Below are 230686 nucleotides of genomic sequence, written 5' to 3'. Positions count from 1 at the left end.
AAATCTCAAAAATATTTACACAAATTCCAATTAATTGTCTACATTGAACATATTTCTTTTCGTCCATAAGTTCATAAACTTTAGCTTGCTTTAATCTTTTGATATTACTATAAATTTTTCAACATAATTGAATATGAGCAAAACTTGGCAGACGAAATAATTTCCTACGAAAAAGACAAGTCTTTTTCATTATATTCTATGACATCTTTATACTTCATGGATGATTTTAAAAAAGTAAAAAACACAACCTCAAGATTAATAGTAATCGCCTTGAGATTGTGTTCAAATTTTTACTTTAAATTGTCATCCTTAACATCTTCCAAAGGAGGATTTAAAGTATAGTCAAACATCGGTTGATAGTTTGGATACTGCTGCTTTATTTGATCTCTAAAATATGTTTCATATATTGCTCTAGCAACTGGTGCACCCATATTACCTTGATAACCATCATACATAACTACTGCTACAACTATTTGTGGATCATCAACTGGTGCAAAGGACACGTAAACACTATAGTCACTTCTACCATAGTCTTCCTGATGAACGTTGCCAACAGTTTCTTTGTAAGTAGCTGTACCTGTCTTACCTGCAGTTTTAATAGGGAATCCTACGAAGTGAGCTCTTGCTGTACCTTCCTCTGTTCCGTTATTAACCATAGACATTCCTTCTTTTATAGCTGCAAGATTTTCAGGTTTAATACTTATCTTGCCTAGCACCTCTGGTTTATATTGTTTCATAACTTTTCCAGTGCTATCTGTTATCTCATCAACAAGATGAACCTTATATCTTGTTCCACCATTAGCTATTGTTGAAATATAACTTGCAAGTTGAACTAAGCTAAAGTTATTAACACCCTGTCCAATAGCGGCATTAACAAGTTCTGCTGGAGTATTTATTGCTCCATTTTTATCAAATATAAACTGCTCAATAGCATTTACAACTGTCTTTTGTGAATACTTATTATTAGAGTTATTAGATGCCTTTATTCTATCGCTAAAATCTTTAGAATTACTCTCTAAATCATTTAATAATCCTTTGATTTTTGTTTCAAACCCATCAAGCTTTACACTTCTACTTGTACTATTTTTCAACACATCAGTAATCGCATCTTTTATAGCTTGCTTTGTGGCTTTTAACTTATCACTATCGTCATCTTTAGCAGCAATATCTAGTGGTACAAAGTTATATGAACCATAAGATCCTTTTGAGAAAGCCTCAACAAATTCATACTTAGAATAATACAAATTTTGACTTTTAAAGTATTCATAGTTATATGTTTGTCCAAAGTTTTCCCCTATTTCTATACCTGTACTGCCTTTTTGCTTACTATTAGGATCAGTTCCCATACCAAGCTGCCATGCATATCTTCCTAAAGTGTCAAGTGCTGCTGTATTAGAACCATTCTTTTGATACATTCTTATAGCCATCTCATAATAATAGAAGTTACATGATACTGCTAAAGCTCTTTTCAAATCAACTATTCCGTACTCATGCTCATCTGCCGGAGCCCAAGAGCCTAGTATATCCGGATGAGTATCGAAGTACTTTTTACCATACAAAGTATCGTTAGGATGTACAACCCCCTCTTCTAGTGCTGCAACTGAAATAAGAGGTTTAAATGTTGATCCCGGAGGAATTAATCCCATAGTTGCATAATTGTAAAATGGTTTAGGATACAAATCATACTTATCCTGTCTATTTCCATTTGAATCCTTAGGAAACAGCTCATCTACAGTTTTACCCAAATTATATTTTGCAATAAGCATCTTCCCAAAACTCTCATAGTCAGGTGCAAAAAACTGCTTTGATAATTCCGGTGTAAGCTTTCCTGGCTCCGAGAATATATTAGCATCATACCCTGGATTACTAACCATAGCCAGAACCCTTCCAGTCTTAGCTTCAATGGCTACTGCAGCTCCTCTTGTGGTATTAAAATTTTTAGAAATCTTATACATCTGAGGATCATTGATTTGAGTTTGTACATAATTCATTCTTTCCTGTAATGACTTTTCAGCTGCATATTGAATATTTTTATCTATACTTAGATGTACATTCTCTCCTGGGCTTGGCTCAAGATCAAATAGTTCTTCAGTTTTTCTTCCTTGAGAATCTACTTTAATCGTAGTTCCCCCAGTACTACCTCTTAGTATAGACTCGAAAGCGGATTCAACTCCAGCCTTTCCTATAACATCTGTGGATACATCATATCCTCTTTCTTCATATCTATCCTTTTTGGTACTATCTATAGATGCAACATATCCTATTACCCCTGATGCAAGATTATACTGACCATAAGGATAATATCTCATTGGCTCTAGAGAAACATCTACACCTGGCATATTATTCAGCTTCTGATAAAAAATAAATGCTGTATCCTTTTTTATGTTAGCGGCAATTGTAACAGGCTTAAACCCTGAGAAGCTCTGCATCTTTATAGCATCCTTAACTAACATATATCTTCTTATATCATTTATGGAATAATGCTTTAGAAGCATATCAGTTATCTCTTTACCACTTAATTTTTTATATTTTTCCTTCTCTGCACTAGTTGGATTTAACATATCATACATACTATAAAACTTTACCATGTAATAAAAAGTATCTTTTGCACTTATTTTTAGTAGCTCGTCGTCTATTTTACTTTCATCACCATCAGTAAGCTCTTGCTTATCTTTAAATAGAACCTTCTTGACATCATCGTGCATGCCTCTATCTCTTTTAAACCTGATTTCTAGAGCCCTTTTACTATCATCTGATGAGACATTGAAGTCAAAATAAGGTTCTCCTTTATCATCAAGTTTAAGGTTTAAAGTATCCTGCTGAGAATCCTTATTATCATCTAAAAGCTTAAATACTTGCTTCATTGTTGAATAAAAGCTTTTTGATGAAGTATCAGTTTGTGTAAACGTCAAAGTATAAACTTGCTTATTAGTAGCTAAAAGATTACCTTGAGAATCATAGATTTTTCCCCTAGGTGCTTTTTCTGTAACCAATCTTCGTGAACTTGTATTTGCCTTTTCAGTATAGTCATCATATTTAAAAATCTGAAGATATATCAATCGAGCTGTAATAGCCGCAAATATAATAAACATTACTATTATTACTACTGTATATCGATTCACTGATTTCTTTTTTTTCTTCATGTTATTCATATAATCACCTATTTATCTTTATTGAACTTCCACTGAACCTTCATATACTTCTTGTTAGAAAATTTATAAACTCTACTATATATCAAAAATACTATAATCATATTGTATGCTGCTGATATAAGTATATTATATCCAAGACTTACCTTTACCTTGGCCAAATAAAGTATGAGCATTGCAATCAATATCTTAAGTATAGTTAATACAAAAGTTGACAAAACTGGAATGAATTTCTTATTCTTAAATATATTTTCACCTACTATTGAAGCTAATAGACAAATAAATAAATTTATTAATGCATTAATTCCATAATACTTATAGAAAAATATATCTTGTAGCATTCCACTAAAAGCCCCAACTATAGTCGCTTCCCATCTTCCATTGATAATAGAAAAACATATGGCGAAACATAATAAGATACTAGGCATCCCATTCATTATTGAAAAGAAAGGGACAACACTGTTATCAAGAATTAATAAAATCAAGCATATTACTGCAAGTACAACTCTCTTCACCTGTTTGTCCCCCTTAGTCCTTATATTGTATTTCTGTCTTATTTCCGTCTTTAGGTACTACTACATATAATTCTTCCAATTTATTGAAATCAACAAAAGGCTTTATTATAGCACTCTTATTAACTTTAATTTTATCTTCTTCTGTTGATACAACAGTGCCTATTCTTAAATCCTTTGGATATAACTTTCCAAGGCCTGTAGTAGTTATCACATCACCCTTATTTACAACTGCATTAATTGGAAGCAAATCTAATATGGCTAAAGCCTCATTATCATTATTTTTATAACCTCTAACTATACCAGAAACTTCACTAGTACCTACTTTTCCATGTGCAGCGAAATTTTCGTTTATAAGAGTCTGTACCTTTGACCAATTTGTATCAGCCTCAACTATCTTTCCTACTAAACCTTCTGGTGCAATAACCACCATATCTTTAGCAACTCCATCCTTAGTACCTTTGTCAATTATATATCCATTTAACATATTTTGATCAGGTTTCGCTACTATATAAGCTCCTACGTATAAGTAGCTAGACCTCTGACTCTTAAAATCTAGCATATTTCTTAATCTATCATTTTCACTTTTTAAACTTCCGTATTCTATAAGCTTATTTTCAAGATCTATATTTTTCTTTTTTAATTCTTCATTTTCTTGTTTAACTTCAGAAAAATTAACAAAAAAGTCCAGTCCGCCTTTAGCTTTATTAGCTAAGGTATAAGCGGCTTTTTGTATTGGGTTTAATGCAGTGCCTGCTCCACTGGTTACGGGATTGCTTGAATCTCTTTTAACACTATATATAATGATAGCTAAAAAGCTAACTGACAGCACTATAACAGTTACTGCCAGTTTATTCCTAAGAAGCTTCATATTATCCTCTTTGTTGTTTTGATATTATATCAAATTTATCTAGAGCTTTACCAGCTCCTAAAGCCACACAATCAAGAGGAGATTCAGCAATATGTACAGGCATATGAGTTTCATGATTTATTAAAGCATCTAATCCCTTTAGTAGAGCTCCACCACCTGCAAGCATTATACCTTTATCCATTATATCTGCAGCAAGTTCTGGTGGTGTTTTTTCTAGTGTAGTCTTAATTGCTTCTATTATAGCAGAAACTGGTTCCTTTAAAGCTTCTCTTATTTGTGTTTCAGTAACATCTATTGTTTTTGGAAGACCAGTAATCAAATCTCTACCCTTTATAGGCATTGTCTTTTCTTCTTCATCATCATCTCTGAAGGCTGAACCGATCTCCATCTTTATATTTTCTGCTGTTCTTTCACCAATCATAAGGTTATATTCTCTCTTTATGTAGCTTATTATAGCTTGATCTAGCTCATCTCCAGCTACTCTTAGAGATTTTGATGTTACTATACCACCTAATGAAACAACTGCAACTTCAGTAGTACCTCCACCTATATCAACAATCATGCTTCCAGTAGGTTCATCAACTGGAAGACCTGCTCCAATAGCCGCAGCCATAGGCTCTTCCATAAGAACAACTTCTCTTGCTCCAGCTTGTTTAGTTGATTCCTCTATAGCTCTTCTCTCAACCTCTGTAACACCAGATGGAAAACATACTATTATTCTTGGACTAGTGAAAGCGCTTTTATTTGTTATTTTATCAATAAACTTTTTAAGCATTGTTTGTGTAATATCAAAATCTGCTATAACGCCATCTTTTAACGGTCTAATAGCAACTATATTTCCTGGAGTTCTACCAATCATCTGCTTTGCTTCTGATCCAACAGCTAAAGGTTTCTTTGTCAAATTATTTATCGCTACAACTGAAGGTTCTCTTAAAACTATACCTTTTCCCTTTACATATACTAAGGTATTCGCCGTACCTAAATCTATCCCCATATCTTTATTCATTCCAAACAATCCCATGTTTATTCCCCTTTCAGTTTTAGATTATTCCTTGTTCTTTTAAGCTTATAAAATCTTTGCCACCAATAATTATATGGTCAAGCAAATCTATACCTACAATCTTGCCACATTCCTTTATACGCAAGGTTATATTAACATCCTCTTTACTAGGAGTAGGATCTCCAGAAGGATGATTATGACATATTATTATAGAAGCTGCGCTTTTTTTTATAGCCTCTACAAAAATCTCTCTCGGATGCACTATAGATGAATTTAGACTACCTTTAAATACTTCTTTTATTGAAATAATAATATTCTTGGTATTGAGCATCATTAGCATAAGTACTTCTTGTCTCAAACTAGATATTTCATTCATAACAATCATTGCAGCACTTTTAGGATCGCTTATCTTAAATTCTTCTCCGGATTTAAAACTTTTAAACCGCTTAAAAAGCTCGCATAAAGCCATTATTTGAGCAGCCTTTACTTCCTTTATTCCACTTATCTTCATAAGCTCCGAATGAGAAGTATTTAGAAGTCCATTAATACCGTCAAGTTCCTGAAGAATTCTCATACTAAGTCCAAGTACATTTTCTTTTGAAGTACCAGTTCTAAGTATTAATGCAAGCAACTCATGATTCGACAACGCGCTTGATCCAAGTCTTATTAATTTTTCTTGAGGCCTTTCACTTTTAGGGATATCAGATATTTTAAGATTTTCGTTCATTAAATAAACTCCTTTTATAGACGGCTCAATAAATAATCAAAATATTTTTTCTGATAAATCTCACAGAAACATGAAGCTTATCAAAGCATTACTTCGACTAAAACGAGGCATCTTAATATCCTTCCCCATGCCCAATTTATTTAATAAATTTCTCTCAAAATGTTCTTTAACTTATTTAGAGGTAAGCCTACCACATTATAATAGCAGCCATTTATTTTCTCTACGAAAACTCCTCCAAGTCCCTGTATTCCATAGGAACCAGCTTTATCCATAGGTTCCCTTGTATTTATGTACTCATCTATCTCTTCTTTTGACAATATTGAAAATGTAACATCTGTACATACATAATCAGAAATCAACTTATCATTCTCAGTATTTATCACTGTTATTCCTGAATATACTTGATGAGTTTTACCGCTTAGGGACTGTAACATCCTAAATGCATCCCCCTCATCTTTAGGTTTGCCTAAAACCTTATATTCTAAACTAACAACTGTATCTGCAGCGATAATTATACTAGGTTTTTTAAGCATTTTTCTTATATATTCAGCCTTTCCTAGAGATAACTCTTTGACATAGTCACCTACATCACCAGTAAAAGAAACAGAATCCTCATCAAAAGAAGATGGTATAACCTCGTACTCTTTAACTAATCTACTGAGAAGTTCTTTTCTTCTATCAGAAGCCGAAGCTAAAATATAGTTCAAATTATCACATCCTAATACTTTTTATATAGTATTATTGCCAAAATAACTCCAAAAATCGACAGAACATTTATTTTTATACTCATACCGATTGTTAAAAGAAATACTTTCAAGTCTAGTGTAACAGGCGTAGGAGTACCAATAGAATAAGAAGTTTTCAGAAATTTTAAGGCTTCAAATTTATCTCCTAATATTTCCCCTATCAAACTTCCTAGAAGTAATCCTAAAAATATAAAAAGTACAAGTATACCAATGTTTTTAGAATTTGATTTCAATGCTACCCCCACCTCGTTTTTACATCTTTTATAGTTTATCATTTAATAAATGTTATAACAAGGGTATTTGATTTTTTTTAATTTTTTTTTATAATATTGGAAAATTACGCAAAAAACCTGTTGTTCATGGTTTATTATCTTATACTTTTCCGCCAATATGGTTAAAAAAATATTAAAATTCCTCATGTAATCGACTTCTTATAAGAAATATTAATTTTATCATTTATATAAGCTTATTTTTGACAATATATTATCTTCAAAAATAATTTACAACTCCATATATGATATAAAAAAGTTGATGAAGCGCCCCTTCTTCAGCAACTTTTTTTGCACATCTGCCTTTCCGAATGTATATGAGGAAAATCTGGCAGGCTAATAAGATTTATTTTTTTACTGTTCACCCTAAATAGCTGTTTCAAACCCTTGATATTGCTAGGTTTAGCTTATAAAACTTTTAATACTTTCCTATACAGTAAAACTATAGCCCCTAAACTGTAAAGTTCAGAGGCTATTTATATATAATATTATAAACCAATTTAACTTGTTAAGTTTTAAAAAAGAAAACAATATAACAACTTAAGAATTTATTGATAAAATCAACCTTTACGTATACTTAGCTATTATACTATTGCTTTTTGAAATTACTTAATGTAGAGAAAATAGTATTATAACAAGCTTCAACATTATCTTTACTTATTTCCTGAGGCAAATCATTTATATTCTTCTTCATACTTTGAAATATATTGAACGATTCGCTTTTACTGTCCTCTTGAAGGCTGTTTGTCCACTTTTTAAACTCTTCAGTTTTAACACTCTTTGTATCTTTACCTTCTAAAGTACTAATTATTTTTAAATAACCATTAATCATCTCAGCCAATTCCTTTGTGCATAAATCTTTCTGACCAATTTCAAAATTAACCTTAAGATTAGTTACCCCCGCAGCGGTAAGATCCTTAGCAACCTTATCAGCATCCTCTGGCTTACCTATTATAACTCCAACTCTAAATTTGTCATTATCTTTTATTGTAAACGCGTCATATTTATCCTTTAGTTTATTCTTATTATCATCTGCGTTCTCTTTTTTCGAATAAAATCCGCATTGCACCAGGGAGAAAACAGTAGTTTCACCTTTAGTGCTGTCACTTATTTGTTTAGAGTTACTAACTTTAGGACTTTGTTGTTCACCTGGAGATTTTGCAAATAAGTACTTTGCCAAAGCTGTCCCCAAGGTTAATGCTATAACTACCACCACAACTAAAAATACCATTACTTTTCCACCATTCGTCTGTCTCTTATTTAGATCGTATCTTGTGTATTTCATTTCCTTCACCTCGCTAATTTTATCTTATAAATATTAATATTTATAAATCTATATATATATTCCTATTTTTTACTGTACAACCTATCATACTATTCTAAACCCTTGATATAGCTATGCTTAGCTAGAAAAATTTTTATACTTTCCTACTAAAAAGGCAAACTTTTTCATTTTACTCTGTGGATGGTTTAGATTTTCTGGCAGCTTCCTAGACAGTAAAAAAAGATCACCAAAGCTACTTTATTTCAGTGATCTTTCTTCATATTAAAATTCCAGTTGCACATTCATATAGGCAACCAACTTCAACTATTAATTTATACATGCCTCAAAATCGCCAGAAGCCGGGATTTTATAGCAAGTATAAATTAAGTTTTCGTAAAGGGTACCTATATATACAACTTGCTCTTTGATATTTTAAACAGCATTAAATATATCAAACTGTGAATTATAAAGTTTGTAATAGGACCCTTTAAGTTTGATTAGTTCATCATGAGTTCCATGCTCTAATATAGTCCCGTTATCTATGAACATTATCTGAGAGGAGTTCTTTATAGTAGATAGCCTATGAGCTATTATAAATGAAGTTCTTCCCTTTAACAGATTATCTAGTCCTTCTTGTAAAAGCATTTCTGTCTTTGTATCTATACTAGAGGTTGCCTCATCTAAAATTAGTATTTTAGGATCTGCAAGCAAAGCTCTAGCAAAGGATATAAGCTGTCTTTGACCAACTGATAGTCTTGTTCCTCTTTCATTCACCTCAGTATTGTATCCCTCCTTAAGCTGTGATATAAAGTCATCTGCTCTAACAATCTTAGCAGCATTTATTACTTCTTCATCAGTAGCATCTAACTTACCATACCTTATATTATCCATTATGGTACCTGAAAATATAAAAGAGTCCTGAAGCATTACTCCCATTTGTTTTCTTAAAGACTGTAGTTTTACATTACTTATATTAGTTCCATCTATTAAAACCTGGCCATTCTCTATATTGTAAAATCTACTTAGAAGATTTACAATTGTAGTCTTTCCTGCTCCTGTTGGTCCTACTAAGGCTATAGTTTCACCAGCCTTTACCTTAAAGTTTATATTCTTAAGTATAGGTTTATCCTCTTCGTAAGCAAAGGTTATATTCCTAAATTCTACATCTCCTTTTATTGTTTCCATTTCCGATGCACCTAGAAGATCTGTAACCAAAGGCTTTTCATCCATAGCTTCAAATATTCTTTCAAGGTAAGCCATAGCTGTTATAATCGAATTATAGAAATTACCTATGTTTAAAATTGGATTCCAGAATCTCCACACGTATCCTACGAAAGCAACCAAAATACCAATGGATACTTCTGATGCCAGATAGTAAATACCTGCTATATATATTAATGAAACTGTAAGAGTAGATATTATTTCTACTGATGGCCAAAGTAAAAACTGTATTCTTACTGCTCTTAGCCAAGAAGTTCTATAATTATCACAAACCTCTCTAAATATCCTTAGATTTTCTTCTTCCCTTGCAAAAGACTGGGTTACCTTTATGCCATTAATACTTTCATGTATATATGCATTCATGTTTGATTGCTTACTACTTAATATTTGATAAGCCTTTCTTTGAGCTTTTTTTAGTATTAATACCCAAGCTAGAAGTACTGGTATCAAGACTATACTTATTAAAGTTAACTTAACATCTATAGCTATCATAAAGCCAATAGCCATGAACAAGCTTAAACTATCAGTTATCAGATTAATAAGTCCATTGGAAAGCAAGTCGCTTAGTGAATTAATGTAATTGACTACCCTAACAAGTATCTTTCCGTGTGGTCTATTATCATAGTAACTGAACGGTAACCTTTGCAAATTCGTAAACAAATCCAGTCTCATCTGCTTCAATACATTTTGGCCTATCCTAGACATTGACCTTATCCTTAGCTTCATGCACACTCCTGTAACTACGAGGGTGAATAAAAATATTACTGCTAGAATACTTAATCCCTTAATATCTTTATTAGGTATCTTATCATCCATAGCGATTTTAATAAGGTATGGTCCCATAAGGCTTGCTATATTAGCCAAGAACATAAGTGATACAGTTACTATAATTTCTTTTCTATAAGGTCTCATATATGATAAAAGTCTTTTTAAATGTTGAAAACTAAAGCTGGTTTCAAGCTCTTCATCCACATCAAATTTATTTCTAGCCATTACACAGCCCCCTTACTGTATCAAAATCTCCAAATTGATTTTGGTATACACTATAATAATAGCCTCTCTTCTTTATTAACTCTTCATGAGTTCCTCTTTCAATCACTTTACCCTGCTCTAAAACAAGTATTAAATCTGCATTTTTCACAGAAGAAATTCTATGAGCTATTATGAAATTAGTTCTACTTTTGTAGATAGACCTAAGCTCCTTATGTATCTTTAGTTCAGTTTCCATATCTACACTAGAAGTTGTATCATCTAATATAAGTATAGATGGATTTTTAAGCAGTGCTCTTGCTAGGGCTATTCTTTGCTTCTGTCCACCAGAAAGTCCTACCCCTCTTTCTCCTATTATGGTGTCATAGCCCTCTGGCATGTTAACTATAAAGTCATGAGCTCCTGCAATGTTGGCAACTCTTTCTACCTGTTCAAAACTAGCCTCTGGTCTTCCATAGGCTATATTACCTTCAATAGTATCTGAAAACAAAAATATATCCTGCATGGCCACTGCTACCTTATCCCTGAGTTTTATTACATCCAATTTTCTTATATCAATGCCATCTATTTCAATCTTTCCATCAGTAACATCATAAAACCTGCAGATTAGGTTTACCAAAGTAGATTTGCCTGCTCCAGTAGGTCCAAGTATTCCTATTGTCTGTCCAGCTTTTATTTCAAATGAAATATCATTTAAAATTTCTTCATTATCATATCTGAAATGTACATGTTCAAACTTTATATCCCCTCTAATTCCGATTTCTTCATGCTTTTCTCTTTGATTTTTTATCTTAACCTCTTCATTGAGTAGATCTCTAATCTTATAGGTTGAAGCTACATACCTTTCGAAATCATTTATAAGCCAGCCTGCCATACGCATAGGATTGTTTAAAGCCCATATAAACCCATTGAACACAACCAAATCTCCCATTGTCATAGCTCCATTCACAACCATTATTCCACCTACAAAAATCATTATCACGGATAACAACCCTGCAAGAGAATCAAGTACAGGAAGATACTTTTCCCATACTCTGGCGGACTTCAGATTTTTCACTTTATAGTCATCATTGACCTTATTGAATTTCTCAATTTCATAATTTTCCTTAGCAAATGCTTTAACTACTCTATTTCCGCTTATATTCTCTTGAACCATTGAATTAAGTCTAGAAAAGCTCTCTCTTATAGCATAAAAGGTAGGCCCAACTTCTTTTGTCATCTTAGTGGCTAAAAATCCTATTACTGGAGTAATTAGAATAAGTGCTATAGTCAACTTTACATTTACAGTAAACATCATTATTATTGCAAATATAAATACTGTTAAGTTTTCGAATACATTATATACAACATAGGCCACAAAGTGTCTTATAGCATCAGTATCTTCAGTCATTCTAGCCATAAGATCCCCTGTTCTAGTATTGTTGTAGTACTCAAAATCCATCTTTAAAAGCTTTTTATATAGATCTTCTCTTATCTGAAATATTACATCTTGAGAAACAAACTCAAAAATCATCTGAAAGGTATATCTATCTATAGCTTTTAGTGCAGAAACTCCAATCATCATAAGCAGTATAGAAATAAGTATCTTTTTATTTCCACCACTTATTACTTGGTCAACAATCTTACCAGAAAGAAATGGATTAATCATGTTAAGTGCTGATGCAATCAAAACCATAAATAGTGCTACGCTATATTTCAGTTTATACTTTTTCAAATATCCCCATATCCATTTTAAACTCCCCATTCTTTTCTCCCCCTTACTTAGTCTTTCTCTTCATGTCTCTCGACCTAAAGTATTATTATTCTGTTGCTAAATCTACAGATAAATTATTACTTAATTAATTATAAAGATAAATGTAATTTCTTAAACTATTGATGTATATTCTTATACAGGTGTATATTTAAAAGGTACTAATTTAAGGGGGCTAAGAAATGTGTTATACAGGTATAAGTGCTCAATCTTTTAATCCTCAGATATTATACATTTTTGAGGCAATAAACAAGAATACTATGTCTACCAAGTATCACAATCATGATTTTATAGAGATAAGCGTAATTTTAGATGGACCAGTAAAATACATCATAGAGAATAAACAAGTTTTATTAGATAAGGGAGATATACTCCTTTTTAATCCAGGCGTATCTCATCAGGAATATGTTTGTAAAGGTTCTCTAGGCCATGAGCTTCATATTGGCATAACTAATTTCAGATTAGAAGGATTTAGAAAAAACTTTATACTAACAAAAGACAACTCTCCAGTTATTAGACTTAAGAAAAACGAAGAAGAGTTTTTCAAATGTTGCAATGAAATTATTGAGGAGCAAAAGAACAATGCTCTTGGATATGATTTAGTTCTTAAAGCACTGGTTATGAAACTTCTTGTTGTACTTTTACGAGAAACTCACTTTGAAGAAAACTCAAAACACACAGTAAAGTACGCCTTTGAATCTACAGATAAGCAAAATCTTGTTAAAGCTATAATAGATTTTATGAATGAAAACTATATGAATGATATATCTTTAGATAAGATTGCAAAGAATATGTATTTAAGCCCAGTTTATATATCAAAGATATTCAAAGAAGAGACTGGTGATTCACCTATAAATTACTTAATAAGAAAAAGGTTAGAAAAGGCTAAAGAACTTTTAGAAGTGGAAGGCTTACCAGTAAAAATAGCTGCAAAAAGCGTAGGCTATGATGACGCATACTATTTTAGCAAGTTATTTAAAAAGTATTATGGCATCTCTCCTTCTAAAGTGAGTTAGTAAGAAAAAAGTCGCTAAAGCGACTTTTTTTGCTCATCTGCCTTTCCTAATGTACATGCGGAAAATCTGGCAGTCGACATATACTTTTCCTGTTTACCCTAAGCAGCTATTCTAAAGGCTTGATATTACTAGGTTTATATAACAAAAGAATTAGACTTTTCTTAACAAAAAAAATGCTGAAGAAACTTTCTCCAGCATTTTTTACTATTTCATTAATCTTCTAGCTCCAGCATATCTGCTAGCATAGTAAGATTCACTTAATGAACTGACAGTTACATTCTTTCCTGTAGATGGAGCATGTATGAAATCTCCACCTCCTATATATATACCGACATGACTTATTGGACCATAAGTATTAAAGAATACCAAGTCTCCTGGACTTAGATTACCTTTGGATACAGAACTTCCCATTGCATACTGAGCACCAGTATAATGTGGCAAGCTAATACCTAGCTTAGCATAGACATATTGCGTAAGACCAGAACAATCGAAGGCTCTTGGTCCAGATGCTCCAAAAACATAAGGTCGTCCCAAATAATTGTAGGCTATGGAAACAGCCCCGCCACCTGAAGATGAAGTACCTCCTCTAGAAACTTTTGTACTACTAGCAGTAGATTTTCCACTACCACTAGACTTATCATTTCCATTTGACTTTGAGTCACTACTTTCTTCATTCTTTGGTGCTTTAATTGTTTTGTTGTTTGCCTTAAGTTCCGCTGTTTTTACAACAACTCCTTGTTCTGCCTTCGCCGTTGTGTCTGCCTTCGCCTCTGTGGATGAGGCTAGTCCAAATGCTAAAGTTGAGCAAAAAAAGCATGCTGCTATAATCTTAAGTCCTTTCCTCATAAATATTCTCCCCTCTCATATTTATCATCCAATAAGTATTTCTCGTTCTATTTCAATGTTAACCTTTTCACGCTTTTATGTGGTTGTATTTGTTACCACTTTGTAACTACCTTTACATTATAGTAAATTTTTATATGGGAGGTCAAGGAATTTTATAAAAAAATTATGAACTATTAGTAAATATTATTATTTTTAGTAATGTTTTATTCCATAATTATCATATTTTTATAGTTTATATTGATATTTTATTAGTTTATTATAGTCGTTTTTTATTAATCTCAGAAAATTTCAAAACGTTTTCATAAATATGCTTTGTGAAATCTTTTTCTAGCACCAGCTACTTCTCAACTATATGAATAATGTCATATATATATCCTAAAGTTAAAAACTTCCTGTACTATAGAGAACCTTTACGAAAACTTAATTTCTCATAAAATATTCCTATACTATTCATCCAAAAGAATAGCTGCAAAAAGGTCGCTGAACAAGTTCAGCGACCCTTTTATTTAGGCTATGTTTAAATTCAAAACGTTACTTTAACGGAGCCTTTATTTAACATATTCAATCTAATTGAAAACTAAAATATTCTACTATTTTATTTCTTTTAATACGTTAAGTAGGTAATCCCATAGATTCTTTACTGAACTTATACTCATATGTTCATTAGGAGTATGAACATCATATAGATTTGGTCCAAATGAAATCATATCTATATCAGAACCTAATCTCTCAGTAAATAATCCACATTCAAGTCCTGCATGAATTGCTAATATTTCTGCATCCTTGCCATTCATCTTCCTATATACATCTTGGCAAATTGTTCTTATCTTTGATTCAGGGTTATATTGCCATTCTGGGTAGTCAGCAGATGTTGAGAATTGTGCTCCTAAAAGCTCTGCTACTGTTTTAGTTCTTTCTATTATTTCATCTTTCAATGATCCTACTGAACTTCTTGTAGCACTATCATATTCTACTGAAGTGCCATTAGTAGTAACAACACCTAAGTTAGTTGAGCTTTGAACAAGGCCTGGGATATCCATACTCATAGTATCTACACCATTTGGCAATAAGTATAGAAGCTCCACTGCTTTTTTAGTAGTATCTTTAGAAAAGACCTTTTGAACGTCTAGATCAACTAGCTCAAACTCAATTCTAACATCAGCATCAGAAGCCTTAAACTCATTTGCTAATATTTTATTCCACTTATTAACCTTTTCTTTAATAGCTTCTGTTTTCTCACCATCAAAAACTATTAATGAATCATGTTCTCTTGGAATAGCATTATTCTTAGAGCCTCCGTTAGTTGACACCAAGTTAAAGTCTATTTCTGACAAAATATCCTTAAGTACTCTTCCCATTATCTTGTTAGAATTTCCTCTTTCTTTATTTATCTCCATTCCAGAGTGTCCGCCTTTTAGACCTCTGACTCTAACCTCAGCCTTAGCTACGCCACTCTTGACAGCTTCCCATTGTATATTCAAAACAGCTTTATTTCTTATTCCTCCTGCACAGCTAACCAAAAGGAAACCTTCTTCTTCTGAATCTAAGTTTAGAAGTATCTTTCCACTAATGTGTTCAGGACTTACATTCATAGCCCCACCCATTCCTGCTTCTTCGTCAGAAGTTATAAGAACCTCTAGAGGTGGATGCTCTATATCATCTGAGCTTAATATAGCTAAGCCATAGGCAACTGCTATACCATTATCAGACCCGAGAGTTGTTCCTGTTGCAAATACATTATCCCCTTCTATTCTTAACTTAAGTGGGTCTTTTTCAAAGTCATGAACTGTACCCTTATTTTTTTCACATACCATGTCCATATGTCCTTGAATTATTACAGTTGGTGCATTCTCATAGCCTTTTGTTCCAGGCTTTTTTATTATTACATTTAAACTAGAATCTTGTATAACCTCTAGGTTATGATTCTTAGCGAAACTTACAAGGTAATCACTAATCTCTTTTTCATTTCCTGAACCTCTCGGAATCTTAGAGATTTCTTCAAAATAATAAAAAACTTTACTTGGTTCTAAATGCGATAAAATTCCCATTTTTACTACATCTTCCTTTCATTATTAAAATTCTATGGTAAAATAATACTATATAGCTATAAGATTTTATAAATATAATATAGCATAATAATCCTATAAATACATAAATTTTTAATACCTATATTCATGAAGCCCTAAAATCTTAATAATATACTTAGTAATTATAGCTATAATTAAATCCGTTTATTTTGGATAAATTATAACTGAGCCATTGAATACTGTAACACTTTTCTAAAATCTATTTTCAAAGATTTCCTTATATTATACAAATATTTTTTAAATATAAGAATAACTAGTAAGACTTTACTGCCAGTCATGTTTTTTATTCATTAGCTTATATGAGCATTTTTATTTATATCAAGATATAATTCTTCAAAGATTTATATAAATTATGACTCTTTAATCAATAAAAAATTCAGAAATATTTGAATTATGATTCAAAAAATAATAATTGTGAGGTGTTTATATGCAAAAAACTAAAATGATTTTTACAATTGGCCCTGCTAGCGACAATGAGGAAATATTAAGAAAGTTTATTGAAATAGGTATGAGTGCAGCAAGATTAAACTTCTCCCATGGAACTCACGAAGACCATAAGATAAAAATTGATCTAATAAAGAGACTAAGAACTGAGCTTAATTCATCCACAGCTATACTAATGGATATAAAGGGACCTAAGATAAGAACTCATAACTTTGCCAATGGTGAAGCAAATCTTAACGAAGGAGATAAGTTTATATTTAAATGTGGTGAAGAGATACTTGGCGATGAAACAAAGTGTTCCATATCCTATGATGTGCTATACGAAGACATACAGCCAGGTGGAACAATTCTTGTAGACGATGGGCTACTGGAATTTAGAGTTGATAAAGTAGAAGGAAAAGATATAATCTGTACTGTTGTAATCGGTGGAACCATGAAAGACCATAAAGGGGTAAATGTCCCTAACGTACAAATTAAACTTCCAGCAGTTACAGATAAGGATAAAGAAGACTTAAAGTTTGGATGTGAAATGGGTGTTGACTTTGTAGCTGCATCTTTTATAAGAAAGGCTTCTGATGTTACAGAAATAAGATCTTTACTAGCAGAAAATGGCGGCTGTGACATAAAGATAATATCTAAGATAGAGAGTCAAGAAGGAGTAAGCAACATCGATGATATCATAGAAGTTTCTGATGGAATCATGGTAGCTAGAGGTGATATGGGTGTTGAAATTCCTATAGAAAAAGTCCCAATAATACAAAAATCTATAATCAGAAAATGTAACGAAGCAGGTAAGATAGTAATAACTGCAACACAGATGCTAGACTCAATGATAAGAAATTCAAGACCTACAAGAGCAGAAGCTTGTGATATATGTAATGCTATATTTGATGGAACAGATGCTATAATGTTGAGTGGTGAAAGCGCATCTGGACACTATCCACTTGAGGCTGCAAGCACTATGTCTAGAATCGCCAAGGAAGCTGAAGCTAATCTAGATTATGAACATCTTATGAGAAGATTAAAAGAGCCTAGTCTCTCAGCCTTTGGAGATGCTATAAGCTACTCAGCTGCTAAAACCGCTCTTAAACTTCCTACAAAAGCAATTGTTGCAGCAACTCAAAGTGGAGCTACAGCTAAATTATTATCTAAATACAGACCTAGTTGTCCAATAATAGCAATAACTCCTAACGAAACTGTAAGAAGACATCTATCTTTAAACTTTGGAGTTATCCCTAAACTTTGTAACGAATTTAGCACTACAGATGAAATCATAAATGAAGCTAAGAATGCTGCAAGAGCAGTTGGCATAGCAACTACTGGTGAAAATATAATGGTTGCCGCTGGCATGCCTACAGCTCACACTGGTGGTACTAATATGCTTAAGATAGAGAAACTATAGTTATGTATTTTTACTTATCTTGGCCTTTTCAAAGTATTTAAGAAGTTTGCTAGTAAAAGTATAATGTGCTTTTTACTTCATACTCTAAAAACTACTTTAAATATGCTGAAATTTACAAAACCTAATTTTAGAAAATAATTTCTTTGTTTTAAAACAAAAACAACCATGCATAAATAGGAATATCTCCTCTATGCATGGTCATTTTTTAGGTACAAAGTCTATTGTTTATATTAAGTTGTTATTTACCCTATTCTTTACTGCACCTACACAAGAGATTTATCCTAGCTTATCTTTTAGAAACTTACTATTAGGGTGATATTTTACAAGTCTTTTATAAGTTTCCTTAGCCTTATCTGATTGCTCAGTGTACTCATAAGATTGAGCTAATTTTAGCACTACATCTATGTCCTCATCTAATCTTTTATCTGACAAACTGCTTATTAAATGAATATATCCTTGATAATCTTTAATTTCATATAGGCATAAAGCCTTTATTATATGTATCTTCAAATTATCTTTGTAATTATATTCTTCACATCTATCTAGACATTGTCTATAGTCTTTATCAAAGTATAAATGTAGTATCTCTTCAAATTTCTTTACTTCTTCACTTTTATTTTTCTTTATCTGCAAGACTACATATACTGCGTATGCAATCAAAATAATAAATAATGGTGGAGTAGTAAGTGCCAAAACCAAAAGTATAACTCCTATAGTAATCTTAATTCTTAAGTTGCTTTTATCAGATTGAAGATAAAATGGTCTAGAGCTTTTACTTTCCATTACTCCTCCTAATCCTGCTTATAGTTTCTTAAATAAGTCCCCAAAAAGCTCTCCTAAACTTGCACCTTCTTCGCTATCATTGTACTGCAAGTATTCTTTGGATCTTTCAGTAGCTTCTTTAATGCTTAGACTTATCTTATGATTGTTTTCATCTATAACTATATCTAATACTTTTACTTTTACCATATCATTAATCTTTAATACATCTGATGGTTTTGCAATATTATCTTCTGATATCTCTCCAATATGAACAAGACCTTCTACCCCTGGTTCTAGTTCTACGAAGGCTCCAAAATTCATAAACTTTACCACTCTTCCTTTAACCACATCATTGACTTTATATTTTGACTTTACATTACTCCATGGATCTGTAGCTACATCCTTAAGCGCCAATGAAATTCTGCCCTTTTTTTGGTCTAATTCTTGTATAAATACTTCTACTTCATCGCCAACACTTACTACTTCTGACGGATCATTTATTCTCTTCCAAGAAAGGTCAGAAATATGAATAAGTCCTTCAACACCACCTAAATCTACAAAAGCTCCAAACTTTACTAGTCTAGCTACTTTTCCTGTTATCTTCTGGCCTACGGTTAGTGACTTCCAAAGATCCTCTTTCTTCTTCTCTCTTTCTTGTGTCTCAACAGCTCTTCTAGAAGCAACAACTTTCTTTTTGTCTTCATCAAATTCTATAATAGCTACCTCAACTACTGTATTAATACTTTCATTAAAATTATCTCTCCATTCAAATGCACCTTGAGAACCTGGAATAAATACTCTTATCCCCTTATATCCAGCTATGAAACCACCTTTAACTTGCTCTTTTATTTTGACGTCGATATTAGCCTTGCTTTCAAAGGCATTTCTTATATCATCCCAAACTTTTATCTCATCTGCTTTTTTCTTAGATAAAACAACATTACCTTCCCCATCATCAGTACTTATTATCATTACATCTATTTCATCATCTACATTTAATAATTCGCTTAATTCTCCATCAAAATCATCGCTAACTTCACTTCTAGTTATTATACCGTCAGAGAAATAGTTAATGTTTACAAACACTTCATCCTTTGTAACCTTTATTACTTTTCCTCTTACTATTTCTCCTGAATGGATTTTTTTGAAATCGTAGCTATCCATCATAGCTCCCATTGACATATCCTGAGTTAATTCTTTCTCCATAACACACTCTCCTTAGAATCAATGATTTTATTCATTAATTTATTTATGATACTTCTAATTTTACATAAGTAAAACTTTTTAAACAAGATGTAAACTGAACCAAAATTTACTTTGCCAAATACTTCAAATCAATTATAATTATTATAGTCAGCTATGATATAATTTATAGATAACCTTTATGCAAACTTAATTCATACTTGTTATAAATTCTCGGGTTCTGGTGATAAGCTTCTCCCGAATTCTGTGGATCACCATGCAAGCATATATAAATTAATATTTTTTCTAAAAAAGTTTTTATTAATTCTATAACAAGTTATACAATAACTCATATTTTTGAAGAAAATCAAAGAAACCATCAGATATAGTGAGCTTGAACGAGACTGCATTAAACAAAATCATAATATGATATCTTTTAGGACAAAATAGGTTATATTTTATATTGAAATATAGTTAACAATACCATATAATAAAAACATCGCAGGGCGATACGGTGGAGGTGGTTATCATAAACCAAAATAAAAAGCGCTTTTTGTTTGGGTTAGTGCTCACACTCATATTTATTTTTTCAAGTTATAGTTTAGATTGTGTCAATGCTTTTGGTGGATTAAGCAATAATAAGACTGTTTACGCAGCAGCAATCGGAGGAAAATCCTCTAGCTTCAAGTCATCTGGATCATTTAGTTCTTCTAAGTCTTCCAGCAGTGGTTTTAAGTCAGGTTCATTCTCAGGTTCAAGCAGTAGCAAATCAAGTTCCAGTAGCAGTTCAAGTTCATCGCCTTCGAAAGCAACAAGTGGTTCTAAGTCATCAAGTAGTGGGTACAAATCAGGTTCCTTTTCCAATTCAAAACCTGACTCAAGCAGTAGTTCATCATCTGGAAGTAGTTCAAGCTCTAGTGGTTCTTCCTCAAGTGGATCATCATCCTACAATGGTGGATCAAAAAGAACCTATATACCGATACCAATACCATTTTTCGGTAGAAGTCACTACTCTGGATACAGTAGTCCATTTTTAGGATACAGATCCCCTGTCAGTGTGATAGGTAGTGTATTCAAAATATTATTTACAATAATAATAATACTTTTAATTATTCACTTAATAAAAAAATATATGAGAAGAAGATAATAGGAGGAAATATCATGGGAGTTTTATCAAGAATATCAAATATGTTCAAGGCAAAGGTAAATGACACATTAGACAATATGGAGGATCCAATACTATTATTGGACCAAAAGGTAAGAGATATGGAAGAAAACTTAAATAAAGCTAAGCTTTCATCTGCTCAAATCTTAGGTAACGTTCATGAAATTGAAAAGAAAATGTCTGCAGCTAAAAAAGAATCTGAAGAATACGATGAAAAAGTTAAGTTAGCTCTTGCAAAGAGTAATGAAGATTTAGCTAAGAAAGCTCTTCAAAGAAAACTTGATGCAGATAAGAAATATGAATCCTTAAAAGCAAGTTATAATGAGGCTTCTGCAAAAGCAGAGCTTATTAAGAAAAATCTTAGAGCTTTAGAAGAAGAAATCCAAAAAACTAGAAGTTACAGAGATGAAGCTGCTGCTAGATATAGCAATGCTGAAGCATCTAAACAAGTTAATGAAATACTTGCAAATGTTCAATCTAAATCAAATTCAATATCTGTAGATGATATCGAAAGAAAGATACAAAGAAAAGAAGCTCTTGCTGAAGGTCTTGGTGACTTAAGAGAAGTAGACTCATTAGATAAAGAATTCGAATCTTTAGACACTACAGACTTAGATGCAGAACTTGCTAAGTACAAAAATTCTTAATACTAGAATATGATAGGTGAATTATATGAGCAATGACTTGGAATTTGTAAAATCAGAAAAGGAGGTTTGGGGAAAAGTATATGTTGATATAAGCTACGGACTAGATAACGTAGCCCCATTCCTTTCTGAAAAAACTCTAAAAATAAGAAAATATAATGTTAAAAGAGATGTATTAAAAAAATATATAGAATTACTAAATGCAGCTGAGACAGACAATAAGAGTAGTTCTTTCATAGGCGGACTTTTCAAAGGTAACAAATACGAGGGTTTGCTTACTTCTTTTAAGAAGGATCATATTGATGATTTTGTTCAATTAAAGAACTGTTCAAGCTGCGCATGCCTAAACTGCGTTAAGGAATGTAGTTTTAATAGCTGTAGAGGTTGTAGAAACAACTCCTTTATAAAAAGCTGTGATCACGAAAAAATAAATGTCACATATCATAAAAACTTTACTCTAGATCTTACTAACAATAATACTGGAAGAAGTACTAAATATAATGTACTAGCTACTCTTCAAGATTGTGAACTAGATAGACAATATATAATAATCCAAAATGTGTTTGATAAGGATGAGAAATTTATATTGTACTACTATCCTGGAATATCTGAGGATAATTACGGTGAAATATCTGATCCAAGTGAATTCGATTTTATCGTAGAGACCTTTGAAAGTGCTGATCTATAAAGTTAATATCTACCATAAACTAAAGGCTGCCTAGAGAACCAGGCAGCCTTTAGCTTATATTAAGATATAGATACTACGTCATATCCTTCTTCTTCAATTGCATTCTTTAAGGCTTCGTCAGAAACATTTCCTTCAACAACAGCTGATCCAACTTCAACCTTAAATTTTTCTACTCCTTCTAATGCTGATAAAGCATTTTCTACATGCTTTACGCAATGCATACAAGACATTCCTTCTATTTTTACATTTTTACTCATGTTGCATCTCTCCTTTTATATAATAATATATTTTGGCTGCGTTAAAGTGCCTTTTTCAAGTTATTCTTAAACATAGCCTATATTTTAAACCTTGCTAGAAAAGAGTATATTTCACAGCTCCTTCCTAGCAGGCAGCTTAAACTATTATAATTAAATTAATGGTTTATAGTTTTTAAGTCTCAAGGCATTTAATAGTACTGAAACTGAGCTAAAGCTCATGGCAAAGGCAGCTAGCATAGGATTTAGTAGCGGTCCGCCAAAGGCATATAAGATTCCCATAGCTACCGGTATACCAAGGGTATTATACCCAAAGGCCCAAAAAAGATTTTGTTTTATATTTCTTATAGTCTTCTTACTAAGATCTATAGCTGTTATAACATCTAAGATATCACTTCTCATTAAAACTACATCAGCTGATTCTATAGCTACATCTGTACCTGAACCAATTGCAATACCAACATCTGCAGCAGCTAGTGCTGGCGCATCATTGATCCCATCTCCTACCATCGCAACCTTTCTTCCTTCAGCTTGTATATCCTTTACCTTTCTAGATTTATCTTCCGGCATTACTTCTGCCACAACTCTATCTATTCCTACTTCTCTTGCTATAGCTTCTGCAGTATTCTTGTTATCTCCAGTAAGCATAACAACTTCTATCCCCATCTTATGCAAGGCCTTTATAGCATTCTTACTATTTTGCTTAACAGTGTCTGCAACGGCAATCACTCCTGACATTTTATCATCAACTGATAAATACATAGGGGTTTTTCCTTCTCTTGATAACTTTTCAGCCTTCTCTTCCAAATCTCCTATAATAATATCTTCATCTATAAATAACTTTTTATTACCAAGAACTATTGTTTTACCTTCAATAACCACACTTATTCCTTTTCCTGGTATTGCTTTAAAACTATCTAGTTTGCTCAATTCAAGTCCTCTATACTCAGCTTCTGCTACAATAGCTTCACCTAAAGGATGTTCTGAGCCTTTTTCTGCAGCTGCTGCATAAGCAAGCAATTGATCTTCATTTAAATCAATAGCTACTATATCTGTAACCTTAGGCTTCCCTTCAGTTATTGTTCCAGTCTTATCAAAAACAACTGTATTTATCTTATAGCTTGTTTCTAGTGCTTCACCACTTTTTATGAGAACTCCAAACTCTGCACCTTTACCTGTACCAACCATTATTGCAGTAGGGGTTGCTAGCCCTAAGGCACAAGGACACGCTATAACTAGTACTGATATAAAGATTGTAAGTGAGAATATAGTTCCATGACCAAATATAGCCCAAGTCAAACTTGATATAAGCGCAAGCCCTATAACTACCGGTACAAAGTATCCTGATATTATATCTGCCATCTTTGCAATAGGAGCTTTAGACCCTTGGGCATCCTCAACTAGTTTTATAATTCTAGAAAGCGCAGTATCCTTACCTACCTTTGTAGCCTTATACTTTATCATTCCGTTTTTATTGATACTTGCTCCATATACAGTGTCACCAACAGTTTTTTCTACTGGTATACTCTCTCCTGTAAGCATTGCCTCATCAATAGACGTAAGTCCCTCTATTATAGTTCCATCTACAGGAAGCTTTTCTCCTGGCTTAACTATAATAATATCTCCAACCTCTACTTCATCTATAGCTATTATTTTTTCTTCTTCGTCCTTTAAAATTACTGCCGTCTTTGGTGTTAATCCCATAAGCTTCTTAATAGCTTCAGAGGTCTTTCCTTTAGTTATTGCCTCTAAATATTTACCTAAAGTTATTAAAGTAAGGATTGTACCTGCAGATTCAAAATATAAATCCATGGTATATTCCATATTGCCCTGGCTTATCTTATATATAGCGAATAATCCATACAAATATGCTGCTGATGTACCTATGGCTATAAGACTATCCATATTAGGACTGAGTTGTATAAGGTTTTTAACCCCTGCTATAAAGAATTTTCTACCTGCTATTATAACAATAGATGCAAGTATAAGCTGAACCATACCAAAACTAAGGGGGTGGTGATGTGGATCTATAAAACTAGGAAGTGGCATCCCAAGCATATGTCCCATAGCTATGATAAGAAGCGGAACAGTAAATACTATTGAAACTATAAGTCGCTTCTTCATAGAATCTATTTCTTGCTGTTTTCTATCTCTATGCTCATCCTCCTTTTCCTCTTCTACCGCCTTATAACCAGCTTTTTCAACTGCTTTCTTTATATCAGAAAGTCGTATTATATCTGAATCGAATGCAACAGTTAGAGTTTCAGCTGCTAAGTTTACATCTGCTTTCTCAACTCCATCTACCTTTCTAACAAATCTCTCTACTCTGCTTACACAAGCAGCACAAGTCATTCCTTGCACTCCAACTCTTGCATGCTTGATGGCTGAAACTGCTTTATAGCCTGCTTTATCAACTGCTGCCTCAACATCATTTAGTGATAATTTTTCTTCTTCAAAAGATACCTTGAGGGTTTCTGTGGCCAAATTAACTAATGCTTCGTTTACTCCCTCTAACTTTGCTACAGCTCTTTCTACTCTTCGTACACAAGCTGCACAAGTCATACCTTCTATTTTTAGAGTTTTAGTAGTCATATTTCCTCCTTTATTTATCTATTAATTTATCTAAAATATCCATTACTTCGTTTATCTTTTCTTCTTGATCATATTCTCTTCTAATAGCTGCTTTTACACAATGAGTCATATGCTGTCTCAATATTAGTTTATTAGCCCTCTTTAGAAGCCCTTGCGAAGCTATTATTTGATTAGATATGTCTATGCAATATCTATCTTCTTCAATCATTTTTATGATACCTTCTATCTGTCCTTTGCAAGTCTTAAGAGCCTGAAGAGCTTTCTTCTTTTCGTCGTTCATACCACACCTCCACCTCACCCCCCCCTAGGGGGGTGGTATGCTTATATATTAATACTGATGTTTTTATTTGTCAATATTAATATTTTACTCAGATTAACTTTTTATCCATGTGATCTTTAGTATGCTATACTATAAAATTCTACCTTGGATATATCTTTAGCACTATTTAGTGAGGTGTATTTATAATTCAAATAAACTATTTTAACACCTCCTAAATTTAAAAAACCCTTTTTAAGTTAGCATTTATATTTTAGCTTAAGCTAACCTTTCTTAAGACTATTGATTAAATTAAGTGGTCAAGAAGGAGATGCTATATGAGCGAGCAATTAGAATTAAATGATTTTTTCAGATGGAATGGCGTAAAAAAACAAGATTATTTTTTGAAGACATTTCTTCTGAATAGCTATAGTCTTCCAAATCAAAATTTTTGATTTCTTCTAAGGACTCTACCTTATTTTTTATTATGTATCTGGCCATTAATCCTCTAGCTTTTTTAGCGTATACAGGTATTATCTTATATACTCCTGCTTTTCTATCCTTAAAGGTTATATCTATTACTGGACTTTTTATATAATTCTTTATGGCTTTATAATATTCCTCAGAAGCAAGATTCAATATAATCTTCTCCTTATGATTTTCCAATTCGCTATCTATATCCTTCGCTATCTTATCCTGCCAAAAGCCATATAGATCCTTATTAGCACCGTTCTTTAACTTAATACCCATTTCTAGTCTATAGGGCTTTATAGCATCTAATGGTCTTAGTATTCCATACAATCCAGACAAGATTCTTAAGTGTCTATCTGCATACTCTAATTCCTCTATATTCATATCATATGCCCTCAGTCCCCTGTAAACTTCTCCTTTGAAAGCTAAAACAGCTTGCTTATCTATATCACCTTTAGTTTCCTTCCATTGAAAGTATCTAGTATGATTCAATTCAGCTAACTGTAAGTTAAGCTTCATCAATCTGCTTATATCTTCTGGTGTCTTTTTTCTTAACTCTTCTATAAGCATCCTTGCTTCATTTAAAAATCTTGGAGTAGTTAACTTTAAATCTATATCAACCTTTTCAAAATCCAGCGTTTTTGCTGGAGATATTATCATCAACATCTTCTCTCACCTCTTGTTCATATATCCATTACCTCACCTACTAATTCCTGTTATTAGTAGTTATCTTTAATAGAATTATATCATAATTTCATACAAATGATAATAATTATCACATTTTTATACATATTCCTCTCCAGATATATGTGAGGAATATCTCGCGGTCAGATAATATATCTATTTTACAGTTCATACCAGCATCTGTTCTTCCCCTGAAATTACTATATTTAACTAACAAAAAAAGCTACCCTTATGGATAGCTTTTTAAACATATTTACGCAATTGTACTTTTCAATGTATTGTAGCAATAATTTATTATGTCACTTCTTTTTATTATACCTATAAAGGTACCGTTATCATCAACTACCGGAACAAAATTTTGAGAAATTGAAAGAGATATTATACTTTCTATATCTGCATTTATTGAGACACTTTTATGATTAACTCTTCTATATATTTCTTTTACCTTCACATTATTAGTGTTTTTAAAATTTAGATCTGGTGTATTTTTTAGCTTCCAAAGAAGATCCCCCTCAGTAAGAGTCCCAACATATTTACCATTTTTATCAATCAAAGGAATAGCTGTGTAACCGTGATGCTCCATTCTTTCCATTACCTGTCTCATGGTTGCATCTGTATTCTCATATATTACTTCATTTTTAGGTGTTAGAAAAAATGCAATATTCATACCTTATCCTTTCCAAAACGAAAATATTATTATAGTTCACTATAATTATTCTAACATATATATTGTTCAAATGTTATAACAATTGTATTAATTTACACTTTATAAACATTAACAATAATAACTTCTTCTAAATAAAATTCTAGTATATTATTTACCTCCAATGGAATAATAAATATAGGAGTGATTTTATGAAAAAACTTTCAATATTGATTTTTATATTTATTAGCTACTTACTACTTTTCACACCATTAAAAAAATGTAATGCCACAAATACTAATAACCCATCTATAAGTTTTGAGGAAATTTGCAAAAACAGTTGTTTAGTTAATATTAATAAAATTAGATTGAACTATTCCCTATCACCTTTTCATTTCTCTTCTGATTTAGATACTACAGCAGCTCATTACCTAAATAAGCTTACCATAGAAAAAGATGCTTTTACATGGAATGATAATGACAATGATACTGTGTTTTGCATATATAGAGAAAGATTAACTCCCCCTCTTCAATATAACAATAAATTAGTAGCTAGCATCTTACTAGATGCTTACAAACAAGAACTATTAAGCACAAATATATCAAACATTGGCTTATGTGTAAGATGGGATAATAGAACTTTAACTTATGCCTTTGTCTTTAAGTACAACTAGGTTTAGCTAATAAAAAATTTTACACTATTCTTAAACAATGAAAAAGTCGGCGAAGCACCCTTTAAAGAATAAAAAAGCAAACTAATTATTAGTTTGCCTTATCAAATTTATAGTAGTAATCTGTATACTCCATATCATTAAGTATACTGTTTACATTACTATAAATTTCATCACCGCTTATGGTTTTCTTCACTATAACCTCTTGCAGTACTTTTGTATTACATTTAGGACATTTCCCTATCCCCATAAATCTCCAACTAAAAAGCTTCAACGGTCTTTCAATATTAATTTCTGTCTTACATTTTGGACATCTATAATCTAACTTGGTATTATCAATCTCATAATTTTGAAGGTCTTTTACCATAATAGCAGGCATATTATAAACATCTTTTACAATATAATTCTTTATTATTCTATTGTTAAAAAGCCTTTTAAAGACTTCAGAAGTATAAAGTGCATCGTTTAGGGCATCATGTAGCTTGCTTTCATCAACTCTTATCTTTAGCTCCTCTAAGGCATTCTTTAAACTTAAAGATTTCTTATGAGCCAAAATCTTGGTGGCATATTCTTGTATATCTAGATATTCCTTCAACCAGCCTACATCTTTATAGTTATGATAGCATGCATTTCTAAATATCTCTGCTATATCATCCTTAGCCCAAGAGCATATTATTGAATCATTATCAACAAATTCCCTAAGTTTGTCCATTGCTTCAATAAAGGTTATTCCTGAACTTAAATTAATTTCAGTTATACCTGTTATTTCAGTTATTTTGGGATTTAAAACTTTAAATAAAGCTGGCCTTACATAGGTCTTGAAATTTCCTATAAAATTCATCATCTTATCAAGCTTAACTGCTCCTACTTCTATTATCTCATTTTCCAACTCAGCTTCTTTCAGTTCTCCATACATGTTATAAAAATTAGGATAATACTTAGTTATATTCTTTAGATTATTAAATTCTAAATCAATTATAACATATCCCATTGCCTCATCCCCTCATCATATCTCTTATTATAATTATGCCATAAATAGTTATTTATTTCACTTTTATTTAGTCGATAAAAATAAAATTTTTGCTAAAAATTTCTATAAACGCTTATATATAAATTTATACAAAATTCAAATTTATAGATAATAAAAAGACCACTATTTTTCATTAGTGGTCTTTTTGCACATATTGTCTTATCTATATAATAAGAACTCATGTCTAAGTCTATTATCTTTATTTCTTTGTATAATAAGTATATTAAATATGAACTCTATATTTGCTTAATTACACCTATAGCAACTCCTAATATAGAAGCTTCCTTATTTTCCAAGGATATAGGCTGATATTTTGGATTTTCAGGCATAAGATATGGTGTCTTATCTTTTAAGTTTAGTCTTTTAAGCGTAGCACTTCCTTCAATCTCCGCTGCTACTATATCGTTATGATCCGCAGACTGCTGTCTTCTAATTACAACAAAATCTCCATCATTGATATTAGCATTTATCATACTATCACCCTTTACATGAAGTATGAAGTTATCCTTCTTTCCTCTAATCCAATTATATGGTATATAAAAATTACTTTCTTGCTCTCCGTTCATCGGTATTGGCTCACCAGCTGCTATATCGCTATACATTGGTACTTCTACTAAATCATCTTCTTTTATAACTTCTTGTTTAGCGTTCCAATCAATTATAATTTCAGGTTTAGTGGATGCTCCATCTATTAGAAATGAATGTTCACTTCTATGTTTAAGATTTATATATTTAAACTTTTCTAGTGAGTATTCATTTGGCTTCTTGCTGGCAGCTGAGGTAAATCTATAATTCCTTGATATTTCAATATCATCTAAATAATTTAGCTTTATTCCATTCTTAAGCCAAGCATGTCTTTCCGTAACATCAATGCTATTTATCAGATAAGTAAATGATGAATAATCCTTCTTGTCATAGAAAGCTCTTATGAAATTAAGCTCACTTCTAGTCAAGTTCTCACAGTTATCTAAAAATATATGTATATATCTATTATTGCTATCCGCTACCATTGCCTTTGCTAGCTCAACCTTATCATACTTATCAATAAGTTTTTTAGCTGTCATCATTTCTTTATATTCTATATACATCTCATATAGTAGTTCTCTTACAATGGAATTCTTTCTTATAGGCTTTCCTCTTCCTCTTCTATTCACTTCCATGTACTCTTCTTTAGACAGCAAGCTAGCTTTTATCCATTGGATTTCGTCCAATAAAAAATATACAGAACTATTCTTTAAAGTCTTTATCTTGTTTATTCCGTTCTCATTGATGCTAAGCACATTTTTTAAAAGTGATATTTTGTCTGCTTCAGATATTTCACCTAATGAAATCTTATTATTTGTTATATACTTGTTGAAAAACACATCAACTAACTCATCTAGAGATAAAAACTCTATATCATTCTCCATTAACGAAAATAAGGTTATATTACCAATGTCATTAAGTTAATGTTTTGCCACAGCAAAATTAAAGTCAATTGAAAGTGTATATGCTTTCAACTGGCTTTTTTCTTTTGTATTGTATATTTTTTTGCATGCAAATAAGACAGAGTAAAATCTCTGTAAAAAAAAAATTTATATTAGCATAAATTTATGCTACTCTATATATGAAGCTAACTGCCGATTTGGTTTTGACTTTGCGAGGGTCTTTTCTGCCATTTCGAACAGGTAATATATTTCTTTTAATTAGTGCTTCAACATTAGGAGGTGAAGCTACATTACTACATCTGAAATATTGCATACAAACTGCTATGGCCATAGTGAAATTAACTTGATAGCTGTATTTTCTGTTTTTCTGTTGTACAACTACCTGTGTTGTTATTATTTCACAAAAGTTATACATGGTGAGTCTTGCAAATATCTCTTGTATGATGTAGTCCGCCTTTTTAGAATGAAAACTTGTTAACCCAATGGCATACTTTAATTCTCTAAATGATGTCTCAATTCCCCAACGCATGTGGTATATTTCTTTAAGATTCTCTATTGAAAACTCTTCTTTGCTAAGATTAGTAATAATAACTTCGTAAGTGTTGTCTGATATTGGAAATCGAACAACTCTAAAGTTTACCGGATAAGTTCCTTTATCTTTAACTGGAAGATAATCAAACCTTTGATTAGCAGGCATAAACTTATATTTTTCAGGATGTGCCTTTATATCATTAGTTTGACGTCTAGTCAGCAAAATACTATGCTCTATATCAAATGTTTCATCATTAGGTATAGATATTCCTGATACTATTCCATTACTATGTATATCTTTAACTCTTATAACATAATTCCAATTTTTTCTTTATGATATGTTCAAAGACATTATAACTTTCGTATCCACGGTCGGCTATTATTATAGTTTTATCATTAATATTAGAGCGATCTACCATGTCAATTAATGCCTGAAATTCATTTTCTTCTCTACCTGATTGAATAACTGCATCCATATATGTTCTACTACATAAATCATACATAGCATTTAAGTGAAGAAGGTTATATCCTTTTGAATTTTCAGTAGCTTGAAAATGATTTTTTTCATCTTTAGGATTATGTGCAATACATAAATCTGAACCATCAACTGCCAATAATCGATAGCCATTATAATATTTAGGGCTTACTGCTAATGATGTAAACTTACTAAAAAGATAATTAAGTGCTTCAGGGAGAATCTTTTGCGGCTGCTGAACGAACGCGGAGCAAGTGGCTGATTCAGTATCATATGAAAAGTATTTTAGAAGCTCAAGGTTTAAGCTACTGCCTCCAATAGAAAGTAAAATATTTAGCATCTCTTTAAAATTCAACTTTCTATTTCTAGTGAAATCCTTATCGGGGTCGTTGACAAATAACCATGAGTATTCATGCATTTCCTTTAATACCGTATCTAATTTATTCTTTATAAAATCTGCATATTCGTTCATGAGCGAACCTCCTAAAAAACATTATATTTAAGGGGCTTCGCCACATTTTTCTAACTATTTGTCAAGCTTTTTCTAATATTTTGATAAAAATTAGTATATGTAAATTGTTATACAAAAAAAGAACAGGTATGTATTTGTAAACATACTCTGTTCCATAACTATAATATTTATTTCTTAACTTAATGACATTGGTTATATTACTTGTTTTTATTTTTTTAACGGTTGAATCATAAAATGATTTAGCATTGATTTTGTTTCTATGATTATTGGTAACGAATACTATCTTATCACTTTCATACAAACAATAATTATTCTTTAAATTCATAGTACGATATAATGCAGCTGAAGTCTTTCCTGTATGTAAAGAACCTTTTATTACTTGTACACCGAGATGCTTAGAATTTATAAATCTATTTTGGTTTCCTTCAAAATTCATTTGTTTACCTCCGTACATGTTTAAAAAGAAAAAAATTATATTGAATTTGAAAAAGTTTATTCAATATAATTTCGTATAATATATTAATTATATACTAATTTAGTAATTTATTAAATAGTCCTTTATATTTTTTACAATGCAACTCATATAGTCGAAGTTGATATTTTTAATACTATCATCAGCTTTATTAATATCGTCAAATCTATAGACTGATGTATCTGTTACAAGTATAGTTTTAAATCCATTTTCTGAAAATGAATAACTATCTTTAATATCTGACCCAATAAGAAGCCCTTCTTTTATAGACTTAACTGGGACATTACAGCTTTTTTCAAAATAATTAGTAACACCCTTAGTCAAATTATCCGAGCTAGAATTTCCTACTATGGCTAAGAAATTCCCTTTATTAGGCATTACTGGACCTATGAAAGGATATCGTTGAGAAAGTGATTTATCAGAATAATATCCTAATGAATCTAATATTATAACACTTTCAATATTTTGTTTGTCATTCTTTATGTAGTCAGAGTATACTTTACTCCCCATCTGATTAGTATTAGCAAATACTTTTTCTCCGTTAACAAAGGCTGCAAATCTCACATTATAGTTTGAATTACTACCCTTATATAAATCAGCTAGAGTTAATAGTGCCGAAATACCAGTAGCCCCACCATCAGCAGCCGCAGTGGAAGAATCATAGTGAGCTCCTACAAGTATTGTTTTTGCATTTTTATTGTTATTTACACAATTCTTCGTTGCAGTAATATTAGAAAAGGTTTTATCTCCAATTTGGAAATCCTGCACGCATATGTTATATCCCATAGATTCGAATTTGTCCATTATGTACTTTTTGCTTTTTTCCAAGTTATCATAGTTATTATAATCTCTTGGGCCTATGTCTTTGCAGAATTTATTCATATTATCTTTCAAGCTGTTTACTACAGCTTCGTCCCCTCTAACATCTGCTTTAACAGATTTTTGCCAACCATAAGTCGTAGATGCTAAGAGAAACAAAATTAAAACTAAAACAACTACCAAATTAACTTTCGTTTTCATATTTCACCATATACTCTTTAATTATTTATATAATAAAACTCCAAAACGTATACTTAATAATTAAAACATTTTGGAGCTATAGATGTACCATTCACAATGGAATCGATACATCTTTATATGTGTATAATTCTACTATTATCAATAGTTACTGTCAATAACTAGATGTTTATACCAGCCATTCTCATCAGGTATATGGCATTTCTAGTAGTAGACTTTCCTTTTCTAAGTTTGTAGTCAAACTTAATCTCGTTATTATCGTAATGTTCCCTAAAATTATAGTTTATTATCCTTCTATTTTTTTCTTCTAAGTCGCATAGTTCAAGGTCATGAGTAGAAACAAGTCCTATAGCCTCCCTTTCACTTAGCTGATTTATTAATATCTCCGCTCCAGTATGCCTATCCATAGAATTGGTTCCCCTAAATATTTCATCTAGCATGAATAATACTCTTTCTCCTCTATCAGTAGCACTTATTAATTTCTTTATTCTTAATATTTCTGCATAGAATGATGAAATATTCTCCTCTAGGTTATCCCCTATTCTCATGCATGTATAAATATTTACTAACGGGCAGCTATAAGACTTACCGTTAACAGGCGCTCCTATATAAGTAAGAATTGTATTTATTCCAATTGTTCTAAGGAAAGTACTTTTCCCAGACATATTAGAACCAGTTACTAACATTATTCTATTTTGATTGTTTAGCTTAAAGCTATTTGAAACAGCTCTTTTTCCTAGTAGTGGATGACTTACTTCCTCACCTTCTAATGATAAGTCCTCAACTATCTCTCCATAATTCCAATTCTCATTATCTCCACTTATGTTAGAAATAGAACTTAAGGCTTCTATTTCTCCTAGTGCCTCTAGCCAATCTTCTAATCTATGGCTATTTTTCCTTCTCCAGTGCTCTAACCTTGTCAATAAGTGATAATCCCAAAGCAAAGCTACATTTATTATTATATAAATCATATTCTGCCTATCAGCTATCTTATTAGCAATGGAATTAAGCTCCTTCATCTCTTCAGTAAAATTGAAATCTTGATTTATAAGCCTTGACTTTATAGCTTTTAACTTTTCACTGTTAAACTTCTCATCCTCTACTATTTTAATCATATTAAAATAAGTATATATACTGCTTTTCAATTCATACACTATGTCTAATGCTTCATTTCTCTCATTACTTCCTAATTTTAATACTATAAAATTAAGTATACCTACAGCCACTGGAAATACAGACCTAACGTAACTAGTTAAAAAATATAATAAGCTTAAAGCTATGAACGCCGCTGGTAGTAGTATAATAGCTATTTTCATTAAAGGCGATAAGATATTATCATTCTTCCCTTTACACCATTTCAAAAAATGGGATGTATCTCCTAAAGCTGATTTTTTTAGACTTCCTTCTACCTGAAGCTTTTGCCTAAAATCTATATTATCACCAAGTTCTTTTATAGCACTTTGCCTATTATAAACTTCATCTTTAGTAGGTAACTCATTTAGAGTAAGCATTGAAGCTAGTTTCCTTCTACCATAAAGAGTTTTAGTAGTGTTTATCCATTGAAACAAGGAACTTCTACCAAATACATCTAGATCATTTATAAAAGGATGATTAACATCCAAAAATTCTTCTCCATCATCCTCAAAGCTTCTCCACTCACCAACAACTCTTTTTATGCTTTGTTCATTTATCTCTATATATTTTTCTTTTCTAGACTTATCTTCTAATTTTTTTGAATGTAAATACACAAAGTATACAAATAAAATTATTGATAATATCAATAAACCATAAAGCATATAGCTCTTCCCAATATAATAAATAAGGAAACTTATTGCTATAATAACTAGGAATGTAACTAGCCTTAATAAACTTACCACATTACACTGTGAGGATATTTCTTTGTATATTTTTACTCCTTCAGCTTTTCTCTTCTCATAAAAATCTTTATCCATCTAATACCTCCCAAGTTCTTCACTTAACTAAATAAATTTTAACATATTGTGTAACTAAATATATAGTTTTCTTTTCTTTTTTCTGCATTTGTCTTCTATGAAACAGGTTATTTTCTCTAGAAAGTCATATACCATTCATTTTTATTATTGCGCTCAAATTAGTATTTAAATCCTATATTGTATAATCATATGTAACTTTATCTAATAGAAGCTTTTAAATAGTAAAAAAGATTATGAGACTATTACCACAAGTATATATAACTCGTTTTAATACACCAGTTATATACATAGTAATGTCTCATAATCTTCAGTTACTTTAGACTATTATATATTTTATCAAGATTATCTTTCATACTTTCATAATAATCCTTATTATCTTCTTTGCTTTCAATAGTATATATACTTTGAACATTAGCTCCAACTTCATTTGCTAAGGTTTCTGATACTTTAGGACTAGCTAATTGCTCAGCAAATATAGTTTTTACTTTGTTTGTTTTGCAGAATTCTACTAATTCTTTAAGTTTCTGGGGAGTTATTTCTCCTTCACCAAATACATCTTCCACACTTTTTTGAGTAAGTCCAAAGTCTCTGCATAAATATCCAAAGGCCTCATGCCCTGTTACGAAATCCTTATTGCTAAGCTCTTTAAACCTGCTAACATTGTCAGAATAAAGCTTATCTAGCTTTTCTGAGAAGTCCTTATAATTTTTCTCATAATAATCTTTATTTTTTGCATCAGCTTTTATTAAAGCTTCTTTTATATTATTAGATTGTATCTTAGCATTTTTTAGACTAAGCCAAATATGAGGGTCTATTTTACCCGCTGTTTTTATTGCCTCTATCCCCTTTGAACTATCTATCAGCTGGATTTTATCCTTATCCTCTATAGTATCTGTAACTTTATCTAGCCACTCTTCCATACCAAGACCATTATATATAAATATCTGCGACTTATTTAATTCAATAAGATCTTTACTCTTTGGCTCAAAATCATGAGGTTCCATGCCCTCAGGTACCATCATATTTATATCTATTTTATCTCCACCTATAGCCTGTGCAAATTCCTTAAGAGGATTTATTGAAACTGTCACCTTTAGTTTTTCATCATTCTTTTGCTCTGTTTTTTTTGTACATCCTATCAAGGCTACTGATAAAGATACAACAATTACTCCAAAAATTACTTTTGACAAAGCTCTTCTTTTATTCATACCGGCACTCCTTTTGCAAATGATTTGCATTTCCTTAAAAAGTATACAATCTATAAAGAGTATTGTCAATATTAGACTACAAAATTCATTAATATTTTATAGGTTTATTACATTTACCTTTTCTCTGTCAGATAAGATATCAACTTCTCTTCTTTGACAGGTAAACAATAGTACCTGCCTTTTATATGAAATATCATATAGATAATCAAGGATATTTTTTATTCTCATATCATCATATTGTACAAAAGCATCATCTAAAATTATAGGAACATTCTTATCCTCAAATATCATATCAATAAGTGCTAGCCTTAAAGCTATATACGCTTGATCCCATGCACCATTACTTAGATATTCAGCTTTTATATATCTTCCATCAACGCTTTGTTTCACAGTTATATCGAAATTTTCAGTTACCTTTACATCTTCGTATTTTCCCATAGTTATTTTACTTAATATAGTTGCCACTTTTTGATTTAAGATAGGCCCAAAACTTTTTTGTATTTCTTTAAAGGATTCATCCATCACTTCTTGAGCAATCTCAATGGCTTTAACTTTTCTTTCATATTCTTTTATTTGTTTTTCTACTAATTCTATATCCTGTTCTATAACATCCAGTCTTCTACTACTTAAAAATATATTTTTAATGCTATATTCTATATCTTTAATAGATTTTTCAACATTTAATAATTCTACTTGTTTAACCTTAATCTCATTTTCTATATCTTCTTCATTTTCATAAGAAAACTCATTAGTATCATTAATTATTTCCTTTATTTCTTCCTCAATAGCTTGTATATCTCTATCCTTTAAAAGCACTTTATAAGTTTCTTCTATAGAATTAAGTCTCACTATAAGTTCTTCTCTCTGCTGTAATTTAAACCTTAAATTCTTTACCTCCTCGATTATGTCTTCCAACCTTATATGCTCCAGTGATAAAGCTCTTAGTTTTGTATATACAGCTTGTTTTTTTTGTTCGATATCACTTAAAATATATTCTATATTTTTTCTAATTGCCTCTGCTCTATTATTTAGTTCTAAAACTTCTTGATTAATAATTTGATACTGTTTCATATTTTGAACAAATTCTTCTACGTTACTGCTTTTAGTTATAGATAAAACCGAATTTATAATTTTTTCATTTTGTATAGCAACATCTTCTAGTTCATATATATTTATATTTTTAATACTATTCTTTTTTTCATTAATTACAGCTTCTAAAACCTTAATCTCATTTTTATAATTATCAAAAGAGTTTAGATATTTTTTGAAGTCTATGTAATTTGAACTCTCTGAAATATCAAAGTATCCGTTCAACTTTTTTTCATATCCTTCTACAGCGTCCCTCAGTCTATCTATCTCACCTTGTTCTTTTATATTATTTATTGCTTGTTGTAAAGAATACTTATTTTTATTTGTAAATATATAGGTTATCATAGAAATCACCATTAAACCTAATGCTACAGTCATAGATATTCCTAATGGTATTACTCTTAATGAACCTAGTAATAAGAATACAGCGGCCAAAATCACCATAAGTACAGCTACTATTTTAGAAGAAAGGTCTTTAAGTTTAAATCTTTTCAAGTCCATTTCACTAAACTCCACTTTTGACTGTCTATCAATTAGAAATTTTAATTCCTTCAAACTTTCCTCGTAGCTGTTGAGAAGAGTATCTATATTATCCCTTTGCTCTTTAATAATATTATAATCTTTCAAGCTACCTATCTTACTCTCTATTTCCATCTCTATTCTGCTTATTTCTTCATTTGTATCTAGTACTGTGGATATTTTTTCTTCTATATGCCTTTGTTCCATAGATACTTTTATTACTTTCTCGTCAATATCAGAATCAAAGTTCTTAAAACTGCTATATAAGCTCAAATAATTTCTTTTAGCCTCTAATTCTTCTAGCAATGTTCTCTCTTCTTCAAGCCTTTGATTGTAGGTGTCTAATAAATTAAATATACCAACAGTCTCCTCTTGAAGTTCGTCTAAGAAGTGATAATCTACTACTCCATTGTCAGAAGCCAGATTATGTTCATACTCTTCTTTTTGTTTTTTTAACTCTTGACTTTTCTTTAGATATTCGGTTATCTCACTATACTCTTCTTTTAATTTAAGCCTCTTCAAATGCTTCTTATATATTTCTAGCTTTTTTATAGCTATCTCTAGTTTTTCCTTTTTTGAGTTAAGCTCAATATACATCTTTTCATTATCCAAATTAGCTTCTGCTAGCTTAAAGGCATTGTTTCTTTCCTCCAAAAGATTATCATATCTAATCCTAAGCAGATCTAACTTTCCGCCTTTTCTTTGGGTTACCAAGCTCTTCTTGTATTGCTCTAAGGTATTCTTTGCTTTTTGGTAGGATATATTTTCATTTCCTGTTTGAAATGAGTTACTGATCTTATGAATAATATCATCTTCTTTTGAATTTTTCACATCACCGCTAAGTTGCCTAATAAAAAGGGTATTTTCAAACGCCTGAGAGTTAACATCAAAAATATACTTCCCTACCCCATCGTTGTTCATAGCTTCAATCTCTTCACCTGTTATTGAATCTATTGCCTGAATAGTATCTTCTTTTTTAGTACTACCAAAAGTTCTTCTTATTAAGTACTCATTTCCTCTATAACTAAAATCAATTTGTCCCTCTGCTTTATTATCATTAATTGATAAATATCTTAATCTTTCATTTTCCCTCAAATCCTTAATTCTTTTACTGCTAAGACCATAAAAACATGCCTTTATAAAGGTTTGAAGAGTACTTTTTCCTGATTCATTTTCTCCATAAATAATATTAAATCCATCTTCAAAATCAATATTTTTTTCTACAACCTTTCCAAACCTTGTTACATTTATCCTTTTAATTATCATCTATTACAATCTCTCCTTCAGAAAGACTTTGTATTCCAAATTTTAAAGCTAGTTCATATATATCTTTTTCATCTTCTTCGCAACTACCTAGCTTCTCCATTAATTTCTTAGCGAATATTCCTTTAATAGAATTTTCTACTGTTACCTCATTTACATTAAGTTTAATTTTAGTAGAATCCTCAACCTTTACAAAATAAAAGTATTCACTTAATTTATTAGTTAAAACCTCTATATCTAAGTTAAATTCTTCTTCAAGCTCACCAGTGAGAACAATTTTATATAAATCCTTCTCCCTACTATCCTTATTTATTACTTCTAATACTTTAATCTTTATATCTTCATAGTTTGTAATATTAGTTACATTGATATTTTGAATGTTATAACTTCTCTTATTCATTGGAACGAACCTGAGATTGCTATAGCCTTCACCTATTTCCCCTATAATGATCCCTTTCTGTCCTAATTCATCAAAACCTCTACCTTCAGGGCACCCGCAATATGCATAAAGAGTATTTCTAGATCTCTTAATTTCTGAAAATTGATGTTTATGTCCTAGGGCTACATAATTCATTGAAGAATTTCCTATATCTTCAACAGTTATTGGATTATACTCGTTTAAAGAATTCGATGCAGCAACTTCTCCATGAAGAACCATTAACTTTATAAAGTTTTTATGTTCTTCTAAGATTTTAAAATCCATAAGCATGGACTTCTTAATATAGTTAGTTGTAAAGCCTGCTCCGTACACTACTACATTTTTATCCTTAATTACATAACTGCTAAACCCTGAATCAAATATGTGAACGTTAGACGGCCAGTCTATCATCTTATAAAAAGATCTACTGTTTATTGGGTCGTGATTTCCTGGAGAAATAAATATATCTATATTAGGGATACTTTCAAATCTTTTTCTTAAAAAATCTAACGTACTCTTTCTCACTCTTAAGTTATCAAAAATATCACCTGCCAATAGAACAGCATCTACACTCTCTTTACTAGCAAGTTCAATAACTGAGCTAAAAGTTTCTTGAAGCTCTTCTTTTCTTTGCTCTGACACATCAATTGGTAAGTCTGAAAAAGGCGTGTCAAAGTGTAAATCACTACAATGCAATATTTTTATCTTATTCATATGCTCCTCCAAAAAAACAGCTTAATCATCACACACAACGAACTTTTGTTCTCATTTTAGCATAAATGAAAATTAAAAAAAAGAGGCTATGCCTCTTTTTAAGTAGATAAACTTATAATCTAAACGTATTAAATATAACTTTATATAAACCAATAACCAATAGTTATAAAACAATATAGGCATAGCGAAGATTTACACCAACAATCCTCTACTTGTATATATTTTCTCCAAAGGATGCTTTGTAGGGATAAATATCTTCTACACTCTTTCCAAGCTTCTCTGCAAATTCTTCTGCCTCCACTTCTTTTATGGCTTCTCCATTTTTAAAAACCTTAACATTATAAATCTGTCCTTCTTCATTTACCAAAAATTCGCTGTCATAACTTGAACCATCGTCGAAAGTAACTATACCTCTTTTCCAGTTCATAAATTAATCCTCCCTATTAATAAGAATTTAAGAAGAATAAAAAACTTGATAAAATATTAAAGAGGCACAATTTCTTGTGCCTCCGGTATTAGAATACTATCTTCCTGGTGGTACATCATTACCCATAGTAACTCCTCCCTTTTAGGTCAGATTACTTTGCTTACGATTCACCTGCAAAGATTTTAATCCACTGTGATTATGATCTAGTAGTTAAGTGGCCCTCGTATTCCTCTACCATTCTTTTCACCATTTCTCCACCGATGGAACCACATTGTCTCGATGTCAAATCTCCATTATAATCACTTAATGGAATTCCTAGTTCTCTTGCTACTTCTGATTTAAACTTTGATAAACCTTGGCTCGCCTCAGGAACTAATTTTCTTGACCTTGACATATCTCATTCCTCCTTTGGTTTTGAAGTGGTTAGTAAACAACTTCTGTTTACACTATTATATTAACCACAAAGAAAATTTATAGTCTATTTAATTAAATACAATTTTGGTATTTATTTCTACTAAAATCTTTGATTACATTAATAGCTTCTTTATTATTATTTACGAATACAGGATTAATTCCTGACTTCTTAATAAACTTCTTAAGCTGATAACTTCCTATTATAGATTTAGGTAATATTATTATAGAAATACTCCACTTTTCTTTTGAGAGACTTACCAAAAACTCACAATACATATCAGTTACTTCAGACTTTATAAGCTCTAAATTTGAGGTATCAAGAACTAAAATTTTATTTTCTACACCTATATTTTCATTAATATCCATGTACTCTCTCATCATGTATGTAAGTTCGTCAACTCCGATGTATCCTTTAATTATATTTCTTATAATAGCTTTTTTTCTATAATACCTAAAATAATAATACATCTTTTCACCCCAAATTTGAAACTAAATATCTATTAATAAGCTTAATTATTATTACAATTATTAAGAATAATTACATATATTCACATAACGTTAATTATATCATATTTGAAATAATTTGTAAATTGAAAAAGAAATTTAGATTTATTGCTCACTTGTTGTAGTATTTGTGCATAAATACAAAAATTCTAATCATATTTCCTTGGCAGTAAAAAGAAAAGGTCTCGAATATTAATAAATATTCGAGACCTTTTCTTCTTACACCAATTTAACGTTTGGCAGGGGCAGTAGGGATCGAACCCACAACCTACGGTTTTGGAGACCGCCACTCTACCAGTTGAGCTATACCCCTATAATAACGCTTACAAATGATATAATACCATTAATTTAGACTTTGTGCAATAGTCTATAACTAAAAACTTTACTTTTTTCGCATCTGCCTTTCCTAATGTATATAAGAAAAATCTGGCATGCCACATATTATTTCTTTCTATACCCTTTCTCCTATATATACATTTAAGCGATCTGCGAATACTTGTCTACATCTCTATCTAAAGTATAATTTTATGAAGAATAAAAAACTGCTGACAAATTGTCAGCAGTTTAAATAATATATATTTATATATTATATGATTCTATTATTTTTCAGCAGCTTCTACAACTGTATTTCTGAAGTATACGAATCCTAATGGAGACTTTTGAACATCTTTTATATTGTTCTTAAGTGCAAGAACATTAGTGTAGTAGTATATTGGAATTACTGGTACATCTGTCATTATTATATCTTCAATCTTATGAAGATCATCAGTTCTCTTAGCAGGATCAGTTTCTTTCTTAGCCGCATCTACTAACTTGTCGTAATCAGGATTTGTGTAACCTGGATTGTTGTTACCACCGTTAGTATAGTACATATCTAAGAATGTCATAGGGTCATTGTAGTCAGCGATCCAAGATGTTCTACATACAGCAAAGTTATGCTTAGTTAAATCGTCTAATTGAACTTTTCTTTCCTCATTAACTAATTGTACGTCTATTCCTAAATTCTTCTTCCACATATCTTGTATAGCTTGAGCTATGTTTTGGTGACCTTGACCAGTGTTGTACTTAATCTCAAGTTTAGGGAATCCCTTACCTTCTGGATATCCAGCATCAGCAAGTAACTTCTTAGCAGCATCAACATCAGCTGTAGTCTTTATATAATCCTTATTCTTAAATTCTTTAGCAGCACTGTCTACTATCCCCTTAGGAACATAACTTGTAGCTGGAAGCTCTCCACCCTTTGTTACATTCTCAACTATAGCAGTTCTATCTATAGCTAAACTTAAAGCTTTTCTTACATTAACATTGCCTAGAGCTTTTGCAACATCAGGAGCAACATTTTTACCTGATACATTTATTGCATAGTAGTAAGTTCCTAGATATGGATATACCTTAGCCTTACCATCTTTGATTAAGCTTTGCTTTTGCTCTGCTGGTAGTAAGTCTGTTGCATCTATATCTCCAGCTTCGAATGCATTTAATGCAGCTGTTTCATTGTCTAACATTGTATATTGGATTTTATCAAGCTTAATGTTTGACTTATCCCAATAGTTATCATTCTTAACAAATGTCATATGATCTTTTTGAGCATATTCAGACATTTTATATGCTCCATTACTTACAAATGTCTTAGCATCATTTGCCCAACCTTCTTTATTAGCATCAACTATATCCTTTCTTACTGGGAAGTAAGTTGGGAATGCAGTTAATGATAAGAAGTATGCTGTTGGTGCTTCTAAAGTAACTTCTAGTGTATAGTCGTCAACTACTTTTACACCTAAATCTTCAACCTTAGCCTTACCACCGTTGTATGCTTCACCATTCTTTATATAGAATAATTGATAAGCATAATCAGAAGCAGTTTCTGGAGCTAAAGCTCTAGACCAAGCGTAGTAAAAATCGTTAGCTGTAACGCCCTTACCATCTGACCATTTAGCGTCTTTTCTTAAATGGAAAGTATATTTTAGACTGTCGCTTGAAACATCATATTTCTCAGCAACACCTGGTGTAACCTTGTTGTTAGCATCTACGTTTTCTAAACCTTCGAATGCATTAACATCAACAATTCCACCTTCAACTGAGTTGTTTAAGCCTGGATCTATTGTCTTTGGTTGAGCCCCAAGGTTATACTTTATAACCTGATCAACCTTTGCTGTTGAAGAAGCTTCATCTTTCTTTCCACAGCCTACAAAAGTTGTTCCTACTACTAGAGTAGCAAGAATTAATGAAAGAACTTTCATTTTATTTCTTTTTAACATTATTTTACCCCCTTATTAGGAAATTTGTATAATTTATTTAAATTAATTTATACCTTTTTAATATAAGTGACATGCAACAGAATGATCTTTGCCTACTTCCTTTAATAATGGTGTAACTTGTGAGCATATAGGCTTAGCATATTTACATCTGTCTTTAAATCTACATCCAACTGGAGGATCAATTGGAGAAGGTGTTTCACCTTGCAATACGATTCTCTTATTCTTGCTTGCCATATCTGGGTCCGGTATTGGGATAGCAGATAACAAAGCTTGAGTGTATGGATGTAATGGCTTGCTATAAAGTTCATTACTTTCACCTATTTCAACTAAGTGACCTAGGTACATAACTCCTATTCTATTTGAAATATGCTTAACCATTGATAAGTCATGAGCTATGAATAAATAAGTTAACCCTAAGTCATGCTGTAAGTCTTCAAGCATATTTACAACTTGAGCCTGTATTGAAACGTCTAATGCTGATATAGGCTCATCACAAACTATAAATTCTGGATCAACAGCTAGAGCTCTAGCTATTCCTATTCTTTGTCTTTGACCACCAGAAAATTCATGTGGATATCTTGAACCATGATCTCCGTTAAGTCCTACTTTTTTCAAAAGGTAAGTGATTTTATCATTTCTTTCACCTTTTCCTAAAAGCTTTTGAGCATCTATAGCTTCACCTATTATATCCCCAACAGTCATTCTAGGATCTAGTGATGCATATGGATCTTGGAATATCATCTGCATTTTTTTTCTGTATGGTAACATATGTCTAGGAGATAACTTTGCTATATCTTGACCATCATAAATTATTTGACCTTCTGTTGGCTCATATAATTTAATTATGGTTCTTCCAGTTGTAGTTTTACCACAACCAGATTCTCCTACGAAACCTAAAGTTTCACCTTTTTTTATACTAAAAGAAACATCATCTACTGCTTTTACATTAGATATCTGCGTACCTAGTATACCCTTTTTTATAGGGAAATATTTCTTTAAATTCTTAACTTCTAATAATATTTTATCTTCCATTTTATCCAATTACCTCCCTGTGCCTTTTGGAGATTCTTCTATTGTATCATCAGGCAACTTTCTTTCAACCTTTGGCGCCATTGGATGGTTTAACCAGCATGATGAATGATGATTTTCTGATATACTAAACTTCTCTGGCATAGCCTCCATGCAAACCTTCATAGCATACTGACATCTAGGAGCAAAAGGACAACCCTTAGGAGGATTTAATAAATCTGGCGGCGTTCCTTCTATAGGCTTTAATCTTTCTTTAGTGTCTAACTTTGGATTAGGAACACTATTTAAAAGTCCCCATGTATATGGATGTCTTGACTTGTAGAAAATATCTTTTGTAGTTCCGCTTTCTACTACTACTCCACCATACATTACATTTATTCTATTACATATATCTGCAACAACACCTAGATCATGAGTTATTATTATTATAGATGTATTCAACTTATCTTTTAATTCTTTTAGTAATTCAAGTATCTGTGCTTGAATAGTAACGTCCAACGCTGTTGTTGGTTCATCTGCTATTATAAGTTTAGGATTACATATAAGAGACATAGCTATCATAACTCTTTGTCTCATACCACCTGAAAATTCATGTGGATATTGGCTAAGTCTTTTTTCTGGACTTGGTATCCCAACTAAACTAAGCATCTCAACTGCTTTCTTTTTAGCTTCTTCACCAGTAATCTTAAGATGCTTCTTTAATGGTTCCATAAGTTGGTCGCCAACAGTCAAAACAGGATTTAATGAAGTCATAGGATCTTGGAAGATCATGCTTATCTCATTTCCTCTTATTTTTTCCATTTCTTTATCTGTAAAGCTACTTATTTCTTCACCATTAAAAACAACTTTACCTTCTTTTACCTTACCACTTTCAGCAAGTAATCTCATAATGCTCATCATTGTGATACTCTTACCACTACCTGATTCACCTACGATTCCAAGTACTTCTCCTTTGTTTAAATGAAAAGATACCCCTCTCACTGCCTTAACTTCTCCAACGTGTGTGTAGAAAGAAGTATGTAAATCCTTTATTTCAAGTATTTTTTCATGCATTATTTTTTCCTCCTACTTTCTCATCTTAGGGTCTAAGGCATCTCTTAAACCATCACCAAGCATATTAAACGCAAAAACAGTTATACAAATTGCTAAAGAAGGAATAATTAATTGTGATGGATGAGTTCTCATCATTTCAACAGCTTCAGATGCTAGGGTACCCCATGAAGCCTTAGGTGCAGATATACCTACACCTACGAAGCTTAAGAAAGATTCAGTAAAAATAGCTTCTGGTATTGCTAAAGTTAAAGTTACTATTATAGAACCCATACTGTTTGGTATAAGATGTCTAAATATTATACTAAATGGCTTAACACCAAGTGTCTTAGCAGCTAATACAAATTCTTGTTCTTTTAAAGTTAATATCTGACCTCTAACAATTCTGGCCATTGTGGTCCACATTGATATAGTCATTGCTATTATTATACCTTTTATATCTCTTGAACCTAAAGCAACACTTATAAGTATTACATATATTAGCATAGGTATTGAGTTTAGTATATCTACTATTCTCATCATTACCATATCTACCCAGCCGCCAAAGTATCCTGAAATTCCACCATATATAATTCCTATTATTACATTAAGTGCACTGGCAACAAATGCAACTGTTAAAGAAATTCTTGCACCATATGCAACTCTAGTGAAAATATCTCTTCCGAACTTATCAGTTCCGAAGAAATGGTGCATGCTTGGCCCTTGATTTGCTATACTAAAATTCTGTGTTGAATAATCATAAGGTGAAAACATCGGAGCAAATATAGCTAGTAGTGTCATAAGTATAATTACAATTAGACCCATTAGAGCTAACCTATTTTGCTTTAATCTTCTCCAAGCATCTTGCAAATATGTCATCGAAGGTCTTGCAACACCTTCTTTATCTTTTTCATTATCTGGAACTAATTCAAATAGATCCTTCGTAAATTCCATTATTCCACGCCTCCACTAATCTTGTATTTTAATTCTAGGATCTACAAATCCATATAAAATATCAACAATTAAATTACATAATACTAGGAATGCACAGTAGAAAATGGTTAATCCCATAATCAAAGTATAATCTCTGTTACCAATACTTGTAACAAACTCTCTTCCTAGTCCAGGTATTCCAAATATTGATTCAACCACAAAGCTTCCTGTAAGTACTGATGCTAAAAGTGGTCCTACATAAGTAATTATTGGAATCATTGAATTTCTTAGCGCGTGTTTGCTTATTACCACTCTTTGTGATAACCCCTTTGCTTTTGCAACTCTTATAAAGTCTTGTCTTAGAACTTCTACTAAGCTTGACCTTGATAATCTAGAAACGAAAGCCATTGAGTATCCACCTAAAGCTATAGTAGGTAAAATATAAGAAGCTGGTGTTTTTAACCCTATAGCTGGGAATATTTTAAATTTTATAGCAAAGAAATAAGTTAAAAGTGTAGCCATTACAAAGCTAGGAACCGTTACACCTATAGTTGATATAACCATAGATACTCTATCCTGCCATTTATTTTCCTTTAAGGCAGATAATATACCAAGTAGTACACCAAATACTAAAGAAAATAATACTGAAGCCAATCCTAATCTAGCTGAAACAGGAAAGAACTTCTTAATAACATCATTAACTGTTGTTCCTTCATATTGCATTGAAGGCCCCAAGTCACCTTTAGTAATAATAGTACTAACATATGTTGTATATTGTTGTCCTAGAGGCTTGTTTAATCCAAATTTCTTATTCAAGTTCTCAAGTATAGAAGGTGCTAATTTCTTTTCTCCAGTAAATGGTCCCCCTGGTATTGCTCTTATTAAAAAGAACGTTGCAGTAATTACTATAAATATAGTAAGTAAACTTATAGCAATTCTCTTTAATGTGTATTTAAACATTTTTTAAGTCCCCCTTTAAATATGTTTATAGATGCTAAATCTTAATTTACTCTTCTAATGAATCCATTTTCTTAACAAAAACCTTTAAATTTCAATACAAAGTAACTGACTAATTATTTTGTATCATTATCTCTCAACTAACATCTCCTCATTCATTGATATTTTTCTTAAGTTTATATAAGAAATTATAGATACTAATTATCATTTTGTAAATACATTTTTAAATTTATTATTAACTTTAAAATTTTAGGTGCAACATTTTATCTTTTTAATATAAACTTTTAAATTTTATCCATAGTAAACATTTTCATATCCACTTATTTCCCAGTTTTATAATATTAATCAACTCAAAAGTCTCTAAATTAGCTATATTTGCATTAAAATTATTAATTTAATAATTTATCTATATATATAATAAAAACTAATAATTTTTATCCTATCAATAAAATTATTAGTTTCTTCTTTAATTAAATAAAATGAATATATTGTATTTTATGTAATGTAATGCTTGTATTAAGAAGACTTTTATAGTATATAATGGTAAATCTATTTAACGAGTAAATTTGTACTATTAACTTATAGTATTTTTTCTTTCTACAATATCTCAATCAATTTTATTTTTATCAATTATTCAATTCTAATACAAATATAATTTTTATTATTAGCCTCGTAATACTATTAAATGTGTTTTCTTTTTTATTGTATATACTAACAAGCTGTTCTAATCCATTAGTATTACTTAACTTAGCTAATTTTTTTATACTTTCCTGGGAAATAAAAAAATCTCTTTTCATAATAATTTATGAAGGACTTGCTTTCATAACAATTTCCGCAAAGTAAAAAAAGCTAGTAGAATAAATATTCTACTAGCTTTTGGCAGGGGCAGTAGGGATCGAACCCACAACCTACGGTTTTGGAGACCGCCACTCTACCAGTTGAGCTATACCCCTTCGAACAAATAAGATTATATAACATATATACAAATAAAGCAACATTTTTTTGTACTTATTTTTATTCTTTATTTTCACAAGTACCTAAGATATATATTGATAACTATTCACCGCTTCGCTTCAAAATCTATTTTCAAAGCTCTTCTGCTTTATAATATGAGATTAAAAACAATAAATTTTATTACGAGGTAGTCAATCTATATATTATCTAGGACCTTACATGAAATATAAATTCGCTAAAGCGATTCACTTTAGCGAATTTCTTTACACACATATTTCTGCTGAATGTACAGAGAATTTATGTTTATATAATTAGACAACTTTAAAGCCAGCTGCCTTAACCTTATCTTTTATAATTTCTAAGTTATTAGTCTCCATTCTAACAACTATTTCTTTTACATCTGTAACGCTCTTTGGATCGATTACAACAAAACTCACTATATCGGCCTGATTTTCTGTAAGTATCTTGGATAGTCTAGATATTTGTCCTGGAACGTCATATGCTGTTACTGCCATTCTTTCTCCTTTATTAAGACCAAATACATTTGTATATTGCTCAAACACTGCATGATGAGTTAGTATACCAACAAACTTATCAAATTCATCAACTACAGCTACAAAGGAAACATGAGTTTCTTCTAACAGGGCGACTGCTTTTTCAACTTCTTCATAAAGATTTATCTTAGGGATATCTTTTCTTAAAAGATGTGATACCGAAAAATCTTCTAAAAGGCTTTTCTTATCTGCTCCCTTTTCAAAATAGAACTTATAAATAATATCTTGGGCAATTGAACCTTTAAAGTATTCTCCGTCTACTACAGGAATAGATAAGAATTTGTTTTTATCCATTATTTCTAATGCTCTTCCTATAGTTGTATCAGGTGTGACTGTTATTAAATCTTCTTTTGGCAATATTATAGTTTTTACTAGCATATTCTCTCCCCCTTTATTCCCTTATATTTATATTATAAGGCATTTATTATGGTAATTATATATTATTTTTTAAAATTATCCAACAATTTAAAAAATTCTTTCACTAATAATATTAATGAGTATTTTTTGATAATTATATACAAAAGTCGTAACAGGATTGTATAATCCCATTACGACTTTTCTTCTAAACCTTTAAACTTTGATATTAAATTATAAAAAAAATCTTTATACTTATCTGAATACTCAGGTATCTTAATCTCCATATCTGAATAGGTGACACCGCTAAGTCTATTTTTAAATGCTCTAAACTTTTCTTCATCACTATATATTATTAAGTTTTTATTTGAGTCCTTATTAAAATCTTTTTCATAGTCTTGTATTTTAGTTAAATCCGTAATCTTAGTAGCATTAATCCCCAAGTATTTTATTATATAATCCAAGTCATCATCCGTTGTATATACTCTATAGTCTTGAAGATCACTAGAAGCATCTTTCAAATCATTAGTTATTTTATCAAATTCATCGGTTACTTCCTTATAATTCTGCTCATAAAACTCTCTATTTTTAGGATCTTTATCTTGTATTGCACTTTTCAAATTGTATAAAAATATTTTATATTCATCAGGGCTCAACCAGTAATAAGGATTAATCTTTATTTCATAACCATTTATATTCTGTGGCTTAGTATAATTCAAGGTTTTAGTTCCTCTGGATAGATTTACAATACCGACTTTGCCTTTCTTCAAACCATCTATAAATTCATTAATCCAAGGCTCTGTACTAGTTCCCATATATAGAAGAAGATCATATTTTGAAACATTATCTAAGGAGTCATTTGAAAACTTAAAGTTCATTGAATCATTTCTATTATTGAACATGTAGCTGACATTATGTTTATCTTTTACGATTTGTTTGGCAGAATTATATATAAATTTATTTGTAGTTATTATATTTAAATACACATCTCTCTGCTCTACAGTACTGTCAACAGAATTAACCACTTTAGGTTTGTAGTATGTACTTATAAATATGAAGAAGATTATATTTATACCAATCAGTACAAAAGTGAATTTTTTCATATCAAACTTTTTCATTACTTCACCTCACTTTTACCTACTGTATATTTTATATCTAATCCAGCCTAAATTCAAATGCATCTAATAAATAAAATTATTATTTTAATTAAAGATGCACTAATACGATGTAAAATCCATTTTCAATTCTAATTTGGTTGCTGAGAGCCCAATTAGAAAGTAAAAATCAAAACAGTTTTAAGTATTTTGTTTAATATATTTATTACAATCTGTATGTAATTATAATTTATTCACTTTCATAATGACATTATTGTCAAATTATGATAAAATAATATTCGACAATTTTCTTAATGAGGTAAGCATTATGCAAGTTTCTATTGATACAATAATACCTGCTTTATCAATAACAGTATCTCTAGCAGAGATGTCAGTTGAAAAGGTTGTTAGAGAAAACTTAAACGGGGTTACAATCCAAGATATTGAACTTGACAATTCTACATATCACTCAAGACGCGCTTCATATATAGCGCTGCAACTTGGAAAAGCTCTTAATCTAAACGAAAATAGTTATAAAGACCTGTATATGTGCTCTTTACTACATGATATAGGATATGGAAATGTATTATATAAAAATTATTCTGCTGATGAAATAATAAGTAAGCACTGTATCGAAGGAGCCGATATAGTAAAACATATTCCAAAGATATGTTACCTTTCAGATGCTATATTATATCATCATGAACATTGGGATGGAAACGGTGTTTTTCAAGTAAAAGGAGATTCTATACCTATAATAAGCCAAATCCTTAGAATAAGTGACATAATAGACTCTGAATATAGTACTCTTCTCCCTTATTTTAAGCAGAAGGACAAGATTAAAGAATTAATTTTAGAGAACGTTAACAAGATATTCTCTCAGAAAATTTATGAAGCATTCCTCAAGGTTAGCCATACGGATGAATTCTGGTTAAACCTTGCAAACAACCGATATCTAGAATTAGTCCTTAAGGACCTTATCCCTTCTATAGATATAAAATTAGATATCCATGAGTTAATATCTATCGGTGAAATTTTTGCAGATATGATAGATGCAAAAAGCACCTTTACAGCAACTCACTCGAGAGGAATAGCTGAATTAGCTTATTTAGTATCTAAATATCTTGGATATGATGATGAGAAGTGCTTAAAGATGAAGATTGCCGGTCTTTTTCATGATATTGGAAAACTAGCAATACCATCTTACATATTAGATAAAAATGGGCCACTAGATGGAGATGAATTCTCCATGATAAAGTCTCACGTATATTTTACAAGACTCATTCTTTCTTCAATGAATGGAATCGAAGAGATCTGCGATTGGGCTTCTAATCATCACGAAAAACTAAACGGCAATGGATATCCAAGAGGTGTAGTGGACAACTGGCTTTCTGAAGAATGTAGGGTAATGGCTGTTTGTGACATATATCAGGCTCTTACTGAAGATAGACCTTATCGTAAAGGTATGAATAAAGGCATGGCTTTTTCAATCTTAGACAGCATGGTAGAAGATGGATCAGTCTGTGCTACTGCAGTTAACAATTTAAAAAATGCTATTGGACAATAGCTAGAGCTTTATATACCACTTCATTATTAAAATAATACCTTTAGGTTATTATAAAAATTATAATAACCTAAAGGTATAATTTGCAAATGAGGTGGTATATTTTTAGATTATCTTTTCTTTTTATAGAATATTGGGTAGAATAATAGAAGTAAAAGGCTTTATTTTTGAAAGGAGATTATTGTGGAATTTATATTCGATTCTGTTGATTGTACTATTGAACTTGGAAGACAAATAGGTTCTATATGTAATCCTGGTGATATTTTTTGTCTTACTGGTGACTTAGGCACCGGGAAAACTCATATAACTAAAGGTATAGCTAATGGCCTTAGTGTAAAAGAACATATAACAAGTCCAACATTTAATATTGTTAATGAGTATCACAGCGGAAGATTAACACTATATCACTTCGATGTTTATAGAGTATCTGACCCAGATGAAATATACCAAATAGGCTTTGATGAATATATTTTTGGTAATGGTGTTAGCATTATAGAATGGGCTAATTATATAGAAGAACTTATTCCTGATCAGTACGTACATATAAAGATAGAGAAACTTCCTGAGCAAGGAGAAAACTTTAGAAAAATTACAATAAATTATTTTGGAGATAGATATGAATATCTTAAGGAGTTAAGTATATGATAGTTCTTTCAGTTGATTCATCATCGAATAGTGCAACAGTAGCACTTGTAGCGAACAAATCAGTAATAGGTGAAATAAATATTACCGATAAAAAACAACATTCAGAAGTTCTTATGACTATGATAGACTCTGCATTAAAACTTTGTGGTCTTACAATAGACCAAATAGATGGTTATGTAGTTTCAAAAGGACCTGGATCTTTTACTGGACTTAGAATAGGTATGGCTACAATAAAAGGATTAAGTCTAGGTAGCAATAAACCTACTGTATCTGTTTCTAACTTAGATGGACTTGCATATAATGTGATAACTCATAAAGGATTGATATGCCCCATAATGGATGCGTTAAGAGGAAATGTGTACACCTCTTTTTATGAAAACTCCAATGGAGAACTAAAGAGATTAACTGATTATATGATTTTGTCCATTGATGAGCTTATAACTAGATGTATAGAGGATAACAGGCCTGTAATATTTGTAGGAGACGGTACTGAAAAGCACAGATCTACTATAGAATCTGCATTAAAGAATTCAGTTTTCGCCCCTCCTCACTTAAATTATGCAAGGGCTTCTACTTTAGGTTTAATCGGTATTAACCTTCTTGAGGAAGGTATTTGTGATGAAGTAGATGCAGCTCCTTTTTATCTTAGAAAGTCTCAAGCAGAAAGAGAATATGACAAAAAGATGGGGTTAGAGTAATGGATATAAAAATTGAGCCTATGGAACTTGACTCCATCGAAAAAGTCCTTGAAATAAGCGAGCTTTCTTTCCCAATCCCTTGGAGTCGTAAGTCCTTTGAGCAGGAGCTCTCAAATGTATTTGCTAACTACTTTGTTGCAAAATCAAACGATGAGGTCATAGGCTACGGTGGTATGTGGATAATAATTGATGAAGGCCATATAACAAACATTGCTGTCCATCCGAAGTATAGAAATCAAGGCGTTGGAGATAAAATCCTCAGCAAGATGATAGCGACCTGTAACGAAAAAAAAGTAATAGCTATGACTTTAGAAGTAAGATCGTCTAACCTAGCTGCTCAAAAACTTTATTCAAAGTACGGATTTATTTCAGAAGGTATCAGAAAAAAGTACTATGAGGATAATGGTGAAGATGCTATTATAATGTGGAAAAGATGGTAATGTCTTATTACTACTTAAATCTGAAATACAATAAAACCTAGAATTAATATAAATTAATTCTAGGTTTTTTATTAGCATTACATAAATTCTTCTACAAACTTATCTCCATCAGTTGGAACCCACTGTCTGTCTACAATAACATTTCCTGCATTCAATACTGGGTGCAAATCATGGAATGTAGGCTTACCCTCTTCTTTGTAAAGTATTCCTAAAGGAATACCTACATCTCCAAATTCCATTGCCTTTACAATAGCTGCTCCCTTATTGGTTGAATCATAATTTTCATCAAGATAATAAACTCTATCCTTGTACCATTTGAAGGTATTAATCTTATTAAAACTAACACAAGGTTGCATTATATCTATTAAGGCATATCCTCTATGATTAACAGCTGCCTTTATCATACTCTTTAAATGCTCTTTATCTCCAGAGAAACTTCTTGCTACAAAAGTTGCTCCTGCTGTAATTGCCAATGCAAGCGGGTTAAGAGGCTCAGAAATTACTCCTTCAAACTGCATCGAAGTCTTTTGTCCCCTTGCAGTTGTTGGTGATCCCTGACCTTTAGTAAGTCCATAAATCTGATTGTCATGAACTAACTGAACCATATCTAGGTTTCTTCTTATATTATGAATAAAATGATTTCCGCCTTCACCATATGCATCTCCATCTCCTGAGGTAACTATAACCTTTAATTCAGGATTAACCATCTTTATAGCTTGAGCTGGAGGTAATGCTCTTCCATGCAATCCATTAAAACCATTTGCTCTTATATAATGAGGAGTTTTAGCAGCCTGACCAATACCTGATACCATCATAAGATTTTCAGGTTTAATATTTAACTCTGCTACAGCTTCTTTTATCCCATCTAATATAGAAAAATTACCACAACCTGGACACCAAGTATTTTCATCATTACTATGATACAACTTTAACTCTAACATATACTATACCTCCTTAGATAGTGTTTTAACTATCTCTTCTGAAGTTATTTGACGTCCATCATACTTCAGAATACTGTCACTCATCAATATTCCTGTTTCTTGAGTTATAAACTTGCCTAGTTGGCCTGTGAAGTTTTGCTCTACATTAATTATCTTCTTGGCTAAAGCACTATATTTTCTTAACTTTTTTTCAGGTAATGGATAAATATCACCAAAGGAAAGCGCTCCAATCTTTAAACCAGATTTATTTAAAACTTCAGTAGCTTCCTTAATAGCTCCATAAGTGGATCCCCATCCAACAAGAAGAACATCTATATCGTCTCCACCAAAATACTCTGGCTCTTTTTGATCTTCTTTTACAAGTAAGTCTAGCTTTCTCATTCTCTTTTCCATTTGAGCATTTCTTACTTCAATCTCTTCTGTTATATGAGCATACTCTGTATGTTCATCACTATCTACAAGAACTACTTGGCCTTCAACCTTTCCTGGTATCAATCTTGGTGATATTCCTGATTCAGTTACCTTATATCTCTTATAATCTTCGTCTAGACCATTTCCATCCCATATATGTCTTTCAATTTTTAGTTCTTCAAGTGCAAATCTTGGAATAGTTATATTAGAGTCAGCAAGATATTGATCAGTCAGTAGAATTACTAAAGTTTGATATTTATCAGCTATATTTAAAGCTCTAAAAGTTTGATAGAATGCATCTTCTGCATTTCTAACACTTAAAACCACTCTTGGAAACTCTCCTGGAGAAGCAGTAAGTAGAAAACTCAAGTCGCTTTGTTCAGTTCTTGTTGGAAGTCCAGTAGCTGGTCCTGGTCTTTGCGAGTCAATAACAACCAATGGTGTTTCTGTTATTCCTGCTAAGCCAAAAGCTTCAACCATTAGTGCAACTCCTCCACCTGATGAACCAGTCATTGCTCTAGCTCCAGCATAAGAGGCACCGATAGCCATATTTATTGCACTAATTTCATCTTCAGCCTGTTCAACAACTATTCCAGCTTGTAAGGATTTCTTTGATAAGTATGTCATTACACTTGTAGCTGGAGTCATTGGATAAGCTGAGTAAAATGATAATCCTCCAACTAATGCGCCTAAACCTATAGCATCATTTCCATTTATTATTAAGTGATTTGACAAGTCTTTACCAGTTAGTGTAAACTTTTCTTCTACTAGTTCTCCACCTTTTTTAAAGGCCTCTATATTTTTATTTCTTATAGGTTCCGCAAGCTTCTTAGCTATAAAATCTTCAAATGAACCTTTTATACCAAAGTGCTTTAATATTGCTCCTGCTGCAACAAAGGTAAAAGCCTTAGATAGACCTATATCTTTTGCTGTCTTTAGTAATGGAAGGCTTACTAGTCTGCTATCGTCATATTGAATAGCTTCATCAGCAATTATTATTCCATTTTCATTAAGTTTATCCTTATGAATTTCTACAGTATCTCTATCTAATGCAAGTATTAGATCTAATTTTTCCACGTGAGAATGAATTGGTTCATCCCCAAATCTTATTTGTGTGAAGTTATGTCCGCCTCTTACTCTTGACATATAGTCCTTATTAGAGAAAACATAAAATCCGCCTTTTTTTAGAGCCTTTTCAAGGAAAATACTAACTGTATCCATTCCTTGTCCAGCACTTCCACCTATTAATATATTAAGCTTCAATGTAAAACACCTCTCTTATAAAACAATCTTTTCAATCCCGACTGTTTCTGTCTGATTTAATAATATGCTTTATTTTATTATTTGTAAATAATCATTATTAATTAAAATTAATTATCATTGCTCTTAGAGCTTAAATATTTCTATTATTCTTTAGTTTTCTCACAATATTACATTATTTACTTCTGCTCTCTCTAAAAAGAATATTAAATAAAAGGGGGAAAAAGTACTGATATAACCTTAAATATCTATTATATATTTTTTACTGTATATTCTAACAAGCTGTTTCCAAGCCTTTACATTGCTATTTTTAGCTAACAAAAGGTTCCAGACCTTAGCTTATAGTGAAAAAGGCTGATAGCAATTGCTATCAGCCTTTTAAAACTTATACTTTAATATTCAGGAATATAATTTTTATATTATGCTACCTTTTTATTTTTAACTACAACCTCTTTATTAAGAATTGGTGATAGTCTTTTATATAACACTAAGGTAACAATGGATACTCCACAGCCTTTTATTAGGTTGAATGGAGTTATAATTGTCAAAAGGTATTTCATATTTGCTTTATCTAATATAGGTGCTACATGGTTATATAGCGGCATAAAGACATAGTAGTTTCCTAGTATACCAGCTACTGTCAATGCTAAAGTCCCTAAAACAAGCCCGATAATAGCTCCTTTTGTTGTTTTGTTTACTTTATAAATAAGTCCAGTGACAACCACCCAAACTGTACCTATTGTAAAGTTAGCAAGTTCACCTGCTAGCGCAGTACCACTGCCTTTTATAAGTACATGTAGAATATTTTTTATTAGTTCGATAGCAACTCCAGCTACTGGTCCTAATGCAAATGTGCCCATTAAAGCTGGCAAATCACTAAGGTCCATCTTCAAAAATGGTGCTGCTGGTAATATTGGAAATTCTAAAAACATTAGTAGAAATGCGATAGCTCCAAGAAGAGCGATTTTAATTTGACTGTTCAATTTCAATTGTTGCATAGTAACCCTCCCAAAAGTTATATCCTCTGGGGCTCAAGCTTAAAATTGATCAAAGCAGCTTACTGTCACACACTAATACTTACTCATATACATTTATACTTTTTTAACAAAGAGTATAATTTTGTAAGCAGATGTTAGTGCATATTGTAATTTTTAGAAGAATAAAAAACCCCGATGAAAATAATTCACCAGGGCTAAACAGATCAATTTTAATGCTTTTACCTTCTTTCATCCAGACTTTACTGTCGGCTTCGGAATTTAACCGAATCTTGCCTCTCGGCTCGCGGGCTATACCGCCGGTGGGGAATTACGCCCCGCCCTGAAGATAGTATTAATTTTTATATATACATTATATATCTTTGTTTTAATTTTGACAATATGTTTTATAAAAAATTATACTTAGTTATTTATTTAAAGTAGTATACTTAAAAATCTATTGATATAATACTTAATTTTTATTATACACTTAATAAAATTACTCTTTTTTCATTGATAAAGAAATTCTCTTTCTCTTTTCATCTACTTCTAGTATTCTGACTTCAACAACATCTCCTACCTTAACAATATCAAGAGGATGTTTTACAAACCTATCTGCCATTTGACTTTTATGAACCAATCCATCTTGATGCACACCTATATCTACAAAAGCGCCAAAGTCAGATACATTTCTAACTGTTCCCATAAGCATCATGCCAGGTTTTAGATCCTTTATATCTATTACTCCTGATTTAAATATAGGCTTAGGCAATTCTTCTCTTGGATCTCTGCCAGGTTTCTTTAACTCTTTTATTATATCTTGAAGCGTAGGAACTCCTACAGATAATTCTTTAGAAAGCTCAATCAGATTGAAATCCTTTATTTTCTCGTCTATATCTTTCAAATTACCGTTTTTCAAATCATTCTTGTCATATCCTAATTTAGTCATAAGCTTTCTTGCAACTTCATAAGATTCTGGATGGACTGAAGTATTGTCCAAAGATTCGTCACTCTCCATAACTCTTAGAAAACCAGCACACTGCTCAAAAGCCTTTTGTCCTAACCTCTTTACCTTTAGAAGCTGCTTTCTATTTGTGAATTTTCCATTTTCCTCTCTAAAAGCCACAATATTATTAGCTATAGATGGATTTATACCTGATATATAACTCAGTAATGATGGCGTAGCAATATTTAAGTCTACTCCAACATTATTAACACAGTCCTCAACAATACCTGTAAGAGATTCATCCAATTTCTTTTGAGTAACATCATGTTGATATTGTCCTACTCCAATAGCTTTAGGATCTATCTTCACTAACTCAGCTAAAGGATCTTGAAGTCTTCTACCAATAGAAATTGCTCCCCTTACAGTAACGTCTAAATCAGGATACTCTTTTGCTGCAAGCTCAGAGGCTGAGTATACAGATGCACCTGCTTCTGAAACTATAACATAATATAGTTCCCTTCCAGTTTCATTTTTAACTTCAGCAATAAGTTTTGCAATTACTTCTTCTGACTCTCTAGAAGCTGTTCCATTACCTAGTGAAATAACCTCAACATTATATTTATATATAAGACCCTTTAATACCTTTATAGTCCCCTCAACATCATTTCTAGGAACTGTTGGATATACTGTAGCCTTATCTAAGAATTTACCGGTATCATCTAATACAGCAATCTTACAACCAGTTCTAAACCCTGGATCATATCCCATTATAATCTTATTCTTTATAGGTGCTTGCATTAATAAAGCTTTTAAGTTAGCCTTGAATATTTCTATTGCGCCCTGTTCACCTATATCTGTCAAATCACTTCTTATTTCTCTTTCTATAGATGGGAAAATCAATCGCTTAAAGCTATCCTTTACTGCATTTTCTATATAACTATCTGTCTTCGAATTATTCTTCAATGTCCTTCCAAGCAGATAATTGATTATTTTAGCTTCATCAATTAATATCTTAACTGATAAAATCTTTTCCTTTTCTCCTCTATTAATAGCCAATATTCTATGAGATGGTATCGTTCTTACAGCTTCTCTGTATTCATAGTACATTTCATAAGGTGACGATTCTGTTGTATTTCCCTTAGTTTCAAGTATCCCTTCTTTTTGAACCAGATTTCTTATCCACTTTCTGTAATCCGCATCATCTGAAATAATTTCACTTATTATATCCATAGCGCCTTGCAATGCCTCTTCTTCAGATCCAACGCCCTTTTCCTCACTAATATACTTACTTGATTCATCCATTATGTTGCCTTTGAAATCACCAGCTAATATTATAGTTGCAAGGTCCTTTAAACCCTTCTCTATGGCTATAGTAGCTCTTGTTCTCTTTTTAGGTTTATATGGTCTATATATATCCTCAACTTCAGTTAATGTATTAGAATTCATTATCTGATTTTTAAGCTCTTCATTAAGTTTCCCTTGTTCTTCTATCAACCTTATTACATCATTTTTTCTATCTAAAAGATTTCTCAGATAATTAAGTCTTTCAAAAAATTTTCTAAGAATATCATCTGATAACCCACCAGTTTGCTCCTTTCTATATCTAGATATAAAAGGAACTGTATTACCTTCATCAAGGAGCCTTATTACATTCTCAACCTGCTCGATTCTTATACTAAGCTCCTGTGCTAAAGTTTCATTAATGTTATTCATATTTACCTCCTAATATGTTACCGACAAATACCGTATAGTTTTATTAATAGAACTTCTTTATACTTTTAATATTATACCATCTAAATTTTATAAGTTCTTTATTATTTACTTTTCGGTTCATTCTTCGCCTTAATATATTATTTCAATATTTAAACTGAATATCCTTCTTTTTAAATTCATAGAATTAATTGATACCACTTTAAGGAGGCTTAAATGATACGAACCATCCTATCATTACTTTTGACTATTTCAATATTAATTTCAAATATATCCTTAATTTATTGCAACAAACTGGAGACTTTCAGTGTAAATAATGTATTAAAAATCATTGATTATCTATCTTCTGATCCGTTCGAAGGAAGATTGTCAGGTTCACTTGGAAATAAATTAGCAGAGCAATATATAGAGAATAGATTTATTAGCTATAAGCTTTTACCTCTAAACGGTACTTACTTCGAACAATTTATTACTCCTGTTCCAACAAGAATTGACGGAAGTCCTTCAATAAAAGTCTATGATAAAAAAAATAATCTTATCGAAAGTTATACCTATGGTGTTGACTTTAAGGACACTTTTCTCAATTATAGGACAAACCATCTAAATATAGCTGGAAATGACGATTTCAAAATCTATCCATCAGCGCTAGAGGTAACAAAAGATAACAGTACTTTTACATTTATAGTTACTAACGATAACTTTTCTTTTAGAAGTTCCTTTATATCAACTTCTTCATCAGATATGTATATTTATATCACTTCAAAAGTATATGATGATCTGATAACTTATAATAAGAAAGGCTATTCAATAGATTGTTTCATTCCATACAAAGTACAAGATACAGAATTGCATAATGTGGTTGGTTTTATAAAAGGGGTTAACCCCAAACTACCTCCACTTATCATTTCTTCGCACTTTGATCATTTGGGAGAAGATTTATCTGGAAATATATATAGGGGATCTTTGGATAACGCCTCTGGCACATCATTCATGCTTGAACTATGCCATATACTTTCATCGATGATTCCTCCGGATAGAAATATAATATTTGTTGCCTTTAATGCAGAAGAGCTAGGTTTGCAAGGTTCTAAAGCCTTTGTTAATAAGAATTATAATCTTATAAAAAGTGGCAAATCTATAAACTTCGATATGATTGGTGGAAACAAAAGCATCCCGATTACAATAATGTCTGGTGAAAATCCTAATAGAAATTTTACTACAAAAGAAATAGAGCAATACTGCAAAAATAACAATATATCCTTTACTATCGAGTCAAAAGACTCTTCTGACCATGCTAGCTTTGCAGATTCTGGTATTGATAGCATAACAATTTGTGATTCAGATACCTCTAGAATCCATACTCCTAATGATAATCCACAATTTATAGATCCTTATTCTATAAAAAGGGATTATAAAGTTTCCTGGGACCAAATAATTAATTTTTGTTATAGTAACCCTTATTCATTAATTATATATAATAAGAATTTTTATAAAATAGGCTACTGTATTTCTCTAATTCTATTTATTATTCTTTTGATACCAAATAAAAGTGATAGTAAAAAAGAAATTCCACCCATACATGCCTTTAATCCATACACTCATCCTTATTCATAGTCTTATCTAAAATATAAATTTATAAAGAATAAAAACGCTAATGAATTTTTTCATTAGCGTTTTCAAGTAGAACCCCAGTGTCAATTTAATCTGAATTCTTACTTTCACCTCTTAGTACAGAGGTTATAAACATATCTATATCTCCATCCATAACTCCATTTACGTTAGAAGTTTCTGCACCTGTCCTATGGTCCTTTACCATTGAGTATGGGTGAAAAACATAACTTCTTATTTGACTTCCCCAGCCCATATCTTTCAATTCTCCAGTAAGGTCCTCAATTTTTTCTTTATGAGCTCTTTCTTTAAGCTCTATAAGTTTAGACTTAAGCATATTCATAGCAATTTCTTTATTGGAGTGTTGACTTCTTTCATTTTGGCACTGAACAACTATTCCTGTAGGTATATGAGTTATTCTAACTGCCGACTCAGTTTTATTAACATGCTGTCCACCAGCTCCTCCAGATCTATAGGTATCAATTCTTAAATCCACAGGGTTTATATCAATGTCTTGATCTTTAGTAAGCTCTGGCAGTACTTCTACAGATGCAAAAGAAGTCTGTCTCTTACCATTGGCATTAAAGGGAGATATTCTAACTAATCTATGAATTCCTTTTTCAGTTTTTAGATATCCGTAAGCAAATTCTCCCTTAACCCTTAGAGTTACGCTCTTGACTCCAGCTTCATCTCCAGCTAAGTAGTCTATAGTATCTAATTTATACCCCTTTTTCTCACACCATCTTGTATACATTCTTAAAAGCATTTCAGTCCAATCATTAGCATCAGTACCACCTACACCAGTATGCAATGTAAGTAATGCGTCATTTCTATCATACTCACCAGAAAGCATTATCTCAATTCTTAAAGTTTCTATATCACCTTCAAGTTTCTTTATCTCGTCTATTATTTCATTTGCAGTATCTTTATCATCTTCATCTATTAATTCTGAAAGTACTTCTATATCATCTACTCTATTTACTAAAGAGTCATACCTAACAATCTTATCCTTTAATACTTTAGATTCTTGAGTTATTCTTTGAGCTCTATTAACGTCTTCCCAAAAATCTTTTTCCTGCATTATAAACTCTAGCTCCTTTGACTTTTTTATCAGATTAGGTATGTCAAAGTGAAGCCCCCATTTCCTTAAGTATATTTTTAAATTCATTCAATTTTAAAAGCTGATTTTCCAATTCAAGCATCATATACAAATCACCCCTATTTTTATTAAGCTAAAGTATAGTATATCACTATACAGTTATTTTACAATATAAAACTTGCTAAGGCCACTGACTAATACCAATCTGAACGCAGGCACGGAAAAACCTTGTTCAGTGAGTTTTTGTAAATCTGCCTTTCCTAAACATCTTCAAAGAAATTTTAGCATGCTACATATATTTTACTATTTCCCTAAACAACTTTCTAAACCCTTGATATTCCCATGTTCAGGCAAAAGCATAATTTCCCAGACAGTAAAAAAATCACTGAAGAGATCTTCAGTGATTTTTTATGTATCTGCCTTACTAAATCCACATACTATAAATCTGCAAGTCAAATAAATTTATTTTTATACTACTTCTCTTCCACAGCAGTTTTTATACTTCTTTCCACTACCACAAGGACATAAGTCATTTCTGCCAACTTTAGCTTCTTTCTTAACTGGTTGTTTCTTTACTGAATCATCTACAATGTTTGTAGCTGTTTCTTTAACAACTCTTTCCCTTTCAGGCGTATGTTCCATTTGAACGTGGAATAAAAGTTTTACTGTATCTACTTTTATATTTTCAATCATCTCATCAAACATGTTGCTTCCTTCAAACTGATAAGCTTGAACTGGATCTTGTTGTTTATATGCTCTAAGGCCTATACCTTGTTTTAAATGATCCATATTATCTATATGATCCATCCACTTTGTATCAACAACCCTAAGAAGTATAACTCTTTCAACTTCTCTCATTTGTTCTGCACCGAAATGTTCTTCTTTTTCCCTATAGATATCCTTAGCCAAGTCTATGAACTTTTGTTTTATTTCATCATTAGATAGCTTCTCTAAATCTTTAGCTTCTATCATACCTTGAGGTACAAATAAATCTTCAAGATAGCTTATTAATTGCTTTAACTCATCATCAAAAGTATCTTCAACGCCTGAAATATGTGTTTCTACTGCAGAATTAATAACTTCTTCCATCATTTGCTGAACTTGTTCCTTTAGAGTTTCTCCTTCAAGAACTTGAGCTCTTTGCTTATATATAACTTCTCTTTGCTTATTCATTACATCATCGTAGCCAAGCAAAGTTTTTCTAACATCAAAGTTATTACCTTCTACTTTCTTCTGAGCATTTTCTATAGACTTAGAAACCATCTTACTTTCAATAGCATCATCTTCTGATAATCCAAGCTTTTCAACTACACCTTGCAATCTCTCTGATCCAAATATTCTCATCAGATCATCTTCTAGAGAAATATAGAATCTTGATGAACCTGGATCTCCTTGACGACCTGAACGTCCTCTAAGCTGATTATCTATTCTTCTTGATTCATGTCTTTCAGTACCTATTATCTTAAGTCCGCCAAGTTCAACTACTCCATCCCCAAGTTTAATATCAGTACCTCTACCAGCCATATTTGTTGCTATTGTTACCATTCCCTTTTCACCAGCATGAGTTACTATCTCAGCTTCTTGCTCATGATACTTAGCATTAAGTACTTGATGCTTTACACCTTTCTTCTTAAGAATAGCTGAAAGCGCTTCTGACTTTTCTATACTTGTGGTACCAACTAGTACTGGCTGACCGTTTTTATTTGTTTCTAATATCTCCTCAGCAATTGCATTGAATTTACCCTTTTCTGACCTATATACAACATCTGGGTTATCTGCTCTCATTATTGGTCTATGTGTAGGAATTACTATAACATCTAGACCATATATTTCTCTGAATTCATTTTCTTCAGTTAAAGCAGTACCAGTCATACCAGAAAGCTTCTTATACATTCTAAAGTAATTTTGGAATGTTATAGTTGCTAAAGTCTTTGACTCTCTTTCAACCTTAACTCCCTCTTTAGCTTCTATGGCTTGATGTAAACCATCTGAATATCTTCTTCCCTCCATAAGTCTACCAGTAAATTCATCAACTATTATTACTTCTCCATCCTTTACCATGTAGTCCTTATCTATTTTCATCAGATAGTTAGCCTTTAATGCCTGTGTAATATGATGTTGTAATTCCATATTCTCCGCATCTGCATAGTTTTCTATTCCAAAAGCAAGTTCTGCTTCCTTTACACCCTCTTCAGTAAGCATTACAGAATGGGCTTTTTCATCTACTGTAAAGTGCTTTTCTTTAAATAATCTCTTTACAAAGAAATCAGCTATCTTATAAAAATCAGTTGATTTTTCTCCAGCTCCTGAAATAATAAGAGGGGTTCTAGCCTCATCTATCAAGATAGAGTCTACTTCGTCCACAATAGCAAAGTTTAATTCTCTTTGAACCTTTTCTTCTTTATATATAACCATGTTATCTCTTAGATAATCAAATCCAAACTCATTATTAGTTCCATAAGTTATGTCTGCAGCGTATGCAGCTCTTCTTTGCTCATTATCAAGGTCATGTAAGATTACTCCAGTAGTAAGTCCTAGAAACTGATATATCTCACCCATCCACTCCATATCTCTTCTTGCAAGATAATCGTTGACAGTAACTATATGAACACCTTTTCCAGAGATAGCATTTAAATAAGCCGGTAATGTAGCACATAGTGTTTTTCCTTCACCAGTTTTCATTTCAGAAATTCTTCCTTGATGAAGAACTATACCACCTATAAGCTGTTCTCTATAATGCTTTTCAGCATGTAGTCTATAAGAAGCCTCTCTAACTACAGCAAAAGCTTCTGGTAGTAAGCTATCTAAACTTTCACCATTTTTATATCTGTTTTTAAATTCTTCCGTTTTCTCTCTTAATTGATCATCAGTTAATGACTGCATTTTACTATCAAAAGTCTCTATTTTATCAACGATAGGAATAATTCTCTTTACTTCCCTTTCGCTATAAGATCCAAAAACCTTGTTAAGTATCCCCATGTTATTATCCTCACACTTCTGTATATTTTCATAACTCTCTAAATTATATCACTTATTTACATAACTTTTCAATAATTGATACTCGTATTTATAGTTAAATTAAACCATATTCTACGTAATATTGTAAACATTTTAAGAACAATATGTAATCTACTCTAATAATACCAGTTAGTTTTAGTTTATTATATATCTATTATGCTGAAATTTAAATATTTTCAAAATATTTTCTAAAGAATAAACGTTCCAGATAAACTTATCATACTTTTAATCCGCTGTTTCTCTTAGGTAGAAAAGCTATAAAATCTACTACATATTTAATGGGCTAACCTCGTTAGGTTAGCCCATATTATAATCTTAATCTTCGTATTCAGGTTCTATTAATCCATAATCTCCATCTTTTCTCTTATAAACTACATTTACCTGATTAGTATCTGCATCTTGGAAAACGAAAAAGTTATGACCTATAAGTTCCATTTGTAAAACCGCTTCTTCTGCATTCATAGGTTTGATGCCAAATCTCTTTGTTTTAACTATCTGAGCTTCTTTTTCATCACCCTCTACATTGGGTACATTTTCAAAATTTATATATCTTACTGACTCTGCGTTATTATATCTTCTAGAAAGCTTTGTTTTCTGCTTTCTTATTTGTCTTTCTATCTTTTCTTGTACTAAATCTATTGATTTGTACATGTCATCTGTAGCCTCTTCACCTCTTAATATAGCACCATTAAAAGGTATTGTAACCTCTATAATCTGCCTATTTCTTTGTACACTTAATGTTGCTTTGGCTTCCACATTCGGAGTGAAATATTTCTCCAATTTAGAAATTTTCCTCTCAACCGCTTCCTTTAAAGGATTTGTTAATACTATGTTTTTTGCTAATACTGTAACTTTCATATGGTCAGCCCCTCTCCTAATTAAAAGGTTATGTTATTATATTTTCATTTTTTTAAATCATATATTAAGATTATATTAAAATTTATTCAATCTTTATATATAAATTAAATTTTGTAAACCTTTTTTGTTTTTGTTATAGTTGAATTTCTTTTGTTAATTTAATTTTACACAGTAACCTCAATAATGACAACTATAGTTTTTTGAATTTACAGAAAATTTAATAAACTTAAAGCTATTTATCTATGTTATTCTTCAATTTTCGTAGGCTTGTACATTTTTTTATTTATATTAAAACACTTCTAAGTATAAGTTTCGCTATTAAAAAAGTTAACTGAAGCTACTTTCTTAATTGGACTTTTTTACGCATCTTCCTTTGCCAATGTATACGAAGAAAATCTAGCAGGCTAATATACCCTGTTTTTACCACCTACCCTAAAAAGCTATTTTCCCCCCTTAATATCAATAGGTTTAGATAATAGAAACTTTATACTTTTCTAGAAAGTAAAAAAGCAGTCTTTAAAAGACTGCTTATCAGCACAGTTGTGCAATTTTAAAAGCTAGTTGACCTGGTCTTTGACCCCACACTCGCCTGCTGGAGCTTTTGCTACCCGGAATTAACCTCTCACTACTAACACTCTCAGTTTTACTGGCAGGACTTACCTCTAAGCCGCACCATGCTCATCAAAAACTTTTGTTTGACTTACGTGGATCGTTTCGCCTGCGACTGGCATCGACTTTCAACCACAAACCTAGCCTCTATAAACTATTATATATTACTTTTTGCAACAGTCAAGAGGATTACACTGTTAGCCCCACACTTTATTAGGACATCCCTACAACTCATGACTGTTGCTCCAGTTGTAAGAACATCGTCTATAAGTATTACATTTTTACCAAGTACTTCGCTAGGTTCTATAACCTGGAACACTCCATCCATGTTTGCAAGTCTTTCATCTACAGCTAACCTTTTTTGCTCTTTTACCTCTTTCACTCTTTTTAGAGTACCTACGAGTCTAATACCGCTCAAACTAGCTAATTCCTTACCTAAAACTCTGCACTGGTTATATCCCCTCTTTTTTATAGAAACTTTAGAAGTTGGCACATATGTTATGATATCTCCACAAATATTCTCACGTTTTATTTTATCAAAAAGTATCTTAGATAGAAATTCGGCACTTTCAAAATTAGATGAATACTTTAGCTTTATTATGATTTCCTTAATTGTTCCAGAATAATATGCAGCACTAAAACACCTTATTTTTTTATCTTTATCTAGATAATATTCACCATTTATATAAGATATATTGTTTAGACAATTTTTACATACGTGTTCCTCTTCTATAGTTTCCCCACAACTTATGCAGCTATCAAAGTGTGGATAGACAACTTCAAGAATACACTGTAGTATATACTTAATTATTCCAATAAACCTTTTTCCCACGCAGTTTTATTAAACTCCCTTGCTAAGTCTTTTGCATATTCCATATTATTTGAAATCTCGTTTGATAGTAAGATGACTTCTCCCTGAATCCCTCTTACCTTACCAACCTTTCCACATAGATATACAATCTTTTTATAATCATAAAACTTATCCTCAGCAAAATATATTACTATATCTATATTATCCAACTCTTCAAAGTACTTACCTATTAGGTTGGTTACAATCATCACCGGCTTATCTTTTATCTCATGTATCTTTTCTATTAATCTCAATTCATTACTATTTGTTATTTTTACAAGCTTCATTCTAGAGGAAACATTCAATATGCTGTTATAGTATTCATATACTATTTCAGTTTTTTCTTTACATGGAGTATGAATAATTACTTTTCTATTATTTTCCCTAAACCACTTCAAGTAATCATAGAATAAATATGGAATATCTTTATTTAAATCTATCCTTGTAGTAATAATCCTAGGCTCAACAAAAGGCGTCATCCTAAAACAGTTACCCAGATGTATGCATGGAGAATTAATAAAAACCAGCTCGGTACTGTAAACTATGACTTTGTTTGCTCTTTTATATAAGAAATCTACGCAATTTTGTATTTCAAGCCTGCTTTGTTTAGAAAAAGTAGTTATATCATCATAGATTATTAAATCATAACTTTCATCTATAAATATTATATTTTCGTAACTTACGAAATGTAGATAGGTATCGCTATGGTCGCCACCACTCCTAATAATTGAGTAACTTTTAAAACCAAAGGATAACTTTAGGTATTTAAGCATATCCTCATTAGCATTACCATCCTGAGTTACATAAAGCACCTTTTTTCCTTTAGATAGAATATTTATAACTATTTCTCTAAATATCCTAGACGTATTGTATGGAACTGTGATTATATTTAATAACTTGCATTCGTCTTTTTCATACCAATTATTTATTTTGTTAATTGTATGATTTAATTCAATATATCTTTTATCCATCTCAATATTAACCATATTAACTCCTCACTTATTTAGATATATAAGCGTACCATTTTATTTTCCCTCATCTGGCACATCATTAAATGCATCATTAGATATAATATCTAAAATTCTCCACTTTAGTGAAGAATATCTTTCATTACTTCTTGTATTATCTACCATATACTTAAGGGCTTTTATTTCACCCACTACAACAACTAATTCTTTTGCCCTTGTTATTCCAGTGTATAGTAAATTTCTATTCATAAGAAATGGTGATCCCATATAGGAAGGCATTATAACTACAGGAAATTCACTTCCTTGACTTTTATGTATTGTTATGGCGTAAGCCAAGTCTAATTCATCAAGGAATATATAATCATATTCTACTTTTCTTTCATCTTCAAATATAACTGTTAAAGTTCTATTTTCTTCATCTATAGAGTCAATAACACCCATATCTCCATTAAATACTCCTATACCTTCATTTTCTCCAAATCCATTTATTCTAGTCCATTTTAATGAATAATTATTTTTGGTTTGCATAACCTTGTCGCCTACTCTAAAGATCATATCTTTCATTTGTTTTTCTTTCTTATCCTTACTCTTTGGATTCAAAATTTCTTGAAGTCTATTATTTAAATTTGTAACTCCCAAAATTCCTTTTTTCATAGGCGACAGAATTTGTATCTGTTTTAATTTATCCCATTTCTTATTATACTTTGGTAATCTAGTGTTTATTAAATCAATAACAGTTAAAAGTATGGTATCCATATCAACCTCTTTAATAAAAAAGAAGTCTTTATCCTTGCCATTAAGTATCGGCATATCCCCCTGATTTATTCTATGAGCATTAGTTACAATCATACTTTCATTGCCCTGTCTAAATATTTCCTTCAGTCTTACAACCATTGTAAATTTACTTTCAATCAAGTCTGATAACACATTTCCTGGCCCTACTGATGGCAGCTGATCCACATCTCCAACCATAATAAGCCTTGTTCCAACTTTTATAGCCTTTAAAAGTGTATTCATAAGAGTTATATCTATCATAGAAGCTTCATCTACTATTACTACATCAGCCTCTAATGGTGAACCTTCCTCCCTATCCAATGCAGATGTATCTTCATCATCTCTTACACCCATTTCTAACAGCCTATGGATAGTCTTCGCTTCATGTCCGGTAGATTCCGTCATACGCTTAGCCGCTCTCCCTGTAGGGGCTCCAAGCATAACTCTAAGTCCTGCCTTTTCATATATATCTATTATACACTTTATAATAGTAGTTTTACCAGTTCCAGGCCCGCCAGTAATTATTTCTATTCCGTTGGTAAAGGCTCCTATTATAGCATCCTTTTGTGATTTTGCGAAGTTTATTCTATTTTTCTCTTCAAAACTCTCTATTTCGAACTCCAAATCTAAATTAATGTTTTGAAAATTACTTATAGCTAGAGTAAGTATCCTATTTGTGATGCCTAATTCACAATAATAATAGTATAGGTTAAATACAGCTTCTATGTCGTTTATCTTCTCAATTTTTACTTTTCCATCTAGGGATGCATCATATATATTCTTTTCTATTATATTTTTATCTACGGTAAGTACTTCTGAAGCCTCTTTTGTTAACAATTCCTTTGGCATAAAAGTATTTCCGTTAGCACAAAAATCATTTATTACATATTTCAATCCACTTTGTATCCTAAAGGGTGAATCCGTTTCAATCCCTAAAGATCTAGCAATTTTATCTGAGGTTTTAAATCCAATCCCAGTTATCTCTTCACATAGCACATAAGGATTATCTTTTACAATATTTATAGAGTTCCCTCCGAATCTCTTATAAATCTTTAAGCATTGATTAGTAGTAACTCCATGTTCCTGGAAAAACATCATAATATTCTTCAGTTCCCTCTGTGATACATAAGACTCAATTATTAGATCAAGTTTCTTTTTACCGATTCCCTCTATTTCACCTAATCTTTCTATATTACTATCCATTATTTCAAGGGTCTTTTCACCAAATCTTTTTATTATCTTTTTCGCAGTTATAGGTCCAATTCCGTAAATTAAACCAGATGCTAAATATTTTTCTATAGCTTCTACCGTGTTAGGTAATATTTCTTCACATTCTTCAATCTTAAACTGTCTACCAAACTGCTTATGTAATATCCAGTCTCCCTTTAGTTCTAGATTTTGCCCCTCTCCAATGTATGGTACTATTCCTACTGCAGTTATAAGAGCTTTATCAGCTTTTATCTTTGTTACAACATATCCATTCTCATCGTTTTTATAAACTATTGCATCAACTATTCCTCTTATAACTTCCATGCTATCTCTCCTAGTTTTGGTATATTCTATTATAGATTATATCACAACATCTAATTTTTAAATAATTACAGAATAATTTCAACACAAACTAAATATTAAAGGTTATTCCTATAATCTAGATTTAGTATTATTATAGAAATATAAAACTTTATGTTTTATATAAATATATTTTGCAATAAGAAATTTAATATAACGAGGTGACTTTATGCTACTTATTAAGAATATTAAAATTGTTTTCTTAGATAATACAAGTGAAGGTTCTATACTTATTGAAAATAACCGTATTAAAGCTATAAATCCTTCATATGAGGTTGATTGTGATGTAATTGACGGAAAAGGACTATATTTATCTCCCGGCTTTATAGATGTTCATATACATGGTGCTGGAGGATACGATACCATGGATGGAACTTATACAGCATTAAATGAAATAGCTAAAACTATAGTTAAACACGGTACTACGTCATTTTTACCTACAACAATGACTGTATCAGCTGATGATATAAATAAATCTGTTGAAGCTATAGCTTATGCCGTTGAAGAAGGTACTGATGGCGCAAATATATTAGGGGTTCATCTAGAAGGGCCTTTTATTAGCCCTGACATGATAGGCGCTCAAAATCCTAGCTTTATTCTAAAGCCTACCATAGAAAACTTCAAAAAAATTGTTGGAGATAATATCAGAATAATTAAAGCAATAACAATCGCTCCAGAAGTGGATGGTGCAAAAGAGTTAATTAAGTTTTTACATCAAAATGAGATTGTAGTGTCAATTGGACACAGCAAAGCCACATATGAAGAAGCTATAGATGCTATTAATACCGGTGTATCTCACTCAACACATCTATTTAATGCTATGACACCACTTCATCACAGAGAGCCTGGAGTTGTTGGTGCAATTTTTGATACATCTATAACCACAGAAACTATATCTGATGGAATACACATAGCCTATCCCTCTCTAAGATCTGCATACAAAATTAAAGGCTTAGACAAGGTATTATTAGTTTCTGACGCTATGATGGCATGCTGTATGCCTGATGGTGATTACTCCCTAGGAGGCCAGAAAGTGATAATGAAAGAAGGTGCTGCAAGACTTACAAATGGATCCTTAGCTGGTTCTGTATTAACCCTAGATAAAGCAGTACGAAATGTTAAGCGTAATACAAACTATGCTTTACATGAAATAATAAAGATGGCTACATATAATGCAGCAAAACATTGCAAGGTTGAAAATAAGAAAGGACTTATTAAAGAAGGCTACGATGCAGATTTAATATTGTTCGACGGTAACATTAATGTAAAACTAGCATTAGTAAATGGTAAAATTGTTTATAAGGATATTTAGATTGGAATTATATGAAGTGCAATCGAGTAGGAGCTGAATAATTATTTTATTCAGCGTCCTCTCACACCACCGTGCGTACCGGTCTGGTACACGGCGGTTCTTTAAGTTGAATGAATTTTAATATATTGACGCGTTAGGCTTTTTAAGCCTAAGTCCGAGAAGAATTTATTTGTAAGAGTTGTGTTTAAAATTGCACTATTTGCTACTCGCCAGTATCCTTTGCGGGTATTGGCAAACTTTATAGCTTGGTAGTGTTCAAGTCCCAGCTTCTTAAGGTTTTTATATCTAGTTCTAACTTTCTTCCACTGTTTCCATATACACATTCTTAATCTTTTCCTTATCCAAATATCTAAGTGCTCCACTATTCCTTTGCATTTGGCTATTCCATAATAGTTAATCCACCCAACATTAATTAGGTTAAGTTTTCCTACCCTTTGTTCCAAAGTCATCGGTTTTGACCTAGATAGTATCTCTTTAATTTTATCTTTATATCGATTTAATGATTGCTTTGATATAGATGCATATGCTTTTCCATACATTAGGTTCAGTGTGAATCCTAGGAATTTTCTTCTCCAAGGTCTGTCTACTGCACTTTTCTCTCTGTTTACTTTAAGTTTGAGTTTACGTTCAATAAATGCAGTTATGTTCTCCATAACTCTTTTACCTGCTCTCTCACTCTTAACATAGATATTACAGTCGTCCGCATAGCGACAGAATTTATGACCTCTCATTTCTAACTCTTTATCTAGTTCATCTAGCATTATGTTAGATAAGAGTGGACTCAACGGTCCTCCTTGAGGAGTTCCTTCTTCATTTCTGACCACTACACCATTTATCATTATTCCTGACTGAAGGTATTTCCTTATTAGTGATAATACTCTCTTATCCTTAATGCTTCTTGATAATTTATACATTAATATATCATGGTTGACCTTATCAAAGAATTTCTCTAAGTCCATATCAACAACCCACCTATAGCCTTCATTGATATACTGCTCTGCTTTCTTAATTGCATCTTTAGCTCCTCTTTGAGGGCGGAAACCAAAGCTACTTTCAGAAAATCTTCTATCATAAATACTATTTAATTCTTGAGCAATAGCTTGTTGGATAAGTCTATCCAAAACTGTAGGTATACCTAAGAGTCTAGTTCCACCATTAGGTTTTGGTATTTCTACTCTTCTAACTGGCATTGGTCTATACTCACCATTAAGAATATTCTCTCTAATAGATATCCAGTTTGTTTTCAGAAATTGTTTAAGTTCATAAACTGGCATTCCGTCCACGCCGTGGCTACCTTTATTAGATATTACTCTTTTAAGAGCCAAGTTCATATTATCCTTGGATAATATCCTTTCTAGTGAGCCATATTCAAATCCACTGATTTTCTCCTTTGGAGTTGCCGAGAATTCTCTATGCACTCTTTGCTTATCTTCGAGTTCCACTCTATCTTGGGCACTAGAGCCTAAATATTTAGTTTTCTGCAATCTTTGAGTATTCTTCGAAACTTTCAAACTTGAAAACCTCCTTAAAGTTCAGTCCTTCATCCGCTATCGCGATTAGCGGAGTTACTATGACTTCTGCTGACTTCTGATAGTTCAGTTACATATCGCTATGTAGGTTATCGCCCTAGAAATTCATCTTTGTAAGCGATGTATCTATCAGACCTCCCCAGGTAAGAACAACAACCTTCATCTCATATATCTGCTACATTTACTCCTAGAAATTCGGATAGTGTTGGACTTCGTTTTGTTTTGCAAACTCGTCCGTTCCTAGTAAGCCTTATATGTAGTTCGTATCCCTCAGACCGAGACTTTGCCTTAGGCTTCCTTCAGATTCCACCTCACGATGGACACCCTTGCCCTTAGCTAGTGGTTCCCACTACCAAGCCCACAGCGGACTTTCACCGCCAAGTTGTGTTGCCCATGCTGGGCACACAAAAATAAAAGATGCTGCTCAAGGCAGCATCTTTTCTATATATATTTCTTTATTTCTTCAACTTTATCTAATTGTTCCCATGGAAGATTAACATCTGTTCTTCCAAAATGTCCGTAAGCAGCAGTTTGCTTAAATATAGGTCTTCTAAGATCTAAATCTCTTATTATCGCACCTGGTCTTAAGTCAAAAACTTTACCTACTATTTCAACTATCTTATCATCTGTAATTTTTCCTGTTCCAAATGTATCTACTTCAATAGAAACTGGCTTTGCAACTCCAATTGCATATGCTAGTTCTATCTCTAACTTATCAGCTACACCAGCAGCAACAAGATTTTTCGCTACCCATCTAGCTGCATAAGCTGCAGATCTATCAACTTTAGTTGGATCTTTTCCTGAGAAAGCTCCGCCTCCATGTCTTCCATATCCACCGTAGGTATCAACTATTATCTTTCTTCCAGTTAAACCACTATCACCTTGTGGTCCACCTATTACAAATCTACCAGTGGGATTTATATAATACTTTGTATTTTCATCTAATAATTCCGCTGGAACTACTGCATTTATAACTTGTTCCTTTATATCTTTTTCAATTTGCTCTTGAGATACTTCTGGTCCATGTTGTGTAGAAACAACTATTGCATCTATTCTAACAGGTTTATTATCTTCATACTCAACTGTTACTTGTGTCTTTCCATCTGGTCTTAGATAAGCTAAAGTACCATTCTTTCTTACTTCGCTTAATCTTCTTGATAGTCTATGCGCAGTAGCTATAGGCATAGGCATAAACTCAGCAGTTTCATTTGTAGCAAAACCAAACATCATGCCTTGGTCCCCTGCACCTACCGCTTCAATTTTATCCATCTCACCTTTTTTTGATTCTAGCGCTTCATCTACACCCATAGCTATGTCAGCTGATTGTTCATCTATTGAAGTAAGCACAGCACATGTATCACAATCAAATCCATATTTAGCTCTGTCATAACCTATTTCTCTTACAGTTTGTCTTACTATCTTAGGTATATCTACGTAGCAGTTAGTTGATATTTCTCCCATTACTACTACCATTCCTGTAGTTACGGCTGTCTCACAAGCAACTCTAGCATTAGGATCCTTTTCTAATATAGCATCTAATATTCCGTCGGAAACTTGATCACAGATTTTATCTGGATGTCCTTCTGTAACTGATTCTGAGGTAAATAATCTTTTCATACACATCTTAACTGTCTTTTATATAAACAGTTAATGCCTCCCTTCATTATACTTTTATTTTTTTGTGTATCTGCCTTTTCTGAATGTAAGTAAAGAATTTCTAGCAGGCGACGCACTTTTTTATTCTTTTCTCCTACACTTGTATTAAACTTTACAAGTATATTCATCCACAACTTCATCTACGATATAAACTTCTAAAGAATAAAAAAATCTCTTCAAAGAAGAGATTACATTTCATCTCTCTTATCTCGCAGATTTACTGCAGGAATTGGCACCATAATGCATTAGCACCGGTTGCCGGGTTTCATAGGGCCCTTTCCCTCCACCTCTCTTGATAAGAGTTAAATATTAAATTTATTTTATTCATACAAAAAAGACACCACTAAAAGTGTCTTATTGGTGGAGGAGAGTGGATTCGAACCACTGAAGCAACTTGCAACAGATTTACAGTCTGCCCCCTTTGGCCACTCGGGAACTCCTCCTCAAACTGGAGCTGGCAATAGGAATCGAACCTACAACCTGCTGATTACAAGTCAGCTGCTCTACCGTTGAGCCATGCCAGCATATTATTTTTTAAATTAATGGTGGGCACAACAGGGATCGAACCTGTGACCCTCTGCTTGTAAGGCAGATGCTCTCCCAGCTGAGCTATGCGCCCTTAATTTTTGTATTTATTAAATTGGTGGAGGAGAGTGGATTCGAACCACTGAAGCAACTTGCAACAGATTTACAGTCTGCCCCCTTTGGCCACTCGGGAACTCCTCCTCAAACTGGAGCTGGCAATAGGAATCGAACCTACAACCTGCTGATTACAAGTCAGCTGCTCTACCGTTGAGCCATGCCAGCATATTATTTTTTAAATTAATGGTGGGCACAACAGGGATCGAACCTGTGACCCTCTGCTTGTAAGGCAGATGCTCTCCCAGCTGAGCTATGCGCCCTTAATTTTTGTATTTATTAAAATTGGTGGAGGAGAGTGGATTCGAACCACTGAAGCAACTTGCAACAGATTTACAGTCTGCCCCCTTTGGCCACTCGGGAACTCCTCCATGTAACTGAATATATGTATATTTCATATTCAATGTTTTTTTAATTTTTCGTCGGTGCCAATCGACAAGGATTAGTATATAATGTTATGTTCTTAATTTCAACTACAGTTTTCTCTCATTTTGAGTGATTACTGTAATTTATGCAGCAATTCCTCTTACTTTCTTTTTATTAATACAAAATGCTACCCTTTACATTATTTTTAGCAATTTAAGATATAAGTTATTAAAATAAATCCCATTGTTTTTATATCTTGCACGCTTTGACTGATTCACATTACTATTAAAGTTACATAAATGATCACTTTTAATCAATTCTTAATTATAGATATATATACCATTATAAAAATGTTACTTGCATAAATTACCATCTATATATTCAACATTTATATATGGGTCCAATATACTTTTTACCTTGTCATAATCTTGTGAAGATAGTCTATTTTTCAATATTTTGAATATATCTTCAGCTGCTTCTAGTTCATTGCTACTTTTTAAATCATCTTCTATATTACTATAATCCGCACTTGATAACTTTCTTGAAATATACAGTAGTTTAGCTTTATCAGCTACACTTATCTTACTGATTATAGTGCTCTTATCCACTTTAAAAATAGACATTGTTTGAACGGTTTCATCCTCTGCAGATTCTTCTTCAGAAACTTGATTATCAGAATAAATATAATCTTTACCTTCGTCATTAGCGTCCTCTTTTAAAGTAATATCTTCACTACTATTATGCTTTATTTGACTGCTATTTAAGTTCTCCTTATAATTACTATTTGAATTATTATTTATCAATTTTGTACTTGATTTATTTATGGTGTTATTTTCTATTTTACCTTTATCTAGAGCATTCTTACCATCCTGGTTATTAACCTGAAACTGCTGCTGATCTATCTTCAAATCTCCATAATCATAAGAATTATCCTTATATGTTAGTAAAATACTAACAGAAATAGCAGTCATCACAATTATTATTGAACTATAAATTTTCTCTCTCTTATTCATATGGCAACCCCTTTCAATATTATAAATATTGACATTAAAGTAATATTTTATTCTTGTTTAATATTTTATTTAAGTGCCTCATATAAATTACTGAGGGGGTGGGATGTTGAATAAAATTAAAGTAGATTATAAATCATCACTTGCTTACTACGAGATAGCTTACTTCTTGAAAAACTATGTTAAAGATAACACAGTAATTGTATGTATAGGTACTGATAAATGCATAGGAGATTGCCTTGGTCCACTGGTTGGAACAATGTTAAAAGATAAATTTTTTCCACTTCCTATTTATGGCACAATAGCCTCACCAATACATGCATTAAACCTTGATAAGAAACTTAATGAAATCAATTCAAAACATCCTAATGCATGTATAATCGGCATTGATGCATGTTTAGGCGACTCCAATTCAATTGGAGAAATCCACACTCGTGACTACCCAATACATCCCGGAAAAGGAGTTGGTAAAACCCTTCCTGATGTTGGAGATGCCTCTATTATAGGTATTGTTGATTCTAGCGAAAATTCAGAAATTTTTACTAGCAGGTCAATAAGATTAAACCTAGTGATGGAGATGGCTTATGTAATTGTAGACTCTATGATTCATGCTTATTATTTAAGTAGTCTTCAAAAATAGCTATGTAGTGCTTCAAAATAAGTTTCTATATAGAAACTTTTTATAACCTTTACCTACCCAATAATTAAAATAATCCATAATAAAAAGGACAGATTTTTCTGTCCTTTTTACTCAACAAGCTCTACTTCCATATCCTTGTTGAGTTCTAATTTTTCGAAGTTTCTCAAGGCAATGCCTGTACCAATAGCAACACACGAAATTGCATCATCTGCAACTTTTACTAAAACACCAGTCTCCGATTCCAAATATTTGTCAAGTCCATGTAGCAACGCACCGCCTCCAGTCATTACTATTCCATGTTCTATAATATCTGCAGCTAATTCAGGTGGTGTTTTTTCCAGAACAGAGTGAACTGCTTCTGAAATCGTATTTACCGTATCCTTTAAAGCTATCCTTATCTCTTCAGTGGTTATATCTACTACATCTGGAAGACCAGTTATTAAATTTCTACCCTTTACAGGCATAGATAGGTTTCTCATATTCTGAAAAACAGAGCCTACATTAATCTTTAAATCTTCTGCAGTCCTTTCACCTATCATAAGTTTATATTTATTTCTTATATATTTAATAATAACTTCATCAAACTTATCCCCAGCAATTTTTATAGAGGATCGTACTACTATGCCTCCCAAAGATATTACAGCAATATCGGTGGTACCACCGCCAATATCGACTACCATATGTCCGCTAGGCTTATTTATATCTAAGCCAGCACCAATGGCAGCAGCTAGAGGTTCTTCTATCAGATATACAGTTCTAGCACCTGAGTTCTTTGAAGCATCCATTATAGCTCTTTTTTCTACTTCAGTAGCCTGAGAAGGAACACATACCATTACTTTAGGCGCCGATATCCTTTTCTTCCCACACCCTTTTCTTATAAAATATGTAAGCATTTTCTCAGTCATATCATAGTCTGAAATTACACCGTCTCTAAGTGGACGTACTGCTACTATATTTCCAGGTGTTCTTCCTATCATCTGTCTCGCATCTTCTCCAACGGCCAGTATTTTGTTATTAACCTTATCTACTGCAACAACAGATGGCTCTTTCAAAACGACGCCTTTGTCCTTAATATAAACAAGCACAGTGGCTGTACCTAAATCAATACCAATATCTGTTCCCATTCCCAAAAACCACATTCCTATTCACTCCTATTATTCTATTAATCCAAACATAATTTGAGCATTTTTTACATAATTTATCATTTAAATTATACATGGAATGTGATTAACGTTCAATAGCTTTATACTTTAACTTCGTAGCTTTTCCTCCTCTTATGTGTCTCTCTGCTTTGTTCAAATCTAAAATTATCTTTGCTTTCTGAGCAATTACTGGATTAATCTTAGGTAATCTTTCTGTCATATCCTTGTGTATCGTGCTTTTACTAACTCCGAATACCTTCGCTGTCTTTCTAATTGTAGCTTTTGAATCTATAATATACTGTGCAACTTCTAAGACTCTTTCCTCAATGTAGTCTTTCAAAATGCTACCTCCTTAATTAGCTATATTAATAAATATGCACTACCTTTAAAGTAAATTACATTTTCTAATATTCAGTCATTCTCTTATTAGAAAATGACTGAATATATATTATTTATTTGCTTCTGTTTTAAATTTTATATATTTTCCTGGGTCAACTTGCTGGTCTTTTGAGTCAAGCAACTGAAATCCTAAATGTTCAGCATATGGCTCAAATTTAAGCATTCTTGCAGAGTCTCCTACTTTACCTAATGTTTGCTTAGCTTTTACTACGTCATCCTTTTTAACAGTAATCTGAGGATCTAAGTTAGTATAGACAGTTTTCATTCCGTTCTGATGAGAAATTACAACATAATTTCCTACAAATTCATCACCAGTTCCTACCTCAGTTACCTTGCCTTCAGCTGCAGCAAGAACAGGAGTGCCTTTTTTAGCATTTATCCCTACTCCCTTTATAACTGTAGTCCATACATTAAACCCTTTGACTTCAATAGGTTTACTGCCATCTGAGAAAACTCTTGATACTGCTCCATCATTAATTGGGTTATTGAATGTTATTTTTGATGTATTTGAAACAGTTTTAGTGTTAGGTACAGTTACTCCTGTTGCTGTATTGCCAGTTGTAGGCTTCTTCACTTGTTCTGCACCTGGCATTTGAGTTGTTGACTTAGTTGAATCATTTATATTTACAGCAACATTACCTTTGTTTGCTTGTGGTGTAACTTTTTTAGCATTATTTCTTGCAGTTATTGCTGCAACTGTAGCTACTACACATAAACATACAAATAAAATAACGTAAAAACCCTCCTTCTTAAAAAAGCTTATAAATTTATTATTTTTTTTGTCCATATGAACACCTCCATTAACTAGTCTCTCCTTTAGTTACTAAAAAATACATAATTTCCTATAGTTTTTTCATATAAATTCCAACAAATTTCTACAAAACAACTCTAACTATCTACTAATTAATTTGGACTTATTTACATTTATGTCCACCTTTAAACATGATTATCCACATATTCATCACCTATTTACCTAGTTCTATTTTTAAATATAAAAAAACATTTTATAGGTATCAAACTTAAACTATCAATTTATGGGTGCCAGATAATACCCAGTACACAGGCTTATCGAACATGTACAAATTAAGTTTTCATAAATCATACTTATAATTAGCTCGTATCTACTTTCTCAAGACCATATAAGTAAAATAGCCAAGGAGACATGTTCTTATTCTCTAAAAAGTAAAAAAATCACTAATGTTAGTCATTTAGTGATTTTTCCTTACGAGAATTATTTAAATTATTGTGGTAAAATGCATGATGGTAGTATATCCTTATTCTTTCTAACTACTGAATAGTTCAGAGAAAATCTTACTATAAGAGCACCTATTTATAGACATTCTAGTTCATATTTAACTATATAAAAATAAAGCTTCCTTGGTTCATTGAAAGCTTTATTTTAAATATAAGTATTCAGTTAATAGGTCTATTTGAAAGAATAAATTTACCACTTCGCAGAAAAACTTATAATTTCAAATCTTCCTCTCAGAAACCAGAGCAACTTTGAAAATTATATTTCTAAGGTAGGTGGTACAACTTTATATAACCATTTATATATGTTTATTTAATCCTCAATAAATCTAGTTCTTATTACTTACCCGTATATCTTCTAACCTCTTGATATCTACTCCTGTATAGTAATGTTTTAATATCTTATCAAAACTTGCTCCTGTGCCTGCCATAGCATTTGCCCCCCACTGACTGAGGCCAACCCCATGACCATATCCAATGCAATTAAATGCTATTTTCCCATTAGAAAATGATATAGAAAAGTTAGTGGATTTTAAAGATAATAATTTTCTAAAATCAGTGCCCTTAATTATGGTTCTTCCTACCGAAATTTCATTTACTCCTCCACCTTCTGTTCTAGAAAGTATCTTTAACTGAGATTTTAATGATGATTTTTTTATTCCACTATCTTTATAATAATCATTTATTAGAGTAGTAAACTTATCGTAAGTATAAGAAACTGTACTTTTATATTTTGTCGCTCTCTCTTCTCCCGGACTATCCACCGATACTAAGTATGGCACATCACTTCCAAATACCTCTTTTGAGCTTTCTGTCTTCCCTGAACTTACTGCAAAGTATTGAGGATTCATTACAAGATACCCATCATAAGATAATACTTGACCTTTTGTACTATCGACAGCTTGTACAATTTTATCCCAATAATCCTTTGACTTGCTAGCCTCCCATTGCTTTTTCTTTTCAGCCTCTCCTATATATACCTGGCAATGAGTAGAATCACAAATATCTGCTCCATTTGCCTGAGGGCATTTGTTTACTATCCTAGTTAATGCAAAAGTCCTAGCTGCCACTGCTTGAGCTTTTAAAGCTTCTAAATTGAAATTTACTGGCATCTCTGCAGCCACAACTCCATAAACATACTGCTCCAGATCCATTTCAACTGTTTTTTTTGTTTCTGTATTGTAGACCTTTATCTTGTGAAAATCATATTGTTTATTATGATCACTTTGATTATTATCAAATATAAAATTCTTTATGTTTGATATGTTCTTATTAAAGTTGTCATTGCTGCCAGCTAATAATGAAATAATAATAGGTGTAAAGAAGCAAATAAAAAATACTATCCCAAATCCTAAAAAGTATTTTTTACTTATTCTACTAGTAATTTTCATAAATCCCTCCCACCATCGAAATTAACATCAAATTTAAATTTTAGGCTATGTTCAAACATAGCGTATAACAACACCAAATCTTATTATATATATTGCAAATTGGTTTCTACAATCTAACACATAGCCTGTCTATTGTTTGAGTAGGAACCTTATTTATGTTACTTATAAACTTTTGAATTGCAGTTCTAACTTGTGGCAGAGATTTATAAAAGACATTGTTAATAACAGATGCCTTTAGCCATCCCCATAACCCCTCTATAAGATTCATTTCTGGACTATACGGTGGTAAAAACATCAATTCAAGCCTATCTTTAACTCTATTAAGAAATGGCTGAATCAGCTTTGCATGATGAATCTTAGCATTGTCTAATACCACAACAATTTTTCCTTTTGGATACTGCTTAAGTACGTTTTCTAAAAAGTCATTAAATATCTTAGCGTCATATCTTTCATGTTCCTCGCAATATACGTTACCAGTCTCGTAATCCAATATTCCCATAAGTTTAACACCTGCATTTTTACCGAACGTAGGAATTTTCCTTTGTTGTCCTCTTATAAACCAGCTCTTTTGAATTGCTTGATAATCTCTAATCATTGATTCATCTTCAAATAAGATGGTATCAACTAAGCCATTGAGGCATTTTTTTTAAAGCTTTAAAGTCACTTTTAAAAATTTCTTGCTTTTCTTTATCAGCTTTCGCTAAGACGTAAGTAGGTCTAGTATAACTTAAATTTAATCTATGAAGTACATATGCTATTCCTCTATGTGACATATTTATATTAAATTCTTTAATAACCCATTGCCTCACTAATTCAATAGTCCAATTCATTTTAGATTCGAAGCCTACATCTTCTGGAGTTTTTGTAGTTATAGTTTCTACAATGAGCTTCTCTTGAAGTGAATTGATTTTCTTTGCGCTCCGCCGCCGTGGCCAATATTTAATCCATCTATTCCTTTTGATTTATAATTTTTTATATATGTAGAAACAGTATGTTCTTCTAGATTCTCCATTTCAGCTATTTTTCTATTTGTAAATCCATCAAAATGCTTAAGTAAAACAGAATATCTTTTATATAACCTTGTGTTTTTAGTCTTTTTTAAAGCTGATTTTAACTCGTTTATATCATCTTCATGCCCAGCAATCTTATTAAGAATCAAAATATCCATATTTAAAACCTCGCTATAATTTTTATTTTATATTCTAGTTTGGATATTTTAGTTATCTTATATTAATGGATGTTCTTACCTAAATATCATATCGAAATTTTCATCTTGCAACATATATATTTATAGATTTGCAGAATTTAATTTTTTCACATAATAGATTTATATGCTTCAACAGATATAATATTACTTTCACAGTTATATATATCAATAGAGATATTTTTAATATACAGAAAAATAAAACTCAGATTACCTAATTAAAGTAATCTGAGTTTTATCGAAGTTATAGGTTATAAATATGTGGCATAAACATCCAATACTAGCAAGCTTAATCTACAGAATATCTTTCTATATCAGCGCCAATCGATCTCAATTTTTTTTCTATATCTACATATCCTCTATCAATATGATAGATATCAGTAACATCTGTCTCTCCTTCTGCAGATAAACCGGCTATAATTAATGCTGCACCTGCACGTAAATCAGTTGCTTTAACTTCGCAACCTGTGATCTTAGGAACACCTTCAATAAGTGCAGTTCGTCCATCAATTTTTACATTGGCTCCCATTCTAGCTAATTCTGATACGTGCATAAACCTATTTTCAAATACAGTTTCTGTTATTACACTTACGCCATTAGCCAATGCTAACAGACTCATCATTTGTGCTTGCATATCTGTTGGAAAGCCTGGATATGGCATAGTCTTAATATCAACAGACTTTATTATATTCCTACCATCAACAACTATGCTCTGCTCCTCTTCTGATACTTCTATTTTTACTCCACTCTCTTTTAGTTTTTCAATTACTGGTCTTAAGTGTTCTTCATTTATTCCCATAACTTTAATTTTACTATGTGTAATGGCACCTGCTATCATAAATGTTCCAGCCTCTATACGGTCATATATTGGAGTATGCTCTGTTCCCTTAAGACTATCAACACCTTCTATTATTATTTTACCTCTTCCAGCACCGTCTATCATCGCTCCCATTGAATTAAGGAAATCAGCTAAATCCTTAATCTCAGGCTCCTCAGCTGCATTTTCAATGATTGTAGTTCCTTTAGCAAAAACTGATGCCATAATAATATTTTCAGTAGCACCAACTGAAGGAAAATCTAGGTATATTCTATTTGCAATAAGTTTCTTAGCTCTAGCTTCAACATATCCATGCCCTATTTCTATATCAGCTCCTAAAGCCTTAAAACCCTTCAAATGCAAATCAATTGGTCTACTTCCAATGTTACATCCACCTGGCAGTGAAAGCTTACAATAACCTAATCTAGAAAGCATTGGCCCCATAATAAGAAAAGAGGCTCTCATTTTTTTTACAAGTTCATTATTAGCATTTATTGGCTTTATATTACAAGAATCAACAGTTATAGATTTACTTGATTTATCTAAAGATATATTACATCCAAGTTCCTCCAGAACATTGCATATTACATATACATCTTCAAGCATTGGAGCATTATTTATTTTAACTTTATCATTACCTAATATGCTTGCAGCAATTATCGGAAGAACAGAATTTTTAGCTGCACTTATTTTTATTTCACCTGAAAGTTCATTCCCACCCTTAACTCTGATTTTATCCATATTATCCTCCATTAACCTTGTTTAGTATGTTATAAAAATTATTGGTGTACCAATAATTAAGTATGTTCTTTTATCATTTTCACTAATAGCATAGTTTATAGCTGTGTTGTCTTTTAATTTTGCTACACCAGTAAAACCCGAACTTAATTTGATAGTATTCACATCTGTAGCTCCATACTTAACAAGGGCTCTTTCTGTTAATTCTATGTTATTTTTTGCGCTACCTTCTATTATATTGCCCTTAACATAGCTAAAATATTGTACATCTATTGAGGCATCATATAGTACTTTTTCTAATTGTTGCTTTAATATATTGGTTGTATCTTTATTTATTTCCATTGTAGAAGTTGCGCATATATTAGTAATATTATTTTCAACATTTGCAACAATTTCATTTGCCACTCCATCTTTTTTGTATGTTATTCGAAAATAGCTTGGCTTATATTCCTTGTACTCTATAATTGCATCTTTATATATTTTTTCAATAGTTCTTCTATAAATTTCATCAATATTCTTCTTGGATTGATACTGTATTTTTATACCACATTCAACAATACTCGCAGAGTTTTCTTTTAGTATCTCATTGGTAACTAAATTATAGTTACTATCACTTGCATGACCTAATATATCAAAAGAAAACGTCAAAAGAATAACTGATAATAAAGCATACTTTATTCTCATAACATCCCGCCCTTTCCTTTTGATTATTGTCCAAGTTAATTATTTTTATTCAATGTTGTTCCTCACTTTTAATCTAAGCATAATAACACAACAGTTCTATACATTGATTTACAAGCATATATTACCTGAATAAGATTGTATATTATTAATATATATATTTTTCCATAAAGTGTGATTAATACCTTATAACGTCATTAAACTTATGAGTGTAACCTACTTGTATTTAGTTTTAGTCAATTGATGATAAATTATATGGACTAAAAATATTTTTTTAATACATAAATTCTCTTTACTTGTCTCTATATCTTACATGCTTACAGTTATTTTTATAAAACCAAATATAATAATTTAAATTCAAAAAGGCAAGCCAAAATATTGGCTTGCCTTTTTTAACCTAAAGGTTACTTTTTCAATTGTAATCTTGCCATAGCTCTAGCTAAAGCAACTTGTGCTCTAACAGTATCAACATCTACAGAGCTTTGTAATCTCTTTTCAGCTCTCTCTTTAGCTTGTTCTGCTCTAGAGGCATCTATTTCTTCCGGCCACTCAGCAGAATCACAAGCAAAAATTAATTGATTATCCTTGAACTGAACTATTCCTGTAGAAGTAAATAAAGAATATTCCTTATTATCTGCGTCTACAAACTTAGTTACTGTAGGTATAGTATTTGTTATATATGAAATATGATTTGCATATACTTCAAATTCACCATCACTATTCTTAGAAAGAATCTTTACAATATCTCCAGAGAAAATCTCTCTATTAGGAGTAATTAAATGTAAATTAAATGTATTCATAATTAATCTCCCCTTTAAGTCCTAATTAGGACATCTTCTTTGCAGCTTCTACAGCTTCATCAATAGAACCTACAAATAAGAAAGCTGATTCTGGAAGATTATCATGTTTTCCTTCAAGAATTTCTTTAAAACCTCTTATTGTCTCAGCTATTGGTACATACTTTCCTTGCATTCCTGTAAATTGCTCAGCAACTGTAAATGGTTGTGAAAGGAATCTTTGAACCTTTCTAGCTCTTCCAACTATTAGTTTATCTTCTTCTGAAAGTTCGTCAACACCAAGTATTGCTATGATATCTTGTAATTCCTTATATCTTTCTAGTATATGCTTAACTTTCGAAGCTACATCATAATGCTCTTTACCAACAACTCTTGGATCAAGTATTCTTGAAGTTGAGTCTAGCGGATCAACCGCAGGATATATACCAAGTTCTGATATACTTCTTGATAAAACTGTTGTTGCATCAAGATGTGAGAATGTTGTTGCTGGAGCTGGGTCAGTTAAATCATCGGCAGGAACATAAACTGCTTGAACTGATGTAATTGATCCATGTTTAGTAGATGTTATTCTTTCTTGTAAAGCACCCATCTCAGTTGCAAGAGTTGGTTGGTATCCAACAGCAGAAGGCATTCTTCCAAGAAGTGCTGAAACTTCTGATCCAGCCTGAGTAAATCTAAATATATTATCTATAAATAAAAGTACGTCTTGGCCTTGATCTCTAAAATACTCAGCCATAGTAAGTCCTGTAAGAGCAACTCTCATTCTTGCTCCAGGTGGTTCATTCATTTGACCGAACACTAGTGCAGTCTTTTTGATAACTCCTGATTCTTTCATTTCAGCTAATAAATCGTTACCTTCTCTTGATCTCTCACCAACACCTGTAAATACTGATAATCCACCATGTTGTTTTGCTATATTATTTATAAGCTCTTGGATAAGAACTGTCTTTCCAACACCTGCACCACCAAATAGACCTATTTTTCCTCCTCTTTGATATGGAGCTAATAAATCTATTACCTTGATTCCTGTTTCAAACATTTCTGGTTCAACAGATTGTTCAGCAAATGTTGGAGCCGCTCTATGGATTGGATAGTTAACTTCACTTGTAACGTCCCCTTCTTCATCCATAGTTTTTCCTAAAACATTAAATAATCTTCCTAAAACATTTTGACCAACTGGAACTGTAATTGGGTTACCGCTATCTACAGCATCCATGCCTCTTCTTAGCCCTTCTGTAGCTTCCATAGCTATTGCTCTAACTATGTCGTCTCCCATATGTTGCTCAACTTCTGCTATTACTGTATGATCTCCCATAGCAATTTCAATAGCATTGTATATATTAGGAAGTGAATCTGTATCAAATTTGATATCTATAACAGGTCCTATAACCTGAACTACTTTTCCTATACTGCCAGGCATCAGAATACCTCCTCACTATTTTTGCGCACTTGCTCCGCTTACTATTTCAGTAATTTCTTGAGTAATAGCGCCTTGTCTTATTCTATTATATTTAATATTATATGAATCTAAAAGATCATTAGCGTTCTTAGTAGCACCATCCATTGCTTGCATTCTTGAGTTTTGTTCACTAGTTTTTGCATGAAGCAATGAGTTAAGAAGTTTACCTCTAAAGTATACATCAAAGGTATTTTCTACCACTGAATTACTGTTTGGTTCTATTAAGAAGTCAGTCTTCTTTTCATTTTTATCTCTATCTATTGGTAAAAGTTTATCAACAGTTACTAATTGCTTAACTGGTGAGTAAAAATGAGTATACACTACATTAACTTCACCAACTTCATTGTTTTTATATAGCCTTAAAGCATGCTCAACTACAGTCTTAGCCTCTTTTATAGTAGGCACATCCGGGATTTGAACATATTCAGCTATTGTCTCAAAGCCATATTTTTTTACATATGAGATGCCTTTTTGACCAACAACCATAACAACGTTATTTATAGGGTCTATACCAGCAACTTCATTTAATGCGGAAGCTACACCATGATTGTAACCCCCACACAGACCTGAGTCTGAAGTAAGTACTATATAAAGCTTTTTAGTAGCCTTATTTCCCTTTATGTAACTACTGTTATTGTCATCGTCTATTGACTTAATTAACTCTTCTGCAACTTTTTTTATAGAATTAAAATATTTATTATTGGTTTCCAATTCCATTCTAGCTTTTCTTAGTTTAGAAGTGGCAACAAGTCCCATGGCTTTAGTTATCTTTTTGGTGTTGGTTACTGACTTAATTCTTCTTTTTATATCTAAAAGTCCAGCTCCTGCCATCCATTCCACCTCCTAAAAGATTGCATAGCTTTAAAAGCTATGCTAAAAATATCTTCTTAAATTCTGCTATTGCTTGCTCAAGGTTTGCTTTAATCTCATCAGTTAAAACTTTACCTTCAGCAATTGACTTTGGAATATCTCTATGATGTGTATCAATATATTCTAAGAAGTCTTTTTCAAAGGCCTTTATATCAGATACTTTTATATCAGATAAGAAGTCATTTACTGCTGCATAAAGAATTATTATTTGCTTTTCAACATCCATTCCTGAATATTGATCTTGCTTTAATACTTCAACAAGTCTCTTACCTTTTTCAAGTCTTCTTTGAGTATCTTTATCAAGGTCTGATCCAAATTGAGCGAAAGCTGCAAGTTCTCTATATTGAGCAAGTTCTAGTCTTAATGTACCTGAAACCTGTTTCATAGCCTTTATTTGTGCGTTACCACCAACTCTGGATACTGACATACCTGAGTTAACCGCTGGTCTTTGACCTGCGTTGAACAGTTCTGACTCAAGGAATATCTGACCATCTGTTATAGATATAACATTTGTTGGGATGTAAGCAGTTATATCACCAGCAAGTGTTTCTATTATAGGAAGTGCAGTTAATGAACCTCCTCCATTCTTAGCAGATAGTTTAGCTGCTCTTTCAAGTAATCTTGAGTGAATGTAGAAAACATCTCCTGGATAAGCTTCTCTTCCTGGTGGTCTCTTAAGTAATAGTGACATTGTTCTGTAAGCAACAGCATGCTTAGATAAATCATCATATGCTATTAATACGTGCTTTCCTTTATGCATGAAGTATTCACCCATTGAACAGCCAGCATATGGTGCTAAGTATTGAAGCGGTGCTGAATCTGAAGCAGTTGAAGCAACAACTATTGTGTAATCCATAGCTCCCATTTCAGTTAAAGTGTTAACTATATGAGCAACTGTAGATTGCTTTTGTCCAATAGCTACATATATACATATAACGTCTTTACCTTTTTGGTTTAATATTGTATCTATAGCTATAGCAGTTTTACCAATTTGTCTATCTCCGATTATAAGCTCTCTTTGACCTCTTCCTATAGGAATCATTGAGTCAATAGCTTTTATACCAGTTTGAAGAGGTTCATTAACTGAACTTCTATCAATTATACTTGGTGCTGGAGTTTCTATTGGGCTATAACCATCGTTTTTTATTGGTCCTTTACCATCTATAGGCATACCTAATGAATTTACAACTCTACCTATTAAGGCGTCTCCTACTGGAACTTCAACTATTTTACCAGTTCTCTTAACTACATCTCCTTCTTTGATTCCTTCTTCAGAACCTAGAAGAACACATCCTACGTTATCTTGTTCCAAGTTTTGAGCCATTCCATAGACATTGTTAGGGAATTCAAGAAGCTCACCTGCCATGCATTGATCTAAACCGTAAACTCTAGCAATACCATCACCAACTTGAATAATTGTACCTGAATCTACAGTTTCAATTTGCTTTTCATATTTCTCTATCTCATTTTTAATTATAGATGTTATCTCTTCCGGTTTAATATTCATGGATTCACCTCTATTCTCTCTTAAGCATTAATTGCTTCATCTCGTCAAGTTTTAACTTTATTGTTCCATCAATAACGTCATTACCAACTCTAACGTAAAGTCCACCTATTATGCTCTTATCAATCTCTTGCTCAAATAAAATATGTTTATCATATTTTTTTTCAAGCTTTTCTTTTAATCTTTGTAATTGTTCATCTTCTAAAGGAATTACACTTTTCACGTTTGCTACAAGTGTATTATTTCTTTCTAGATAGATTTTTTCCATCTGCTCTAGTTTTTGTCTTAGATAAAGTATTCTATCTTTTTCTATTAATATTAATAGGAATGAAAGTAATTCTTCATCAATTTTTCCTTTAAAGATATTAATAAAGGTCTTTTTCTTTTTCCCAGTGCTTATTTGAGGGTGCTTGATAACTTCAAAAAATTCTGGATTATTGTAAACTAAATCACAAATCTCCCTAAGATCTTGAAGGTATTCTTCAACTTTGCCCTTTTCTTCTGCTACTTTATAAAGCGCAAGTGCGTATCTCCTATCTAAGTATTCATACATAATTAGATACCTACCTTAGCAATAAAGTCATTAATAAGCTTTCTATGCTTATCTTCGTCAATACTTTCTTCAAGAGCTTTAGCTGAAATAAGTACCGCTAGATCAACAACCTGCTCTCTGATTTCTTGCTCTGCTTTCTCTTTTTCTCTGTTTATTTCTACTGAAGCTCTATCTAATAAAGTTTGAGCTTCATTTTTTGCTTGATCCACAATTTCTTCGTAAACTTTATCTGCTTTATGCTTTTGGGACTCAGTAATTTTCTTTGCTTCATCCTTAGCAGATCTCAAAATTCTTTCATTTTCTAATAATAAAGTTCTAGCTTTTTCTGTGTCTTCATCGGCTTTATCAATCTTTGATTGTATATCGCTTTGTCTTTCTCCAATAACTTTTTCAACTTTATCGAAGAAGAAATGCTTCATTAGAGCGTATAGAATCAATAAGTTAATTACCGCCGCCAAGACATGTAACCAGTCTATCTCCAACATCTACATCTTAGCCTCCCTTCGGAGCAAACTAATTTTATTTTATTAATAACTAAAAAATAACTCTTTATTTTAGTAATAGTCCTAAAAATTATTTTGCAACAAATATTAATAGTATAGATACTAATAGTCCATAGATAGCAGTTGTTTCTGCGAATGCAGCACCAATTAATAATGTAGTTGTTATCTTACCACTTAATTCTGGTTGTCTTGATATTCCTTCAACAGCCTTACCTGTAGCAATACCTATACCAACTCCAGCTCCAATACCTGCTAATGCAGCAATACCTGCTCCTAAAAATTTAATAGTTTCCATTGAAAAAATCCTCCTTAAGTATGTTTTTTAATGTTCAGCAGTCATTTTTATTTGAATCATTGTTAACATTACAAAAATGACCATTTGTATTAATCCATCAAATAAATCAAAGTATCCATGTAAGAATACTGGGATTCCTATTTGAGCAAACCATGAAATATTGTGTAGAGCTTGATAAACCAAGTCTACTAAAACTGTTGCAGCTAATATATTACCAAAAAGTCTCAGACTTAGTGAAACTGGTAAAATAGCTCTTTCTAAAATATTAAGAGGTAACATAGGCAAAAATGGATGCGCATATCCCCCTAAATAGTGTCCAAAACCTGCTCTCTTAATTGCATTTGCATGAATTAAGATAAAGGTCATTAGAGAAAATGACACAACTGTGCTGAAATTCATTGTTGGTGGCTGTAAACCTAACAATCCTATTAAGTTTAAAGACAATAGAAAGATCCCTAGTGTACCAATATACGGTACAAAAGATTTGTAGCTTTCACCCATATTTTCTACAACAGTATTAAATATAAATTCATACAGCATTTCAGCTACTGTTTGTTTCTTATCTGGAATCTTTTTAAGGTTCCTTGTAGCTGCTATACCTATTCCCGCAATTAGTACTATTACAATCCATTCAATAACTAAATCTAATGTTATATTGAACGTAAGACTTCCTAGCGGCAATTTGTAAATGACAATGGGATCTAGTCCTTCCAAACTTAATCACTTCCTTTCCTATTTATGAACCAATATAAAATAATACCTACAAACTGAGCAAAAGTCCCCAGTATATAGGTTAGTAAACAAGTATAATCATCAATAAATAAAAAAGCTAAGGCTATAATGATTATAAATTGAAAGATGTACCCTATATACGCTACTATAACGCTCTTTGATTTTGAAAAATTTAGTATAGTATGTATAGTATAACCTTTAATTATAAAAGTTATTGATGTAATCATAACACCTGCCATGAATGCAAAAGCCACGTTCTTATTATATAATTTCGTCAGTACAAGCGAGATACTTAACCCCACCAGTAAGTTTAATTTGAAAACTCCGAAAATAAATTTGGATAATGTCTGATTCATAATTTTCTCCTATAATCTCGAGCACGAAATTATTATATTACTGTATGTCCTTAGTTTAAAGTTTTGATTTCGTTCTTAAATAGAGCATTTATGTCAAATACACGAATTTATCTTCTTATAATTCACAAATACGTGTTATATCGCCTAGCAGATTCATTTTTCTTTTTTATTGCATCATAAAAATCTTTAGCAGTCATTTTTCACAATTTTCTCAATACGTGTTTTTTCTACAATAAAGTCACTGATAACATTTTCAAAACTAAATATATTCAATAATATTACAGAAAAAATCTTTTTTTTAGTGATTTAACTTTAAAACTTTAATTGAATTAAAATTATTAATTATAATATTATTAAACCCTTTTAACACAATTGCATAAGCCTATTATCATTTATTCAAAAAAATTATTTTATTGAACTAACTAGTACAAAAAAACATGCATATATTCCACTCTATAGACGCTTCTATGTAGCTTTTGCTTATACATTAGGCCTAATCAACTGAATTTTTCCAATGTTTTTCTTGCATACTTAATTATTAAATTAAAACCTGCTTTTCTTTTAAGGTTTTAATTTAACACTTAATGCAGTTATAATAAGTGTGCTTTTGACTGATTGTTATTTCATTAAATCATTTAGTTAATAAAGTCACATGCTAATTGTTTTCCCAAGGCATTTATTAATTCACAGTTATTCTAAATAATATTAAACTTATTATTCGCTAATATATACACGACCTCTCAAATGAATCTTTTCGCTTACTAGTAGTTTATTTTAATTTAGTCCACCTTATACTCATGTGATACAAATTTATACAATACGGATAAAATATAATTATAGTGTTGCTAACCAAAAACTTTACGCTGTATAGAAAAAGGACAAACCTATTTCATTTCCTTATGAAACCTTGTCTCACTTTATTTATTTTAAGACACTAAAAATGACCCTTTAACAAGGGTCATTAATAATATAAAATTAAACTCTTTCAACTACAAGAGCTGTTCCCATTCCACCACCGATACATAAAGTTGCTAAACCTCTCTTAGCATCTCTCTTTTCCATCTCGTGTAGTAAAGAAACTAGTATTCTTGCTCCAGATGCTCCAACTGGATGCCCTAAAGCAATAGCTCCACCATTTACATTTACTTTATCCATATCGAATTTTAAATCCTTAGCAACAGCTAAGCTTTGTGATGCAAAAGCTTCGTTAGCTTCTATTAGATCTAAATCTTCAACTGTTAAGTTAGCAACTTCTAAAGCTTTCTTAGTTGCATGGAATGGACCATATCCCATTATTGTTGGATCAAGACCTTTTGAACCATAAGAAACTATCTTAGCTAATGGTTTTATTCCTAATTCAGCAGCCTTTTCAGCACTCATTACAACGAATGCAGCAGCTCCATCATTAATACCTGAAGCATTACCTGCAGTTACTGTTCCATCTTTCTTAAATGCTGGTCTAAGCTTTGCTAAAGTATCAACAGTTGTTCCGAATCTTGGAAACTCATCAGTATCAAATACTTTTGGTTCTCCTTTTCTTTGAGGTATTACAACTGGTACTATTTCATCTTTAAATCTGCCTTCTTTTATAGCTCTTTCAGCCTTTTGTTGTGATGCAGCTGCAAAAGCATCTTGCTCTTCTCTTGAAAGATTCCATTGTTCTGCTATATTTTCAGCAGTAATTCCCATGTGATAGTGATTGAAAGCATCAGTTAAAGCATCGTTAATCATGGTATCAACCATTTTTCCGTCACCCATTCTTTGACCCCATCTTGCACCATTAAGTACATATGGAGCTTGAGACATGCTTTCCATACCACCAGCTATTACAACATCAGCATCTCCAGCTTTTATTAATTGAGCTGCTAAGCTAACTGCTCTTAATCCTGATCCGCAAACCTTGTTTATTGTCATAGCTGAAACTTCAACTGGTAGACCAGACTTAACAACTGCTTGTCTTGCAACATTTTGGCCAAGTCCTGCTTGAATAACATTACCCATTATAACTTCGTCAACTAAAGCTCCATCTACACCTGCTCTGTTTAGTGCTTCTCTTATTACTGTTGCACCTAAATCCACAGCTGAAACATCTTTTAATGCTCCTCCAAATGAACCAACAGCAGTTCTAACTGCACTTGCAATAACAACTTCTTTCATGAAAATTACCTCCTAGGTTTATTTATTATTAGACAATTTTTTATCAATATTTAACGTCTTCTTTATTATAACTATTTTTTTATTTTTTATCAATAGCTATTGTTAAAAAAAACACAAAGTTTTTGCTTAATTTATACATGTTGGATAATTTCAACTTCTGGGGATTAGACGATACCTGGTTCTATGGATCATTTGGCATGAATAAATTAATAGTTGAGTTAGTAACCCTATAATGAGCCAATTTAATATATAACTTATAATTTTCTAGATGTATACAAAGAAATTCCTTTAAGTTAGTGTATTGTATTTCTAACTTTGTACGCTGAAAAACTACACCAATCACTTAAATTCATTAAATTTAGTTAGTAAGAAATCCTAAACTTACTTTATATAAAAAAAGGAAGTAGTGCAATCACTACTTCCAGTTAAAAAAATAACAAGTTTAAAATTCATGAACTTCATCTTCTGAAATTGCAAAATACTTTAGTATAGCCTTAACTATTCTCTTAGATGCTTTACCATCTCCATAGGGATTTGTTGATTTACTCATCTTAATGTATTCTGCCTCATTGTTTATCAAAATATTTGCTTCTCTAATAATAGTATCTTTATCTGTTCCTACTAGCTTTACTGTACCAGACTCAACTGCTTCAGGTCTTTCAGTAACATCTCTAAGAACAAGAACTGGTTTACCAAGATGAGGCGCCTCTTCTTGAAGACCACCTGAATCTGTCATTATCATAAAACTCTTATTAATTAAATTATGAGTTTGTTTAGTATCCAGAGGTGGAAGAAGATGTATTCTTTCTTTACCTTCAAGCTTACTAAATACAACATCTTTAACTACAGGATTTAGATGAACTAAATATACTAGCTCAACATCATTATTTTTAGCTACAATCTCATTCAAGGCATCGCAAATATTTTCTATTCCTTCTCCCCAGTTTTCTCTTCTATGAGCGGTTATCATTATTACCTTCTTATTATCAAAATCTATGTAGTTAAGTTCTTCTTGTTCAAATACATAGTTTTCTTCTACAGTATGTTGCATAGCATCAATAACTGTATTTCCAGTAACATATATATCATGCTCATTAATCCCTTCTCTAAGCAGGTTATTTTTAGAGCCTTTAGTTGGTGCAAAGTGTAGATCTGCTATAGCCCCTGTCAGCTTTCTATTCATCTCTTCAGGAAATGGAAAGTACTTATCAAAAGTTCTAAGTCCAGCTTCGACATGACCAACCTTAATTTGCTTATAGAAAGCAGCAAGACCACCTGCAAAAGTAGTGGTTGTATCTCCATGTACCAATATCATATCTGGTTTTTCTTCATCAAACACTTCTTCTAAGCCCTCAAGAACCCTATTAGTAATTCCTGTTAAAGTCTGCTTTGTCTTCATTATATTTAAGTCATAATCAGGGACAATATCAAATAAATCAAGAACCTGGTCAAGCATCTCTCTATGCTGAGCAGTAACACATACCTTTGATATAATATTTTTATCCTTCTCCAGTTCTTTAACTAAAGGTGCCATCTTAATAGCTTCTGGTCTTGTTCCAAATATAGTCATGATCTTTATAGTATTCAAATTTATTCCTCCTAATTAATACCGCTGTAAAATTTGAATATCTTGAATCTGTCATTTGATCTAACTGATACTCTTTATGTACAAAAAATTAGTTACGGTATTTCAATACATTAATATTTATATTAGCATCTTTAGCAAATGCTACTTAAATTTATCTTTAACCTTAATATCCAGTTTCATTAGTAAGAGAATCATCATGGTCTATCCAATTATCCACATTGACAACTCTAAATCTATCTTTAGTATCTCTTATAACTACCGTTGCAATACCTGCATTTATTATAAGCCTCTTACACATAGAACAAGAATTTGCATCTTCTACAAACTCTCCCGTATTAGAATCCTTACCTACTAGATATAATGTAGCACCAATCATATCCTTTCTGGATGCACTTATTATCGCATTTGCTTCGCTATGAACACTTCGGCAAAGCTCATAATGAGTCCCTCTAGGCACTTTAAGTTCCGCTCTTCTACACTTACCTAAATCAATACAATTTGTTCTTCCTCTTGGTGCTCCAGTATATCCAGTAGAAATTATTTCATCGTTCTTCACTATTATAGACCCATAATTTCTTCTTAAACAGGTACCTCTCTCCAAAACCGTTTCTGCAATATCCAAGTAATAGTTATGCTTATCTCTTCTATCCAATACACCCACCCCAGATTACATAAAAATAGTATATATAAGCTTCATAAGTTTCTTTTGCAAGTTAACTTTCAAAGATTTTTCTAAGATGAAATCTTAAAGGAAAAGGGCAAATCGCCCTCTTGCCTATTTAGTTCCAAACAATCTATCTCCCGCATCACCAAGACCAGGTACTATATATCCATGTTCATTTAACTTCTCATCTATAGAAGCAACATAAACATCTACATCTGGATGTACACTGGTAACATGCTTAATACCTTCTGGCGCTGATATCAAACACATAAGTCTTATGTTTTTAGCTCCTTTATTCTTTAAGAGAGTTATTGCATCTGCAGCAGAACCACCTGTTGCTAGCATAGGGTCAACAACAATTATATCTCTTTCAACTATATCCTGAGGTAGTTTGCAGAAATATTCAACTGGTTGAAGTGTTTCTTCATCTCTATATAAACCTATGTGTCCAACTTTTGCTGCAGGTATTAACTTAAGCATACCATCAACCATTCCAAGACCAGCTCTAAGTATAGGCACTATCGCAACCTTTTTACCTGCTAGCATATTGCACTTAGTCTTACAAATAGGAGTCTCTATCTCTACTTCCTCCATTTGAAAATCTCTTGTAACTTCATAAGCCATAAGCATAGATACTTCTGAAACTAAATCTCTGAAATCCTTAGAACCAGTTTTCTTATCTCTTATAAATGCTAATTTGTGTAATATTAACGGATGTCCAATTTGTGTAACTTTACTCATAAAAAAATTCCTCCAATGCTATTTACTATATTTTTTTTCTATCTCAGCTATTTTTCCTATTCTTGTCGCATGTCTTCCACCCTCAAACTCAGAAGAAAGGAATATATCGACAATATCTAAAGCTAAGCCAGTACCTACTACTCTCTCCCCCAATGCTAATATATTAGCATCGTTATGTTGTCTTGTAGCATGTGCACTAAACGTATCACCGCATACTGCAGCTCTTATACCAGGAACTTTATTTGCTGCTATGGATACACCAATACCTGTGCCACAAACTAATATACCAAAATCGAATTGTTTTGTCACTACTGCTTCTGCAACTTGAATAGCATAATCTGCATAATCACAAGATTCTTCATTTAAAGTCCCAAAATCTTGAATCTCTATTCCCTTTTTCTTTAAGTGTTCTATGATTTCACTCTTAAGCCTGAAACCACCATGATCACTTCCAATTGCTATTCTCATAATTACACCTCCAAAAATTTATAAAAAAAGAAGATGAGAGTATTATAAAATACCTTTATCTTCCTTTAATTTTATCAACACTTTCCCTATAATATTTTCTAATTGATCATATGTCTTTGAATAAACATCAATAGAACCACCGTATGGATCTGAAATCTCACCATTTACGCCAGCATATTGGGAAACTGAATAAACATTATTAGATTTTTCAGGAAAATTTGAGGATATTAAATCCCTCATATAATTAGTCATAGTCAATATTAAATCAGCGCTTTTAATCATGTCAGCGGTAAGCTGAACAGCTGACCTCTTACTGATATCCATAGATAAGTTATTCATAACAAGCTCAGCTGAATGCTTAGAAGTTCTACTACCGGGAACTATAGATAACCCTGCTGAATACGCTTTAACATTGTCTATATCACACTTATTGTTAAATATTGCTTCAGCCATACAGCTTCTACAAGTGTTACCTGTACATACAAAAAGAATATTCATAATTTCCTCCGCTCTTAAGCTTTTATTATATCAAACCCAGCAGCTTTTCTTAACCTGTTCATTATTGCGAGACCTATTCCATCTTCATCAAAACCTTCGCTAATAATGTAGTCTACTGCATAATCATCGAACTTTCTCAAAGTCTCAAAAAGATTTTTTGCAACTTCTTCAATATTGTTTCTACTTCCTAATGAAATTATATTACCTTGTTTATAAAAAGTTCTTGTTTCTTCAGTTGCCATAACACCAACCTGAAAACCTTTTTCTATATAATTTTGCACTATTTCATTTATTTTTTCAACACTTTTTTCGATATCGCCTTCAACTATGGTCACCTTAGCCTTTGGAGCATAGTGTCTATACTTCATTCCAGGAGCCTTAGGTTTAAAATCTTCAGTAGGCTTTTTCATAATAGCTGAATCTACATATATATTCTCGTCTACTTCTCTGAGCATATTTAAGGTAACTCCACCGGGCCTAAGTACACAAGGTGGATTTACTGTACAATCAATTATTGTAGATTCTAAACCAACATTACTATTAATCCCACCAATTATGAAATCTACTCTACCTTCAAGATCTTCAACACATCTATGCACATCTGTAGGACTTGGTCTACCGGATATATTAGCAGACGGTGCCGCTATTGGAGTTCTAGACTTTTTAATAAGCTCCAAAGCTATGTTGTCTTTAGGCATTCTTATACCTATACTCTTAAGACCTGCAGAGGTAACTTCGGGAATAATATCATTCTTATTTAATATTATTGTAAGCGGCCCAGGCCAAAACCTATCTATTAATTTTTTAGCTACATCTGGAATATCATTAACTAAGTATTCTATGTTTTTGTCAGCCACATGTACTATAAGAGGATTATCTTGAGGCCTTCCCTTCGCTACAAAAATCTTCTTAACAGCCTCTTCGTCTAAGGCATTAGCTCCAAGCCCATATACCGTCTCAGTAGGAAAAACCACTGTTCCTCCATTAACTATTGTACTAGCTGCTCTATTAATATATACTTCAGCACCTTTAATATCATCAATTATTCTTACCTCTGTCTTCAAAACAAATCCCTTCTTTCAAACTCAAATCTCCATCTGACCTCTTGCTATTTTTATATTTTCAATACTCAAATCAGTATACACAGCTTTAACACAATTTTTATATATTAAATCCAACAGCTGATACTTCCTTAACCCACCACTTTTTATAATAGTAAAATAATAAATTTCTTCTGGCTTAATAAGTTTTATCTTTTTATACTCACTAGCAGCATAAGGATACTTCTTAAAGAAACTCTTTGTTATAGGTCTAATAAATTTATTCCTAATCTTTAAAGTAGTTACTATTATTATCTCCATATTTTCATGTTTTCCTTCTGTGTGAACCAAAATAACCTTATCACACAAAATTACATTCTTTTTCTTTAGTATACCAGTGCTTATTTTAAGCTTGTTATTTACGCATTGAAAATCAATTGTATTAACATTAATGACAATAAATATAGATATTACTATAACCATTTCTAAAAATATTAAATAACTCATATAAAATAGTGTTGTTTTGCCAAGGAGAAAGACAACTATTGGAAATGCAATCAGAAGAAACATCATACTCGCCAAGAACCATCTATAGGACTTTTTCTGTTTTTTTATAGCTTTAGAGATATGCATCCATAGTTACTCCCTTTAGGTAATATTATTTAAGCCCTACATTTTCATGTAAGGCTTAATCTCATCAATTAAAAATCTGTATTTCCCATAGCTTTCATTTTCTCTGCCTGATCTGCAGTTATAAGACCTTGAATCATTTCTTCCATATCTCCATTTAGGAATGAATCAAGCTTATATAATGTTAATCCTATTCTATGATCCGAAACTCTTCCTTGAGGATAGTTATAAGTTCTTATTCTTTCACTTCTATCTCCAGTACCTACCTGACTCTTTCTATCTTCAGCTATTCCAGCCGCTCTTTCAGCTTCAGCTCTTTCAAAAAGTCTAGATCTTAGTACCTTCATAGCTTTTTCTTTATTCTTAAGCTGTGACTTTTCATCCTGACATGAAACAACCAATCCAGTTGGAAGATGTGTTATTCTAACTGCTGAGTCTGTTGTATTTACGCACTGTCCACCGTGTCCAGATGCTCTAAAAACATCTATTCTAATGTCTTTTTCACTTATGTCTAGTTCAACATCGTCAACTTCTGGAAGAACTGCCACCGTTGCAGTAGAAGTATGAATTCTACCACTTGATTCTGTATCTGGAACTCTTTGAACTCTATGTACTCCAGACTCAAACTTTAGTCTTGAGTAAGCACTATCCCCTTTTAGCATAAATACAACTTCTTTAAATCCACCAATGTCAGTTTCATTAGCACTCATAAGTTCAACTTTCCACCTATGATTTTCAGCATATCTTGTGTACATTCTAAAAAGATTTGCTGCAAACAAAGCTGCTTCATCACCGCCAGCACCAGCTCTAATTTCTATGAATACGTTCTTGTCATCATTAGGATCCTTAGGAAGTAACAATACTTGCAAATCATTTTCTAATGTTATCTTTTGTTCAGCGAGCTCTTTTATCTCTTCCTGAACCATTTCTCTCATTTCTCTATCACTTTCTTCAGCTAACATTTCCTTGTTTGTCTCTATCTCATCTAATACATCTTTGTACTGTCTATACTTATTCACAACTATTTCTAACTCGGAGTGCTCTTTACAAAGCTTTCTCCACTCATTCTGATTAGCCATGATAGATGGATCTGATATTTTTACCGAAAGTTCATCATACTTATTTTCTATAAAGTTTAATCTATCTAATATCATCCTATCACTCCGTAATAATAAATTTCATATTTTTTTATTATATCATACATATTCCTATCAAATCAATAGGAAATGGTAACAGTGCCTCTGTGTTATTTAACTGCTATAACTACTCTATCCAATGCTGCTAGGTCCTTAACTATTTTAACACTTTTAAAACCTTTTTCAAGCAGTAATTGTTTTACATCCTCACCTTGATCATATCCAATCTCAAAAGCTATAGTACCTTCATCTTTCAAGACCTTTACACCATCTTCGATTATTTTTCTATAAAAATCCAAGCCATCAGCCCCTCCACTAAGTGCTATGTGAGGCTCATAATCCTTAACATCTTCCATAAGTGTAGGTATAACAGCTTCCTTTATGTATGGAGGATTAGATACAATTACGTCGTAAACCTTATTTTCTTTTATAACTTCTTCTAAAAGATTACTTCTAACAAAAGTGCACCTATCTTCTAATCCAAGCTTTTCTATATTTGTTTTAGTAACAAATTCAGGAACATCTTCTATATCTATAAAGTCTACTTTTGCATTTTCTCTATTTTTTGCTATTGCAATTCCTATAGCTCCGCTGCCACAACATAAATCACATATATAAAGTGGCTTCTGGCTATCTATTATTCCTAAGACTTCCTCAACTAAAATCTCAGTGTCTGCTCTAGGTATTAAAACACCTTGCTTAATATATAGATCAACACCAAAGAATTCTGAGCTTTCTAATATATATTTTATAGGCATTTTGTTTTGTCTTTTTTCTATGAGATCATAAAATTCTTTACATTTTTCTTCTTCAACTAATTCTTCTCTGTGAGTGATTAGATATAGTTTATCCTTATCTATAACTTTTCCTAATATTAACTGACAGTCTAGAACATAGCTATCTATAGAAGCTTCCTTAAGCTTTTCATTTCCTTTATTAAGTAACTGCCCTATAGTTTCGTCATCTTTTATACCCTCTGCGGCCTTAAGTGCTCTTATAGCAACTTCAATCTGGTCATCATCAGGTTCTCTAGTTGTTAGATTCTGAAGTTTAAGCCCTGGCGCTGCTATTATATGCGATAAAACACTTTCACTTTTACCGATCCATCTTATAAGCTCATAAGTAACTCCTGATACTAAAGGAAGCAATATCACTCTAGAAATAATTCTTTCAAACAATGAATTCCACCCAGTAAATGAGAAAGCAAATATGCTCACAAGCATCACCAAGAACATAAAATTAGTACCGCATCTAGGATGAAATCTTTGAAACTTTCTAACATTCTCTACAGTTAGCTCCATTTCATTCTCATAGCAAAAAATAGTTTTATGCTCTGCCCCATGATACTGATACAATCTATTGATATCCTCAAGCCTTCCTATTATATACATATAGCCCAGAAGCATTATGACTCTTATTACTCCTTCAATTATATTTAAACCTATAACGCCTAATCCTAAGTGTTTAAACAACGAGGTTACAGCAGTAGGAATAGCCAAGAATAACCCAACAGAAAATACCAATGACAATATTAAAGTAAATCCCATTATTATATCATTACTTTTATCACCAAACTTATCCATTATCCATTTATCAAACTTTGAGGTCTCATCCTCATCTTCAAAAAATGAAGCTGAGTAGTTTATGCACTTTATGCCTTCAACCATGGAATCTACTAACGAGAAGAAGCCTCTTATCACAGGCAACGCAAATATTTTATGCTTCTTTGAAACTGGTATAGTGTTTTTAAAATCCACTTCAATACGCCCATCAGGTGTCCTTACGGCAGTAGCAAGCCCACTAACCCCACGCATCATAACCCCTTCTAGTACAGCTTGACCTCCAACCTTAGTCTTTCTCATATTAATCATTCCTTTATACTTCTATTTTAGGTACTTTCTATATTACTTCTGAGTGCTTGTATTTAATATAACAATCACCGCATAAAGATTCATATTCTACATCATCTACATTATCAATAGCTATCTGTTCACCTTCGAAAACAAAACGACCATTTATTTTCCTTCCATTTAATATAGCTTTATTACCACAATTACATATAGTCTTCATTTCCTCAATACTATGTGCTATAAGAAGTAATCTTTTACTACCTTCAAACCCATTCATTTGGAAATCAGTCCTTAAGCCATAGCATATAACAGGTATATCCTTAATAATAGCTATTTCAAATAATTGATCTATCTGATAACTTTCTAAAAATTGCACTTCATCTACTAAGATGCAATGGATGTTACTTTTTAATTCTATCCAATTTGATACTTTTTCAAAAACATTTTCATCTTTTTTAATAAGTAAATCTACAGTTCTTTCTACACCTAATCTTGATACTAGCTTGTCTCCTCCTTTTTTATCAGTAGAAGATTTTATAATTAATACATTCATTCCTCTTTCTTCGTAATTATGCGCTACCTGCATAAGATGAGTTGATTTTCCAGAGTTCATAGCGCCATATCTAAAGTATAATTTACTCATAAAATAATCTCCTTTTGTCTACTAAACTGTTTGATATGATTATATCATTATATTTATATATATTCTATTTAAAGATACATCTATAAATAGAATACTTCTTGCTTAAATTTATTAAAATGAAACTTTCTATTTTGCTTTTAATAATAAGATTATTTTACTTTCTTATTCCTCATGAGGTCAATTGGTAAAAGTACACATAATAACTTTAGTAACTTTGAAATATTCTTTTACTTTACCTTATTTGATTTTTGAATTTTAAAATTATACCAAATGTGACATTATCTATATTGCTTCAGCACTGCTATTAATTCTTCACTTCATATTGACTCCAATATTATCTCATGCTATACTTTAGTAGTTGCAAATGCGACAGTAATATTTCGAAAGAGGTGAACAAGATGAGAGAAGGCATACATCCAGAATACCACAATGATGCTGTGGTTAAGTGCGCATGTGGAAACACATTTACAACTGGTTCAGTAAAATCAGAACTTAAAGTGGAAATATGCTCTAAATGCCACCCATTCTTCACTGGTAAGCAAAAGATCATTGACGTTGGCGGTAGAGTTGATAAATTCAAGAAGAGATTCGGTCTTGATAAGTAGCAATCTTGGGAAAGATATATTCTTTCCCATTTTTGTTACTACTTTAGGCATCTTCAAAAGATAACTATGATATATCTAGTTATTTTTTGAAGATGCCTTATCTTCTTATAGCTACACAATATAACTGATAGTTTATAATTAAAAAGTTAATCATATATGTATACGACTCCATCTGTGTATTTAAAAAGCATGTATGTTAGGCTTAGTTCTGTGTACGCTCATAATCTAGTTTATAACTTCATAAAGTTATAAACTTTTATACCGCTAAAACAATACCCCTTTAATGGTATAAATGTTACAATATTAATATACTTAAAATTTTAAACTATATTATCTTATAAGCAAAGAGAGTGAAAACCATGAAGAAGCTTCTTATTTTAACAGCCTCTACTGGCCAAGGACATAACAAGGCTGCTGATTCCTTAGTCGAAACTTTTTCCATAGCTGGATACGAAGTTATTAAGCATGACTTTTTATATAATGATAGCAAACTTCTAAACAATATTATTGTTGGAGGATATGAGATATTCGCAACAAAGATACCTAATATCTATGGCAACTTTTATAAAGCAACCAATATTAAGACTACAAACTTGCTTTTAAAAACATCATTTTGGAATACATCCAGGAAACTGCTAAAGTTTATAGAAGAGAATAAGCCGGATTTAATAATAGGCACTCATCCCTTTACAGTAAGTATTGTTTCAAGCCTTAAAGAAAAAAGGCTTATAAATCAGCCTTTTATATCTATAGTTACTGACTTTAAAGCTCATTATACTTATATCTCAAAATATGTAGATGCCTATATTACAGGTAGTGAATATACAAAAAAAGATCTAGTCTCCCGTGGTATTGATGCTAAATTAATCTTTCCATATGGCATCCCCATAAGAAGCGAATTCTACTATAAGAATTCTGAGTACGCTGAAGCGAAGGACTCTGATTATTTTAATATACTTCTGATGAGTGGAAGCATGGGATTAACAAATATATACTATGTACTGAAAGAATTGCTAAATAATTCTCACAAACTTAGAATAACAGTAGTATGTGGAAATAATTCAAAATTAAAAAATAAACTTATTAAGACATATTCGCAATCAATAGAAAACAAAAAACTCCATATACTAGGATACACAAATGATATATCAGCTATAATGGACTATAGTGATATTATTATTTCCAAGCCCGGAGGACTTACTGTCACAGAGTCAATAGCAAAAACTCTTCCTCTTATAATACCTTTTGCTATACCAGGGCAAGAAACTGAAAACACAGAGTTTCTAATAAATGAAAACTGCGCTCTATATGTCGATAAACTAAACAATATAAATCCTATTTTGGATGATTTAATAGAAAATCCGAAAAAACTAACTACCTTAAAGGAAAATCTCCTTAGAGTTTCCAGTAATTTTTCTCTTAAATCAATAGTTACTCTATCAGACGAAATACTAGAAAGACATCAAATTTAGCAAATTATATTTCAATTCATAGAAAAAACCATACATATGCTATTGTTTTATAGCTTATGTATGGTTTTAATTTTATAAACTTTTATTCAATTCAAAAAACTTCTTTAATACTTATCTGCTATTATTATCCAATATACTCTTATCAAACATTTCTAAGAATTCTTTGTTATTCTTAGTCTTGGAAAGAAGAGCTATTAATTTTTCAGTTATGCTTTCAACATTACCTTCTCTATACATAACCTTTCTTATAGCATATGCTGCTTCTTTTTCATCATCAGTTAATAGAAGGTCTTCTTTTCTAGTTCCAGACTTATAAATATCGATTGCTGGGAATATTCTTCTTTCTTGAAGTTTTCTATCCAAGTGAACTTCCATATTACCAGTTCCCTTAAATTCTTCAAATATCATATCATCCATTCTACTTCCTGTATCCACTAATGCAGTAGCTAGTATAGTAAGACTTCCGCCCTCTTCTATTTTTCTAGCCGCACCAAAGAACTTTTTAGGCATTATAAGAGCTCCTGGGTCTAAACCACCTGAAAGAGTCCTTCCTGTAGGTGTAATTGTTAAGTTATAAGCTCTAGAAAGTCTTGTCAAACTATCAAGAAGTATAACTACATCCTTACCATGCTCAACCATTCTTTTAGCTCTATCCAGTACCAACTGAGCCACTCTTGTGTGGTTTATAGGCTCCTCATCAAAAGTAGAGTATATAACTTCTCCATTTATACTTCTTTGCATATCAGTAACTTCTTCTGGACGTTCATCTATTAATAACACCATTAAGGTAACTCCAGGATAATTTCTAGATATATTTTGAGCTATCCTTTTCAACAAAGTAGTTTTACCAGCCTTTGGCGGCGCAACAATTATACCTCTTTGGCCCTTACCTATAGGAGATATTAGATCCATAAGTCTTGAAGATAAATCTTTTTCATTATTAGTTTCTAATCTTAATCTTTCATTAGGGTAAATAGGTGTTAAATTCTCAAAATATTTTCTACCAATTGCTGTTTCTGGTCTTTCTCCATTAACCTTTTCTACATATAATAGAGCCTTAAATTTTTCCCCTTCTTTTGCTTCCCTTACCTTACCTTCAATCTCATCCCCAGTTCTTAAGTTAAATCTTCTTATCTGAGATGGTGATACATATATATCTTGATCTGAAGTTAAATAATTTCTACATCTTAAGAATCCAAAATTATTAGTTTCCATTATCTCAAGTATCCCTCTAGCAGAATTAGAGGTATTAATCATTTCTTTTAATCGTTCTTTCTTTTCTCCAGGATTTTCTTGCTGCTCTTCAGCCCCTTCAGTAGTACCAGCTGTTGCTTCAACAGGTTTTTCAGCACTTTTTTCTACTGCTTTTTCTAAAGTTTGTTCTGCCGGCTTTTCTTCTTTATTTGTTTCTATTGATGGCTTTGGAGCAATTTTTTCTCTAAGTTCTACACCATCTTTTTTTATAACATTAGGAGAACTCTTAACTAACTCTTCAATAAGTTCACTTTTTTTCTTTTTAGAAATATTTTTTATCCCTAAATCCTTAGCTAAATCTCTTAGCTCAGTTAGGGTTTTCTTTTCATATAATTCTGTTGTCAAAATGACACCTCCATATTTTTTTAAGGGAATCAGCAAAGGAAACGATAGAAAGGGAAAATAGATCCTCTTGATTTAAGTTTAATAGCCTCGAATATGTTTTAGAAATGATTAAACATCAAGGAATTTTCTTTTTCATATTTATCCTAAAATAACAAAGTTGTGTTTCAAACAAATAATATACGTAATATAATTAGCATTTATATTATGCTTTATTGAGCATATATTTTCAAGTATTTTTTTCATATATATAATTATTGAGTAATAGTCATATTTTTATTCATGATTTTCTAAGAATTTGTAGCCTATAATATAAAACATATTACATAAACAACATTTATATGTGCAGCCAAACACTGTTTTAAAATATAAGCCAACCTATTGGAAATAAAGTTATTATATAACATAGAAAGGAAAAAAGGTTTAACAAGGAATGTCTTGCTAAACCTTTTTTATTACTTATTCATTAAAGCTGCATTTATGAAATCCTTAAATAAAGGATGAGGTCTATTTGGTCTTGATTTTAACTCTGGGTGATATTGAACTGCTACGAACCAAGGATGATCTTCTATTTCTACAATCTCAACTAGTCTACCATCTGGTGATGTTCCCGCTATTTTCATACCAGCAGCGGAAATAGCTGTTCTATACTCATTACTAAATTCATATCTATGTCTATGTCTTTCGTAGATTAATCCTTCTTCGTAAGCAGCGTGTGAATATGAATTTTCTTCTAACTTACATGGATATAATCCTAATCTCATAGTTCCGCCTAGATCTTCTACATCTTTTTGCTCAGGCATTAGATCTATAACAGGATAATTTGTTTCTGGATCTATCTCTGATGAATTAGCTCCAGTATATCCTAGTACATTTCTAGCAAATTCTATAACCGCACACTGCATACCTAAACATATACCAAGGAAAGGCTTTTTATTCTCTCTTGCCCATCTTATAGCTTCTATTTTACCTTCTATTCCTCTGTCTCCAAATCCTCCTGGAACCAATACTCCATCTACTCCTGAAAGCAAGCTATCAACATTATCAGCTGTAACATCAACTGCATTTATCCATTCTATCTCAACCTTTGAATCATTATATAGGCCACCATGATTCAAAGCTTCAACTACTGATATATATGCATCATGAAGTTCTACATACTTACCTACAAGAGCAATTTTAGTAATCTTAGAAAGATTTTTTATTCTATCAACCATTTGAATCCATTGAGTATTATCTATATCACAGCATCCTAGGTTTAGCTTTTCCACAACCAACTTATCTAAACCTTCATTATGTAGTAAAAGTGGTACTTCATATAAATCTTCAGCATCAAGGTTTTGAATTACAGATCTTCCATCTATGTTACAGAACAAACCTATCTTATTCTTTAAATCATCAGACAGCTCTTTTTCAGCTCTGCAAACAATAATATCTGGTTGTATACCTATTCCTGTTAGTTCTTTAACTGAGTGTTGAGTAGGTTTAGTTTTTAACTCCCCTGCTTTCCCTAAGTATGGAACTAGAGTAACATGTATAAAACAAACATTTTCTCTGCCAACTTCGTACTTTATCTGTCTTATTGCTTCTAAAAATGGAAGTGATTCTATATCTCCAACAGTTCCTCCAATTTCAGTTATAACAACATCTACATCTTTCTCTTTAGCAACTCTATAAACACGATTTTTAAGTTCATTAGTTATATGAGGTATTACTTGAACAGTTCCCCCTAAGTATTCCCCTTTTCTTTCTTTAGAAATAACAGACCAGTATACTTTTCCTGTAGTTACATTAGAATTTTTTGTTAAGTTTTCATCTATAAATCTTTCATAATGTCCCAAATCTAAATCTGTTTCAGCTCCGTCATCAGTTACGAATACTTCTCCATGTTGGTAAGGACTCATAGTACCTGGATCTACATTTAGATAAGGATCAAACTTTTGAATCGAAACCTTTAGACCTCTATTTTTAAGCAATCTTCCTAAAGATGCGGCAGTGATTCCCTTTCCTAGTGACGAAACGACTCCTCCAGTGACAAATACATACTTAGTGGTTTTCTTGCTCATATTTCTTCCTCCTATGAATCTATTTTAAAAAACTATTGACTTTATAAAAAATCTTTATTATAATAATTATTACCCACCATTTAATATGGGTTTTTGTTGTCTTAAACACAATGATAGTATTTTATCACATATTAGAATCTTATTCTAGTCTTTTTTTTATGTTTTTAAAGCATTTTTTCTATTTCTTCTTCCACATATAAGTATTTATCTCTAAATTCTTTATTTATCAAGAACTTTTCTTCTGCTTTCTTTACATTATAATTTATACTCCTAGAAGATTTTGCTTTTAATATATTCATCAATTCTTCTTTTTTCACACAATCATACTTTTTCATAAGCAACAAAAACATATATTTATTTTCTCTACTTCTCAAGAAATCCTTGGACTGATTTATGTCAATATCATAATAAGTACATAATAGTTCTATTATTTTATAGTATCTATCAATCATACATGCTCCTCACTTCATATCAGATTATTATATTATCCCCTTAATAAATACTACTAAAAATATATAATATAGTACTTTTAAAGGTTTTATTAAATATAATCCTATTTTACTTTAATTATTGACACATATTCACTGAAATAAACATACGTTCTATATCTTTCCTACAAAAAGAACAAGCTTCTTTTTGCGCATCTGCCTTTTCTGAAGGTATGTGAAGAAATTCTGACAGGCGATATAATCTTATTTTTTACTGTTTTCCATAAATAGCTATTATAAACTCTTGATATTACTAGGTTTAGCTACCAAATCTTTTTATTTTTTTAAGGCAGCAAAAAAGTCGCTGAAGCTTATCTTCTTCAGCGACTTTTGCATACCGATTATTTAAAGTTATATTGCAAATACTTTTATTTATTAGTTTGCTTTTATATTTATTTTCAACTTAGTACTATGGCTCTCCTGTCCGCTTATACTTAAATCATAATCTATAAGTACATCACCACCACATTCATCCATATCTATTTTTAAATTTCTTGTATCTATTCTAAGTTCTAACATACCATAAGGTGTGTTATATAGACTTATTGAACTATTATCTTTTTGAAAGTTCATAGTTGTAGCAGTAGTACCTTCTCTTTCTAGAGTAAGCATATCTGTTGTAATAGATATTTTAGTCTTAGTTCCTTCCATACCTGAAATTTCTGTTTCATCATAAATAGCCTCATATCCGTTTTCATTAATAAAAAACTCTCCAGGAGTTACAACTTCAATAAGATCATCTTTATCCGCTGGTACCTGACTGCTTGCAATAGAAATTATAGCTTTTTTTCTCATAGCGACCTCCTCGCTTACATAATATCATCACCTAAACTATTCTGTCTGTTTATATCCTAACTTATTAGGCTATTAAAGAACCATGTTGAAATTAAGTGGTCAGTCATCCGATACTTTAATGAGTGCTTAGTTTCAACAATATTCTTAAACATAACCTAAACTACTAATTCGACTAAACTTAGATAAGTATGTAGTAAGCACAAAAAAAATTATTAAACTATATAGATAGTTTAATAATTTTAAGGATTTTATTCAAGATTATTTTTTCTTAGTTATATTGTCAAACATTTCTTTCACCTTAAAAGTAAATATAATCTTATCTTTATCCTTACTTTTTTGGTTGTTCACTTCCTCATATTCCTTATCTGTAAGCACTCTTTTCATCTGCTTTTCTGTTTGGTCATATGATACTTGTCCTTTTGTTATGTCTATAAAACATAGTGGCGGAAACATAACACACCACCAGTTTTGACCCTTTCCTTCACCAATTATTACTCTGTAAGCCTCATAGTCTCCTTGAGGTAATGTAATGTTTCCATATGTTTTAACTGGAAAGTTCTCATGATCCAATGTACTAGTTACTGAATATCTATATCCGTTATCCTTTATAACTTTAGCAGCTATCTGCTTAATTTTTTCATCATTTTCTTTAAGAATCTTTCTTGACTCATCTATTGACTTTGAATCCTTTAGTTTAGGTGATATATAATTTAATATCTCATCTCTAACTTTAAGTTTAAGTTCTTGGTCCTTTTTATCATCACTATTGGCAATTACATGGAACCTTATTAACTTATCCTTTATATCATTACTTACTAAACTTCCATCCTCTTGACCATATACAGTTATCTTGTTAAGAGTACTATACGCAAATACCCCCAAAGTTAAAGAGAAAATAATCGTTACTATTAATAATACTTTTTTCATAAAAATCAACCCCCTGACAATAGTAATTATTGCCAGGGGGCTTTTTATTTATACATCTTTAAAAACATAAATTATAATATTTTATATAGTTCTAGTTATATAAACATCTCTATATCTTTCTTTCATTGTATCGTAGCAGCTTTGAGCTTTTACCATATCCTCAAAAAAAGCAAATACAGTTGGCCCACTACCACTCATCAAAGCACCTAAAGCTCCTAAATTCATCATACTTTCTTTAATACCTTTAATTAAAGGATGCTTTCTTATAGTTACATTCTCAAGAACATTCTTCATATTCTCAGAAACATATTTTATATTACCAGACTTCATCTCATGGATTATATTGTTAACCCTAGGATGCCTATATATTCGCTTTATATCCAGCATTCCATAAACTTCTTTAGTTGAAACACCAAATGGTGGTTTTACTATAACCAAGATATAATTTTTAAAAGGTCTCAGTGGCTTTATAATTTCACCAATACCCTCACAAAGTGCTGTTCCGCCTTTTATACAGTAAGGAACATCTGCGCCTATCTGAAGCCCTAAGTTAATCAATTCCTGTTCAGTAGCATTAATATTAAATACTTCATTCATTCCTTTAAGCACTGCAGCTGCATCAGTACTACCGCCTGCCATTCCAGCAGACATAGGTATCTTTTTAGTTATATTTATCTTAACACCACTATTTAGGTTATATCTTTCTTTAAAGAGTTTGGCTGCTTTATAGCATAGGTTCCTACTATCAGTTGGGATAAATGGATTATCGCAAGTAATTACTATATCTTCAGAACCTTCGTTTTCATTTACATCAACAATGTCATATAAATCTACAGTCTGCATTATCATTCTTAATAAATGATATCCATCTTCTCTTTTACCAACAACATCTAAGGCTATATTAATTTTAGCATAAGCTTTTAGTATCATCTCTTTTCAACCCTTCCCCTTATTCTATAATAATTATATATTTTATAATTATAAATGCAATAAAAAAATCGTTGAAGCGATTTTTTTTGCGCATCTGCCTTTCCGAATGTACATGAGGAAAATCTGCAGGAGATATAATAAAAACGATATGTTATTGGTGCTCTCAGCACAATAACATATCGTTTTTCCAGCAACTAAACTATTTTACTATCTTCTACATATGAACAGCTTTTTCTAGTTCTAATGGCGTTTCTTCTCTTTCTTTCAAGTAATTCACTAGCCTTTCGAACTCCTCGAAGAATACTACTATTACATCACCATCAATAGAGTTGTTTATAGCAATATCTAAAGCTTCTACCTCATCAAGAATTATATCTATACTCTTAGATGTTTTATGCTTTAGAACTCCTTTTTCAAGAATCCTAGCTACCTCACCTTCTTTTCTCCCTCTCTTATCTAAATCTTCTTTTATATATATTTTATCCAAGTACTTTGCTGATATTTCCCCAACTCTCTCGATGCTGTCATTTCTTCTATCTCCTGGAACACCTATTACACCAATTAGTCTTTTATGAGGCATCATTTTCAAGGATTCCAGAACGCAATTATACCCATCCATGTTATGACCGTAATCAAGTATTACTTTTATTCCATTCAAATCATACTCATTAAATCTACCAGGATTAGATTGTTCATCACCTGCAAAGGTTGCAAATCCCTTTGCAATAATACAATAATCTAAATTAATGCCTACCAGCGCACTACATGCAGCTAAACAGTTATATACATTATATCTTAGCTTACCATTCTTAGTTACAGGAATATCATTTATATCACATACTAGATACCTTTTGCCATTATTTCTTACATATATAGAGCCATTGGATACATAAACTGCTGGATTTCCATCTTCTACATTCTTTAGTAAGTATTCATTATTTTCATTCATTGAAAATAATATTTTTTTCCCTTTTACCCTATCTAAAATCTTTAAACTCCAAGGATCATCTGCATTTATAACCGCATATCCATCTTCTTTAATCTCTTCAGCTACTAAAGATTTGGCAAAGCACAAATCTTCCATAGTATTTATATTATCTATTCCTAAATGATCTTCAGTAATGTTTGTTATAACTCCTACATTTGCTAAGTCATAAGCTAATCCTCGCTTTACTATACCACCTCTAGCTGTTTCTAGCACCGCAACATCAACATCTCTATTCAAAAGCACTGTTTTTGCACTGGCGGCTCCAGTATCATCACCTTTATCAATATATTCTCCATTTATAACTATCCCTGAAGTAGTAGTGGTGCCAACACTATATCCCATAAGAGTCAATACATGCGAAATCAACCTAGTTGTCGTTGTCTTGCCGTTAGTTCCAGTTACAGCGATAACAGGAATATTTACTGGATGCCCATCATACATCATATCTATTATGGCTCCAGCTACATCTCTTGATTTACCTTCACTAGGATAGTGATGCATTCTTATTCCAGGCGCAGCATTTACTTCCACTATAATTCCATTATCTTGTATTGGAATTGATATATCTTCAACACAAATATCTATGCCACATATATCTAAACCTATTGTTTTTGCAACTCTAACACATAATCTTTTATTTTCTTCACTTATATCATCAGTACAATCTATAGCCACCCCACCAGTGGATAAATTAGCATTCTCTCTTAAAAATACCCTTTCACCTTTAACTGGAATTGATGATATGCTAAAGCCTTGCCTTTTTATGCAATTCAATAAACACTCATCCATCTTGACTTTAGTAAGAGGTTTTTCATGTTTTTCTCCTCTTCTAGGATCACTATTTAAAACTTTTATCAATTCTTTTATATTATTAGTTCCGTCTCCAACTATATATGGCGGCATTCTTTTCGCAGCTGCTATTACTTCGTTATTTACAACGCACACTCTGTAATCATTACCCTTTACATATCTTTCTATTATTATATCCTTATAATCAGAACTTACTATTTTGTAAGCTTTTAAAAGCGATTTTTGATCCTTTATATTAAGTATTACTCCATTACCCTTATTGCCAAATTGAGGTTTAAGAACTACTGGATAGCCTATTTTGTCTGCTTTCTGTAATAAATCTATAGTATTAAATACTTTTTCTCCCATAGCAACCGGTATAAACTGATTATATAAAAGATGTTTAGTAAGCATCTTATCGCAGGCTATATCAGCACCGATGCATCTGGTTGAGTCACCTATAGTCGCTCCAATAATTCTTCCTTGCTTTCCATATCCTATCTGATACATGCCTCCTTCACCCAGCTTAATGGATGGCAACCCTCTTTCAGCTGCAGCATCACACAAGGCCTTAGTACTAGGGCCAATCATTTCTTCAGATAATACAGCTCTAAGATAACCTATTCTTTCATCTAAATTAATTGGATTTTGTGATATTAACGAATTTATTAGATCTATAGCAAGATACATAGCTCCAAGCGCTGTATTTTTATATTCATATTGGATTATCATATAATATAAATCATCTTTTATTTCTCTTGCTTTTCCGTAGCTAACATCAATTCCTAAAATATTTTGAATTGCAATAGTAATATGCTCACATATATGTGCAAGATATGTTCCTTCTTTTAGCCTTGTCACGAATCCATTATCTTCATCTATTCCACATCTATGCTTGTATAATTCCGGTAACATATTTACAAGAGTTGAATTAAAATCCGGTATATCTTTAGATGGAGTCTCACAGTACCCTTCTAAATCAACATCCGCTCTTATGCATTTCTTATGAGAATATATATTCTTTCCCTCATAAACTCGTTCACTAATAAGCTTCATTTTCAGTTCTTTCCTCCTCAAAAGGTGCCTTGCTAACTAGATCAAATCTATGTCCTTTAGCTAATACATGCATTCTAACATTATAAATGCTCAATAATTCTTGTTGATTTTGCTCAGAAACATTGGTATATGTAATCTCACTTCCATCTATTATATAAACTGCCCCAGTCCCTATAACCTTTAAATGGTCATCTTTATGTACTACAATAGCAGTATCTTCATCAATTCCAATTCCTAAAACCTCTGGATTTTGGGCCACTCCAGCCAATAGTCTTCCTATTCTTCCTCTTTGAGAAAAATGCTGATCTATTATGATATTTTTAACCAACCCTAATCCTGGAGACATCTTTAGAGTACACTTTCTAGGAGATTCTTCATCATCACCTATAACAATCATGGTATCGCTCATAACAGAAGCTCCTGCTGAGGTACCAACCATATAACACCCTCTCTCAGAAGCTCTTAAAAACTCATCATATATTTGAGTTCCACCAATTATGCTTGTTATTCTTAATTGATCGCCTCCAGTAAAAAATATAACTGAAGCTTTTCTTACAATTTCCAAATTTTGTTCTAAGAAACAATCATCTCTATGTTGTACATCTAAAATTTCAATATTTTTAACTCCTATTTCTGAAAAGACTTTAGTATACTTATCCTTAGCTTCCTGTGGTTTTTCTGTTGCAATTGTTGCTACCACTAACACATCATTTTCTTTATTTATTTTGGAACATACATAATTTAATATTTCTTTATTTCCTTCTTTATCTTCCGCTCCTCCTATTATAATTAGATTTCCTTCAGATTTTATATTCAAAAAAATCACCTCTAATCATGCATTTTTTATTTTATCCATGTTATTTATATTTATTCATTACTTTAAATAGATAATTCTCTTCATACACAAATCTCCATTTCATTAATTTAGTTTTCCTAAATTTCATACTAGAGCTATTTATGGGGAACCTTTATGAAAACTTAATTTATACTTGTTATAAATCAATAGTTGAAGTTGGTTCCTTATATAGATATACCAGTTCAAGATAAAATATATAAGTCAATAAAGATACCATTAATAATTAAAATGATTTCTGGCATTTTTCAAGATTATAGAACTGGAATATCTATTACTCTGTAAAAGCATAATACTGCAACCCGTAGACTCAAAGTAAAGCTTTAGATGAATCTACGAAGCTTTATTTTGATTGGCTTCAGATCGAAGCGGTACATCTTTAGTAACTGTTAATGCAATAATTCTATTTTTTCCTACTAGCTTAAAATCATACTTTCTAAAATATGCTAAATAATTAACAAAAAAGATCATTAGATAACTACTTACCTAATGACCTTTTTTATTAATTACTTATTTATTCACATTAAGGCTCTTCCTGGTATTATAATCTTTTGATTTACGCAAATAGAATCTGGTCCCTCAAGATCATTGATCTTAAGCAGTTCAGCAATTGTTGTATTAAACTTTTTAGCTAAATCCCATAGGGTATCATTCTTTTGCACTGAGTAAATTGTAATAGAAGCTTTTTTGCCTTGCACTTCCTCTTCTTTTTCTTCCACTTCAGAAATATATTGCTTTTTACTTTGCAAATACACCTTAGCACTAGCATTTATAACCGCTTTTATAGCAATTGTATGAGCTTCTATGGATGCTTGGAGATTCTCTATCCAAGCCTTAACTACAGATTTCATGTCAGTTTTAATATCTTGAATATCTACTGCAGTAGTAAAAGGAATCTCAGAATTTACGTTTGCAACACTATTTTCTGCATCTGCTGTCTTATACATAACATTTACATTTACGATTCCATCAATGACAATCTTATTATCCACAATCTTATTTTCTAAGGATACAACATCGCCTTTAGACGCAAGTATCTGCAAAGGCTCATTAGCGCCCTCCTCAGGCTCTATATTGTCTTTTACAATTGTCTCATTACTTCCTTGACCGTGTAAAACTGTCATATCCACATCATCTTTTTTTAATTCCATATTTCTAGCTGGAGAATAAGCATCTTCTATTATTTCTAATTCTTCTTTACTATATACCTTAAGTTCTCCACCTACTAATACTTCAATATCAAGAGTCCTTGCTTCCCCTAAATCATCTTCCCCTATACTATACTCTGAAGCTGCAACCCTAAAGTCACCATCAGTTATCATAGAAGAAGAAACATTTTCAGCATCCTCTTCTTTTGTTAAGAATAAATCATCTTCTAGAGGAACTAATTCCCTAGAATCTGTAGCCTTATACAAAATATCAAGTTTGCAGTAACAAGATATTTGTACTCTTCCATCCAAAGCTCTTACTTCCTTTTTATGAAGCTGAGCATTTATTTTTATTATTTTACCTATCTGTGGTTTATCCATTCCTATTTGTACACTAGCCTTAGTGGATAAATCAAATTTTTTCTCATATACTAGTTTATCAAAGGCTTCTGACCTTTTCTTCACTTCAACGTCTCCGGATCCTTCGATATCTTTTACAAATTCAAAACTATCTTTTTTGTATACGGTGCATTTTGTTGAGAAAATACATTCCAAGCTAACTTTTCTCTCATTAATTATGTTTGAATTAATATGTTCAACCTCACTCTCTGCATCGCATACCATTCTATGTTCAGCTCCAGCAACATCAATATAGTTTGCAAACTTATCGCTATAACTTATTGTATGAACTCCTAAACCTTCATCTTCTTTTGCTAGATAAATTACATTGTATTCTACTTGACCTTCAACATAGACCCTTTCTTGTACTACTTCTTTATTAGTAATAACAGGCTTTGCTTCTACTGTAAGTATTTTTACAACATCTGGATGTGTATCCGGTATTAAGTATTCACCTTTGAGTACTGCATCTGATGCGCTTATACTGTACAGTCGTTCATATTCAATATTTTCTTTTATCACATCTAATCCTGCCAAATTCATCCCTCCCATAATATACCTAATACAATATATATAATAGAGAAATCAATTTTATGATTAAATATGGATATAAATTATAAATAAAATTACATGCGCAAATTTTGTCGAATATTTTTTATTTTTTTTACGAAATAAAGTTGACATTCTGCAAAATATGTCGTATTATAATATTGGTTATTGACCATATAACCTCTCATAAATTCTCAATACCCTTTTATACCATAGTTGAAAGATGGAAACCCACCATCTTTCTTTTTTTGCGTTTTTTGTAATCGTTTAATTTAATTGTACTTTAAATATATAAAAAAATACACCATCTATTGTAAAGATAGGTGAACTTTTAACAATTAAATTTTTAGTATTTTTCTTCACAGAACGATATATGTATATTCATAAATATTCTATTTCTACATAATTTATATATTTCATAATGCTCTACATATGTATCAAATAATATTACTAAAAATTGATTATATATCTAAATAAAAAAGTGCTGAAATAATGCAAAGAATAAAAAAACTAAGAACCTCGTACGAATTAAAAATAAAGATTAGGTTTAAAATATTATAAAATAATATTTTATAAATACACCATAACTAAACCCATCTAAATTTTTAACCCGCATATCGAGGTTCTTAATTATCCTTTAAATACAAGCTGTACAGTCTTTGTCAATACATCAGAATAACTATATGTCACAGTCCTTTGGGTGTCAGCTTCTAATCTTATAACAAAAATACTTGGGTACACACTCTCAAGTACTCCATTATTGACTAGAATCTTTCTTCGTCCTCCATTAGCTTTAAGTATAACTTTTTCACCAATATGGCCTTCTATGTCTCTTCTTATGGAAGATAATGTCTTACTCTTTTCCATATGAACACCCTCTTTCCTATTATATTATACCTCGAAGTAAATATTCTGTCAAATTAACCAAATATTTTATCCTATTTATTTTCCTTTGTCAATGTAAATTTTCTATTAATATTTTATAAAATTTTCACATCTTTCTATAGTTTCTTCATAAAAATAAAATTTATTCTTTATATCTATTTTTTTCTTGTATCAGCTATATAAATATATTTGGGCTCAAAAGCTTTATACCCTTAAATCCAATTATTTTAATCATTTCAATCTATTAAAGCCATCTCTAGTACTATAGAGATGGCTTTAATATTAAGAACTTATTTATCTTATTAAGTAAATTGTATATCTTTTCTATACTTCTGTAGTTTATCAACTGCATCCTGATAAAAATATTGGTTTAGATTCTTTTTCATAAATTCAAGAAACTGGCTTGTTAAATTATTTGATATATCTAATTTTATCTTTATATCATAGCACTCTACGATCAGTCGTCTTGTTATTGAGTTAAATCTAATGTCTGTTACCTCATTCCATTTTATAAATTCAACGGTTTTAAGAATATTTTTATATTCTATTCCATCATCGTTCACATATACTGAAGTATTTTTCGAATACATCAAAATATATGAACCACAGATAAGAGAAGTTAATCCACAAGTTACTACTAAAGCCTCCAAAATTATGATATTAATATAAATGCCTATTGTAAATAGAATAATAGATAGTGCAATTAAAATAATTCCATATAAAAAGTACTGTTTCTCCTCTTTTATAAAAACTTTGTTACTACTTTCTTCATCATTCAATGAAGTATAATTTAGATACATGCTTATCCCCTTTATGAGAATTCCAAGAGAAATCAAAGCCATCAATACCATTTCTAATCACTCCCTAAACCATATTTAATTTTAACCCTCCTATATATTTTTAGAGGAGGCTTTAAAAGCATATATTTCTTTATGACTTAGCACATCTATAGTATTCTATAAAAAAAGGAAAATTCCTTCCATTTTTTTTACAGATAAAAAATAGTGGAATACCTTTCTAATTAATTTATAACTTATTTTTATAGAAATATTATAAAGTTTATTTTAGACTATATTTATAGTGGCTCTATATAGGCGTACACATTAGTCTTACTCATTACTAGGCTCATTACTTACCATAATTTTTATCTAGCTCATATTCTATTAAAAAAACAACAAGACAGCCTCAGTTGTAAGGCTGCCTAAATTAATTTAAATGCTTTTAATATTTAAATCATAAAGATGTACTATGATAGATATTCTTCATAATAATTAAATTATAAAGAAATTACTTTAGACCATTTTCATAGCTTTCTATCATTTTCTTAACCATGTATCCACCAACTGAACCATTTTCTCTTGAAGTCAAATCACCATTGTAGCCCTCAGTTAAATTAACTCCTAGTTCTCTTGCAGTCTCAAACTTGAATTGACTTAATTTTTCTTTTGCTTGTGGAACTAAAACTCTATTTCCTCTGCTTGCCATGATAATGTCCTCCTTCATATAATTTATTTTTTTGTTACACTAGTATGTTGCTCTTTATTTGATTTATTATTATGTGTTTCTATTGGAATTTTGCTTAGCATTATCCATTACTTCAAATAAAATAATATAATAAAATTCAATTTAATGTTGAAACAGCTAAATTACTAGTAACAAGATGTATTAATTCTGCATATATTGTATTATGAGCTAATTATTATAGATTTACTAAGTAATTTATTTAACTTTCACAACTAATTTATATCAAAATTTCTATAACGTTAGCCCAAAACTTTAGGATGAAATTACGAGGTGTAAAGAGATGGCATGTAGTAATAATGAAAAGCAAAAAACTCCAACAGAGATTTATGAGTTAATAAAAATATTGATCCAAAAGCAAGAACAATTCCAGGCTCAGTTGCAGGAACAATTACAGCTACAAGAACAACTACAGGAACAGATTCAACATCAGTACCAAGATCAACATCAATATCAGGACCAGGATCAACATCAAAATCAAGGTCAATCAGATTATGAAACAGATAGCGTTACTTTTGGCGATATAGGAAATAATACCGTCAAAGTTAATATAGATAACTATTCTATAGCAGTACTAGCATTAGTATTTCTTGGCTTATCAAAAGGTGCTTTAGAAGGCGATGATCTTAAAGGCTATATCGATGCTTTAATAACAAAGAGTAGTTTTTCAGAATAATATTTTTAAATGGAGTCTAGAGGATATCTCTAGGCTCTTTAAAATATTTTTAAAAGAACAAATAAATAAGTTAACCTTAACTCTAAAATTTAAAAAGTATCCATTTACATGTACATATCTCATATTTTATCTCATATAATCTTTCACTTCCCCCTATTATACTCTGACAGGTAAAGATAAGCATATCATTTCCTGCAATACGTTCCTTATCTAATTTCACAACTCTATCAATTTTTATTACATAGTCTTTATCATCTCTAACTTTAAATCTTACAGGATGAGGTTTTCCGCTTATATCAAACCAAGCCACCACTTCTATATTTTTAGCAATGATCTTCATCACAACACCACCCGCACATATGTTCGTATATTGTATATATTACCAATGTCTTCTTATATTATCAATATATTTAATTAAAATAAATTTTTTCTTGTTATTTATTTAACTTGCCAATTTCTATACAGTTTCATTAAGTAACACCGAAAATTAATATATAGAGTTTCTAACTCAACTATTAGCTTATATATGACCGAAAATCATCAAAACCAGCGATTTTCGATTAAGTATAAATTAATTTTCTATGCATGAGCTCTTCAATACCCACACACAAATAAATACGACTCAAGAAAGGATATTTTATATGTTGAATACCCCTAATAAAAAAAAGCGAAGAACAAGTATAAAAGTTAAGTTAATTGGAATATTTGCAACCATAATCATTTTAATGTCTGCAGAAATTTTCTTACTTAGCTACAACTCTTTCAGTACTAACAAGAAATACGAACAAGTTCTAAGTGACATCAACAATGCAAATAAAATTGGAGATCAAATTGCAAACGTGAACAAAGAACTATTAGATGTTCAGTTTGGTAGTAAAAAAATCTCTGAGGCAAAGTATAGACAAACTATTAAGGATATAAAGTCAGAAGCCATGACTATTTTACAATCCGAAGGTTCTGAGGACTCTAAGATATCCATGTATCAGATATACAAATTGATGGATTCTGTAAGCCAAAGTATTGACTCAACTGAGGCAAGCATAAACTCAAATAAGTCAGAGGAAGCAATAAAGAATTCTCAAAATGTAGGAAACATAGTCGGTTATGTCAAGGACTATTCTCAAAAGTACATACTTCAAGCTATAGCTAATAGTGAAAACTTAAAAAAGCAAATATCAAGCAGTGTTACAAGATCACTTATATATAGTCTTGTTTTATTTGCAGTGATTTTAGTTATCTCTATAGTAAGCTTAAGCATACTGTCCTTTAATCTTATAAGGCCTATAAAAGAATTGAAAAATAAAGCCACTGAGATATCTAATAATAACTTATCTATTGATAGAGTTGAGGTCAAAACAAGAGATGAACTATTTGATCTAGCAAATGCTTTCAATGGAATGTTAGACAATCTCAGAAATATAATCCTTAAGCTAAGTGCTGCTAATAACAATATAAATTCTACTTCACTAGAACTTAATAACACTTCAAATCAAAATAGTGCTGTTGCAGAAGAAATAAGCGCCACTTCTACAGAAATTGTTAACAGCATAAATATACAAAATCAAAAGGTTTCTGAGACGGTGAATAATCTAGACCATATGTATACTTCTTCTGAAAGAATTATAGAAAAATCTAATAAAATACTTGAAAATGCTAATACTTCAGATGTATTAGCAAAAGAAGGAAATAAAAATATAAGTGAATTCTTAAGCCAATTAGAAATAATAAAAAGTTCTGCAAATGATACATCAAGCATAACAGATAGGCTTAACTCCAGCGCTCAAGAAATGAACTCTATTGTAAATACAATTACCTCATTGGCTTCACAAACAAATCTTTTAGCACTTAACGCAGCAATTGAGGCTGCTCCGGTGAAAGCGGAAAGGGCTTTGGTGTAGTTGCTGAGCAAGTTCGTAAACTAGCAGAGGAATCATCTCTATCTGCTCAAAAGATAGGTAATATCGTAGCTAACTTTAAAACTGAAACAAACCTTATTAATGATAAGATGAGTGAAAGTATTAACCAAATATCAATAGGAAGCTCTATAGCTGAAAAGACAATGATTAACTTTAAGAATATATCACACTCAAATGAGGTTGTTAATAGCGACATACATGACATCGCAGCTCAGATTAATAATTTCACAAAAACTATTAAAGATATTTCTATTAAAATGAGCGAAGTAAATGATATATCAAATGATAACTTTAGATCCAGCTCTGAAATATCTGATGCTATAAGCCAGCAAGCTAATAGCCTGTTAACTTTGGTGACTTCTGCTACAGAATTAAATGACCTATCTGAAGAGCTTAACGAAGCTGTTAAGCATTTTAAGCTTTAATTACTAAGGAGGTATTAATATGCAAAAGAAACTAATATCACTATCACTACTGCTTGTTACTCTACTGACTTTTGTTGGCTGCAACTCAAGTATTCAAAGTAATGTGTATTTAGATATGATTAATAATAAAGATTCAAATAAAAAAATATTGCTTCTAGCAGAATCTCAGTCCAAGGACTATCCTACTACTCAAGGAGACAACGAATTTGCTAAGCTAGTAAAAGAAAAGACTAATGGCAGAATAGAAGTTAAAGTTATTACTGGTGGCGGTCTGGGAAGCGAAAAGGACACTTTAGCTCAAGTAAGGATGGGAACTATAGACTTTACTAGAACTAGCATCTCTCCCCTATCTAGCTATTCAGACATAATGAACGTCTTATCTCTGCCTTATTTATACAGAGATAGTGATCATATGTGGGCAGTACTTAACGGCTCTATAGGTAAACAAGCTCTCGAAGATATACAAAAAGCAAATCTAGTTGGTTTGGCTTTTTATGATTCTGGTTCAAGAAACTTTTATAATAATAAGAGAGAAATAAAATCAGTATCTGACTTAAAAGATTTAAGAATAAGGGTTCAAGAAAGTGATCTGATGAAAGCACTTGTTTCTTCACTTGGAGCTACTCCAGTGGCAATGGATTCTGCTCAAGTTCTTCAAGCTTTAGCTTTAGGACAAGTAGACGGTGCTGAAAATAATCCTGCTACTTATTTTTCCTCAAACCAATTTAATGTTGCAAAATATTACACAATTGATGAACACTCTCGAATACCAGATATACTTGTAGGAAGTAAAAAGGTAATGGACGGTATTTCAAAAGAAGACCAGGAGATAATAAAGAAAGCTGCTGAAGAGTCAGTTGAAGTTCAAAAGAAAGCTTGGAAGACTAATGAAGACATCATGTTAGATAAGATGAAGCAAGCTGGTGTTAAAATAACTCAACTTGATCAATCCTCAAAGGATTCCTTTAAAAATTCAGTTACTCCAGTATACGAAAAATTCGGTAGTAAATATACTGATTTGATAAAGCAAATTGATCAAACTAAATAGCTATAAGAATCACTGAAGTGTCTTTCTTCAGTGATTCTTTTTTTTGCGCATCTGGATTTTCTGAACATATGCGAAAAAATTCTGCTAGGTTACATATTCTTATTTTTATTCTTAAAAAATATATCTTAAAATATAAAACGTTTTTATTTATCAATTTACGATTAATTAATAGCATAAAAGTAATTTTTTTAATTTTAAATCCATTTTTATAAAAATTTTACTTTTATGTTTTATTTAGTTTTTTCAGAAACTATAATTATTTCATAAAGCAAAGGCGCTTTCTCAATAAGGAGAATTCGCCTTTTTTTCATTCGTAAACTAAGTCCTTATATTTAATATTTTATACAGGAGGGATCTTCAATGGGAAAAATAACAAAAATAGAGATCATAACCAGGCAAAGCAAGTTTGAAGAGCTCAAAGAAGCTCTTAACGCTATCGGCATTACTGGAATGACCGTGACTCATGTATTGGGCTGCGGACTTCAGAAAGGAAAGACAGAGGTATATCGCGGAAGTAAGTTTAAGATAGACCTATTACCAAAGGTTAAAGTAGAAATTGTGGTTCATACTGTTCCTGTGCAGGATGTAGTAGATACCGCTCAAAAGGTTTTGAGAACTGGACAAATTGGTGATGGTAAAATCTTCATCTCATCCATAGAAAATGTAATAAGGGTAAGAACAGGTGAGCAAGGCGGGGACGCATTATAGCTTATAAATCTCTTTAAGTAATCTACTTTTTTTATCTATCCTTTAGCTATTTATATTATTTATATTTTATTAAAAAACTTTGGGGAGGAATTATAAATGAAAAAATTATTAAAATTTACGACGATATTTCTTTTCTGTGTATGTTTCTTTGGGGTTATAGCATATGCAGCCACACAAGGAGACCCAACTGGAGCAACTAAACAAACTGTAAATGAAATTGGTAAAAATGCCAGCTTAGATGATGTTGCAAAAACAGCAGCTTCTACTAAAATAGGTTTAAATTATGTATGGATGATACTATGTGGATGTCTTATATTCTTCTTTCAAGCAGGATTTGCAATGGTTGAAACAGGCTTCACTAGAGCAAAAAATGCCAATCATACTGTGGCAATGAATTTGGTTGTATTTCTTGTTGGCCTTGTTGGATTTCTAGTTATGGGCTTTGCAATAATGTTTGGTGGTGTTGGAGATGCTCCCGTCTACGCTCTGGGAGGGCATATGCCCCTTGATAAAGAATTTGCCTTAGGCGGATGGGGCCTATTTGGATATAAAGGTTTCTTACTAGCAGGAGCTGCATACGATGTAGGAGTGTTTGTCTATTTCTTTTTCCAGATGGTATTTATGGATACAGCTTGCACAATTCCTACTGGAGGTGTTGCAGAAAGAGTAAAATTCTCCGCTGTAATATTAAACTCATTATTTATTTCAGCTATATACTACCCTCTATATGGAAACTGGGTATGGGGAGGCGGATGGCTTTCTCAACTAGGTACAAAACTTAGCCTTGGCCATGGGGTTGTTGACTTTGCTGGTTCATCGGTAGTTCACGCAATGGGTGGAGCCGCAGCCCTAGCTGGAGCTATAATAATAAGGCCTAGAATAGGTAAATTCGATAAAAACGGAAAGGCCACTGCTATACCAGGCCATCATATACCTATGGCAGTAATAGGAACAATAATTCTATTCTTCGGTTGGTTCGCATTTAACGGTGGTAGTACTCTTGCAGGAAATGACTTAAGATCAGCCATAGTTATAGTAAATACAATGATTGCTGGAGCCTTTGGAGGACTTGTTGCAATGTTCTACGTATGGAAAAGGTATGGCAAGCCAGATACTTCAATGACCTGCAATGGAGCCCTAGCTGGACTAGTTGCAATTACAGCTCCATGTGCATTTGTAAACAGTATATCAGCAATAATAATTGGTTCTATAGCTGGTTTGTTAGTTTGTGTAGCTGTATCCATAATCGAAAATAAATTTAAGATTGATGATCCTGTTGGAGCCTCTTCAGTGCACCTTGTTAACGGACTTTGGGGTATGATAGCCTTAGGCTTATTTTCAGACGGTACTTATGGAGATGGACTAAATGGAGTTGCTGGAGGAGTAAAAGGTCTATTCTACGGTGACCCTGGCCAATTATTCGCTCAACTTATAGCTGTAGCAGTGGTTATAGTCTTTGGTGTAGGAAGTCAGCTTCTATTCTGGAAGATAACTGATAAGACAATGGGTATAAGAGTTAAGGCAGAAGATGAAATAACTGGACTTGATATTCCTGAAATGGGTGCTTTAGCTTACAATGAATTTGAGCAAAAGACATTATAACTTTAACCTTTAAAAGGGCTGTTACCAAAAGTATAACAGCCCCTTTACTTATTTAAGTTTATTTGGATTATTCTTTAAATCTGGATTTTTTATCTCCCCTAGTATGCTCTTATCTAAATCACCATTCTTATTTATCCTATATTGTTGTATCTTAGACTTCAATTCAGGTATTTCACTTAGTATATCAAAGAATTCTCCCTTAGTAAGAGGTTTCATATCATCTTTCAATTCATATCCTATTTGTCCACTTACCTCTATGGTAGCATATTTAACCTCATCAATTGAAGAAACACCTATCTGTCTTAATCTTGTTTCAAGTCTATCTACCGTAAGCCTTAGTTTTTTCATATTTTCAGTATTAAGTTTTCCATCATCAATTACAATGACAGCTTTTCCTGAGAATATATTTTCAATAAAATTAAACTTCAATTCTAGGTACTCTAATATTAACATGAAAATCACCAAAGTAAATGCCGCTATAAAGGTCAATGTTAAGCTCTTATCAGCCAAAGGCTGTATGATTAATTCGCCCATTCCTATCATTACAACAGTCTGTGCTATAGTCATCTGAGATATGGATTTTCTTCCACCAAGCCTTAAGACTAATGTTCCACAAAAAAATATCACCATAGCCTTCCAAATCAAACTCATGGATATATACACTCCTTTAAAAGGTCAATTTTAATAATATAGCAGTACACAAATATATAATTAGTAATAGCTTTATAAAATATGTTAAATATATAGAATAACCTATTATCTTTATATAAGTTATGTGGCCTGCCATATCTTTCTCATATACATTCGGAAAGGCAGATATGCAAAAAATCACTAAAAAAAATCGTTTTAGTGATTTTTTCATCTTTTTGTAAATAATATCTTTACTTTTTCTAAAATTGATTATACAATAAAGATGAAAAATAAATTTATCAATGATACATATCTATTCGTAGCAATCTTTATAATTAACCTACCGCAAATTATGATGTTTATAATCTATTGTTATTCATTATCACAATCTCAGCATATAAACTTTTATCACCATAATAATACTTGCAGCTGTATCAACTATTATTTTTTACTCGTTTGTGCAAACGTTAGCATGTACATATTCCTAAAGAACTTCACACATACATATTTGCACAAACACACAATAAGCTAATGTTTTCGCTTTTGTGCAAACGTTATACCAATTTAATTAAGGAGGGTGATTTAATGAAATCACTAAGAAAAAAAATTCTCTCTTTCTCTATTAGCCTTGCTATGCTATCATCTTTAACTTTTACTCCTGCTGGACAGTATGTATTTCTAAACTCTACCCCTGAAGTAGCTCATGCTGCTACCACTTACAACTTACCAACAAATACAAAGGACGGTGTTATACTACATGCCTTTGACTGGTCCTTCAACACCATAAAAAGCCAGCTTCCAGACATAGCTGCAGCTGGGTATAAGTCCATACAGGTCTCTCCTGTACAAGGAACAAAGGATACAAGCACAGATCCTTCAAAATGGTGGTTGCTATATCAACCTACTAACCAATCTGTAGGCAATGCTCAACTTGGTTCTTACGATGACTTTAAAGCACTTTGTACAGAGGCGAAAAATTATGGTATTTCAATTATAGTGGATGTTGTAATGAACCACATGGCTAATAACGGAAATAACGATCAATTGGACTCTTCTGTTGACCCAAGCTTTAAAAATTCTAGCTACTATCACAATCAAGGACAATGCTCTAATTGGAATAGCAGAAATGATATAACTCAAAAAGGAATAGGAATGCCTGATTTAAACACTCAAAATACTGATGTACAGAATAAAGCAATTACTTTCTTAAATCAGTGTGTAGATGCTGGTGCCAGCGGCTTCAGATTTGATGCAGCTAAGCATATAGAAACTAATATAGGGCTAGACGCTAATCAGCCTTGGAGCGGAAACTACTGGACAAATGTTTTAGGAAACTTACACAACAAATCTAGTCTTTACATCTATGGAGAAATACTACAAGACGGTACAGTAGACAATGTATCTGCTTATGCATCCTTCATGAATGTTACTGCTAGCAATTATGGTGGTAGCTTAAGAGGTGCAATAACTTCTAACAATCTCAATATCGGTAATGGCATGGGCGGACTTACCAACAAGGACTGCGTTGATTTTGTTGAAACTCATGATAACTATGAAGATGGTACAAGTAAAGCATTGACTAATTGGCAAAGAACAATGGGCTGGGCTATAGCTGCTTCAAGAGCTAATTCAACTCCTCTATTCTTTGATAGACCTACAGGTTCAATCGGTAGCGCTGGTGAAACCCTTTGGAAGGATACAAACATAGTAGAAGTTAATAAATTTCATAATGCTATGGTTGGTCAAAATGAATATTTAAGATGGACTAATAATAATCAAACTATGCTTATAGATCGTGGAACATTAGGTACTGTAATAGTTAATGCTGGTGGAAGCACTTATTTAAACTCAGCAACTAATCTTGCTAATGGGACTTATACTAACCACGGAAGTGCAAGTTGTACATTAACTGTTTCAAATGGAACCATTGCTGGAAACATTCCTGGCAATTCAATTATAGTTCTATATAATAGCACAACTCCAAATCCAACACCTACTCCTACTGATAGAGTTACTTGGACTCCAACTACACCTGTAGTAGGAAGCACTGTTACTGTCACTTATGATTCATCAAACTCAGCTTTAAAGGGCTCTTCATCAGTTACAGCACATTGGGGGTATGATAGTTGGAAGGGAACTACAGATACAGTGATGACTAAAGCTTCTGATAACCTTTGGAAAGTTACTTTAACAGTTCCTACAGCAGCCACAAATCAATTAAATCTTTGCTTTACAAACGGCTCTACTTGGGATAGTAATAACAGTGCAAACTGGTCTATATCCGTAACCAAGTCAGGAAGCAGTACAATAACTTATCCACGTGCAGGTTATACCGTTGACTATGATAGCAGTACTTTAGTTAAAGGTGGAAGCTTTACTATTTACTATAAAGGTACTTTAGCAAATTCAAGCAAAGTACTACTTCATTGGGGTACTAATGGTTGGGCAACTGTAACCTCTACTGATATTTCCATGACAAAGAGATCCGATGGCTTCTGGCAAGGAACAATAACTATTCCAACCACAGCAACTCAACTGGACTTTGCCTTTACTGATGGAACTAACTGGGACAACAACAGCAGTAAGGACTGGCATTTGACAGTAAACTAATAACTTGCACTTTCACATTTTAAAGTATATATAGGGAACCAACTTCAGCTATTAATTTATACATGCAATAAAATCCCCAAAAGCCGGCATTATATAACAAGTATAAATTAAGTTTTCATATAGGTTCCCTAATCGAGTAGGAGCTGAATAATTATTTTATTCAGCGTCCTCTCACACCACCGTGCATACCGGTCTGGTACACGGCGGTTCTTTAAGTTGAATGAATTTTAATATATTGATGCGTTAGGCTTTTTAAGCCTAAGTCCGAGAAGAATTTATTTGTAAGAGTTGTGTTTAATATTGCACTATTTGCTACTCGCCAGTATCCTTTGCGGGTATTGGCAAACTTTATAGCTTCGTAGTGTTCAAGTCCCAGCTTCTTAAGGTTTTTATATCTAGTTCTAACTTTCTTCCACTGTTTCCATATACACATTCTTAATCTTTTCCTTATCCAAATATCTAAATGCTCCACTATTCCTTTGCATTTGGCTATTCCATAATAGTTAATCCAACCAATATTAATTTGGTTCAATTTTTCTATTCTTTGTTCCAAAGTTATCGGTTTTGATCTAGATAGGACTTCTCTGATTTTATCTTTGTATCTCTTTAATGATTGCTTTGATATAGATGAGTATGCTTTACCAAACATTAGGTTTAGCGTGAATCCTAGAAACTTTCTCTTCCAAGGTCTATCTACTGCACTTTTATCTCTGTTCACCTTCAATTTGAGTTTGCCTTCAATGAAATTTGTTATATTTTCCATTACTCTTTTCCCAGCTCTCTCACTTTTAACATAGATATTACAGTCGTCCGCGTAGCGACAAAATTTATGACCTCTCATTTCTAACTCTTTATCTAGTTCATCTAGCATTATGTTAGATAATAGTGGACTCAGCGGTCCTCCTTGTGGGGTTCCTTCTTCATTTCTGACCACTACACCATTTATCATTATTCCTGACTGAAGATATTTCCTTATTAGGGATAATACCCTCTTATCCTTAATGCTTCTTGATAATTTATGCATTAAGATATCATGGTTAACCTTATCAAAGAATTTCTCTAAATCCATATCAACAACCCACCTATAGCCATCATTGATATACTGTTCTGCTTTCTTAATTGCATCTTTAGCTCCTCTTTGAGGGCGGAAGCCAAAGCTACTTTCAGAGAATCTTCTATCATAAATACTATTTAATTCTTGAGCAATAGCTTGTTGGATAAGTCTATCCAAAACTGTAGGTATACCTAAGAGCCTAGTTCCACCATTAGGTTTTGGAATTTCTACTCTTCTAACTGGCATTGGTCTATACTCACCATTAAGAATACTTTCTCTAATAGATATCCAGTTTGTTTTCAAAAATTGTTTAAGTTTATAAACTGTCATTCCGTCCACGCCGTGGCTACCTTTATTAGAAATTACTCTTTTAAGAGCCAAGTTCATATTATCCTTGGATAATATCCTTTCTAGTGAGCCATATTCAAATCCACTGATTTTCTCCTTTGGAGTTGCCGAGAATTCTCTATGCACTCTTTGCTTATCTTCGAGTTCCACTCTATCTTGGGCACTAGAGCCTAAATATTTAGTTTTCTGCAATCTTTGAGTATTCTGCGAAACTTTCAAACTTGAAAAACCTCCTTAAAGTTCAGTCCTTCATCCGCTATCGCGATTAGCGGAGTTACTATGACTTCTGCTGACTTCTGATAGTTCAGTTACATATCGCTATGTAGGTTACCGCTTAGAAATTCATCTTTGTTAGCGATGTATCTATCAGACCTCCCCAGGTAAGAACAACAACCTTCATCTCATATATCTGCTACATTTACTCCTAGGAATTGGGATAGTGTAGGACTTCGTTTTGTTTAGCAAACTCGTCCGTCCCTAGTAAGCCTTATATGTAGTTCGTGTCCCTCAGACCGAGACTTTGCCTTAGGCTTCCTTCAGATTCCACCTCACGATGGACACCCTTGCCCTTAGCTAGTGGTTCCCACTACCAAGCCCACAGCGGACTTTCACCGCCAAGTTGTTGCCCATGCTGGGCACACTAAAAAGGGCACTGAAGCTAAAATTCTTCAGTGCCCTACCTTAAAAACTCTGTCTTATAGATTTTATCCATTCTTTTGCCTTTAATAAATTTCCTTCTTTATCTTTTTTTAATGGATCCTCAAAAGCAATCTCTCCTAAAAACTGATTGTCTTTCAATTTTTCCTTGAAGTCAGAGAAGGTCTTTCCTTCCTTACCTCCACCATGGCAGCAAAATAAAGCAATCTTCTTATTACTTATATTATTGTTTTCTAAAAATGTATTAAAAACAGGAGCAAATCTACTAGCCCATACCGGCGTGCCTAAAACAATAAGATCATACTGAGACAAATCTGCTGATATAGGTTGTAGTTCTGGTTTTTCTTTAAACATAACCTGTTTTCCACCCCATAAGAACTTCTTAAAGCCTGTTGTAGGTATTTGTTTAACTGGTATAAGCTCTACTATATCCCCTTCTAACTCTTCATTAATAGAATTTGCTATAAACTTAGTGTCACCCTCTAGAGAGTAAAAAATTATTAATGATTTCATACTTATCAATCCTTCCGCTCTTTAATATAAGCTATGTTTAATAGTATTATTGAAATTAAGTTCTTATAAATAAGATGCTATATGAGCGAGCTATTAGCGCAAGCATCTCAGTACTGACCACTTAATTTCGATACGGTACTTTAACAGAGCCTTAATATAATATATATAAGTTCCTTACAATATTTATTATAAAATAGAGCTATTGAAAAGCACTATATACAAATGTAATCGATTATATTACTTTTTATAGCTAACACTGTATTTAGTAACTCTATCAATATGCTCCATAACATAAATTCTTTTTTCATCTTCATTAAAAAGTAATATTACATAATCATTTTTTTTAGGTTTAAAATAGTATAAGCTTTTGTCCTGTAGCCTAGGTTTATATTGATTTAACATAGCTTTTTTAGTTCCATCTGAAGCTTGGTACTTTTTAAGTTGCTCTACAAACTTATTTACTTCGTTCTGACTATCTTTATCAACCTTTTTCCACTGATTGAAATCCGTTATTTTCATTGCATTTGTCTCATCGTACTCTAAAATAGAATAGGCTTTTCCATCCAAGGGTATTGCATTAATATCTGATAGTACCTTAATTTCACGCTTAGGCTTTGGAATATCAATACTGAAATTGTCCTTTAACATAAATCTTATGCTTGATAAATACTTATAAGTGCTAATAATTTGAAAAGTAAAAAAAATAACCATAATAGACACGATAAAAAAAATCTTTTTTGATGGCTTTCTCATACTACCTCTCCAAAGCTTTATTAATTAAATAACCTATATGAATTTTATAAAGGTGATATTTTATTTTAATATATGTATTTCATAAAGTTTATATTTTAAAAAGCAACTAGATCGGGGTAATCCAGCTGCTACTTTATTGGGGGATCAATAACGTTAAAAGATCATTTGCAATGTGCATTTCGCTAATTTCTTTATGTCTAAATCCTATGATATTATTATAAACAATAAATATTAATAAATTATATCCTTTGTGATAATAATGTGTTAAATATTATTAAACTTTTAATTTAATTACCATAAATGTTATATATTTTTTGTGGATAGCCACAAATGCTATTTAGTATCTATGAAAAGTTAATATAAACTTTGTACCAACTCTTACCTTACTTTTGGCTTCTATAATTCCGTTATGGGATTCAACTATAGACTTTGCTAAAGCTAACCCAATGCCTATGGAATCTCCTTTTTTTGAACTTCTAGCTTTATAAAACCTTTTAAATATATTAGGCAAGTCCTCTTCATTTATTCCTTCTCCAGTGTCTTCAATAGTAATTCTAGTATATATAGGATTTTCTTCTAAGTTTATTTTTATCTTTCCTCCACTTGAGGTGTGCTCTATTCCATTTTTCACTATATTTATAAGTGCCTCTTCAAGCCATAATCTATCATGGTAGAATATAATTTCCTTGTCATTTTCAAATTCTATGTTGACTTCAGACTCATTAGCCTTGGTCTCTAGAGCATATATAGCTTCTTCAATAGTCTCATTCAGGCTTTGTTTTTCCTTATCAAACTCTATAGCTTTAGCATCCAATTTTGCTAGCTTTAGCATGCTCTGTATAAGCCAGTTCATTCTATCAAGCTGTCCTTCGTTGTTAGTAAGAAAAGTGACCCTCTGCTCTTTTGAAAGTTCTTTGCTTAAAAGAATATCATTGTATACCATCATAGATGACAATGGTGTTTTTAGCTGATGGGATATGTCAGAAAGCAAATCCACCAAAAACTGCTTTTCTTTTTTCAGTTCACTTATATTGTTTCTTATTATTTCCTTCATAGAGTTAAAAGAAACTGCTAGCTTAGAAAAGTCTCCTTCTCTATTCTCACTTATATTAATATCATATTCTCCCTCAATTACCCTTCTAGCTCCTAAAGTTAAAGCTCTTACCTTATTGTAAAAAAACGAGTACTGAACATAATTAAGAGCTAACAGTACAATTGTAATAATTAGAAATACTGCAACTATGCTATAATTATTCTTAGCTATTATGTCATCTATATATGGAAAAAGATGACTTTCTAACTCCTGTGTCATTCCATATTTTTGTAGCAGAAGCTCCCCCCTTGCTCTCTCTTCTTTATTAGCTTCCCTTGTAACAAGAGGTATTATTTCACTTTCTAGCTCTGGATTCTTATCCACTACTCTTGCGGTTATTGCTCCAACACTTTTTATGTAATCTGCTTTCAAATTGTTATTATATATATTTATAAAAATTAGGGTCATACATAAAAATAAAGTTGTTGATAAAAAAAGAATAACTGAGCTCAATCTAAGCTCAGGATTTAAATAGTATTTCTTCATATTAAGTTCTCCCTACGCTAAACTAATTACTTCTTTGTTCCACTTATAGCCTAAGCCTCGTTGTGTCACAATATATTCTGGCTCCTTAGGATTATCCTCTATCTTTTCTCTAATTCTCTTAATATAAACCGCCAAGGTGTTTTCATCAAAAAACACTTCTGGTCCCTCTATAAGTTCTTCTAATATTTTATCTCTCTTCATCAGCACTCCAGAGTTATTTATAAATATCAAAAGAAGCTTGTATTCCTGGGCTGTTAAAATAATCTCCTTATTGTTTTTAGCAACAGTAGCACTAGAGATATCTATTATAATATTTCCACTCTTCAACCTGTTGTTCACTGATTGAGTCTTAGCTGATCTTCTTAAAAGCACCTTAACTCTAGATAAAAGTTCTCTTACCCTGAAGGGTTTTGTTATATAATCATCCCCTCCAATCTCCAAACCTAGAACCACATTTACTTCCTCATCCAAAGCAGTTAAAAACATTATAGGAACATCACTTTTCTCTCTTATTTCCTTACACAACTCATATCCACTGCCATCAGGTAGATTAACATCAAGTATTATTAAGTTTACGTTGTTATGTCCAAAAAGCTTTCTTCCTTCCTCTAAGGTTGAAGCTCTTAAGACTTCATATCCTTCATCCTTAAGAGTAAACTCTATTCCAAGAGCAAGGGATTGATCATCTTCTACTAAAAGCAGTGTATTTGCCATAGTTCACACCTCGTAACTTATTTCAAATTTGTTTCACATACCTATATTATATAGAAACCCCATATTTTTTCAAATCTTCACTGCAATTATCATAATTGCTGCTAATTAATTCTTTAGCAAAAAACATTAATCCTATACATAAGTATACCGCTTTAATTATTTCAACAAATTTATTCATCTTCATTTCTCCTTAGTATATTATTTTTTATATGCTTTCCATGCTTTAATTATATATACTTAGGCAGCTCTACTCTATAAATATAGGCTTACAAGAAAAAAGTTTGCCTTACAAATCTGTAAGACAAACTTTTTTTACTCTTTAGAAAATTACATTTTCTTTATTCTTCTCTTATAGCTTCAATTAGATTTGATTTTTTAATCCTAGAAAGTGGTGACAACACAGATAGGTATCCAATCACTAAGGATGCTACTAGAGAAATAGCTATTGCACCAAAAGGTATGTTCCATCCAAATTCTCTTACATCGGATAAACCTCTATACATTAGATAAGATAATCCACTACCTATTATAGATCCATAGACTGTACCAACCACTGCATAAAGAATCCCCTCTATGCCAATCATCTTTTTAAGACCCTTTTGTGTAAGTCCAATAGACTTAAGTGCTGCAAACTCTCTTTTCCTTAATATTATATTTGTTGTAATTGTATTTATTATGTTTACTGAACTTATTAGAGAAATAACAGTAATAAATCCATATATAAGAATTTGAAGCATTAAGGTGCTTGACTTTTCTCTTCTGTTATAATCAATTTTATTGTTTAAATCATCTGATTTAGTTACTGATTTTATTTGCTCTTCAACAGCTTTATCATTTTTTATATCTTTTATTTTTATAAGTAAGGTTCTTGGATTAAACTTATCCCTACCTGTAAGTTTTTTATTAACAGCTTCAGTGGTTATGAACTTCAATCCATCTGGAGTTCCACTGTTGTCAAAGGGTTCTGCTGATAATATCCCTAGGACCTTAACAGTTTGAATCTTTCCTTCTCCAAATTTTTTTGGTTCCTCCTGCTTTGTATTTTCTTCATTACTATCATTAGGATCAATGCACTGTACAGGAATCTCATCCCCAACCTTCACTTCTGCTAAAGCTCCAATATAGCTCTTCTTACTATTCATATTGTATATCTTATTCTTATTTACTAAAATCACACCATTTTCTTTATTTAATTTATCTTTATCTATACTGCCTGAAATCAAGTACTTTTTTGAAGCCTCCAAAGCTTTATCCTCATAGGTCTGTATACTTGATTCCATAAGAGTTTGTTCTTTTCCATTATAATTTATCTTCTTATATACATCACTTAATCCCTTTACTTCTTTTAATTCCTTATTTTTATCAATTACTGCATAAAAAGAATCATAATTATAAACCTTATAGATTTCACTAACCGAATTAAGCTTCTCTACATCCTTTGCTACTGCATTCATATCTGTAGGATTGCTATTACTACCATTACCATAGAATGTGAAATGTATATCTCTTGATTCATTTGGCTCATTAGTTACCCTTAAAGACATATCCATTAGAGAACTGAAGGATATAAATAGCACCACACTTATTACAATTGAAAATATGGTTATTCTATATCTTTTTTTGTTTCTTTTTATATTTTTCGCTGCCATAGCTCCTTCAAAACCAAATAACTTTTTAATAAGCTTGTTGTCTGTTTTTTTCACTTTTCCCTTAGTTATTATAGTTCTACTGCTTATAGCTGACAAAGGCGATATTCTACCTGCAAATATTGCTGGAAGCAATGCTGACAAGTATACAGATACAACACCTACTAAAAAGCTAATAAAAAGTACCATTGGGTCTATGACAATTCTTGCTGTCAGTACAGAGTCTTTTCCTATTAACGTAAACACTACATATAATATTGACATTGCAATAATTCCAAAAACTATTCCTATAGGTACTGCTGTGAGAACCAATATTGTAGCTTCCTTAAGCACTATGTTTCGTATTTGTTTTGGTGTAGTTCCTACGGCCCTTAAAAGGCCAAATTCTTTCATTCTTTCCACTACGCTTATTTGGAAGGAATTATATATAACTGCTACAGTACAAACTACAACTATTGATATTACTATTACTAGAACCATATTTAATCCACTTAGCATGCCTGAGTCTTTTCCTACTCCTTCAAGCATTAGTACCGGATCATTGGAAAATACTTTTTTTGAGTCACCTATAGCTTTAAGCTCCCTTACAGCCTTTTTCATATTAACTCCAGACTTAATCTGAGCAAACAAGGTAGCATTATCTTTAGATATGTTATCATTTCTTGTAAATATTCTTGCCTTACTTTCTGGGTCAATAGAATAATTATTCTCTAATACACCTACAAGCTTGTATTCTTTATCGTTAAGCTTTACCATATCACCTATTTTAACTTCCTTACCTAAGTGATTAACAACCCATCTCTCAATAACAAATTCATTTTCATTTTCAGGCATTCTTCCCTGCTTAATCTTAAGAGGTAATAAGTCTAAAGCTTTATTTGTAGTTACTATCTTACTAGCAATAACATCTTTATCTAGCTTAATTTCATCCTCTACTTTATAATAGCCATATTTGCCAACCTTAGGATTGTTGATGACCTTACTGAAAACCTCTGGAGTTGTATCCTTATACATAACATGAAAAGAACCATAGTTACTTATAGCCTTGTCTAGCTCCGTTTGCTGCATACCTTTAAAGAATAACCCTATGGTTGCAATAAGTGCCACTGATAAAACTATCCCTATCACTGTAAGCAGGGTTCTCTTTTTATTAGCCTTCATATATCGTACTGTAATTTGTTTATAACTGCTTATCATCGCTTTTCCCCCTTAATTACTCTTTAATGTTTTATCAGAAATTATGGCTCCATCCTCAATAGTGATTACTCTATCTGCCATAGCTGCAATATTTACATCATGAGTTATTAGTATTAAGGTTTGATTGTACTTTCTTGCAGTAAATCTTAAAAGTTCTATTACTTCTTTTGAGTTCTTACTATCAAGATTTCCTGTTGGCTCATCTGCTAGTATTATTGAAGGTTTATTTAAAAGAGCTCTTCCTATTGATACTCTCTGCTGCTGGCCACCTGAAAGTTCTGAAGGTAAGTGTCCTTTTCTATCAGTCAGTCCCAATATCTCTACTATCTCATCCAAATAATTCTTATCTATCTTTTCATTGTCTAAAAGTGCTGGAAGTGCTATATTTTCTTCTACATCTAGTACTGGTATAAGATTGAAGAACTGAAATATGAAACCTATCTTCCTTCTTCTAAATATAGCTAGCTTTTCTTCCTTATAATCATATATACTTTCACCATCTATAATTACCTTACCGCTGGTTGGTAGATCCAGCCCTCCTAAAAGATGAAGCAAAGTGCTCTTTCCAGAACCAGAAGCCCCTACTATAGCCACAAACTCTCCTTTATTTACCGTTAAACTTACATCTTTAAGAGCCTCTACCTTGTTGTTGTCTTTTCCATAGGTTTTATTCAAATTTTCCACCCTTAATATTTCCATATTATAAATCTCTCCCTTAATTTTTTTATATACCTAAAGCTTGATATATTATTGTATAATCCTGTACTTAGCCTATCAACATGCTGCACTAAACATAATTATTGAAGTCAACTGTTCACATCTAACTCTAGTAAAACAACTAAACATAAACTGTGATTTGTTTAAGCCTCACTTCAGACTATGTTCTAATTATATCCATTATCTTTCTTCAACTCTATGTCCTCTGTCTTACAATATAAAAGGTAATCTTACAGAACTGTAAGATTACCCATGTTTGAATACTAACTTGTCATCCCAAAGTACCATCTCTATTTAATTAACAACGTATAACAGAAAAAATATGAGGTACACTACCTATAAGAATTGATTATAGGAGTGATGATGCTATTGAATACTGATAATACTTCCAATAATAGCAATGAAAAAAAATCGCTATATAGTAGACAACTAACATCATCTTTACAGGAAAATACTAAGCTACTTAAAGAAATTTTTTCAAAGGATGATACCTTAAGGATACGTAATATCGAAAATCCTAAGATGCCTTCATTAAAATGTTCCATAATTTATATCGATGGAATGGTCAGCAACGACTATATGAGTGAAAACATTATAAAGCCTATCTTGAATGCCGATCTTACAATCGAGATTCAAGGAGACGCATTATTTCAAAAACTATTAAGCCAAGTAATGCCCTCTGGTGATATAAAAAGTTCTAATGATATCAATGAGATTTTAAATTGCATTACCGCTGGTGATACTTTAGTCTTAATTGATGGTTCCTCATCATTATTAATAGTAAATTCAAGAGATTTTAAAACTAGAGCAATTTCTGAACCAGGCTCAGAAAAATCTATTCGAGGTCCAAAGGAAGGTTTTACATAGTGTCTCATGATAAATCTTACGCTTATAAGGCGAAGAGCTAAAAATCCTAATTTGAAATTCCATTTCAAACAGATTGGTGCAGACACTAATACCACCATATGTTTGTGCTATATAGATGGCATAGTTCAAGATAAAATTCTACAGGAGGTCATAAATAGATTAGACTCTATTTCTATTAATAGCATAATAAGCACAGAATACATACAAGAATTTATTAATGATGCTCCGCTTTCTCCTTTTGAAACTGTTGGCAGTACAGAACGTCCAGATGTTTTAGTTGGGAAGCTATTAGAAGGAAGAGTTGGAATAATGATTGATGGAAGCCCTTTTGCACTTACAGTTCCATTTTTATTTATAGAGTACTTTCAGGTAGCTGAAGATTATTATAATAACTTTATCTTCATGTCCTTCAATAGAATTTTAAGAATTGCTAGCTTTATACTTTCAATATCTATTCCTGCTCTTTATCTATCTTTAGTAACTTATAATCAAGAGATGATACCAACTAACCTTCTACTAAGTATATATGCCTCTAGAGAAAGCGTACCTTTACCAACAGTATTAGAATCAATAATTATGATTTTGGTCTTCGAGGTACTAAGAGAAGCAGGTACTAGGCTTCCTTCTGATATAGGTGAAGCTATAAGCATAGTAGGTGCCTTAGTTCTAGGTCAAGCCGCAGTAGATGCAAGATTAGTTAGTGCTCCTATGGTTATAGTAGTTGGCTTAACAGGTATAGTAGGACTTATAAACATGAAAATAATAGGTGCATCAATAGTAGTGAGGTTCATATTCCTTATATTATCCGCCTTCCTTGGAGTATATGGCTATTTATTTGGAGTAATAGTGCTTATAGTATACCTTATGAGTTTAAGATCCTTTGGCGTAGGGTATATGAATACCGTTGGAAGTATAAGCTCTGAAACCATAATAGACTCAGCCATAAGAGGGCCTTGGTGGCAGCTTAATTTAAAAGAATTTAAAATCTCTGTAAAAGGTAAAATTATAAATAGAAGCAGGGCTAAAAAATGAAGATATTTAAATTTATTTCTATTTTATTAATACTTTCTATTACCCTTAATCTAACCAGCTGTTGGAACTATAGAGAGATTGAAAGCATGTCCGTGGTATCAGGAGTGGCTATAGATAAGGTAAACTCTGGTGATGAATATGAGTTAACGGTAGAAATAATCAAAATAAAAGCTGAAAAAACTATGGCAAATAAAGCAGAATACATTACACTAACAGGCAAATCCATGTTTGATATCGCTAGAAATATGATTACTGTCAATAATAAAAAACTATATTGGAGCCATGCAAAATGCATAATTATTAGCGAATCAATAGCTCGAGATGGAGTTAGCGATATTATAGATTGGTTTGTTAGGGATGCTGAAATCAGAACTGATATGTATTTGCTAGTATCAGGTGAAAAAACCGCTAAGGAGATACTTACATCTCCATCAAGAGATTCAAAAATAATTTCCTTAGATCTTGCCAACCAGCTTAAAAACGAAAAAAATAGCTTCAAGAGCTCCTATTCTTGATCTTTGGGACTTTATTGACAGCCTAATGCAAGAAGGTAAAAGTGCTTCTGCCCCAAGAGTGATACTAAACAAAAAAAATGAAACCCTAACTCCAGGCATAGAGGGGCTTGCTTTATTTAAGAAAGATCATCTAGTTGGAATGATAGATGGAACTACTACTAAGTACCTGCTATTTGCTCTAAACAAGATTAAGGGGGGCATTTTAACCTTCTACCTAAATAATGAAAACCCAATTGCCTTGGAAATATTTAAAAATAAAACAGTAGTAAAACCTGTTATAGAAAACGATAGTATTAAAATTAATATTTCTACGGAGACTTGGGTAGCTCTAGCTGAGGATCAACCAAGAATAAACTTTCACACTGAACAGGAGAAACGCTCTTTAGAAAAGGACACTTCTATTATGCTTGAACAATCAATATATAATTCTGTAAGGAAGATACAAGACGAATATGGTTCGGATATTCTAGGTTTTGGTTTAAAAATACACGAGGAAAAACCTACTGCATGGAAAGACATTGCATCTAACTGGAATTCGCTGTTTCCAAAGGCGCAGGTGTCCGTAACTTCCAAAATAAATATAAAAAATAGCGCTACTACCTCTAAACCAATAATAATAGGTGATTAGAATGATAATTTTAGTTATTTTATTTTACATTACTATAGTGTTTTTTGATCAGATAAGCTTATTAAAACAAGGATTAAAGAAGGATTTTTATGTTAGCTCAGCTCTATGTTTTATATCCTTTATTATAGCAGTATTAATAACCTTTAATATTAACCTCCCAAGTCCAGCAAAACCTTTAGAACACTTAATCAAATTTATTTTAAAACTATAAATTATCAAAGGTGGTGTACCATGGAAAAAGAAGTAGTTTACGATAGTTATGCAGTAACTATTGTTATTTTATTTATATTTGGCAGCACCTTAATATTAGGTACTGCTGGAGAAGCTAAAAATAATAGCTGGTTAGCAATCATACTAGGACTAATCATGACTCTTCCTATGGTTTATATATACAGTAAGCTTCTATATTTATTTCCTAAAAAGGATCTATTCGATATATTTTTAATATTGTACGGAAAATATCTAGGAAGATTTTTCTGCATATTATATACATGGTACTTCTTTCATCTTGGTGCTCTAGTAATTCGTAATTTCGCAGAATTTATGAATACCTTAGCACTACCAGAAACCCCTATGATAGTTACAACTATGTTTATGACTTTGATAGTAATTTGGAGCTCTACAAGAGGAGTGGAGGTATTAGCTAGAAGTTCAAGGATGCTATTCATAATGTGCTTAACAGTTATAGCCCTAATAGCACTTATTTCAATACCTCAGATGTCCTTTCACTATCTAAAGCCCATAGGAGAAAACCCAAAGGATATATTTAGAGGCGCCTTTTCAACCTTCTCCTTTCCCTTTGCTGAAATCGTAGTCTTAACTGGCACATTTTCTTGTTTAAAGGAACGTTCTTCCGCCTTCAAAGCATTACTAAAAGGAGTATTGATTGCAGGCTCAATCATACTATTTACTTCAGTTAGAAATTTACTGATACTAGGTCCTAGTTCCGTAGGCATACTATATTTCCCTGCTTATGTGGCTATAAGTAGAATTCATGTTGGAGAGTTGCTTCAGCGTTTGGAAGTTTCCGTTGCAATAGTTTTTGTAAGTTCTATTTTTATAAAGACTAACTTCTGTCTAATAGCTGCCAGCAATGGATTAAGTAAAATATTTAATCTTAACAGCTACAAATCACTTTTAATACAAACAGGCCTTCTCATGAGCTACTTTTCCTACATAATATACGATAGCTCTATGGAAATGTATCGTTGGGCTACAGAAGTATATAAATATTATGCTTTTCCTTTTCAAGTTATAATACCTATGGCTACTATTATTGTAGCTCAATTGAGAATAAAGAAACTTAATCTTGAAACCTCCTGATTTATTTAGTACTGTTTACACTAAATAGATACTATAAAGCCTTGATATTGCTATGTTTGTCTAATTAAAGACTTTATACTTTCCTAGACAGTAAAAAAGCTACTCTCCAACTAAAGAGTTCCTATATCAAAACTTAATTTATACTTGTTATAAAATCCCCACTTCAGGTGATCATCAGTCACGTATAAATCAATAGTTGAGTTTTAGGTATCCTTTACGAAAACTTAATTTATAAATGTTTGATAATCCCGGCTTCTGGGGATTATCAGGCACGCATAAATTAATAGTTGAAGTTGGATACCTATAGGAACTCTATAAATTGTGAAAAATAGCTTTTTAATAAATATAGAATGCTTTAAATAATTCTCAATTTAGTGCATAAGTCTAGTGATATAATTAATTTGTTAAAAATACTGTTTTATTAGAATAAAATTACCTATTATAGATATCCTTGAGCCTTTAATAGTTCTGCAATAAGAACTGCCCCACCTGCTGCTCCTCTTAAGGTATTATGAGAAAGACATACAAATTTATAATCATAAACCTTATCCTCTCTAAGCCTTCCCATAGATATTCCCATACCATTTTCAAAATTTCTGTCTAGCTTAGTCTGAGGTCTATCTGCTTCCTCAAAGTAATGAAGGAACTTCTTTGGAGCACTTGGGAGATTCTTAACTGCTTCAGGTATATTAAAGTTTTCCCATAACTTAATTATCTCTTCCTTTGAAGGCTTATTTTCAAAACTTACAAATACTGCAGCTAGATGTCCATCAGTAACTGGAACTCTTATACATTGAGTTGTTATAACTGGTGAGCTCGTATCTTCTATCTTTCCATCCTTTATCTGTCCCCATATCTTTAATGGTTCATTTTCGCTCTTTTCTTCTTCTCCACCTATATATGGGATAACATTGTCAAGCATTTCTGGCCAGTCTTCAAAGTTCTTACCAGCTCCAGATATAGCTTGATAGGTACATGCTAAAATTGACTTTGGATTATATTCTCTTAGTGCACTGATGGCAGGCACATAGCTTTGAATGGAACAATTAGGTTTTACAGCAATGAAGCCTTTTTTAGTTCCAAGTCTTTCTCTTTGACTTTTTATTATCTCGATATGATCTCCATTTATTTCTGGTATAACCATAGGAACATCCTTAACCATTCTATTAGCTGAGTTACAAGAGACTACTGGCACTTCATGCTTTGCATAAGCTTCCTCAAGCTCCTTTGTTTTTTCCTTACTAAGAGATACGGCGCAAAAAACAAAATCTACCTCTTTAGAGATTTCCTCTACCTCAGCACCATCTTTTACTACAATAGTTTTCAAAGCTTCTGGAATAGCCTTTGCCATCTTCCATCTATCCTTAACAGCTTCTTCATAGGTTACTCCAGCTGATCTTCTACTAGCAGCTATAACCTTAACCTCGAACCAAGGATGATCTTCTAAAAGAATAGCTAGTCTCTGACCTACCATTCCTGTTCCACCTATAAGACCTACTCTTAATTTTTCACTCATATTTCTTCACTCCTATTAAATTCACTCAGTATATTGTATTCAAAATAAAAATATAGTTTATTAGGTTTGATTCTGTATTTCTCTGTAAATACATGGTATCATGTATGTAGATATTAGTAAAATTGAAAGTTTCGATTGATATGTTCAATTTTTTTGATAATACTATGGAGATGATATTATGGATTTGAAACAATTAAATTCCTTTGTTACTATATGCAAACTACAAAGCTTTACTCAAGCCGCTGACTCTCTTGGCTACGCCCAATCTACCATAACTACACAAATAAAGCTTTTAGAAAACGAATTAGGGGTAAAACTTTTTGAGAGAATAGGTAAAAGCATTACCCTAACTCATCAAGGAAAAAAGCTGCTTCCCTATGCAAAGCAAATGCTAAAGCTTTCTTCTGAGATTAAGAATGTTTTAACCAGCGAAGAAGTTCCCAGTGGAGTTCTTACCATAGGTGCTGCCGAGTCTCTATGTGTATTAAGACTGCCTGAAATATTAAAAGAATATAGAAGGCTTTACCCAAATGTAGAAGTCTCTATGAAATTTGGCAATTGCACAGATTTCAGACACTTTCTCCGTGACAACTTTATAGATGTAGCCTTTTCTCTTGGAACCAGAATAGAATCCGAAGACTTCATAACAGAAATATCCTTCGATGAGCCTATGCTTCTATTAACAGCACCTGGCCATCACCTAATAGATAAGTCTGAGGTACTTCCAGAAGATATAGCCAAGGAACCTCTTATATTAACAGAACTTGGCTGTAGCTATAGAGCTGTGTTTGAGAATATGTTAAACAGCTTAAATCTCAAAGCAAATGTTGTATTAGAAACCGGTAGTGTTCAAGCAATAAAGCAATTCACTATGAGCGGTCTTGGCGTTACCCTCTTACCAAAGGTAGCCGTTGAAGAGGAATTAAATAATGGAAGGTTAATCGCTCTAAACTGGTCTGGTCCTGATTTTGGTATAGTATCTCAAGTGCTTTATCATAAGGACAAGTGGCTTTCCCCTGCTCTAAAGGCATTCTTGAAGCTTTCTAGAGAGATGATGTAGATAGCTGCCAGGCTCAACAGATTACTAAAGATGCTCCAATTCAATACAAATTATATCTTTAAATTCTTTGGATTCTGAGAAAAACTTAGAAATACAAATTTTAATATGAAGTGGTACATCTATATCTATAAATTCTAAATAAAAAGGAATGATTCATATAAACACTAAGAATTTGACCTCAAAACTATATCTACTAGGGATATTAATACTTGTTATTCCAATGCTTATAGCATCTATTACAGAAAACGGCTTTAGCTCGATTTCTACAAAAATATTCCTATCAACATCATTTACTTTAATTTTGATAGGTAAGATCCTTTCCACTATAAAAAGAAAAAAGGCAAACGAGAACATAGCCATTGATATCGGCCTTATTTTAGGCATATTGACTACTATAATTTCTAATCTTATAAGATAATTATTTTATGTATATTAAAAAAGTCGCTGAAGCGAACTTTTTTGAGTATCTGCCTTTCCTAATGTACATGAGGAAAAGCTGTCAGGCGAATAAGCTTTATCTTTTATCAATTAGTACCTGGCATAGGTGCCCACCTAATTCCAAAACAGCAAAAAATGAAGCAGTCACACTTAAAGACTGCTTCATTTTTTAGTATTTTATAACAAAGATGTACCATTTCAATCCGAAAACAATTTTCAAAACTCCTCTGGTTTCTGATAAGAGAATCTGAAAATATAGATCGTAATATGAAGTTGTGTATCCATAGCAAATCTTTGTTATTCATTATATTTTGATTCTATTACTTAAAGCTTCTACATAACTTTTTGGATCTTTACTGTTCATAACAGAAGACATAACTGCAACACCGTAGGCTCCACATTTCATTACTGAATTTATGTTTTCTTCACTTATTCCGCCGATGGCTATAACAGGTATTCTTACAGTATTACAGATTTCACTCAAAAATCCTAACCCTCGTCCAGCGAGCCCTTCTTTACAGGAGGTTTCAAAAATATGGCCAGCTATTAGATAGTCAGCACCTTTCTTTTCAGCATCTATAGCTTCTTGCAAAGAGTGGATGGAAACCCCTAAGCAACCTGAAAATTCAACTTCAAAATCCATAAAGGCATTATATCCTAAATGTAATCCATCCGAATTAGCTCTCTTTGCTACCTCATAATTTCCATTAATTATTAAAGGTACTCTTCCCTTAAGCTCGTTCTTCACCCTATAGGCGAGTTCTAACAAGTCTTCTGTTTTTAGATCCTTTTCCCTAAGTATAATGGCCGCTGCTCCACCTTCTGCACTTTTCTTACAGATATCTTCAAGAGCCACTTCCTTAATCAGCTTTCTATTAGTCACAACATATATACCTTTTTTCATAGCTCTACACCTTCAACTATCAGCCTTTTATATATGGAACCAACTTCAACTATTAATTTATATATGCCACAAAATCGCCAGAAGCCGCGATTTTATAACAAGTATAAATTAAGTTTTCATAAAGGTTCCCTATAGGTAACCAACTTCAACTATTAATTTATATATGCCCGATAATCACCATAAGTCGAGACTATCAAACATGTATAAATTCAGTTTTAGTAAAGGATACCTATTTATAATAAGTTTATTCAAATCAAGTGGTTATAAAAATAGATGGAATTAATTATCCTCTACTGCCAATCCTTCATGACAGCGCAATAACCTTTATCAGAAAGCATAGCTTTTATCTCAGCTACGCTCCTTTTATCAGAGATCTCAAACTGACCATCACCTTTATCTTCTTTAGTATGCCCACCTATTTCTGTAGACACTCCTGCTGACATTTTAGTGACTCCTAAAGGTATAAGGTTGTCTCTAAACTCTGCACTTTCCCTTGTGGTCATATTTATTCCTGCTCTAGGTATGAAGAGCTTAGTTGCAAGCATTATCTGAACTAGGTTCTTATCACTTATTTCATGTAAATCCGTAAAGCTTCCTGCATGAGGTCTTATCCTTGGAATAGATATATTCATCTCCATATGAGGATAATTATCCTCTATATACTTGGCATGTAACCCAGAAAGATAAGCTTCTCTTCTCCAATCTGTAAGTCCATATAAAGCTCCTACACCAATTCCTCTTATACCAGCTTTGCAGGCTCTTTCAGGAGTCTCCAGTCTAAACCTGTAGTCTTTCTTAGGTCCACTAAGGTGTATCTTATCATAAACTTCCATATTGTAAGTTTCTTGATATATAGTCAGCGCATCAACACCGGCTTCTACAAGTTCTTTATACTCCTCTTCCTCTAAAGGATATATCTCTATGGCTATGGAGTTAAAATACTTTTTCATTATCTTAACTGCATCTTTTATATAACTCACAGGACTATGAAATCTTGACTCTCCTGTAAGTAGAATAATATGTCTAAGTCCACTTTCATAGATGCTTTTACATTCTTTTTCAATCTCTTCCATAGTAAGCTTTTGTCTGTTTATACTATTGTCTAAATTATATCCACAGTAAGCGCATCTATTAACGCAGTAATTAGATATATATATTGGAGTATACAAAACCACTGCTTTTCCGAAGTTACTTAAGGTCAATCTATGGGCTTTTTGAGCCATTTCTTCTAAAAACTTTTCTGCAACTGGAGAAAGTAGTGCTAAGAATTCTTCTTTACTTATATGATCCTTCTCAAGGATATATCTTATCTTGTCCTCTGTTATATTTTTAAAAAGCTCTTCAACATCGTAATCCTGTAATTCTTTTGCTACATCATAAAAGCTCATATCCTACACTTCCTAAAATTATATTTAAAATTATCTCAAGAAACCAGTCAGCGGTGATGAGGCTTCTGCATATACTTTTTCACTACCTAGCTTTGCTAAGTATCCTTTTCTACCACCTTCTACAGCAAGCTTGAAAGCCTCTGCCATAAGTACAGGATCTCCTGCTGTTGCTAGCGCAGTATTAATTAGTACAGCTTCTGCTCCCATTTCCATTGCTTCCGCAGCATCTGATGGCTTACCTATACCTGCATCTACAACTATTGGAACCTTTATTTCTTCAATCAATATCCTTATCATCTCTTTTGTCCTAATACCTCTGTTGCTTCCTATAGGTGAACCTAAAGGCATTATTGCTGCCGCACCTACATCTACCATTCTTCTAGCATCCATAAGGTCTGGATTCATGTAAGGTAATACAATAAAACCATCCTTTGCCAAAACCTCTGTAGCCTTCAAAGTCTCATAATTATCAGGTAAAAGATATTTGTTATCAGATATTACTTCAATCTTAACCCAATCTCCACAGCCAGCGGCCCTTGCTATTCTTGCTAGCCTTATAGCTTCTTCTGCATTTCGTGCACCTGAAGTATTTGGCATAATAACACAGCCCTTTGTGTAGCTTAATATGTTTTCCTCAGGATCACTAAAGTTAACCCTTCTTAAAGCTGCAGTTACTACTTCAGTTCCACTAGCCTTTATTATATCTGGAACTATTTTATTTGAGCTATACTTACCAGTACCTACAAATAATCTGCTATTTAAGCTTATTCCACCAATTACAAGTTTATCATCCATTTATATATCCTCCCCTAAGATCAATCTTACTGCTGCGTTAGCTTCATGATTTGCTGCTACTGCTACTCTAGACGCCATAAGTCCACAGCCTATCCCAGCTTCTGTTTCTAAGTCACCTACCATATATAAATTATCCTTAAGTCTCCTTGTTACCACCGAATTACTGCTATAAAAACCAGAAACCCCGGAAGCTGCTATTATCTTTTTGTACTTCATACTAGTTAAGGCTGTCCTTACTAAAGTTGCCTTAGCAGTAGGATCATCAAAAGCTTCTATTATTATATCTACATCCTTAAAGGTCTCTACTATATTGGTTTCATCTAGCTTCATATCCCTTACTTCAACCTCTACAAAAGGATTGCATTCACTAATTGTATCCTTCATAGCTTCAGTCTTTTTCATACCTATGTGCTTTACAAAGTAATACTGTCTATTCAAATTGCTTGGTTCAACTATATCGAAGTCTATTAAAAGCAATTTACCTATTCCCATCCTTGCCAAAGCCACTGCTGCATTTGAACCAAGCCCTCCAAGACCAGCTATACCAACTTTGGCTTTTTTTAACTTATCATGAACGAAAGGAGTATGTCTTGCTACCATTAAAGCCTCTAGTTCTTCCTTTGATGGCATCTCTCCTCTTTTTATCAACACTATCTTATCAAACTCCTTAACCTCAATATCTTGCTTCAAAGGAAAGGAGTTGTATATCAAGATATCTGCATCACTTTTAAAAGCTTCTCTTATAGAAAAGGCTGTAGCTTTGTCATTAACTTCTCTTAAAACTTCATTGACATATACCTGCATTTTAGCCGCCTCCTACAAACCTTATTAATTCTACTTCTGAAGCAGAGCTTAGTTTTCTTATGGAATATTGATTTTTATCTATTATTTCTCTGTCAACTTCCACTACTACCTTGTCTGAGTTTATCTTTAGTTCTTCCAGTAGCTCTGACACAGTAATGTTTTCTTTAAATTCTTTGTTTTCACCATTTAAAAGCATTAATTGCACCTCCCAAGTTTTTATTTATATGATGTTATCACCAAGTATGTTTAAAATTGATTATGCTTAATAATATTGTTTAAATTAAGTGATCATAGAGGATATGCTATATGATAGAGCTACTAGAATTAAATGATTTTTTCAAATTCTTTGCGCAAGCTCATTTAAGCATCGGATGACTGACCTCTTAATTTCGATATTGTAATTTAAGGGCAAATGTAACTAAAGCATATTAGATGTTTAAATCCTCATTGTTAAGTATCTTCTTCATAGTTCTCATTGAGCACATCTTTCCACACATAGTACAGCTATCTTCATTTTCTGGTGAAGATTCTTTTCTATATCTTCTAGCTTTTTCTTCATCTATAGATAACTTAAACATCTTCTCCCAATCAAGGTCTGCTCTTGCTTTACTCATGGCATTGTCCCAATCAGTTGCACCCTTTATTCCTTTTGCTATATCACCAGCATGGGCTGCTATTCTTGCAGCTATTATACCTTCCTTCATATCCTCTAGAGTTGGAAGTCTTAAGTGTTCTGCTGGAGTAACGTAGCAAAGGAAGTCTGCTCCGCTGGCAGCAGCTATGGCACCACCTATAGCTGAAGTTATATGGTCATAACCTGGAGCAACATCTGTAACTAAAGGCCCAAGTACATAGAAAGGTGCTCCGTGGCACAACTTCTTCTCTAAAAGCATATTTGCCTTTATTTCATTAAGAGGCATGTGGCCTGGCCCTTCTATCATTACTTGTACATTTCTCTCCCAAGCTCTTTTTGTAAGCTCACCTAAGGTTATTAGTTCTTTAATCTGAGCTGGATCAGTAGCATCATTTATAGAACCTGGTCTACAAGCATCTCCTAAAGAAATTGTGATATCATATTTTTCGCATATATCTAAAAGTCTGTCGTAATGCTCATAGAAAGGATTTTCAGCATGGTTAAGCTCCATCCAAGCAAAAAGTAAAGAGCCTCCTCTTGAAACTATGTTTGTAAGTCTAGGATTATTTTTTACTATCCTTGCAGTTTCCTTGTTAAGACCAGCATGAATAGTGACAAAATCCACTCCATCTTCTCCATGCTTTTCCACCACCCTAAAAAATTCATCCACAGTTATATCCTTAAGATCCTTGTCATAAAAACCTATTGCATCATACATAGGAACTGTTCCTAGCATTGCTGTAGACATATCCACAATTTTTTTTCTTAGGTGCTCTGTCTTACCATAATTGGATAAATCCATTATTGCCTCTGCTTTCATCTCAATAGCTGTTCTAACCTTTTCAAGCTCACCATCAAGATTGCAACAGTCCTTAGATATCCCTAAATTTACGTTTATTTTTGTACGAAGCCCCTGACCTACACCTTCAGCACTTAAAGATTTGTGATTCTTATTTGCAGGAATAACAACCTTTCCTTCTGCGATTAGTTGTCTTAAGGCATTTACATCAATATGCTCCTTTTCAGCAACTACCTCCATCTCCTTAGTTATAATTCCTTTTTTTGCGGCATCCATTTGCGTTGTGTAATTCATAAAGCCCTCCTAAATATAAAATTAGTTTTAGAACCCAATAACTAACTAAAAAGCAAAAAGCAGTCAATGCAAGAATGCAAAGACTGCTTTTTAAGCATATTTATTCAAATAAAAAAACTTGCCAAAAGCAAGCTTACAAATACTGAATAAAGCCCTTGCTTCCCTACGATGGTTCTAACCATATCAGGTTCATGGAGTTAGGATAAGTTATATCCCTCTCAGCCTTGCGGCACCCCCAGCAAATAACTGGTTTATTTAATTTTATTTTTCTTACAAAATGATTATAACTCTATTAGCTTTATTTGTAAATTGTATTAATTAATTTTTTGCAATTTTAACTTTTTACTCTTAGCTATGACAAGTGATCCTAATGGGAATATTACTTCTGGTATCCATGCGTATACAGGATATATATTAGCTCCGAAATAAGCTTGATTTATAGATGCGTCAAACATAGTAACAGAAAATATCATACCTATAATAACAATAGGTGAAACGATACCTTTATAGGTCCTAAGTCTTAATAGCTCCGCTGTTCCTAGAACTGCGGAATAGCAAAATATAGCTATTTTTACAAACACATTGAATAAAAGCACCACTGCTATTAAAGTCTCCATCCTCGTTATTATATCTCTTATATTTATCAACTTTGCAACTTGATAAGAAGGCTGCACATCCAAAGCTTCTGGTACTCCTAACGCAAATATATCTCTTAATATTATTAACAAGAAAAGTGCTCCTCCAATGATAAGACCTTTAAAAGCTTCTTTTTTTATATTCTCCTTGTCTACTACGCTAGAAAACATCATAAAAAATACAAATATTTCACCAAAAGGTATTGCAACTAAAACATTTACTCCTTGAATAAATTGAGATAAGTTAATTTGAGCTATTGGCAATATATTGGTGAAGTCATATTCTTTAAATAATAAAATAGATAATAAAATGCCTAATATTACAGTACCTATTGCAATAGGTGGTACTATTCTTGCTAAGGTCTCTATTCCTTTCTTAACAACATAGATAGTGGCTATTCCTATGCAGAATATGAACACCTCAATATGTGTCTCCTGCATAAGAAAGGTGGAATAGAAATCAGCTATAAACCTAAAGTTAGAAACTAGTACAAACCAAAAATGAAATATGTATATTATGGATATTACTTTCCCCAAGTATTTCCCATAGGTTATGGTATTTATCTCTATAATACTTTTTCCAGGAATCAACTGAATTAATTTCATATAAGTAGCTAGCAATAAGCCTTCTATTATAAAACTCACTACCAGTACAATCCATGTATCTTCTTTGGTAACTCCTAAGATAAAAGCTGCAATTAGTGTAGACCCTTCAATCAAACCTATTATTAGAAACATTAGTTGTCGGCTTGATATATTACCTTTCTCTATGTTCATAAGAAGCACTTCTCCGTTTATAAAATTGAAAAATATCTATTTATAATTTAAGTGTAGTAAGTCTTTTATTACATATATAATAAACTCAACTGGATTAAAAATATGTATATCTAAAATGAAAAGAACAGACACAATAAAAGCTAGAAATATTAACACACTAGAAACAGCAAGCTCTTTTACATAGTTATTTTTTATCAGCGGAGGTATTTCAATATACATGATAATTACAAAGAATATAATTAATAACGCCATTTTATCCTCGCTTCTCTATTCTCTACTTTCCTTGGAAGGTAGCAGGTTTAGTTATCTTTCCCATTCTTCTCACTTTTGTATCAACTTCAACCTTAACCGTAACTTTAGGAAACTCCTCTTTCCATTTATCCTCCACCCTTTTCCATTGTTTAGGTTTAAACTTATATAAGGTATCACCAAATCCAAATATATCAGCATTTAATTCCTTGGCTTTATCCCAGGCTTCCATAACTTGATTTTCTATATAAGTATTTTCAATTTCCTCTATTGTTTTAAAACTTTTTGGATTTGCTAAATCTTCAGATGTGGTCTGCTCTAATATATCTCCTTCAGCCTTAATACTTATATTCATATATATTATTCCATCCTTTACCTCAGGCCTTATTTTCCCCTTTGCTCTGGTAATTCTTATACCAACTTTTTCATTTCCTGCAGGAGAATTTACTAATATAGTTCCATACTTAACCTTGTTTGTTGCCCATAAGAATCCCATTGATTCGCTTTCATTGAGTTCTCCTACCATTTTATCCTTTTTGAATACTGCTGTCTTAGCGATATAAGGTATCTTTTGATTATTTTCAATGGGTTTTAAATCTATTATAGGAACTACTGGAGAAGTAGTTTTACTCATAAGCTTCATGGTAAAGTCTTTGAAATTAACTATTGGAAGTTGGGATACGTTTTCTTCATTTTTTATTAATTTACCTATGCTAATTCCTGGGTCATCTCTGCTACTTGGGTTCATATCAAAAATATCTGCTACCTCACCGTTGCTTACCATTATCCAGGTCAATGGTCTAGTTTCCCTGTTTCTCAAGAAAAAATCTATTTCCGAGCTTATTCCTTGATATGCAAGCTCTTTATTAAAGATCACCACTTGATTATGAGCGAAAAACAAAAGTCTATTATACTCTCTACTTATGTTTTTTAAAGCCTGAGATACTGTTTTACCTTTTTCTTTTATATTCACATACTGCTTACTAGCCCCTATACCTGTATTTGATTTTTCTAGAGTCGGTACGCCTATTTGAGTAGTAACAGCAATATCGTCATTCTTCTCTTTTCTATCAAGTGCAACACCAACAACTATTCCAAGCTTATTCAACTCTACCGAACTCCAACATCCAGTTAAACTTAGTGATAAAAGTACATATGTTGTCAAGCTAATTAACTTTTTCCTCTTTTTCATACTATTATCTATCCTCACTATGAGACATTCCTAAAGACAAATCAAACTTTATTAATCATTCTTTTCCTTATCATAGTCTGGCTTAGCATCTTCACTCTGCCTAAAAACATTTAAGAATCCTATCAGTTTCGGTCTCTTATTCATCTTATATAAAGGTGCTCTTATAATACTATCTTTAATATCTTCCTTTACCAAAGGAGCCAGTGGCGTAACATATGGTACCCCAAAGGAATTTAAGGAAACTGCATGAGCAAGTACCAAGATAACACCTATTCCAATACCAAAAATACCAAGAACTGATCCTAAAACTAAAAATACTATCCTTAAAATAGATATAACATCAGTAAAAGTAGGAACTACAAAGCTAGAAACAGCAGTCAAGGCTATTACAATTACTAATAATCCTCCAACCAAACCAGCTGAAACCGCTGCTTCCCCTATTACTAAAGCTCCAACTATGCTTACCGCTTGACCTACCGGTCTTGGGAGTCTAACTCCTGCTTCTCTTAAGATTTCAAAGGTTGTAATCATTAGTCCAGCTTCTACAGCGGCTGGAAATGGTACACCTTCTCTTCCAGCTGCCATAGTAAACAATAATGTGGTTGGAATTAATTCCTGGTGAAAAGTAGATAAAACTACATATGATACAGGCGCAAAAATGCTTATATAAAAACAAAAGTATCTTAGTATTCTTATCATGTTTGCTAGATATGGTCTAGAGTAGTAATCCTCAGCACTTTGAAAGCCCTCTACAAATAACATTGGAACAGTGAGTACGAAAGGGGTTCCGTCAACTATTATGCATACTCTTCCCTCTAATATCTTTGATGATGCAGAATCAGACTTTTCAGAGTTTCCTACTGTAGGGAATATTGAATTTGGCTCATCTTCTATAAGCTGTTCTATATATCCTGATTCTAAAACCGAGTCTATATTTATATTTTTAAGTCTTTTTTTAACTTCTTCTACTATTTTAGGATTAGCAATGTTTTTTAGATATACTATGCATATACTAGTCCTTGTCTGTTTACCTATTCTCATGGATTCAAAAACCAGATTTGGACTTTTTATTCTACGTCTTATAAGTGCCATGTTCGTTTGTATATTCTCTGTAAAACCTTCCCTTGGTCCTCTTACAACAGCTTCAGTCTTTGCCTCTTCTACGCCTCTAGTCTCAAAACCTTCAGAATGAATAACTAAAGCTCTGTCCGCTCCATCTATAAGAAAAATAGTTTCTCCAGAAAGACACGCATCTATAATCTGACTTTGGTCTGTCATGGCTCTCAAGTTTGCTACAGACATCATATTTTCCTTTATGAAATCTATATCTCCAGCCTTTATATTCTTCATATCAGTCATACTGCTGTCATACATAAAGGATTTCATTATTACGTCATTTATAATAGCTTTTTCAGCCAATCCTTCAACGTATATAATGGCAGCCTTTATCTGTTTGTTGTTTCCAAAAGAAAACTCTCTAAAGACTACGTCAGTATTTTGCCCGAATATATTTTTCAAATTATCCATATTTTCTTTTAAATTATTAGATAGTTTAATCTCATTAGTCTGCTGATTTTCGCATAAGTTACTATTTTTTAAACTATCGTCATTATTTGAGTCTTTATGATTAAGTCTAAATAGTTTGTATAAATATCTAAGCATATTTATTACCTCTATATATATTTATACATATTGTTCCTCTCATTTCTTTTAATATCCATATAGTTTATATATTTCTATTAATCATTTTTATTTTTACTCACGTAATCTTCAAATTCTTTATTTTTATATTTAACTTTAAATAATAGTAGAAAAAACTGAATAAGTAAGAAAAAAAGTAAGAATATAAGTAAAATCCAAGAGGTTAATGTAAAAAAGGTTATATACCAGTCCCATCCCTTAAAAGAACTTTGAATAAAGCTTATAACTTCCATGAACTTCCCCCGTTTTAAATATATTAAAATTCAATTCTCTTCTTTTTTATGAAAAGTATAAGCAATAATATAAGTGGAATTATATTAGTATATATTATTGCATAATAAGGTGAATCATAATTTACCATCCACTTGTGATAGGCGTAATTTGGTTCAAATAATATAGAAAAAAATAATAAAAATATGCCCATACACAGTAGTGACAAATTAACATTTTTAATTCTAAATATACCTGTAAATATGGTATTTATAGCATTTAGATATATTGTCATTTTAAAAAATCCTCCTAAAAACATCATAATAACTCCTATGGCATCTATATTGCTTATGACACCTTCAATATTTATGAGTTTTATAGTTTCCACCAAAGGAATTGTAGCTATCTCTGTATATTCAGCTCCCAATGCACATATATCAATAATTACAGACATACATAGCAATACACCTGAATAAAAAATCACCTTAACTCCAGTCTTCCTTAACTGTTCTTTTTCATATACCATATTCCAATACATACTAAAAACAAATACTTCTCCAAAGGGAAATACAATTATTGTTGGAAGTTCCTTCAGTACAGGTTTACCCCCCTCACCTAGTATAGGAAGTAAATTTGAAAAATCAAGTTTTCCAGAAATATAAATTAAAAAGTATATTACAATCATAGAAATTATTATTGCATAAAAAATCACTTCACTTAATCTTGCCAATACTTCAATTCCCTTAATAAGAATGTGTATACTTACACCTATAAAAAGCATTAAGATTATATACATAGGAGTAGTTGGGAACAAAGTCATCAGCAACAATTCGCTAAATTCTCTGGTATTTCTAGCACAATGCCACAGAAGGTTGAACATATACATAAAGACTACTATTGTGCCAATCTTATTGCCTAATATAAGCTTAGCTATTCCTATATAATTTTTGTCTGGAAAGCTTTTTTGTAATTCTGTGTATATCCACATAAATATTAGTCCTATAACAAGCGCAAGTAATATTACAATCCAGGCATCTTGCTTTGCTCCTATACCTAAAGCAAAAATCGTAGTGCTGCCTATCTCAAATATAAACATTAGTGTAAATAGTTGATGATTACTCAATTTATTCATATTCTATGTTTCCTTCTTTTTTATTGAAGTTCTTACTTTATGCATGAATTAATAATCTCCTCTTCCTAGGGATTTAATTTTAACCTTAACATTAATCTTTATATCAGAATCGCTAACAACCTTATTCCAATCTATACCTGTATTTCTTCCGTGGGTAGCCGCTGCAACTCTTCCTAGATCTAGCACATCCACTCCATATTTCCTATGAATATCGTTTATCAAAGAATTACACTGAATCTCTATTTTATCTTTTAAATCTTCTTCTAAGTTCTTCATATACTTCTTTTTTGTATTTACGTTTCTATACAACTCATTGGAAATTATCTCTCCACTAACCTTCAAGTCGATAGTAAACTTATATCTTCCATCTTCTTTAGTGCACTTAATCTTTCGTTTAGTCTTACAAAATACATTTATATATTGTTTTGAATCCTGTTGTAAGGTGATTATGCCTTTTACCTTGTTTTCTTTTAGCATGTTTATCACTTTTGCTTCTCTTATATTGGCTTTAGCTACCATCTTATCATCTTCAAAGATAGCAATACCTGTTGTTTTTATCTTATCATCAACAATCTCTATATAAGGTAACAAGACTTCTCTACCCTCAGCATCTAACCTTACTATAATATCATTTGTAGTGTATTGCATGGAGAAAAAATTAAACTCCTTAAGATTCTTTATCATTCCCTCTATGAACTCTACAGAGCTAGAAACATCTGGAATCTTATATGACAGCATATCCTTAGCTTTTCCTTTGCAAACTACACAAACAGTCCTATCGTTATAGAAGGCATTGTTCATGTTCATATCTATAAATTGTCTTATTCCAGTTCTGGCTGCTTCTTCACTCATTACATATACTCTTCCAACACCTAAGCTAAGCTTTTTATCAGATTCAAGCTGCCTATCTTCCCTTGTTTCACCAATAGTATTTGCCTTTCCAGTAAGTATACTAGGAACAAGTTCTTCTCCTTTTCCTGCAGAGTATGTAAGTAATGGCACCACATAGGTTATCTCTCCACCTTTCTTTTCAACATCAGCTCCTACCCCTGCCAACAGCTCTAAATTTTCTACTAACTCTCCTTCAGATCCTATAAAAGAAATAACCAATATGAATGCAGCAATTATAATAAATACAACTTTACTCTTTCTCATCTTCTCTTACCCTTTCTCTTCTTATTATTATGGCAATAACTGTTACAAAAAAGAGGTTAAATAGAACATATATTGGCATTAAGCTTCCTGTCAATTCTTTTCGTTCAGTTGAATTTCCAAATTCCAGTGCCATATAAGCAATTAAGGGATATATCAGGATCGTAAGCCTTCTTATGGATATCTTATTAGTAATTTGGTTGATACCAAAGCATACCGAATAGTAAAATACAGCAATGCATTTAAATATAATAAGACTCCATAAAGATAAAAATATATATCTAAAACTATTTATGATGGGGATATTTATTGCATCTGTTAGAGTTACCACTGGCCATAAATATTTAGGTGCTATATCTATTCCAAGATAAAATATGGTCAAAAAAACTGTCCATACATAAACTATTACTATAAATATTACACTGATAGCTCCATATTTAAATAATTTATCCTTTTTATTTAAAAATGGATAAAACAAAAAAATTGTTTCTATTCCAGCATAAAAAAATGTAGTTTCTTTTGATGCTTTTAAAAGGTCTATTATGCTAGTATCAAAGGTTGGTCTTATATTGTATATACTTCCATTAATTAAAGCTCCTGATGGAAGAGCTATAAGTATTATAGTTGTATAAAATATTATTTCATTTACTCTAACTAAAGGCTTTAATCCTTTATATACCAGATACCCTGTGGCTAATAAAGTAACTAAAATTATCTTAAAATCATCTATAAAGTAGGTTACATAGGTATAAAAAGCATTTTTAAAACCATTTACTTCTGAAGCAAATACAAATATAAAATATGAAACATATCCTATATTAAGTAGGTTTCCTATGATTGTTCCGAAGTATCTTCTCGACAACATCAATATGTTCTCTTCCGGATGCTTACTGCACATATACTTGGCTATAATAAGCATATAAAAAGGATATGCAGCGCCGATTATGCAAGCTATCCAAGCATCTTGATTAGCATACTTTATTAAGCCATTAGGTATGTATAAGATTCCAACACCTAGTATAGAAGATATTATAATCTGAGAAAATTCACTTGTTGACATACTTATTTTTATCTTACTCATTTTTCTCACTTCCTACATGCTCTTCACTTATAGAATCATTAATGGATATTTTTCAATTGATAAAACTCAATCATTTTGAAAAATCTCAATTAATTCTCGCTTTTTCTCTTTATACCTATAGCCATGATAGTTACAAAAAAAATATTAAAATAGGCACAAATCGGCATAATAATTCCTGAAACTTCTCTTCTTGTAGTCTCATTTCCATACTTGACTGCTACATATACTATAATTGGATATATAAGTATAGTAATCTTATGAATAGAAATTTTGTTCACTATTTGATTTATACAAAAGCAACTTGAATAATAATATATTGCTATACATTTCAAGATTATGAAGCTCCATAAAGCCAAAAAGATATATCTAAAGCTATTTATTATTGGTATATTTATGACATCTGTCAATGTAATTACAGGCCACAAATACTTAGGTGATATATCTATTCCTAGATAGTATATAGTTAAAAATACTACCATTATATAAGTAAATGCTATGTACCCTACACACATTGAGCAATATTTTAGCAGCTTACTTTTTTCTTTCAAAAATGGGTGATATAAAAAAACAGCTTCTACACCTGAATAAAAGAATGCGGTTTCTTTAGAAGCCTTTGCTAGCTTCACTATAGATGTTCTAAATACTGGCTGTATATTATAAATACTCCCCTTTACTAGAGATCCCGCAAGAAGCAATACAAGTATACTTGTTGTAAAAAATATTATTTCACTAACTCTTGCCAAGGGCTTCAAGCCCTTATATGTTGCATAAGCAGCGCTCAATACAATAACTGCCACAGCCTTATAACCACTTATAAAGTTAGTCAAGTATACAATTGAGACGTTTTTAAATCCATCAATTTCAGAGGTTAAAAGGAATATGAAAAAAAAAGTATACAATATATTCAAAATACTCCCAAATACATTACCGAAATATCTTCTAGATAAAACAAGTATATTTTCATCTGGATGCATCTTAGCAATATAACTAGCTATAAATAACATATAAAAAGGATATATAGCTCCAAATATACAACCAATCCACGAATCTTGTTCTGCATATTTTATTATGCTATTAGGTATATAAAGAATTCCTACACCTACTAAAGAAGCTATTAATATTTGAGAAAGTTCACTTATTGTTAATGATATCTTTCCGTCACTCACTCTTCTCACTTCCTGTATATTCTTGTCTTACAGGATTATCATTTGGTATTGCTTCTGGTCTTGTATTAAGTTTTAAGTGTGGCGCTCTTATCAAAGTGTCCTTCAAGTCATTTCTATTGAAATTAAGGTAAGGCACTCCTAAGTTTTCTATTGAGCACAAATAAGAAAGTAATACAAACCATCCTACGGTTATCCCCAGCACCCCTAACCAATTGGCAAGAACCGTCATGGGGTAAGTTATCAATCTTATAGCTACTGCCATCTTGTAGTTTGATATGGCAAAAGATGCAATAGTTGTTGTACCTGCTACAAGTAAAGTAGCAGAACTTACGAATTTGGCCTTAATAGCTGCATCTCCTATAATTATTCCTCCAACTACGCTCAAGGTCTGCCCTATTTTTGTAGGTAACCTTAGCCCGCCTTCTCTCAACAGCTCTATGGTTAGCTGCATCATCAATAAAGACATAAAGGGAGTAAGCGCTAAATCCTTTCTGTTTACAACTAAGGTTTTAATAAATTTTAACGGTATCATCTCAGAATTAAATTTTAGAAAAGTAATGTATATTGATGGAAAAGTTATAACTATAAAAACTGCAAAAAATCTTAAAATCCTTACAAAGGTTGATATAACTGTACGACCATAATAATCTTCAGGAGTCTGCAAAAATTCAGTAAATGTAGTTGGATAAGTAGTTACATATGGGGTATTATCCAATAAAAAAGCTATTCTTCCCTCCATTATATGAGCCTGTATTACATCTGGCCTTTCTGACCCAAAGGTCTGTGGAAATACGCTAAATTTATTAGCTTCAATAAATTGTTCTATCACTCCATTTGCCTGGATTAAGTCAACATCTATTTTCACTATTTTTTTTCTTAATTCCTCAAGATACTTTTTATCTACAATGTCATCTATATACATAATAAATAAGTCTGTCTGAGTTCTTGTGCCTAAAGTAAACTTTTCAGTCTTCAAATTTACATCTTTTATTCTTCTTTTTAATAAACTTATATTAGTCTGAACATTTTCTATAAATCCATCTCTTGGCCCATTTAAAGAGGTCTCATTTGCAGGTTCTTCAATAGCTCTAAAATTTTCTGAAGAGGCATCTAGAACTATAAAGTTTTCAGCATTTTGAAGGAGCAATACTGTTTTACCTCTCTTCAATCCGCTAGCTATACTATTGATATCAGTTTCAATAGAAGTATTACTAATAGTAATATATTTTTTACATACATATTCAGAAACATTGTCTATTTTCGATATATCCTCATTAACATCTATCATTAGATGTGTAAGAACATCTCTATCTATAATATTTTTATCAATTAGTCCATTTACGTAACATACTGCAGCTTCAATAGTATTTTTCTTGCCAATCAGTATTCTCTTTACCACGAACTCTTGTGGAATACCTAACATCTCTCTTAGGTCATCTATAGTTTTCTGAAGGTCCATTTTATCACTCCTATCTCTGAGTAAACCCAATTTATATGTGCCTATAATACTTACTTGGAATAATATAGTACCTATTTAAGTTCTAAATGGTATTTTTATTTTATCCTCATATCTGTTAAATATTTGTGGTAAATTACTCCTATCAATTCTTAACAAATTTATCTTCCTTTCCGAATAAATATGAATAAAATCTGGTAGGCTAATAAGCTTTCTTTTTTATTATACTTTTAGGAACCTTAGCTTTTATGATGGATTTTTAGACAGTGAAAAAGTCACGAATATGAAGATATTTCTATCCTCATATTCATGACTTTTACATATAAATACAGCAAAGAATGCTTCTTAATTAATTTTAAGACCCAGTAGATTTGTAGTGCCTCACGCCATATCTCCATAGAATATTGCTAGGTATCAAAAACAATAAGGATACTAGCGGAGAAAACATATAAAGAATGCTATGTCCCTTTGTTCTACCTATTAGGTATAAAAACGGATAATAGTTGATAAAAGCCAGTGGTACTATGAAGGTAAAGAACTTAACTACCCACTCTTTATATATGTTTAGAGGATACTGAGCAAGTTCTCTTCCTCCATCAGTGAATATATTTATAACCTCTAGACCTTCCAAGGTGAAAAAGCATATGGCTGCATATATCATAAATAATCCTGAGAATACACCAATCCCCCCTAGCACCATAAAAATTATGGTTATCACCTTTGGTAGATTCCATTGAATTCCTCCATTAAAAATCGCATAGGTAAATACAAGTATTGCCTGTATAAGCCTTCCTACTCTAGTAAATTCTATTCTTGAACCTAGAACTTGAAGTATTTCATTTCTAGGTCTTACCATTACTCTATCAAACTCACCATTTGAAATAATGGAAGAAAATGAATCAAAACCTCTAGCAAAACATTCTGCCAGTGAAAAAGACATAAATATGGTACTAAAGCATATAAGTACTTCATTGAAACTATATCCGTTTATATTTCCAAACCTGTCAAATAAAAAATACATGCTCAAGAATGATAATAATGTAGTCATCCCTTGTCCTAAGGCTGTTAAGAAAAAAGAAGTCTTGTACTGCATTGCAGATTTTAAGTGCATAAAGAAGTATTTAAAATATAACTTCATCTTTTAACCTCCTTGTACTACTACATGCTTTAGGGCTCTTGAGATTATTACTTTACCTAGAATAACTAATAACCCTAACCAAACTAGCTGGAGCAATATACTTTTTAAACAATCTGTTGCAGGAAGATTACCACTATATATTCTAAAGGGAGTATTTTGCATAAATGCAAAAGGCAATAAATTAATATATTTTGTAAAATAATCTGGTAATAAAGGCAACGGAACAAGACCACCTGCGAGAAAATCAGCCAGCATTACTAAAACCATTCGTATACCCATCGGAGATATAGTATACATGGTAAAAATATATATAAGCATACAATAAGCAACCACTAATATGAAAGCCAATGTCATCGATATAAAGAAGAATATTGCACTCTCCATTGAATATGGACCATGGAATCTATAGGGCTCTGGTAAAAATAATGCAATAATAAGAATCGGGAAGCATCTAAGCACTGCCTTAGCCAATCTAGTAGCGCAATTTCTAGTAAACCATATATTATACAAGTCAAGAGGTCTTATTAGTTCATAAGCCACATTGCCACTACTTATCAAATCAAAGATATCGTTTTCTAGAAACCAAGTCATAAATAGTGCTAAAAAGCCTTGTTGAAGCCATATATAACTAGAAAGCTCCTTAAAATCCATAGGCACTTTTGAAGAACCGCTTTTATAAAAAGCTTGATACAGCATTATATACATAAAGCCCCAAGCAAACTGAGTTACTATACCTGCGTAAGCTGCAGATCTGTATTGAAGACCATTGATAAATCTTATTTTTAAGAAAGATATATAGGGTCTCATACGTTGTACTCCTTATACATCTTTACTACAACTTCATCTATGTTCAGTTCTCCGCCTTCACTGAACTCATGCTTTAACTCTTCAAAATTGCCATCCAAAAGCACTTTTCCTTTTCCTATAAGTATCATCCTTTTGCATAGAGCCTCAATATCCTGGGTATCATGGGTGGTAAGTATAACAGTAGTCTTCTTTTCCTTATTTATTGTCTTTATAAAATCTCTTACTGCTATTTTAGAAACTGCATCCAAACCTATGGTTGGTTCATCTAGAAATAATATCTTTGGACTATGAAGAAGTGATGCTGCTATCTCACAGCGCATTCTTTGACCTAGGCTCAGCTGCCTAGTAGGAGTTTTTATTATATCCTCAAGCTTTAACAAATCAGTAAGCATAGCTTTATTACTTTTATACTGGTTATAGGGAATTTTATATATGTCCTTAAGCAATTCGAAGGAATCCTCAACAGGTACATCCCACCAAAGTTGAGACCTCTGTCCAAAAACAACTCCGATGTCCTTTACATAATCGATTCTATTTTTCCAAGGCACCTTCCCATTTATGACACAACTACCACTATCGGGATTTAATATGCCGCTCATTATCTTAATAGTAGTACTTTTTCCTGCACCATTAGGTCCAATATAAGCTACCATCTCTCCTTCATCAATTTTAAAAGATACATCCTCCAGTGCTCTAACCAAATCATACTCTCTTTTAAAAAGTGATTTAAAAGCCTTTGTAAATCCTGGACTCCTTCTAAAGACTTTAAAAGACTTAGATATGTTTTTCAATTCAATCAATCTCTCAGCCCTCCCCTACATGTTCAATTCATAATTAACTGCCTTAGATTTGAGATAAACTACTTTTTTGAAAGCTTCATAATTAGAGTGGCTTCTCCCACACCAAAGAGTGCACTTATAACTAGTTTTATTCATCCAAGCACATTACCTTATTTAAGCGCAGCATTGTAATATTATTACAAATCAATCTTATATTCAATAGTTTTCTTTCTCATTTATATAAAATTATTAATTTTTATTGGACTAAGTCCTCTCAACCCGCATTATTCCAATAAATTCTTAACTTCTTAACTTTTTAACTTCTTATATTTTTATATTTATTTATTCTTAACAATGTAAGAAGTTTTATTGTTATATTTATATAATTAAAGAGTTCAAACGCAAAAAAAAATCAGCCGAACTCTGTAAATTCAACTGATAAAACTTAGGGATCTGTAATAATATCTTATATCTATATAATAAAGCCTAAATGTGAACATATGATTTCAAATTTGATAATAAATGGTTAATTTATTAAAGTACCTACAAAAGCTTCTAATTTTTAATTCTTTGCGTAAGCTCATCTAAGCATCGGATGACTAACCACTTAATTTCCAAAAGCTACTTTAATTTAGAAACACCTCATTGCCAAATTATTCTTTTTCTCTATAATGTAATCGAAGTCATTATCAATTGCTAAATAAATTGATTTCAAACTTTATATTTATCATTTTTTTAATAATCCCATAGACATATTAACAATATGAGGTTATACTATATAAAAATACTGATAATATGATAAACGCAATGACGGAGATAATGCTTCTACTAATGTAGATTCATTGTAATATTTAACGTACTAATTACAGAGAACCAATGGATGCTGAGAGTTGGTGTTAGTAAGAATATTATCCTATCACTCCAGAGCTTTTAAGTTGAATTTATAGTAAACTTAGACGTTTGCCTCCGATATAAAGGCTAGGTTTTAAGTATGTAGTTATACATATTTGAACTGATTTGAGATACAACTTTTTGTTGTAATTAAGGTGGTACCGCGAATATAATCCTTCGCCCTTATGTTTTTATAAGGGCAAAGGATTTTTTTATTTATCTTTTTATTTGTATTAATTATTTTTATATTTTTTATTTGAAAGGGGCAATTTATTATGGAAAGCACTAAAACAAATTTAACTGATGTAACATACGAAGAAACTCTTGTACCAGAAGAGACAAAAGAATCTGCAAAAGATTTAGCATATAAAGCAGCGGCAGGAATTGCGAATGCAGTACTTGTTATGCTTGGAATAGGACTTTTATGTGAAACTATAGGTAAGTTTATTCACTGGCCAGCTTTTATAGGTATAGGTACCATTGCAAAATCAATGCTTGCACCAGCTATAGGTGCTGGAGTGGCTTATCAACTTGGTGGTAACACTCTTATAATATTTAGTTCAATGATCGCGTCAACAGTAGGTGCAAATGCTGTAAAGATCACTCCTGCTGGACTTATATTTGTATCCGGTCAGCCTATAAGCGCAGTAGTTGCTGCTTTAGTAGCAATATTTGTAGGTAAAGCAGTAGCTGGAAAAACTCGTCTTGATATGATGGCAATACCTTTTGCAGCTGTTGTTGTAGGTGGTATTTCTGGTCTTGGACTTGCTGCTGTTACTACTCCAGCTTTGAACTGGCTAAGTGCACAAATTGCATACTCAGTTAAGATATCGCCGTTTATAGGCTCCGCTTTAGTATCTCTTGCTTGGAGCATTTTACTTATGACACCTGCATCCTCTGCAGCAATAGCTATTGCACTTAAGCTAGATCCTGTATCCAGTGCAGCTGCCCTCATAGGATGTACAGTTCAGTTTGTTGGATTTACATTGATGTCTTTCAGAGAAAATGAAGCGGGAACAAACATAGCTCAAGGACTTATAACTCCTAAGGTACAGTTTCCAAATATAATAAAAAATCCTAAGATTATAATCCCAACTTTTATAGCCTCAGTAATAGCTGCACCAATAGCTACAGTTTTATTCAAATTCTCTTCCAGTTATGAACTGGCAGGACTTGGACTTAACTCCCTTATAGCTCCACTTAATATAATTGCTAATCAAGGAGTTAAAGGAATCTTAATCTTTGTATTGACTGGTGTGATAATTCCGTCAGCTATAATTCTTCCAATTTATTTTACAATGAAAAAATCTGGACTTATTAAAAAAGGTGATATGCATTTGGATATCCAATAGACTTCAAGCATACACTACTTTGTTTAAATAGAATTTATGTCTAAAGTTAATCGTACTATATTGGCCTAATATTAAAATAGACTGCCTCAGATTTTTAACACTCTGAGGCAGTCTATTTTCTATATAATACTTTCTTTCGTAGGCTCATTAAATCATCTGCTGATTAACCATTTAATTTCAAAATAGTGCTTTAACAGAGTCATTATTTATTAAACAGAGATTTGAATAACCCCTTCTTTTGGTTGCTCTCTCCGCTAACCTTTTTCATCAATTCCTGCTTTGCTTCTATAGCTGAAGTGTTGTGAGCATCTATCTCTAGCATCCTATCACAAACCAACAACGCTTCTTGATAAAGCCCTTTATAATTAAGCAGTCTAAGCTTTAGTAAAAGTATATCTAGGTTATTTCCATCTAACTTTAAAGCTGCGCTGCATTCTTTTTCTGCTTCTGCTATTTTTTCAAGCTTATAGTAAGACCATCCTTTATTTTGATGAGCCACAGTATAATCAGGATCAATTTCTAAAGCCTTATTGCAATTCTCTATACAAGCTTCATATTTTCCTAGGCAATACAAGGAGTAACTTATGTTTACATAGCAATTTCTCTGGTCTGGATCTAACTCTATAGACTTATAGAAGTATCTAAGTGCTTCTTCATAGTTTTCTAATTCATTAAATATATGACCAGCAGCATAATAATATGGTGCATAGTTAGGATCACTAGTTATGGCCTTTTTATATAAATCAAGAGCCTGATTATAATCATTTCTTCTCTCCATGATATTTCCTTTTAATTCATAGAAACTATCTTTAAACTGAATATCTTGAAGTTCAAGCACTGTGTTTAATAAGTTTAAAGCTTCCTCTTCTCTAGATTCACTTAGAAGACACTGAACCTTATAGTAATAGGAGCCTCCATTATTAACGTTTATCTCAATTGCCTTATCAAAAGCATTTATGGCTTCTTCATACTTGTCGATATAGTAGTAGCATAAACCTTTTAAGTAGTAATATTCATCATTATTTTCGTCTAGTTCAAGGGCATAGTCGCAGTAGTCTGCTGCCTCTTCATATCTTCGTAATCTCATCAGTACTCTTGCTTTGCAGTGATATAACTTACTATCCTTAAAGCCTAAATCACTTGCTTTATTATAGGTATCTAAAGCCTCATCATATAAATTCACCGCAGTAAAGGCTTTTATTTTTATGATATAAGCTTCTAGTAGATATTGATATTTATTAAGGGCTAAGTTACATGCTTCAAAGCAGTCTTCATAAAGCTCTAAGCCTAAAAGAGCTTCAGCTTTATTCTTGTAAGCATGAGCCATATGAGGATCTAACTCTATGGCTTTATCTGCACACTTTAGAGCTTCATTATAATTTCTTAAAATATTAAACACATATGCCTTATTGTTATATGCGGCGCAGCTGTCATTCTTTATACTTATTGCTCTATCATACTGAGCAAGCGCCTCTTCATACTTACCAAATCTGTCTAGCATATCTGCTTTTAAGAAATTAAGTTCATAGTTATTTCTAAATAATTCTACGCCTTCACAAACAGTGGTGTACGCTAATTCTTCATTGTTCAATTTAATCAACACCTGACAAAGAAGACAGTACATATCTTCTGTAAAGCCGTTTTCTTGTCTTAACTCCTTTAAGATATCATAACTTTCTTCTGTTTTTGAAGTTCTAAAATATGCTTCAGCAAGTCTATACCTTAAAGCTTGGTTTAGATTGTCTTCCTCTAGCTTATTTAATATATCATCTATATAAAAATTATAAGCAGAAGTTAGTATTATATTTATATCATTTCTATATTGATATATTTCATCTACCTTTTCCAAATACTTAATAGCTTCCTCATACTGATTTAGGTTTATACAACATTTTCCTAGTGCATATAAGGCTCCGACATCATCTGGCTTTATTTCTAAAACCTTAGCATAGTCATTATAAGCCTCTTTTAACTCTCCAACTCTGTTACTAATCTCAGCTCTATAAAAGTATCCATCGATGTCTTTTTCATCCTTTGATATTACCTGAGAAAGCAAATCCTTTGCTTCATTAAGTCTGCCCTTTAGCATATAGTATCTTGCTTCCAATATGATAAGATCCGGGTGATTAGGACAAATATCCTTAGCTGAAGCTATGTTTTTACAAGCAGTATATAAATCATAATCATCTAAGGCATTTGAGACTTTATTATATTTAGATATAAATTCATCCTCTTGTCCAGGTATACAATCTTTTAGATAGTCGTAGCGAAAGGTACTTCCTTTATCAATCTTATATATAACAAAGTCAATAAAGTTCTTAGGGAAATCTCTATATAGATTATCTTTCTTTGAAGTCCAGGAAAAATAACTATCAAACAACTTCCAAACTTGATTTGGAAAGTTATAATTGTCCATTAGAAAGGTTAAAACTTTACTGCTAATTTCCGAAGCAGTATCTATGTTATAGCATATATCTTTTTCTAATAGTTCTGTCCATTGATCGCTGCTAAGTCTTTTTTCAAAGTCTTTATAACATGCTTTAAATTCCTCCATGAATTCATCTACTGGTGATAGCTCTTGTTTAGCTTTACTTTCTGACTCTTTTGCTATATTGCAAGCTTCCTCATAGGCTGCTCTCAGCTGTTTAAAACCTTCTGGATCTTGTTCTGGCGAATACTTTGTTAAAAGACTTGAATAAGCCTTTCTTATCTCATTAATATCCTCTGTCTTTTCAATACCTAGAACCTCAAAACAATCCATCTAAAAATCCCCCTTAGTATCTATTGAATCAAATATGTTCTTTACACGTACTCTTGCGTCCTTAATCTCTTTCAGATCTTGTCTTTCCAGAATCTCTTCAAACTCTCTTATAAGCCTTCCAATCTCTTGCCTTGCCTCTCCTAAGTTTTCCTCGAACAGTCTCTCTCCTCTAGTTATTATTAGCTTATTTTCATGATTTTCTCTAGGATGTATTTTAAGGCTTGCCAAGGCTTCCATTCTTGTAGCTATTTCTTCCTTAGTCATATGACCTGGATTCTTTTCAATAACTACGGTTTTCTTTGTTCCAGTTGATACCACCGTTACTTCTACCTCTAATATACCATTAATGTCGTAGGTATATCTAACATCTATAGCTTCATTACCTGCTGATGCTGATGGTACTGATATATTAAGCTCTCCAAGATAAATATTGTCCTTTGATAAACGTGATTCCCCCTGAAGTATCTCTACATTTATTACCTTTTGATTGTCATAAACTGTATATAATCTCTCTACTTTACTTACAGGTATAGTTGTATTTCTTTCGATTATAGGGAGGAAGTGTCCACTTTCAAACTGTCCATGAGACTTTCTCACTGATACAGTAGTACCAAGGGTATACGGACACACATCTGTAAGTATTATTTCTTTAAAAGCAGCATTCTTTCCTTTTAGCGCCGCTTGAACTGCTGCGCCTAGTGCAACTACTTCATCAGGATTTATATTTATATAAGCTAACTTTCCAAAAAGCTTACTTACAAAGCTTCTTATTATAGGCAGTTTTGTTGCTCCACCCACTAGTAATATTGAATCAATGTCACTTATTCTTAAAGAAGCATCACTTAAAGCTCTTTCCACTGGTTCTCTAAGTCTATTTAAAAGCCCCTTTACTGACTTTTCATAGTCATCAAGGGAAACTTCACATTCTAGTAACTCATTATCTACTTTTGAACTTAAGGTTACTATTCTACTGTCAGAGAAGGCTCTCTTCCCAACTTCTGCTTCCTTCTTTAATAAGGAGTAGTCTTTGTCATTTATTTCATCACTCTTTTTGTTATGGTGTTTCAAAAACATAGCAGCCAATGCCTCTGTGAAGTCTTCTCCACCTAAGTAATTGTCTCCAGCAACTGCTCTAACTTCCATTATGTTGTTGAATAACTCAAGTATGGATACATCAAAGGTCCCTCCTCCTAAGTCAAATACTAAAAACTTAGTATCGGATTTAGTATTATGGAGACCATAAGCAAGTGCTGCTGCGGTAGGTTCAGTTACAAGTCTTTCTACTCTAAGTCCAGCAAGCTCTCCAGCTCTCTGAGTAGCCTTTCTTTGGCTATCACTAAAATAAGCTGGTACACTTATAACAGCTTCTGTTACTGGAATCCCCAAAAATCTCTCAGCATCCTCCTTTAAAGACTTTAATATAAGTGCTGACAACTCTTCTGGCAAAAACTCCTTATCTAAAAGCTTATATACCTTCTTGCTTCCCATATTTCTTTTAAATACAGAAGCACTACTTTCTGGGTGGAATATCTGTCTCTCCTTAGCAATTTGTCCTACCAAAATTTCTCCATTATCATCCACACTTACTACGGAAGGAGTTAGTCTCTCACCTAAAGAATTTGGAATAATAACTGGACCTTGTTCCGTCCAATATGACACTAGACTGTTAGTAGTGCCTAAATCAATACCTATATTAACCATATATCTCTACCTCAATTTATTAATTATTAAGTCTTATTAATTATTGTCCTAATAAAACGTCAATACTTCCAGAGATTTCTATATAACTCATATCTATATTTTATTATATTCGTTATATAATTCCAATAGTTTATATAACTTCAATTTATCCGTAGAAATTAAGCTCTTATTTTTATAATATTCTATGCTTTTCTACTTTAGCATTTATTTATTATCTCGATAATTATCCTATATACTATTTATTAGTTGGGGGTAAACAAATGACAAAATCTTTGAAGAACAACTTAATGTTAAAACTTTCTCTTTCTACAGTGTTCCTGATTTTATTAGTAGCCATATTAGGTAGGTTTTTATCATTCTTTACTATGGATGATATGTCAACAATCTCAAATAGCAGTGTTGTAATATCTTATTTAATTGCACTAGTTCCAGTAATACTGTTAGGTACAGCTTTTTACCTATATAAATTTAAGAGCACAGAGCATAAAAGCATTCCTTTATTATTAACACTTACTTTAACCTTTTCTAGTATTGCAATAATAGCAGTGGGAAATGGCTTAGTTGAATATCATTTTTCAATATTCATGGTTATAGCGATGATTGCTTACTACGATAATATAAATTACATATTGATAAGTACAATAATATTTGCTGTCCAACACCTTGGAGGATATTTCTTATTCCCTGAACTAATTTGTGGTTCACATCACTATCCATTCCAAATGTTATTGCTACATGCAATATTCTTGATACTAACTAGCGTAGCTACTATATTTATGATTTCTAGTAATAAAAAGAATGAAGCCTCTCTTAGTGATGAAGGTATGAAGAAGAAAGAGGAGCTTGAGGAAATCCTTGTTAACTTAGGAAAAACAATAAATGATATAGCTGGTTATTCAGAAAGTCTATCTGGAAGTGTTAAAAATAGCTTAAGTACTTCTAACGACATTAACTTTGCTATGAAACATATAGAAGATGCTAGCTTAAACCAATACAACTATACTTCAGAAAGCTCAAAAGCCTTAGCTGAAGTATCAAGAGGAATTTTCGATATAGCTTCTGCTTCTGAAAGAGCTTCTGTAAAAACTATAGAAACAGTTAAGGAAGCAAAAGATGGAGAAAATGCGATAAAGCAAGTAGTTAAGCAAATGAACTCAATTGACGCTTCTGTAGGAAATGTAGCTGAAATCTTAGAAGTATTCAGCAAACAATCTAAAGACATAGATCAAGTAGTTCAAGTAATAAGCTCTATAGCAGAGCAAACTAACCTACTAGCGCTTAATGCTGCAATAGAAGCTGCTAGAGCTGGAGAGAGTGGAAGAGGCTTTGCAGTGGTAGCTGATGAAGTTAGAAAGCTTGCAGAAGAATCTCAGGGTTCTGCTATAAAGATTTCAGATATGATAAAAAGCGTACAAGAAAATATCAATAATGCAAACAAGGCTATGAATATAGGTATCAGTGATGTTCATACTGGTATAGAAGTTGTTAATGAAACTGGAAAAACCTTTAATAACATTCTTTTAGCAATAGATGTGGTAAAAGAAGATGTTTCTAAGGTAGCGGTCATATCTCAAGATGTTTCTTCCGCTGCAGAAGAAGTAACAAGCTCTATTGAGCAAGTGGCAGAACATGCAGATAACAACTCTAATAAGACCAAAGAAACCGCTCAATCAATAATAGAGCAAAATAAGCATTTAGAGCAAATGTTTGATATATCTGAGAAACTTGAATCAACTTCTAGAATGCTTCAAGAATTAGTTGATAAATTTGAAAATAGAAGAAAATAGGTTGTATTCAAAAAAGTCCTTGAAGTGATCTTCAGGGACTTTTTGCATATCTGCCTTTTCAAACATATGTGAGAAGAATATGGCAGACGAGTATTATTTCTTTTTTACAGATATTGCTTTACTGAACTTATATGAAGAAATCCTATGAGGTACTATATTTTTTATTAGCCATTTAATTTCTCAATTTCTACAAGGCATGTATGATATGAAGTCCCATAGCCCATATCAGTAATCCTATCTTCTAACAGAGTATTTATTGATATTCCCGTCTTAGATGATAAACCTTCAAAAATGTTTATAGCCCCATGCTTTATCCCCTCAATCACCTTAGCCTTTATAAAAATTTCTCCTCTGCTATTGTACACTCTAACCTTATCTCCACTTGCTATATTTCTTGCCTTTGCATCAATTGTATTTATGTGAACAACTGGAGTGAACAATTCAGTGAGCCTTTCACTTTCAGTAAATTGAGAGTTTATTCTTTCTAAGCTATGAGCTGTAATCAGTTGAAGCGGATACTTCAAATAATCTGCTTTACTTGAGTACTTGCTTTCTTCTGGTTCTTCATAAATTGGTAGCGGACTAACGCCCCACTCTCTAGCTATGTCTTCCGAGTAAAACTCTATCTTTCCACTGGTAGTTTTAAAGTCTTTATTTCTAAAGGCTATATCATCGTAATCTTCTACAAGATAAGGCTTCTCCTTCATTTCCTCTAAGGTTGTATTCATAGAGCTACTCTCTAATACCTTATTTAATATTTCTATATCATCCTGTGGCAGGTACTTCATATCAAAGTTAAACTTCTCACCCAGAAGTCTATAAATCTCCCTGTCTGTCTTGCACTCCCCTGGAGGATTTACAGTTCTCTGCTTTAATTGAACATAAGGATGTCCATATGCGGCAACCAAGTCATCTTCTTCTAAAAAAGATGCTGCTGGAAGTACAATATCAGCGAACTTTGCTGTATCTGTAAGAAAATTCTCCGATACCACAATAAACTCTAAGCCTTTAAGCGTATCCTTTAATTTTGTCAAATTAGGATTACTAGTAAGGGGATTTGCTTTTTCTACCCACATAGCTTTTATTTTGGGCAAATCTAAAGTTTCTATTTCACTTGCTATCTTTCCCTTAGGTATAGCAAGTCTTATTTCTTCAGGCTTCTCAGGTAAATACGGCCACTGAAGTATACCGCCTCTACTCTCCCCACAATATATGCCACAGCCACTTTCTCCAATACTTCCTGTGATTGCAGGCAGCAAAGAAACTGCTCTTATAGTTTGTCCACCATTACTATAACGTTGGAACCCATAGCCCATTATCATTGCATACTTTGGATATTCAGCTATCAAGTCAGCTATTTTATTTAATTCTTCCAATGGAACTTCAGTTATGTCACATACCTGTTCAAGGGTGTAAGCTTTTAAAAACTCTTCATATTTATCAAATCCATAAGTGTATTTATCTATAAAATCATAGTCTGTCAGTCCCTTTTCTATCAGTAGCTTTGCTATACCTATGGCAAGTAGTCCATCAGTTCCACCTCTAGGGTATATATGCAGATTACTTTTGTTGCTAGATTCATTTTTTCTTGGATCAATAGTTATTAGCTTTGCTCCATTTTTTACTGCCTCATTTATAAAATACATGGCATGTATATTGGTATGCGCAGGATTTCCTCCCCACAATATTATGAGCTTACTATTTAATAAATCATCTAAAGAGTTTTGTATCCTCCACCCATAACTATATTTCATTCCTTCTTCAGCAGCAGGATCACAGAGATCACCTACAGTTCCTGTATATCCACCAAATTGATACCAAAAACCATAAGCATATCTTCTCATAACTCCAAAGTTACCGCTTCCCTGATAATAAAGTACCGATTCAGGACCATGTGCTTGTCTTAAGGTATTTAGTTTACTATATATAAGTTCTAAGGCTTCATCCCAGGATATTCTTTCAAACTTTCCTTCTCCCCTTATACCTACTCTCTTTAACGGATATAGAAGTCTTTCTTTACTATTTACAATCTCAGGATACACCCTGCCTTTAGTACATATTTTTCCTCTAGTTATAGGATTATTATCATGTCCTTCTACCTTTACAACCTTATCATCTTTTACATATACCTTTAACGGACAAGTAGCAAAACAGTTCTTTGAACACACTGTATTAACAATTTTCAGCTCTTCATTCCCCATATATTAAATTATTCCGTTACATAAAATCTACTAAAATCTAATATTTAGAGATTTATTCCTTATTCAACGCAACCTGTTTTGTCATAAGACTACTCCAGTTTGATATGTTGCTCCAAAGGCTTAAAATCCTGCGTAACGCACAGTACATATCAGCACTATCTTGTTAGTGATATTATGCTAATTTTTTATACCTTGAAAGATTTATTGAAGCATTTTTGTCCCTATCCATCTGAGCATTACATGATGGACAAACAAAAACTCTGTCTTTAAGTTTTAAATCTTTCTTTATTGCGCCACAACAAGAACAAGTTTTGCTTGAAGGATAAAACCTATCTGCTTTTACAAATTCAATGCCATTAAATTTACTTTTATATTCTAAGATACTAATAAACTTATGGAAACATTGTTCTTGTATAGCCTTTGATAAGTGTTTATTTTTAAGCATCCCCTTTACATTTAAATCTTCAACAACTATTCTGCTTGGCTTGGTTTTCACTATTGCAGTTGTTATTTGATGAATATGATTTAAACGTATATTTGAAAGCCTTCTTTGAATAAGTTTTAATTCTCTTTCGAGTTTTTTAATATTATTAGTTTTAGTAAATTTATAACGGTTTTCACCTTCCTTTCCTATTCGAATTTTTCCATCTTCATATTTTCTTGAAACTTGTTTCTGCTTTCTTTTTAACTTCTTTTTTAGTCTTTTCACTTCTTTAGCTTTGTTAATATTTTTAAATGGTTTATCTATATTTGAAACTATTGCTAAATCTTTTAATCCCAAATCCACACCTATTGATATATCTGTATTTCTGATATAGTTTCTTCTTTTTCTATGCCTATAGATATATACCAAAACTTACCGTCAAAACTTATTCTTGGATTAATATATTTAATATCTGTAGGTATTTGCTCTACTGTTTTAATCCAACCTACTTTTTCAATTAATACTAAATTTTCTTTAACTTTTAGTTTATCTGTATCATTATAGAATGAAGGTTTGCTTTTTCTTCTGCTCTTAAATCTTGGTTTATCAGCTAACCCTTTAAAGAAATTTTTATAAGCATTACAACCATCTTTTACAGCCTGTTTTGCTACATTATTAGATACTTCATTAAGCCAGTTAAGTTCTGATTTCTTTAAAATAGTTAATTCTTTTCTTAAATCTTCATCTTTTATAAACTTGCCACCATTTTTGTGATTTTCTTCTTGTCTTGCAAGCGTCCAATTATAAATATATCTTGCAGTACCAACAGACTGCCATAATTTTTGTTCTTGCTCTATATTCGGAATAATTCTAACTTTCTTCGCCAGTATCATTCTCTAACAGCTCCTTAATCATTTTCTTTGCTTTATTGGCTCTTTTGCCTTGCAACCTACAACTAAAAACTGTAACAATTTGAATTAAATCCTCAACTAATTCCTGTTCTTCTGTTTTTTCAGTGTTATCTATTATTTCGATATCAGTCCCATACTTATTACATAGATTTTCTATTATTTCAAACCCAAATCTCAGCAACCTGTCTTGCTAAATCATCTTTTTGTTTATTACTTGATACTCTACAATATCCAATTACTTTTTTAGTTCTCTTAACAATTGGCACTTGCAAAACTTGATTAATTTGTTGTTCAGAATAATAACGGTGTCCACCTTCTGTTATATGATGTGGTTTTAACTTTCCTTCATTATCCAACAATCTTAAAGTTTGAATACTTTTTCCCACTAATTTTGAGAATTGACCAATTGTATAATACTTCATGCTATCACCTCTTTACACATATTATGACAACATAAAACTAACAATATTCCAATATATTTTAGTGGGTTTTAGTAGGTGTTTTAAAACTGTTGTATGCCTTCCCCAATTTAAAACTAAATATCTATTTATAAATTATACATCAATGGATATCTATTTTGAAGAAACTAATTGATTTATCTCAACTCCTAACAAAATTTGCTTACTTTATAAAATTTGTTTTTTTACGTCAATAACCTTATCATATGAACCTTTGAACTTTATATACAAATTGAACTATCTATAATTTACCATTAATTTATATTGTCACTAATTAGTTCCAAGGACTATCTTCAAAAATATTATTAAAATAATATACCCCCTATGGGTTCCTTTTTATACCATTGAGTATTGAAATTTAATGGACTATAATATCATTAAATTATAAATAAACCTCATGTATACTTTTAATTTCGGCTCTGTTAAACTACCATGTTAATTAAGTGGTTAGTATTCCGATGCTTAGATGAGCTTACACAAAGAATTAATATGATTTTTTCATATTCCACGGCTAAAACTGTAAACTCACTACGTTCGAACAGTACAGTTTTACTCTTTAACATCCATACATCTTTTATAAGACCTGTATATCTTAATTTTAAGAAAATTAAAATAGTAGCTATGAGGACAATAGGAGGAATAGAAATGAAAATAGAAATATGGTCTGATTTTGCATGTCCATTTTGTTATATAGGAAAAAGAAGGCTAGAAAATGCATTAGATAAATTTGAATATAAGGATGAGGTTGAATTAGTTTTTAAAAGCTTCGAGCTTGACCCATCTGCAAAGAAAAGCTATGAGGAAAATATTGATCAGTTAATAGCTAAAAAATATGGAATATCAGTTGAACAAGCTAAAGGATCAAATAATCAATTAATAGAACAAGCTAAAACTCTTGGTTTAAATTATAATTTTGAAGCTCTAAAACCAACTAATACTTTTGATGCTCATAGATTATGTCACTATGCAAACACTGAAGGAAAAATGAATGAGTTATCAGAAAGAATATTAAAAGCCTACTTCGTAGACTCACTTTTAATATCTGATCATCAAGTATTGGCAACACTTGCAGAAGAAGTTGGTTTAAACTATAAAGAAGCTTTAGAAGTTCTTTCATCTGATAAATATTCTTCAGAAGTTAGAAGAGATGAAGAAAGAACTTCTAATTTAAGAATAACTGGAGTACCTTTCTTTGTATTTAATAATAAATATGCTGTATCTGGAGCACAACCATCTGAGTTATTTTTAGATGTTCTTGAAAAAGTAAGAAAAGAAGAACTTTCCTCACCAGTTATAGAGTTCCTTTCAAAAAAATCTGATGATGAAGAAACTGATGCAGGAAGCTGTTCTGACGGCAAATGTGAAATTTAATAATTTTTTTAAATTTACCAATATACTCATTTAATTAGTAGAAACAACACCAGTATATTTGTATTTTATAGTGGTTAAGATATTTTCGTAGCAAATAATTAAAAGGAGTGATTGGTGATGGACGAAAAAAGTAAAAAAGTAATAGAGAACTATGTTGATAGCAAAAAAAATGATGCTGAAATAGGTGCTGAAATCACAGGCTTAAAAGATCAATTAAGCGCTATGTCAAGCACTTTAAATCAATTAAAACAACAAAGCTCAATGTCTGGATCACAACAATCTCAAGGTGGTCAGTCTCAAAGTAGCCAACAAAGCAATCAAGGAAATAAAGTTATAACTGATCTACAACAACAAATAAAGGATTTCAAACAACAAACTCAGCAACAACAAATGCAAACTCAACAACAGTTACAATCTTCAATAACAAGTGCTATGAACGATTTAAGCAAGGCTAGCCAGTTCTTACAATCAAATCAGACCCTTGCACAGATGAGTCAGCTAATAGAGCAAACTCAACAACAATTAAATCAAATGAGCCAAGGAGAACAACAACAACAGCAACAACTTCAACAACTTCAACAAACTCAGCAGCAACAACAGCAACAACAGCAACAACAATATGGCGGACAGCAACAAGGAAGTTCAAATATGGGCTCAAATCTAGGATCAACTGGAGCATCATTCATGAACTCACATAGCCACGGACATACAAGTTCTTTTTAATCTGAGCGTTTTATTGCTTCTTTTTAGAAATATGTTTCACAGTTTTAGTGATTAACTACTTATCACTGCTACGAAGTAATTTGGAAAGATTTTTGTTTAAAAGGTCTTTTTAAATATTAGTGATATTTAGTATATATTCGCATTAATAGGTCGCATTTATATTTTTTATAAATGCGGCTTTTTTTTTACTGTTTATGAAATTATTTTTTCTTAGCTAAACCTAGCAATATAAAGGCTTTTCAGTAGCTATTTGTGGTAAATAGTAAAAAATAAAACTATGCATAAATATGCGCGAAAAGATTTACATTTCGTTGACAGTTACAAATTAATTAAATATAATAATAGAAGTGGTTATAAAATATCACTAAATTCTTAGCTTTATTGCTATTTATTTTATAAAAGTAAAGCTATATTCTTAAAAGTTAATATCTTTAAAAGGGAGTAACTACCCGTAAGGGAGATAAAGTCAACATAATGGTTTCTTTTAACCTGGCTTTATCATGACGTTTGTCACTGTGAGACTTTTAATACGAGACCATCTTTTTTAGATGGATTATTGTATTATGAGTCTTTTTTATTTTGTCTATGTTAAGTGCTATTATTTAAGGTAGTGGTAGGTTTCCTATTTAAATAATAAGCTTAATCATATATTTTTTGTTTGCCCAATCTAAATTTATTGTATTTATTAAAGTCCCAGCTTTCATAAATACAACACCACAAATAGTCATTAAGGAGAGGATGAAATGGAGTTTTTCCAAGAACCAGTTGAAGAAATCCTTGATCACTTTAACTTGAACAGCGATCAGGGACTTACTGACACCCAAGTAATTAAAAGCGAAGAAAAGTACGGTAAAAATCAATTTTCACCTACTGAAAAGGTATCTCTTTCAAAAAAGATACTGGAAGCACTATCAGAGCCGATGATATTTATACTTATGATAGCAGCTATGATAACTATAGGTATGAATATCTATAAACACCTTCAAGGCTTACATGCAGAGTTTACTGAAAGTATTGGTATATTAGTTGCCATAACCCTTTCTGTAAGCATCCAAATTATCATGGAAGGAAGATCTGAAAAAGCCTTTGAAGCCCTTAACAATATCAATGAAGATATAAAAGTTAAGGTATTAAGAAATGGTATTATTCAATACATAAATAAAAAAGATATAGTAGTCGGAGATATTATAAAAGTAGAAACTGGAGACAAGATACCTGCCGATGCTAGAATAATAGAATGTCTCCAATTAAAAGTTGATGAATCAATGCTAACAGGTGAAAGCATAGCTGTAAGTAAGCATTATGATGAAATCTCCTCTAACTCAAAAGTGCCACTTTCAGAGAGAAGCAATATGATCTTTGCTGGTACCTTTGTTAACTATGGACAAGCTACTGCAATCGTAACTGCAGTTGGAGATAGTACTGAGATGGGTAATATAGCCTCAGAGCTAAAAAAGACCATGTCCAAGTCTACTCCACTTCAAGAAAAACTTGATAAACTAGCTAAGGCTATATCAGTAATAGGAGTGGTGATATCTGCATTAATATTTTTCTATGAGATTTTTAAAATATATGTCCATAACAATATCTCTTTTGATACAGTTCAAAATGCATTTATGACAAGTGTAGCACTTATTGTTGCGGCTGTACCTGAAGGTCTTCCAACAATAGTAGCTATGACCTTAGCTTTAAATATAATTAAGATGGCCAGAACCAATGCTCTAGTAAAGAAACTAGTAGCTTGTGAAACTGTAGGCTGTATAAACGTTATTTGTTCTGATAAAACTGGAACACTTACAAAAAATCAGATGTCTGTTATAGATGTTTGGAATAATGGAAATCTAATGACACCAACTGAACTTAAAAGCAGATTTATGATAGAAAACTTTACTGTAAACAGCACTGCCGATATCAACATAAAAGATGGACAAATAAAATTCATAGGTAACCCAACAGAATGCTCTCTTTTAAAAGCATTTACTGACACTGTTTGCTCTGTAAATCCAAAACGCTGCCCACACTATGAGCTTCACAGCTCTGTATGCCAAGGCAAATGTTCAAAATACAGTTCGCAGGAAAGCGAATATATAAGTTATACAGATATACGTAATGCCTCTAGCATAGTTTTTCAATATCCTTTTAGTTCTGAAAAGAAATCTATGACTACGGTAACATTAGAAGATAACAATTATAATATATACTCCAAAGGAAGTCCTGAAAAAATTATTTCTTTATGTAATAAAATCATCATAAACGATAAGGTAGAGATTTTAACTGAAGAACTAAGAGAAAAGATAACCAGTGAAATAACTAAATTACAAAAAGAAGCTAAAAGAATATTAGCCTTTTCCCATAGAACATATTTAAATAATCATGATGATTGGTCTTCTGTTCAGAACAAGATAGAACAAGCTATGATCTTTGATGGCTTTGTTTCCATAGCTGACCCTTTAAGAGAAGATGTGTTTGAAGCTGTTGAGAAATGTAAGAAATCAGGAATAAGCTTAAAAATACTTACTGGAGACAATATAGTAACTGCTACTTCTATTGCTAAGCAGTTAGATGTAGTAAAAGAAGACAGCATAATCATCGATGCTCAGGATATTGATGAAATGTCAGATGATGAGCTTATTAAAATATTAGATAATATAGTGGTAATTGCTAGAAGTAAACCTATCACAAAAATGAGAATAGTAAATCTCATAAAGAAAGTTGGAGGGGTTGTTGCTGTTACAGGCGATGGAATAAACGATGCTCCAGCTTTAAAAAATGCTGACGTAGGAATAGCCATGGGAATTACGGGCACTGAAGTATCCAAAGAAGCTAGTGATATAGTACTTTTAGATGATTCCTTCTCAACCATAGTTAAAGCCATTGAATGGGGACGCGGCATCTACGAAAACTTCCAAAGGTTCATTCAATTTCAGTTAACTGTAAATCTAGTTGCGGTACTTATAGTAATTATCTGCGAAATATTAGAACTACCACTACCCTTTACTACTATACAACTTTTATGGGTTAACCTAATAATGGATGGTCCTCCAGCATTATCTTTAGGTCTTGAGGCCCTAAGAAAACACCTAATGGATAAGGAACCAGTAAAAAGAGATGCTAGCATAATAACAAAAAACATGCTTACAACCATACTTACCAATGGACTTTATATAGTACTCATGCTTGCATTGCTTATAGATAAAAAAGTACTTGGTGGTACTGTAAGTGAGCAACCTAGTATAATCTTTACCACCTTTGTAATGTTCCAACTGTTCAACTCCTTTAACTCAAGAGAACTAGGAGATGAAAGCATATTTACTAACTTGCTTAATAATAAACCTATGCTGATAATGATGAGTGGGACTTTTGTACTACAGATATTAATAACTCAATTTGGTGGAGAACTATTTAAGACCTCTCCTCTATCAATAGTTATGTGGCTAAAGATAATAGGATATACTTTCTCAGTAATAGTATTTTCTGAGATTATACATCTATCAAGAAGGCTTATTAAAAAAGCATAAATATTATTCCATTTTGACGTGTCTTACATATGATATTGTAAGCACGTTTTTTTTGGAGGTAGAAACTTGATTCTTTATTATCCGTACATGGGACAAAAAGTTCAGTGCAAGCAAGTCCCAATAACTTTTCCACCACAACATCAGCCAGTACAGCCAGGGTTAGAATACCTTATGCATCCTAGACCTATATTTGACAATCCTGATTATGTAGGAAGCTGCAAGCTTAAGGATAAGGTTGCTATAATAACCGGCGGTGATAGTGGTATAGGAAGAGCTGTTGCTCTAGCCTTTGCTAAAGAAGGCGCTGACATTGCCATAGTATATTTTAATGAGCATCAAGACGCAAATGAGATAAAAACAATTATAGAGTCTAAGGGAAGAAGATGTATCTTAATTCCTGGTGACCTAAGAGAAGAAGCTTTTTCAAAAGATATAGTTAATATAACACTAGATAAGTTAGGACATATAGACATACTTGTTAACAATGCTGGAGTTCAGTTTCCACAAGAAAGCATATTAGATATAAGTGCCCAGCAACTTGACGACACCTTTAGGACAAATATATACTCCATGTTTTACTTAACCAAAGCAGTACTGCCTCATCTAAACAGTGGAAGTACAATAATAAATACTACTTCTGTAACCGCTTATGCAGGCAACAAGGAACTTATTGACTACTCAAGTACAAAAGGTGCTATTGCAAGCTTTACAAGGTCCTTAGCTCTTTCACTTGTAGATAAAGGAATAAGAGTAAATGGTGTCGCACCTGGCCCCTTCTGGACTCCACTTCAACCCTCTAGCTGGTCAGCGGAGCAAATCACCTCCTTTGGCTTAGATACACCTATGAAAAGAGCCGGTCAGCCTGTGGAGCTCGGTCCAACTTATGTATACCTAGCTTCAGAAGACTCCACTTATACTACTGGACAAATAATTCATGTAGATGGCGGACAATTTGTAGGGTCATAGACTATAGGCGCTGTTAAAGTAGTAAAGTACTGTGCTGAAATTAAGTGGTCAGCCATCCGAGGCTTTAATTATAGTAGCTTTCTCATATAGCCTCTCCTTCACAACCACTTAATTTCAACAATATTATTAAACATAGCCAAACTATAAAATATTACTTACTACATGATTAGAATCTTTAACACTTACTAAAACCCTAATATAAAAATGAGAGCCATGCATATAAGGAAAACTATATTCCTTATATGCATGGCTTTTATTTAGGCTCTATTAATGTCCCCTGCTGAACTTAAGTATTCAGTCATAAGATACTTTAACAAGAATGCTTAAAGAAATAACTTATCTCGGTACAAGTATAGGGAACCAACTTTAACTATTAATTTATACATGCCACAAAATCCCCAGAAGCCTGGATTTTATAACAAGTATAATTTTATTTTTCATAAAGGTTCCATATATAGGTCTCAAACTTCAACTATTGAATTATGCACGCTTAAAGTTCATAGGTTCATTATTTTTCAACATGCAAACTTAAGTCTTCATAGTAGAACCCTATAGTTTAGTGCCTATTCAATTACTATATTTTATACAAACATCTCATATACTCCAAGAATAACTATAATAACACCTGAAACAAAATTAGCATATTTGCCAAAGATTTTAGAGAAGGCGCTATTACCTATTATGCCTCCAGCTTCTAGAGTAAATATACTAAATATAAAGGTTGCTGCTACGGTAATAGGTATATTGATACCAGTTATACTAGCTGCAACCCCAGTCCCAAGATTGTTGATAGTTAGTGCAAGAGCCAGTGATACAGCCTCTTTAACATCTATATAACCTGAATGGTCTACATCTGCAATTTCAGGTGATTCCATTATCTTTTTATAGCCTGATACCTCAGAACTTTCCGTATTTAGTGACTTATTATAATTTTTTCTTTCATTTCTTATAAAGTCAAAAATGAACCATAAACCTATAGCTACGAGTATTATACTTCCTAAGGAGTTTGCAACTCTTACTGATATTATACTAGTTATTAATCTACCTATGGTCATGGATAGAAAGGTTCCTATGGATGTAATTATAGCTATAAGTATATTGCTGCTCAATTGAATTTTAGTTTTCTTTATCCCATATGCTATCCCAACGGTAAGGTTGTCTATATTGGATGAGAAAGCAAATAGAATCGCCGATAACAAGTGCATTTTTTCTTCCTCCAGTAAATTAAGTGTCCCTTTATTATATTTACTGAAGAGAAATAGGTTACCTGACTATTGATATAAAACTTGCAGCTTAAACTAATTCATAATTCTTCTTCCAGCATAAAACTTCCATATACCTTCTATTCTAATCTTAGCTCCAGGGTACGGTGCATGTATCATTTGATTATCTCCTACATACATCCCAACATGTCCAGGATCAGTAAAAACTAAATCTCCTGGTTTTAGGTTATCTCTAGAAACTGCTTGTCCAGAATTTACTTGATTATAAGTTGTTCTTCCTATAGTTTGTCCAAAGTTATTGTATACGTATTGAGTAAACCCAGAGCAATCAAAGCCTCTAGGGGTTGTACCTCCATATGCATAAGGAGTTCCTAAAAAGTTCTTTGCATAATCAATAACATTTTGACCTCTGTTATCTTCTTGCTTTTGCTGCACAGCTGGAGTATCAATATCGTGAACCTTTACCTCTGCATCAAGATTATCTTCTAGCTTCCAGTGATTAGACTTATTTTGATCATCATTATAAGCCCCTATCTTATTTGTACTAGTAAGATGAAGTTGAAGACCTGTCCTAACATTTTTTATAACATAATAATCATTACCTACACTGACTATATCCCACATGTTTGATGTATTTTGTTCATCATTATATGCTCTAAAATTGTTACTTGAATCTAAATGAAGCTGTAAGTTTGACTTAACATTTATTATATTATAATAATTACCTATAGGTCTTAGAATCCACTGATTTGCTGTATTCTTTGGATCATTCCAAGAACCTATGTTATTATTAGCATCCATATGAAGCTGAAGGCCTGTCCTCTCATTTATTATTAAAACCTTTTCTGGTAAGGTAGCTGCGAAAGCTGTTTTAAAGTTAATGGCACTTGTAATGCATAACACAGTACTAAAGGATACTGCAAACATCATTAACTTTTTCGGCATTTTCATCATAAGTACTCCTTTTCTCCATTTTATAGTGTATCAGTTTGCACTTGTTGCTATCTTTCAAAGCTTTATATAGTAGATAGAACTTGCTTTAAAAATAGCCTCAATATATAAGTGATACAGTTTTGGTTACTACACCTAGGAAAAACTCTGCTATTACGAACTGCCATCGATTACAAATCATAATAGCAGAAAATTATAACTAAGCATATTTATCTATTTAGGGGGATGCAGTAGTATGATGCTCACCCTTATACTAATATACTGATGGCTAAAATGAAAGGATGTATTACTGCCATTGATTCCAGTTTATTCTTAGCCTTAAAGTCACTGATATAAAATATATTATTTAGCTGCATAGATTTCAAAAGTGGTTTTATGCTGCTATAATGGTATTTATATAATAAACAAATAAGTTCATTGCTGTAATTAATTAGGAGGATATATATGATAATTGATACAGAAATAATAGATGTCTATCTAGAAGAAAAGTCCTTGAACTCTATAAAAGATCATTGGATATTCACCTCTATTGTAGAAGGTAAATACCTAATGGATGATTTAGAAAATACAAATATAGATAAATTAAGGTATGTATATGATATTGTTTTAGAAAAAATAAAAAACTTCAAACCTCTTAACCACACATTATGGAAAGAATTTTTTCAAGATGCCTGCATACCAGAATACACTTATATATACTTAATTGTAGGTTCCCCTTATCCTTTCGATGCAATGGTAAGAAAATCTCCTCTAGGCAGTAATGCAATAATACTAGATCTAAATAGAATTAGTAGCTACACTGATGATATTAATAGATTATCTGAAATAGTCATAAGCTTTTTAACTCACGAAATATCTCATATTATTACTAATGAAATCTATCCGCTTCCGTGTAAGGATGCCTCTACAACTGATATACTAAAACATATTGTGTTTGATGAGGGCATTGCTCACTTATTATCCTTCAAAGAAGATGTGTTAACACTTAACTGGTATAGTGCTGATATGATTCTCCATAGAAAAAACTCGTACGACACATTAATTTCTGAGCTCAACACTAACAATAATACTTATAAGGAAAGTATACTAGAACGAGCTAACAGTGGAGCGTTTTGGGACAAGTTCGGAGCTATTTCAGGGTTATTTGCAATAATAGACTACTACAATGATACTAATAAAGATATAACTTCATTTAGAAGTTTATTTCAAGAAGGACCTGATTTTCTATTTGATTTTATTATAAATAAATGTATCTAGTAATACATTCCTACTACTAGATACTCAATAAAGCAACTCACTTCAATAATATTTTTATAAATACAGCTAAACAGTTATTAAATAGTTATAAGCTTATTCTACCTCTTTATCTGCAGGGAATATCAATCCAGCTTTGTTTCTAGCAGTATTTTGTACCTCACAAACAATTAAACTATGATCTAACATCTTATAACAGCCTTCTAAGTCATTATTTTTTATCATATCTGAAAACTCGATAAACTCATTGACCATGCGGTGATTATAATTATTTTCATTTACTGTGGAACTAGTACCATCATTCATTAGAACTTCAAATTTCAAGCAAGTATTGGCAGGAGAATCTTGATAGATACAGCCTTCATCCCCTTGAATATTGTTTGCTATAGGTGCCTTACAGTCCTTTGCACCTACACATACCGCTTTAAACTTTCCATAGTCTAGCATAAGTATTCCAGAGGTATCTATTCCCTTATCTATATTGGGATAATACTCAACATTTACAGGCTTTCCAAACAACCCTACTACATAGTGTACATTGTAAATATTCAAGTCCATAAGTGCTCCACCTGAGAACTTAGGATCAAAGGCAGGTAATATTTTGCCTTCCTTAAAGCTATTATATCTACTTGAATACTGTGAGTAATTGCATTGAACAATTTTTATATTTCCTAAGCTCGGAACTAACTCTTTTATTTTTTTGTAATTAGGAAGATACTGAGTTGTTATAGCTTCAAATAAGAACAACTTTCTTTCTCTTGCCATATCACTTAATATCTGTGCTTCCTTATAAGTTGTTGTAAAAGGCTTTTCAACTATTACATTTTTATTAGCTTCTAGTGCCTCTTTTGCATAAGAAAAGTGTAGATTGTTAGGCAACGCTATGTAGATAGCATCCAAATCTGATGCAAGAAACTCCTCATAGTTTAAAAATATATTTCCAATACCATATTTATTTTTTAGCTCTTCCATAGCATCCTTAGAGCTTTCTCTCCCACAAATAGCTGCTAATTCTAAATCCTTTATTTCATGAGCAGTGGATAAAAAGTCTTTAACTATCACACCTGATCCAACAATACCTAGTTTCATAATAAATCCTCCTTGTTTAATGAAGCTCTATCTATTAATAAAAAACTATTTAACTTTCTATCAAAGATTATACTTCTTATTTACTTAAATTACTTTCATATCCTTTGTACCTCTAAATTGAGATTAGCCTATAAACTTTTCAATTGCATAGGCTACGCCATCTTCCTCATTACTCTTTGTGACAAAGTCCGCTATATTCTTAATATCTTCTTCAGCATTGCCCATAGCCACTCCAAGGCCAGCATACCCTATCATCTCTTTGTCATTTACCGCATCACCTATGGCAATTATTTCAGAACTATCAATGCCTAGATGCTGAGCCAACTTTTCTATTCCAGTAGCTTTATTACAACCCTTTTTCATAAACTCTATCATGAAGTCAAGGCTTCTAATTACCGAAAACTCTTCAAATAATTCTTTAGGAAGTTGACCCTGAACTCTGTCCAATACTTCCTTTTCTTCTTCTAAAACCACCTTAAGAATCTCCTCATCATCCTGAACATCTTTCATAAAGTCAACTGCTCTTACCTTAAGGTTTATTCTCTTTTCCTCATTTTTAGAGAACTTACTTTCAACATTTACTAAGTCCTCTCTTTCTTTGAAGGCATGAACGTAGGCACCTAAGTCTTTAACCTTATTGAAGATATATTTTAAATCTTTTCCATTCAAAGTTTCATTACTGCTTAGCACTGAGTAGTCTTCACATCTGCATATAAGAGCTCCATTTAAGCTTATTACATAATCATCTTTTCCTATAAGGTTTAATTCCTCCAAGTAATTCTTTATGCCTTGAACAGGTCGTCCTGATGTTAGAACTATCTTTACCCCTAAGCTATTTGCTTTAGCTAAAGCCTCTTTATTCTTCAAGGTAATTGTCTTATCATCTTTTAATAAAGTACCATCCATATCTATAGCTATAAGCTTATACATAATGTATCACTCCTTAAAGCTTAAATAATCTCTCGGAATCTTTAAGCCTTGATTTATCTGGCTTAAAGATTCCTTTTTTATTGAAATCCCCCACTTTTTTGTTAAAAGCACTTGACAAAAATATCGAAAAATGCGGCGCTACGCGCCCCTTAAATACAAGGTATATTTTTCGATTGGAGGAGATTTTTAATGTTACCTGTTTACTCTGGCGGCCATTCCGCCTATCAAAAATTTGTTGTTGAAATGCTTCGTAAATATTATCCTAATCCGGATGCTATCGCGCGTTCTACCTGGGATATCATTGATCGTTTCTGGAACCTAGACCTCTCATATACTGAAATACATCTGAAAAATAAATATTCCATTTTCGGTCCGAAGCCGAGAAATCCTTCTTGTATGCATAGATCATATCTTTTATCTATTGATTTTAAAGTTACTTCAGTAACTGATTGGGTTGCACAACTTAAGATCAACCCTCTTTATGCTATATTGAGCGGATTTGAAGTAGGCGACACTCCTGGTGTTGGTACTTTTTATGACTTCTTTAGCCGCTTATGGGATTCTGATAATAACAATCTTTCATCTCAGTTACAACCTTTAAAAACTTCTGTAAAAAAACCTAAAAAGAAAGGTTTAAAAGCTGATCCAGTTGAAAAGACAACAGTAGAACAACTATTAAAAGAATTACAAGGAGTATCTTTTTTAAGTGATGAACAACCTTATAGTTCCCTTTTTAATTTATATAAAAATGAGTTTCTTAATCTTTCTATACAAAAGGGACTGATCAATACAGAGAACTTAGCTCTTGCAGGTGATGGCACACCAGTCGCTACCTCTGCAAGAGAACGAAAACACCGTGTATGTGATTGTATTTCCAAAGGTATTACTGACTGTACTTGCGATAGATTCTTTTCTCAGCCTGACTGTGACATCGGCTGGGATTCATCAAGAGACTGTTTTTATCATGGATATGATCTCTACATGTTTGTTGCATCTGATTCTGATAGTGATCTTCCAGTATTCCCTTTGTTTGGGCCAGCCTCAAGGCATGACTCCCATGGATTTCTCCATGCGTTTTTTCATGAAAAGTTTACTTCATGACTTTAAAATAGACAAAATTATTCTCGACTCTGCTCATGATGCCATGCCATTTTATGAATACTTCAAGCAATAAGGAATAACTCCGTTTATTGACTTGAATGAGAAACGTGGCATCAAAGTTAAATATAAAGATGATTTTATCATTGGTAAAGATGGTATTCCCGTCTGCAAAGCAGGCCGTAAGATGAATCGTGATGGTGTTGAAAAAAAGAAACACCGTATCAAATTCCATTGTCCTCTAACAAGTAGAAAGTATGGATGTTCCTGCGAACACCCTTGTTCTGATTCCAAATACGGGAGAACGGTGCATCTGGCAATGAAAGATAATCCAAGATTGATAAACATCCCACCAAGGGATAGTAAAGAATGGAAAGTAGAATATAATTCAAGAACTTCCGTAGAACGTTCTAATAAACGACAAAAAATAGACTTTCTATTAGAAAGCGGCAGACACCGCTCTACTAAGATGTGGTACTGCCGCCTCTATAACATCTTGATGCTACAACATCTCGATGCCTGGGATCTGCCTTTTGAGTCAGATCTCAAAAAATTGATTTTGCAAGCCGCTTAATCAATACATAATTATTTTAAAACATAGCGGCAGCTATGTCTATTAGTTATGCTCATTTTTATTAATATTCCACATTCTCTGTAAATCTTTGGATAATATTCACTTTTTAATGTACGCTACCCCGATAGGACTATAATAATCACTCATAATTCCGAGAGACTATTTAATTAATATTTAAGTCGATTCTATTTAGGGCCTTAATCTTTCAAAGATATTTAGCTCAATAATTGAATTCGTATCTTCAATTTCTCATTGAATTGCTTTATGCTTGTATGACTTAATTATAATAAATTGCTTCTTATTAGTACAAACTATAATATTTCACCCTATACTGTGAAATACTTTATTTTATTAACCTACAGTACCTTATTGCCCTAAACTTTAGATTCTGTTAAAGCACTGTGTTGAAATTAAATATAGCCAAAATTTAATATGAATTATAGATATTCCAGCTCTATAATCTTGAAAAATACCACAATCATTTTTATTATTAATGGTAGTTTTATTGATCTATCTATTTTCAAGTTCTCCTCTCTGAAACCAGATGAGTCTTGAAAATAGCTATCAGATTGAAGTGGTACATATTTATATAATGCATCCTTACTTATTGATATGATTATTAAAGTGCTCACTAAGCATATTGATATCATTCTGCTCAAACTCTGGATTTATCTTAACAAAAGGAATATCCGTAAGATCTGCTATAGTTGATGTAGTAACTATAAACTCTATATCCTTAAGGTTTTCTTCCTCTTCAAACATAAATTCTTGATAGTCGAAAACTCTTAAAAGCTCCACTCTTTCTCCAAAAAGCTTCTTTAGCTTATATTTTATCAAGCTTATTATAGCCTCATCATAATCACATACTATGGCTGTTTTTAATTTACTTTCTTCTGTTTCACAGATAGCTACTAAATGAACTGTTATGTAAGCTAACTCTATAAGCTCCACATTTAGTTTTAGCCTTCTTTTTATAATGCCAGCTATTTCACCTGCCATTTCAAACTGTCTTTTATAAGTCTTAGTAACCCCATCATTTATCTGCTCTGCTATGCAGTGTTTGTATCTTAACCGATTGATCATTGGATTTACATATAGTAATAGTGTTTCTTTATTAGAGCTTATATCAATCTTGAATTTATGCTTTAAAACTTGTATGAATTCATCCACTATTTCCATAGCTTCTTCATTTTCAAAGTTTGTAATACTAGTTTGCTTAAGAAATTGCTTTGATTTGAAGTAGCACTGTATATTAAGCCATTCTAACTCTGACAGCTTCATCTTTAAGAGCTTTTCTACCTCTACCCTTATATCCATTAATACTGGCAATACTGAAACAAGACATTCCTTTGTAATATCTTCTTCCTTCAAACTAAAGCCATTCTCACAGCGTTTAATCGCTACCAATATCTCATAGCACAGAAGTTGATAGCTATGTCCGGATAAATAGTAGTTATGCTTTTTTGCATTATTACTTACTATATGATAGAGCTGTCTTGCCCTTTCTATAACATCACTTTCTTCAAATATGTAGTTCCAATACTTCGCAATAGTACTTACATTAGTTTTTTTAGATAAAACCCAGCTTATTATATTCCTTCTTTCTACTTCTTCTGCATTAAGACTAATGCCCTCATTTAAGGAGTAACTTATTCTAAGGTTTAGTTCTTTCTTAAGCCACTTATTAATGGCAGCTATATCATTATTAATAGTCGCTGAGGAAACATAAAGTACCTCTGCAACTTCTTCTATTTCCATATTTTCTTTAACTATAAGTTTTAGTAGTATGTACATCTGTCTATCTATTGGAATACTTGGTGTTTCAATTATATATTGATAATCTAATACCTTTCTTATGATATTGCTTTCCTTCATAATGGACTTACTTTTATCATCAAAAAAATATCCCTTTTTTACGTTAGAACTAATTTCAACCTCATATTCTTTAAGCAATATATTAATATCCTTAATATCCTGTCTTATAGTTCTCACACTTACCTTACAAAACTTAGCTAGCTCACTTCCAGTAATAGCTTCCTCTGTATTTAAAATTATGCTTAAAATATCTCTATATCTTCTGTTCAAATTTCTGTCCACATCCTTTGTATACAAGTTTCACTATTTATTAACTACATTATATCGCAAATTAGTAGGGACAGGGGGACGGAGCTAATGTCCCGCTAATAATAATTTGCTAAGGTGTTTTTTAATAAAAAGCTCATTATAAAACATAAAAGACAGGATAAGCTCTACACTTATCCTGCCTTATTTACATCGATATTAGCATGTATACATCTCTTAGTACTAATAGCACTAAGAGATATTTTTGTTATATACACAAAACCAATATATATTATTCATTATATATACGTTCTTTTAGAAGTTACTTAGCTCTTATTATCTCTTTACATACTTGTAGTAAAACTTTTCATTGCTTGATGTTAAGTAAATTATACCTTCTATAATACCTAATATTGCAGGTATATAAGTCCAGCAGAAAACTATATATAAAATCCCCATACCAATCCTACCTAAATAAAACTTATGTATTCCAAGTCCTCCAAGCAGAATTGCAAGTATTCCAGCAGTAGTTTTGCTCTTTGAATAAGGAGGAATAGTACTTTGCGGTTGTGCTTGATATTGTGGAGCTTGTTGATATTGAGGTGCTTGTTGATATTGTGGAGCCTGTTGGTATTGTGGAGCTTGTTGGTATTGTGGAGTCTCCACAGCTATTGTTTCCCCGCAGTATTTACATTCAGTTGCATTAAAGCTTATTGAAGCCCCGCAGCATGGACATTTCTTTTCGTTCATCAAAATCTCTCCTTATTTTATGTTTATAATTATTATTTTTTCACTTATCTAATGTTTAACTTTTCTCTATTAATTACAAGCTTTCTTGTATCCTCAATTAATGTATCCACCTCATCTAAGCTTTTATCAGATACATTACTTTCAAGGCACAATTTTAAGGATGTTATATTATTTTTAATTTTATCCTCTGCTTGTGAAACTAACACATTTCCAGTAATCCTACCAAAAGGAGTTGAGGCTTGGATTCTTTCTTTCAGAATTTTAAATAGCTTAATTGATTGAGAATTCTTTGATTGTCCTTCTCTCTCAAGAAGCATTGCTTCAATTTCTTGTAATTGTAGCAATATAAAACTCTTTTCAACTTGTTCTTTTTCAAACATGTCTCTATCTATCACTGATCTCTTTGAGAATGCAGCCACAGAAGAAACTATAACTACAAAAATCGCAAAGACAATCAATTCCCATGATATATATCCAACTGCACTTATTGATACTAACAGAATTGAACTTATATTAGCTACTAAGAAATATAATGTAGCTATAGTTACGATCGCTGCAGAATATGGTATTCCTATTTTATCAAATACTAAATTAGGTATAATAATTGAAATATTTAATATTATAAGACCTATTATTAATGTAGAAAGTATTAGTATAGATTTAATAGGAAAAACAAAAACAAATAATCCCAATAGGTTATAGTAAGCTAATATTGCTCCTAAATCAAAAATTAAGCATCCAATAACTTTTAATAGTGTTAAAGATGAATCTTTACTATTATTCATGATCATCCCTCCAATTTAGTTCCGCATTCTGAACAGAACTTTGTCCCTGGTAGATTTTCTTTTGAACAGTTTGAACATATTCTTTTCATCATTGAGCATCCACAATTAGGACAGAATTTCATGTTTCCATCTATCAATGTCTTACATGAATAACATTCAATCTTTTCGGTAGAAAGTTTCTCTCCACAGTTGGAGCAAAACTTATCCCCTTCTCTATTTAGAGTATTACACTTCCTACAAGCTACTGACTTTCCAGATGTATTAATGTTATTCTCAGCAGTAGCCATAAAATTGTTGCCAACAGCTATTCCTGCACCTGCACCTAGACCTACACCAATTCCAGCTGAAACCAAATTACCTGAGCCTTCATTTCCTGCTGCTGTTTCCATAACATCAAAAGATCTCTTAACATTGTAACGACTATCCCCAATAATATCGAAAGCCGCTTTTTCTCCAAGTATCTTATTTATCATATCAAAATCTTCGTCTGGAAAATTAATTGAGGTTATGAATAAATTAATAATTTCTATTCCAAAACGATCAAATTCTGATGAAAGACGTTGCTTCGCTATCTCAGAAAGCTCTTCCAAATGCGGTGTTATTTCTAGTGCAGAGATTTTCTGATTGATTATTATATCAGCAATAATTGTCTTAATCTTTGTAACAAGAACTCCCTTGAAATATTTAATTACAAGGTCATACTTTATGACTTGACTATCTCCTAATGCACCTATTAGTTCAGTTAAGAAGACACGATAATCAGAAATTCTAATTGCAAATTGACCAAAGGCACGTACTCTTAATCTAACTGCATATTTGGGATCTATTAGACTAATTGGATCTGTAGTCCCCCACAGAATATCAAGTTTAGCAGTTTTATTAATAAAAAATACTTCTGCTGTAAAAGGTGTTCTTCCACCAAATGGAATGTTAATTAATGATTGCAATAACGGGATATTTTGAGTATTAAGAGTGTAAGTACCTGCTGAGAAATAGTCTAAGGCCCTTCCACCTTTAACAAAAACTGCAATCTGACCTTCCCCTACAATAAGCTGTGTTCCAAATACAAAACTTTCGCCAGGATACCTATAAACTAACCAATCTCTGTTCAATATGCCATTAAATTTAATAACGTCTATAATAGCCAATTTATGTTCCTCCAAAAATAGAAAATTATTAGCAAAATATAATATTCTACATAATTTTATTTATTCCTTCATTTTTTTATATTTTTTGTCAATATGTTATCTTAAAGTATAGATACCAACAATAACTACTAATAATTTACTATTCGATTCCATAACAATATATTTTTAATAACCAACTGTATTTCTATATAAATTAAGACTCAGTTAAAGTACCATATTGAAATTTAAAGTTATATAATTGTAATTAATTATTTGAATTTAAGCACCATTAATTGATATCTGTCTTTTTAGGTCAAGAAACTAACTTACATAATTGGTATATTGTATTTTGAGGGATAAAATGGAACACTTGGAAAAGATAAATGCTGTTCAAAAAATGCAATCCTAAGCAATATGCATCTGAGCTAGCACCACACTATAACTATGGTGCTTAAAAAGAAATTGGTGCAAAGCAAGCAATTCCTGTTAGAAAAATTAAGTTTTCTGAAGGTGTGTGAATGCCCCCTGGCAGCCGAACAAATTTTTTATAATGTATATCCTAACAGACTATTGTACGACCTTGATATTGCTAACCTTGTCTAGGTGTATATCTTTTCGATAAAGTAATAAAAAGGCAAACATAAATTTTCACAAATTTACGTTTGCCTCTCCTATTCAGCTTTATTAAATATGCCATAAAAGTAATCAAAGTCATCTTCCAATTCTTTATTCATATCTTCATATTCAATAAAGGTTTCCTTGTCATAAACACAATATATATGCTTTACAGTATATCCTTCCTCATTACCAACCTTATAGGCAGTGACTACTTCCTTAGTATGCTTCTTACAGCTTTCTATTACCACCCTATATGTATCTCTCTCATATAGCTTTTCATAATAAAAAATAGTGCTATTTCTGGATGGCTTGTATACATAGTCAGGTGTTTTTAAGATATCTTCTATGTTCTCCATACTCATTTCTGGATGCCTGACTTTAATATGTTTTTTGTAATTATCATCATATAAAACTATCTTGTTATGTAACTTTCCTTCTATCTTAAAAGCTAAGAGTTTGTCTTCATAATAGTTCTTCATCATAGTTATCCTTATTTAAATTTAGCCGTTACATAAAATCTACTAAAATCTAATGTTTAGAGATTTATTCCTTATTCAACGCAACCTGTTTTGTCATAAGACTACTCCAGTTTGATATGTTGCTCCAAAGGCTTAAAATCCTGCGTAACGCACAGTACATATCAGCACTATCTTGTTAGTGATATTATGCTGATTTTTTATACCTTGAAAGATTTATTGACGCATTTTTGTCCCTATCCATCCGAGCATTACATGATGGACAAACAAAAACTCTGTCTTTAAGTTTTAAATCTTTCTTTATTGCTCCACAACAAGAACAAGTTTTGCTTGAAGGATAAAACCTATCTGCTTTTACAAATTCAATGCCATTAAATTTACTCTTATATTCTAAGATACTAATAAACTTATGGAAACATTGTTCTTGTATAACCTTTGATAAGTGTTTATTTTTAAGCATACCCTTTACATTTAAATCTTCAACAACTATTCTGCTTGGCTTGGTTTTCACTATTGCAGTTGTTGTTTGATGAATATGATTTAAACGTATATTTGAAAGCCTTCTTTGAATAAGTTTTAATTCTCTTTCGAGTTTTTTAATATTATTAGTTTTAGTAAATTTATAACGGTTTTCACCTTCCTTTCCTATTCGAATTTTTCCATCTTCATATTTTCTTGAAACTTGTTTCTGCTTTCTTTTTAACTTCTTTTTTAGTCTTTTCACTTCTTTAGCTTTATTAATATTTTTAAATGGTTTATCTATATTTGAAACTATTGCTAAATCTTTTAATCCTAAATCCACACCTATTGATATATCTGTATTTTCTGATATAGTTTCTTCTTTTTCTATGCCTATAGATATATACCAAAACTTACCGTCAAAACTTATTCTTGGATTAATATATTTAATATCTGTAGGTATTTGCTCTACTGTTTTAATCCAACCTACTTTTTCAATTAATACTAAATTTTCTTTAACTTTTAGTTTATCTGTATCATTATAGAATGAAGGTTTGCTTTTTCTTCTGCTCTTAAATCTTGGTTTATCAGCTAACCCTTTAAAGAAATTTTTATAAGCACTACAACCATCTTTTACAGCCTGTTTTGCTACATTATTAGATACTTCATTAAGCCAGTTAAGTTCTGATTTCTTTAAAATAGTTAATTCTTTTCTTAAATCTCCATCTTTTATAAACTTGCCACCATTTTTGTGATTTTCTTCTTGTCTTGCAAGTGTCCAATTATAAATATATCTTGCAGTACCAACAGACTGCCATAATTTTTGTTCTTGCTCTATATTCGGAATAATTCTAACTTTCTTCGCCAGTATCATTCTCTAACAGCTCCTTAATCATTTTCTTTGCTTTATTGGCTCTTTTGCCTTGCAACCTACAACTAAAAACTGTAACAATTTGAATTAAATCCTCAACTAATTCCTGTTCTTCTGTTTTTTCAGTGTTATCTATGATTTCGATGTCAGTCCCATACTTATTACATAGATTTTCTATTATTTCAAACCCAAATCTCAGCAACCTGTCTTGCTAAATCATCTTTTTGTTTATTACTTGATACTCTACAATATCCAATTACTTTTTTAGTTCTCTTAACAAGTGGCACTTGCAAAACTTGATTAATTTGTTGTTCAGAATAATAACGGTGTCCACCTTCTGTTATATGATGTGGTTTTAACTTTCCTTCATTATCCCACAATCTTAAAGTTTGAATACTTTTTCCCATTAATTTTGAGAATTGACCAATTGTATAATACTTCATGCTATCACCTCTTTACACATATTATGACAACATAAAACTAACAATATTCCAATATATTTTAGTGGGTTTTAGTAGGTGTTTTAAAACTGTTGTATGCCTCTGTTAAATTATCTTGTTGAAATTAAGTAATTAACCTTCTTATTTAAACCAACTATATAGACTTACCTTATATAATTATCACCTCCAGTAAAAATGTTACCTAAATAAACATATCATCATTTTAATGCTGGATATTCTCTCAGTCAATATATACCTTATGCCACGGCATTCTATATTCTTCATAAGTCTTATACTAAGCAAATAATTCAGTAGAAAACCATTAAGAAACTGTGAATTATTTTAATTTATAGCCCTGTTCTCAATCCATATATGATATAATTTTACAAATAATTCATATGGAAAATTAGGCATTAAATAAGGGGGATTAAAATGAGTTTTTCAATTAGTTTTTCAAGTATAAATAGTATGCTTCAGTTGTGCAAAAGACTTACAAATGGACAGGTTATGAGAAGTGATGTCGAGAGCCTACTAGATCACGAAGACTATAAATTTGAATTAGAAAGATATAGTGGAAGATTATCAAAGGATGAGTTTGTAGATTACTTCCTACAAATAAACAATATAGAGGAAGATGATATTACAAATATTGACTTAAAGAGCCACCACAGTTACTATAAAGATTTATTAGCTAATGTGGATTACTATTTTGAAAAATTAAAGGAACTAGAAAGTATACTAACACCAGAGCTTATTGAAGAACAAGTTTCTATAGCCCTAAAAGGATTACCTGACGATATAATTCTTCCAGATATAAAATTCATCTTTACAATTAGCATAGGAAGAAGCTTTGGCTATGTTTATGAAAATTGCACCCACTTTGATTTCTTACAACTAGTAAAAGATCAATCTATCAGTGCTTTCTGTTCAACTATTGCTCATGAAGTACATCACGTTGGATTAAATACAATTCTACAACAAATTGATGGAGAAAACCTATCTCTTGAAGGATTGTTCTACCTTTATTTTTCTGGAGAAGGTTTAGCAGTAAAATATTGTAACAACGCTGAAGGAGTATTGTCCAAAAGTATATATAATGCTACTAAAAACCAAGGTTTAGATGCCTTCACTTGGAAATATCTAAATGATGATTTTTATAACACAATGGACAACTTTAGAAAGACAGTTAGCGATATAAGAGCTGGTATTATAAAATCGCCAGATGACTTAAATAAGCTTATGTCAGAATATTGGACTAATCCTTATACAGAAGAACAAAATAAAAGTGAAATTCCAAAACTAAGACATTTTAGAGTATACACTTTTGGAAATGATATCTGGGGAGTAATTCACGATTGCTTCGGAAAGAATACAGTTTTTGAAACCTTAAGAAATCCTGATAGCTTTCCTGTAGTATTTAATAAAGCCTTAGATAAAATTGGGTATGGTCAGTTTAAGATTTGATTTTGAAGGTTTTAATAAATCGGTCTTGTAAATAAATCTAATATATTTTTATTACACCACATTATTGATCTTTGAAGCTTGTGGTGTTTTTATTTATATCTGCTATATATTTTATTATGATCTATGTCTTTCTTTAGCTCTAAAAATCACTTATTATCGTAACTATTATAAATAAGTTAGTAATGTTAGAAATCCAAAGTACTATACAATCAATAGCATCAAAGTTTTGCTATGGATAATTATACAAAATGTGTTCAATTATGAATCAGTAATAATCCCACCTTACAGATGAAACATAAATCTATATATGTTAAAATTATATGTAGAACTTAGTAATTGGAGGAATAGACGAAATGAAAATAGGTTTTTTTGACTCTGGTATCGGAGGTATTACTGTATTGTATGATACATTAAAAGTGCTACCTAACGAAGATTATATATATTATGCAGATACGGAAAATGTTCCATATGGACCAAAACCTAAAGATGAGGTTAGAAAATATATATTTAATGCCGTAGATTTTATTATAAAACAAGGAGTTAGCGCAGTAGTTATTGCTTGTAATACTGCTACAAGCGTAGCAATAGAAGATTTAAGAAATACATACAGTATTCCAATCATTGGCATGGAGCCTGCTGTAAAACCTGCTGTTGAAATAAATAAAGATATGGATAAACGTGTCTTGGTCACTGCTACAGCATTGACTCTAAAGGAAGAAAAACTCCATAACCTTATCGCAAAGCTAGATAATGAAAATATTGTTGATTTATTACCACTCCCAGATCTAGTCCAATTTTCTGAAAAGCTTGAGTTTGATGAAGAAGTAGTATTGCCTTATCTTAAAGAACAGCTTTCTAAATATGATTTGAATAGTTACGGAACTATTGTTTTAGGATGTACTCATTTTTCTTACTTTAAAGATATGTTTAGAAAATTAGCTCCATCCCACGTTAACCTTATAGATGGAAACATAGGCACTGCAACTAATCTAAAAAGAACCTTAATGGAAACTGATTCCTTAAATAAAGGTAACGGTAAAATTACTTTCTACAATTCAGGTGTCAAGGTTACTGATATAAATGCACTGCATAGATATGATAAATTATTTAATAGACTTAGCATAATTAATGGGGACTAGGGAACGGAGCTAGTGTCCCATTTAGTAATTGACCAAGGTACTTTTTACTGAGACTATACGTATTACCAATAGAAAGTGTTTGTATTATGTGCCGATATAAGAAGGCATAAAATTTGAGTATAAGTGATAACTTTGTAAAATTAATATAGAACTATTTATTAACTCACTAAACTGTTTTTAAGTTCATTGAGTTAATACTGTTATTAGGGCTTAATGTAAATATATAGAACTCCTGCAATGAAGATTATTTATATTTAGTATGGAGGAAAAGACATGAAGAGATATTGCGTAATTGCTAGGTTCGATGAAGAAACCGATAGTTTATTTTCTAAATGGAAAGATAAAGCATATTCAATGCAAAAAAATCATTATGCAGATAAGCCGTGGCCACCTCATATGACTATTGCTGCCTATGAGGATATTGATGAAATAGTGCTTTGTAGTTGGACAATGGAATATGTTAAAGCTAAGCGCCAGTTACCAATTCAGTTTAATTCACTTGGCGTATATACTCACGGAGAAGCTTTAGATACAGATGTAATCTATGTAAACCCATGTAGTTCACTATCTTTAGTTGACTTTTATTATGGATTCCATGAAAAACTCGATGAATATTGTGGAACCTTAGGATTTGAATATTCAGCTAAATGCGGAAATCCTGTTTTTCACTCAACCCTATCAATTTGCAATAAAAACGACTTTAATAATGTCTTTGATTACTTAAGAGATAATTTTATTGCCACAAGTGGAAGAATAGTTGCTCTTGAAGTTTATGAAATCCCATTTAGACTCATTAATAGGTTTGATTTAATTAATGATTGATTGTCAATGATTGTTGAAGAGACTTAATTTAGCTCACACCACTGTTTAAAGAACACTGATATGTACAGTTTTTTATGTAATTGTCCCATTATAATTAAGATTAGCTAAGGGGAACTAATATGAAATCATTAGTATATAATAATCCATTAATATCAGCAATCATAATAAATACAACAACTCTAATTATAAGTATATACTTGATAATAAATAATTCCATCTACTTTTTGCCTCTACTAACCTTCGTAGGTATTGCAAACAGGAATATTATTGATAACGGCCAAGGTATTACTAAAAATAAGAAGATAATTATTTTAATTAGTTTTTTTCTTATGATAATTGCCTTCTTAGCTTTTGGTTCATACATGCATGATTTAAGAGATATGGAAATTACTAATGGAACTTTAAGATATTAAGATTCATTAAAGTTCCTGAAAACTTAGATAAGCCTGCTTTAATGGATGATTTAATAAGTTTTCTGCCACATAAACTATAAGTTGCTTTCACTTAGTTTAATTCTACTCCTTAGGGAGCATCCTTAGATTTGATTTACACAAATCTAAGGATGCTCCCCCAATATTTGGAGTGCACTTAAATTTCAGATTACCTTGCTTCTACCCCACCTTATATTCATCAACATTCTTAGTTATAATTTGAGCTCCAGATTTCTGCATAAGCTTACCACCAGAACTAAAGAATGCATCTTTACTTATTATTATATCCATAGCATTTGATATTTCAGCTGCAGTTAAAGTATCCTTGATACCTTTTAGCGATAGATTAACTTTATCTCCACTTTCATTCTTAAATGTAAGAACTAAATATTTTGTTTCCACGATCCTCGCCTCCTTCCTATAAAGATCTTCCTCTTACTATTTGTACTAAACAATAATCCTAAGTTTATATATCTTCCACTAAATAATCCTGCTTCTTTCTTATATAAACTATATCCGAGCTCATTAGACCTTCTAGAGCTTTTCCAACGGTATATAAATCATCATCAGTTAAGTCTAGTCTCACATTAGAAAATCTTTGACTTCCAAAGGTATCGTCTCCTTTGTCATTTGTTCCAGTCTTATACTTTAAGATCATTGCATTACCGCTTAATATTGCTGTTGCCATCCTTGTCACCTCCTCTCATAGCTTTTAGTGTTCAAAACTTTAGATACTCTCCTACCTTTTAGGAGCTACTCTGCCTCACCAAATTCTTCTTCAAAGCTGAAGCTATTTACAACCTTTGTAGTTATTTCAGTATAATCATCAGCTAGCTTATCAAGTCTGCCACAGATATATTTTAAGGAGCAACCTTCACAATTTTTAATCACTCCATTCTTAAGTAGTGAGCAGCTTAGTTCCTCTCCATAGGTAGAGTCTCGTATTGCCAATGCAATTTGCATCTTATCAAAGCTCTGCACCTCTTCTGAATTAATTAAAATAGAATCTTTAATCATAAAATCATTCCTTCCATTACTAATTAATTGAGCAATTTCTTACTGTTCTAATTAGCTTATATGCCTCAAAGGCTGATTTTTAGGGTTTATTTAAACAATTATTTAATCAAAAAAATATATCTTCATATAAAGATATATTTAAAAATTCATATAAACATAAAATTAAATATTTAAAAAAACATATAAATATATAGGAAATATGCGGGTTTAAGAGATTTCCGCTTAATTTTCAGTCACTTATTTTTCTAAACCTTATAGACTTCAAGCATATAAGAATCTATATAAAACAAATAAAATAAGTCGTTGTGCAAGCTGGTACACGAGATATAAAATGGAAGATTTATAAATGACTAGAAAGAAATCAAAGAGCTTTGCTATAGATAAAGATGATTTAGCTTATGAAGAAGATGTAGAAATGAACGGTTTTATTGAAGATACGGTTGTTGGCACACCAGTTGCCACCTTTAATTTTTGTGAAGAGGCTTCGGATGCTCCATCTGATAATAGGGAACTTGTTTCTATAACTAAAGATAACCTTAATAATAAGATTCATTTAAATGTTACTAACACCAACGTAACCAAAGCCAATTCTTATAATGTAAATGATAATAACACTATTATAGATAACAGAACCTTAAAGTCCCAACCGAATGGAGTAACCCCTCCCATTGATGGAGAAGCTTTTGTAATAACTCGTACTTTTAAGTTCAGAGTATCTACTGCAAGAATTCTAAATGAAATCAAAGCAGCTCATCCTGATCCTAATGCTTACCTAAGCACAATAATCGATTCTGCTATAAAAAAATATCATGATTATATTTTCAAAGAAGGTGGAACTTTTCTTTAATCTTTCATTCACAGGCATATATACCTTATGAATGGAGGTGATTTCAATATGGAAGTTAATGATTTAGTAAATTTGATCTCAAATACTGCCTTTCCAGTGGTCATAAGCGGTTATCTTCTTATAAGACTTGAAAAGCAAATAGTTGGATTAAGCGCATCTATCAATAAACTCAATACCATAATCTCGACTAAACTTGGAGTTGTTGTAGACTATTCAGATGAAAATAAAAATGCTTAAACACCATTTTTAAATGCATCAAAACGCTCCAAAGAAAAAAAACTATAAGTTCCCCAAAACTTTTTAACTAAGACATATATACTAATTGAAAGCTAAAGACAGAGAGCTTTAAGCTTCAAAACTAAATCTTACAAGGAGGAAAACATTATGGCAGTAAGCAAAGTTTTAGACACAACTTCATTTGCAATAGAGGTTGAAAGTGGCACAGATAAGACAGGCGCAAAGATCTACAAAAAGAAGAACTTCTCAGGAGTAAAAAACAGTGTAACTCCTGAAAATGTATATGCTGTTGCTGAAGCTATCAAAGCCATTTTAAGTGTTAGTACTAGAGACTACTACTTAAACGAAGCATCAAAGATAGTAAATGCTTAGTAATTTTTAACCATCAAATCTAATTAAAAGAAAGGAGAAAAATCATGGAATACACATTATCTTTAACTTTCGTTAACGCTGCTGGAGACAAGGTATCCTTAAGCATAGCAGATGTTAAACCCAATATGACTAAAGATGAAGTAAATAGTCTTATGGATACCATCATATCTAAAGATGTATTTGAAAACAAAGGCGTTTCTTTAGCTTCAAAGTATAGTGCACAACTGATTCAAAGACAGACTATTAAGTTTGATCTTTAATTTTAAACTCCATACTAATTTAGAAGAAACTCAGCCCTAATATTTAATATTAAGGTTGAGTTTTTCTCTAATTAAAATAGAGCTCAATCTTAATTTAAATATTAAAATTGAGCTCTTTCCTGTTATTATTTTAAAGTTATACTACATAGAAATTTGTTCAAACATTTTTTTGCTATAAACACCGATATCAGATGGGTTTAACATATTAGTCTTCTCTTTAACTGCTGAAAAATAATCTCCAATTAGCCTTTTTTCAATTTGTCTATCTGAAGATGCAGCTATAGGCAAATCTCCACGAGTTTCTAACCATGGTGTTTCAGCATGGGTAAATGCTTCCAAAACCTTTCCACTATAGCAACTTAAATTTTTAATCACACTATCAATAATAGCTTTCTCAGATACTGTTAAGTTAAAATTATCTATAACTTCAGAAATTCCCATTGGATCAAATTTATATTCTTTATATTTGAAATATATATCCCTGTATACTGGTCCATGAATCCAGGCTTCGCAGTTTTCTTCAAATATAAATTGATTTGTAAAAGCATAATAAAATCCCTGAACATAATACAAAAGTTTTTGCAATGCTAATGGAGTAATATCTTCACATTTGCTTACAAGATAATTTCCAACAACATCTATCTTCTCACCATTTGAAACATTCTGAGTTTCTAAAAGTTTATCTGTAGCCAATTTACTCTTCTCATAAGCTGATTTTGATTTTAGTTTCTCTTTATTACTTTCCAAAATGGAAAGATAAAAACTAGGCTCATCATAAATTCTCTGCAAAATTGCTGAGTACTGCTGTGTAGGCATATCTCCATCATAATAACGGCTAAAGGTCTGCTCTCCCCAACCTAAAAGTAATGATAAAGGTCTTTTACCAATGTTGTACTTTTCAGGTATCTCCATTATATTAGTTAAAGAAATAATGTTATTCTGCTTTCTAAATTCATTATAAAGCTGCTCCAAATTATAATCATTAATGTCATTTACAAAGATCTCGTTATTACATTCGTTACAAACTGCTAATTTTCCATAATAGTTATAAATCTCACCTTTTAACTCTGCATTCATTAGCTCATTTTTTTCTGTATATAATACATCTTTTCTACAGTGTTCACAAAATGTTGTTTTCATATCCATTGTGAAATCCTCCTTCCAAAACCTCAACCCATTATTTAAATAAATACTGGATTGGCTTGTTCCTTTTATGAAATGAAATTGTAATTACTCGTTTTTTATCTGTATATTCGATAATATTAAATTTAATATAAATATCAATAGATTCCTCTTCTCCAAAGATGTTAAATAAAACTCTTTGAAGACAAAAAACATAAAGAACCTCATGTTCAAAACCAGGATTTATATTATTTAGTGAATGACAAAAATCTGTTACCTCTATACTAAGTAAAATATCTTTCTGCTTTTTAGTATTTAATCTATATTCGTTAATAAAATTTATGTTCTTTTTCTATTGCCATTTATTGAAATAGTATAGCAATTATCGTTGATGCACTCTTTAATCTTCTTCAAAATTACTTCAACCTCTTCTTTTGTATACTTCTGGTTGTAATATTCCGGCATTGCATCAACTCCTATATTTTGTTCTTATTGTACTGTATTACATCCATTATGTAAATTAATATGCATTAATTGATGCATATCTATATTCTTATATATCGCAATCTCAACTTAATTCTTGACGCAGTGCGTCAACATTATTAAGCAATATACTATTTTATTTTAATCAGTAGCTATTATAACTAAATTAATCACCAAAGCTATTTGCGAATTTTTAATAAAGTATTAACATTTGCTATACTTATTTTGACTTATGCTATGCTTTTAAAGCAGTATAAAGGTAGGAGCTACATTAACTCCTACCTTTATACTATAATATATGATCTTCTTATCTTCTATTACACATAAGGCGACTTAGGATACCCTTCCCTATACTTCCCCCTAGTCTGAAGCCCACCTATGCCCTTTATCCCTGTTATTGTATTCTCAATAACATCAGTTATGGACACTACCTGATCTATTCTTGTGTAAGCTATCTTTTCACATACAAATACAGGATCCAGGCAGTGGATTAAAACGCGATTTGGACTTGAGGCGAAGTTTGCACCACCAAACTGAACTCAAGTGCAACATTTAAGAAGATCTTTTCTTCCTATCAATTAAAATTATATGCTGAAATGTATAAGGATTTAGAAGAAGATACTATTGGTAAGAAAATAATTAAACTAAGAAAAGTACATAGCTTAAATCAAAAAGAGTTTGCTGAAATTATAGGTCAACATTTTGATACGGTGCTTCATTGGGAGACTCATGATGTTATGCCTAAACCTGAAAGTATAAAAAAGGTGTGTGATAAATTTGATTTACCACTTGAGTACTTTCATGAGTATTATTATTTCTATTTTAATGAACCTGGTGAGATGGTCAGGAGGTGGAAGGAGAAGAAGAAATATACTTATAGCAAGTGCTGTAGGCTTCTTGGGGTATGTGAGTCTACCCTTAAAAGATTAATTAGTGGTAGGATTGGGTTGTCTTATGAGATGTATTTAAAATTAAAAAAAATAGTAGAATTTTAGTTTACTTACAAAAGACGCCATCTATTAGATGGCGTCTTCATATGATTTATTAATTAAAAGAAACTTTTATATTTTATATTTTATATTTTTATATTTTTATATAACTTTCATAAATGAAAGCTCTTTAAAGATATATTAAAAGTATATTAAGCATCTTCAGTTATTGAAGCTTTCTCTTTAGCAGTATTAATAACTTCTTCAAGCAACTCCATTACTTCTAATGGGAAATTGACTATTCTTACAGTTGTATCCATTCTTTTCTCAATTGGGATAAAATAAATCTTGCCTATAGCATTATTTAGAAAAGCTGTATTTATTAAATCTATATTCTTAAAATCAATAAGAATACTATTTTTATTCTCTATCTCAGTCTTAATTTGATTAAATACTATATCACCGTCATCTTTACTAATAGCCACATTAGATTTTAGTATATCTCTAACTATTATTTCTTTCATTAATTACCACCTCACTACTTTTACATAGAATTTTATTTAGAATACAATATAAATGATATATATGCATTTTTCCCATATCTTTATCAATATATTTTGAATCATTAATTTTTATACCTTCAAATTCCCTTTTAAAAATAGTTACTATTACTTGACTATCATTAATTTCCTTTTGATTTTTTGTAAATTCAATTTTCTTGCATGTCTCATCAAGATGATTGATATTAAAATCCTGTGATTTTGTTAAATCTATTGGAGAACTAATATCCAATTTACTATAAAGAACTTCATCATATACATGATCCTTATTAAAATTAGTAAAAAGAGCTACATTTTCTTTATACTTAGTTTTATTAGTTAATGAAATATTCTCCTTAGTATTTTCAAAACTTACACCTTCAAATTTTTTAGTTGAAAAATATATAATTCCATCATACTCCTTATTTTTCAATGTCTGAGCTAAAATTTGTGGTATTACATACTCCTCACAAAAAGTATAATCTTTATGTTCTTTTTTTCTTTCGAAACTACATATCGATGCTAATAGTATCTTAAAGAACGTTTGTTTATAATTTTTTTCTATACCTTCTCCACCTATTACTTCTAGGAATTCTGTCTTATTAAGTAAATCATATATATTATTTCTTAAATCGTAAACTTTCAAATCTTCTTTAATTCTTATTGAAGATATCTTCAAGTCACCAATGTTTTCATCACTAATATCTAATTCATGAATTATATCAACAATCGATTTACCTAAATATATTATTGGCTGTCCAGTTAAGCTATATCTCTGATTTTTAATTAAATACCTTTTATTAAATGGTATATGAAACATTTCCCATCTTGTTAATATATTTTTTTCTATTCTTCCTTTAAAAAATATTTCTTTTTTTATATCAGTATCATAGAAACACCATAATTCATATTGATTCATAATATCTGTAAATACTTCCAAGGAATCTTTAATTTTTGCATCGATCCAATTTATATATACTAATTTCATTTTATCAAAGAAATCTATAATTTCAGCATTTTCAATGCCTAAAATTATTTCTCTTAATTCATTACATTTACTCTTTATATCACATTTCTCATCACTACAAGCATCTTTAATTTGTGAAAAATTCGATATAAACAGTTCCTTATATAGCTCTATTGCATCTTCATAACATTCACTTTGATTCTGTGCTAATCTCCTCAAGTCTTTTTGTTTAATATCACTTAAAAAATCGATAATACAATCCACTAGCTAAATCCTCCAAATCACAACAAATCTATTCGTGGTAAATACACTTTATTATTAAACACATAATTCCTCTCATTCTTAAACTTTAAAGTTATCAAATTACCGGGAAAAAAACTTTTCATTTCAAATTCTTCCTTGAAATAAAATTTATTAACATCATTTTCATCAAAGCAGTTATCACCAGAAAGGCTAATAAAAAACTTTCCAGAAATAATATATGCTTCTGCATCAATCTTATTAATATATTTTCTAAGAAGATATAATCCTAAACCTCCACTTTCTTCTTTATTTCTTGTGGAATTGTTCTTTTTTAAAGCCCACAAAATTGCATCTTTATCATTTAAAAATTTGTATTCATTTACACTTTCTATATTTTGTTTAATTGTTCTCCCAATATTACATACACTTATTAATATATCATCTTTATCTGTCATATATCCAGACATTGACCCCTCTTTATCAGTTGCATGCATAAATATGTTGGCAATAAATTCACTTAATAAAATCTTAATGTCTGAATAGTATAGTAATTTTAGCTCTTCTAAATTTTTAAGTAAAAGTATCTCTATTTCTTCTTTTGAATTGTTTTCATCTAAAAAATTATATTCTAATAATTTATTTTTATTAGAAGAATACTTCTTAAATAAACGAGTCAATATATTATCAGATACCTTTATTGTCATTCCATTACTATCCCTTATAACCATTTCAATTATATTATTTCTACTATCCATCCTTCTTGCAATTAAGCCTAAAAAAGACAATAGATTGGTTTCAATTTTTTTTGTATACTTCAAATTCCATATAATTCTGCCTTTATAGATTTTCTTACTTACTCCCCACAAAAAAGCTAAAAATTCAATCCCTTTTTTATCTGTTCTTAAATTTTTAGGAAAGTTAATTACCATTGCCATAATTCCTCCAATCTTTAATTTAATTTTAGCACAAACTTAAATTTATTTCATTGCTTCTCTACGTTTATAAATAAAATATTAAATTATTCAGATTGGATCTTTATATTAATTGAACACATTTATTATTTCCTATTTTAAAGTAGCTTGTCCACTTCGCTAAACACCCTCTTTTGTGAAAATGACATAGGACAGGCAACTCTTAAGTAGTTATATCAGGTCAACGCCAGTCCTATTTACAAGCAAGCTCTTAAGTCTTCCTATGTGGTCCTTACTTGTACACTTCACAAAAGAATGTTTAGCGGCTACGCCCAAATGGACAAGCGTATGTACTGTAGGTATAGATGATACTGCGACTCCCCTACCTGACTCTTTGTTCTCTAATTTTTATTGCTTTCCTTCCCGTTCTTCCTAATAACCTCATATGATATAATTTGCTGAAGACATATTATAATCACTTCAATTTTCAATAAACAAAATCAGCAAAAAGAGAAGCCATACTGGCCGCGATGCAGGTCCACTTATATAGTACAAGCATTGCTTAGCTGGTCCAGCTTCTCCTATTGCTGACACATATTTAAATTTATATTTTCATTTAAGCCAAATATGAAAGTTTGTACAAGCTTCAATAGACTTCCATAATCCTTCTTCAGCACTACTCACTGGTCAGATTATTACTGGCTCCCAAAGCTTGCACAAACTCTAAAAATCTATCACCTAAATATAATTAAACGCTATTAACCATTCTCTTATAATTAGCACGAATATTATTCAAAACTACAATTTTAATTAAGCCTTTTATGCTTATAACTGCAAATTGACTATTGATACAAATTAATTTATAACAGATTAGATCATTTTACACTCTTCTATAGTAAGACGAAATATACCTTCGCTAAATCTTTCATCATCTATTTCAAAAGAATCCACACTTTTATATTTTGCTGTTTTTATCAATGGATACACTAGTTTTCCTCTATTTATATTCCTTGATTTGCAGTCTATTTTCAATTTTTCCAAATCGTTCTTGTCAATACTTTTATCCAATATCTTCCACTTACAATCCACCACTGTATCATACCAAATATCATTATTACTAAGTTCTTTTATAACTAGATCCGGTTCGGATGTCGTTAATATCCATAGCTTACTCATCTTTTCTCTCCATTGATCATTTAGTTCACCAATTTTACTTTCAATTTCAAGTGAGTCCTTTTCAATCTTTTTTAAATATCTTATAGATAATTTTACTTCCTTATCTATCTTTATAAATTTTATATCTTTATATTTTTGTGTATGGTTAATATAATAATCATATACATAATATTCAAAAATATAAGAAGGATTAATCACTATACTTGCCATTTTGCATACATTATTGACATTTATATATCCTATATTCGACTCAAAATATCCATCCAAATCTAATAATATTAATAGGCTCAAATATAGTTGTTTTAACTCTGGTTTATTAAATAACTTATAACTTTTATTTGATAGAATCATATCAATTGTATAATGAAAAGCTTTTATCAAGAATTTTTGGTTTATTGTTCTTATTGAATCATGAAGTTTTAACTGTATCTTTTTATTATGGCGAATTAATTTCATCTTAAAATTCTCAAAATACTTTAAAACAGATATAGTGATATCAGCTATTTTAGAGTATAAAATTTCTTTTTGTCTAATTTGGTGTACCCTTGCTTTATTAACTTCTAATATATTTCTTCGTATATCGATTTTCCCTTTTATAATTAAGTCTGAAAACTTTATATCTATATAGTCATATTTTTTATATTGATTAAAGAAAAACTCAATATAGTTTAAAGCCTGAATATATTTACTTTCTAATAAATAATCTAATTTTTCTATATTTCCTAATCTATTCATATGAATTAAATCCAAATAATTATCTTTTAACAATTTATAATTATTTAGTTTATATTTCAAAATCAATCCTAATGTAATATTAATGTATTGACCAAAATTTTCACTTAAGTTCTGTGCTCTTTTATCAATTATTTTTGGCAAAATACATATTTTATAGAAGTTTCCATCTGAATTTATTTTAAAATATCCTATCATATTATTTAATTTTGTATTATTCAGTATCTTTAATTTATCTTTGAATTTCGAATAATTTATTCCTTTATTAGTAAGTTGCTCATATATGTTATCTGTTTCATTAATTAGAATTAGATCATCCATTTTCTCTTTCCTCTAAGAGTTCATATTCCGCTTTTTGAATTATGGCTTTTATTACTTCATAATAATTAGTATCATCACTGCTTAAACAATTCTTTATATTAACAAATTCCTTTTTGAATTTATTTTCTTCTGAATTCCATTCTTCTTCAAATTTCATATTGCAAATAATTGTTCTAAAATCTTCAAATCCTATTTCTCTAATTTCTTTAAATTCATTTATTAGTTTTATGAATGCTCGATAAAATTCTTTTACATTATATATAAACATCCAATTTGCATGGCCTATTAGATATCTATCTGGATGTAAATATTCTTTATACTGAACAGAAATTTCTTCATTCAGAGCTTTAAAAAATAATTTTATATATATAAATTTCAATAATAAAAATTCATAGTAGAATATTACCAAATATATAAATCGCAAATAAGTGCAAAATAATTACAATAATATTTAAAAGGTTGTGATTTATATGGATAATATTTATTCAAATAATACATTAGAATTAAATGAAAAAATTAATGAATTAAAGTCAATTATGAAGGAAACTAAAAATGTACGAATGTATAAAAGATACCTAGTAATATTAAGGCACTTGGAAGGTGCTTCAAATGTTGATATTGCTAAAATGGTTTCTTTAGATCAACATACAGTCGGAGACTACATTAAAAACTACAAAGCTAAAGGATTGCTAGGCTTAGTAATGAAGCATAGTACAGGAGCTCCCAGAAAATTGAGTAAAGACCAAGAAGCCATGATAGTTGAAATTGTAACAAATAAAACTCCTGACGAAGTCGGGTTTGAATCTAGAAAAAACTGGACTATTGAAATAATTAGGCAGTGGGTGATTAAAACATTTTGTATAACCATGAGTCACAGGGGAATCCATGAAATTTTGCATAGATTAAATCTAAGCTATACAAGACCAACCTACGTACTAAAAAAAGCTGATAAAGAAAAGCAAGAAGAATTTAAGGTAACTTTTGAAGACCTAAAAAAACTAATTAATGGGGAGCTAGCGCATCTTCTGTTCGAAGATGAATCCATGATAAGAGACTATCAAGCTATACAGAAAACTTGGTTTAAGAAAGGTCAGCGTCGTAAAATCCCAACCTACGGTAAAAATGCTGGAGTAAAATTAATAGGGATATTGGATTATGGTACAGGAAAAGTATATTGTGAAGAGCATGAGAGGTATGATGCAGTTGTATTTGAAAGATTCTTAAAGTGTATACTAGAACAATACCCTACGGGTAAAATCGTAATGATACTAGATAATGCAAGAATACATCATGCAAAACTACTTGAGCCCTTTTTATATGAGAATAAAAATAGATTAGAGTTAGTATTTTTACCACCATATAGTCCAGAACTTAATTTGATAGAGGGGTTATGGGGGTGGCTTAAGTCAAGAATAATTAATAATGCATTCTATCCTACCTTATCTAGGGTAAGCGAAGCAGTGCAAAGGTTTATTACACATATAAATAAAACCCCTACAGAAATCATAGACAGGCTATGCATTAAAATGTAGAAGTTTTATTGAAATATATATATTTATCTTTTATTTGTTCTTCATCTGGAAAAATATCAATAACTTCAAATCTTCTAAATAAATTGTCCTCTAATATATTTTTTTCTTCACTGTAATTAGTAGTACAAAAAACAAATAAATTATTAGGTAATATCAGTTTATTAAATTTTCTATCATCATTATCTTCAACTAACTTAGGCATATTTATATAATAAAACCATGGATATTTTTCTAATAAAGTATCAATAATTTTAAACGGATCATAAGTTTCTATATCACCTAATGTCTCTTTAATTTTGATAATAAAACTATTATCCACTCTCTTACTCTCTTCGATCAAATATATCAAATCTCCTAAAATTTCATTTAGACTATTCTCCTGTATTTCTTCTAATATTAATGCATACTTTTGTTCTGGATTTTTTATAGCACTTAAAATAAAACTAAGAACCATACCTTGTTTTTCAGTGTATAAAATATCTACTCCTTTTAAACTTATTCCTATGCCTTGCATCAAATCACTATTGCTAGTACCTGAATGAACATTTATTCTGCAAATATTTTCGGTATTTACAACTCCAATTTTATGCAGATAGTTATCAACAGCGGTCGACTTCCCCGTTCCAGGAACACCTTTTAATAAAAAATTCAACCTTTCACCACTAATCAATTGCATCCTTTTATCAAAAAGAAGTATATCTAAAAACCTATTTACTACATTTTCACAAGGTAATATATCTTGATCTTCAAATATTTGATCTACGTTTCCCAATTTACATCTTTTATAGTCTTCTTTATACATGTATATATCATTATATATATATGTAGTTAATGTACCTGAAATTTTTTTAGAACTTAAGATTCGATTATTTGTTAATTCAAATGAAACAATATCACCAAGCATAAAATTTACTCTACTCTGAAAACCGCTTAAATCACTTCCATACTTTTCTCGTAAAAATTTGATTGTACCTATTAAGCAATTTTTTTGCGAATCTCCAGTAATCAACTTTTTTTCCTTCATTTCATCAAATTTGTTATTAACAAATCTCACCAACTTTATAAAATTTGTATTTTCATCTATACTTGCATATATCTCATCATCTTTCTCATCGAAATATACCTGAAATTTAACTTCTTCTTCAACATTTAATAATATATTTTCCTCATCTTCATTTAAGTTTAAAGCTTGTTTAGCTTCTTCATTGATATTTCTTAATAATTTAATAACTATGTATAGTGGCTCTCTTCTTTTGTTTTGTATAAATGATTTCATTATAAGATTTTTATACATAATATTTGTTCTGTTCTTCCTATTGGCCATACTATCACCTCTATATAAATTGTGGCCAATTTTAGGATTAATAAAATAAAAAATTAGAAATAATTTAATTTATTAAATAACTTATTCCAGTTTCATCTCATTATTAATAATATAACCTGAAAATTATACTTATAATTAATGTACTAGTTAATTATGTTCTTTAACAAAATATTCATTCATATATATTTATCAAAGTAATTTTTAGAGGTATATATGGACCTATTTAATAATAATGAGATAGGATATATTTTTAACCAAGATTGCCTTTATACTAGTAAATTAATTAATAATCATTCAATAGATTTGATTATTGCAGATCCACCCTATTATAAAATAGCCAATAAAAAAGATGCTGAATGGGATTACGAATGGGAAGATGTAGAAGAATATATTGCTTGGAGCAAAACACGCATATTACAATTTAGAGATATTTTAAAAAATACTGGCAGCTTTTATCTATGGGGCGCAATCGGTTATAGCAATGGATATTCCCTTCCAAAGCTTGCTGATTGGATTGAATCTAATCAATATTTCAAAGTAATTAACTGGATAACTCAAAAAAACACTCATGTATTCGGAACTAAAAAAGGTTTTCCTCCATGTAGAGAAGAACTAGTCTTTATGGTCCCATGGAAATGTGAAACATCTTATTATTTTAAGCCACAGTACACAAATGAATCTACTAATCGTAAAGATTTAGGAGCGAACGGTAAACCACGTAAGAATGATAAGAAACGTTGTACAGATGTTTGGATAGATATGAATTTTGAAGATGAACTTTTATGTAATGAAATCTGGTCAGATATTACAGAAGCCTCTCAATCTTCAAAACAAAGATTTTACATGTCAGATGGTAAAAAGCACCCCACAGTAAAAGCTCTCAAACTGTGTGATAGAATTTTGGATGCTAGCAGTAAAGAAGATCAAATAGTTTATATCCCATTCGCAGGAACTGGTAGTGAAATTGTAAGTTGTATAAATAATAAAAGAAAGTTTATTGCAAGTGAGATAACCCAAGAGTATATAGATGAAATAATCTTAAAACGTTTAAAAAATGATTTTAAGTCTTTAATTAGAATTGAGCTAGATTCGGATATCAACTGTTATAAATTATTTTATATACCTTAAGAAAAAATTGCTCTTCTATGACTTTGTCATATATTCACACATAAGCACATTAGTAAATATACTTATACCATTATAAATTCCTTCAAGTTTTACAATAAAATAGACACATAAAGAAAAGCCTGCAATCCATTAAAATTGCAGGCTTTATCAATTCAGTATATATAATTGATCTCCTAAATAGACTATTTAATTAAATATATATTACTTTATATTCTACTTATCTTACTATTTAAGCTTATTGTTTACTTTATTTGATTGCAGCTATGTGGACACTTAGTATAACTTGGTAAATATCAACTTTCTTTAATTATAATCTATTCTATCAATCTCCTTAAAACTTTTACTTAACCTTAATTTTCTGTCCCTCATAGATAATATCAGCATTGGCAATATTATTCAGTGAAGCTATTTTTTCAACTGTAGTTCCATACCTTTTAGCTATTGAATATAATGTGTCGCCTCTTACTACTATATAATAATTAGCTTGCTCAGTAGACCGATTATCTTCTGATACATTTAGCTCAAATGCTTTGCATATCCCTTTAAATATTGCCTCTGCCATACTCTCTGGATTATAATTATTCATATCGACTGGACTATCACAAAAAGCACATTCTATAAGTATCGCAGACATATTAGTATTTTTTAGTACAAACAAATCATTTCTTGCTTTTACTCCTCTATTCGTAAAACCTAACTTTGCGATCTCAGTAAGAATTATTTTAGCAGCTTCTTCAGCTCTTCCTCCTGGAATACATAATATCTCCGATCCATGGCCTCCAGTACATAAATTATGATGAATGGAAATAAAGAAATCAGCATTGTTATTATTAGCCGCTTTTACTCTTTGATTTAAAGAATCATATAAGCTAGTGGCACTTTTAGGAGTGCAGTTAATTACATTTAGCCCTTCAGCTCTGCATTTTTCTATAAGCTTTGTTCCTACCTCATAATTAAGCTCATTTTCTGATCTTATACCTACTGCTCCCCCGTCAAATTGAACATTGTGGCCTATATCTATAGCTAGTTTTGATATTTTCATGAGTATCTACCTCCTTTTCCTTAGATATATGCCGACTGGCATATATTTTAGTTGAGAGGTGATATTTATGGATTATAAACATATTGAAAATCTAGTACTGCTATGCAAGGAAGATAATGAAGAAGCTAAAGAAACATTAGTTTCAGAATTTAACCCTTTTATAATAAATCTGTGTAAGAAATCTTTTGTAAGTGGATATGAATTTGATGATATAAGAAATGAATGCTATAAAACTTTATTTAATTGTATAAAGCTTTATGAACCAGAAAAACATAGATTTGTAGCTTATGCTACTAATGCTATGAAGAATTCAGTTAATTGTCTTATAAGAAAATCTGTAAGAAGACAGTTAACTGATGGTTCTAAGGTAGTTATGTTAGATACTAACTTGGAGAACATAGATTGTTGCGATATGAATTATGTTGAAGATATTATTTGCCAAAATCAAGTAAAGTCTCAGATAAGCTCTATCATTAATACTCTAAATGAAAAAGAAAAGGAACTTGTACTATATATTTTCTTTAAAGGCTATTCCATGAAGAAGTATTCCGATTTTAAAATGATTCCTTATTATAAGGTTGTTGATATGAAAACAAGTATTCTTAGTAAACTAAAGCTTGCATTTAAAGTAGACAAGTATTGTAACTTCACAAATTAAGCTATCATTACACAGGATCTCTACAAATATAAATTTTATAAAAAACGTATAGAAATACTTAAAATATTATGAGACATAGGTTTATTGGTAAGCCCTATGTCTCATTTCAATTTTACAATTCCATACTATTTAAAATATCTTTTAGTGTTTTTAACTCTTCTTTGTATAGACCATTGAGTAGAATTTTCTCTAGCCTACTTAATCTTTGACAATTTATAGGCTTAATTAATAGACCAATGAAATATTAGTTTATTATCAAGTTTCATAAATAATTATTATCTAAATTCAAGATAATTTGCATTTCTATTACTAGAATAACTTTCTATATTAATAATTACTTTATCTAAATGATATATTTCTCTTCTCTATTATTATTCTTTTGCGTTCATTTTCAATCTCCACTAAACAATCTTCTAATCTCTTTAAGGATAAATCATTTGATACTTTACCTTTTATTTCTTTTAATTTAAATATATATTTATCTATAGTTCTGTTTAGCATAAAGATTTCTTTATTAAGTTCTCTTATTTTCTCCCTGTCACTTTCAGTTTTCTTTTCTAGAACTTGATTCATCTTATCAATAATAAGCCTATTTGCCCTTTTATATTCCTCATCTTTAACTAGTGCAATTGCTATATCAATAATATCCTTTTTATCTATCACTTTTCCCACACCTTATCAATTGAACTTGAAACTGCATTAATTAAAAGTGCCTTTATATCATCACTCATGTTATTTTCTTTTAATGAATTTGTAAGATTATTCATTAGTTCTAAAGTTACTTCAGCTCTATTTGCCAAAGTCTTTATATCCTCACTTACACGTCTTACATAATCATCTGTAGCTGCTTGTAATTTATCTATCTCTTTATCCATAATATCTAATGTATTTTGAGTTTCAATCCTGCTACCTTTAATTCTAACTATTTCTTTTGCTATATCTAAAACTGTACTCATATTATCAGCTACCGAACTTATTATTTTTTCATTAGTTAAAAATTTATTTAATACTTCTTTATTGCCATTATTGTTTGACTCAGAATGAACTCTTGTAGAATTCATATCTGTATATACTTCTTGGTATCCACCATTAACTATAGTCTGGCTTTCTTTATTACTTACTCTACTTCTTCTGCTATTTGCAACAGGTAAAATTGTATTGTCCATCACTACATCTCCAATTCTTATCTTCTACGTTTTAGACTATTTGTCATTATTATTTATATAGCTCTAAAATTTCTAATTTTAACTTAATTAATTCATCTATCTCAATACTATCTAACTCATCCTCATCTTTATTAAAGCTTCTTGCAAAATCATCAAATAAATCATTTATTTCATCTTCATTTGCTTCTTTTAAATTCTGCAACTCTTTAATGACAGATTTTTCAATATCAATTTTCCACCCAGAAATTGCTTCCTCTGTTCTATCCTTTAACTTTCCTTGCCATGTTAATGCATCATATAAATAGAATATGCCTTCTGTAAAAACAGCTAAATACACTGATATACCTTTAATTGATGTAGCTTTTATCACTTTTAAAAAATGTTTTAAATTATTATGAGTTTCTCTACTAAAGGTCTTACCAAATAAGTTTCCTAAATTTTTCAGTCCTTTACTTGCCGCATTAGCAACCCCTGCTCCAACACCTCCATTTCCACCTACACTCATAAACATTTCTTTTAAACCTTCTTTAATGCCATCTCCAACATGCTTTTTAACAATACTCTCTATCACTTCTGTATATATTGGTATTTCTATGCTTACTTTAGTTTGCAAATTTTTAATTGCAGTATTTAATATGTTTTCAATTTTCTGATCTAATTGACATATTTCATCTTCAATATAATTCATTAAATTTTCTGTTTCTTTTTCTACTAATTTAGGAATATGATAATTTTGCATATATGCAAAAGTTTCTTCCTTCTTACTCCATCTATCTGAATCATCTATGAATCCATATGTTTCTTTCTTTATTTTTTCTGATGATTTGATTATTAAAGTTAAAGATTTATCTGCTATTTTAGTAAATGTCTCTTCTATTAGCTTTAAAATTTCTTTTCTATTATTTAAAAATTCTCTATCTAAATTTAGCTTTTCTTCTAAATCTGCTTCTGCTGATTCTATCCTTGCAATTTGTGAAGTTACTCGAATTTTACACTCATCTAAAATATAATTTTGATAATTATATAGTGTTTTGCAAAGTTCTTCTATCTTCTCTTCACTATTTACACTTCTATAAATATAATCCCATAATTCTTTTGTATCTAAGTTCTTTTCTTTATTACTCTCTACAAGAAATACTTTAACTTCTTTATGTATACAATCATTAACTGCATCATGTATTTCACTTATTCTTTTATTGCTAGAATTTAATTGAGATGGACACATATTGATGGCTAGTACAACTTCTACGTTATCGTTTATTATCTCTCCAACATATTTTAAAAATTGAAAATCATCATCACCTAATCCCGATTTGTAGGATACCACATAAACAACAACATCACTCTCAGGTATGAATTCTTTTAATACTTCTTCGTGATAACTAATCAAAGATCCATATCCAGGTGTATCAAAAAGTCTCATTCCCTCGTACATATTATCTTTAGATTTTCCAATATATCTTAGCCTATGCAAATTATCATCAGGATTTACTACAAGTTCATCAAAAGTTTCTTTATCTAATTCCTCTAAGCTTGAATCTTTATTTATCGCTAAATATGTATCTTCACTCTTATTAGAAATCACAACTTCTGTAATTACTCCAGTAGTAGGTTTTGCATTTTCAATTAAAATTTTATTATTATTTAAAGCACTGTTTATTAACGCACTTTTTCCAGCGCTTGTCTCTCCAAGCATTACAATATAATGAGCAGGATTCATTATCCTCTCTTTAATAAGAAGGTTTTTTGCTATAATGCTGTTATCATTAACCTTATTCACAACAGAATCAATTTTATTTTGTCTTTCAATACAACTATTAAGATTATTCATTTATAGCCTCCTTCATTCTTTTTACATCTTCTAAATCCATATCTAGCGCTGCAATATTTTTTTCATCAAATTTACCTGAGTATTGTTCTTCTATTTTTTCAATATCCTTATCACATTCATTTTCTAAATCATCTTTTAGTTTATTTAATTCACTTTCAATCTCGTCCCTTTTTCCTCTTAAACTATCAACAATTTGTTTATCTAAGTCTTTTTTCAATTGAGTTATTATAGGCTCCAAATCTTCTATTGTTCTTTTAACTCTTACATTTTTGATACCTTTATTTATTAGTCCTCCAAATATAGAACATATAATTCCTATTCCAGCACCTATAATAATTCCAGGTATTCCTCCACCAACAATAAAAACTGCTGCTATTCCACCTCCAATACTTAATATTGGATTTACAGCCTTTTCAAATTTAAATGCTTCCTTTTTATTAAAAGATGATCTATTTTCATATTTTCCATCAAAACCTTTTATTCTTATTAATCCAAGTTTTTCATTTAGTGTATTAGTAAGATCTTCCATGTTCATTAGCAGATTTTCCATTATATTATTAATTGCCTTTTCAGCTTCTTCTTTATATATATTTGAAAGAAGTTCACCATCAACTATTCCTGTATTTATCATTCTTCTGAGTTCTGTTCTTGTATTTTCAATATTTTCTTTTGTATCCTTTAGAACTCTACTGATAATAATGTCCATCTCATCATAAACATAGTTTTTTATTTGCCTAATATTTTTTTTATTTTCTTTAAGAATCTGCTTTATTTCAATAATTCTTTTCTCTTTTTCTAATTCATTTTGATTATTTTGGTTATTACATATTCTTTTGTTATCTTCAATTATAGAAGTTATATTATTCAATATTCCCTCTACTCTCATGTTTAAAGTACTTTCCAAATCTTTATTATAGTCAGTAGAAATATTCTTTATCTCTTTTATTACATTCAATATTCCAGAATTCTTATAATTCTCATCATTATCTAAAAATTTTCCTTGTATTGCCTCATACACATTAACTATGTTAACATTAATATCTCTTTCATCATTATGTGAATTGCTAATGCTTTGTAAAACACTTTGATTATGCTCTTTTGCATCCTCTGCCTCTTCATTACTTTCATCATTCCATTTATTTTGAACAAAAATAGTATTACTAAGCTTTGGCCATAATGCGTTAATAAAATTCTTTTCAGTTCTTGTTATAGGTGGAACTGTTCTAATCATAAATATAGCAGTAACAAGCTTTTCTACATAATCTAATGTAGTTTTCTGATTTTCTGGAGTTAAACTTCCTACCCCTGGTAAATCAACAAGCACAACATTATTCTTTAAAATTTCGCTTTCATTATATAAGACTATTTTAGAAACTCTTAATTCATTAGCTGGATTGTAATCATTATGTACATATTTTTCTAAAGTGCTTACATCTACTAATTCCTTTTCTTTTTCATGAAAATATATTTCAGCTTTACTTGTATTAGTTCCATATCTCACTTCTACTGGAACACAAGTTGTTTCATCAACATCTGTAGGCAAAATATTATCATCCATTAAAATAGAATTAAGAAAACTGCTTTTTCCTGCACCTTGTATCCCCAATACTGGAACAATTATTTCCTGATTCTTTAAGTTTTCTGTAAAATGCTTGAAATATTCTTTAGCATCTATTCCATCGATAACATTGTTTAAATACCTCTCAATTAATTCATTAAACTTTGAATTGTTAATTAAATCTATATATCTCATCCTACTCTATCGTTTCCTTCCAAAGATTCTAGCAAAAAATGATTTATTGCCCCACTCTATCTCTTCTTGCATACTATTAAATCTATCATTCAAGCTTGATTCAAGCTTGTTTATAATTTCTATAACTGTTTTATCATCGATTTTCTGATTTAGCTTCGATATCTCGTTCAATATGTCTTCCTTGTTTGTTTCCCCATTTTTATCTATTGAATTTTCTATCTTTTTTACTATTTCCTCTGCAGATTGCATATTTAAACTTGTTATTTCTTCCTTTCCAGATTTCAATTCTTCTTGCATACTATTAAATTTATCACTAAAGTTTGATTCAAGCTTGTTTATTATTTCGATAACTGTTTTATCATCGATTTTCTGATTTAGCTTTGATATCTCATTAAGTATATCTTCTCTATTGGTTGTAACATTTCTATCTATTGAATTTTCTATCTTTTTTACTATTTCCTCTGCAGATTGCATATTTAAACTTGTTATTTCTTCTTTTCCAGATTGCAATTCTTCTTGTATACTATTAAATTTATCATTAAAATTTGATTCAAGCTTGTTTATTATTTCGACAACTGTTTTATCATCGATTTTATCATTAAGCTTTAATATTTCATTTAATATATTCTTCTTAAATTGACCTAATTTATCTGAAACAACATTATCCTTTTCTTCAATTATATCTTTTATCTCTTGTGTGTTATCAACTAACACTTTTTCTATGGCTTGAGCCTGCTCTATTAATATACTTTTAACCTGTTGTTCTACACTTTCTTTTATTGATTTTGAAATATTACTTATCTCCTCAATTAACTCATCTAACTTTTCAATATTCTCTTCATTGCTATCAGAAAAATCATTTCTAAGCTTGCTTAAAGAACTACTGATTGGTTCTAACTTTTGTACAATTTCCTCACTTAAACTTTCTGATGTTCTACAAAATGAACTTTCCATCGTCTGTTGTAAGTCTTTCATTACTTCTTGTGTCATTTCATCACATTGAATTGCAATTGATTTATCTTTCATAGTTCCTCCCAAATTTATATCTTTTAAAATAATTTTATTTTTTATCTGCATAATGCTTTAGTATCTTTTCTACAACTGCCTGATCATTTTTCCCCCTTAATAATGAACTCTTAAATAATTTTAATTTTAGAGTTCTATAAGAACTTAAAATAAGCTTCTTTTGTTCCTGGCATTCTATTAATGCAATATTATACATTGGGTTCTTAGAATTAATTAATATATATCCTTCCTTAACCTTATACATTTTCTTTAGAAACTTATTTTTTAATACTTCAACTTCTAATAAAAGCTCGCTTATATTATCAGCATTGATAAATTCCTTATAAGAATCTATAACCATATTAACTACAATTGTATTATTATGTGAAAATTCTTGAAGAATATTATTATTAATAATCTGCTTTTCTGTATTTCCTATTTGAATACCATTAAATAAAATATACATATTAAATATTTGATTCTTTATATTGCTTAACTCAATATATAAATGCTCTTTATTTTCACATAATTCATATACAATAAAAATACTTTCTTTAAGTAGAACTCCTTTTTTCCTAATATTAGTCAAATCTTCTTCAGTGAAACTTATACCACAAACTCTTGAAATGAACTCAATACATGGCTCTAGATCCCATGTCCAAAAAACTTGATTACTTTTTACTTTTAGAATTTCATTTCCATTTTCTTTAATATATTCTCCAATTTTTAAATAATTTTTTTCAATAATTTGATTACTTAATATATACATGTCATACTGAGCCCTTGAAATTATAACTTTATTTTCTTTAACGCACGCATTATTATCTTCACTTATTGTAACTGCTATTGATTCTTCTACATCATTATTATTTTTTACTTTTAAACTTTTAAGCAAGTTCTTAAGATTTTTAATTACATCTTGTATCTCATCAGTTTCAACTTTTTTCTTTAACTTTTCCTCATACTCTTGTTTTTGTTTATTTAACTCTTCCTTAAATAAATTTATTGCTCTATAATAGTTAGTTCTCCACTGTTCTAAAACACTTAAATATTTAGCTTTATTTTGATTACATATGTTCTCAACCATTTTTATTGTAGAGTCTTTATCTATAACTTTCACATCTTTGTATTCTACATCATATCCCCAGTCAGCATCAAAAGGACTAGCAGCTTTTCTTTTTATCCAATTTAATAAGCCACTTTTTTCATGATATATTGTTTTTGTTTCATACTTATGCTTTACCTCTAAATTCTTACTTTCCATACTTGGCAAAGAATAATCCTGTCTCATGTCTAAATTAAGCTTTCTGTACAATTCTTGCTTATTTGCTTCCCTACCTTTTACTATATCTATAATGCTATTTTCGATTTGTCTATTTTTTTTATTAATCTCTTCAATTATACTCTCATATCCGTCAATCTCAGTTGAATTAGATTCACTAATCTTCGTAATTGTATCTCTCGTAATTTTATCTATTTCATCTATTTTCAATTTTATATTTTCCTTTGAATCCTCAAACTCAATTACAAACTCTCTGAATTCATCATCACTTACAGCTATTATATTACTTATATTTCCTGCTTGATTTTTACCTATTATTTTTTCTTCCTGGTTTATTATTTCATGAATTTTATCTGAAATACTTTCAATTCTTTGCTGTTCTAGCTTAGGAGCAATCTTTACTATACATGACTTAATTGCTTTATTAAATTTATCTAAATTGGACTCATTATATAAAGCTTTATCATTTCTCATTATTCCATTTAATGCATTAAGTGCTGATAATTGAATAACCTCAAAGTTATTATTAGTACCTGTTCCACTTTTCAAAAGATTTTCAGCCCTTTTTTTATGCTTCTTTAAAATTTCTCTTTTATCTTCTACAACTACTCCATTTTTTCCAATCTTAGCTTCAATGGAATCTATCATATTTTGCACAAGAATAATTTGCTTTTCTTTACTATTTACAATTTTAATTTTCTCTACATTTACTGCATCACTATTTGCTTTAACTGTAGTTAAAAAAATGCAAATATCTATTGTTGGTAATAATACTTCAATAGTAAGTCTCTCATGCATATCTAGATTACATGCATCTAAACCTGGACTATCTATTATATGTATATTATCTCCTAATAAAAACGCTGGTGTCGTAATATCTATTTGTACCACCTTGAATTTATTATTGGGATTATTAGACTCATCAGCATACTTTCCTATATTTTTCTCATTTAAATCTTTACCTTTTAATATATTGCAAGTTCCATCTTCAAAAAATATAGTAGCCTGTCTATCATTTGCCTTAGAGCAAGTAATTATAATACTAGAACTTGGTTTTATTGCTACTGGTAGAATCTGCTCTCCAAGTATTGCATTTACTAATGTAGATTTTCCGCTGCTAGTTATACCCATAATAGCTACTCTTATAATGCTATTATTAATTTGTTTTTTTCTATTCTTAAACCACTCTAAATTATTTCTATATCTTTGAACTCTATACTGATTTTTTTCTAAAACTTCTTGAACATCGTCAATATATTTTAATATTTTGTTATCTTTTAACATTAAAATTCTCCATAAATCAAATATTATTAGTCTTTTATTTTCTTTCTTTATAATTACTTAGTGTAAAATAATAATTTATATTTTACACTTTGAAGAATCACTCATGTCTGGCAGTATAATCTGCTTTCAAATAAATCTTAAAATTATTAATCTTAATCTCATATCTTCTAAGCATTCTTTCGATAACGTTCCTAACTTGATTGGCACTCATATTTGTCATCAGATAAATATCCGTTCCTTTAACATGTCGTGGAGCTCTAATACCTTTCTGATCATTGCAAAAGTAGGAAACTTTACGTCCCTGCATTGATTTGTCATTTACAAAAGTATTAAACTTCACAGGGTCCTTTTCAGCCAATATTTCACAAGTTTTAATGAGTACTTCTTTCCAATCTTTTGCATCTTGTCTCATTCCAAAAATTTCAAACCCAGCTGGCCTTTTATGAGTATAATCATCATAGAGCGTATAAGGTATATTTTGATCTACTCTAAGAGAATCATAGTCAGGAAGCTCTTTTGATTCATCTTCAAAACTTTCCTTTTGAATTATTTTCTCTTCAATTTCATCATCTAACTGCAGTAAACTTGAGTATTCTTCCAACTTAATTTGAATTTTATCTATTGATTGAAGCATTTCTTGTAGGTTTGTTAAGCTCTGATAATCTCGCTTGTCAATTGCAGCATTGAAGGCACCTTTGATACTTTCAACGCTTCCATCAATGCACTGATTAAGAAGATCTATACACTCTTGTATGTCAAGAGCATCTTTAGGAAATTCGGTTTTTAAGAATGAAATCAAATCTTTCATGATAATCCCCCTATTGATTTTTAATATCACTTTTTTACTACAATTGACTTATAATTTATAATATTCTATTAATTACTTTTTATATTTAATATTCAATTATATAGCAACACTATGTAAGTTTTAAGCCGAAGTTTTAACTCCGGCTTCTTAACTATAAT

196 protein-coding genes, 9 tRNA genes, 7 pseudogenes and 3 riboswitches (1 of these 215 running past the window's edge) are annotated in these 230686 nt (G+C 31.4%); of the genes and pseudogenes, 48 read left to right on the top strand and 164 right to left on the bottom strand.

Going from position 1 to position 230686, the window contains the following annotated elements; translation table 11 throughout:
• Positions 1–290: 290 nt before the first annotated feature.
• From C1I91_RS07555 to C1I91_RS07510, 10 genes are all read right to left on the bottom strand, one after another.
• Entirely contained in the window at positions 291–3143 is a 2853-nt protein-coding gene (locus C1I91_RS07555) for a penicillin-binding transpeptidase domain-containing protein (RefSeq protein ID WP_238475940.1), read from the bottom strand.
• Between the two features lie 17 nt (positions 3144–3160).
• Positions 3161–3664: a rod shape-determining protein MreD gene (mreD, locus tag C1I91_RS07550; RefSeq protein ID WP_164880477.1), complete on the bottom strand. Its 504-nt coding sequence runs from the start codon at positions 3662–3664 to the stop codon at positions 3161–3163.
• A gap of 13 nt (positions 3665–3677) precedes the next feature.
• A complete protein-coding gene (gene mreC, locus C1I91_RS07545; protein ID WP_128212316.1) occupies positions 3678–4532 on the bottom strand; it encodes a rod shape-determining protein MreC in 855 nt (284 codons plus the stop codon).
• 1 nt (position 4533) lies between these two features.
• The gene (locus C1I91_RS07540) at positions 4534–5553 is read right to left on the bottom strand and encodes a rod shape-determining protein (protein WP_128212315.1); all 1020 of its coding nucleotides are present in this window, start codon (positions 5551–5553) and stop codon (positions 4534–4536) included.
• Positions 5554–5572: 19 nt separating this feature from the next.
• Entirely contained in the window at positions 5573–6259 is a 687-nt protein-coding gene (gene radC / locus C1I91_RS07535) for a RadC family protein (protein ID WP_128212314.1), read from the bottom strand.
• 140 nt (positions 6260–6399) lie between these two features.
• Positions 6400–6966, bottom strand: coding sequence for a Maf-like protein (locus C1I91_RS07530; protein WP_128212313.1), 567 nt, complete (start codon positions 6964–6966; stop codon positions 6400–6402).
• 11 nt (positions 6967–6977) lie between these two features.
• On the bottom strand, positions 6978–7238 hold the full coding sequence (locus C1I91_RS07525; protein ID WP_128212312.1) for a DUF4321 domain-containing protein: 261 nt from the start codon (positions 7236–7238) through the stop codon (positions 6978–6980).
• Positions 7239–7863: 625 nt separating this feature from the next.
• Positions 7864–8559 (bottom strand): SPOR domain-containing protein, encoded by a 696-nt coding sequence (locus C1I91_RS07520; RefSeq protein WP_128212311.1) that lies wholly within the window; start codon positions 8557–8559, stop codon positions 7864–7866.
• 411 nt (positions 8560–8970) lie between these two features.
• Positions 8971–10752 carry an ABC transporter ATP-binding protein gene (locus C1I91_RS07515; RefSeq protein WP_128212310.1) on the bottom strand — a complete coding sequence of 594 codons (1782 nt, stop codon included), beginning with the start codon at positions 10750–10752 and terminating at the stop codon, positions 8971–8973.
• Positions 10745–12493, bottom strand: coding sequence for an ABC transporter ATP-binding protein (locus C1I91_RS07510; RefSeq protein WP_128212309.1), 1749 nt, complete (start codon positions 12491–12493; stop codon positions 10745–10747). Before C1I91_RS07510 ends, C1I91_RS07515 begins: the two co-directional genes overlap by 8 nt.
• Positions 12494–12681: 188 nt before the next feature.
• Between C1I91_RS07510 and C1I91_RS07505 the strand changes: the two genes are divergently transcribed.
• Complete coding sequence (locus C1I91_RS07505; protein ID WP_128212308.1) at positions 12682–13515, top strand: AraC family transcriptional regulator; 834 nt, start codon at positions 12682–12684, stop codon at positions 13513–13515.
• Between the two features lie 204 nt (positions 13516–13719).
• On the opposite strand, the gene C1I91_RS07500 is transcribed toward C1I91_RS07505, so the two are convergent.
• Both C1I91_RS07500 and C1I91_RS07495 read right to left on the bottom strand, forming a co-directional pair.
• Positions 13720–14361 carry a C40 family peptidase gene (locus C1I91_RS07500; RefSeq protein WP_128212307.1) on the bottom strand — a complete coding sequence of 214 codons (642 nt, stop codon included), beginning with the start codon at positions 14359–14361 and terminating at the stop codon, positions 13720–13722.
• Positions 14362–14951: 590 nt separating this feature from the next.
• Entirely contained in the window at positions 14952–16409 is a 1458-nt protein-coding gene (locus C1I91_RS07495) for an aminoacyl-histidine dipeptidase (protein ID WP_128212306.1), read from the bottom strand.
• 466 nt (positions 16410–16875) lie between these two features.
• Between C1I91_RS07495 and pyk the strand changes: the two genes are divergently transcribed.
• Entirely contained in the window at positions 16876–18294 is a 1419-nt protein-coding gene (pyk, locus tag C1I91_RS07490) for a pyruvate kinase (protein WP_128212305.1), read from the top strand.
• A gap of 276 nt (positions 18295–18570) precedes the next feature.
• Here the strand turns inward: pyk and C1I91_RS07485 are convergent, their stop codons facing one another.
• Complete coding sequence (locus C1I91_RS07485; RefSeq protein WP_128212304.1) at positions 18571–19077, bottom strand: tetratricopeptide repeat protein; 507 nt, start codon at positions 19075–19077, stop codon at positions 18571–18573.
• Between the two features lie 18 nt (positions 19078–19095).
• Positions 19096–20262, bottom strand: coding sequence for a 30S ribosomal protein S1 (gene rpsA / locus C1I91_RS07480; protein ID WP_128212303.1), 1167 nt, complete (start codon positions 20260–20262; stop codon positions 19096–19098).
• 490 nt (positions 20263–20752) lie between these two features.
• Between rpsA and C1I91_RS07475 the strand changes: the two genes are divergently transcribed.
• Genes C1I91_RS07475 through C1I91_RS07465 form a run of 3 tightly spaced genes read left to right on the top strand, consistent with a single transcriptional unit; the run spans position 20753 to position 22735 of the window.
• A complete protein-coding gene (locus tag C1I91_RS07475; RefSeq protein ID WP_205694288.1) occupies positions 20753–21385 on the top strand; it encodes a hypothetical protein in 633 nt (210 codons plus the stop codon).
• A 14-nt stretch (positions 21386–21399) separates the two neighbouring features.
• A complete protein-coding gene (locus C1I91_RS07470; protein ID WP_128212302.1) occupies positions 21400–22050 on the top strand; it encodes a PspA/IM30 family protein in 651 nt (216 codons plus the stop codon).
• Between the two features lie 25 nt (positions 22051–22075).
• Complete coding sequence (locus C1I91_RS07465; protein ID WP_128212301.1) at positions 22076–22735, top strand: DUF1292 domain-containing protein; 660 nt, start codon at positions 22076–22078, stop codon at positions 22733–22735.
• A 59-nt stretch (positions 22736–22794) separates the two neighbouring features.
• Here the strand turns inward: C1I91_RS07465 and C1I91_RS07460 are convergent, their stop codons facing one another.
• From C1I91_RS07460 to C1I91_RS07440, 5 genes are all read right to left on the bottom strand, one after another.
• Complete coding sequence (locus C1I91_RS07460) at positions 22795–22992, bottom strand: heavy-metal-associated domain-containing protein (protein WP_128212300.1); 198 nt, start codon at positions 22990–22992, stop codon at positions 22795–22797.
• Between the two features lie 150 nt (positions 22993–23142).
• Positions 23143–25581 carry a heavy metal translocating P-type ATPase gene (locus tag C1I91_RS07455; protein WP_128212299.1) on the bottom strand — a complete coding sequence of 813 codons (2439 nt, stop codon included), beginning with the start codon at positions 25579–25581 and terminating at the stop codon, positions 23143–23145.
• Between the two features lie 10 nt (positions 25582–25591).
• Positions 25592–25861, bottom strand: a complete 270-nt coding sequence (locus C1I91_RS07450) for a metal-sensing transcriptional repressor (RefSeq protein WP_128212298.1) — start codon at positions 25859–25861, stop codon at positions 25592–25594.
• Between the two features lie 345 nt (positions 25862–26206).
• On the bottom strand, positions 26207–26974 hold the full coding sequence (yaaA, locus tag C1I91_RS07445; protein ID WP_128212297.1) for a peroxide stress protein YaaA: 768 nt from the start codon (positions 26972–26974) through the stop codon (positions 26207–26209).
• A 271-nt stretch (positions 26975–27245) separates the two neighbouring features.
• A complete protein-coding gene (locus C1I91_RS07440) occupies positions 27246–27659 on the bottom strand; it encodes a CBS domain-containing protein (RefSeq protein WP_128212296.1) in 414 nt (137 codons plus the stop codon).
• A gap of 188 nt (positions 27660–27847) precedes the next feature.
• Here C1I91_RS07440 and C1I91_RS07435 point away from each other — a divergent pair, with 188 nt between their 5' ends.
• Positions 27848–28309, top strand: coding sequence for a hypothetical protein (locus tag C1I91_RS07435; RefSeq protein WP_128212295.1), 462 nt, complete (start codon positions 27848–27850; stop codon positions 28307–28309).
• 88 nt (positions 28310–28397) lie between these two features.
• On the opposite strand, the gene C1I91_RS07430 is transcribed toward C1I91_RS07435, so the two are convergent.
• From C1I91_RS07430 to C1I91_RS07330, 22 genes are all read right to left on the bottom strand, one after another.
• Positions 28398–29297 carry a 3'-5' exonuclease gene (locus tag C1I91_RS07430; protein ID WP_128212294.1) on the bottom strand — a complete coding sequence of 300 codons (900 nt, stop codon included), beginning with the start codon at positions 29295–29297 and terminating at the stop codon, positions 28398–28400.
• Between the two features lie 275 nt (positions 29298–29572).
• On the bottom strand, positions 29573–30745 hold the full coding sequence (gene lexA, locus C1I91_RS07425) for a transcriptional repressor LexA (protein WP_128212293.1): 1173 nt from the start codon (positions 30743–30745) through the stop codon (positions 29573–29575).
• 181 nt (positions 30746–30926) lie between these two features.
• Positions 30927–31562, bottom strand: a complete 636-nt coding sequence (locus C1I91_RS29345) for a transposase (protein WP_275051664.1) — start codon at positions 31560–31562, stop codon at positions 30927–30929.
• Positions 31563–31593: 31 nt separating this feature from the next.
• Entirely contained in the window at positions 31594–32241 is a 648-nt protein-coding gene (locus C1I91_RS29340) for a transposase (protein WP_275051649.1), read from the bottom strand.
• Positions 32242–32302: 61 nt separating this feature from the next.
• Positions 32303–32677 carry a hypothetical protein gene (locus C1I91_RS07415; protein WP_128212292.1) on the bottom strand — a complete coding sequence of 125 codons (375 nt, stop codon included), beginning with the start codon at positions 32675–32677 and terminating at the stop codon, positions 32303–32305.
• Positions 32678–32776: 99 nt separating this feature from the next.
• Positions 32777–33733, bottom strand: a complete 957-nt coding sequence (locus C1I91_RS07410; protein WP_128212291.1) for a M28 family peptidase — start codon at positions 33731–33733, stop codon at positions 32777–32779.
• Between the two features lie 158 nt (positions 33734–33891).
• Complete coding sequence (locus C1I91_RS07405; RefSeq protein ID WP_128212290.1) at positions 33892–35682, bottom strand: MutS family DNA mismatch repair protein; 1791 nt, start codon at positions 35680–35682, stop codon at positions 33892–33894.
• Between the two features lie 311 nt (positions 35683–35993).
• Entirely contained in the window at positions 35994–36890 is an 897-nt protein-coding gene (locus C1I91_RS07400) for a metal ABC transporter solute-binding protein, Zn/Mn family (protein ID WP_128212289.1), read from the bottom strand.
• Between the two features lie 96 nt (positions 36891–36986).
• Positions 36987–39764, bottom strand: coding sequence for an ATP-binding protein (locus C1I91_RS07395; RefSeq protein WP_128212288.1), 2778 nt, complete (start codon positions 39762–39764; stop codon positions 36987–36989).
• Positions 39754–40893 carry a metallophosphoesterase family protein gene (locus C1I91_RS07390; RefSeq protein WP_128212287.1) on the bottom strand — a complete coding sequence of 380 codons (1140 nt, stop codon included), beginning with the start codon at positions 40891–40893 and terminating at the stop codon, positions 39754–39756. The genes C1I91_RS07395 and C1I91_RS07390 overlap by 11 nt, the downstream gene beginning before the upstream one ends.
• 208 nt (positions 40894–41101) lie before the next feature.
• Entirely contained in the window at positions 41102–41320 is a 219-nt protein-coding gene (locus tag C1I91_RS07385; RefSeq protein ID WP_128212286.1) for a hypothetical protein, read from the bottom strand.
• A gap of 196 nt (positions 41321–41516) precedes the next feature.
• On the bottom strand, positions 41517–41714 hold the full coding sequence (locus C1I91_RS07380; RefSeq protein WP_128212285.1) for an alpha/beta-type small acid-soluble spore protein: 198 nt from the start codon (positions 41712–41714) through the stop codon (positions 41517–41519).
• A gap of 92 nt (positions 41715–41806) precedes the next feature.
• A complete protein-coding gene (locus tag C1I91_RS07375; protein WP_128212284.1) occupies positions 41807–42202 on the bottom strand; it encodes a hypothetical protein in 396 nt (131 codons plus the stop codon).
• A gap of 273 nt (positions 42203–42475) precedes the next feature.
• Positions 42476–42551, bottom strand: a tRNA-Trp gene (locus tag C1I91_RS07370).
• Between the two features lie 286 nt (positions 42552–42837).
• Positions 42838–44496 (bottom strand): peptide ABC transporter substrate-binding protein, encoded by a 1659-nt coding sequence (locus C1I91_RS07365; protein WP_128212283.1) that lies wholly within the window; start codon positions 44494–44496, stop codon positions 42838–42840.
• A 57-nt stretch (positions 44497–44553) separates the two neighbouring features.
• Positions 44554–45528: an ABC transporter ATP-binding protein gene (locus C1I91_RS07360; protein ID WP_128212282.1), complete on the bottom strand. Its 975-nt coding sequence runs from the start codon at positions 45526–45528 to the stop codon at positions 44554–44556.
• 9 nt (positions 45529–45537) lie between these two features.
• Positions 45538–46578, bottom strand: coding sequence for an ABC transporter ATP-binding protein (locus C1I91_RS07355; protein ID WP_128212281.1), 1041 nt, complete (start codon positions 46576–46578; stop codon positions 45538–45540).
• Positions 46579–46590: 12 nt separating this feature from the next.
• Positions 46591–47508, bottom strand: coding sequence for an ABC transporter permease (locus C1I91_RS07350; protein ID WP_128212280.1), 918 nt, complete (start codon positions 47506–47508; stop codon positions 46591–46593).
• Positions 47509–47523: 15 nt separating this feature from the next.
• Complete coding sequence (locus tag C1I91_RS07345; protein WP_128212279.1) at positions 47524–48447, bottom strand: ABC transporter permease; 924 nt, start codon at positions 48445–48447, stop codon at positions 47524–47526.
• An 874-nt stretch (positions 48448–49321) separates the two neighbouring features.
• Positions 49322–49397, bottom strand: a tRNA-Trp gene (locus C1I91_RS07340).
• A 312-nt stretch (positions 49398–49709) separates the two neighbouring features.
• On the bottom strand, positions 49710–50330 hold the full coding sequence (locus C1I91_RS07335; RefSeq protein WP_128212278.1) for a CBS domain-containing protein: 621 nt from the start codon (positions 50328–50330) through the stop codon (positions 49710–49712).
• Positions 50331–50500: 170 nt separating this feature from the next.
• Positions 50501–51424, bottom strand: a complete 924-nt coding sequence (locus C1I91_RS07330) for a metal ABC transporter substrate-binding protein (protein ID WP_128212277.1) — start codon at positions 51422–51424, stop codon at positions 50501–50503.
• Positions 51425–51728: 304 nt separating this feature from the next.
• On the opposite strand from C1I91_RS07330, the gene C1I91_RS07325 reads away from it, so the two are divergent.
• The 4 genes from C1I91_RS07325 to rimI all read left to right on the top strand — a co-directional run bounded on the left by C1I91_RS07325 (position 51729) and on the right by rimI (position 54747).
• Positions 51729–52967 carry an HD-GYP domain-containing protein gene (locus C1I91_RS07325; protein WP_128212276.1) on the top strand — a complete coding sequence of 413 codons (1239 nt, stop codon included), beginning with the start codon at positions 51729–51731 and terminating at the stop codon, positions 52965–52967.
• Between the two features lie 180 nt (positions 52968–53147).
• Positions 53148–53609 (top strand): tRNA (adenosine(37)-N6)-threonylcarbamoyltransferase complex ATPase subunit type 1 TsaE, encoded by a 462-nt coding sequence (gene tsaE / locus C1I91_RS07320; protein ID WP_128212275.1) that lies wholly within the window; start codon positions 53148–53150, stop codon positions 53607–53609.
• Positions 53606–54307 carry a tRNA (adenosine(37)-N6)-threonylcarbamoyltransferase complex dimerization subunit type 1 TsaB gene (gene tsaB / locus C1I91_RS07315; RefSeq protein WP_128212274.1) on the top strand — a complete coding sequence of 234 codons (702 nt, stop codon included), beginning with the start codon at positions 53606–53608 and terminating at the stop codon, positions 54305–54307. Before tsaE ends, tsaB begins: the two co-directional genes overlap by 4 nt.
• Positions 54307–54747 (top strand): ribosomal protein S18-alanine N-acetyltransferase, encoded by a 441-nt coding sequence (gene rimI, locus C1I91_RS07310; RefSeq protein ID WP_128212273.1) that lies wholly within the window; start codon positions 54307–54309, stop codon positions 54745–54747. Before tsaB ends, rimI begins: the two co-directional genes overlap by 1 nt.
• Before the next feature lie 77 nt (positions 54748–54824).
• Here rimI and C1I91_RS07305 read toward each other — a convergent pair whose 3' ends face one another.
• From C1I91_RS07305 to C1I91_RS07290, 4 genes are all read right to left on the bottom strand, one after another.
• Entirely contained in the window at positions 54825–55688 is an 864-nt protein-coding gene (locus tag C1I91_RS07305; RefSeq protein WP_128212272.1) for a thiamine pyrophosphate-dependent enzyme, read from the bottom strand.
• A gap of 3 nt (positions 55689–55691) precedes the next feature.
• Positions 55692–57362, bottom strand: coding sequence for a 2-oxoacid:acceptor oxidoreductase subunit alpha (locus C1I91_RS07300; RefSeq protein WP_128212271.1), 1671 nt, complete (start codon positions 57360–57362; stop codon positions 55692–55694).
• Between the two features lie 416 nt (positions 57363–57778).
• Complete coding sequence (locus C1I91_RS07295) at positions 57779–58357, bottom strand: ECF transporter S component (RefSeq protein ID WP_128212270.1); 579 nt, start codon at positions 58355–58357, stop codon at positions 57779–57781.
• Positions 58358–58573: 216 nt separating this feature from the next.
• A riboswitch (FMN riboswitch) is annotated at positions 58574–58688 on the bottom strand.
• A gap of 144 nt (positions 58689–58832) precedes the next feature.
• Entirely contained in the window at positions 58833–60992 is a 2160-nt protein-coding gene (locus C1I91_RS07290) for a Tex family protein (RefSeq protein ID WP_128212269.1), read from the bottom strand.
• 213 nt (positions 60993–61205) lie between these two features.
• Between C1I91_RS07290 and C1I91_RS07285 the strand changes: the two genes are divergently transcribed.
• Positions 61206–62603 carry a M28 family metallopeptidase gene (locus tag C1I91_RS07285; RefSeq protein ID WP_128212268.1) on the top strand — a complete coding sequence of 466 codons (1398 nt, stop codon included), beginning with the start codon at positions 61206–61208 and terminating at the stop codon, positions 62601–62603.
• 85 nt (positions 62604–62688) lie between these two features.
• Here the strand turns inward: C1I91_RS07285 and prfB are convergent.
• The 6 genes from prfB to recD2 form a co-directional block, all read right to left on the bottom strand.
• Positions 62689–63802 (bottom strand): peptide chain release factor 2 gene (gene prfB / locus C1I91_RS07280; protein WP_205694287.1). Its coding sequence is split into 2 segments (ribosomal slippage): positions 62689–63723 and positions 63725–63802, totalling 1113 coding nucleotides; the frame shifts between segments, so codons are not numbered across the junction.
• A gap of 362 nt (positions 63803–64164) precedes the next feature.
• Entirely contained in the window at positions 64165–66675 is a 2511-nt protein-coding gene (gene secA / locus C1I91_RS07275; protein ID WP_128212267.1) for a preprotein translocase subunit SecA, read from the bottom strand.
• Positions 66676–67029: 354 nt separating this feature from the next.
• Entirely contained in the window at positions 67030–67572 is a 543-nt protein-coding gene (gene hpf / locus C1I91_RS07270) for a ribosome hibernation-promoting factor, HPF/YfiA family (protein ID WP_128212266.1), read from the bottom strand.
• 766 nt (positions 67573–68338) lie between these two features.
• Positions 68339–69013, bottom strand: a complete 675-nt coding sequence (locus tag C1I91_RS07265; RefSeq protein ID WP_128212265.1) for a ComF family protein — start codon at positions 69011–69013, stop codon at positions 68339–68341.
• On the bottom strand, positions 68989–70017 hold the full coding sequence (locus C1I91_RS07260; protein ID WP_128212264.1) for a hypothetical protein: 1029 nt from the start codon (positions 70015–70017) through the stop codon (positions 68989–68991). Before C1I91_RS07260 ends, C1I91_RS07265 begins: the two co-directional genes overlap by 25 nt.
• Positions 70018–70056: 39 nt before the next feature.
• A complete protein-coding gene (recD2, locus tag C1I91_RS07255) occupies positions 70057–72306 on the bottom strand; it encodes an SF1B family DNA helicase RecD2 (protein ID WP_128212263.1) in 2250 nt (749 codons plus the stop codon).
• A gap of 205 nt (positions 72307–72511) precedes the next feature.
• On the opposite strand from recD2, the gene nagA reads away from it, so the two are divergent.
• On the top strand, positions 72512–73654 hold the full coding sequence (nagA, locus tag C1I91_RS07250) for an N-acetylglucosamine-6-phosphate deacetylase (protein WP_128212262.1): 1143 nt from the start codon (positions 72512–72514) through the stop codon (positions 73652–73654).
• Positions 73655–73755: 101 nt separating this feature from the next.
• On the opposite strand, the gene ltrA (C1I91_RS07245) is transcribed toward nagA, so the two are convergent.
• The 10 genes from ltrA (C1I91_RS07245) to C1I91_RS07200 all read right to left on the bottom strand — a co-directional run bounded on the left by ltrA (C1I91_RS07245) (position 73756) and on the right by C1I91_RS07200 (position 78857).
• A complete protein-coding gene (gene ltrA / locus C1I91_RS07245) occupies positions 73756–75165 on the bottom strand; it encodes a group II intron reverse transcriptase/maturase (protein WP_205694243.1) in 1410 nt (469 codons plus the stop codon).
• A 459-nt stretch (positions 75166–75624) separates the two neighbouring features.
• Positions 75625–76800 carry a methionine adenosyltransferase gene (gene metK / locus C1I91_RS07240; protein WP_128212261.1) on the bottom strand — a complete coding sequence of 392 codons (1176 nt, stop codon included), beginning with the start codon at positions 76798–76800 and terminating at the stop codon, positions 75625–75627.
• Between the two features lie 240 nt (positions 76801–77040).
• Positions 77041–77141, bottom strand: a riboswitch (SAM riboswitch).
• Between the two features lie 56 nt (positions 77142–77197).
• A tRNA-Tyr gene (locus tag C1I91_RS07235) sits at positions 77198–77282 on the bottom strand.
• A 6-nt stretch (positions 77283–77288) separates the two neighbouring features.
• Positions 77289–77363, bottom strand: a tRNA-Thr gene (locus C1I91_RS07230).
• A 19-nt stretch (positions 77364–77382) separates the two neighbouring features.
• Positions 77383–77458, bottom strand: a tRNA-Val gene (locus C1I91_RS07225).
• Between the two features lie 22 nt (positions 77459–77480).
• Positions 77481–77565: transfer RNA gene (locus C1I91_RS07220), tRNA-Tyr, on the bottom strand.
• A gap of 6 nt (positions 77566–77571) precedes the next feature.
• A tRNA-Thr gene (locus C1I91_RS07215) sits at positions 77572–77646 on the bottom strand.
• A 19-nt stretch (positions 77647–77665) separates the two neighbouring features.
• A tRNA-Val gene (locus C1I91_RS07210) sits at positions 77666–77741 on the bottom strand.
• A gap of 23 nt (positions 77742–77764) precedes the next feature.
• Positions 77765–77849, bottom strand: a tRNA-Tyr gene (locus C1I91_RS07205).
• Between the two features lie 348 nt (positions 77850–78197).
• Complete coding sequence (locus tag C1I91_RS07200) at positions 78198–78857, bottom strand: hypothetical protein (protein WP_128212260.1); 660 nt, start codon at positions 78855–78857, stop codon at positions 78198–78200.
• A gap of 106 nt (positions 78858–78963) precedes the next feature.
• Here C1I91_RS07200 and yyaC point away from each other — a divergent pair, with 106 nt between their 5' ends.
• Entirely contained in the window at positions 78964–79494 is a 531-nt protein-coding gene (gene yyaC / locus C1I91_RS07195; RefSeq protein WP_128212259.1) for a spore protease YyaC, read from the top strand.
• 107 nt (positions 79495–79601) lie between these two features.
• On the opposite strand, the gene mreB is transcribed toward yyaC, so the two are convergent.
• The 26 genes and pseudogenes from mreB to C1I91_RS07065 form a co-directional block, all read right to left on the bottom strand.
• Entirely contained in the window at positions 79602–80633 is a 1032-nt protein-coding gene (gene mreB / locus C1I91_RS07190; RefSeq protein WP_128212258.1) for a rod shape-determining protein, read from the bottom strand.
• 88 nt (positions 80634–80721) lie between these two features.
• The gene (gene spoIIID, locus C1I91_RS07185; RefSeq protein WP_128212257.1) at positions 80722–80976 is read right to left on the bottom strand and encodes a sporulation transcriptional regulator SpoIIID; all 255 of its coding nucleotides are present in this window, start codon (positions 80974–80976) and stop codon (positions 80722–80724) included.
• Between the two features lie 108 nt (positions 80977–81084).
• Positions 81085–81822: a peptidoglycan DD-metalloendopeptidase family protein gene (locus tag C1I91_RS07180; protein ID WP_128212256.1), complete on the bottom strand. Its 738-nt coding sequence runs from the start codon at positions 81820–81822 to the stop codon at positions 81085–81087.
• Between the two features lie 793 nt (positions 81823–82615).
• Positions 82616–83677, bottom strand: a complete 1062-nt coding sequence (gene spoIID / locus C1I91_RS07175; RefSeq protein ID WP_128212255.1) for a stage II sporulation protein D — start codon at positions 83675–83677, stop codon at positions 82616–82618.
• 106 nt (positions 83678–83783) lie between these two features.
• Positions 83784–84845, bottom strand: a pseudogene (locus C1I91_RS07170) (IS630 family transposase).
• 325 nt (positions 84846–85170) lie between these two features.
• Positions 85171–86439 (bottom strand): UDP-N-acetylglucosamine 1-carboxyvinyltransferase, encoded by a 1269-nt coding sequence (gene murA / locus C1I91_RS07165; RefSeq protein ID WP_128212254.1) that lies wholly within the window; start codon positions 86437–86439, stop codon positions 85171–85173.
• 21 nt (positions 86440–86460) lie between these two features.
• Positions 86461–87120, bottom strand: a complete 660-nt coding sequence (locus C1I91_RS07160; protein WP_128212253.1) for a hypothetical protein — start codon at positions 87118–87120, stop codon at positions 86461–86463.
• Positions 87121–87521: 401 nt separating this feature from the next.
• Positions 87522–87917: an ATP synthase F1 subunit epsilon gene (gene atpC / locus C1I91_RS07155; RefSeq protein WP_128212252.1), complete on the bottom strand. Its 396-nt coding sequence runs from the start codon at positions 87915–87917 to the stop codon at positions 87522–87524.
• A 25-nt stretch (positions 87918–87942) separates the two neighbouring features.
• Positions 87943–89334: a F0F1 ATP synthase subunit beta gene (gene atpD, locus C1I91_RS07150; protein WP_128212251.1), complete on the bottom strand. Its 1392-nt coding sequence runs from the start codon at positions 89332–89334 to the stop codon at positions 87943–87945.
• A gap of 15 nt (positions 89335–89349) precedes the next feature.
• Positions 89350–90204, bottom strand: coding sequence for an ATP synthase F1 subunit gamma (atpG, locus tag C1I91_RS07145; RefSeq protein ID WP_128212250.1), 855 nt, complete (start codon positions 90202–90204; stop codon positions 89350–89352).
• Between the two features lie 37 nt (positions 90205–90241).
• Complete coding sequence (gene atpA / locus C1I91_RS07140) at positions 90242–91750, bottom strand: F0F1 ATP synthase subunit alpha (protein ID WP_128212249.1); 1509 nt, start codon at positions 91748–91750, stop codon at positions 90242–90244.
• Positions 91751–91760: 10 nt separating this feature from the next.
• Positions 91761–92300 carry a F0F1 ATP synthase subunit delta gene (locus C1I91_RS07135; RefSeq protein WP_128212248.1) on the bottom strand — a complete coding sequence of 180 codons (540 nt, stop codon included), beginning with the start codon at positions 92298–92300 and terminating at the stop codon, positions 91761–91763.
• 2 nt (positions 92301–92302) lie between these two features.
• Positions 92303–92782: a F0F1 ATP synthase subunit B gene (locus tag C1I91_RS07130; RefSeq protein ID WP_128215935.1), complete on the bottom strand. Its 480-nt coding sequence runs from the start codon at positions 92780–92782 to the stop codon at positions 92303–92305.
• A gap of 91 nt (positions 92783–92873) precedes the next feature.
• On the bottom strand, positions 92874–93098 hold the full coding sequence (atpE, locus tag C1I91_RS07125; protein ID WP_128212247.1) for an ATP synthase F0 subunit C: 225 nt from the start codon (positions 93096–93098) through the stop codon (positions 92874–92876).
• A 27-nt stretch (positions 93099–93125) separates the two neighbouring features.
• The gene (locus tag C1I91_RS07120) at positions 93126–93812 is read right to left on the bottom strand and encodes a F0F1 ATP synthase subunit A (protein ID WP_128212246.1); all 687 of its coding nucleotides are present in this window, start codon (positions 93810–93812) and stop codon (positions 93126–93128) included.
• A gap of 1349 nt (positions 93813–95161) precedes the next feature.
• On the bottom strand, positions 95162–96343 hold the full coding sequence (locus tag C1I91_RS07115) for an acetyl-CoA C-acetyltransferase (protein WP_128212245.1): 1182 nt from the start codon (positions 96341–96343) through the stop codon (positions 95162–95164).
• Between the two features lie 442 nt (positions 96344–96785).
• The gene (gene wecB / locus C1I91_RS07110; RefSeq protein ID WP_128212244.1) at positions 96786–97931 is read right to left on the bottom strand and encodes a non-hydrolyzing UDP-N-acetylglucosamine 2-epimerase; all 1146 of its coding nucleotides are present in this window, start codon (positions 97929–97931) and stop codon (positions 96786–96788) included.
• A gap of 163 nt (positions 97932–98094) precedes the next feature.
• Entirely contained in the window at positions 98095–98583 is a 489-nt protein-coding gene (locus tag C1I91_RS07105; protein ID WP_128212243.1) for a dCMP deaminase family protein, read from the bottom strand.
• Positions 98584–98706: 123 nt separating this feature from the next.
• Complete coding sequence (upp, locus tag C1I91_RS07100) at positions 98707–99336, bottom strand: uracil phosphoribosyltransferase (RefSeq protein ID WP_128212242.1); 630 nt, start codon at positions 99334–99336, stop codon at positions 98707–98709.
• Positions 99337–99354: 18 nt separating this feature from the next.
• A complete protein-coding gene (gene rpiB, locus C1I91_RS07095; RefSeq protein ID WP_128212241.1) occupies positions 99355–99804 on the bottom strand; it encodes a ribose 5-phosphate isomerase B in 450 nt (149 codons plus the stop codon).
• A 42-nt stretch (positions 99805–99846) separates the two neighbouring features.
• Positions 99847–100302, bottom strand: a complete 456-nt coding sequence (locus tag C1I91_RS07090) for a low molecular weight protein arginine phosphatase (protein ID WP_128212240.1) — start codon at positions 100300–100302, stop codon at positions 99847–99849.
• 14 nt (positions 100303–100316) lie between these two features.
• Positions 100317–101366 carry an L-threonylcarbamoyladenylate synthase gene (locus C1I91_RS07085; protein ID WP_128212239.1) on the bottom strand — a complete coding sequence of 350 codons (1050 nt, stop codon included), beginning with the start codon at positions 101364–101366 and terminating at the stop codon, positions 100317–100319.
• A 21-nt stretch (positions 101367–101387) separates the two neighbouring features.
• Positions 101388–101975: a hypothetical protein gene (locus C1I91_RS07080; RefSeq protein WP_128212238.1), complete on the bottom strand. Its 588-nt coding sequence runs from the start codon at positions 101973–101975 to the stop codon at positions 101388–101390.
• 68 nt (positions 101976–102043) lie between these two features.
• Positions 102044–103126 (bottom strand): peptide chain release factor 1, encoded by a 1083-nt coding sequence (gene prfA, locus C1I91_RS07075; protein WP_128212237.1) that lies wholly within the window; start codon positions 103124–103126, stop codon positions 102044–102046.
• 92 nt (positions 103127–103218) lie between these two features.
• Positions 103219–104970: a peptide chain release factor N(5)-glutamine methyltransferase gene (gene prmC, locus C1I91_RS07070; RefSeq protein ID WP_128212236.1), complete on the bottom strand. Its 1752-nt coding sequence runs from the start codon at positions 104968–104970 to the stop codon at positions 103219–103221.
• A gap of 37 nt (positions 104971–105007) precedes the next feature.
• Positions 105008–105601 carry a thymidine kinase gene (locus tag C1I91_RS07065; protein ID WP_128212235.1) on the bottom strand — a complete coding sequence of 198 codons (594 nt, stop codon included), beginning with the start codon at positions 105599–105601 and terminating at the stop codon, positions 105008–105010.
• A 398-nt stretch (positions 105602–105999) separates the two neighbouring features.
• Between C1I91_RS07065 and rpmE the strand changes: the two genes are divergently transcribed.
• Both rpmE and C1I91_RS07055 read left to right on the top strand, forming a co-directional pair.
• The gene (gene rpmE / locus C1I91_RS07060; protein ID WP_128212234.1) at positions 106000–106206 is read left to right on the top strand and encodes a 50S ribosomal protein L31; all 207 of its coding nucleotides are present in this window, start codon (positions 106000–106002) and stop codon (positions 106204–106206) included.
• A 359-nt stretch (positions 106207–106565) separates the two neighbouring features.
• Positions 106566–107678, top strand: a complete 1113-nt coding sequence (locus C1I91_RS07055; protein WP_128212233.1) for an MGDG synthase family glycosyltransferase — start codon at positions 106566–106568, stop codon at positions 107676–107678.
• A gap of 111 nt (positions 107679–107789) precedes the next feature.
• On the opposite strand, the gene rho is transcribed toward C1I91_RS07055, so the two are convergent.
• The 12 genes from rho to C1I91_RS06995 form a co-directional block, all read right to left on the bottom strand.
• On the bottom strand, positions 107790–109277 hold the full coding sequence (gene rho / locus C1I91_RS07050; RefSeq protein ID WP_128212232.1) for a transcription termination factor Rho: 1488 nt from the start codon (positions 109275–109277) through the stop codon (positions 107790–107792).
• Between the two features lie 452 nt (positions 109278–109729).
• Complete coding sequence (locus tag C1I91_RS07045) at positions 109730–111340, bottom strand: CTP synthase (protein WP_128212231.1); 1611 nt, start codon at positions 111338–111340, stop codon at positions 109730–109732.
• A 164-nt stretch (positions 111341–111504) separates the two neighbouring features.
• On the bottom strand, positions 111505–111792 hold the full coding sequence (locus C1I91_RS07040) for a hypothetical protein (protein ID WP_128212230.1): 288 nt from the start codon (positions 111790–111792) through the stop codon (positions 111505–111507).
• 411 nt (positions 111793–112203) lie between these two features.
• Positions 112204–112623, bottom strand: a complete 420-nt coding sequence (locus tag C1I91_RS07035) for a YwiB family protein (RefSeq protein WP_128212229.1) — start codon at positions 112621–112623, stop codon at positions 112204–112206.
• A 258-nt stretch (positions 112624–112881) separates the two neighbouring features.
• The gene (gene spoIIR, locus C1I91_RS07030; protein WP_128212228.1) at positions 112882–113550 is read right to left on the bottom strand and encodes a stage II sporulation protein R; all 669 of its coding nucleotides are present in this window, start codon (positions 113548–113550) and stop codon (positions 112882–112884) included.
• 81 nt (positions 113551–113631) lie between these two features.
• Positions 113632–114480 carry a 4-(cytidine 5'-diphospho)-2-C-methyl-D-erythritol kinase gene (gene ispE / locus C1I91_RS07025; RefSeq protein ID WP_128212227.1) on the bottom strand — a complete coding sequence of 283 codons (849 nt, stop codon included), beginning with the start codon at positions 114478–114480 and terminating at the stop codon, positions 113632–113634.
• Positions 114481–114694: 214 nt separating this feature from the next.
• The gene (cphA, locus tag C1I91_RS07020) at positions 114695–117313 is read right to left on the bottom strand and encodes a cyanophycin synthetase (RefSeq protein ID WP_128212226.1); all 2619 of its coding nucleotides are present in this window, start codon (positions 117311–117313) and stop codon (positions 114695–114697) included.
• Positions 117300–118130 (bottom strand): cyanophycinase, encoded by an 831-nt coding sequence (locus C1I91_RS07015; protein ID WP_128212225.1) that lies wholly within the window; start codon positions 118128–118130, stop codon positions 117300–117302. Before C1I91_RS07015 ends, cphA begins: the two co-directional genes overlap by 14 nt.
• 554 nt (positions 118131–118684) lie before the next feature.
• Entirely contained in the window at positions 118685–120250 is a 1566-nt protein-coding gene (locus tag C1I91_RS07010; protein WP_164880475.1) for a DUF3794 and LysM peptidoglycan-binding domain-containing protein, read from the bottom strand.
• A 642-nt stretch (positions 120251–120892) separates the two neighbouring features.
• Positions 120893–121129: a Veg family protein gene (locus tag C1I91_RS07005; protein WP_128212223.1), complete on the bottom strand. Its 237-nt coding sequence runs from the start codon at positions 121127–121129 to the stop codon at positions 120893–120895.
• A gap of 320 nt (positions 121130–121449) precedes the next feature.
• Positions 121450–121998, bottom strand: a complete 549-nt coding sequence (locus C1I91_RS07000) for a hypothetical protein (protein ID WP_128212222.1) — start codon at positions 121996–121998, stop codon at positions 121450–121452.
• Positions 121999–122434: 436 nt separating this feature from the next.
• Positions 122435–122632, bottom strand: a complete 198-nt coding sequence (locus C1I91_RS06995) for an alpha/beta-type small acid-soluble spore protein (RefSeq protein WP_128212221.1) — start codon at positions 122630–122632, stop codon at positions 122435–122437.
• A 319-nt stretch (positions 122633–122951) separates the two neighbouring features.
• Between C1I91_RS06995 and C1I91_RS06990 the strand changes: the two genes are divergently transcribed.
• The gene (locus tag C1I91_RS06990) at positions 122952–123344 is read left to right on the top strand and encodes a hypothetical protein (RefSeq protein ID WP_128212220.1); all 393 of its coding nucleotides are present in this window, start codon (positions 122952–122954) and stop codon (positions 123342–123344) included.
• An 82-nt stretch (positions 123345–123426) separates the two neighbouring features.
• On the opposite strand, the gene C1I91_RS06985 is transcribed toward C1I91_RS06990, so the two are convergent.
• Positions 123427–123684: a hypothetical protein gene (locus C1I91_RS06985; RefSeq protein WP_128212219.1), complete on the bottom strand. Its 258-nt coding sequence runs from the start codon at positions 123682–123684 to the stop codon at positions 123427–123429.
• Between the two features lie 241 nt (positions 123685–123925).
• Between C1I91_RS06985 and C1I91_RS06980 the strand changes: the two are divergent.
• The 4 genes and pseudogenes from C1I91_RS06980 (at position 123926) to C1I91_RS06965 (ending at position 129043) form a co-directional block, all read left to right on the top strand.
• A pseudogene (locus tag C1I91_RS06980) lies at positions 123926–125685 on the top strand (methyl-accepting chemotaxis protein).
• A 19-nt stretch (positions 125686–125704) separates the two neighbouring features.
• Positions 125705–126733 carry a TRAP transporter substrate-binding protein gene (locus C1I91_RS06975; protein ID WP_128212218.1) on the top strand — a complete coding sequence of 343 codons (1029 nt, stop codon included), beginning with the start codon at positions 125705–125707 and terminating at the stop codon, positions 126731–126733.
• 360 nt (positions 126734–127093) lie between these two features.
• Entirely contained in the window at positions 127094–127441 is a 348-nt protein-coding gene (locus tag C1I91_RS06970; protein ID WP_128212217.1) for a P-II family nitrogen regulator, read from the top strand.
• Between the two features lie 96 nt (positions 127442–127537).
• Positions 127538–129043, top strand: coding sequence for an ammonium transporter (locus tag C1I91_RS06965; RefSeq protein ID WP_128212216.1), 1506 nt, complete (start codon positions 127538–127540; stop codon positions 129041–129043).
• A 48-nt stretch (positions 129044–129091) separates the two neighbouring features.
• On the opposite strand, the gene C1I91_RS06960 is transcribed toward C1I91_RS06965, so the two are convergent.
• Positions 129092–129694 (bottom strand): DUF421 domain-containing protein, encoded by a 603-nt coding sequence (locus tag C1I91_RS06960; RefSeq protein ID WP_238475939.1) that lies wholly within the window; start codon positions 129692–129694, stop codon positions 129092–129094.
• A 564-nt stretch (positions 129695–130258) separates the two neighbouring features.
• Here C1I91_RS06960 and C1I91_RS06955 point away from each other — a divergent pair.
• Entirely contained in the window at positions 130259–132283 is a 2025-nt protein-coding gene (locus C1I91_RS06955) for a carbohydrate-binding protein (RefSeq protein ID WP_128212215.1), read from the top strand.
• 211 nt (positions 132284–132494) lie between these two features.
• Here the strand turns inward: C1I91_RS06955 and ltrA (C1I91_RS06950) are convergent, their stop codons facing one another.
• The 8 genes from ltrA (C1I91_RS06950) to C1I91_RS06915 all read right to left on the bottom strand — a co-directional run bounded on the left by ltrA (C1I91_RS06950) (position 132495) and on the right by C1I91_RS06915 (position 141443).
• Complete coding sequence (gene ltrA, locus C1I91_RS06950) at positions 132495–133904, bottom strand: group II intron reverse transcriptase/maturase (RefSeq protein WP_205694286.1); 1410 nt, start codon at positions 133902–133904, stop codon at positions 132495–132497.
• Between the two features lie 462 nt (positions 133905–134366).
• On the bottom strand, positions 134367–134855 hold the full coding sequence (locus C1I91_RS06940; protein WP_128212214.1) for a flavodoxin family protein: 489 nt from the start codon (positions 134853–134855) through the stop codon (positions 134367–134369).
• Between the two features lie 237 nt (positions 134856–135092).
• Positions 135093–135608, bottom strand: coding sequence for a hypothetical protein (locus C1I91_RS06935; protein ID WP_128212213.1), 516 nt, complete (start codon positions 135606–135608; stop codon positions 135093–135095).
• A 337-nt stretch (positions 135609–135945) separates the two neighbouring features.
• Positions 135946–137187 (bottom strand): HAMP domain-containing sensor histidine kinase, encoded by a 1242-nt coding sequence (locus C1I91_RS06930; protein WP_128212212.1) that lies wholly within the window; start codon positions 137185–137187, stop codon positions 135946–135948.
• Between the two features lie 12 nt (positions 137188–137199).
• On the bottom strand, positions 137200–137901 hold the full coding sequence (locus C1I91_RS06925; protein ID WP_128212211.1) for a response regulator transcription factor: 702 nt from the start codon (positions 137899–137901) through the stop codon (positions 137200–137202).
• Positions 137902–137947: 46 nt separating this feature from the next.
• Positions 137948–138079 (bottom strand): hypothetical protein, encoded by a 132-nt coding sequence (locus C1I91_RS29335; RefSeq protein ID WP_275051648.1) that lies wholly within the window; start codon positions 138077–138079, stop codon positions 137948–137950.
• 160 nt (positions 138080–138239) lie between these two features.
• On the bottom strand, positions 138240–140744 hold the full coding sequence (locus tag C1I91_RS06920) for an ABC transporter permease (RefSeq protein WP_128212210.1): 2505 nt from the start codon (positions 140742–140744) through the stop codon (positions 138240–138242).
• Between the two features lie 12 nt (positions 140745–140756).
• Positions 140757–141443: an ABC transporter ATP-binding protein gene (locus tag C1I91_RS06915; protein WP_128212209.1), complete on the bottom strand. Its 687-nt coding sequence runs from the start codon at positions 141441–141443 to the stop codon at positions 140757–140759.
• Between the two features lie 378 nt (positions 141444–141821).
• Between C1I91_RS06915 and C1I91_RS06910 the strand changes: the two are divergent.
• The 4 genes and pseudogenes from C1I91_RS06910 (at position 141822) to C1I91_RS06890 (ending at position 145826) form a co-directional block, all read left to right on the top strand.
• Positions 141822–143360, top strand: a pseudogene (locus tag C1I91_RS06910) (spore germination protein).
• Complete coding sequence (locus tag C1I91_RS06905; protein WP_128212208.1) at positions 143357–143875, top strand: Ger(x)C family spore germination protein; 519 nt, start codon at positions 143357–143359, stop codon at positions 143873–143875. Before C1I91_RS06910 ends, C1I91_RS06905 begins: the two are co-directional and overlap by 4 nt.
• Before the next feature lie 25 nt (positions 143876–143900).
• Complete coding sequence (locus C1I91_RS06900; protein ID WP_128212207.1) at positions 143901–144503, top strand: Ger(x)C family spore germination C-terminal domain-containing protein; 603 nt, start codon at positions 143901–143903, stop codon at positions 144501–144503.
• A 231-nt stretch (positions 144504–144734) separates the two neighbouring features.
• Complete coding sequence (locus C1I91_RS06890; RefSeq protein WP_128212205.1) at positions 144735–145826, top strand: GerAB/ArcD/ProY family transporter; 1092 nt, start codon at positions 144735–144737, stop codon at positions 145824–145826.
• A gap of 439 nt (positions 145827–146265) precedes the next feature.
• Here C1I91_RS06890 and asd read toward each other — a convergent pair whose 3' ends face one another.
• A complete protein-coding gene (gene asd, locus C1I91_RS06885) occupies positions 146266–147342 on the bottom strand; it encodes an aspartate-semialdehyde dehydrogenase (RefSeq protein ID WP_128212204.1) in 1077 nt (358 codons plus the stop codon).
• Positions 147343–147520: 178 nt separating this feature from the next.
• Here asd and C1I91_RS06880 point away from each other — a divergent pair, with 178 nt between their 5' ends.
• On the top strand, positions 147521–148402 hold the full coding sequence (locus C1I91_RS06880) for a LysR family transcriptional regulator (protein ID WP_128212203.1): 882 nt from the start codon (positions 147521–147523) through the stop codon (positions 148400–148402).
• A 148-nt stretch (positions 148403–148550) separates the two neighbouring features.
• Positions 148551–148820 carry a hypothetical protein gene (locus tag C1I91_RS06875; RefSeq protein WP_128212202.1) on the top strand — a complete coding sequence of 90 codons (270 nt, stop codon included), beginning with the start codon at positions 148551–148553 and terminating at the stop codon, positions 148818–148820.
• A 324-nt stretch (positions 148821–149144) separates the two neighbouring features.
• On the opposite strand, the gene C1I91_RS06870 is transcribed toward C1I91_RS06875, so the two are convergent.
• From C1I91_RS06870 to C1I91_RS06785, 17 genes are all read right to left on the bottom strand, one after another.
• Entirely contained in the window at positions 149145–149744 is a 600-nt protein-coding gene (locus C1I91_RS06870) for a thiamine phosphate synthase (protein WP_128212201.1), read from the bottom strand.
• Positions 149745–150034: 290 nt separating this feature from the next.
• Positions 150035–151132, bottom strand: coding sequence for a 2-iminoacetate synthase ThiH (gene thiH, locus C1I91_RS06865; protein WP_128212200.1), 1098 nt, complete (start codon positions 151130–151132; stop codon positions 150035–150037).
• A 30-nt stretch (positions 151133–151162) separates the two neighbouring features.
• A complete protein-coding gene (locus tag C1I91_RS06860; protein WP_128212199.1) occupies positions 151163–151927 on the bottom strand; it encodes a thiazole synthase in 765 nt (254 codons plus the stop codon).
• Entirely contained in the window at positions 151928–152731 is an 804-nt protein-coding gene (thiF, locus tag C1I91_RS06855; RefSeq protein ID WP_128212198.1) for a sulfur carrier protein ThiS adenylyltransferase ThiF, read from the bottom strand.
• A gap of 1 nt (position 152732) precedes the next feature.
• A complete protein-coding gene (thiS, locus tag C1I91_RS06850) occupies positions 152733–152927 on the bottom strand; it encodes a sulfur carrier protein ThiS (RefSeq protein ID WP_128212197.1) in 195 nt (64 codons plus the stop codon).
• A 232-nt stretch (positions 152928–153159) separates the two neighbouring features.
• Positions 153160–154458, bottom strand: a complete 1299-nt coding sequence (thiC, locus tag C1I91_RS06845; RefSeq protein ID WP_128212196.1) for a phosphomethylpyrimidine synthase ThiC — start codon at positions 154456–154458, stop codon at positions 153160–153162.
• A gap of 143 nt (positions 154459–154601) precedes the next feature.
• Positions 154602–154705, bottom strand: a riboswitch (TPP riboswitch).
• A 67-nt stretch (positions 154706–154772) separates the two neighbouring features.
• Positions 154773–155870, bottom strand: coding sequence for a GerAB/ArcD/ProY family transporter (locus C1I91_RS06840; RefSeq protein WP_128212195.1), 1098 nt, complete (start codon positions 155868–155870; stop codon positions 154773–154775).
• A 274-nt stretch (positions 155871–156144) separates the two neighbouring features.
• Positions 156145–157311 carry a Ger(x)C family spore germination protein gene (locus C1I91_RS06830; protein WP_128212193.1) on the bottom strand — a complete coding sequence of 389 codons (1167 nt, stop codon included), beginning with the start codon at positions 157309–157311 and terminating at the stop codon, positions 156145–156147.
• Between the two features lie 51 nt (positions 157312–157362).
• The gene (locus C1I91_RS06825; protein WP_128212192.1) at positions 157363–158973 is read right to left on the bottom strand and encodes a spore germination protein; all 1611 of its coding nucleotides are present in this window, start codon (positions 158971–158973) and stop codon (positions 157363–157365) included.
• Between the two features lie 295 nt (positions 158974–159268).
• Entirely contained in the window at positions 159269–160354 is a 1086-nt protein-coding gene (locus tag C1I91_RS06820; protein ID WP_128212191.1) for a GerAB/ArcD/ProY family transporter, read from the bottom strand.
• A 48-nt stretch (positions 160355–160402) separates the two neighbouring features.
• Positions 160403–161509, bottom strand: coding sequence for a Ger(x)C family spore germination protein (locus C1I91_RS06815; protein WP_128212190.1), 1107 nt, complete (start codon positions 161507–161509; stop codon positions 160403–160405).
• Positions 161496–162587: a GerAB/ArcD/ProY family transporter gene (locus C1I91_RS06810; RefSeq protein WP_128212189.1), complete on the bottom strand. Its 1092-nt coding sequence runs from the start codon at positions 162585–162587 to the stop codon at positions 161496–161498. Before C1I91_RS06810 ends, C1I91_RS06815 begins: the two co-directional genes overlap by 14 nt.
• Positions 162588–162676: 89 nt before the next feature.
• On the bottom strand, positions 162677–163753 hold the full coding sequence (locus C1I91_RS06805; protein WP_164880474.1) for a GerAB/ArcD/ProY family transporter: 1077 nt from the start codon (positions 163751–163753) through the stop codon (positions 162677–162679).
• Positions 163746–165212 carry a spore germination protein gene (locus tag C1I91_RS06800; protein WP_128212187.1) on the bottom strand — a complete coding sequence of 489 codons (1467 nt, stop codon included), beginning with the start codon at positions 165210–165212 and terminating at the stop codon, positions 163746–163748. Before C1I91_RS06800 ends, C1I91_RS06805 begins: the two co-directional genes overlap by 8 nt.
• Positions 165213–165564: 352 nt before the next feature.
• Complete coding sequence (locus tag C1I91_RS06795) at positions 165565–166347, bottom strand: ABC transporter permease (RefSeq protein WP_128212186.1); 783 nt, start codon at positions 166345–166347, stop codon at positions 165565–165567.
• A gap of 3 nt (positions 166348–166350) precedes the next feature.
• Positions 166351–167154 (bottom strand): ABC transporter permease, encoded by an 804-nt coding sequence (locus C1I91_RS06790; protein ID WP_128212185.1) that lies wholly within the window; start codon positions 167152–167154, stop codon positions 166351–166353.
• Positions 167151–167954, bottom strand: coding sequence for an ABC transporter ATP-binding protein (locus C1I91_RS06785; protein ID WP_128212184.1), 804 nt, complete (start codon positions 167952–167954; stop codon positions 167151–167153). The genes C1I91_RS06790 and C1I91_RS06785 overlap by 4 nt, the downstream gene beginning before the upstream one ends.
• A gap of 1145 nt (positions 167955–169099) precedes the next feature.
• On the opposite strand from C1I91_RS06785, the gene C1I91_RS06780 reads away from it, so the two are divergent.
• Positions 169100–170176 carry a PTS sugar transporter subunit IIC gene (locus C1I91_RS06780; protein ID WP_128212183.1) on the top strand — a complete coding sequence of 359 codons (1077 nt, stop codon included), beginning with the start codon at positions 169100–169102 and terminating at the stop codon, positions 170174–170176.
• 202 nt (positions 170177–170378) lie between these two features.
• On the opposite strand, the gene C1I91_RS06775 is transcribed toward C1I91_RS06780, so the two are convergent.
• The gene (locus tag C1I91_RS06775) at positions 170379–172937 is read right to left on the bottom strand and encodes a tetratricopeptide repeat protein (protein ID WP_128212182.1); all 2559 of its coding nucleotides are present in this window, start codon (positions 172935–172937) and stop codon (positions 170379–170381) included.
• Positions 172938–174638: a molecular chaperone HscC gene (locus tag C1I91_RS06770; RefSeq protein ID WP_128212181.1), complete on the bottom strand. Its 1701-nt coding sequence runs from the start codon at positions 174636–174638 to the stop codon at positions 172938–172940.
• Positions 174639–174898: 260 nt separating this feature from the next.
• Here C1I91_RS06770 and C1I91_RS06765 point away from each other — a divergent pair, with 260 nt between their 5' ends.
• The gene (locus tag C1I91_RS06765; RefSeq protein WP_128212180.1) at positions 174899–176425 is read left to right on the top strand and encodes a methyl-accepting chemotaxis protein; all 1527 of its coding nucleotides are present in this window, start codon (positions 174899–174901) and stop codon (positions 176423–176425) included.
• Between the two features lie 164 nt (positions 176426–176589).
• On the opposite strand, the gene C1I91_RS06760 is transcribed toward C1I91_RS06765, so the two are convergent.
• From C1I91_RS06760 to C1I91_RS06750, 3 genes and pseudogenes are all read right to left on the bottom strand, one after another.
• Positions 176590–178626, bottom strand: coding sequence for a molybdopterin-containing oxidoreductase family protein (locus C1I91_RS06760; RefSeq protein ID WP_128212179.1), 2037 nt, complete (start codon positions 178624–178626; stop codon positions 176590–176592).
• A gap of 172 nt (positions 178627–178798) precedes the next feature.
• Positions 178799–179943, bottom strand: a pseudogene (locus C1I91_RS06755) (RNA-guided endonuclease InsQ/TnpB family protein).
• Positions 179921–180383 (bottom strand): annotated as a pseudogene (locus tag C1I91_RS06750) (MerR family DNA-binding transcriptional regulator). The pseudogenes C1I91_RS06755 and C1I91_RS06750 overlap by 23 nt, the downstream one beginning before the upstream one ends.
• A 681-nt stretch (positions 180384–181064) precedes the next feature.
• Here C1I91_RS06750 and C1I91_RS06745 point away from each other — a divergent pair.
• The 4 genes from C1I91_RS06745 to C1I91_RS06735 all read left to right on the top strand — a co-directional run bounded on the left by C1I91_RS06745 (position 181065) and on the right by C1I91_RS06735 (position 186997).
• On the top strand, positions 181065–181790 hold the full coding sequence (locus tag C1I91_RS06745; protein ID WP_128212178.1) for a DsbA family oxidoreductase: 726 nt from the start codon (positions 181065–181067) through the stop codon (positions 181788–181790).
• 117 nt (positions 181791–181907) lie between these two features.
• Complete coding sequence (locus tag C1I91_RS28080) at positions 181908–182513, top strand: hypothetical protein (RefSeq protein WP_164880473.1); 606 nt, start codon at positions 181908–181910, stop codon at positions 182511–182513.
• A 743-nt stretch (positions 182514–183256) separates the two neighbouring features.
• Positions 183257–186031, top strand: coding sequence for a cation-translocating P-type ATPase (locus C1I91_RS06740; protein ID WP_128212177.1), 2775 nt, complete (start codon positions 183257–183259; stop codon positions 186029–186031).
• 66 nt (positions 186032–186097) lie between these two features.
• The gene (locus C1I91_RS06735) at positions 186098–186997 is read left to right on the top strand and encodes an SDR family oxidoreductase (RefSeq protein WP_128212176.1); all 900 of its coding nucleotides are present in this window, start codon (positions 186098–186100) and stop codon (positions 186995–186997) included.
• A 581-nt stretch (positions 186998–187578) separates the two neighbouring features.
• Here the strand turns inward: C1I91_RS06735 and ytaF are convergent.
• Together ytaF and C1I91_RS06725 are read right to left on the bottom strand one after the other, a co-directional pair.
• A complete protein-coding gene (ytaF, locus tag C1I91_RS06730; protein ID WP_238475938.1) occupies positions 187579–188202 on the bottom strand; it encodes a sporulation membrane protein YtaF in 624 nt (207 codons plus the stop codon).
• A gap of 93 nt (positions 188203–188295) precedes the next feature.
• Positions 188296–189174 carry an NlpC/P60 family protein gene (locus C1I91_RS06725; protein WP_128212174.1) on the bottom strand — a complete coding sequence of 293 codons (879 nt, stop codon included), beginning with the start codon at positions 189172–189174 and terminating at the stop codon, positions 188296–188298.
• 441 nt (positions 189175–189615) lie between these two features.
• On the opposite strand from C1I91_RS06725, the gene C1I91_RS06720 reads away from it, so the two are divergent.
• Complete coding sequence (locus C1I91_RS06720) at positions 189616–190428, top strand: hypothetical protein (protein ID WP_128212173.1); 813 nt, start codon at positions 189616–189618, stop codon at positions 190426–190428.
• Positions 190429–190521: 93 nt separating this feature from the next.
• Here the strand turns inward: C1I91_RS06720 and C1I91_RS06715 are convergent, their stop codons facing one another.
• Both C1I91_RS06715 and C1I91_RS06710 read right to left on the bottom strand, forming a co-directional pair.
• Entirely contained in the window at positions 190522–191514 is a 993-nt protein-coding gene (locus tag C1I91_RS06715) for a Gfo/Idh/MocA family protein (RefSeq protein ID WP_128212172.1), read from the bottom strand.
• A gap of 123 nt (positions 191515–191637) precedes the next feature.
• Positions 191638–192444 (bottom strand): Cof-type HAD-IIB family hydrolase, encoded by an 807-nt coding sequence (locus tag C1I91_RS06710; RefSeq protein WP_128212171.1) that lies wholly within the window; start codon positions 192442–192444, stop codon positions 191638–191640.
• Between the two features lie 243 nt (positions 192445–192687).
• Here C1I91_RS06710 and C1I91_RS28730 point away from each other — a divergent pair, with 243 nt between their 5' ends.
• Positions 192688–193545 carry a hypothetical protein gene (locus tag C1I91_RS28730; RefSeq protein WP_238475937.1) on the top strand — a complete coding sequence of 286 codons (858 nt, stop codon included), beginning with the start codon at positions 192688–192690 and terminating at the stop codon, positions 193543–193545.
• Between the two features lie 94 nt (positions 193546–193639).
• The gene (locus C1I91_RS28725) at positions 193640–194116 is read left to right on the top strand and encodes a hypothetical protein (protein ID WP_238475936.1); all 477 of its coding nucleotides are present in this window, start codon (positions 193640–193642) and stop codon (positions 194114–194116) included.
• Between the two features lie 600 nt (positions 194117–194716).
• On the opposite strand, the gene C1I91_RS06695 is transcribed toward C1I91_RS28725, so the two are convergent.
• The 7 genes and pseudogenes from C1I91_RS06695 to C1I91_RS06665 form a co-directional block, all read right to left on the bottom strand.
• The gene (locus tag C1I91_RS06695) at positions 194717–196213 is read right to left on the bottom strand and encodes a BglG family transcription antiterminator (protein ID WP_238475935.1); all 1497 of its coding nucleotides are present in this window, start codon (positions 196211–196213) and stop codon (positions 194717–194719) included.
• A gap of 300 nt (positions 196214–196513) precedes the next feature.
• Positions 196514–196927, bottom strand: coding sequence for a TM2 domain-containing protein (locus tag C1I91_RS06690; RefSeq protein ID WP_128212170.1), 414 nt, complete (start codon positions 196925–196927; stop codon positions 196514–196516).
• 44 nt (positions 196928–196971) lie between these two features.
• Complete coding sequence (locus tag C1I91_RS06685) at positions 196972–197712, bottom strand: hypothetical protein (RefSeq protein ID WP_128212169.1); 741 nt, start codon at positions 197710–197712, stop codon at positions 196972–196974.
• 2 nt (positions 197713–197714) lie between these two features.
• Entirely contained in the window at positions 197715–198860 is a 1146-nt protein-coding gene (locus C1I91_RS06680; RefSeq protein ID WP_128212168.1) for an SPFH domain-containing protein, read from the bottom strand.
• Positions 198861–199510: 650 nt separating this feature from the next.
• Positions 199511–199939 carry a hypothetical protein gene (locus tag C1I91_RS06675; RefSeq protein ID WP_128212167.1) on the bottom strand — a complete coding sequence of 143 codons (429 nt, stop codon included), beginning with the start codon at positions 199937–199939 and terminating at the stop codon, positions 199511–199513.
• A 181-nt stretch (positions 199940–200120) separates the two neighbouring features.
• Positions 200121–201266, bottom strand: coding sequence for an RNA-guided endonuclease InsQ/TnpB family protein (locus tag C1I91_RS06670; RefSeq protein ID WP_128212166.1), 1146 nt, complete (start codon positions 201264–201266; stop codon positions 200121–200123).
• Positions 201244–201706 (bottom strand): annotated as a pseudogene (locus tag C1I91_RS06665) (MerR family DNA-binding transcriptional regulator). Before C1I91_RS06665 ends, C1I91_RS06670 begins: the two are co-directional and overlap by 23 nt.
• A gap of 429 nt (positions 201707–202135) precedes the next feature.
• On the opposite strand from C1I91_RS06665, the gene C1I91_RS06660 reads away from it, so the two are divergent.
• From C1I91_RS06660 to C1I91_RS06645, 4 genes are all read left to right on the top strand, one after another.
• Complete coding sequence (locus tag C1I91_RS06660) at positions 202136–203167, top strand: DUF5700 domain-containing putative Zn-dependent protease (RefSeq protein ID WP_128212165.1); 1032 nt, start codon at positions 202136–202138, stop codon at positions 203165–203167.
• A 353-nt stretch (positions 203168–203520) separates the two neighbouring features.
• The gene (murI, locus tag C1I91_RS06655) at positions 203521–204306 is read left to right on the top strand and encodes a glutamate racemase (RefSeq protein WP_128212164.1); all 786 of its coding nucleotides are present in this window, start codon (positions 203521–203523) and stop codon (positions 204304–204306) included.
• 273 nt (positions 204307–204579) lie between these two features.
• Positions 204580–205128 carry a 2'-5' RNA ligase family protein gene (locus C1I91_RS06650; protein ID WP_128212163.1) on the top strand — a complete coding sequence of 183 codons (549 nt, stop codon included), beginning with the start codon at positions 204580–204582 and terminating at the stop codon, positions 205126–205128.
• A 119-nt stretch (positions 205129–205247) separates the two neighbouring features.
• Entirely contained in the window at positions 205248–205541 is a 294-nt protein-coding gene (locus C1I91_RS06645) for a hypothetical protein (protein WP_128212162.1), read from the top strand.
• Between the two features lie 198 nt (positions 205542–205739).
• Here the strand turns inward: C1I91_RS06645 and C1I91_RS06640 are convergent, their stop codons facing one another.
• The 3 genes from C1I91_RS06640 to C1I91_RS06630 all read right to left on the bottom strand — a co-directional run bounded on the left by C1I91_RS06640 (position 205740) and on the right by C1I91_RS06630 (position 206576).
• Entirely contained in the window at positions 205740–205961 is a 222-nt protein-coding gene (locus C1I91_RS06640; RefSeq protein ID WP_128212161.1) for a DUF2922 domain-containing protein, read from the bottom strand.
• 64 nt (positions 205962–206025) lie between these two features.
• The gene (locus C1I91_RS06635; protein WP_128212160.1) at positions 206026–206247 is read right to left on the bottom strand and encodes a DUF1659 domain-containing protein; all 222 of its coding nucleotides are present in this window, start codon (positions 206245–206247) and stop codon (positions 206026–206028) included.
• Positions 206248–206312: 65 nt separating this feature from the next.
• Positions 206313–206576, bottom strand: a complete 264-nt coding sequence (locus tag C1I91_RS06630; protein ID WP_128212159.1) for a hypothetical protein — start codon at positions 206574–206576, stop codon at positions 206313–206315.
• Between the two features lie 346 nt (positions 206577–206922).
• Here C1I91_RS06630 and C1I91_RS06625 point away from each other — a divergent pair, with 346 nt between their 5' ends.
• From C1I91_RS06625 to C1I91_RS06610, 4 genes are all read left to right on the top strand, one after another.
• Complete coding sequence (locus tag C1I91_RS06625; protein ID WP_128212158.1) at positions 206923–207423, top strand: hypothetical protein; 501 nt, start codon at positions 206923–206925, stop codon at positions 207421–207423.
• A 48-nt stretch (positions 207424–207471) separates the two neighbouring features.
• Complete coding sequence (locus C1I91_RS06620; RefSeq protein WP_128212157.1) at positions 207472–207660, top strand: YvrJ family protein; 189 nt, start codon at positions 207472–207474, stop codon at positions 207658–207660.
• Between the two features lie 147 nt (positions 207661–207807).
• Positions 207808–208032 carry a DUF1659 domain-containing protein gene (locus C1I91_RS06615; protein WP_128212156.1) on the top strand — a complete coding sequence of 75 codons (225 nt, stop codon included), beginning with the start codon at positions 207808–207810 and terminating at the stop codon, positions 208030–208032.
• A gap of 44 nt (positions 208033–208076) precedes the next feature.
• The gene (locus C1I91_RS06610) at positions 208077–208292 is read left to right on the top strand and encodes a DUF2922 domain-containing protein (RefSeq protein ID WP_128212155.1); all 216 of its coding nucleotides are present in this window, start codon (positions 208077–208079) and stop codon (positions 208290–208292) included.
• Between the two features lie 141 nt (positions 208293–208433).
• Here C1I91_RS06610 and C1I91_RS06605 read toward each other — a convergent pair whose 3' ends face one another.
• The 3 genes and pseudogenes from C1I91_RS06605 to C1I91_RS06595 form a co-directional block, all read right to left on the bottom strand.
• Positions 208434–209438 (bottom strand): type II toxin-antitoxin system antitoxin SocA domain-containing protein, encoded by a 1005-nt coding sequence (locus C1I91_RS06605; RefSeq protein WP_128212154.1) that lies wholly within the window; start codon positions 209436–209438, stop codon positions 208434–208436.
• A gap of 315 nt (positions 209439–209753) precedes the next feature.
• A complete protein-coding gene (locus C1I91_RS29330) occupies positions 209754–209879 on the bottom strand; it encodes a hypothetical protein (protein WP_275051647.1) in 126 nt (41 codons plus the stop codon).
• 335 nt (positions 209880–210214) lie between these two features.
• Positions 210215–210424, bottom strand: a pseudogene (locus tag C1I91_RS06595) (sporulation peptidase YabG); the annotation flags it as partial.
• Between the two features lie 69 nt (positions 210425–210493).
• On the opposite strand from C1I91_RS06595, the gene C1I91_RS06590 reads away from it, so the two are divergent.
• Complete coding sequence (locus C1I91_RS06590; protein ID WP_128212153.1) at positions 210494–210892, top strand: helix-turn-helix transcriptional regulator; 399 nt, start codon at positions 210494–210496, stop codon at positions 210890–210892.
• A 146-nt stretch (positions 210893–211038) separates the two neighbouring features.
• On the opposite strand, the gene C1I91_RS06585 is transcribed toward C1I91_RS06590, so the two are convergent.
• The 5 genes from C1I91_RS06585 to C1I91_RS06565 all read right to left on the bottom strand — a co-directional run bounded on the left by C1I91_RS06585 (position 211039) and on the right by C1I91_RS06565 (position 216094).
• Positions 211039–211350, bottom strand: a complete 312-nt coding sequence (locus C1I91_RS06585) for an STAS-like domain-containing protein (RefSeq protein ID WP_128212152.1) — start codon at positions 211348–211350, stop codon at positions 211039–211041.
• Positions 211331–212596, bottom strand: a complete 1266-nt coding sequence (locus C1I91_RS06580; protein ID WP_128212151.1) for a hypothetical protein — start codon at positions 212594–212596, stop codon at positions 211331–211333. The genes C1I91_RS06585 and C1I91_RS06580 overlap by 20 nt, the downstream gene beginning before the upstream one ends.
• A 17-nt stretch (positions 212597–212613) precedes the next feature.
• Positions 212614–213510: a hypothetical protein gene (locus C1I91_RS06575; protein ID WP_128212150.1), complete on the bottom strand. Its 897-nt coding sequence runs from the start codon at positions 213508–213510 to the stop codon at positions 212614–212616.
• Positions 213511–214356: 846 nt separating this feature from the next.
• Positions 214357–215715, bottom strand: a complete 1359-nt coding sequence (locus C1I91_RS06570) for a hypothetical protein (protein ID WP_128212149.1) — start codon at positions 215713–215715, stop codon at positions 214357–214359.
• Positions 215708–216094, bottom strand: a complete 387-nt coding sequence (locus C1I91_RS06565) for a hypothetical protein (RefSeq protein ID WP_128212148.1) — start codon at positions 216092–216094, stop codon at positions 215708–215710. The genes C1I91_RS06570 and C1I91_RS06565 overlap by 8 nt, the downstream gene beginning before the upstream one ends.
• Positions 216095–216185: 91 nt before the next feature.
• Between C1I91_RS06565 and C1I91_RS06560 the strand changes: the two genes are divergently transcribed.
• Entirely contained in the window at positions 216186–217247 is a 1062-nt protein-coding gene (locus C1I91_RS06560; protein WP_128212147.1) for an IS630 family transposase, read from the top strand.
• Here the strand turns inward: C1I91_RS06560 and C1I91_RS06555 are convergent.
• Entirely contained in the window at positions 217237–218571 is a 1335-nt protein-coding gene (locus tag C1I91_RS06555; protein ID WP_128212146.1) for an AAA family ATPase, read from the bottom strand. The genes C1I91_RS06560 and C1I91_RS06555 overlap by 11 nt on opposite strands.
• Before the next feature lie 213 nt (positions 218572–218784).
• On the opposite strand from C1I91_RS06555, the gene C1I91_RS06550 reads away from it, so the two are divergent.
• Positions 218785–219699, top strand: coding sequence for a DNA-methyltransferase (locus C1I91_RS06550; RefSeq protein ID WP_128212145.1), 915 nt, complete (start codon positions 218785–218787; stop codon positions 219697–219699).
• Positions 219700–220039: 340 nt separating this feature from the next.
• On the opposite strand, the gene C1I91_RS06545 is transcribed toward C1I91_RS06550, so the two are convergent.
• Positions 220040–220741, bottom strand: coding sequence for an N-acetylmuramoyl-L-alanine amidase (locus tag C1I91_RS06545; protein ID WP_128212144.1), 702 nt, complete (start codon positions 220739–220741; stop codon positions 220040–220042).
• A gap of 67 nt (positions 220742–220808) precedes the next feature.
• Here C1I91_RS06545 and C1I91_RS06540 point away from each other — a divergent pair, with 67 nt between their 5' ends.
• Positions 220809–221399: a sigma-70 family RNA polymerase sigma factor gene (locus tag C1I91_RS06540; protein ID WP_128212143.1), complete on the top strand. Its 591-nt coding sequence runs from the start codon at positions 220809–220811 to the stop codon at positions 221397–221399.
• Positions 221400–221738: 339 nt separating this feature from the next.
• On the opposite strand, the gene C1I91_RS06535 is transcribed toward C1I91_RS06540, so the two are convergent.
• From C1I91_RS06535 to C1I91_RS06500, 8 genes are all read right to left on the bottom strand, one after another.
• Complete coding sequence (locus C1I91_RS06535) at positions 221739–222062, bottom strand: hypothetical protein (protein ID WP_128212142.1); 324 nt, start codon at positions 222060–222062, stop codon at positions 221739–221741.
• Positions 222059–222565, bottom strand: a complete 507-nt coding sequence (locus C1I91_RS06530; RefSeq protein WP_128212141.1) for a hypothetical protein — start codon at positions 222563–222565, stop codon at positions 222059–222061. Before C1I91_RS06530 ends, C1I91_RS06535 begins: the two co-directional genes overlap by 4 nt.
• Before the next feature lie 49 nt (positions 222566–222614).
• Positions 222615–224396, bottom strand: a complete 1782-nt coding sequence (locus tag C1I91_RS06525; RefSeq protein ID WP_128212140.1) for a dynamin family protein — start codon at positions 224394–224396, stop codon at positions 222615–222617.
• Positions 224389–226149: a dynamin family protein gene (locus C1I91_RS06520; RefSeq protein ID WP_128212139.1), complete on the bottom strand. Its 1761-nt coding sequence runs from the start codon at positions 226147–226149 to the stop codon at positions 224389–224391. Before C1I91_RS06520 ends, C1I91_RS06525 begins: the two co-directional genes overlap by 8 nt.
• A 6-nt stretch (positions 226150–226155) precedes the next feature.
• Positions 226156–227175, bottom strand: a complete 1020-nt coding sequence (locus C1I91_RS06515; protein ID WP_128212138.1) for a V-type ATP synthase subunit I domain-containing protein — start codon at positions 227173–227175, stop codon at positions 226156–226158.
• A 34-nt stretch (positions 227176–227209) separates the two neighbouring features.
• Positions 227210–229720, bottom strand: a complete 2511-nt coding sequence (locus tag C1I91_RS06510; RefSeq protein WP_128212137.1) for a dynamin family protein — start codon at positions 229718–229720, stop codon at positions 227210–227212.
• 97 nt (positions 229721–229817) lie between these two features.
• The gene (locus tag C1I91_RS06505) at positions 229818–230528 is read right to left on the bottom strand and encodes a hypothetical protein (RefSeq protein WP_128212136.1); all 711 of its coding nucleotides are present in this window, start codon (positions 230526–230528) and stop codon (positions 229818–229820) included.
• 151 nt (positions 230529–230679) lie between these two features.
• On the bottom strand, positions 230680–230686 hold the end of the coding sequence (locus tag C1I91_RS06500) for a YdbC family protein (RefSeq protein WP_128212135.1). Its footprint extends 215 nt past the window's final position; the window shows 7 of its 222 coding nt (coding positions 216–222); its start codon lies beyond the right edge, outside the window; the stop codon is at positions 230680–230682.

Origin of the sequence: Clostridium manihotivorum (genome assembly GCF_004015185.1) — a bacterium.
Classification (GTDB): Bacteria; Bacillota; Clostridia; order Clostridiales; family Clostridiaceae; genus Clostridium_AR; species Clostridium_AR manihotivorum.
The sequence above is the reverse complement of the archived record's forward strand: the minus strand, read 5'-3'. Positions and strand labels throughout refer to the sequence as shown.

Coding starts and splice junctions, on each gene's coding strand:
- C1I91_RS06915 (WP_128212209.1), bottom strand. CDS start 141,443: ATGGAAATATTAAGGGTGGAAAATTTGAATAAAACCTATGGAAAAGAC.
- C1I91_RS07410 (WP_128212291.1), bottom strand. CDS start 33,733: ATGAAAACGAAAGTTAATTTGGTAGTTGTTTTAGTTTTAATTTTGTTT.
- C1I91_RS06780 (WP_128212183.1), top strand. CDS start 169,100: ATGGAAAGCACTAAAACAAATTTAACTGATGTAACATACGAAGAAACT.
- C1I91_RS06670 (WP_128212166.1), bottom strand. CDS start 201,266: ATGATACTGGCGAAGAAAGTTAGAATTATTCCGAATATAGAGCAAGAA.
- C1I91_RS07390 (WP_128212287.1), bottom strand. CDS start 40,893: ATGAATAAGATAAAAATATTGCATTGTAGTGATTTACACTTTGACACG.
- yaaA (WP_128212297.1), bottom strand. CDS start 26,974: ATGTTGATGATAATATCTCCAGCAAAAACGCTGGATTTTGAAAAGGTT.
- C1I91_RS06870 (WP_128212201.1), bottom strand. CDS start 149,744: ATGAAAAAAGGTATATATGTTGTGACTAATAGAAAGCTGATTAAGGAA.
- spoIIR (WP_128212228.1), bottom strand. CDS start 113,550: ATGAAAAAAGTATTATTAATAGTAACGATTATTTTCTCTTTAACTTTG.
- C1I91_RS07405 (WP_128212290.1), bottom strand. CDS start 35,682: ATGGATAAAGATTTTTATGAGAAGAGAAAAGCTGAAGGAGTAAAAATA.
- C1I91_RS06570 (WP_128212149.1), bottom strand. CDS start 215,715: ATGGATGATCTAATTCTAATTAATGAAACAGATAACATATATGAGCAA.
- recD2 (WP_128212263.1), bottom strand. CDS start 72,306: ATGGAAGTTATAAGAGGAATAGTTGATGCAATAGTTTATAAAAACGAT.
- C1I91_RS07505 (WP_128212308.1), top strand. CDS start 12,682: ATGTGTTATACAGGTATAAGTGCTCAATCTTTTAATCCTCAGATATTA.
- C1I91_RS06795 (WP_128212186.1), bottom strand. CDS start 166,347: ATGAAGTTATATTTTAAATACTTCTTTATGCACTTAAAATCTGCAATG.
- C1I91_RS06610 (WP_128212155.1), top strand. CDS start 208,077: ATGGAATACACATTATCTTTAACTTTCGTTAACGCTGCTGGAGACAAG.
- C1I91_RS06625 (WP_128212158.1), top strand. CDS start 206,923: ATGACTAGAAAGAAATCAAAGAGCTTTGCTATAGATAAAGATGATTTA.
- asd (WP_128212204.1), bottom strand. CDS start 147,342: ATGAGTGAAAAATTAAGAGTAGGTCTTATAGGTGGAACAGGAATGGTA.
- C1I91_RS07360 (WP_128212282.1), bottom strand. CDS start 45,528: ATGGAAGATAAAATATTATTAGAAGTTAAGAATTTAAAGAAATATTTC.
- C1I91_RS06920 (WP_128212210.1), bottom strand. CDS start 140,744: ATGATAAGCAGTTATAAACAAATTACAGTACGATATATGAAGGCTAAT.
- C1I91_RS06990 (WP_128212220.1), top strand. CDS start 122,952: ATGGCATGTAGTAATAATGAAAAGCAAAAAACTCCAACAGAGATTTAT.
- C1I91_RS06515 (WP_128212138.1), bottom strand. CDS start 227,175: ATGAAAGATAAATCAATTGCAATTCAATGTGATGAAATGACACAAGAA.
- C1I91_RS07040 (WP_128212230.1), bottom strand. CDS start 111,792: ATGATTGATAGATACTATAAAATAATAGAACTATTATGTACTTATTAT.
- C1I91_RS06520 (WP_128212139.1), bottom strand. CDS start 226,149: ATGAGATATATAGATTTAATTAACAATTCAAAGTTTAATGAATTAATT.
- C1I91_RS07435 (WP_128212295.1), top strand. CDS start 27,848: ATGAAAAAACTTTCAATATTGATTTTTATATTTATTAGCTACTTACTA.
- C1I91_RS06605 (WP_128212154.1), bottom strand. CDS start 209,438: ATGGATATGAAAACAACATTTTGTGAACACTGTAGAAAAGATGTATTA.
- C1I91_RS06930 (WP_128212212.1), bottom strand. CDS start 137,187: ATGAAGAAATACTATTTAAATCCTGAGCTTAGATTGAGCTCAGTTATT.
- C1I91_RS28730 (WP_238475937.1), top strand. CDS start 192,688: ATGCTTCGTAAATATTATCCTAATCCGGATGCTATCGCGCGTTCTACC.
- C1I91_RS06970 (WP_128212217.1), top strand. CDS start 127,094: ATGGGAAAAATAACAAAAATAGAGATCATAACCAGGCAAAGCAAGTTT.
- C1I91_RS07305 (WP_128212272.1), bottom strand. CDS start 55,688: ATGTTAGAGTTAAAGTTGTATCATAGTAATGATGAAAATACTTGGTGT.
- C1I91_RS06765 (WP_128212180.1), top strand. CDS start 174,899: ATGACAAAATCTTTGAAGAACAACTTAATGTTAAAACTTTCTCTTTCT.
- tsaB (WP_128212274.1), top strand. CDS start 53,606: ATGATAGTTCTTTCAGTTGATTCATCATCGAATAGTGCAACAGTAGCA.
- mreC (WP_128212316.1), bottom strand. CDS start 4,532: ATGAAGCTTCTTAGGAATAAACTGGCAGTAACTGTTATAGTGCTGTCA.
- C1I91_RS07470 (WP_128212302.1), top strand. CDS start 21,400: ATGGGAGTTTTATCAAGAATATCAAATATGTTCAAGGCAAAGGTAAAT.
- C1I91_RS06825 (WP_128212192.1), bottom strand. CDS start 158,973: ATGCTTAGATATTTATACAAACTATTTAGACTTAATCATAAAGACTCA.
- C1I91_RS07540 (WP_128212315.1), bottom strand. CDS start 5,553: ATGGGATTGTTTGGAATGAATAAAGATATGGGGATAGATTTAGGTACG.
- C1I91_RS07485 (WP_128212304.1), bottom strand. CDS start 19,077: ATGGAAAGTAAAAGCTCTAGACCATTTTATCTTCAATCTGATAAAAGC.
- C1I91_RS07045 (WP_128212231.1), bottom strand. CDS start 111,340: ATGAGCAAGAAAACCACTAAGTATGTATTTGTCACTGGAGGAGTCGTT.
- C1I91_RS06940 (WP_128212214.1), bottom strand. CDS start 134,855: ATGAAATCATTAATAATTTTTTACTCTCTAGAGGGTGACACTAAGTTT.
- atpD (WP_128212251.1), bottom strand. CDS start 89,334: ATGCCTGGCAGTATAGGAAAAGTAGTTCAGGTTATAGGACCTGTTATA.
- lexA (WP_128212293.1), bottom strand. CDS start 30,745: ATGGAGAATGATATAGAGTTTTTATCTCTAGATGAGTTAGTTGATGTG.
- C1I91_RS06960 (WP_238475939.1), bottom strand. CDS start 129,694: ATGAGTTTGATTTGGAAGGCTATGGTGATATTTTTTTGTGGAACATTA.
- C1I91_RS06715 (WP_128212172.1), bottom strand. CDS start 191,514: ATGAAACTAGGTATTGTTGGATCAGGTGTGATAGTTAAAGACTTTTTA.
- C1I91_RS06635 (WP_128212160.1), bottom strand. CDS start 206,247: ATGGCAACAGCAATATTAAGCGGTAATGCAATGATCTTAAAGTATAAG.
- C1I91_RS06775 (WP_128212182.1), bottom strand. CDS start 172,937: ATGGATTGTTTTGAGGTTCTAGGTATTGAAAAGACAGAGGATATTAAT.
- C1I91_RS06560 (WP_128212147.1), top strand. CDS start 216,186: ATGGATAATATTTATTCAAATAATACATTAGAATTAAATGAAAAAATT.
- C1I91_RS07080 (WP_128212238.1), bottom strand. CDS start 101,975: ATGCATATCTCTAAAGCTATAAAAAAACAGAAAAAGTCCTATAGATGG.
- C1I91_RS07395 (WP_128212288.1), bottom strand. CDS start 39,764: ATGATAATTAAAAGGATAAATGTAACAAGGTTTGGAAAGGTTGTAGAA.
- metK (WP_128212261.1), bottom strand. CDS start 76,800: ATGAAAAGATTATTTACCTCAGAATCAGTTACAGAAGGACATCCAGAT.
- C1I91_RS07335 (WP_128212278.1), bottom strand. CDS start 50,330: ATGCTAGTAAAAACTATAATATTGCCAAAAGAAGATTTAATAACAGTC.
- C1I91_RS06995 (WP_128212221.1), bottom strand. CDS start 122,632: ATGGCAAGCAGAGGAAATAGAGTTTTAGTTCCACAAGCAAAAGAAAAA.
- C1I91_RS07005 (WP_128212223.1), bottom strand. CDS start 121,129: ATGGAAAAGAGTAAGACATTATCTTCCATAAGAAGAGACATAGAAGGC.
- C1I91_RS07415 (WP_128212292.1), bottom strand. CDS start 32,677: ATGAATTTTGAAGGAAACCAAAATAGATTTATAAATTCTAAGCATCTC.
- C1I91_RS06955 (WP_128212215.1), top strand. CDS start 130,259: ATGAAATCACTAAGAAAAAAAATTCTCTCTTTCTCTATTAGCCTTGCT.
- murA (WP_128212254.1), bottom strand. CDS start 86,439: ATGGATAAAATCAGAGTTAAGGGTGGGAATGAACTTTCAGGTGAAATA.
- nagA (WP_128212262.1), top strand. CDS start 72,512: ATGCTACTTATTAAGAATATTAAAATTGTTTTCTTAGATAATACAAGT.
- C1I91_RS07495 (WP_128212306.1), bottom strand. CDS start 16,409: ATGGGAATTTTATCGCATTTAGAACCAAGTAAAGTTTTTTATTATTTT.
- C1I91_RS07290 (WP_128212269.1), bottom strand. CDS start 60,992: ATGAATAACATTAATGAAACTTTAGCACAGGAGCTTAGTATAAGAATC.
- C1I91_RS07430 (WP_128212294.1), bottom strand. CDS start 29,297: ATGGGATATGTTATAATTGATTTAGAATTTAATAATCTAAAGAATATA.
- C1I91_RS06650 (WP_128212163.1), top strand. CDS start 204,580: ATGAAGAGATATTGCGTAATTGCTAGGTTCGATGAAGAAACCGATAGT.
- C1I91_RS07065 (WP_128212235.1), bottom strand. CDS start 105,601: ATGAGTAAATTATACTTTAGATATGGCGCTATGAACTCTGGAAAATCA.
- C1I91_RS07515 (WP_128212310.1), bottom strand. CDS start 10,752: ATGGCTAGAAATAAATTTGATGTGGATGAAGAGCTTGAAACCAGCTTT.
- C1I91_RS06925 (WP_128212211.1), bottom strand. CDS start 137,901: ATGGCAAATACACTGCTTTTAGTAGAAGATGATCAATCCCTTGCTCTT.
- C1I91_RS07380 (WP_128212285.1), bottom strand. CDS start 41,714: ATGTCAAGGTCAAGAAAATTAGTTCCTGAGGCGAGCCAAGGTTTATCA.
- C1I91_RS07330 (WP_128212277.1), bottom strand. CDS start 51,424: ATGAAAAAGTTTGATATGAAAAAATTCACTTTTGTACTGATTGGTATA.
- C1I91_RS06510 (WP_128212137.1), bottom strand. CDS start 229,720: ATGTTAAAAGATAACAAAATATTAAAATATATTGACGATGTTCAAGAA.
- thiS (WP_128212197.1), bottom strand. CDS start 152,927: ATGCTTTTAAATGGTGAAAACAAAGAATTTAAAGAAAACATTACTGTG.
- C1I91_RS06575 (WP_128212150.1), bottom strand. CDS start 213,510: ATGGCAATGGTAATTAACTTTCCTAAAAATTTAAGAACAGATAAAAAA.
- C1I91_RS07055 (WP_128212233.1), top strand. CDS start 106,566: ATGAAGAAGCTTCTTATTTTAACAGCCTCTACTGGCCAAGGACATAAC.
- C1I91_RS07000 (WP_128212222.1), bottom strand. CDS start 121,998: ATGGTATTGATGGCTTTGATTTCTCTTGGAATTCTCATAAAGGGGATA.
- C1I91_RS06690 (WP_128212170.1), bottom strand. CDS start 196,927: ATGAACGAAAAGAAATGTCCATGCTGCGGGGCTTCAATAAGCTTTAAT.
- C1I91_RS06935 (WP_128212213.1), bottom strand. CDS start 135,608: ATGAGAAAGCCATCAAAAAAGATTTTTTTTATCGTGTCTATTATGGTT.
- C1I91_RS07555 (WP_238475940.1), bottom strand. CDS start 3,143: ATGAAGAAAAAAAAGAAATCAGTGAATCGATATACAGTAGTAATAATA.
- C1I91_RS06760 (WP_128212179.1), bottom strand. CDS start 178,626: ATGGGGAATGAAGAGCTGAAAATTGTTAATACAGTGTGTTCAAAGAAC.
- C1I91_RS06985 (WP_128212219.1), bottom strand. CDS start 123,684: ATGAAGATCATTGCTAAAAATATAGAAGTGGTGGCTTGGTTTGATATA.
- C1I91_RS06790 (WP_128212185.1), bottom strand. CDS start 167,154: ATGAGACCCTATATATCTTTCTTAAAAATAAGATTTATCAATGGTCTT.
- C1I91_RS06875 (WP_128212202.1), top strand. CDS start 148,551: ATGATTCATATAAACACTAAGAATTTGACCTCAAAACTATATCTACTA.
- atpE (WP_128212247.1), bottom strand. CDS start 93,098: ATGGAAACTATTAAATTTTTAGGAGCAGGTATTGCTGCATTAGCAGGT.
- C1I91_RS06820 (WP_128212191.1), bottom strand. CDS start 160,354: ATGAATAAATTGAGTAATCATCAACTATTTACACTAATGTTTATATTT.
- C1I91_RS06685 (WP_128212169.1), bottom strand. CDS start 197,712: ATGAATAATAGTAAAGATTCATCTTTAACACTATTAAAAGTTATTGGA.
- C1I91_RS06900 (WP_128212207.1), top strand. CDS start 143,901: ATGCAAGAAGGTAAAAGTGCTTCTGCCCCAAGAGTGATACTAAACAAA.
- ytaF (WP_238475938.1), bottom strand. CDS start 188,202: ATGCACTTGTTATCGGCGATTCTATTTGCTTTCTCATCCAATATAGAC.
- C1I91_RS06585 (WP_128212152.1), bottom strand. CDS start 211,350: ATGAAAGAAATAATAGTTAGAGATATACTAAAATCTAATGTGGCTATT.
- C1I91_RS07295 (WP_128212270.1), bottom strand. CDS start 58,357: ATGCAACAATTGAAATTGAACAGTCAAATTAAAATCGCTCTTCTTGGA.
- C1I91_RS07520 (WP_128212311.1), bottom strand. CDS start 8,559: ATGAAATACACAAGATACGATCTAAATAAGAGACAGACGAATGGTGGA.
- C1I91_RS28080 (WP_164880473.1), top strand. CDS start 181,908: ATGGACGAAAAAAGTAAAAAAGTAATAGAGAACTATGTTGATAGCAAA.
- atpC (WP_128212252.1), bottom strand. CDS start 87,917: ATGAATACATTTAATTTACATTTAATTACTCCTAATAGAGAGATTTTC.
- C1I91_RS07455 (WP_128212299.1), bottom strand. CDS start 25,581: ATGACTACTAAAACTCTAAAAATAGAAGGTATGACTTGTGCAGCTTGT.
- C1I91_RS07465 (WP_128212301.1), top strand. CDS start 22,076: ATGAGCAATGACTTGGAATTTGTAAAATCAGAAAAGGAGGTTTGGGGA.
- C1I91_RS07375 (WP_128212284.1), bottom strand. CDS start 42,202: ATGTATTATTATTTTAGGTATTATAGAAAAAAAGCTATTATAAGAAAT.
- C1I91_RS29340 (WP_275051649.1), bottom strand. CDS start 32,241: ATGAACGAATATGCAGATTTTATAAAGAATAAATTAGATACGGTATTA.
- C1I91_RS06965 (WP_128212216.1), top strand. CDS start 127,538: ATGAAAAAATTATTAAAATTTACGACGATATTTCTTTTCTGTGTATGT.
- C1I91_RS07510 (WP_128212309.1), bottom strand. CDS start 12,493: ATGGGGAGTTTAAAATGGATATGGGGATATTTGAAAAAGTATAAACTG.
- C1I91_RS06620 (WP_128212157.1), top strand. CDS start 207,472: ATGGAAGTTAATGATTTAGTAAATTTGATCTCAAATACTGCCTTTCCA.
- ispE (WP_128212227.1), bottom strand. CDS start 114,480: ATGATACTAAAAGCTTATGCTAAAATTAATATAGCCTTAGATGTTGTT.
- C1I91_RS06905 (WP_128212208.1), top strand. CDS start 143,357: ATGAAGATATTTAAATTTATTTCTATTTTATTAATACTTTCTATTACC.
- C1I91_RS06740 (WP_128212177.1), top strand. CDS start 183,257: ATGGAGTTTTTCCAAGAACCAGTTGAAGAAATCCTTGATCACTTTAAC.
- C1I91_RS07460 (WP_128212300.1), bottom strand. CDS start 22,992: ATGAGTAAAAATGTAAAAATAGAAGGAATGTCTTGTATGCATTGCGTA.
- C1I91_RS07160 (WP_128212253.1), bottom strand. CDS start 87,120: ATGAGAATAAAGTATGCTTTATTATCAGTTATTCTTTTGACGTTTTCT.
- C1I91_RS07035 (WP_128212229.1), bottom strand. CDS start 112,623: ATGAGAAAAAAAGCTATAATTTCTATTGCAAGCAGTCAGGTACCAGCG.
- C1I91_RS06590 (WP_128212153.1), top strand. CDS start 210,494: ATGTATAAGGATTTAGAAGAAGATACTATTGGTAAGAAAATAATTAAA.
- mreB (WP_128212258.1), bottom strand. CDS start 80,633: ATGTGGTTTTTGGGAATGGGAACAGATATTGGTATTGATTTAGGTACA.
- rpsA (WP_128212303.1), bottom strand. CDS start 20,262: ATGGAGAAAGAATTAACTCAGGATATGTCAATGGGAGCTATGATGGAT.
- C1I91_RS06975 (WP_128212218.1), top strand. CDS start 125,705: ATGCAAAAGAAACTAATATCACTATCACTACTGCTTGTTACTCTACTG.
- thiF (WP_128212198.1), bottom strand. CDS start 152,731: ATGCAGGTATATGTCAATGAAGTTTTAAGAGAAGTTAATGACAAAGCT.
- atpG (WP_128212250.1), bottom strand. CDS start 90,204: ATGGCAGGAGCTGGACTTTTAGATATAAAAAGAAGAATTAAGTCAGTA.
- C1I91_RS06890 (WP_128212205.1), top strand. CDS start 144,735: ATGGAAAAAGAAGTAGTTTACGATAGTTATGCAGTAACTATTGTTATT.
- C1I91_RS07180 (WP_128212256.1), bottom strand. CDS start 81,822: ATGGACAAAAAAAATAATAAATTTATAAGCTTTTTTAAGAAGGAGGGT.
- C1I91_RS07400 (WP_128212289.1), bottom strand. CDS start 36,890: ATGAATAAAAGAAGAGCTTTGTCAAAAGTAATTTTTGGAGTAATTGTT.
- cphA (WP_128212226.1), bottom strand. CDS start 117,313: ATGAAGCTTATTAGTGAACGAGTTTATGAGGGAAAGAATATATATTCT.
- C1I91_RS07385 (WP_128212286.1), bottom strand. CDS start 41,320: ATGAACTGGAAAAGAGGTATAGTTACTTTCGACGATGGTTCAAGTTAT.
- rpmE (WP_128212234.1), top strand. CDS start 106,000: ATGAGAGAAGGCATACATCCAGAATACCACAATGATGCTGTGGTTAAG.
- C1I91_RS07355 (WP_128212281.1), bottom strand. CDS start 46,578: ATGCATGAAAAAATACTTGAAATAAAGGATTTACATACTTCTTTCTAC.
- C1I91_RS06545 (WP_128212144.1), bottom strand. CDS start 220,741: ATGAAAATATCAAAACTAGCTATAGATATAGGCCACAATGTTCAATTT.
- C1I91_RS06860 (WP_128212199.1), bottom strand. CDS start 151,927: ATGGATGATAAACTTGTAATTGGTGGAATAAGCTTAAATAGCAGATTA.
- C1I91_RS06615 (WP_128212156.1), top strand. CDS start 207,808: ATGGCAGTAAGCAAAGTTTTAGACACAACTTCATTTGCAATAGAGGTT.
- C1I91_RS29330 (WP_275051647.1), bottom strand. CDS start 209,879: ATGCCGGAATATTACAACCAGAAGTATACAAAAGAAGAGGTTGAAGTA.
- C1I91_RS06800 (WP_128212187.1), bottom strand. CDS start 165,212: ATGGACCTTCAGAAAACTATAGATGACCTAAGAGAGATGTTAGGTATT.
- C1I91_RS06525 (WP_128212140.1), bottom strand. CDS start 224,396: ATGAATAATCTTAATAGTTGTATTGAAAGACAAAATAAAATTGATTCT.
- secA (WP_128212267.1), bottom strand. CDS start 66,675: ATGGGGATACTTAACAAGGTTTTTGGATCTTATAGCGAAAGGGAAGTA.
- murI (WP_128212164.1), top strand. CDS start 203,521: ATGAAAATAGGTTTTTTTGACTCTGGTATCGGAGGTATTACTGTATTG.
- C1I91_RS06530 (WP_128212141.1), bottom strand. CDS start 222,565: ATGGACAATACAATTTTACCTGTTGCAAATAGCAGAAGAAGTAGAGTA.
- atpA (WP_128212249.1), bottom strand. CDS start 91,750: ATGAATATTAAACCGGAAGAGATAACATCTATAATTAAAAATGAGATA.
- hpf (WP_128212266.1), bottom strand. CDS start 67,572: ATGAAAGTTACAGTATTAGCAAAAAACATAGTATTAACAAATCCTTTA.
- C1I91_RS29335 (WP_275051648.1), bottom strand. CDS start 138,079: ATGAATAAATTTGTTGAAATAATTAAAGCGGTATACTTATGTATAGGA.
- prfA (WP_128212237.1), bottom strand. CDS start 103,126: ATGATATTAGATAGATTAAACTTTATAGAAAATAAGTATGATGAACTT.
- thiH (WP_128212200.1), bottom strand. CDS start 151,132: ATGAGCTTTTATGATGTAGCAAAAGAATTACAGGATTACGATGTTGAA.
- C1I91_RS07325 (WP_128212276.1), top strand. CDS start 51,729: ATGCAAGTTTCTATTGATACAATAATACCTGCTTTATCAATAACAGTA.
- C1I91_RS06645 (WP_128212162.1), top strand. CDS start 205,248: ATGAAATCATTAGTATATAATAATCCATTAATATCAGCAATCATAATA.
- prmC (WP_128212236.1), bottom strand. CDS start 104,970: ATGAGAAAGACTAAGGTTGGAGGTCAAGCTGTACTAGAAGGGGTTATG.
- upp (WP_128212242.1), bottom strand. CDS start 99,336: ATGAGTAAAGTTACACAAATTGGACATCCGTTAATATTACACAAATTA.
- spoIID (WP_128212255.1), bottom strand. CDS start 83,677: ATGAAAATTACTAGTAGAATAAGTAAAAAATACTTTTTAGGATTTGGG.
- radC (WP_128212314.1), bottom strand. CDS start 6,259: ATGAACGAAAATCTTAAAATATCTGATATCCCTAAAAGTGAAAGGCCT.
- C1I91_RS06830 (WP_128212193.1), bottom strand. CDS start 157,311: ATGAAAAAGAGGAAAAAGTTAATTAGCTTGACAACATATGTACTTTTA.
- C1I91_RS07450 (WP_128212298.1), bottom strand. CDS start 25,861: ATGAACGACGAAAAGAAGAAAGCTCTTCAGGCTCTTAAGACTTGCAAA.
- rpiB (WP_128212241.1), bottom strand. CDS start 99,804: ATGAGAATAGCAATTGGAAGTGATCATGGTGGTTTCAGGCTTAAGAGT.
- C1I91_RS07200 (WP_128212260.1), bottom strand. CDS start 78,857: ATGAATAAGAGAGAGAAAATTTATAGTTCAATAATAATTGTGATGACT.
- pyk (WP_128212305.1), top strand. CDS start 16,876: ATGCAAAAAACTAAAATGATTTTTACAATTGGCCCTGCTAGCGACAAT.
- C1I91_RS06710 (WP_128212171.1), bottom strand. CDS start 192,444: ATGTATAAGCTTATAGCTATAGATATGGATGGTACTTTATTAAAAGAT.
- C1I91_RS07260 (WP_128212264.1), bottom strand. CDS start 70,017: ATGGTTAATATTGAGATGGATAAAAGATATATTGAATTAAATCATACA.
- C1I91_RS07500 (WP_128212307.1), bottom strand. CDS start 14,361: ATGAGGAAAGGACTTAAGATTATAGCAGCATGCTTTTTTTGCTCAACT.
- C1I91_RS07345 (WP_128212279.1), bottom strand. CDS start 48,447: ATGTTTAAATACACATTAAAGAGAATTGCTATAAGTTTACTTACTATA.
- C1I91_RS07115 (WP_128212245.1), bottom strand. CDS start 96,343: ATGAAAGAAGTTGTTATTGCAAGTGCAGTTAGAACTGCTGTTGGTTCA.
- C1I91_RS06770 (WP_128212181.1), bottom strand. CDS start 174,638: ATGGTTAATATAGGTATTGATTTAGGCACTACTAACAGTCTAGTGTCA.
- C1I91_RS06550 (WP_128212145.1), top strand. CDS start 218,785: ATGGACCTATTTAATAATAATGAGATAGGATATATTTTTAACCAAGAT.
- C1I91_RS06540 (WP_128212143.1), top strand. CDS start 220,809: ATGGATTATAAACATATTGAAAATCTAGTACTGCTATGCAAGGAAGAT.
- C1I91_RS07365 (WP_128212283.1), bottom strand. CDS start 44,496: ATGTTAAAAAGAAATAAAATGAAAGTTCTTTCATTAATTCTTGCTACT.
- C1I91_RS07440 (WP_128212296.1), bottom strand. CDS start 27,659: ATGAATATTGCATTTTTTCTAACACCTAAAAATGAAGTAATATATGAG.
- thiC (WP_128212196.1), bottom strand. CDS start 154,458: ATGAATTACACAACGCAAATGGATGCCGCAAAAAAAGGAATTATAACT.
- C1I91_RS06840 (WP_128212195.1), bottom strand. CDS start 155,870: ATGAACATAGAGAAAGGTAATATATCAAGCCGACAACTAATGTTTCTA.
- C1I91_RS06745 (WP_128212178.1), top strand. CDS start 181,065: ATGAAAATAGAAATATGGTCTGATTTTGCATGTCCATTTTGTTATATA.
- C1I91_RS06880 (WP_128212203.1), top strand. CDS start 147,521: ATGGATTTGAAACAATTAAATTCCTTTGTTACTATATGCAAACTACAA.
- C1I91_RS07090 (WP_128212240.1), bottom strand. CDS start 100,302: ATGAATATTCTTTTTGTATGTACAGGTAACACTTGTAGAAGCTGTATG.
- C1I91_RS06720 (WP_128212173.1), top strand. CDS start 189,616: ATGATAATTGATACAGAAATAATAGATGTCTATCTAGAAGAAAAGTCC.
- C1I91_RS06810 (WP_128212189.1), bottom strand. CDS start 162,587: ATGAGTAAGATAAAAATAAGTATGTCAACAAGTGAATTTTCTCAGATT.
- C1I91_RS06815 (WP_128212190.1), bottom strand. CDS start 161,509: ATGAGAAAGAGTAAAGTTGTATTTATTATAATTGCTGCATTCATATTG.
- C1I91_RS07135 (WP_128212248.1), bottom strand. CDS start 92,300: ATGTATGAATACTTAGATAGGAGATACGCACTTGCGCTTTATAAAGTA.
- C1I91_RS06555 (WP_128212146.1), bottom strand. CDS start 218,571: ATGGCCAATAGGAAGAACAGAACAAATATTATGTATAAAAATCTTATA.
- C1I91_RS06675 (WP_128212167.1), bottom strand. CDS start 199,939: ATGATGAAGAACTATTATGAAGACAAACTCTTAGCTTTTAAGATAGAA.
- rimI (WP_128212273.1), top strand. CDS start 54,307: ATGGATATAAAAATTGAGCCTATGGAACTTGACTCCATCGAAAAAGTC.
- C1I91_RS06660 (WP_128212165.1), top strand. CDS start 202,136: ATGAGTTTTTCAATTAGTTTTTCAAGTATAAATAGTATGCTTCAGTTG.
- C1I91_RS06630 (WP_128212159.1), bottom strand. CDS start 206,576: ATGATTAAAGATTCTATTTTAATTAATTCAGAAGAGGTGCAGAGCTTT.
- C1I91_RS06725 (WP_128212174.1), bottom strand. CDS start 189,174: ATGATGAAAATGCCGAAAAAGTTAATGATGTTTGCAGTATCCTTTAGT.
- C1I91_RS06505 (WP_128212136.1), bottom strand. CDS start 230,528: ATGAAAGATTTGATTTCATTCTTAAAAACCGAATTTCCTAAAGATGCT.
- C1I91_RS07350 (WP_128212280.1), bottom strand. CDS start 47,508: ATGGAATTTACGAAGGATCTATTTGAATTAGTTCCAGATAATGAAAAA.
- C1I91_RS07285 (WP_128212268.1), top strand. CDS start 61,206: ATGATACGAACCATCCTATCATTACTTTTGACTATTTCAATATTAATT.